The organism is Pseudoneobacillus rhizosphaerae (genome assembly GCF_917563885.1).
GTDB lineage: Bacteria > Bacillota > Bacilli > Bacillales > Cytobacillaceae > Pseudoneobacillus > Pseudoneobacillus rhizosphaerae.
On sequence record NZ_CAKJTG010000006.1, the window covers coordinates 1 to 200,279 of the forward strand.

Below are 200,279 nucleotides of genomic sequence, written 5' to 3' on the forward strand. Positions count from 1 at the left end.
AGTCTGGTGGCGATGGCAAGAAGGTCACACCCGTTCCCATACCGAACACGGAAGTTAAGCTTCTTTGCGCCGATGGTAGTTGGAGGATTCCTCCTGTGAGAGTAGGACGTCGCCAGGCAATTTTAGAGCAACCCAAATGGGTTGTTTTTTTTTGTAAATTGAATTTTTTTATTTTTCAGAGGATTGAAGGAAATATCCTATTTATTAATTTATAGAAAATTCTCTTTATTTTTCGTAGAAGTTTACTTCCTTAACTATTCGGTATAAGATGTAAGTAACAAGGTCCGATTTAATAGGGGTGATGAGATTGACAAAACCTTCTAACGTTATTGTAACTGATTTTTCCAAATGGCTAGAAGAAGGAGGGAAATCCCTCAATACCATCTCAACGTATCAACGGGAACTATTAAAATATCAAGGATGGCTGCATCAGTATTCTATTGATCTAAAAGAAATTTCTCAAAATGATGTTCAAAACTATATTTCATTTTTAGAACATCAAGGGAAAAGTCCAATTACTATTGATAAGATTTTAGGTGCTATCAGGACATTTGCCAAATTTTTAAAAAGACCTGAAATAATCATGGATATCCAAATCATACCCATAGATAAAAAGGATGAAATTGAATTATTATCGATATCCGAATGTGAGCAATTGTTAAACCAAGTTAAAAAGGACGGGAATAAAAGGAATATTGCGATTGTATATACACTACTTCATACAGGTATTAGGGTGTCTGAGTTATGTGCATTAAATAAATCAAATCTTGATTTTACTCATAATCAGCTATTTGTATATCCAGCTGTTGGGGTTCAACGATCAATTCCTTTATCAGATGAAGTAAAAATTCATCTAATTAATTATTTAGAATCGGCCAATATTGTTGATGCTTTGTTCATATCTAAATCCAACGAAAGACTAACGGAGAGATCAATCCAATATATGCTGAAAAAATATGATGTAAACCCACATAAGCTTAGACATACTTTTTGTCAGCGGTTAGTCGATAACTGTGTCAGCCTGGAGGTAGTCTCTCAACTAGCAGGACATAAAGATATCAATGTAACTAAAAGATATGCAAAAACAAGACTGAAACAACTTGAATTAGAAAAGGCAATTCGAAATACTTTTTATGATGATACACTTGGATGAGTTATTTGGAAACAGAGTAATTAGTTTCTTTTCGTGTGGATTCTTCCTATGAGAGTTGGCCGGTGGGCAAATAAAAAACAACCCTGGGGTTGTTTTTTTGTGGTTCAAAATAACTATTCATTATCAGTTAAACTTCAGTGATTTGTGTCGACACTAATATGTTCAAATTTAGAAACTTGGAATAAACCAATATCCGTTAGCTTTAGTTCTGGTATGACAGGTAATGATAAAAAGGATAATGTTAAAAATGGATTAAAATCTTTATTTGCTCCTATCGTTTCAAGTGCAAGATGGATTTCATGAAGACTGGTAGCGACTTCTAAATATGGACGTTCAGACATTAGTCCTGCTATGGTTAATTCAAGTGATGCGATGATCTTTCCTTGATTGACAACAATTAAGCCACCTTGCATTTCCTTGATAGCATTTGCAGCTGTTATCATATCAAAATCATTTGTACCAGCAATAATAAGATTATGAGAATCATGGGCAATGGTCGTTGCTATAGCACCTGATTTTAACCCCAATCCTTTAACAATCCCTAACCCAATATTTTTTGTCAGATGATGGCGTTCAATCACAGCTAATTTTAATTGATCATTATCTACGGAAGGCTGAAACATTCCTTGTTCACAAACATTTACCTTTTCAATAATATGTTTGGTTATCAGACTATTAGGGATAATTTCAATAATATTTGCTTTACTATTTTTAACATGAATGTGTAGATGTTCATCAAACAATTCATGAAATCGGACGGAGTTTTTAAGTCTGTTTGATTCGTTCAAAGGGTTGGTTTTTAACTCTTCAACTAGAACCCCATTTTCGACAAATCGTTTACCTTCCTTATAAACTTCTGTAATATTGATTGTGTTAAGGTCATCTAGCAAGACTAAATCAGCTTTATATCCTGGTGCAATAGCCCCTTTATCCTCGATTCCAAAACATTCCGCCGTATTGATAGTGGCCATTTGAATTGCAGTTATTGGGGATATTCCTGATTGAATGGCGAGTCTAATAGTATGATCGATGCTACCATCACGAATAAGATCATCTAAGTGCTTATCATCCGTAACAAATAAGCAACGCCTAGAGTTACGATCGTTTACTATTGGGATAAGTTGCTTCAAATCCTTAGCAACAGTGCCCTCTCGAATCATCAAGTACATTCCTCTACTGATTCGTTCTTTTGCCTGTGCTGCCGTTGTACTTTCATGATCGGTTCGGATACCAGCAGTCATATACACATTGAGATCATTGGCTGATAACCCAGCTGCATGTCCATCTATTTTTTTACCAAATTTCTTGGCATCCATAATTTTATCTAACATGTCATGTTCAGTGTTTTGAACAGCTGGATAATTCATAACCTCTGCTAGACCTAAGACACTAGCTTCTTGATAGAATGGCCGTAAATCTTCTGCTTTTAAAGTAGCCCCAGAATGTTCGAACTCGGTTGCAGGTACACACGAGGGCAGCATAAAGTAAACGTCAAACGGTAAATTTTTAGAAGAGTCTAGCATATATTGTATCCCATCTACACCTAAAACATTGGCAATTTCATGGGGGTCAGCAACAACAGTAGTTACACCGTGTAAAAGTGAAACTTTTGCAAATTCAGGTGGAGTAACCATTGAAGATTCAATATGAACATGCCCATCAATGAAAGCTGGTGATATAAACCGTCCATTTGCATCTACGACATTTTTTCCTTCGAATTTTCCGATTCCCACAATAAAACCATCAACTATGGCAATGTCGCCATCGGTTATTTCACCATTAAAGACATCAATAATTTTTCCGTTTTTTATGACAGTATCTGCTAGCTCTCTACCTGAGGCTACTGAGATTCTTCTTGTTAGTTGATTTCTAACCATGTACATCCTCCTATTATGTTTCTTCATTATCATTATAATTGTTCGGTATACTTATTACTCATTAAAAAAGAATATACTGGTATTATATATCTATTATATGTAGTTAAATAATAGATACAACAATTGAGAGTAAAAATTGGTTTTTAGAAGGAAGGGATTTCAAATGGATAATCAAAGAAAAGTAGTTTTATACGTTGCAACAAGTTTAGATGGGTACATAGCTACAAAGGAAGAATCATTAGAATGGTTATTTAAAATTGAGAGTGAAGGAGATGCGGGATACTCTCAATTCTACGAAACAGTTGATACTATTTTAATGGGGAGAAGAACGTATGATTGGATTATGGCAATGGAAAAAGGGAAATTTCCCTATGAAAATAAAGAATGTTACGTCTTTTCAAATACCTTAAACGGTAAAACGGAGAACGTTGAATTTGTAAATGAAGAAGTCGTTAGTTTCACAACGAAATTGAAATCTGAAGCTGGTAAAGATATATGGATTGTAGGGGGAGGGGAACTCTTACACCTCTTTCTATTGAATAAATTAGTCGATGAATATGTTATTACCATCGCACCTACGTTAATTGGAAAAGGAATCCCATTGTTTAAAGAAGCAGATTATGAACTTGAATTAGAACTTATAGATGTTAAGCGTTTTAACCAATTTGCTCAAATTCACTTCGTGACGAAGTAAATATATCAATCGAGATAATAATAGTAGTTAAAAGACTAATTTAACGCATTAACGTACTGGGGGACAGTCCCCCAGTGCTTTAATGCGGTAATCTGTTTGAAGTGTCTAATAAAGCTAAAAGATGGAGACAATACTTTCAAATGAATATGTGATTATTTCATTTTTATGAGGGGGAATATGCTTGGATGCGTCTTTAAAGATTGGTTATCAGGCTCCAGACTTTTCATTACCGTCAACAACAAAAGAAAAGCTCTCTTTATCTGATTACCGTGGGATTAAGAATATTGTTGTCGCCTTTTATGGTATGGATTTTACTCCAGGCTGAATTAAAGAAATTACCTCTTGGAAAGAGGATTATAAACGATTTGAAGCGGTTAATGCAGAAGTACTAGGTGTTAGCGCAGATCATATTCACTCACATCGGGTCTTTGCGGCAAGTATGGGGACATTACCGTATCCACTTGTATCGGATTGGCATCGGCAAACAATCAAAGATTATCACGTTTATAACGAAAAAGGTGGAGTGGCGATTCGCTCTGTTTTTATTATTAATAAAGAAGGAATCATTACCTACATAAACACATCATTTAAAGCAGATAAAAAAGAGGATTATGAAGCGGTTTTTGATGAGTTAGGAAAATTAACAAACCAATAATAAACGACAAATCCACAATACTAAAGTTTGTGGATTTCTTTTGTTTTATAGGTAAAAAGTCGTTTTGGCTGCTTTTTCATGTATAATGAACACATTCCGCTTTTGAATATGAAATTTCTTCTTCGAGAAATATATATATAAGTCGAATAATCCAAAAAAAGAGGTTAGTACATGAGCATAAGTAGTTTTGAGAATTTTAATTTAAGCGATGAAATCAGAAGATCACTTTCGGTGTTAAAATATGAGAATCCGACTGAGGTTCAAACAGAAGTAATCCCAGTAGCATTGGATAATCAAGACCTTGTCGTAAAATCACAAACAGGAAGCGGGAAGACGGCTGCTTTTGGTATTCCCATTTGTGAGACGATAGAATGGGAAGAAAAATGGCCACAGGCATTAATTTTAACACCAACAAGAGAACTGGCTGTTCAAGTTCGCGAGGACATAACGAATATTGGCCGGTTCAAACGGATTAAAGCGATGGCGGTTTATGGAAAAGAACCGTTTGCTAAACAAAAAGAAGAATTAAAACAAAAAACACATGTAGTCGTCGGCACACCTGGTCGTGTCATGGACCATATTGAGAGAGAAACATTAGTATTAGAGAAAATAAAGTATTTGATTATTGACGAAGCAGATGAAATGCTGAATATGGGTTTTATTGATGAAGTGGAAGCGATTATTAAGGAACTTCCTTCAAACAGAGTAACGATGGTCTTTTCTGCTACACTACCGAAAGATGTGGAAACACTTTGCCATAAATATATGAAAAATCCCATTCATATCGAGATTGCCTCGACTGGGATAACTACAGATACCATTGAACATCGACTTATGGAAGTGAAGGAAGAACAAAAGCTTTCATTGGTTAAAGACGTAACGGTTGTGGAAAATCCAGAAAGCTGTATTATTTTTTGTAATACGAAAGAACATGTCGATACAGTATATAGTGAATTAGAAGAATCCAATTATTCTTGTGAAAGGCTTCATGGAGGATTAGAACAAGAGGACCGGTTTGCGGTTATGAATGGATTTAAAATGGGTAACTTCCGTTATCTTGTGGCTACTGATGTTGCGGCCAGGGGAATTGATATTGATAATGTCACTCTTGTTATCAATTATGATGTTCCAATGGAAAAAGAGAGCTATGTTCATCGTACCGGAAGAACGGGTCGCGCAGGTAACCTTGGAAAAGCGATTACACTTGCGACACAATACGAAAGCAAATATATTAAAGCAATTGAAAGATATATTGGCTTTGAGATTCCTTCGATGGAAGCTCCGAAGCAGCATGAAGTAGCCAGAGGAAAAGCCGCCTTTGAAGAAAAAATTAATGGTCGTCGAGTCGTTAAGAATAATAAAACAGCCAGAATAAACCAAGATATTATGAAGCTTCATTTTAGCGGGGGCAAAAAGAAAAAACTTCGGGCGGTGGATTTTGTAGGAACACTTTCGAACATCTCTGGAGTAACCGCTGAAGATATAGGAATTATCACGATTCAAGACCAAATGACCTATGTGGATATCCTTAACGGAAAAGGCTCCGTTGTCCTACAAGCGATGGAAAATACAACTGTCAAAGGTAAAAAACTAAAAGTAACAAAAGCAATTAAATAAACAGAATTTTAACGCATTAACGTACCGGGGGACTGTCCCCCAGTACGTTAATGCGTTAAAATGAGATAAAATAAATGCTTAAGGGGGGCTATTATGATAAAAGCGATTTTTTTTGATTTGGATGATACTTTGATTTGGGATCAAATGAGTGTAAAGGAAGCGTTTCTTGCTACTTGTAGGCTTGCAGAAGAACGGTTTGGTATCGATGTGAATCAATTAGAAGAAGCCGTTCGAGAATCAGCACGGAATCTATATTCCTCCTACGAAACATATGAGTTTACGCAAATGATTGGGATTAATCCATTTGAAGGTTTATGGGGCGATTTTTTAGATGATCATGAGGATTTAAAGAAGTTGAAAAATATTGTTCCTAGTTATCGACGAGCAGCCTGGACATTGGGGTTAAAAAAACTTGGAATCAATGATCCCGACTTAGCTGCCGAATTAGGGGAGCGTTTTCCTCAAGAAAGAAGAAGAGCACCGTTTGTTTATGAGGAGACGTTTGAGGTTCTGGATCAATTAAAAAATAATTATCAGCTTATTTTGATAACAAACGGTTCCCCTGATCTACAGCATACGAAATTATCGTTAACACCTAAGCTTATTCCTTATTTTGATCAGATTGTTATATCAGGTGATTTTGGTAAAGGGAAACCAGATCCTTCGATATTTGAACATGCACTAGCACAATTATCACTTCAAAAGGAAGAGGTTATGATGGTCGGAGATAATTTAATGACCGATATTTTAGGGGCAAACCGAGCAGGAATTAAATCGGTTTGGATAAATCGACATCAGAAGGACCGGAATGAGGTTATTCCTACATACGAAATTCAACATTTAGATGAGCTTTTGACTATTTTAAAACGGGAGGGTACAAAAATGAATCTTACAGAAGAATTACAAAAAATCCTATCAAGAGACCGGGTAACTAGTAACTTAACGATATTAGAGCAGCATGGAAAAGATGAATCGTATCATCAGCCTGCACTTCCAGATGTAGTCGTTTTCCCTGAAAATCGAGATGAAGTAGTTAAAATTATGCAATTCGCCCATGAACATGAAATTCCTGTTGTCCCATTTGGGCGAGGATCAAGCTTAGAAGGACATGTAATCCCATATCATGGTGGGATTTCACTAGATACTTCTCTAATGAGTAAAGTGTTAGAAATCCGCCCCAATGATTTTTTAGTCAAGGTTCAACCTGGGGTGACAAGAACACAGCTTAATTTAGAGTTGAAAAAACATGGTTTATTCTTTTCCGTAGATCCTGGCGCAGATGCGACCTTAGGAGGAATGGCGGCAACGAATGCAAGCGGGACATCTTCTGTACGTTATGGAGTGATGCGTGATCAAGTGCGTGACTTAGAAGTCGTACTTGCGTCCGGAGAGGTCATTCATACCGGTAGTTTAGCTGCTAAGTCATCCTCTGGCTATCATCTAAACGGATTGTTTGTTGGCTCAGAGGGGACGCTTGGTATTTTTACGGAATTAACTTTACAGGTGTATGGCATACCTGAGGTCATTATGGCAGCGAGAGCTTCGTTTCCATCGACTGATGCTGCGGTTCAAGCTGTAGTAGGAATTCGTTCTACAGGTATTCCTATTGCCCGTGTGGAGCTTGTGGATGCCCATTCTATTAATCAAGTAAATAAACATAGTGGAACATCATACGAGGAACAGCCGACATTATTTTTAGAATTTCATGGAAATCAAGCTGGATTGAATCAGGATGTGGAATTTGCTAAAGAGATTGTTACGGATTATGGCTGTACGAACTTTGTTTTTGAAACGGACTCTAAGTCTCGGAATCAACTATGGGATGCTCGCCATAATTTGGCATATGCTTTTATCCACGGAGCACCGGGTAAAAAATTTATGACTACGGATGTTTGTGTGCCGATTGAAGAATTAGCGGGAGCCATTGAAAATACAAGATTAACAATCAATCAATTTGGATTTGAAGGTGGAATCGTTGGTCATGTAGGGGATGGTAATTTTCACGTCGTTTTCATGATTGATCTTGATAATGAAAAGGAAGTTCAAACGGCAAAAGAGCTAAATGCCCATATTGTTGACTATGCTTTAACGCGTGGTGGGACCTGTACTGGAGAGCATGGAGTTGGTGTTGGGAAAAGAATATACCAACAAAAAGAGCATGGGAATGCACTTGAAACGATGAGATTGATTAAAAAAGCTTTAGATCCTAAAGGAATATTAAATCCTGGGAAAATCTTTTTCGATTAACACTAATGGGGATAAGGAAAAGCATTCTTTCAAAAATGTTAATCATACCAAATAGTTATAGTATTATAAGAAATAGTCTAAGGATGGTGTTAAATTGAAAAACATAAAAGTAGGTAACAGTAACATAACAGCTTCCAACATCATAATGGGAAATATGCGTTTAAACGAGCTTTCAGTTTCGGAAGCTGAAAAATTAATCCGTACTGCGATGGACATAGGAATTAATTTCTTTGATCATGCAGATATATATGGTGGAGGTCAATGTGAAGAGCTATTTGCTAATGCGATTAACATGAATTCAACCATCCGTGAACAAATGATTTTACAAAGTAAATGTGGGATTCGAAATGGATATTTTGATTTTTCAAAAGAATATATCATTGAATCCGTTAACGGGATCCTCAAACGATTAAAAACAGAGTATCTTGACATATTGTTGCTTCATCGTCCTGATCCATTAATGGAACCTGAAGAAGTTTCGGAGGCATTTGATGAGCTTTATAACAGTGGAAAGATAAGAAACTTTGGTGTGTCAAACTTTAATCCAATGCAGCTTGAACTATTACAGAAAAACATTAACCATAAGTTGATGGTTAACCAAGTGCAATTTGGTATTGCACATACTCCATTAATCGATTCGGGAATTGCCTTTAATATGAAAATAGATCAATCAGTAAACCGTGATAACAGTATTCTAGAATATTGTCGCTTGAATGATATCACCTTACAAGCATGGTCACCATTCCAGCACGGTTTTTTTGAGGGGACATTCCTTGGCGATTTAGACCGTTATCCAAAGTTAAACGAAGTAATTAATCAATTAGCTGAGAAATATGGTGTGACAAATACGGCTATTTCTACAGCTTGGATTACTCGCCATCCTGCCAACATACAAGTTGTACTTGGTACAACAAAAGTCAATCGTATGAAAGAGGCATGCAAAGGTGTTGAGATAATCTTGACTAGAGAAGAGTGGTATCAGATTTACAAGGCAGCTGGAAATATCGTACCCTAATTGAGAAAATCAGCGCTGTTAGGCGCTGATTTTTTCAATTTTCTTTTGAAAAATTTTCGTATTTGTTCCTACATATACTCCTGATAAAACAAAAGCAGCTCCAACACCGTGAGCCCATGTGAAGGTTTCTCCAAGATAAATGGTTGCCATCAATACAGCTGAAACAGGCATAACATTGATAAAAATAGAAGCCTTAGCTGCCCCAACTTCTTTGATTCCGTAGTAGTACATAACAAATGACACAACCGTAACAAATATGCTCATATGGGCAATCGCGACCCAAGTGGTAAGGCTTGCCTGTTGAACATCCTGCCAGCTTGTTTCGACTAAGGCAAACGGTAATAAAAATAAAGTACCAAATGCAACCGCATAGGTGGTAGATTCTACTGCACTATATTTTTTTAAGACTACTTTTCCGACCACACTATACAATGCCCAACTAATGACGGCACCTAGTAAAACCAAATCAATCGGTTCAAAGCCTAATTGGAAAAGTGTTAATAGATGCCCATCCGTAATAATAAAAGTAACCCCTGTAAGAGCAATGATCATGCCAATAATATTATTCCTAGTAATCGTTTCTTTTAGAAATAATCCAGATAAAAGGACGATTAAAACCGGATTCGAAGCGATAAATAAAGAACTTTTAATAACTGGTGCATGTTTTGAGGCCAGAAAAAAGCAAATATTATACAAAGCAATTCCTGTTAACCCTAGAACGGTAAATAAACCAATGTCTTTAAGTGTGAGTTTTTTACGATTCTTCTCCATGATCCACATCAATGGGAACAATAGAATCGCTGCACCAAAAAAGCGTAAAAACGCAACTGTTGCGGGTTGAAAGCTTTGTACTGCAAGCTTACCTGCAATAAAGGCGCTACCCCAAGTGGCTGTTGCCAAGGTTAACATTCCGTATGTAAGCCAAAGCTTCTTATTCATTTAGTCCCCTTCAATCTTTTAAATTTTATAACTAGTATTGTATCATCCTTTTCGAACTCGAAATATTTATTTTTTTGAGAAAAGCAAACAAAAAATAGTAATGGTAAAATTTACATATTTTATAGGTAATTTATACCAAAAATTATTTTCCGCAAACTGGGTATAAAGAACGATTTTTTATTTCTGTTTCAGAAAGGTTTTACACTATTAATCGTTAATCTACCGCATTGTGAAGCGTTTTTTGGGATTAATTCATAAAAGTCACAAAATTTATAATCTTCTAAAAATTCATTGAAAATTGAAGTAAGCTGTTTTATAGTTTGTAATAATCCTAGATTTAGAAGAATAACATAAAACAATTACTAAATATAGTGGAAATGCTATCACATACTTACGAAAGACAACCAACATTCTAGTCTTCTGGTCGAAAGGAGGTAATTGAAAATGAGTAGTCCTTACATCGATGAGTTAGATAAAGGAATTATCAAGTTTTTAGCAAATGACGGAAGAATGTCATTCACAGAAATCGCATCTAACTTGTTCGTAACGGAAAAAACAATAAGAACGAGGTACAAACACTTACTAGAACAAAATATTTTAAACGTTGTAGGTGTCGTGGATCCTGTAGCTATAGGGATTAAAGCAGGAGCGATTATTCAATTAAAGGTTCAATTACCTATCCTCGAACAAGTGATTGAAGACTTAAAAAAACTAAAGGAAGTTAGATTTATTACATCTATATCAGGTAAATATCAAGTAATTATTCAGGTGGCAGTACCAACATACGATGATTTGTCTGCAAGCTTTAAAAAAATTAGATTGATTCCTGGATTAGAAGAAATGAATACTACCGTCCAACTTGAAGTACATAAAAATACCTTTGAATACTTTTGAAAGAGGATAAAACACATTAACTTACGTTTTCTTTTTTAAAAAAATAGATGAGGATGGGAAGGGATATATATGCTAGCAAATTGGAATGAACGTTTAGAAGAGTTATATGATCAAATGGTTGAATGGAGAAGAGATTTTCATCAACACCCAGAATTATCGTTCCAGGAAGAGAGAACTCCTAAAATCATAACGAAGTATCTTGAAAGTCTAGGGATTGAAGTGAAAACAGGTGTTGGTGGTCGTGGTGTGGTTGGGACAATTAGAGGTGGAAAGCCAGGCAAAACGATTGCCATACGAGCAGACTTTGATGCTTTACCGATTCAGGATGAAAAAGATGTACCTTATAAGTCAACCGTTTCAGGTGTTATGCATGCATGTGGGCACGACGGACACACCGCTACACTTTTAGGAGTGGCAAAGGTATTAAGTGAAAATTGCGAACAGTTAAATGGAAATGTTGTGCTATTACACCAACATGCGGAAGAGGTAGCACCTGGTGGAGCGATTGCGATGGTAGAAGATGGTTGCTTAGAAAATGTGGATGTCGTATTTGGCACTCATTTAATGGCTAATGCCCCATATGGGACCTACGCTTATCGTAAAGGTCCGATAATGGCAGCGGCTGATCGATTTGATATCAAGATTAAAGGTAGAGGTGGTCATGGTTCCGCACCACATGAAACGGTTGATGCGATAGCGATAGCGACTCAAGTGGTAACACAACTCCAGCACCTAGTTTCAAGACAAATAAATCCACTTAAGCCAGCAGTGGTTTCAGTTGGTTCCTTCCATGCAGGTGGGGCCTCAAACGTGATAGCCGATTCTGCAGAGCTAACTGGAACGGTTCGCACCTTTGATCCTGAGGTGCGAGATTATATTGAAAAAGAATTGAAAACTATTGTTGAAGGAATTTGTTCAGCATTTCATGCAACAGCTGAAGTTACCTATTTCCGTGGATATCCTGCAGTAGTGAATCATGATAAAGAAACGGATGTATTCGTAGAGGTTATGAAAAAGTGCGTTGGTGAAGATAAATTAATCCATATCGACCCAATCATGGGAAGTGAGGACTTTGGTTATTTTATTAAAGAAAAACCAGGGATGTTTTTCTTTACAGCAGCGGGTAATGAAGAGATTGGGGCAAGTTATCCACATCATCACCCTAAATTTGATTTTGATGAAAGAGCGATGCTAAATGCTGGAAAAGCACTACTTTCTATTACACACAATTATTTATGTGAACAGGAAGTATTAGAAGAAAAGCTAGTGGCCGAAAAAGCATAAGTGGCTGAAAATAACGAAAAAAGGGGGGCGAAAAGTGGAAGAGTACTTATTAAAGGTAGATAAGGTTCAAACTGTGTTTAAAACAGGAAAGGGAGAGATTACATCCGTAGAGGAGGTAAGCTTTCAACTTAAACCAGGACAAACCATAGGCATTGTCGGAGAATCAGGCTGTGGAAAAAGTGTTACCTCTCTTTCGATAATGAGGCTACTTGGTAAACATGGTTATGTTAAGAATGGATCGATTCTTTTTAATGGTAAGGATCTAGCCAAAATTTCTGAAGCTGAAATGAGAGAAATTCGTGGAAATGAAATTTCGATGATCTTTCAGGAGCCCATGACATCTTTGAACCCCGTTTTCACCATTGGGAATCAAATGATGGAGGGAATTCGCCTCCATATGAAGCTAGGAAAAAAAGAAGCAAGAAATTATGCAATTGAAATGCTTAATAGTGTTGGAATTCCAAGGTCAGAAGCTATCATGAATGAATTTCCCCATGCTCTATCAGGTGGTATGAGACAGCGTGTCATGATTGCTATGGCCCTATCCTGTAGACCAAGACTGCTAATTGCGGATGAACCAACTACAGCGTTAGATGTAACCATTCAAGCACAAATACTAGAATTAATGAAAAAGCTCCGCTCACAATCTAATACAGCGATTATTTTAATCACGCATGATTTAGGTGTAGTCGCAGAAATGGTCGATAAAATTATTGTCATGTATGCTGGGCAAGTAGTTGAAGAAGCAGATGTTTTTACACTCTTTGACAATCCAAAGCACCCATATACAAAAGGGTTAATAGGTTCTATTCCTCATATCGAAACGCATCAGGAGGATAGGCTAATATCTATCCCTGGAGCGGTACCGAGCCTGCAAAATATGCCAACTGGCTGCCGCTTTCATACAAGGTGTGAGTTTGCAACAGAACGTTGCCTACAAGAACAACCAAACCTCATTCAATTAGATGAAACCGGTGAGCATAAGGTAAGGTGCTGGTTAGCAGAAGAAGAGGCCTATGTATCCCGTGAGAACAAGGAGGTTTTTGTATGAGTCTACCAACAGAAATCAAGATAGAAAAACCTTCAAAAGAACGAACAGGGACTCCTTTATTAGAAATAAATAATTTAAAACAATATTATCCAATTAAAAAAGGAATCTTTTCAAAAACAGTAGGTCATGTCAAAGCTGTGGATGGACTATCATTACAAATTTACCCAGGTGAAACATTAGGTTTAGTTGGAGAATCGGGATGTGGAAAGTCAACAACAGGCAGGGCCATCGTTCAATTGGAGAAGCCTTCAGAGGGAGAAATTATTTTTGATGGAAAAAATATTTCCAACTTTACGAATCGGGAAATGAGAAGTATACGGACCGAATTACAAATTATCTTTCAGGATCCGTATTCTTCTCTCAATCCTAGGAAGCGTATTGGCGACCTGCTAAGTGAACCATTATTATTCCATAAACTCGCTACACCTTCTGAAGCAAAGAAAAAAGTAGAGGATATGTTAGAGATTGTTGGATTACCAAAGTCCTATCGAAATCGTTATCCTCACGAATTTTCAGGGGGACAGCGTCAACGGATTGGGATTGCAAGAGCTTTAATTTTAAACCCTAAATTAATCGTTTGTGATGAACCCGTATCGGCATTAGATGTATCGATTCAAGCTCAAGTTTTGAATCTATTAAAGGATTTACAGAATGAATTTAACTTGACGTATTTATTTATTGGACACGGACTTGGAGCAGTGAAATACATTAGTGATCGAATTGCAGTCATGTATTTAGGGAACATCGTTGAGATTGCAAAAACGGAGGAAATGTTTAAAAATCCTAAACATCCTTATACTCTAGCCCTTCTTAATGCATATCCAGTACCGAATCCACATTTACGAGGGAGACAGAGAATTGTCTTGGAAGGGGATGTACCAAGTCCAGCAAATCCACCAAAAGGATGTAAATTTCATACCCGCTGTCCGATAGCGCAAAGTAAATGTAGAGAGGAAGTACCAGTGCTAACAGGAGTTCATCATTCTGTTGCCTGTCATTTTCCAATTAATTAGCTAAAAGGGGGTGGCAATGAATGTTTCAATACATTATTCGCCGATTATTAATCGCTATTCCGGTTTTATTAGGAGTAACCATCTTTAACTTTTTCATTATTAATCTAGCACCTGGTAATCCAGTTGACATGTTTGTTAATCCCAATATGTCTGCAGCAGATATCTTAGCAAAAAAAGAAGCACTGGGATTAAATGATCCACTTTGGGAGCAGTATGGCAGATGGATGGGAAGTATGTTACAGGGGGATTTTGGATATTCATTTGCTACATATGAACCGGTGTTGGATAATATCGCAGCCCGAATCGGTCCGACACTACTCTTAATGGGAACAGCCTTAATCATTGCTTATTTAATTGCTATTCCGGTTGGAATTCTTAGTGCAACCAAACAATATTCATTTATTGATTATTTAACGACAACGTTTTCGTTCTTTGGCATCTCAATACCGAACTTTTTCTTAGGGTTAGGAGCCATTTATGTTTTTGGAATTGTGTTCCCTATTTTCCCAACTGGAGGCATGACTACATTAGGATCGTCAGGTGGCTTTGTTGATACCTTCATGCACTTAGTGCTCCCAGCAATGGTACTTGGGACAGCCATTGCGGGAAGTATGGTTCGATATGTTCGTTCTAGTATGCTGGAGGTTCTAGGACAAGACTACTTAAGAACAGCGAGAGCCAAGGGATTACGAGAGTTTTTTGTCAATAACAAACACGCCTTGCGTAATGCTTTAATTCCGATTGTGACCATTATTGGACTTGAAATTCCACTGCTTATTGGTGGAGCGGTTGTTACAGAACAAATCTTCCAATGGCCAGGGTTAGGTCAGTTAACCATTCAGTCAATTGGTTCACGTGATTATCCGATGCTAATGGCATTAAATTTCATCGCTGCATTTACCGTATTATTCTCAAATCTTTTAACTGATCTTATGTACTCAGTTGTTGATCCGAGGATTAAATACAACTAGAGTTTGAGGGGGGAAATAGATGGCGGCGCCAGAATTAGAATTTGAAAATAATACTCCAGTTAGCATAACTCAACCATTAAGCAACAGTCAGGAGGGGTTAGGTAAAGAGGAGAGCTATTTAAAGGTAGTGGCAAATCGATTTTTTAAACATAAGCTTGCTGTGATTGGACTAGTAATCATAACATTATTTGTTTTAATGGCTATTTTTGCTCCGGTTATTGCTCCCCAGGATCCGTTAGAAGTAGGGTACGAATTTGAGGCAAAGCCATCATCTGAACATCTACTTGGAACAGATCAGGTTGGTCGCGATGTATTAAGTCGTTTAATTTATGCTTCCCGTATCTCACTATCCGTTGGTTTAGGAGCGGTTTCGATTTATGTGGTAATTGGTACGATTTTAGGAGCGATAGCAGGCTATATGGGAAAATGGGCTGACATGTTGATTATGCGGATTACAGATGTATTCATGTCCTTTCCCTTCTTAATGGTTATTTTAGTATTAGTAAGTGTAATGGGGCCAAGTTTATTTAACATTATTTTAGTTTTAGGGATATTAGGCTGGCCACCAATAGCCCGATTAGTTAGAGGAAGTGTGTTATCTCTTAAAGAAATGGATTATGTCAAAGCGGGTGTAGCGCTAGGTTATACCGCTCCCAAAATTTTATTACATCACATCTTGCCTAATGCTTTGGCCCCGATTTTAGTCAATGCCACATTTGGAATTGCATCTGCCATTATTATGGAAGCTTCTTTAAGTTTCCTCGGAATGGGAGTACAACCGCCAACGGCGAGCTGGGGAAATATGTTAACAGAAGCTCAATCATTAACCGTTCTAGCTGAACAACCATGGTTATGGATTCCACCAGGATTAATGATCATTCTGGCTGTCATTTCCATTAACTTTATGGGTGACGGATTGCGTGATGCGGTAGATCCGAAAAGCTTTAAATAAAGGCTCTTTTCGTAATCTTTGTTGCTATTTGGACAAATTTTAAAAGTATCCTCTTGTTTAGGCAGAATTTTGTAAGAAGAACTTACGAAAAGATGCCACGAAGTAAGATTACGAACGGGGTCAACATGATTTCGAAAAGCAACAATATTTGCGAAAACAGCCTAAGTAAAAAAAATATTGGGAGGTTTAAAGATGAAACGTAAAGTTCAAAAAGCATTAAGTATGGTTACGATGTCTTCATTACTATTTTTAGCAGCTTGTAATGGTGCAACCGAAACTACAACCAAAGACAAGTCAAAGGAAACTGGCACTAATTCAGATCCAAATTCAATGTTCATTGGATTAGTGAATCCACCAACAGGATTTAACCCAATCAACTCCGGTGACGTAGCGGCGATGTTTATTCAAAAGTACTTCCAAGATACATTATTGGAAATGGACGGTCCATTAAACTTTGTTCCCCGTCTAGCTGAGTCGTTTGAAACGACAGATGGTCAGCATTATACAATTAAAATTCAGCCGAATGCTAATTGGTCGGACGGAACCCCTATAACGGCCGATGATGTTGCTTTTACCATTAATACAATTGCAAATCCAAAATCAGAAACAACCCAAGGTGCTAACATTTCCATGTTAGCTGGTCTAGAAGCAAATGGAAAGCTACCAGAAGGGCAAACGGAATTATCATCTGTAAAAGTCGTGGATGAAAAAACACTAGAGTTAACCACAAATGTTCCAGTAGACCCTAATTATATGAAGGAATTATTTGGATTAAACATTCTCACTTTACCGAAACATATTTTAGGTGACGTGCCTGTTGAAGAATTGGCCAAACACCCATTTATGCAAAAGCCAACCGTTTCCAGTGGTGCCTATACTTTTGCAAAATATGAAAAAGACCAATACGTAGAATTATCAGCGAATAAAGACTACTATCAGGGTGCTCCAAAGCTAGAAAAACTATTTATTAAAATTATGCCAGCACCAAACCTTGTGGCTCAGCTTCAAACAGGTGAATTAGACTTCAACGTATCAAAAGGAATCGGTAAAATTGCTGTACAAGATTATGATACGGTTAAAAAATTGGACAATGTAACAGCGAGTGTTGAACCAACTATCGGATTCCAAACGATATATTTTAATAACAACAAGTTTGATAAAGAGATTCGTAAAGCATTAGCAATGGCTATCGACCGTAGCCTTCTAGTTGATAAATTATTAAAAGGCTATGGTGAAGTAGTCGATGGTCCTTACTCTTCCTTATCACCATTCCATGATAAGAGTGCTGGTGAAATTAAATACAATCCAGAAGAAGCAAAAAAATTACTTGAAGCAGCTGGATATGACTTTAATCAGACTCTAGATTTAGTTGTACCGATAGGAAATAAAGTTCGTGAACAATCCGCTCCAATCATTGCTCAAAGCTTAGAAAAAATTGGCGTAAAAACGAAGATAACAAATTATGACTTCCCAACAATCATGCAAAAAGGGAAAGCTGGAGAATTTGATCTATTATTAATCGGGTTTACGTTAACGCTTGATCCTGACGTTTCGACAGTCTATGCAACAGGTGCAGCATATAACTTTATGAGCTATAGCGATCCAAAAATGGATGAACTATTACTTAAAGGGAAGCAAGAAGCAGACGTTGAGAAGCGTAAGGTCATCTACAAAGAAATCTTAACGAAAATTATCGATGATGTACCTGCGTTAACGTTATATTCTGATCATGACTTCGCTGGCGTAAATAAACGTGTACAAGTTGGTAAACCAAAGACTTTTGGTATGCATGCTGACATTCACCAGTGGTCAGTAAGTGGGGCTAACTAAAAACGTTATATCTTAAAATTAAAAAGCGTCGTTTCCTGCGACGCTTTTCTTTTACAATGTTATTTAGGTTTCCGAAACAAATATAAAAAAGGAGAGTGTCTATGTATACAACAATTAATGATTGCGAGATTTATTATGAAATCCATGGCAAGGAAGATGATAAAGCGATTTTCTTTATTCATGGAGCACCAGGTCTTGGTGATTGTCGATCTGATTTAAATGCCTTTAAATCATTAGGTGATGCATACAAGTTAGTCTTCCTAGATATGAGAGGCTCTGGACGCTCTCAGGATAAACCACCTTTTACACATGATCAATGGACATCAGATATTGATGAATTACGTAAGCAACTAAATATTGAAAAAATGATGATACACGGTGGATCTTATGGTGGATTTATTTCATTAGAATATGTCCTTCGGTATCCAGAGCGTGTTTCCTTGTGTTTATTAAGGGATACAGCAGCGAATCAAGATTATCAGCATCTTTCTACGGAAAAAGCATTAAAAGCAGATTTACCTGGAGTAACAGAGGAAGAATTAGATCGATTATGGAGTGGAAAGGTTCGATCAAATGAGGAGTTGAAAGCAATCTTTTATGCCCTTCAACCACTCTATACGGTTGAATATGATCCGATAAAAGTAGAGGAAAGAATCGACTCGATTTTCTATCATTTTGAAACACACAACTACGCATTTAATACGAATCAACCCAATTATGACATTAAAGAGAAACTAAAACAGATTCAGGTACCAGTTCTAGTCTCTGTTGGAAGACATGATTGGGTAACTCCAGTTACTTATTCTGAAGTCATCGCAGCTGAGATTCCCAATTCTAAACTTGTTATCTATGAAAATAGCGGTCATTCACCACATCTAGAAGAAAATGAGAGCTATCTAAAGACGGTTCGTCAGTTTATCAATGAAACTTCTAAAGAAGAGGTAACACTTTGAGGCTTTTATTGGACAAACAAGTACGGAAGGAAGCGCGAAATGTCCGATAGAAAGGATGTATTGGACAAAACAGCACAGTTAGTGGCGCGGAATGTCCAATAGAAGGGCTCTATTGGACAAACCAACACAGTTGGAGGAGCGAAATGTCCGATAGAAGGGCTCTATTGGACAAACAAGCACAGAAGGAAGCGCGAAATGTCCGATAGAAGGGCTCTATCGGACAAACCAACACAGTTGGAGGCGCGGAATGTCCAATAGAAGAGCTCTATTGGACAAACCAACACAGAAGGAAGCGCGAGATGTCCGATAGAAGGGATCTATCGGACAAACCAACACAGTTGAGAGCGCGAAATGTCCAATAGAAGGGCTCTATTGGACAAATAATTGATAGTCTCTTGAAAAATCAAAAAAAACAAAGAGTAGGTGATCAGTATGAAAACGGTAGATGTTATATCTAAAATTGAAGAAGTCATTGAAGCAAAACGAGATACGTTTATCGATATTAGTGATCGGATCTGGGAGTATGCTGAAACAAGATTTGAAGAATATCAATCTGCGCAACTACTCTGCCAAGCACTAGAACAAGAAGGATTTTCAGTAGAGAGGGAAGTTGGAGGAATAAAGACGGCTTTTATTGGATCCTTTGGAAGCGGTAAGCCTGTAATCGGTATTTTAGGAGAATATGATGCACTTTCGGGATTAAGTCAGCATAAGAATAGCTCGCAAAAGGAGCCTTTGTTAGAACGCGGCAATGGACACGGCTGTGGTCATAATTTATTTGGGACATCTGTTTTAGCAGCTGTAGTGGCAGTTAAAGAATATATGGAAGAGTATAACATACCTGGAACCATTCGCTATTACGGTTGTCCGGGTGAAGAAGGCGGTTCCGGAAAAACCTTTATGGTAAGAGAAGGATTATTTGATGATGTCGATTGTTCCCTAACGTGGCATCCTGGGAGCTTTGCTGGAATGTTTTCGGCTACAACGCTTGCTAACTATCAAATTTTCTTTAAATTTAAAGGAATTGCTTCACATGCTGCTGCTTCACCACATTTAGGAAGAAGTGCTTTAGATGCAGTTGAATTAATGAATGTTGGGGCGAATTATTTACGGGAGCATATCATTCCAGAAGCAAGGATCCATTACTCAATTGTGAACGCTGGAGGATTATCACCTAATGTAGTTCAGCCAGAAGCGGAAGTTCTATACCTCATTCGTGCTCCGCAAATGGAAGATGTGAAAGAAATATATGAAAGAGTATATAACATTGCAAGAGGTGCAGCTCTCATGACCGAGACAGAAGTGGAAATAGAGTTTGATAAAGCCTGCTCTAACTATATTCCCAACAATGCCATAGGTGCTGTCATGCATCAAAATTTACAACGAATTGCATTACCTAAATATGATAGTACAGAAAAGGAATTTGCAGCAGAAATGATGCAACAAATTACTGCAGCTGATTTAAAAAGTACTGTTGCTGAAGTCAAAAGACAATATGGAGTAAGTGTTTCAAAGGAAATAAAAGAATCTTGTTTTCTGAATCAAGTATTACCATTCAAAGAATCAAATGAAATTCTGTTTGGTTCCACTGATGTGGGAGACGTTAGCTGGATCACCCCTACGGCACAATTCTGGGGACCATGTTTTGTGTTTGCAACCCCTGCTCATTCTTGGCAACTCGTATCACAAGGTGCTACTTCTATCGCGCATAAAGGAATGCTCCATTCAGGGAAGGTGTTGGCAGGAACGGCAATTGATTTATTTATGAATCCGAGTGTGATTGAACAGGCTAAAGTGGAATTACAGCAAAAAACAGAGGGCGTTCCATATGAATGTCCAATAGCTAAAGGTGTAAAGCCTTCTCCAATTAAGCAATAAGATTATCTGTAGGATACGATATTCTATTTTTTATAGAGTATTAATATATCAATAAAAAATGAAAAGTGAGGGATTTTGATGAGTGTAACAGTGATTAAAAATGGTACTCTAATTGATGGAAATGGTGGTCAACCGATTTTACGTGCTGCTGTAGCAATGGAAAATGAAAAGATTGTTTTCGTTGGAAAAGAAGTAGATTTACCAGAGTTTCATGGTGAAGTTACGTACCTTGATGCGGATGGTGGTTGTATCCTTCCAGGTTTCATCGATACTCACGTTCATTTAATGCTAGAATTCGAGCCAGTTGAAAAAAGATTGGCTAAGCCGTTCTCTTATAATTTTTATAAAGCAATTGATTATATGAAAAACACTTTAAATGCCGGAATTACTTCAGTAAGAGATTGCGGTGGTACTGATTTAGGGGTAAAACAAGCAGTGGAGAAAGGGCTTGTCCAAGGACCACGTATGCAAGTAAGTATTACAGCTTTAACGACAACAGGTGGACATGGTGATTCATACACAGCATCAGGACAATCCGTAAAATTACTTTTAGATGAATACCCAGGAATGCCAAATGGGATTTGCGATGGAGTTGAAAGTGTTCGAAAAGCAGTAAGGGAAGTTCTTCGTGCAGGAGCAGATGTAGTCAAGGTCCATGCTACTGGTGGTGTATTAAGCGCAACGGATCATCCTGAATTTACACAATTCAGCGTGGAAGAATTAAAGGTAATGGTAGAAGAAGCAAATTTCCGTCGTGGAATTAAAGTAATGGCGCATGCACAAGGTGCAGAAGGTATTAAAAATGCGATTAAAGCGGGAATTCATTCAATTGAACATGGTATCTATTTAGATGATGAATGTATTGAGCTTATGTTAAAGCATGGTACATACTTAGTGCCAACGTTATTAGCGCCAGTAGCTGTTCTAGAGCTAGCTGAAAAAGCAGGAATGCCTGAATATGGAATTATAAAGGCAAAGGAAGCAATCGAAGCTCATAAAGAAAGTTTTGTTAAAGCCTACCGTGCTGGTGTCAAGATTGCGATGGGAACAGACGCAGGGGTTATGGCCCATGGTACGAATTTAAGAGAGCTTACATTAATGAACGAATTGGGAATGACTCCAATGGAAACAATCGTAGCAACAACAAAGGTAGCTGCAGAGTGTATGGGCTGGGATGATCAAGTAGGGACATTAGAAGTTGGGAAATTTGCCGATGTTGTCATCACAAAAACAAACCCATTAGAGAATCTTCGTTCATTAGAGGATAACTCAAACATTCGAGTCGTTGTAAAAGGTGGAATTGTTGTAAAAGAATTGCAACCGAAAGCGGCAGCTGTTTCGATATAGTTTTTAGGAAGCGTGTATGTAAAAAACTGACTAAAAGGATATTAAAATCCAATTTAGTCAGTTTTTTTACAAGAAAATAGAGAGGGGACAAAAAATGACTACATTAATAAACGCCGAAGTAGAAAAAGCATTATTAGACGAAGTGAGTTTAGAAATCCCTAAAGCCGTATTAGAAAGATTCAGTAGTTTAGTTCGTGAATCCGGTAGTGAAGATGAAAGAACAGCTGCTGACTTTTTGGCGAGCTATTTAGAACAATGGGGTGTCCGTTATACAATTCATCAACCCGAGCTTTATTTAAGTGTCCCTAAAAAGGCTTACTTACAAGTAACAAGTCCCATTGAGAAAGAGTTTCGTGTCAAAACGCCTTCTTTCTCAATCGCTACGGGAGATCAAGCATTACAGGGGGAAATTGTCTACATCCCAACTGGTTATGCTAAAGGGATTAACGATATTTTTGGATCGGAAATAGATGCCAACCTTGTAAATCTTGAAGGGAAAATTGTCCTCACTGAAGGATACCCAATGCCAGCAAAAGTACAAGAATTTACAGTGCTCGGTGTCAAAGCGATAATGTTTATAAGTCCTGGAAAGAACATTCATGAAGGAATTTGTACACCGATTTGGGGTGCGCCTGACCTTGATAGCATCAACGATGAGCCGAAGATTCCTGTTTTAGCGATAAATAAGCAAGACGGTGAAGAATTGAAAGCATTAACAGAAAAGGAAAAAGTAGAAATTGAATTCAAAACCTATCTTGAGAAGGATTGGATGACATGTCCGATTATTGATATTTTCATTGAAGGTACAGAGGAACCTGAAAAGTACGTTCTTCTTCATGGACATTTAGATTCCTGGCATAAAGGTATCGGCGATAATGCGACAGGGAATGCTGCCTTAATAGAAATGGCAAGAATTTTTTATAAAAATCGTCATCAATTGAAACGAAGTGTCAGGATAGCGATTTGGACTGGCCACTCGACTGGAAGATACGGCGGGTCAACCTGGTTTGTAGACGAATTTGGTTTAGACTTGGAAAAGAATTGTATCGCACAAGTAAACTGTGATTCACCTGGCTGCGCCGATGCTACATCGTATGAGTATATGATGTGGATGAGTGAAGTAGATGAGTTTTGTAAAGACGTGATTACGGATGCAGTTGGCCAACCTTCAAAAGGGACAAGACCACTTCATGCAGGAGACTATTCGTTTAACAATATTGGAATCACATCGTTCTTTATGTTATCTTCTAGTATCCCTGAAGAGAAATTAATAGAAAAAGGCTATTATCCAGTTGGTGGATGTGGGGCTAATATCGAATGGCATACCGAAGAAGATTTGATGCATGTAGCAGATCTAACGGTCCTTGAAAAAGATATTAAAGTTTACTTAACTGGTGTTTTTCGTGCAGTTAATGCAACCGTTCATCCATTTAATTTTGTCAAAACCGCAGATAAAATGGAAGCTACAATTCAATCCTATCAAAATAAAGCAGGTAGCCATTTTGACTTTTCACAATCGCTTCATGAAGTCAGAGCGTTACGTGATGACTTAGTAGCATTCTATGAACGTATAGAAGGATTTAAAGGCTTGTCGATTCATAATCCACAAGTGAAAAACGCCAATAAAGTCATTGTGAAATTAGCTAGAATCTTAGTAACAATCAATTTCACAAGAAAAGGGAAATTTCGTCATGACCCTGCATTAAATATTCCGCCACTACCAGATATCGCACCCGCGACTAGCTTTAGCCAATTATCAGAAGGCTCACATGAATACAAAGTGTTAAAAACTCATCTAACTCGAGGACAAAATCGGGTTATATGGGCACTACAACAAGCTCGAGAACTCTTAGTTTAATAGAAGTTGTGTAGGAGTGTCATTTATTGCTGACACTCTTATTATTTTGTGATTCAATTAAAATAAGATAGCTAAATTCAAAGTCAAAGACGAAAATAATTATTCGCTAAAATTTTTTTTTGTAAAATAGGAGGAAGAACATGAACAAGAAGCCGATTATTGGAATAACAGGTGCCTATATAAAGCGTAACGAGCATATGGAGGGGGTATATGTACATCATGACTATCATAAAAGTGTAGCAGCAAATGGAGGAATTCCGGTTATTCTACCTTTTATTAATCCTGAAATGACGTTAGAGACACTACCATTATGCGATGGCATTATTCTAAGTGGAGGAGAAGATGTTGATCCTCAATTTTACGGACAAGATCCTCATATCCATTTGGGCCCAACATTACCTGATCGGGATTTAGTGGAGATAGAGATAGTAAAATATGCAATTAAGAACAATATTCCAATCCTAGCTGTATGCAGAGGTGTACAGATATTAAATGTCGCCTTAGGAGGAACTTTAATTCAGGATATACCTAGTCAAATGAAAGAACCTATTCAACATTCCCAAACAGTGGAAAGAAGCCGAGATACTCATTGGGTAAACATATCGACTGATAGTAAATTATATCAAATACTGGATGCTGATCGAGTTAGAGTAAATAGTCTTCATCATCAGGCTTTAGATAAGGTGTCAGAAGATTTACGTGTTGTTGCCATGTCATCAGACGGTATCGTTGAGGCAGTAGAGTATATTCATTCTTCTACTTTTACCGTGGGAGTACAGTGGCACCCAGAATCAATGGCAAGTAGTAACAGTAGTATGAATAATTTGTTTATAGAATTTATTAAAAGTAGTTCAGGAGTTCTAGTTTAAACGTACTTTTTTATTTGTACATAGGTAGGTTTTAACGACAAGGGTTATTTGATTTATCTAAATACATTTAAAAATGACATAATTATGACATATTTATTTCTTACAATGAAGTTAACTTATTAAACTACATGTAAGGAGTTTTGATAAAGTGCAAATGACTTCCATTCACCAAAACTTAGAGAAATTTAATCAATTTAATCATCAATATAATAATGTAAAAACTGAACTTAAGCTGATAAGTGAGAAAAAAAGAGCCAATAAACAAAGGCTTAAACAATTACAGCTTGAATTAAGGATTACTACCTCGCATGCAAAGCAGTATAAGAAGCAAGGAAATAAGGCAGTTTCTGAGTCGTATTTAGCAAAAGCATTCCAATTGTTAGACCAAATTACAGGAGTGAAACGGCAGATACTAATGCAAAGAGAGATAATTGAAGAAGTACTTAAATCATCATGATTAATTCAGGAGAGATGACCTTATGCCATTGTGAATGGGATAAGGTTTTTCTCTTTTTTTTCAAATCCTAACGTAATTAACGACATTGGAATAAAACAACATTTTTATCTCTCATCCGCATACATTTTTTTAAGGGGTATTATTTGTGGATAGAGGTGAAGTGAAATGGACGTTTATGTTAGGCGAGGGGATACATTATGGTTTTACAGTCAATTGTTTGCTATAAATCTTCAGCTTATTAGAGACTCAAACCGTGACATTCAATTGAATACGTTGTCTATTGGGCAGCGGATACGGATTCCAGGGTTTGTGGCTCAGGATTACCAAATAAAATCTGGAGATAATTTATGGAAGATCGCCAAAGCGCGTAATCTTTCACTTGATGCAATCTTGCTTGTTAATCCAAACATTAATCCTAATAGACTTCAAATTGGCCAAAGGATTAGCGTACCATTGAGAATTACTTGGAGGCTTATACAGGGACGGCAAAATTATGATTACGGTTTAATGATGAAGGATATTGGAAGATTACAGACGGTTTATCCATTTTTACTAAGGCCCTCGATTGGGAATAGTGTTTTAGGGAAGGGTATACCAGAAGTTCGTATCGGAAACGGTGGAAAAAGAGTACATTATAATGGATCTTTTCATGCAAATGAATGGATTACTACCCCAATCATTATGACCTTTTTAAATGATTATTTGTTATCATTAACAAACCAGAATTCGATTCGAGGTCTTTCGACATTTCCATTATATCAACAAACTACTCTTTCGATCGTACCAATGGTAAACCCTGATGGTGTGGATCTTGTTTTGCATGGACCTCCATCAAGCGAACCATGGAGAAGTAGAGTCATTCAATATAATAATGGGAGTATGAATTTTTCAGGATGGAAAGCCAATATTAGGGGAGTGGATCTGAATGATCAATTCCCAGCTAGGTGGGAATTGGAAAAAGCAAGAAATCCTACAAAACCTGGACCGAGAGATTACGGTGGTGAAAGACCTCTTTCTGAGCCAGAGGCGATAGCCATGGCGGACCTAACAAGAAGAAGAGATTTTGCACGTGTGTTAGCCTTCCATACACAAGGGGAAGTCATTTATTGGGGATTTGAAAATCTAGAGCCTCCTGAAGCAGAAGTTATTGTCAATGAGTTTAGCCGTGTTAGCGGCTATACACCTGTGAAAACAATTGAAAGTTATGCTGGCTACAAAGACTGGTTTATCCAAGATTGGCGTCGACCTGGTTATACGATTGAGTGTGGCAGTGGAGCCAATCCTCTCCCGTTAAGCCAGTTTGATGAGATTTATCAAGAAACCCTCGGGATCTTTTTAGCAGGAATGTATATGTAAGGGGATCATCAAGAACAGAAAGAAAAAGGGCTTCCTTTGAAGCTCTTTTTTGCGTAAGATTAGAACGTTTATCAGCATAAACAAATACTTTTGACAAAGCATTTAACTATAAAAGGAAGGCACACAAACGATCAGTGCTTATGTGCCTTCCTATGTTAACTTAATTTTATTTGTGTTTTTTCGGTTTAAACGTTTTGCAGCAAGTTTGAGCTGAATCGCTTGCTTCATCGATATGGTTTTTTTCTCCTAATTCAGACGACATTTCTGTATCGTATCTTGCATGGCTATCGATTTCAACCATAATTTTATCAGCAGTACAAACATTTCCTTGGCCATAAAACGAACAGTTCGCAATAGAGCAAGAAACTTCTACTTTTGGCATATGAAGTACCTCCAATAATTTGTCCTTACGAATTATAGTTTTCACAGCTAACCCTGGTTTTAGTCCATGGGAAAACATGTATAGAAAGCCATTTTAGGAGCAACTTTAGGAGGAAATGAAGTGTTTTAGTACTTAAGTCATTGAAAAATTGGAATTCGGTAATTTTAGCTTAATGTTGTAGAATTTTCCCATTCGGCATATTGACCACTACCATTACAACCTGGACAATCTAAAGAATTTGCATGAAAGAAAATTTCACTTGAAGGATAAATTAAGAAACCCCTACCATAACAATCAGGACATTTATTTTCTTCTTTCATTTGCCCTACATGGTTTTCGTATCTTGTTGCTCTCCAGTCATTAAAAGCACTCAGTAATCCCATGTCATTCACCTCGACCAATTTTTGCTTATTATTGGTAAAAGGTGAAAAAATATACATGGAATTGAAGAGGATTACTCACCAATTTTATTATTTGATTGCTGTATAGGTGCATTTTGGGGCTTTTTAGGATAGTTTGCTTTATTTAAATCATCAGGACCTGTAAGAGTATTTCTTTGATCTAAGACTTTACCGTTATATTCAATTGGATTATTTTCTAACATATTGTTCACCTCCCTTTATTAGGATGGTTGAAAAACATTTTCTTATGAAGTATTTTATCTAATTTAAAAATTACCTAAGTATAATCTTTATGTGGTTCTACAAACTAAGAAGAATCATCTTAGACATTCGGTTGAAAGGATTAAATAATGAAGAAATATGTTGCCTTACTGTTATGCTTGATTCTTATCATGCAAATAAATACCAAACCTACACAAGCAGCTTACCAAAGCAATATATATGTGGTGAAATCTGGAGATACGTTACCTCAAATTGCAAAAAAATACAGTACTTCTGTCAAAAACCTAAAACTAACAAATGGATTACAATCGGATCTATTAATGATTGGTCAGAAGTTGGAAGTTCCGATCATTTATATAGTTGAGCCTGGAGATACATTGAGTAAAATTTCGTTAGAATACAATACTTCTATTAATGCTATAAAAGTAACTAATCGGCTTCACAATGATATGGTGAATAATGGTCAAAAACTGAGGATTACACCAAAAAGATTGAATATGCAAGGACAATATATTTTAATGACCCGCGAGGAATTTAGAAAATGGTTGTTGAATAATCAATTTAATCGAAAAATTAGCCTCATTCAACAACATCACACATGGCTACCGTCCTATAAAAACTTTAACGGCTCCAATCATTTTCAATTGTTAAAGGGAATGGAAAATTTTCATATTAATAAAAAAAAATGGAAGAATATAGCCCAAAATATAACCACATTTCCTGATGGGAAAATAGCCATTTCTAGACCGTTAAATATAGCTCCCGAAGGATCGATTGGCGAAAGAGCGAATTCGGTAGGAATAGCCATTGAAAATGTAGGTAATTTTGATTTAGGTCATGATGTTATGACGAAGGAACAAAAGGAAACAATTGTATACATCACTGCTTTACTTAGTATAAAATTCGGATTAACTCCTTCAATAGACAGCATTACTTATCATCACTGGTGGGATATGAAAACGGGACAAAGAGTGTTAAATAAAATTGCAGGTCATACTGTTAAAAGTTGCCCAGGTACAGGTTTTTTTGGAGGAAGTACAACAACAAGTGCCAAAAAATATTTTTATCCATTAGTGACACGTAAAATGCAAGAAATTAGAACGAATATGGATTAAGATAGAAACTTGGGGATGTAATTTGATGTTAATGATTAGGATAAAACAAGTCAAACATAGAAATTTGTTTGGCTTGTTTTTTAGTCTTTGAGAAGGAAACGGAATAAAAATAGCGAATTAAGTAATTAATAGTCAAAATATATCATTACTTTCGAAAGCGAGTTGTTTTTTAGCATGGATGCTCATGTAATTACGAAATTAAAAATATATAAGCCAGCAAATGAAGTGTTCGAAGCGGTAGTAGACCCTGAAAAAATGGCTAATTATTGGTTTTCATCTGGAACTGACAGAGTGGCAAATGGAAAGACCATTACATGGAGATATGAAGAATACGGTGCAGAAGTAGTAATCAAAGTATCTGAGGTCGTTGATAACAAGAAGATAGTATTCTCTTGGGGTGATGAAGGTGAAGAAACGTTTGTTACCATCACTTTTGAGAGGATAGATCAAACAACTACTATTATAGAAGTAAACGAATCAGGCTTTAAAGAAGATGACCCTAACTTGCTCAACAAAATGGTCGGGCAAAAAGGTGGTTGGGTCTATATGTTAACCTGTTTAAAAGGTTATCTGGAGAATGGGGTTAACACTTTAAGAGCCTCATTAGTTCATTAGGAAACTTAGGTGAAAAAATGCAGATAAATAATATTTTAATAGTCAGTCCTATGTTCATGGAACTTCAATTATTGATTGAAAAGGAGCAAATCGAAAAGAATTTTCGTTATTTACCAGAGGCAGAGTTAACGTTTACTGATTTAGAATGGGCAGATGCGTTGGTTTGCTTTAATCTTAGTTCAAACATTGACTACAGTCAGGTGAAGTGGGTTCACTCTCTAGGAGCGGGTGTTGATAAATTTTTATACGGAAAGTCCTGGGATGAAGATGTTTTATTAACCCGGACTGTTTGTTCATTTGGTCAAAGAATTGCCGAGTATTGTTTAAGTTACATACTAAAAGACTTACAATTTCACGATCAATTCAGTGTAGCGAAGTCCAATAAAAGCTGGAATCCTATTACACCTATGTTACTAAGTAATCAAAAAGTGATGATTTACGGAACAGGTGAAATTGGCCAAACAGTGGCAAGAATTTTTTCAGCATTAGGTGTGGAGGTATATGGTGTCTCACTTAGTGGAAAAGATAAAGACTATTTTAATGAAGTAATGACAATAGAGACTCATTTTTCACGATTAAGCGAAATGAATTACCTGATTAATACATTACCTTTAACTGAACAAACTGCTTCGTTGTTAAATGAGAAGATATTTGAGCGTCTTTCAAATGTTGGCTTGATTAATGTCGGTAGAGGGGCATCATTGGATGAAACAGCAATGCTAAATGCATTGAATAACCAACACATCCGATTTGCCGTTTTAGATGTATTTTCAAAAGAACCCCTACCAGTAGAAAATCCTGTTTGGGACCATCCTAATGTACATATTACTCCTCATATTTCTGCAGTTACTACTCCAGATGAGGCGGTTGCTTGTTTTATTGAAACGCTTAATAAAATTGAAGGAAATAAGCAGATACTGAATAAGGTGGACGTTAAGAAAGGTTATTAATGGATGAATAATGAAACATTAATTTGAATATTTATTAATTACGAGACCACTTCTACAACGGGAGTGGTCTTGTTATTGTTGATAAAAATGAAAACGCTTACTAATTTTTTATCATAATTATTCAATCATTTATGCTAAAAAAAGGTTGTCAAAGATTCAATTATTAATTATAATCACTATATTGATGTGAGATTATATAACATGAAATTGAGAGGTAATCTAACGTGACGCAAACACTTATTTCTAAAACACCTGAAACCACAACGACTTTAGAACAAATCATAGATATAATTAAAGATAAAAGTGTTGAATTATTACACTTACAATTTGTAGATATTGAAGGTATTTTAAAGCAAATTACTGTAACAACTGAACAATTAGAGGATGTAGTTGAAGGGAAAATGATGTTTGACGGTTCCTCTATTAAAGGCTTTTCACCTATTAATAAATCGGACCTCTATCTTCAACCAGATCTAGCTACATTTGCTGTTCTTCCTTGGACAGTAGAAAATGGCTATTCAGAAGCAAGATTTTTGTGTTCAGTGAAAAATCCGGATGGCACTCTATTTGCTGGTGATACGAGAAATGTGTTAAAGAAAACAGTAGAACGTGCTGCAGAACATGGCTACACGATTTCAGTTGGGCCGGAATTAGAATTCTTCCTTTTTAAAACGGATGAAAAGGGTTACGCAACTCAAGAACTTGGAGATCGTGCAGGTTATTTTGAGCCATCTCCACATGATACAGGCGAACGGGTACGTTTAGAAATTTATCGTGCTTTAAAAGCAATGGGCTTTACGATTGAGGCTTCCCACACTGAAGTAGCTGAAGGGCAACATGAAATTAACTTTAAATATTCTGATGTATTAACGGCTGCTGATCTAGCAACAACTTATAAATGGGTAGTAAAAACTGTTGCGAAGAAATTTGGCTTACATGCTACCTTTATGCCAAAACCGGTATTTGGAATTGCTGGGTCTGGAATGCATGTGAATATGTCTTTTTTTGAAGGTAGTGAAAATGCCTTTTTTGATCCAAGTGATGAGTTACAATTATCGAAAAAGGCATACCAATTTATTGCTGGATTAATGGAAAATGTGAAAAGTTTTACAGCCATAACAAATCCATTAGTAAACTCTTATAAGCGATTAGTACCTGGCTATGAAGCGCCTTGTTATATTGCATGGTCTGCTTCTAACCGTTCAGCCCTTATTCGTATTCCAGCGAAAAAGGGTCTTGCGACACGAGTGGAATTACGCTGTCCGGATCCATCCGCAAATCCTTACTTAACATTTGCATTGGTTGCTTCTGCAGGCTTAGATGGAATCGAACAGGAATTAGATGTGCTAGCACCAATTAATGAAGATATTTTCCATATGACAGATGAAGAAAGAGCGTTCAAAGGTATTGACAACCTACCTGGTAGCTTAGTAGAAGCATTACAAGAATTAGAGTCAGGAGTAATTGCTTCAAAAACATTAGGTGAACATGTTTATAGCGAGTATGTGTCTCTGAAGAAAGCAGAATGGAACAGCTATCGTTCAGCGGTACACGCATGGGAAATCGAAAACTATCATACTAAATTTTAAGTTGGAGTGAAGGGATGAAGAGCCCTTCACTCTTTTATTTATCTATGTAAATGCTACTTTTTAAATACGTGTTGACCAATGACAACAGTAGTTGATCTTGAGTCTAGCCAACGACTAGTAGCAATGTCTGGATTGTAGAAGAATAATGTTGATTCAGGCACAATATTCCGTTTTTCGGTTAAAGCTTCCTTAACTGCCGCAATGGAATCTTCATCTGCAGGCTCGTGAATTTCACCATTAGAAACAGGTTGGAATTGACCAGGTTCATAAATAACTTCTTTAATAGTATCTGGAAACAGTGAACTCTCAACTCGATTTAAGACTACACACGCTACTGCAATCTTTCCTTCGAAAGGCTCTGTTTGAGCTTCAGCTCTAACTAGTCTTGCTAAAAGGTCTATTTCATGTTTGGAATAATTTTGTATTTCCATAGAAGCAATTTTTGTTTTTATAGGTTTTACTTTTTTAACTAGATTAGCAGCATAAAGGGTTTGGATTTGCTTGTTAATTTGAACTAATTCATCTTCGCTTTGGGCTTCCGATCTAACTAATCTAGCTAGTAGGTTTATTTTGTAATCAGAATAGCTCACGATGTTTGATGGGCTTGTCCGTTTTTGGGGCTCAGTGTTAACGGTATCACCAACATAAATCATATTTAGGTTTTGAATTTGCGGATTCAATTCTGTAATTTCCTGAATAGAAAGGTTATTTTCAGATGCGATTTTAGTGATAGTATCCCCTTGTTTAACGGTATAAGCAAATGACGGAGTGGCTGCAAATAGGAAAGACAATATGAACATTATGGTAGTTACTAGTATTTTCATAGTTAAATTCCTCCTAAAATTGAAAGTCCAGTGATTAACTTACTTAATCTATTAGTATGAACGGAATAACTAGATTAGTATTACAGTTTTGTTACATAAGAGATTGCGGATGTAATATAGTTTGATAGTTGGTGGTAGTGTTTATGGGTTTTTATTGTACAAAACAAGGTGTGAGGTCTGTTTTATAGTCCGATAGGAGGTCTCTATTGGACAAAACAAGATGGAGGGATGGTGTAAGTGTCCGATAGGAGGTCTCTATTGGACAAAACAAGATGGAGGGAAGGTGTAAGTGTCCAATAGGAGGCCTCTATCGGACAAAACAAGGTGAGTGGAAGGTGCAAGTGTCCAATAGGAGGTCTCTATTGGACAAAACAAGGTGAGTGGAAGGTGCAAGTGTCCAATAGGAGGTCTCTATTGGACAAAACAAGCGCTAGAGAAAGAAAAAATGTCCGATAGAATGACTCTATCGGACACAATATTTCCCAAAAAGAACAATCAAAATCTCTAAAACAAGTGCTTGGGCAAATTACTGATTCTAATTAAGGTATATTCTTCACAATCCCTAACAACTAATTATTCATAATAAGTCCACTTGCAAACTCCTACTGCTTTAAAGTTACTACCTAGTATCCTTGTAATTCTCTTCTTAGACTTAATTACTTGGCACCAATCATAAATTTCCTTTGTGGTAATTTTTCGATTAGGGAAAAGTAACTTTACTTCCTGGACATTGCGAATAACAGCGGTTGTAATAAGTTCCTCGTGGCCGCAAGCTCCACAGACAACTTTCCTCCCCTTAGTGATTACTGAAAATGAATGACAGGTTTTACATGTTATTCCTTTTTTTACTTGTTCATATTTATAAGGTGGTAAGTGGTTATCTGGAGTTTGAACTATATTTAATCGCACTAGTTTTTCTGCTAATTTTATATGAGAATTATTTAGCTTAGAGGGTTTCTTATCTAATTTTTTCATAAAACGATTTAACTGTGTTGGTAATATAATGGGCTTGTTTTGAGGGGCATGATAAAGAGTGAAGTCAGGATTATTAAAAACAACGTAAGCTTCAACAGTCAAACCGAATCCAAGATGTTGGAGTAGTTGTAAGAGCAAGGATTTGCTTCGATCTAGTTGGTTAAGAGGATCTTTCACTATCTTTCCGTAGGATGTCTGGAAGTTTTCGCCATCATAAAGATACTCACCATCAAAAAATTTAATATCGATTAAGTAAATCGTATCTTGAAAAATAATCACCGTATCAATTTGGAATTTTGTGCCGTTAATCTCGAACAGTAGATCATTTAATATTAAGCAGTCATTCAGAAGCTTTTCCGTTAATAAATCAAACTGAACCTCACCTTCATAACCTTTTTCAAGTTTTGAATAGTATTGCTTCTCTTCTAAGGTTTGCTCCTTGCGTGTGTTTAATATTCTTAAAATCTTTAATAAATCTGTTTCACTTCTTGCTTTAAAAAGCATGACCCACTTCCTCTCAAATTTTAACAAACTCTAATTTAATCATATATATAAAACTAGTGCTGCAAAAAGAAAAGAATGAATTTTTTGTTAACATTTTAACGAATTTAGCTTCACCTCACCAAACACTAGAATTATGGACAACCAACAATCTTATGGTAGGATAAAAATAAAAATCAGGTGGGGGGCTAACAAATGTATAGCTTTAAAAATGATTATAGTGAGGGAGCACATCCAAGAATTTTAGCGGCACTAATGGAATCTAACTTTGAACAGGTGGATGGGTATGGGGGAGATCGATTTACTCAACAAGCCGTTGAATTAATAAAAGAAAAACTCGACAGAACGGACGTGGATGTTCACTTATTAGCGGGTGGGACGCAAACAAATCTTACTGCTCTATCCGCTTTTTTAAAACCGCATGAAGCTGCTATAGCAGCAAGTACGGGTCATATTCTTACACATGAAACAGGTGCAATTGAAGCTACTGGACATAAGATACTCGGTGTTGTAACTGAAAACGGGAAACTGAACCCTTCACACTTGAAGATTGTTTTGGAACAACATACGGATGAGCATATGGTAAAGCCTAAGTTAGTGTACATATCAAATTCGACAGAAATTGGCTCTATTTATGATAAAAATGAACTTGAACAATTAAGAGATTTCTGTAAAGAGCATAAGCTTATTTTGTTTATGGATGGAGCTAGACTAGGTTCAGCGCTTTGTTCTGAAGAAAATGATGTAGAATTGAGTGATCTTCCAAACCTTGTTGATGCCTTCTATATAGGTGGAACGAAAAATGGTGCGCTTATAGGCGAAGCTTTGGTGATATGTCGTGATTCGCTTAAGGAGGATTTTCGTTTTCACATGAAGCAAAAAGGGGCATTACTTGCAAAAGGCAGACTCCTAGGTATTCAATTTCTAGAACTGTTCCGAGACAATTTATTCTTTGATTTGGCGAAGCATGCAAATAAAATGGCAAATGTACTTAGAACTGAATTGGCAAAAGCTAATTTTAAGTTTCTGACTCATGCCCCTTCAAACCAAATCTTTCCGATTCTACCTAATTCTCTAATTGAAGAGCTTCAAAAGAAGTATTCGTTTTATGTGTGGGAGAAGGTCGCTCCAGATTATTCAGCCATCCGATTAGTAACCTCTTGGGCTACAAAAGAAGAAGAGGTTGTTGCTTTTATTGAGGATATGAAAAAGGTATTACAAAAATAGAGATTCAGGTAACTATGTTTACTGAACAGTCTTTAAACAGATATTAAAAGAAGAAAGGAGGTTGATCATTAATGAGTGACTGGAATGAACAAGCAGCACCAAATAATAACACTCCATCTGAAACCATTCGTACGTCAAAACTCATTGGTAAAGAAGGATTGCAAGCTAGTTCTAATGTGAGTAATAGTGAAGCGGTAAACGAGATGTCTAGTACTGACAATAATAGCGAAGATCTCACAAAACATCTCTTGAGCAGGCAGCCTGGAATGTAGAAACGTTAGTTTAAAATATCAATCGCTGTGACGCATTAAAGCCATGAGGGACAGTCCCTCATGGCTTTAATGCGTCACAGTGATATATGCAGAATATATTCAATTTTCAAAGGATTTATTGACATTCAAATATCTTCAAGTTAAATTTAGTTTAAAATATGGATTATACGAAAAATGTAATCTTCGGATATTAAACCTATATTGTATAGATATAAAATCTAGGGGTGAATGAGTTGGTTAACGAGAATAGCAAGAAGAATCATGCAACAGACTCAGAAAAAAATATTCATACCGATTTTAAAAATAACATGACCTATGGTGAATACTTAAAGTTAGAGAATATCCTTTCCAACCAAATAAGGTTATCTGACCATCACGATGAAATGCTTTTTATTATTATCCATCAAACAAGCGAGCTTTGGATGAAGCTCATTCTTCATGAACTAAACTCAGCAATCGAGTCCATTCAAAATGATGATTTATCTTCTTCTTTTAAAAGATTAGCTAGAGTTTCTAGGATTCAAGCCCAAATCATTCAATCATGGGATGTCCTTTCAACTTTAACACCTTCAGAATATATCGAGTTTAGGGACTCATTAGGTCAAGCATCAGGGTTTCAATCCTATCAATATCGAATGATCGAGTTTGCCCTTGGATATAAAACCGCTCATATTTTAAAAATATATGAAAAAAATCAAGAGCTTCATAGTAAGTTAAAGATGGCATTTGATTCACCAAGTATCTATGATGTTTCTATTCAGGCGCTAGCAAAGGCTGGGTTTCAAATAAATCCTGATATCCTCTCAAGAGATTTCACGACTTCATATAAGGAGGATGAAACTGTCCGTATGGCATGGATTGAGGTTTATAGGAATGTAGAAAAATATTGGGACTTATATGAGTTAGCAGAGAAACTAGTTGATATTGAAGATTCTCTTTCAACATGGCGTTTCCGCCATATGAAAACGGTTGAACGAATTATCGGAAATAAAGTTGGTACAGGTGGTTCATCAGGAGTGAATTATTTAAAAAGGGTAATTGATCAGCGGTTCTTTCCGGAATTATGGGATATTCGGACGGAACTATAATACAAAATCATTGTTAATAGAGGCTGACAAAAAGATGCTTTCTACATCTTTTTTCAGCTTTTTTTTGCATTAAACATAAATTTGTTATTTCTTTTTGTAATGTACTGTCTTCGAAGGTGATATTCCTATAATATTAAAAATAATATAATAAGAGAATTTAATTAGAGGGAATGTGTAGTATGAATGAGGAATTAATAAATAACCCCGACTTGTCTTATCAGTTGGCTGAGCAAAAGGCTGCTCAGTATTTTCAGTCACTATATGTCCAGGTTAAACAAAAGACATTTATCCCAACATTAACAAAAGATATTCATTCGTGGAAGCAAAACCATATTCATCATCCCATATTGTCTTTTTTTATTCGTGGAAAGAGAAAGGCAAATTCCAATGGGTATTACAGTTACATTCAATGGCTTGATTATATGGGCAAACTTGATAGTTATTTAGATAGAAGTATGTCCTATATTTATATGAGAGATCTTGGGAAATCACTGGAATCACCTGACACACAAGCTAGAGTTAGTCGTGTAGTGGCTAATTTGAAAAATCACCTGACGCAAAATGATGCGAACAAAGGTGACACAAAAAATGACTTTAGCATGTATGGACTATATCGAATGGCCCAAAAGGAAGGCATAGAGTCGACTATGATTTGGCTGATCAATAAACTCAAACGGGTTTCCTCCAATATTCCAAAAGGGATGGATGCGGAGCAGGCTCAGCGAAAACTCATCAAAATCATTGCAGGAGTTATTATGCATGTGAATGAAGAAATGGATAATGACGTTTCTTCAGAGAGCCGTAAGCAAAAACTCGATGAGGCAATTAGACTAGGTTATTCCTATGGTCTGACCTATCCATTCATTGATGATCTCCTTGATGCTGAAGTCCTGTCCGATAAAGAAGAGAAGCAATATTCAAATTTAATACGTACTACACTAATTACAGGCACAGTGCCAAAATTAGGTGAGTGGACAGGGACAAATAAAAACCTAATCAAATATATTCATTCGGAACTCCGAGAAGCCTTTGAATACATTAGAGCCCATCAACGACCAGAAACCCTGACCTCATTTTTTGAACAATCCTATGTATTTTTTCAATCACAGGAAGTGGATCGTTTAAAGGATCTTTCAAATCCCAATTATACGAACGAAGAGCTTTATATACCTATCATTTTAAAATCGTCTTCTTCTCGATTAATTATCCGGTCGGTCATTAGTGCTCCAGAGGATGAGGGCTTCGACCATCGAACCTTCTTTTATGGCATTTATAACCAGTTGGCTGATGATTTTGCGGATATGTTTGATGACATGAGGGATGGCGCGGTTACGCCATATACGTATTACCTGAAATATCATGAAAAGCGACCTGATCTTATCAACCCATTTGAATTATACTGGACAGTTATTGCCAACTTGATTCATAACGTGTATCATTCCGATGCTAAGACGTGTGAGGTCATGTTGGATCGAGCGATAAATGGTCTGAAACGATTTAAAGAAAAATGGGGAAGCCAAAAATATAATGAAGTGATGAAACTATTTTCATCTCGAAATCCGAAATTTAATAGTCTTATCCAAACGATGGTAGGAAAAGCTGATGATGTGGATTTCTTTGATAAACTGCTTCGGGACCATATGATAGCCAATTTGAAAAACGAACGCAAGGAGCAGGAGAAATTCGCAGATACGATTAAAATTGTACGAAAACAGATAAACGACATCTTACTTATTCCTCAAAGTGAAGACAATGATTTGATGAAAAATCCAATCATTGATGCGGCAAATTACAGTCTTGAAAGCGACGGGAAACGTTTGAGGCCAATCATCACCTGGGTCATGGGTATAAATGAATATGGGTTAAATAAATCTGCCATTATGCCACTCTTGAAATCATTGGAATATATGCATACGGCATCGCTAATTTTCGATGATCTCCCATCCCAAGACAATGCTTCCATTCGCAGAGGTCGACCGACTTTACATCGAGTTTATAATACGGCCATTGCAGAACTTACAGGTTTATTTTTAACTCAAAAAGCCATAGAAGAACAAGCCTCCCTTGATCAGTTCGACACGAAAACGGTACTTAAATTGATTCAATACACAGCCCAAAAGACAGAGGATATGTGTAAGGGGCAGGTAATGGACTTAGATTCCAAGGGAAAGAAATTGACCCTAGATCAATTGAATCAGATGTGCTTTTATAAAACGGGGTTAGCGTTTGAAGCATCTCTCTTGATGCCTGCCATTCTCGCTCAAGCTAGTGAGAGTGAGATGGAAGCTTTAAAAAAATTTGCCTATCATGCGGGGATTGCGTTTCAGATTAAAGATGATTTACTTGATGTGGAAGGCGATCTCAGCTTACTAGGTAAATCGATTGGAAAAGATGCTGAAAATAACAATTCCACTTTCGTATCTGTCTTAGGAAAGAATGGAGCCCAAAAGGCGATGTGGGATCATTACTGTTTTGCAGTGGAAATGCTGCAGGAAGTGCCACGTAATACTAATTTTTTAAAGCATTTATTAAATTATCTTGTTAATCGGGATCATTAATATAATAGCAGTCACAAAGAATCTTTTGTGACTGCCCATATAAAATCATGTTGTCCATTTTAGTATTTAGTTAAATTCATAAAACCATAGTGAATAATTTTAATTCTTCTGATGCATTATTTTCTTTTATTAGTGAATCGAATGAAAAGCCTAATTTTAACAAGACTTTCTCTGAGTTCAAGTTATCAATAGTTGTAATGGCAACAATTTTATCAATAGAGAGCTGTTCTTTTCCATATTGAATCACTGCTTTTGTCGCTTCGAAAGCGTAGCCTTTTCCTGTGTATTCGGGTAAAAATGCGTAACCGAGATCAATATTTTCTAGAGATGGTCGTTTGATTAGACCGCAAAGCCCTATCGGAACGGCATTCTCTTTTAGTGTAACTAAGAATAAGCCAAAGCCAAAATCTTTGTACATTTGGAGGGGACCTGTCTGGATATAATTCTTTGCGTCTGTTTCTGTCTTAATTCCCTTATCCCCAATGTATTTAATCCAAGAAGGTTCGTTAAGTAGTCTAAATATGAAATGGAAGTCTTGTTCTGTAATTTTACGAATCACAAGCCTGTTTGTATCAATTAAGGTCATTTGTTTCTCCTTATTCCAAGTATTTAATGTAGCTTACTAAAATATATTGTTTATTATATATTTCATTACATCAAAATGAATAGTATATTAGTTATAGATAAAAATAATAAAATAATGAAATTTGCTATTTGTAATTTTTGTATTTGATATTAGTACCGATTTCTTGTTATAATAAAGCGGTTTTAACATTTACTAGGGGGAGCTCTTTTGTCAATTGAAATAGGCAGTAAAGTACAAGGTAAAGTAACAGGTATTACTAAATTTGGTGCATTTGTAGAATTACCTGGAGGCTCAACGGGTCTCGTGCATATTAGTGAAGTAGCGGATAGCTATGTAACTGATGTTAATGAACATCTAAAAATTGGTGACCAAATAGAAGTAAAAGTGATAAGCGAAAAAGAGGGTAAGATTGCATTATCTATCAAGAAGGCTATAGATAAGCCAGAAGGTCAATCTTCATACTCTTCACGCCCACCACGCCAAGGAAGAGATGACAGAAACTCTAAAGATTTCCGTTCAAAAGGTGGTAATTTCAAACCGAAGGAAAACTTTGAAGACAAAATGGCTAAGTTTTTAAAGGCAAGTGAAGATAATCTAACTAGCCTTAAGCGTAACACTGAAACAAAACGCGGCGGTAGAGGCGGCAGACGCGGTTAATCCGCAGAAAATTGAAGCCGAAGGTTCATGATGATGGTGTCTGTTCTACATTGTAGACAGGCGCCATTTTTCTTATGAAGGAGTTGAAGAAGTGAATTCAAAAACAAAATGGGATTTGAAACATAAAGAGCGTTTGGAGGAGTTAAAGGATCCTGCTGTAAATCCAAGATTAATGAATTTGTCAGCTTATCTTAATGGAGACACAGCACTTGATATTGCTTGTGGTCTTGGTGCAAATAGTATGTTTCTGGCTCGCATGAACTATCAAGTCGAGGCAATTGATATATCTGATGTTGCTATTAACTTTGTCCTAGAACAAGCAACAAAAAATGGTCTTAAAATCCATCCACGGGTTTGTGATTTGACGGTGCTCGATCGTGTAGAATGGCAAAACCATTCATTTAACTTAGTTGTTATGACATATTATCTCGATCGTTTGCTTTTTCCCATTGTTAAAAGTCTAGTACAGAAGGATGGTTATTTTTTTATGGAAACCTTCTATCAAACACCCCAAAACCAAAATAACGGTGTTTCAAATCAATATAAGCTACAGTCGAATGAGTTATTGGCTGAATTTAGTGAATGGAAGATACTCTTTTTTGAAGAAAATGAACAAGAGGGACGTCAAACGATATTTTGTCAGAAACCGGTATTATAACAAATGTAGCGAGTTCTAAGACAATTAAATTGGAGACCGTCCATTTAGAGTGTATATGTCCGGTCTCGTTACCAAACAATACTCACACAGTAATAACCACTTTACCTTGTGCGTGTCCTTCCTCGAAATACCTGAAAGCTTCGGGCAATTCGCTCAACTTATAGCTTCGATCAATTACTGGTTTAACTTTGCCAGCTTCAAGAAGTTCTTTCAAAAAAAGTAAATCTTTTTGATTGGCTCGTTGTAAAAAGGTACCCAGTTTCTGCTTTCCAGTCATTGAAACGAAAGGACCTTGAACCATGGCTTGGAACATTTGAGCTCCTGATCCACCAACATGTACAAAAGTTCCATTAGGGCTTAATGCGCGCTTATAATCTGAAATTGGCTGATGGCCGTTCACTCCAAGAATCAGGTCATAGCTCGTTTTGGTTTGAGAAAACTTTTCCTTCGTATAGTCTAGACAGTAATCTGCCCCTAATGACTTTAAAATGTCTAAATTTCTCGTACTACATACACCTGTAACCTCAGCACCAAATGATTTAGCAATCTGTACGGCGAAAGTTCCGACACCACCAGAAGCCCCATTAATCAATACCTTCTGTCCTGATTGAATTTTCCCTTTATCCCGTAAACTTTGTAAGGCAGTTACTCCAGCCATTGGGACTGCAGCAGCTTCTTCAAAAGATAGATTAGTAGGTTTTATAGCTAGAGCACTTTCTGGAACGGCAACATATTCGGCAAATCCACCCCAACCACAACCAGATAAATCTCCAAACACCTCATCTCCAGGTTGAAACTGCGTGACAGCTTTACCAACAGCTTCAACCACACCTGAAACGTCTCCACCAGGGATAGTGTATTTAGGTTTGAAAAGTCCGAAAGCAAAGCGGGCTAAAAAGGGTTCTCCTCTTAATAAAACCAAGTTACCAAAATTTAGGGATGAGGCATGAATTTTTACAAGGACTTGATTGTCTAGAGGAATCGGTTTTTCAACGTCAGTTAATTCAAGAACATCAGGTGGACCGTATTTGGTTGTTACAATGGCTCTCATTTTTTTCCCCCTTCATATCTCCATTTAACTTAGGAATAACTACCTAATCATATCCCTAAAAACACAATAAAAGACCGTAATATTAAAATTTTTCTTGTTTAAGTTTCTTAAAACAAAAATGACTAACTTAACTTATTTATAGATATAACTCTACTTGCTCCAATTTAAATAAAGGATTTCTTCTCTTTTTAACGAAATTCTTATTTATCATATAAATACGAAGGAGGCACCTAGATGCTTGAAGCAATAAATAGAACAGTAATGCACAGTTACCCTGGAATGGTTGCACTTGTAACCGTTTCCTTTAATGGAGAAGACAATATTATGGCTGCTGGATGGCATAGCTATATTTCACATGAACCACCTATTTACGGAGTTGCCATTGGTCGGGAGAGACACACTTATCATTTATTAAAGGAAAGCGGTAAATTTGCTATCAATTTTCTCCCATTTGAAAAGGCTGATTTTATCCAACAAACAGGGGTGTTTTCAGGTTCAAATGTAAATAAGTTTGAGATAGTTAATATGGGATTTGATAGAGGTCTTGCTACGAATGCACCAATTTTACAGGATGCATATGTGGCTTACGAGTGTGAGGTTATTGACCGAAATAGCTACGGAGATCACGATTGGTTTGTGGGTAACATCGTTCAGTTTTATCGTGACAAGGATAAATTTTTAGAAAATGGATTACCGAATTTTGAAAAGCTTTCCATTCCTCTTTATATTGGGCGATCCATGTATACTAGTGTTGAAAAAGAAAGTAAGTTTGTTACACATTCAGTAACAGCTAAATAGAAATAGTTTGGAGATAAATGGATGAAAAATATAACCTTTAAAATATATACAAAGCTGGTCAGCTTATAGATGAAAACGAACTTTACAAACATATTCATAATCCCGAAGTACTACTTCAATATGACAGCAATTTTATTCATTTTAAAAAAATGCCAAATATACAAGAATTCAATAATACACATAGCTATTTAAGAACCTATCATGAAAAACATGGACAAAAGCATGTTAAGTTTTATTTTCCTGAAGGGGAGAAGTTAACGCCTGAACTTGAAGACCACATGAAAGCCGATGCTGATTTTACCATTGGGTATTTGGAGCTTTTTGCGATTGAACCAGCAAATTTCCCTGCAATTAATGAAAATCTAGATATAAAGATTCAAAGGGTTACAAGTGAAACGTTAGATGACTATTTAAGATTCCAATATGAACAAAATTCTATCTATGGGAATGATTTTGCAGAGCAAAAACAATTCCAGCATGTAAGTAATTATAAAAATGAAAAATTCATGCAGATTATTGGATTTTACAAAGGAACACCTGCAGGGTCTGTAGATGTAATTATTTCTGAAGATACCGCCGAAATCGATGCTTTAGTTGTTTATGAAGATTATCAGCGGAAAGGCATTGGGAGTCAGTTACAGAAATTTGTTATGGATCAATTTCCTGATAAAACGGTCATCCTTGTTGCTGATGGTGATGATACAGCAAAGGATATGTATCGAAAACAAAACTATCAATATCTAGGATTTCAGTATGAAAGTTTTAAAGTCTATAAGTAAGATTCAATAAATGAGAAAACGAGTAGTAAGCAGATGGAGGCAAAGAGATGGATAGTATAATCTTTGATTTAGACGGAACTTTATGGGATGCAACAGATAATGTTCTCGTTGTTTGGAATCAGGTACTTAGTAATAAAAAAGAAATTAGAAGACTACTAAATATTGAAGAATTGCAAGGTACTATGGGTCTTCAAATAAAAGAAATTGGTCAGAAGCTCTTCCCTTATTTGGAAGAGAAAGTGCAAGAAGAAATCATGAATGAATGCTGCCAAGTTGAATGTGAATTTCTCGGAAATCAAGGTGGTAATTTATATGATAAATTAGAGGATACTCTAAAAGCCCTATCTGAAAAATACAAGCTATATATTGTGAGTAATTGTCAAGAAGGTTATATAGAGGCTTTTTATCAATATCACCAATTAGGTAAATATTTCCGGGATTATGAAAACCCTGGAAGAACGGGTCTTTCAAAAGGGGAGAATATTAAACTGATTATGGATAGAAATAACCTTAAAAATCCAGTGTATGTTGGAGATACAGAAGGCGATCGTAAGGGTGCACAAGTTGCTGGAATTCCATTTGTTTTTGCCAAATATGGATTTGGGCAGGTTAGTCAATTTGATTATTCGATTGATAAATTTGAGGATTTGTTGAAATTGTTTTAGGAAAGAGGTCACTATTAGTTGCTAATAGAGGCTGTTTTTTTTAGTAAAAATTGTGTCTTTTGTAACATTTATCAAAGGATAACGACTAATCCAATAGTTATCATTCGGAATACTTTCTAAATTATGGTATTCTGATACAGTAATATTGGAAGGAGTGGGAATCATTGTCTTTGTTGCAAGTTATAAAAAAATATTTACCAGTCATTTTGATTCTGGTCGTCGCGTTAAATCTTTTAACTGTCAAGCCAGCATCTGCAAATAATAAGATTTTATCAGAATCTGATTTTCTCAGTTTGCTAATGAGGGAGTTTGCTGCTAGTGATCTTGTAAAGATGCCTTCAGACGGTACCTATAAATCAGCGCAAGTTTATCATCTTGCGAAAAGATTAGGTCTTCCTGTAGTAGGAACTAGCTATACCTCGTTTGGTGACGATGTCATCACACGGAAAAAAGCAGCACAAATTATTGCTCAAGCCTTTACTGGTAAGGTGTATAACGTCGAAGAGTCAGTGGAATGGCTGTACCAAGTAAATGCCTACTTAAATGAAGAAATGTCGTTTGAAGCATTTGCGCCAGAAGGTTCACTCACATTAGATGATGCCACAGCATTTTTGGAGAAAATAAGGCAATGGGGATTTGTGGAACTAAAGGCAAATCCAAATGGAGAAATTAGTCAGTACCGTGTTGATGCTTTTTCAACCCCGATTGCTACTTATGACACATACGAAAAAGCTTATAAACATGCCAAAAAGTATACGTATACAAAAGTAGTGGATACTTCCAATGGGATGGTTCTTTGGTACCCTAGTAAGAATACGAAAATTCTTTATCATTTAAAGGTAAATGATGAAATTGTAGCAGGCTTTGATACAAAGGAAAATGCCATCAATTATGCTAGTAAACTTGAGAATTATCAATCTAGGGTTATTGAAGGCGTTAGAAATAAACTTGTTTGGGACAATTACGATCGTTATGTCGTTAAAAGTCCGGAAGGTTATCAATTCTCGTATAAAACATTAGAGGAGGCCTATAGTCAGGCACTTAAAATAGATGATTTTCGTAGCTATATTCATCCAATAGAGGATGATTTGAATCAATATACCAATTCTTTCCTATCACGAGAGGATGCTGGGATTGGAAACGGTGTAATCATTTTTAATGGGTATGAGATTGATAGGAAGAAGGAAAAAGGTGGGTATTATGAGCCAGGTTATAATGGTCAATACCCAAAGGGCTATTTCAAACCATATATCGCCTACCAGAAGGATGGTAAGTTTGTTGATCGCTTCTTTGACACCTTTATCATTTCAGGGCGACTTTACTCTGAAACAGGTAGATTTGAAGAAACACCTATGAATCATGCAAATTACCAAGAGTGGAATTGGTATAAGGAGCGGACGCTTCAAAAAGGTGGGGCCATTGATCAATTAAATGAAGATACAGCTTCAATCCCTGAAATTGAAAAAGTAAAGGTGTATGTGGCTGTACCTTATCCAAAGAAAGAAGGAAACTTTATCAAGCTAGATGGCATTGAGGTCGAGGCTAATTATGATAATCGCTATGAATTAGTAAAATGGTACATCGATCAAATGTTAGCAGAATTTAATAGTGGGAAATTCAATCATATTCAATTTGAAGGATTTTACTGGTTAAATGAAACGGTAAGAAGTGCAGAGGATGAAAAGCTTGTTAGGGAAGTCGCGAATCTAATCCATTCCTACCAAAAACGATTTATCTTTTCACCTCACTCCTATGCAACTAATTATAAAAACTGGAAAGAATACGGATTTGATGCCGCCTACTTTCAAAGTAATGCAAAAAATGCAACGTCAGATCCAATTGAATACAAACGGAGACTTCATTGGGGCTATATGAATGCCTACCAATATGGAATGGGAGTTAATCTAGAGATGGAAGATCACGCATTTTCAGCCATCGATATTCTTAGAAACAGCTTCGATCCATACATGGAATTTGGTCGTCGATATGGCATGCAAGGAAAAAGTACGATTATGTACCAAGGTACCATCATGATGCACCGTCTCGGTAACCCTGCAACTCCTATGTATAAAGATCAATATCTTGATTTCTATGATAAAATTTATCAATTCTTAAGAGGGAATCAATAGAAAAATTGAAGTTTTTAAATAAAATAGAAGTATAAATGTTAGGAAGCCGGAAATAAACAAGGTTAGTATTTTATAACTTGTTTATCTCCGGCTTCTTCTAACTGAAAAATTTTATTCATTGCTTTCTAGATTTGATTGAATGTAACCGATATAATTTCTATATAAACAAACTGAATATAGTGTGAAGTTAACCATTAGAGAGGTGACTAAATAACCGAATGAGCGCCAAAAAACAAAAATCAGTCCATGAACATACTGATTATCAATCAGAAATTGAACGGTTGGAATTTACAAAGGAATATATAAAAACGGTTTTAGAAATTTCAAAAGGGAATAAAGAGCAGTTTGTTGAAAATTTGAAGAAAGCTTTTGCAGACCTTGATACTTCAGATAGTAGTGCTAGTTACGGTGATTTACTAACGAATGCGGTGTTTAATGAATTGGCCGAAAGTGAATTGCAAAGGTTAGAAAGCGTTATTGGCAAGCCTTACTTTTCCAGAATTAATTTCACTACTCATGGTGAAGAAAAGGAAGAGATTTTGTATATCGGGAAAGCATCGTTATTCGACACTGTGAATCAAATGCCCATTATTGTGGATTGGAGGTCTCCGATAGCAAATGTTTACTATGATGGCCGTTTGGGTGAGGTAACTTATGAAGCATATGGGGAAACACAAAGCGGGTTTTTATCATTAAAAAGACAGTATGAAATTGAGAATGGATTTTTAAAAGAAATTAGAGACATTGATTTAACAACACATGATGAATTACTGCAGAAATCATTATCAGGTAAAGCAGACAATCGTTTAACCGAAATTGTGGCGACTATCCAAAATGAGCAAAATGAAGTGATTCGTGCCTCTCTTAAACACCCAATTATTGTCCAAGGTGCTGCAGGAAGTGGGAAAACCACAATTGCTCTTCATCGAATTTCCTATTTCCTCTATTCGATGGGATATCGATTCCCACCGAGTAAATTAATGATTCTTGCACCAAACCGATTGTTTATCGATTATATTTCAGCCGTTTTGCCGGAACTAGGAGTAAACAAAATTAACCAAACTACCTTTATTGATTTTATGAAAAGTTGTTTAGGTAAGAAAATCAAACTCTTTTCTCCTAATACGAAACTCATTACGCTCATTGAAGGGAAAGAAAAATCAAAAACGATCAAGTGGGTGACGAACTATAAAGGCTCGCTTGAATTTAGGAATTTAATTGCTTCTTATTTAAGAGATATTGAATTAAGTTTGGCGCCTTCAGAGGATTTTATCCTTGAAAAGTCCATCCTTTTAAGAGGGAAAAAACTTAAGAAATTGTTTTTAAGAGAATACATATACTTACCAGTCTATAAAAGACTGGATAAAATCAAAAATTTATTAACGAGTGATTTAAGATTGAAAAAATCAATGATGCTTACAAAAATCGATAGCATTTATGACGGTGCTTTAGATAAAGCTCTATTCACCACGAAGGTAGAAGAAGAAAAACGAAAGAAAAAAGTAGTCTCATTATTGGAACAAAAAGATCAAAGAAAAATAAAGGTATTAGAAGAGGCAAAAGTAGCAGTAAAAAATTATATGAAGCCTTTTGTTAAAAAAGATATTTTTTCTTTATACAAGGAATTAATGACATCAGAAGAGCTATTACAAAAATATTCAACTACGCTTACCGATAAAGAATGTAAGACTTTAAGTAAATATTGTCAGAAAATCTTTGATAAAAAAGCATTCGAGCTTGAGGATTTAGCTCCTTTATTTTATATGAAGGCAAAATTAGAAGGGATTGAAGATGAGTATAAAATGAAAAGCATTTTTATTGATGAGGCACAGGACTATAGCTATTTCCAATTTGCCGCATTAAAAGAAGGCTTTGAAACGGACTTATTTACAATCGTCGGTGACTTAGCACAAGGGATTCATTCCTATCGAGGGTTAAATAGCTGGGAACCACTATTAACTGAAATTTTCCCAAATGCCAATTATCAAGCTCTACAAAAAAGCTACAGAACCACTGTTGAAATCATGCATTTAGCAAATGATATTCTATCTATCATGGGTAAAGACTTGCCGAAAGTGGAACCTGTCATTCGACATGGTGAAAAACCACGGTTCACAAAAATCGACCCTTCGGATTTGGATAAAGTTAGAGAGAAAATGGAACAGGATATTCGTTTAGTTAAAGAAGAAGGTCTTAACTCTATTGCCATTATAGGTAGAACGGAAAAAGAGTGTTTAAACATACATAATATGCTTAAGGACAGTAAGCTTCCAATTCAACTCTTAGAAGAAAAACAAGATATGAAAAAGGGAAGCGTCGTTATTTTACCATCATATCTTTCGAAAGGATTGGAATTTGATGCGGTACTTTTAGTTAGTCTAGAAGAATCGTATTCAGAGGAAGAATTAGATATTAAATTGTTGTATGTTGCCATGACTAGACCGATGCATAAATTGTATTTATATGGGAGTTTTCCTGGTGAGTTTTTATTAAGTAGGGCAGATTCAGTTCATTTTAATCAAGAGAGTTAGAATAGGTACGTGATCTCTAGTGCTATTATAGCCGTGAGGTCACGTACCTATTTTAATACAGAAAAAAAGATGAAACTAGTAAAAAGGGAACATTTTTAAAAAAATGAAAATCGACCCACATAAAATAATGAGGGAAAATAGTTAGAAAGGTTTAGTAATTTTAGCCAAGCAATAAAGTCTACATTATATTGGACTTATTTCCTGATTTTCCCAATGACAACCAAACTACCAATTTCTGAATAGTCAGATTTTTCCGACTTAATTCGACACAATCGCAAGCTATAAAGGTCTATTTTTAAATTAGCACCTAGTATTCACATAGAGTGTGCAATTGAAAGGAGGGTAGTAGAATAATTGAATAGGAAAAATACTTAGGAGGTAAGTGGATGAAAAGAAAAAATCGTCGATGGTTATCTGTTCTTCTCACAACTGCACTAGTCATGCCAATGGTCATTCAGCCTCAAATGAGTGCGACTGCTCAATCAAAAGGAGTTACTATTTCTGCAAAAGACGTGTTACAGACTTCAAGGCAAAAAGTAAACAACAAGCTCTATAACCAATTTGATAATCAAGAAAAGGTTACTTTCTTGATTAAAATGAAGGAGCAAGTTGACACAGCTAAAGTAGCGAAGGAAGCTGAAGAAAAAGCTAGCTTAAAAGATGCTACACCTGCCAAAGTAAAGTCAATGAAGCGTTCATCAATTGTTTCAGAGTTAAAAGCGACAGCACAGGAATCACAGTATGAAGTATTAGAGTACCTTCAAAAACAAGAGAAAGAGGGGTTTGCGAAGGATGTTCATTCTTACCACGTTGTGAATGCCATCGCTGTTACTGCTACAAAAGAGGTAATGGAAAAGGTTGCTTCGTTCCAAGCGGTTGATAAAATTTTACCGAATGAAACTAGACAATTATTTGTTCCTGAGAAATCAGCTGTAGCGGTACAAGAGCCAAATGCAACAACGAATTCGATCGAATGGAATATTGATCGTGTCGGTGCTCCAGCAGTTTGGGAAATGGGGATTGATGGTAGCGGAATTACAGTCGCTTCCATTGATACAGGAGTTCAATGGAATCATCCGGCTTTGCAAGAAAAATACCGTGGTTTTACATCTTCAGGACAAACAACTCACGCGAATAACTGGTTTGATGCAGTAAGAGGGCAATCTGCTCCTTATGATGACGTTGGACACGGAACACATGTAACAGGGACAATGGTAGGTTCTGAGCCAAATGGGTCGAATGCGATTGGTGTTGCACCTGGTGCTAAATGGATTGCCGTTAAGGCCTTTACAGCCTCAGGAGGAACGGACAACGATTTATTAGAAGCAGGTGAATGGATTTTAGCACCGAATGGAAATCCAGACTTAGCACCTGATGTTGTCAATAACTCATGGGGTGGCGGACCTGGACTAGATGAGTGGTATCGTCCGATGGTTCAAGCGTGGAGAGCGGCTGAAATTTTTCCAGAATTCTCTGCAGGAAATACAACTTTAAGTAATCCAGGTGGACCAGGGTCAGTTGCCAATCCTGCGAATTATCCGGAATCAGTAGCAACTGGAGCAACCGATATTAATAACAAATTAGGAAGCTTTTCTTTATTAGGCCCATCTCCTTATCAAGAGATTAAGCCAGAGCTTTCAGCGCCAGGTGTAAACATACGTTCATCCGTACCAAATGGTGGATACGAAGGTGGATGGAATGGAACATCGATGGCGGGGCCACATGTTTCAGCAGCTATTGCCTTACTTTTACAGGCAAATTCTAGCCTAACAGTGGATGACTTGGAAGAAATTTTACAAACAACTGCAATTCCTTTAACAGATAATACGTATCCTGCCTCTCCTAACAATGGGTATGGTTCAGGATTATTAAATGTATATGATGCCGTATCTTCAGTGGTTTCGGGATTAGGGAAGTTGAAAGGTCAAGTGACGAAAGATGGAAACGACAGTGAAGCACCGGTGTTAGAGCATTCCCAACCTGCCACGGTTTTTGCAGGAATGCCAATAACTTTAGAAGCTTCAGCTGCCGACAATATTAGTGTAACAAATGTGGAAGTGGAATATCAATTAGAAGATGGTTCATGGACAACTGTCGCTGCAGTTCGATCAAGCGGTGATTATAAAAGTGGAACGTATGTTGTTAGTATCCCTGGAGAAGCGGTCTCTGGTAGTGAGTTCGTTTATAGATGGAAAGCTAATGATTTTGGTGGAAATGAAGTAGTACAAGAGTATTCTCTGACAGTTTTACCAGGAATTACAGTTGGATATGAGCAGAACTTTGAAAGTAATCCTAATGGCTGGACTTCCTACGGTGCAGCAAATACGTGGGCGTGGGGTGTCCCAACAAATGGACCACGTGCTGCATTCTCAGGTGAAAAAGTGTATGCAACCACACTTGCTGGTACTTACCAAAGTCGTGCCAATATGTCTCTTCAAATGCCTCCAATAGATTTACCGGATGGAAGCAGTTTCTTACAATTCAAGCAATGGTATAACCTTGAAAGAAACTATGATTTTGGCCATGTCTTTGTGTCAACAGATGCCGTAAACTGGGTTCAAAAACTTCGGGTTAATAATCTATCAAATGGATGGATTGACGGTGAAGTAGATTTAAGTGAATATGCGGGACAAAGAATTTACGTTGCCTTTAATGTAACAACCGATGGAAGTGTCGTAAAGGAAGGTTGGTATTTAGATGATGTTCGCCTATCTGATTCACCATTAGCGGCACCATTAAATGCTAATCTAGGAGTGGAGTTAGAAGAATCTTCACCAACTATAGGGCTGAAAGAAAAAGTCGATGCTGATAAATTGACACCATTGATGGCTGCAGCTCCAATAATGGCTAACTCAAATGATGCAGCACCAATGTTATTACCAATGCAGGCTCAAGTGACGGTTGTTGAATCTGGACGATCAGTAAAAACAAATCCTGCAAATGGAAGCTTTGAGCTTACGCATGCAGCTGGAACGTTTACAGTTATCGCAGAAGCGTATGGCTACCGCTCACAATCTCAAACGGTAAATATTGCTCAGGATGGTGTTGCTTCGGCAAACTTTACTTTGCAAGAATTACCTAAGGGAACCTTATCAGGAACAGTTACAAACCAAGCGACTGGGGAGCCTGTTGCAGGTGCAACTGTCTATTTAATCGAAGATGCTGCCATAGCACCTGTTGATACAGATGCGAATGGACGGTACACGCTAACAGCATATGAAGGCGAGTATACACTTAAAGTGATTGCTCCGCATTTTTATAGTCAAGAAGCGACAGTTAGCTTACATGGAAACGTAGAGCAACACTTTGAGATCAAACCTTTCATTGGCTACCCAAGCGAGATTGGCTATGACGATGGTACAGCTGAAAATGCAAGAGCCTTCTATGATGCAGGAAATGGCTGGGCCGTGAAAATGTCATTAGATAAGGGACATAAAAAGGCATTAGTTTCAGGGGGCTTATTCCGATTCTGGGATACGGCGTGGCCGGTTCCTGGTGGTACAGCATTCCAAGTAGCTGTTTATGATGCGACTGGAGCTGATGGTGCACCAGGTAAGAAACTTGCTGGTCCATTTGATGCGACTGCATTACGTAATGGTCAATGGACACATGTTGATTTAAGTAGTCATGGAATTGTAGTAGAAGGGGATTTCTATTTAGTTTATATCCAAAAGGGAATTAACACAGCATCGCCAGGACTTGCAACCGATGAAGATGGTGAAAATGCGTTTAGAAGCTGGCAATTGGTTGGCGGCGGCTGGTCACAATCGCCAGAAGCTGAAGGTAACTATATGATCCGGGCTGTTGTTGATTATGAAGTGACGGCTCCAACTATTTCAAGTCCAGTTGATGGTGGCTTTACGAATGTTGGTACGGTTACAGTGAAGGGGCAGGCTGCACCAACAACTACCATTCACATTTATAATGGTGGAGTAGAATTGGCTACTGTTGGCGCTAATAATGATGGTACGTATGCAGTGGACGTTAATCTTCAAGAAGGTAAAAACGTCTTAACAGCTAAAGCATCAACCGTTCAAGGAATTACAGATGCCTCTGCGCCTGTCACAGTTATTTTTGATGCTAAAGCACCAGAGTTATCCATTACAACACCGACAGATGGAGGAAAGTCGAATAAAGAAAGTGTTACAGTAACTGGAGATGTGACAGATGATCATTTAAAATCTGTCATTGTTAACGGGACAAATGCGAAAGTAGAAAATGGTAAATATTCGGCTAGAATTCTTCTTGATGAAGGGAAAAACGAAATCAAAGTTGTGGCCGAAGATAAAGCTGGTAACTTGGTAGAAAAATCAGTGAATGTAGATGTGAAATACACGGCACCTGTGATTACTGATTTGAAACCAGCTGTAGACCAGACATTGAAGAAAGGCGAGAGTGTGAAAATTGAGTTTACAAGTGAACCAGGTTTAACGACAACTTTCGCGATTCATATGCCTTTAACAGACAAATCAAAAATTTCTAATGCAACCGAGCTTCCGATGACAGAAACTTCACCAGGGTATTATGTTGGTTATTACACAGCTACAAAAGATACAGTAGCGGATGGTGCTGTCATTGAAGTAAAGGCTTTGGATTCGTATGGTAATGAATCTAGAAAATTAGCAGATGGCAAATTGTTTATTAACGTAAAGAAAAAGGGTAAAGATAAATAAGTGAGATACGTTTGAATTTCGAGAAATAAAATTGAGGTTAAAGGGAGCTGTCCACCTTTTAATAAAGGTGTTGGCTCCTTTTTTTATTATAAAAATAAGTAATAGTCTAAATTTTCCTAAAATAAATTTTAGACTTATGTTATACTTTTTCTTAGTCGAAATAGGGGGTAAAAGTCCAATGGTAAAAAAATAAAATGAGGAAATCTTACATTATTTTATTAATTTTAGAATAAACATGTAGATTTTCTCTTTCATAGAATTAATAACTAGAATAGAGGAGAAATAACATGTTAAATAAATTAAGTGATACTATTTATTATTTAGCTAATCAAGAGGACAGAGAACGACCAACATTAGGATTAATATGTGGTGACCAATATAGTCTAATAATAGATTCTGGAAATTCTACTCAGCATGCTAAAGACTTTTTACAAGAAATCAAGAAGCTAAATGTACCACCTGTTAGATATGTGGTTATTACCCATGCGCATTGGGATCATTTCCTAGGAATGAATGAATTTGATGCAACTGTTATAGTTAATAGTCAAACATACAAAATGATAAATGAATGGAAAAGATATTCCTTTGACGATATATCACTTCAACAGTATGTGAAATCTAATCAGATGAGTACTATGTGTATGAAGACTATACAAACGGATATGCCAAACAGGGATAGTTTTAAATTGAACTCTCCTGATGTAATCTTTGAAAATACATTATCTATTGATTTAGGTAATAAAGTTTGCATATTGGAAAAAATCAAAAGTACTCATACAGATGATTCTACAATCATTTATATACCTGATGAAAAGGTGATTTTTTTAGGTGATTGTGCATATGGTACAACCACAAATTCTTTATTTCATTACAAGCAATCAATGTTATTGCCTATGATTAAAGACATTCAAAAATTTGATGCTGAAATGTTCCTACTTGGTCATGAATCAATCTGCGATTCAAATGAAATGAATATATATTGGGAAGAGTTAACATCAGCAAGTCGAGTTGTAAAATCCACCTCACTAGAAAAGGCTATAGAGTTATTTAAAGTAGAAAATAATAGGGACCCTAATGATAATGAATTATTTTTCATAAAAGCATTTGTAAATGACCATATCATTCAATCACAATAATTCTATTAAATACATCAATCCAAAATAAATAGGAGCCATCTCAATTATAATAAAGATTGTGATATACTGATCTTTCCAACAGCAATTTTCCAATATTAGAGGTGAAACTCAATGTTCATATCCGATGAAGCGAGCCAATTCTTACAATATCTGATGGAAAAACGTAAAAAACACGGAGTACGAATTGGTTACAATGAAAATAGCAATTGAGGGTTATCTAAGTTTAAATTAACTCTGGATGAGTTTAAGGACGGCGATAAACAAATAGAGGTCAGTGGTACTCCTATTCTGTATAGGGAAGATGTAGCTGCACATATACATCGGTTACACATAACATATGAAAATGGTCGCTTAGGTCTAAGAGATCAAATCGACCACAACTAGAATAATAAAAACAAATTCACACGAAGAATATCTATTATAATAATTTTGTTTTCAGAATATAGGATTGTTACTGCTTTTGGCAGGCAAAACCTGAGTAAACTTTGTCTTGGAATAGACATGTTTATTTGGGTTTTTTTTGTTATTAACGTTATGTCACTAGGATTACCACATGGGGCAGCAATAGAAATCAGTGCAGAAGGGAAAGATGAACAAGAGGCACTAGCATTTCTTCAAAAGACATTAAGGAAAGAAGGTCTTGCCGAATAATGGAAACTTTAAAAGGAATAGCGGCTTCCAGTGGAATTGCCATTGCAAAAGCCTATCAATTAGTAGAACCTGACCTTTCTTTTGAAAAAAAGAAAGTAAAAGACGTGTCGGAAGAATTAGAACGTCTCAAAAGGGCACTAACCACTTCGCATTCTGAACTAGAGCAAATTCGCGATAAAGCACTTGAGGATTTAGGAAACGATAAATCAGCCATCTTTGAAGCACATTTACTCGTATTGAATGATCCCGAACTGATTTCACAAATAGAGGATAAAATTAAGACAGATCAAGTTAATGCAGAACAAGCATTAAAGGATGTTGCGGATCTGTTTATTATGTTGTTCGAACAAATGGACAATGAGTATATGAAAGAACGTGCGGCTGATATTAGAGATGTAACGAACAGAATTTTGGCAAACCTACTGGGTGTAAAGTTGGTTAACCTTAGTATGATTTCCGAAGAGGTCATTATTATCGCTGATGACCTAACACCATCCGACACTGCGCAGTTAAACCGTAAATATGTAAAGGGCTTCACGACAAATATTGGTGGAAGGACCTCACATTCGGCCATTATGGCACGTTCGATGGAAATCCCAGCTGTTGTTGGGACAAAACTAGCTACCACTTCTATTAAAAATGGAGACGTAATCATTGTCGATGGATTAAATGGGGAAGTATGTATTAACCCAACAACAGAAGTGATTGCACAGTATAAAAATGAACAAATTCGTTTTGAAAAGCAAAAAGCTGAATGGGCGAAGCTTGTGAATGAAAGTACCGTTACAGCTGATGGCCATCAAGTGGAACTTGCTGCAAATATTGGAACTCCAAACGATTTAGAAGGAGTAATGGCTAATGGTGCAGAAGGCGTTGGTCTATATCGAACAGAATTCCTTTATATGGGCCGTAATGAGCTACCTTCTGAGGAAGAGCAGTTTGAGTCATACAAAACTGTCCTTGAAGGGATGAAGGAAAAACCGGTTGTTGTTCGGACTTTAGATATTGGTGGAGATAAGGAGCTTCCCTATCTTGAATTACCGAAGGAAATGAATCCATTCCTAGGTTTCCGAGCGATCAGACTTTGCTTAGTAGAACAGGACTTATTTAGAACCCAACTGCGTGCATTATTAAGAGCAAGTGTGTACGGTAATTTAAAAATCATGTTCCCTATGATTGCGACATTGGATGAATTCCGTGCCGCTAAAGCAATTTTAATGGAAGAAAAAGAAAAGCTTGTAGCTGAAGGAATCGCTGTCTCTGAAGAAATTGAACTTGGTATTATGGTTGAAATTCCGTCTACCGCTATCATTGCGGATCAATTTGCAAAGGAAGTAGATTTCTTTAGCATTGGAACAAACGATTTAATCCAATACACGATGGCGGCTGACCGGATGAATGAAAGAGTTTCATACCTTTACCAACCATACAATCCAGCAATATTACGTCTTGTCAAAATGGTCATCGATGCTGCTCATCGTGAAGGAAAATGGGCTGGAATGTGCGGTGAAATGGCAGGGGACGAACAGGCAATTCCATTATTGTTAGGGCTTGGATTAGATGAGTTTTCAATGAGTGCAACATCTATCTTGAAGGCTCGATCTCAAATTCTCTGTTTAACGAAACAGGAAATGGTGGAGTTAGCAGATCAAGCATTGCAGATGTCAACTGTAAGTGAAGTAATGGAAGCAGTGAAAGTCGCTACTAAAAAATAATAATACATGGCCAGTTAGGCAAAGCTTAGCTGGTCTTTATAAGGTATCTAGTTTTAATAGAAGTGAGAAGGTGTCCGAAATGTGAAAAAGGCGCATAAAGCTGGATTTTCTGCTCATAAATGACGAAAGTTGGCGCAAAACATAGTCAAATTGACGCAATGACAGTGAATTTATTCGCAAGGTAAATCAATCATAATAGTTAGAAAATGCAGGTTTGATTCTTCAGACCTGCATTTTTTATTTTTTCATAAATTACAAGACGTTACTTGAAATCAAAACTATTTTTAAAATGAATATAATGCTAAAATAGGACCAATATCCTAAATTCTATGAATTGTTAAATAATAGGTTTATATCTAGAGTTTACATAGCATGAATTTACTGACGTTTTGCGCCAAGCTAATGGAATTTTTCGGATAGGATTAAATTTGTATATTATCGTGAGGGTTTTAAATGATTATTACAAAAAAAAAGGCTATAACCTATCTTTTATTAACGATGTCTATTGTTTATCTATGGATAGAAATCCTAAACGATTTTGAATTACAAAGTGTACTTAGTGCGAGTTTTTTTCCAATAATGGTTGGTTCACTCAGTTTCATGTGGGTGTATAAAACTTCTAAGAATTTAAAAGGGAAAGAAAGGCGTATTTGGAAAATTATTGGTATTGGGTTAGTTTTTCATGTTACAGGGAATATCATTTGGTTTATTGGTGCCGTTAATAATATTATCTATCAAGCTCCTGATATATCTTATTTATTTTGGCTGCTAGCTTATTTTCTTTTTTTAGTAGCATTAATTTATAAAATGAGACTAATTGGCTCTGGCATTACAACGAATCCCTACTTATTTAACACGGCAATTTTTATTATTGTGGTTTCAGCCATATTTATACAATATTTTGTTAGGCCATATATAGCCTCAGCAGAAAGTCTTTTTCAACAGATTGTCCTTGGCATCCTCTATCCAATTGTGGATATTAGCCTATTGTTTGTAACGACCCTACTCTATTATCTTTCTAGACATACGAAAGATAGAACCGTTATGTTATGTTTTATGACTGCTTTTTATCTCTCGATTATGGGGGATGCGATTACTGCCTTCATGAAATCAATTAAAGAGTACTATCAGTTATTAATTGAGCCATTATGGGTAGGATCATTATTAGTGATTGGCTTTGCAGGTTTATTTGCTCAAAGAAATAAGAGTCGACTATTTGAAACAAACGTGACGACTAAAGATAAAGAATCTAGTTTTCCCTATATCAGTATTTCACTTTTAATCATATTAGTCTTTCAAAGCGCTCATTGGCAGTTTAATCCAATGAATATAGGCTTAGTACTAGTTTTTTTCATGATTGTAGGAAGGAATTTAGTGATTATCGGCAAAAATAAAAAGTTAATGCTTCAATATCGAGTGCTAGCTTTTCAAGATTCTTTAACCGGATTATCAAATAGAAGCAGTTTTAAACTAGACTTAGAATATGCCATTGAGAAAGCATCTAAGGATAATAGTAGTTTTTATATATTATTAATGGATTTAGATCGTTTTAAAATGATTAACGATACTTTAGGACACTTTGTCGGGGATCAATTATTGAAATTTACTACTGAAAAATTAAAAAATGAATTAGATAGTAAATCCCGTATATACAGACTTGGTGGCGATGAATTTGTAGTATTGGTCGAAGATGGGTCAGTAGAAAAATGTGAGGCAACGGCTAGTCAGATAATTGGTGTATTTAAAAAAACATTTACGATTCAACAGCACGAAATTACCATTACCCCAAGTATTGGGATTAGTTCCTATCCGGGTAACGGAAAAGACAGTGACACACTTTTTAAAGCAGCTGATGCGGCAATGTACTTAGCAAAAGGACAGGGCAGAAATAATTATCAATTTTATAATTCTGAATTAAATCAACTACTATCTAGGAAATTAACGATTGAGAATGAATTGCGTAAAGCTATTATTCGAGATGAGCTCGAACTATACTATCAACCTAAATTTAATATTCAAACAAGACAATTAATGGGGATGGAAGCCTTACTTCGCTGGGATAGTAAAAAACTAGGTCGGATTTCTCCAGCCGAATTCATTCCAGTTGCAGAAGATACAGGTTTAATCGTAAATATTGGTGAGTGGGTCTTAAGAAGGGCATGTATACAAACGAAACGATGGCAGGATCAAGGTTATCCATCTCATCCAATTTCTGTTAATGTATCTGTTCAGCAATTTAAACAAAGTAATCTTGTCAATACAGTCCAAAATATTTTAAAAGAGACAGGTCTTCATCCTATGTATGTGGAGCTGGAGATTACGGAAAGTATCATGCAAAACGTTGAGGAATCTAAAAAGGTATTAGCAGGCTTGAGGGAAATTGGGCTGAAAATATCACTAGATGATTTTGGTACGGGATATTCATCCCTGCATGTGTTGAAGAATCTACCCATTAATACACTAAAAATTGATAAAACTTTTATAGATGATATTAAAGTGGAAAATGACCAATCTATGGTAAAAGCTAGAAATTGTTGCAGAAGGCATTGAGTATGAGTATCAGCTTAGTGTATTAGCAGACTATCAATGTGATTTTGGTCAAGGATATTTATTTTCAGAACCAATATCGGCATATGAATTTGAAAGAATCTATCTTAGTAAAACGGAAAAAGTAGTGGAATTAATAACGGTGTAAGGGACAAAGGAACTATCTTTCTTACGCTATCAAACATACATTCGCATTCATGAAAAAATTATGGTATTATTTAGAAGTACAGCTAAAAGCTGGGTGGGCAGTGGCACTTCCTTTATAGGAGGGAGGTGTTGTGCGATGCTTACTGTTTACGAAGGAATCAGTCTGATGATTGGTTTTGCAAGTCTAATCGTTGCAGTAATCGCTGTAGGTATTTCTTCTGATAAAAAGAAATAACCCACCCTGCTCTCGACAAGTAGGTGGATTATTTCTGCCACAGGTCACTGCACTTCATGCAGTTTAGCTGTATAGGAGCTCCAGTTACCGGCTGGAGCTCTTTTTTAGTATATGATTATCTATTTAAATTATAATTAATATCCTAAATAAAGTAAAGAACAATAGAGATAGAGAAGGAATAACACAGACGCAATATAGAAAGGATATCACAATGAAAATTAATCATTTAATAGCTAACAATCTTAACAAATTAGATGCAGAACTACCTGTAAACCAATCGTTAGGTATTGCAGGATTGTCTGGATCTGGGAAAACAACCTTTTGTCAAACCATTGGGGAGGAATCAAAAAAGCGCCTCGTTTCCTTATTACCAAAGGCTGAATATCAATATTTGTTTTCTACTATTATGGAAACTAATTTCAGTGCAATCAAGATGGAAGAAATCCCTTTAGTTCTTTTTTTAGGAAAATCATCGATTTCTTCCAATCCACGCTCGACCATCGGCACACATACTGGCGTTTTTAAGGAGATTCGCGAAACAATTGCCGAAAAATTTAATCTCTCTCCAGAAGTCTTCTCCTTTAATAATCCATTAGGCTGGTGTCCAGATTGTAAAGGTCGCGGGACGACTAAAAATGTTGAATGCTCAACCTGTAAAGGAAAACGCTATAATCAAGAAGTTGAACAATATACAATAGAACTTTTTGGTAAACCACATACGATTTCGGATATGAACAATTTAAGCATGGAATCGATTCTTTCTTTAGCAGACATTTTACATATTAGTGATGCAAAGCAACATATTCTTCAAAATCTCATCAATATGAATATTGGTTACCTCCATTTAAATCGTATCATGGGAACATTATCGGGGGGAGAATTAACACGACTTTACTTAGGTGAGTTCATGGCAACAAGTGAAGATACGGTGATTATCATTGATGAAATCTCCGTTGGTCTTGATCACGAAACCCTATTGAAAATTCTAGAGCAGATTAAACAATTAGGCTTTAAAAATCAGATTTGGTTGATTGATCATTCAGATACGGTGCTAGAAACAACGGATGAACAATTGTTCTTTGGACCGGGTAGTGGTAAATATGGCGGGAAAATCGTGGAGGAATCACCACGTCCGAAACCGATTATTTGGGAACGAAATCAGACAAATCCAACAGACTACTATCAATTTCAGGATCTTCACTGTCGTAATATTCAAATGCAAGAAATTCAAATTCCGAAAAATAGACTAGTAACCTTTACGGGTGAGTCTGGCTGTGGAAAATCAACTCTTGTCAATGAGTGTATTGCCAAGGATTTTATCAAGCGCTATCCAAAAGATAAACTAGTAATAGTTGGTCAAGATCGAAACCAATCGATAACTAGTCGGTCTACCGTGGCTACTTTTTTAGATATTAAAAGGAAACTCACAAAATTAAGTGAAGAGATTGATGATATTTTCGGGCGATCCATTGAAGATATTATTGACGAATTACCAAATGAAGATATCGCTCATAAACGGTTGAGCCTATTGATTAAACTTGGATTGGGCTATTTAACTTTAGAAAGAAAAACTCAATCTTTATCTACAGGTGAATTTCAGTGTGTTCATTTAGTTTCAGAGCTGTTTGCCAACACGAGAAACCCACATACACTGTTTATTTTCGACGAGCCTTCCAAAGGCTTATCACAAAATATATTAAATCAATTTATTGATAGTGTTCGGGTCATTTTAGAGGATGAATCCGTCTCAATTTTTATGATTGAACATAATGCCTATATGTTAGAAAGCTCTGATTTTGTCGTTGATTTTGGTAAAAGAGCGCTAGAACCTGTAACGCATCTTGAAGTGGTGCGTCATGATGATTACTATCGACAACATAAAGGCGAAGAAAAAGTTGCTCCTATACAAATATCATCTACGCTGAAGTCGAAGAGTGGGATTAATTACTTAAAAGAGAACCATATTAGTTATTTTAAAAAGGCAGAAAACATCTATAAGGGCGGAATTTTAAAGAGCTTATCACCAATGGCGCGTCTCATCTACGGTGAATACGAATCAGATAGGATAGCTCCAGTAATAGCCATCGATCTTGAAAGACACCTATATAGCCAACATAGTTTCCTGTATGAATTGGGCGGACTGATTAACCATATCGTTGCTGCACACCCGACTAATAAAGATACAAGAAGCTTTGATTTTTATCGTCAAGAAAATCATTGTCCGTCATGTTCGGGTCGCAGGGTGATTGAAAAGTTTAATTTTGACGTTGTTGTACAGGATAAAACTGTTCCTTTTTGGGATGGCTTGCTACATCCAGATGTTATGGAGGTACTAAAATATTATCAATATCCAAAATTACAATTCCTCTTTGACGAAATCAAGAATGAGCTAGGTCAAGATATAAGTAAAAGCTATAATGAAATGACAAAAGCTGAAATGAATACCTTTTTATATGGCTATTGGGAAAAGTCCTTTTATGATAAAGAGGGCAAGACACAAAGAACATGGGAAGGCTTTAATTTTATCATCGGGCGTTACATGTTCATTTCGAAATCGATTATTAAAGAGAAGATGAAAGAATCCAAAGAGATGATTACCTGTCCAGTTTGTGAAGGAACCGTACTTAATCATCATAAAAAACTAATGTTTGGTACTAGTGATATTCGTAAGATGATCCAGATGCCTATGGATCAAGTTATGGAGGTTGTTGGGCCTTTACCTGAACTGTTGAAACTGAAGGCCATTGTTGGTGGTAACATGTCACTTGTGGAAGATGTGTCCTTACTACCTAGGGAAACTCAAGTAGCGTTGAAAATGTATGAACTAGAACTAGCAAGCTTTGTTAACTATGAAGTCGTTTTACAAAATGCTTTACCATTTTGGGGTAGTATTAAAGGTAATATCGAAGCAATTAGTAGTAAAAATTTGATTACCATTTGTGATTTTGCCAATATCGATGAAACGCGTGAAACTATTATTGATAAGTATTTTACTAATGGTAAATATAAAAAACTTACTTATGTTTATGAAGCGTTCGGCTATAAAAAAATAGTTACTTTAATTAATAAAATCAAAGCTAGTCATCCATGCCCATTCTGTAAAGGGAAGAAAGTGATATCAGAAGATGGTCTTCATGAAGGCGTGCATAAATTATCAATACCTTGTATGAGCTGTTTTGCAAGTGGTATTAATGACGAAGGTCGTCAGGAAATCGTCGAGGGTATGAATGTACAAACTTGGCTAACGGGTAAAGTAAGTGATGTGGTGGATGAAAGCTTATTGAATGAAGAGGTTGCAGATATACCTATATTCAACCGGATTCGTGAGTTGAATAAGCGGGATATGCTTGAGGTTTATCGTTGTCTTGAGCAGAATAATTAAATAGTTTTAGAAAATACAAATCCAATTCGTGTATATGAATTGGATTTGTTTATGTAATTAAGCGGTAATCAATTTACTTGCATTAAGGCCGTTGCATCGGATTAGAAAGCGAGAAGTTTTTTATCATTTTTTGTAGGTTTCTATGTCCTTCTCTTAATTTAATCGTTTCATCAAGGATTTTTTGAAATCCCTCTAAATCACGATCAGAAGCATTTAATAGGGACTTTGGAACACTTTCGACAATCTGCTGTAAAGTTAAATCTGCCAAGCTATTAACCACCTTTCACGTTTTTTGAAGACTATTTTTTACTATAAAAATGTCTTCCTGTAATGGTCATAGAACACAATAAATAATCTTTCATCTCCACCTCGATCAGGGTGAAGGGCTTTAAGTAATTTTTTAAACTCTTTCTTTAGCAAATCGTGGTTATCAACGTCATCTACGCCTAACAAGGAGTGAAGGGTAAGTGGTAGATCTGTGTCATTCAAAGAATATTTAGCTTTTAACATTTTTTTTAAGGAACTATATTTGGCTTGTTCGATCCGAACAGTGGATTCTAATTCTACGACTCTCTCTTTTAATTGTTGATTTTCAGCGAACGTTTTTTCCCACTGTTGGTAATCAACGCCAAATTGTTTACTTTTACTTTCAATCTTTTTTTCTAAAATAAAGGCTGCTAAATCTCCAGGTTTGATTGAAAAGTCGATTTTATAGTGATTTGCTCTTTTAGCTTTTATTTTCCCATCCAGAATCCAACGTATGACAACCTCTTCACTATCTGTTATACCTTCGATCTTAAGTTGCTCCGTAACTTCCTTAACATTTAACATATGATCAACTCGTTCTATATGACTAGTATTTTGTTTCTTCCTCAATGAAACAAGCTAATTTCAATGTATCATAGATATTTCTTTACAGTTTTACAAGTTTATTTAAATTTGATGTCAAAAGTAACCAATATAACTATTACGTTAAATATCTAGTTCTATGGACAAAAAACATTCAAATGGCAAAAAGAAAAAACAACATTCATTCAGGTAACAGCACGTAAAAATATCATTCTAGGGGTTGTCATTACTGTGTTCGAACAATTTTGTCAGAATTTAATTCCCCACTCTTTGAAAATAGGTATTTGAATCAGTAACAATACCCAAGGGATATTCATATTTTGTTGAAGAGTGTGGTGAATTCACCTACCACTTTTTCCCTGCGGTTAAGTGAGTATTCCACCTTGCTAAAAAAATAACGGAGGTATGGATATGTACGATTTTCATAATGAATTACAAAATTTAAATATTGGTGATTTCCAAGCTAACCAGGCAATTCCTTGGGATCAAAACCAGTACTCTATGGATCAATCTCGACAATTCGGTGTTTTGGGTGTTACTAGTTGCTTCGGTTTCAGTTGCTTTTTTTGCTTTAACTGTTTTAGTTGCTCTAATTGTTTTAGATGTTCAAACTGTTTCAGATGTCATAATTGCTTTAATTGCAGTCACAATTGTGGAGGTAATTGTGGTGGACGTTGTGGTGGAGGTGGACGATGCGGCGGAGGTGGTCATCGCTGAGGAGGTAGCTAGCTTTACTTTTCAGTAGTGACACCATGGTTGTATAAGAAAACAAGGAAGTCCCTACCTAAATGGTGGTAGGGGCTTCTTTATAAAGATTAGACATATGAGACAAATTGCTGTACATACCATAAAAGTAAGAGTAAATATTCAACAATTGAGGACAGAAACAGTAAGGAGGAGCGAAATTGACAAATCTGACACCTTCGATGCGCCTTAAAGTGAAAAGGGATACGTTTTTTCTTCCTGATTCACATAACGGTGTGTATTTTCGGAATAACATTAGTTCGTTTCGTATGGAAGGAACTTCGATTGATAAGTGGGTTGAAAAACTGATTCCGATGTTCAATGGGGAGTACTCATTGTCGGATATAACAAAGGGATTGACAGGACCATATCGAGATAGGGTGTATGAGATAGCGGGTGCGCTTTATCAAAATGGATACGCTCGAGATGTTAGTCAAGACCGACCGCATCAATTGGCTGATTATGTTCTTAAAAAAAATGCCTCTCAAATTGAATTTTTGGACAGTTTTGGTGATTCAGGTGCATACCGGTTTCAAAAGTATCGCGAGGCCAATGTTTTGGCTATTGGCTCTGGTCCTATTTTGGTTGCCTTAATTTCAGCGTTGATTGAGTCGGGACTGCCAAAGATAAATGTTCTAATCACAGACCGAGTACCTACCAATAGACAGAGGTTAATAGAATTAGAAGAACATGGAAGGCAAACGGACCCTGAGATAAGCGTAAAAGAAATTACTCTGAAAAATAGGCAGGGGAATTTTTGGCAAGAAATTGTAAAACCATTTGATTCGATTTTGTATGTGTCAGGCGAAGGGAATGTAGAGGAATTGCGTGCCATGCATAGATTATGTCGGGAAGAGAAGAAGATTTTCCTCCCCGCAATAAGTCTAAAGAATGTTGGTTTCGCAGGTCCGTTAGTGCATCCAGATTCTAAAGGATGCTGGGAATCCGCGTGGCACCGCATCCATCAAACTTCTTTAGGTAAAAAAGAGCAATTAGAAGCCAGATCTTCTGTTGCAGAGGCGATGTTGGCAAATGTAATCGTTTTTGAATTGTTTAAACAAGTTTCAAGTGAGACTGAAATAGAACAGAGTAATCAATTTTACTTACTTGATTTCAATACGATGGAGGGGAACTGGCATCCTTACATCCCTCATCCACTTGTTACAGGAGAAATATCGGCCCAATTCGTTAATGACATTAGTAAAAGACTTCAAAATGATGTAAGCAAAGAACGTCAGAGTGATTTGCTTCTATACTTCAATCAACTGACCTCAAAGGAATCAGGGATATTCCATATTTGGGATGAGGAGGATTTAAAGCAGCTTCCGTTGGCACAGTGTTTCGTTCAGGCAGTCGATCCATTGTCTGAGGGTCCGGCAAAGCTCCTACCTAGACAAATTTGTTCAGGTCTTACGCATCAAGAGGCACGTCGAGAATCAGGACTGACAGGAATCGAAGCATATGTCACTCAACTGGTCCCGTTATTCTCTAAGTCTCAATCTTTAAATAAGGAGATTGATAGAAACTTAGAATTACCGTATTTTATTGGTGTAGGAGCGGGGGAAACATTTGCAGAAGGAGTTAGTCGGGGATTACAACGGTGTTTGGAAGAAGAGCTAAAAAATCAACTTCTCAATCATACAATTTCTGCCTTTCCTGTCCAGTTGAGTGTGGTAGAAGACAATCGTTCCCGTTTTTATTTGCAGGCAGTAACGACGATGCAGGGAGCACCGATCATCGCCTTAGGAGAAGAAGTGAACGGCTTTCCTGTAGTATGGCTAGGGATTAACAATCGCTGGTATGGTAGTGTGGGCTTGAATTTAACTTTGGCATTAAGGAAGGCAGCGCAACAAGCGCTTACGAGAGCTCAAAATTCAACCACCTACACTAACACACAAGGATTGGAAGTTTCGTCTATCCAATTAGAAAAAAAATCCCCTCTAAGTATGGAAATCCCAGCTTATGAAGATGTATCGCAATTAGAGAACCTGCAGACTGCCTTGAAGATTTTGAAAAAGAAGGGCAAGCAAATTGTAGTTTATGAGCTAGAAGTGGAACCAATTTTTAAAAAGGAACTTGCAGGGGTGTTTGGTGTGTGTTTATGAGAGGAGGAGTCGATATGAGTGCTCTCGTACTAGTTGTCGGTGAAGGATTATTGGCAGAGTATACGTGTAGACAGCTGTCAAATCAATTCCATATCGTTCATAAACCTGATTTCAAGGAAGGATTATCAGAAGAGATTGATTTAGTCCTCGTATTAGATGATGCCTGGTATCCCTCTATCCATCAGAAAGCTGAAAAAATCATGCAACCAACCGGAATCCCTTGGATACGAGGCTTCGTTTCATTTGGCGAGGGGGTCATTGGGCCATTAGTCCAAGGGAGTTCCCCAGGATGCTCCAATTGTGCAGACATTCGTAAAATTATGGCTGGCCGCGAACGGATAGAGATGTTTGACGTAAGGCAGCAAAAGAAGGAGCGTAAAGATAGCTCCCGTGATGCATGGGCTTCGAATAACGGACTTTTCCAAATGTCCCTTTTGGTGGCAGACGCGGCACAGAAAGTTTTGCAAGGGGATCAATCAAACTTGAAAGAAGGCATTCTATTAATCAATTTAATAACACAAAAGATTTCAAGACATACCTTTTTGCCCGATCCGTTATGTCCAGTTTGCGGTCATTTACCTGACGATTCACCTATTGATGCCCGTATTTCACTAAAACAAAGTCCAAAAATCAGCATGTATAATTACCGATGTCGTTCAATGGATGATCTGATAAAGGTACTTGCTAAAGACTATTTGGATCTGAGCACCGGGTTTATGAATAGTAAAATGAAGGACCTAGTGCCCCCATTTGCAGATGTAGTAGTCAATTTGCCGCTATTAGTCGGAGATGAAGGGGTAGCCGGGAGGACACATTCCTACTCCTTAAGTGAGTCAACCGCTATATTAGAGGGTTTGGAGAGGTACTGTGGTTTGGCTGCTCATGGCAAACGAACAGTAGTCCACGATAGTTTTCGAAATTTGGAGGGTACTGCACTCAATCCTATAAAGGTTGGTATTCACGCTAAGGAACAGTATGCTCAGCCTGGTTTTCCGTTTCATCCATTTAGCCCAGACCGTTCCATTAATTGGGTATGGGGCTATTCATTTTTAGAAGAGCGTCCGATTCTAGTTCCTGAATTGCTTGCTTATTACAGCTTAGGCTGCGGGGAGGGGTTTGTCTATGAAACTTCCAATGGCTGTGCACTAGGTGGAAGTTTGGAGGAGGCTATTTTCCACGGGATTATGGAAGTGGTTGAGAGAGATTCATTCCTTATGACCTGGTACGCACAACTAAATTTACCTCGTTTGGATCCATATTCCGCTAAAGACCAAGAGTTACAGTTAATGATTGAACGCGTGAGGGCGGTAGCTGGATATGACTTGCATTTTTATAACTCAACAATGGAAAATGGTATTCCAAGTATAATGGCGATTGCTAAAAATCGGAAGCAAAAGGGACTAAATCTCATTTGTGCAGCAGGAGCCCATTTAGATCCATTAAAAGCGGTGAAAAGCGCCATTCACGAAGTGGCTGCCATGATGATGACGTTGGATGAAAAATTTGAGGAAAATCAGGAGGAACTTCTCAGCATGCTGAAAGATCCTTCCTTGGTGAGGAAAATGGATGATCATGGCTTGCTTTATGGTATGCCACAAGCAGAAGATCGCTTACAATTTTTACTGGATGAAAATCGTCCGTTACGAACGTTTGACGAAGAGTTTAAGTGGAAGACGAATCACACAGACCTAACCGATGATCTTCAAGACATTCTTACTGTATTTCGAAATTTGGATCTCGATGTAATAGTAGTGGACCAGACAACATCGGAAACGATAAGAAACGGACTGCATTGCGTAAAGGTACTCATACCTGGGATGTTGCCAATGACATTTGGTCATCATCTAACCCGCGTTACAGGGTTGGAGAGAGTGTTAAGAGTACCAAAGGAACTTGGATATACTAGTCAACCTCTAAAATTTGAAGAACTTAATCCACATCCACATCCTTTTCCATAAGCGGCACTGAGGAGGATACAAAAATGAAACTTGATGAGTTTCTACACAATTTACATTTTGACATCGATAAAGTTAGCCCTTCAGACTGGAAAGTGGATTGGGAGGATGCACCGCTTTCATATAAGCTTTACCAAGGATTGCCTGTAGTTCCGTTTTCACTTGATGTACCTCTGACGCTTAAAGAATCGGAAGTACCAATAAAACCTAACCTTCAAAGAATGGGTCATTTTCTTTGGTATATATATGGGCACACTCAATTTAGCCAGTCGGTTTATACTACAGATCCAGCCCCAGACCTAATGGAATCATATAGACGGTTTGTTCCGTCCGGTGGTGCACTGTATCCAAATGAATTATATGTGTACTTAAAGCTGAACGATTTGCCTTTAGGCATCTATCACTATGACGTGGCACATCACCGCTTAGTGTTGTTGAGAGAAGGGAATTTTGATTCTTATTTATCGCGTGCACTTGGTAATCGCTGTGATCTATCCACTTGTTTTGGTACAGTCTTTGTATCAACCATGTTTTGGAAAAATTACTACAAATATAATAACTTTTCGTACCGTTTGCAGGGGCTAGATACTGGTGTACTGATGGGACAGCTATTGGAAGTAGCGAAACGTTTTGGCTTTGAATCAGGGGTGTACTACCAATTTCTTGACCAATCCATCAACCATTTGCTGGGTCTATCGGAGCATGAAGAAAGTGTTTATTCTATTGTCCCGTTATCAGTGGAACCGACAATTTGGTCTACACTATGTAGTGATAAAGAAGGGACTTTCTCTGCCAATGAATTGAGTCAAGAGATAACTGCCATTCATCCTAACCACTATGTCCGTTCACGTCGAGTCAAACCATTTCCCATGTTAACGAAAATGAATGAAAGCTCTATGTTTGAATCAACTGAATCATTCCGGCAAATCAGCCCGCATAAGTATTTCATTGACAATTATGAAATTCTCCCTTTGCCGGACATAAAGAGACAATTATATGATTTAGCATCTGCCTGTCGACAGCGATTTTCACCTGATGTGGATTTCACAATGAGGAACGTCAGCCTCCATCAATTGGCAACACTCCTTAAGGAGGCATCGGAATCCTTCTCCTATCGTAATGATTTGGATTCTACATTTCAAAAATCTGTGTCTAGAGTCTCTCTGTATCTTTGTTTATATAAAGTGGAAGGTATTCCAGACGGTGCATATAAATATGACAGCGAAGCCCATGCTTTAAGTCAAATAAACCCCGGGGATCACAGACTAAAGTTACAAAATTCTATGACTGGAAGTAATGTGAACTTATTCCAAGTACCGCTATGCCTTGATGTCGTTGGGGAGAAAGACCATTTGGTAAGAACAATGGGGTATAGAGGATATCGCATACAACAAATGGAAGCAGGAATGCTTGTACAAAGATTACTCTTAACAGCTTCTGCTCTTGGTATGGGAGGGCACCCTCTACTTGGGTTTAAAACTCAATCAAGTGATGAGATTTATAATATCCATTCACAAGAAAAAACCAGTTTAATCCAACTCCCAATCGGTCACTATCGGGATCGCCCTTGGTTGAGAGGTAACTTGCATAGTTAAATTAGGGTTTTGTTAAAGGATAATGTTTATTTCTTAGGGTCTAACTGAATTGGGCAATATGGAAATGGTTACCATTAACAGTTGAAAAAGGAAAAAGCGGTAACAATTAAGGTCTAATAGTTACCGTCAACAGCGGTGTTTAACAGAGCCTTCATTTAAAAAGAAATCGCCAGACCTTATATATAGGTGCTGGCGATTTCTTTTTAAATGAAAGGTCCTAATTATGTAAGAGTATCACCATTCTAAGGTTTGCCATCACAGTTTTATATCCTGTAAATCTTTTAAACGTGGGGTATTTGTTTTATTTTGAATTTAGTATAATAGAGTAAACCTTTAAAACAACTGCATGGGGGAACATAGAGATGGTTGTTGTGAAATCAGTGAAAATCGATGGTGAGAATATTCACCTATTCAAAAGCGTAATATATATCTTTGAATCAAGCGCAGGATTCACACTACAATTTGATATGATTGTAAGTGAATTAATTGTAAAAAAATATAAAGAGTTTGAAAATCTAATCGTTGAGATAGAGTTAGAAGATGGTAGAGTCTTGAATTCCATTATGCATTTAAAAATATTCCAAGGAAAATTACCTTTGATCAATTTATTTTGCGAGCTGGATGATATCCATGAATATGAAAATATCAAAGTGGTCCATGAAGATGATTCCTGGTTTCCTAATATTGAAGAAGGAATCACCATAGAAGACATAAGAAAAGTAGAAATGCCTATTGAAGAGGTTCGGTTAAAATTAAAACTTCCAATTGATCAGGTAGAATGGCTAAAAGATCAAAAACCGAAAGATTTGAATGGGATTTTCAAAGAAATGATCTATGAACTTTGGAAAAGTCAAGATATCAAAAGGTAAAAGATGGGGAACGGAGATTAGACATGAAAACTCTAGATATGGCTGCTTTATTTGGACTTGCTGCGTTATGGGGTGCTTCCTTTTTATTTATTCGAATTGCTTCACCTGTATTTGGACCCATTCTCACCATTCAAGGGCGAGTTACACTTGCTGCAGCTGCTCTGATTGTCTTTTTACTCATATCGGGGAAATCATTGTATCTAAAACAAAAATGGAGACAATATTTCATAATTGGTGCCTTAAATGCTGCGATTCCATTTACACTTATTGCCACAGCTGCGCTTTATTTACCGGCTTCCATGTCGGCAATTCTTAATTCTTTAACTCCTCTATTCACAGCATTCGTAATCTGGGGTTGGATGAAAGAAAAGCTAAGTGTTCGTAAATGGCTTGGTACTGTTGTTGGCGTGTTAGGAGTTTCCATCTTAGTAGGTTGGAGTACGTTACCATTCACGAAGGAAGTTATGATTGCTGTGATTCTCTCCGTCCTATCTACGATTTCATATGGATTTGCAGGTGTTTACGCTAAGAAAAGTTTTGCTGGAGTTCCCGCACTTTCACTCGCAGCGGGGCAACAGCTGGGTGCGTCGATGCTATTATTGCCTTTTACTTTCATAAACTTTCCTACTTCAACAAGCGCTATTACAACGGTTGCTGTTTTGTCGATTGTGGGTCTTGCTATATTTTGCACAGCCATTGCCTATCTTTTATATTTTCACTTGATTAATAATGTTGGACCAGCAAAAACCCTCAGTGTCACTTTTCTAATACCTGTATTCGGGATGATGTGGGGCAGTTTTTTTCTCCAAGAGGAAATGACATTAGGAATGATAGTCGGACTCATTGTAATTTTAGGAAGTGTCTTCCTAATTTCAGATGTTCATTTAAAAATGAGGTTTGTAAGAAAGAGAATGCAATAGTGAAACATTGGCTCACATACATTTTGTGGTTATGAAACTATTTTAGGCAGTGCCTTATTCCTCACCTACTGTCTTCATACATTGTAAAATCACCTGTACTGATCCATACCAACATCTTAAGCGGAGGAATACTTTGATAAACTTAAAGAAAATCCTAAGCTATATTCCATATTTTGAAGATAAAAACATTGAATTCTGTACGTATGTTACACCAGACCAAGGTACCTTAGGATATTTTCAATATGATAAAAAGCTTACGGAATTTATTAATGAGCTTTATAAAACCGAATAGAAATAAAAAGTAAAGCCCTCTTAAGTCTATCTTAAGAGGGCTCCTAATGATGAGTAGTTACAGTCGACATAATTAGTAAAGTTCAATTCTTCCAATCTTTGCGATTTTAAAATCCATATATCCAGTGGGTTGGACAGAAAAATACATATAATTTACTCCGTTTACGAGAGACCCCCGATAAGTAGAATCAAGCTCTGCATTAAATTTTACGATAAAATCCACCTGAGATTTATTTTTGCCGATTTCTTTCATATCTACAAATTCGACCTTTTTAATTCCTTTCTTAAATTCTTCTACATTAAAAGCAGAAGGGTTTAAGAATAAATCCTGAGTTGCCTTTGTACTAACGAGAAGGTGTCTAAAAAAATTATATGCTGGATTAACGTTCCCCGGAACATCTAGATTCCAGTAAGGCTCCTTACTAATTCGCCAGCCTGCATTTTGCACATATTGATATTCTACTAAATAATCCTCTTTTCCATTTGTATCACCAACAGGAACGGATAATACATACACCTTAGTGTTTTTCTCATCTTTTATAAATTGAGTCGTAGCCTTCTGCCATTGAAGGATAGAACCACCGTCAGCTTCTAGCTGCGCCATTTTACCATTGTGTTCAATAATCCCTTTTGAACGGATGAAATTCTCTGCAGCACTGTGTGTTAATGAGTTCTTTAAATAGTTTAGTAACTCTTTTTTTGTGTCGATTTGGCTTGAGAGGTACCGATACGTTTTACCATTGTAAGTGAATGTTTTGTACTCCCCATTTTGATAAGAACCACCTGCTTGAACATAACTAGCTGCTTGGGCAAAGCTCGCTGCAAGCTCTACAGTTTTTTTATCGGTTAAAACACTTTGGTCGAAAATGGGCTCGTCACTTAATCTCCAGCCTTGCTTCTGAACATATTGATACTGAACCAAATATTGATCCTTTTCACCAGTTTCCCCTAATGGAACGGTTAGACGATAAACTTTTGTGTTTTTTTCAGTTTTGATATACTGAGCCGTTGCTTTTTCCCATTGAAGAAGGGAGCCTCCATCAGCCTCTAGTTGAGCTAATTTTCCTTTATATTCTATGATTCCCCTGGTACTCATAAATTTCTGTGCAGCACTTGTGGTAAGTGATTTTCCTAAATAGTTTAATAGCTCACTTTTTTTATCAATCGTACCTGCTAAGTACCGATACGTTTTCCCTTTATAACTAAAGGTCTTATATTCTCCTGGTTTGTAGTCACCGCCACGTTGTACATAACTGGCTGCAACAGAGAAGTTTGCTGCTAATTGAATAGCTTGTTGTGAGGTTAACTCATTTTTCTGCGAAGATGTTTGTGTTGTCTTTGAGACTTCCTTCGCAAAAGTAACATCCATATTGGTTGAAAATGGTGAATGAAAGAGGGCTACCGCTAATCCAGTAATGATGATTTTTTTGCCTATACTTTTCAATTTAATTACCTCCAAATATCAATTTATCTAATTCACAATGATTTAGACGACGATAAATGGAAAAAGTTACATATCTTTAAAAAGCTTTTTTGTATTGTTTTTTTGTATGAATTTTCAAACGATTCGGACTTGAATAGTCACAGATGGTTCCATCCAGTCCGAAAGAGCTATAGATTCTGCCTGTTCTCATCAGATGCGACCTATGATAAACTCAGGTTATCAGAATTTTTCCAATAGAGCATTAAACTTATAAACATTGAATAAGGGAGGGATGTTTTTGGTGAAAGGATCCATATATAAAAGTAATGGGAAAACGCTTATTACTCAACATTATGATAATTATCTAAAGTCGTTTGATTTTGAAATCGAGCAGATATATGTTGATACAAGTTATGGTAAAACACATATTCTTGTAGCAGGACCACCAGAAGGAAAACCTATTTTTATATTTCAGGGTGGTAATTGTATAAATCCAATGACTTTATCTTGGTTTTTACCACTTGTAGATAAATACAGAGTTTATGCACCAGATACAATTGGTCATCCAGGATACAGTGATGAAAGTAGAATCTCAGCGAAGGACCATAGTTTTGCTCAGTGGATAAAGGAACTAATGGATTATTTTAATATAGAAAGTAGTGCATTTGTTGGTCCGTCCTACGGTGCAGGAATTATTTTGAGATTAGCCACATTTATGCCAGATAAAATTGACTGTTCAGTATTGGTATCACCAGCAGGAATAAGATTAGGTTCTAAAACTAGAATGATTAAAGATATTTTACTTCCTTTAATCTTATTTAATAGTACTTCATCACAAAAACATCTCAATAAAATTACTGATACTATGTCAGATAATAGTATGAAAGAAATTGATAAAAAAGTGATTGGAGATGTCTTTAAATATATTAGACTTGAACAAGAAATGCCCAAATTAACTACTAAGGAAGAATTGTTACATTATCAATCGCCCACTTTAATCATAGCAGGGAAAAAAGATATCTTTTTTCCTGAAAATAGATTAAATAAAGTTGCTAGAGAAATCATTCCAAATCTAATTGCATTTAAGACCTATGATATGGGACATTTCCCATCCGAAGAACATCTGGTGAAAATTAACAATGATATTGTAGACTTTTTAAACACTTACTACTAACTTTTGGGAGCTATAATGCAACAAGGGAACTCCAAACCAATAAGGGGTTCCCTTTTATGTTGAGAAAATCAGAAACTAATTGGCAAAAAAATTCTGAGTAAAGTATGGTTGCGATGCTTCGTTAAAAGCTACGCCGACTCCTAAATACTCATAATCCTTCTGGAGGATATTTTTTCGATGTCCCATTGAATTCATTAAACCTTCATGGGCAAATATACTACTAAACTGTCCATAGGCTAGGTTCTCACCAGCCGTGTGAAAAGAAATTTGATCCTCTTTTAAGCGGTCAAAAGGTGATTTTCCATCTAAGTTGATATGGCTGAAATATTGATTCAGAGCCATATCCGTACTATGTTTACGCGCCGTTTCTCGGACGTGTTCGTCCCATGTAAGGATCGGAAGCTGATGATTTACTCTAGAAGCATTGGTTAAATCAAAAAGCTGATACTCAAAACCTTCTTTTAAGTCAGCACTTACTTTTGGATAAATATCTGCTTTATTTTGTTCAATGTCCTTATGAATTAATTGAATAGAAGTCACGGTATCATTTTTATGTTTGTCATAGAAAATGGTGATGTACACATTATCATGTAGAAATACATCAAAGTCGGATTTCTCTTGTAATTGGTAAAAAGTCATTCCTTTTTGAATTTTAGTCAGTGGATTGCCTAGATTCAGACGGACATCCGCTTTTGAACTACCAAACTTAAGACCAGTAGTAGATGCGATTAGGTTTTGGTTTGTGTATAATCCTGCAGCATTATTGTTTTTATCATACAGTACCATAAAGAAATGGTGATAATTATTATGGTAAGTAGCCCAAAACGTGCCATATTCATTTAGGCTTACTCGTTGTGGTGTTCCTAGTTTTTTTTCGATATCGTCTTTTGGATGACCAAGTTCAATATTATTAATTGATAAAAGCTGATCTGGTATCTCAAGTTTTATCTCATCTAACGGCTTTTCACTCAATGGATGCGGGGAATCCTCAACAAGAAGTCCTAATTGGTCCCAAAATATTTGCAGATTTTCATTTAGAGTGCTTAGATGAGCTCGTACGTCTTGATTATTTTGAATCGTATTCAATGTTCCTTGAAATTCTTCTACAGTTTTAGAGAGAGAGGGGGCGTCTATCTGGTTTTGAACAATTGGCCATGAAAAATATATCAAAAGAATGTACAGTATTAATTTTAGTAAATTGAACATTACTTTTCCTCCCATCTAGTAGAATTCTAGCCAAAATAATTAAAATCTATAAGCTGTAGAGGCTATTAACTCGCTGTTTGGTCGACTTTTTTGTTTAGAGGAAGAATTATGAACAACAGAATTTTAGTAAGTACAGAATTATTTGTCGAAAATAATCAATTTCCTTCTTTTTTCCAGTTTCGAAATGGTAATATGAAGTAGATAAATACAAATTACACGAAAGGAAACTCTAAAAAGCTATTGAACAAACTAAGATACAATCTAATATTTAGGAGCTAAAAATTATGTCTAGTAATAATCAAGGATGTTTAGGGTTTCTATTCCATTTATTTGGAGTTAAACTTAAAGATCCAAATAAGACAGGGATAGATGAATTTCCATACGCATTAAGAGATAATTTTTTATCACCCTCAGAACTGTCATTCTACAAAATTCTAAGTCTAGTAATCACAAAGGAATTTGTTATCTTCACAAAAGTAGCTTTAAAGGATATTTTTTTTGTGACAGAAAAGGATCGAAGTAAACATAGTACATACCATAATAAAATTAGCAAAAAGCATGTTGATTTTTTAGTTTGCAACGCTGCATCTATGAAACCCGTTTGTGGAATTGAATTAGACGATTCTTCACATGGAAGACAAGACCGTGTGATTAGGGATGATTTTGTGAACCAAGTATTCAAAAACGCTGGATTACCCCTTATTAGATATACGAACAAAAGATCTTATGTTTTGTCTGAGGTGGAAGAAAAGCTTCAAACAATTATACAATCTACAAAAGCGGAAGCAGTAAATATTCAAACACCAATTGTTGAAAAAATAGAGGTAAACAAAAATTTTACAAGTTCTCCAATATGTCCAAAATGTCAAACCCCATTCGTCCTACGTGCAGCTAAAAGCGGTAAAAATGTTGGTAAACAGTTCTATGGGTGTTCCAATTATCCGAAGTGTCGGGAAATACTTGAAATTGAATAACACAGATGGAGATACTAATGTGGTAGAAATTTGTGTGTGGGGGGTAACAAGTGAATTTTGATGAAATTATACAAGAGCTTGAAAGACTTTGAGCGTATTTTTTAGTTGAAAGTAGAGGTGGTCAAGCTTGAATTTATTAGTGTCTTTATTATTTTTTATCATTTTAAGCTATTACAGTTTTATGTTGGTTCAAGTCTTGGTAAAAATGAAGCGAAAAGTAGTAATACCTGCAAATGCTGAGGAAATCGTGTTCATCAGAAATTACCCTCAGAAACATGTAGACTTCCCAACATATTCTAGACAAAAGTTTGATTTATGCTTTGATGGTTCTATTTGTGTTCACGATGTTCTTAATTGGATCCGTAATTTATAAATTTGATTGGACATTCTACATATTGTTGTTACTTCTTCTTACCCGTTCATACAATTTTCTAAATTTATTTCTTGTGTTTGAGGACGGAATTCTAAGTGGGAACCGCTTTATTACCTGGAGAAGAATAAAATCATTTCATTTTGTTCCGATTGATGTAAACCATAAATATTATGGATATGAAAAAGAAGTGAACAGTGGATATGAATTAATAATAAAAGGAACGCTCAAATCAGTAAGTGTGATTATTACATCTGATGAAATGAGAGATAAGCTGTCTATGCTTTTGAATGAACATTTAATAAAAAAGGGTTAATGGGTCTGTTTAGAAGAAGCACAGTGAGATTATATACAATATGTAAAGGAAAAAGCCCACTTATGGGCTTTTTGTATAATTTTGGGTTATTCATTCGTCATCACTCGTATTCCCTTTGATTTCATTAACAATTTCGTTAGCAAAGTGACCAAGAGTACCTTCGCTATATCCCCTAATAACCTCAGGTGCAAGGGAAGTAAGAGCCCTTTTTACATAATCGGAAGGAAGTCCTTTTTTCGCAAACTCTCTCTCGATTTCCAATGCGGCTTTTACAGCATAATAGGTTGCTAATTTATTTACATCGGATAAAAGACTTTCCTGATCGATTTTTATGCTTCCAAGATATTGATAGAGGGCTTCAATATGGTTAGGTAACCTAGTTTCGGTTATAAACAAGCCATTTCCATGCTCCAGTAGGTCTCGCGCATGCCCCATATACTTCACTCCGAGAATATTTAAGTCTGGAAACTTTGCCTTAACATCTTTTGTATCAAGTGCTGTTGCCATATTAATGATAGGTGTAGAAAAAGGTAATCTTCTAATGGAATATAGATTTGAGATAAAGGGAATCACGTTCAAAGCAGGGAGGGCTAAAATAAGCACATCTAACTCTAATAAATCGCTTTCGGTCAATGAATAACTATTAGAAAATTGCTGCACAAATGGTTCAAGTTTTGTTTCCGATGGGTGATATACTCCAATTTTAATAGGATGTTTTTCCCAGTGTGTCATCATCGCTTTTCCTAATCTGCCAATCCCGACTAAGCCCACTTTATTTATCTTCATTTTTTACACCTCACTCTTAATCAGCCTATAATTCTAATCCTTTATTATATAGGCAAAGTACGCTGAAAAGAACAGCTTACTTTAATTATCTAGGTTTTGAAAAGAGTAAAGTCCATGTTTTTAAAAGATAATTTAAGTATTTGAAAACCTAGAAAAATTAACAAGAATGGTTTAAATTCCTGTTTTTGTCTCAATAATGAGGAAGGATTACGAGTTCTTTTAGTCGAACATATATACTGAAAAGGAATCAAAAATTTTAATAAAATTAGGAGGCTATTATGGGAAGAGTAGTACATTTTGAAATTCATGTAGATGACATGGAACGAGCTACAAAGTTTTATGGAGAGGTATTTGGCTGGACATTTGAAGATTGGACTAATTATGCTGGAATGCCTTATTTTGGAGCTGTAACTGGTGATGCAAATGAACTTGGTATAAACGGAGCTCTAATGAAGCGTCAAGGTCCTCCGCCGCAACCAAACCAACCAATGAATGGCTTTGCTTGTACAATGGGCGTGGAGGATTATGATGCTACTGAAGCAAAAATTCTTTCTAATGGTGGCAAGGTTGCATTACCAAAGTATGCTCTTCCTGGTATGGCATGGCAAGGATATTATATCGATACTGAGGGAAATGTTATTGGCATTCATCAACCAGATGAGAATGCAAAATAGAAATCTACAAAAAACACTCACAACTGTTGGAAATTCAACAATTGTGAGTGTTTTTTTGGTTAAATGTAAAGAGTTCACATGTAATCTATAGCTGAAACTACCAGAAATTTTTTTTGCTGATATCAATTAAATAAGAAGATAGTTGAATTTCAGGGTGAAATTAATTAGGAACTGGAGAAAGGTATTTGGCATCATTATTGCGAAACATTCATTGAAAAAGACGTGTGAGTACTCACACGTCTTTTTTATCTATAACTAAGTCATTAGCAAAAAATGTTATATTTGGAAATTTATAATTGCTTTTTAGCGTAAAATTGATTACTATAAAAAGTAATTGGTGTTACAAAGTAATAAAAGTTACTCTAAAGAGTATCAAGCGCATGAAGAAAAGGGGAGATACCTATGATGAAAGCAAATGAAATCCATTATTCACGGGTCAATATGGGTCAATTTAGCCAAACTTTCAAACGTTTTTTGGAAAGGTTTGTAACGGCGGAAAGCTTTGAAGAGCTGAATAAATGGTTTTTATCTATTAATCAGCTACGGAATGAGTTTGAATCGATGGAGCAGCTTGCGTACTTGAAACATATGATCGATTTATCAAATGAAGAATATAAAAAAGAAAAAGCATATTTTGATCAAGTAAGCTCTGAGTATCAAGCCATAGTAACAGATTATTATAAAGCAATCTTACAAACCACTTATAGAACGCAGCTAGAGAAACGGTGGGGGTCTCAATTATTTAGAATTGCTGAATTAAAAGTAAAAACCTTCTCAGAAAATATTGTTGAAGAACTTCAACTTGAAAAGGAATTAATCGGTAAATACTTCTCCCTATTAGGGACAGCAGAATTAGAGTTTAATGAAATGAAGTTGAGTCTATTTGAATTAAATAGATACACGGTTTCAAATGATCGAAACGAACGGCGACAAGCATACACAACGATTTATTCGTTCTATGCTGCAAATGAAAAACAATTAGAAACCATACTTGATGACCTTATTAAAATAAGAACGAAAATGGCGAAAAAACTAGGATACGAAACATTTACTCAGCTAGGATATGACCGTTTAAAACGTACGAATTATAAACCAGAGGATGTAGAAGTCTACCGGAATCAGGTCAAACAATTTGGAGTTCCTTTTATTTCTAAACTACGTGAAAAACAAAGGAATAGAATTGGGGTAGAAAAACTGAAGTTTTATGATGAACGAGTATATTTTAAAAGCGGAGCTCCTAAATTGACTGGTAATGCAAATGATATCATTCAACGTGCTTTAACGATGTATTCCGAGCTTTCCTCGGAAACAAGAGAATTTTTTGAGTACATGGTTTCGGAAGGGAATATGGACCTTTTAAGTAAAAAAGGGAAACGAGGTGGTGCATTCGCCACGTATATGGCAACCGAAAAAGCACCATTTATTTTCGCTAATTTTGTCGGGATACCTAATGATGTAAGAGTATTAACTCATGAAGTTGGACACGCTTTTCAATTTTATTTGAGTCGAAATACACCTATACCCGAATATATTGCTCCAACTTATGATGCGGCTGAAATTCATTCCTTTACGATGGAGCGTTTTTCATGGCCTTGGATGGAGCTATTCTTCGGGAATGACGCTGCAAAATATAAATTTAGTCACTTAACTGAAGCCTTTATTCTGATGCCATGGGCCAATGCCATTGATGAATTTCAACATTATCTGTATGAAAATTGGGAAGCAACACCAGAAGAGAGAAAGGCAAAATGGAGGGAAATGGAAAGGGTTTACATGCCTGAAAAAGATTATGATGGATTTGATTTCCTAGAGCAAGGGGCAAGCTTTTATCAAATTGGACATCTATTTGAAACACCTTTTTACTTCATTGATTACGATATCGCTCATAATTGCGCTACCCAATTATGGATAAAATATAACGAATCTCTTGAAGAAGGCTGGAACGATTTTCTAAATATTTGTAGGGTTGGAGGCAGTGAATCGCTAGTAGAAATAATTAATCGAGCACGGCTATTATCTCCATTTGAAGTGGGTAGCTTGAAGTATATCATTGATTATGTAGACAAGTGGGTAGAGCAGTTTGAGGATGAAAGTTTTTAAAATGGATGCATTTGTTCTTTTCCTAAATATCCTTTTTTGGATAAAATAATTTACATCTACAGTCAAATGGCTATATGTGGCCAGGTCCCTTTTTGGATCTGGCCTTTTTGTTTCTTTAGCTTTGTTAAAGTTAAATGTTGATTTTCTTAAAGTTATTACGTAGCGAAGGATGACAAGCCCGATTTCAAAAAGTAATGCTAGACTGGTATCCGAAATGCAGTCCCCATGCATCCATGCATCGGATTTATAAATAACTATAAGAAATTCTTGGATCAGAATCGATTATATATTTCAGATCTGAATCCTGGATAATCCCAATTCTAAAAGAATTGGGATTACCTAATAGAGTAATGTCAGCCACATATTTACATTCAGCTTGCTCCTGAATTTTAACTTTATATTCGATATAGTTGTACTTGCCACTGTTAAAGCGTCGCAGTATTTTTTTGTGTTTTTCTTCAGTAAACAATGCTTCATGAAGGGTATGACTAGTCAATTCCTGGCCAATTAGTAACTTCAATCTCTCGATAATATCAGCATTATTAATCATAAAATTTCACCCTTTTTTGAACTGTTAATTTCCTACCTAATTCCATAGTTTTTTTCTATAACCATTCATCTGGTATAGAGCTATTATCAGCAATTAAGTAGGCAGCATTCGTGATGGCCTGTGCCAAAGTTTCACCTATTGCATAATGGTCATTAAAATAAACGCCTGTATGCCCATCGGCTTTATAGGTATAACCCATCATCTCCAATCGTTTTACAATTAACATCGCATGTTCTAGATTGTGTTCAGGTTGGAACTCTGAATCGTAAATAAATTTATTATTTTCAAAATCATACCATCGATCCCAACGATTTAATTTCCAACCTAGAATTCTTCGAGCTATTATTTCAATTTTATTCATTATCTTAACTCCTTTAAACAAGATAGCCTTAATCAAGAGAAAGAGAAAAAGTCAGGAACTACATCCTGACTTAACTGATATAACCTTTTTCCTTTAAGTATTCGTACGCAGCTGGTTGATTTTCTTCTTTAATCTGAAACTCCAATGTATTTTCCACGATTTTTGCGCAACGACCACCGAAGGGTTTTAGTTCCTCTTTAAGTACTTTAATCTCTGCGACACCTTTAATCGGATATGTTACTTTCATTCCAAACACCTCCCATAATTAAATATAAGGAATAGGAGTTATTTTAGCTGTGATAAAGATTACTTAGAATAAGGATTTTATCTGAACAATCTAGTTGATGATTTCACAAGAACTGTCCAGTTTCTTCAAATTATTATTTAAGAAAAATTCATTACGAACATCAAAGCAACTAGTCTATAATATAAGGATGTCCAAATTGGGCTTCAAAACTATCTATCAAGGAAACTAACAACAAGAATTAAGTAGGTGAAGACAATCGATGTCATTGAAACACGGGTGAGAGGGTTTATAGCTGATATTCAACACCCTAAACAAAAAAAGAAATTAAATATTAACGATTTAGAGCTTCAGTTGCGCAGGCTTTCGGAGGATTATTTTGAGATGGATGGTTATTTGTTGTTTTCCCGTGCAATCGAAATGTTGCAAGCGGAAGGACAGCTTATTCCGATTCGTAATAATCAATTTAATGGAAGAACGCCAGCGCTTGCCTTATATTACTGGGTTAATACTAAAGTACATTCAGTCTCATGGGACCGCCTTGAGATGATGAAGTTAAGTGATCAGTTTGATTTTTCCTACTATGAACGTCATCGAGAATGGCAAACGAAAGAGGAGTGGAATCGAATTCATCAGTTATATACATTTCTTCAATCTAGTCAGGAACGGGAATTGGTGTCCGTTGAAGAGAGAAGTCTGGAGCTGTTTGGCCATGAAAAGTTCTTGCTGGATAGTGTTAGCTTTCCTGAAGGTAAAGGCTTTTTAACTAGAATTGGAATAAAAGAAGAGCAACTGAAAATGGTGAATTACGGGGAGCCCTTTGTCTTTTGGCTGAAGGAAGGGAAGGAAATAAAGGACATTCAGCGTGTGCTAATCGTTGAAAATCTATCTTTCTTTCATACTAGCATTAAGTTATTGGATAGAAATCAACTTGATTACGAGCCTGACATGATTATCTATGGAGAAGGAACGAAAATTGAACGAAGCTTTTCCTTTTTCTTCCGAATGTTTCCGCCTAAACCTTATTTATTCTATTATGCAGGAGATATGGATGCCGCAGGGTATGGAATCCTCGTTCGGTTAACCGAAAAGTACCACGATTGCTGTATTCAACCCGCATTAAAAATTTATCGAAAAATGCTAGATTGCCAAGAACAAAAAAATGAGCAGAAACAAGGGCAAACGCAAAATATTCAATACCTTGAATCTTTCATTCAATGGTTCACGGAGGAGGAACAGCTTCTTTTGCGGCAATTATGGCAAGAAAATAAGCGGATTCCTCAAGAAGTCTTATCAATTGAAACGTGGAGGAGATGGATGTGAACGAATCATGGGAAGGCTTTGCCCAGCGTATGCAACGATTAAATCCATTGTTTGAGCTTGGAAGGGGTATGGAAGTAGGGGAATTGAAGCCTCATATCCAAACGATTCTCATGCAGGTACTCCTCGTCATTTTTTATCGAGAGCTTAATGATGATGATCATCGACGCAAATCGGATATCAAGTATATGATAGAAGATTCTATTAAACAAATGAAGCTATTAGCGGATGAAAAACAAATTGAACGAATGACAAGCGGACTGTTATATCAAGGGAAAGAGGAATATACTAAGCCGTTTGAAGCGTTATATTACGATGAAATCAGACAAACCTGGGAGACGCAAGTGTTCCGATACGTCACGATGGATGAATTATATACGAATTTAGAGCTAGGCGGCTCGATAGTTTATAAGCTGACCGACATCGCTCAGGAAATGATTTTTATGAGCAGGGAAATGGCAGAGGAATTTTCGATTACGATTGAACAGCTTTATAGTATACAGCTGATTAAAAACGGTAATTTTCGAAAAGCGACTCGCAACCTCGATCATCTCATTTCCCGTGTCAATCGTTTAATGGCAAAGGAATTTTCATTTCAAAAGGAAATGGTCAACAATCCAAAAATCCTTTTAATCGAAGAGGAAATGCAAAGGGCCGACAATCGTGTGGAAATTGAAAAGCAATTTGAAGAAGAAAAAAATCACTTTCGTACCATTACGAGCATGATTGAAAAAACAAAACGCAGGAATGAAGAAGACGATTATATTCAAAAGGAATTAATTCTTCTACAAGAGAAAATTGGCCATACAAGGCAATTACATGATCGTTTTGCGAAGTTAGTGATTCAGAATATTTCTTATGAGATGAAATTAAAAGTGGAGAATCCTTCGTTGTTTTGGGAAAATAGCTTGGTTTCCTTTCGCGAGCATTTTTATGAAGATTGGTTGTTGAAAGAAGGCTTTCAAAGCTTCGACACGATTGAAAGAGTTCTTTCTCCCCTATTTTCACCGAAAAATGAATTTATTTTACCTCTTGATTGGATCTGGGGTGAACAGGAATTCGATGAGAAACAACGAATCGATGAGGTCGCAGAAGAGGAGGCAGAAGAAAGCATTACTCGTCTGCGTGTAACGAACTGGGACTCAGTGATCAAGGCATGGAGCTATGTTTTTCAATACTTACAAACGTACCGAGAGTTTTCTCTTGCAGATTTAGCCCAGCTGCCATTAGAAGTGCAGGATTTATGGATAGAAGAATCGGAAACGATCGACCTTTGGATGATGTTTGATAAAAAGCCGTTGAAGGTTCAAGTGCTGCATCGGAAGGAAGAAACGTTAAGTGACGAGAGGGAGATTCTTTTACACAAACTAATGAAGGAATATCCGCAATTTGAAATGTTTGAAGGCTTGAAGATTTTTACAAGGTTTGACTATCGAGCGGAGCCACTCCTCTGGCAGCGAATGAAACTAACACCTTTTAAAATATGTGTACAGGGGGAGTAAGGATGAATGCAGAAAGTATCAAAAAGGCATCAGCTGTTTATTTTACTCTATTAAAAGAAAAAGTCATAGATGAAAATAGTGAACACTTCCAGACCTATTTTGATCCAGAGGTTAGACAGACTGTATTAATGCTAGCTGACGAATCGGGTACGTATATCATTGAATCGCCTAAACGGATTCATTTAGTCGTTCAGCCGACCGGATCTGTGTTTGCGACGAATTTTACTCATATGAAAGAAAAGCATAAGCAAGTCGAAACGAAAAAACATTTTCATTTGATTAGTGTGGTCATTATGTCTTTTTTAGCTACCATCGACCGTAATCAGGCTGCGAAAATCCGTACGAAGCGCGAAGGAATTAGCTATTATGCATTAGAACGACAAGTCAATGATTTAGTGATGAATTGGGATAGTATTCTCAAAAATATACCTACCTTCGGAGTAGAAGAACGCATTGATATGAACGAAGTGGTGACAACCTGGAAATACATGGAGGTTGACAGTGACGATTATGGGCTTAAAAAAGGCAATCGTCGAACGAGAATCGGGCTAATTGCCAGTGCGATGCGGTTATTAGAGACGGAAGGATTGATCGTCATTCTAGATCGCGACGATATTCCTAAGGCGATTCCGAAGAATGAGCTTTTTGAACGGATTGAATATTTGTATCACGATTATGATCGATACGAATTATTCAAGAAATTAATGACGACGGAGGAGAATGAGCATGCCGAAAATCCATCGAATTAGAATTGTTGGCCTGAAGTATGATGGCATGCAAAAGCAATATAAAGATACGACGTTTAATTTCCATAGCGCTGAAACATCTACGAATGGTTTGATTGCGATGATGAATGGTGGCGGAAAAGGGGTGTTCCTTCAAGCGATTTTTCAAATTCTTAAACCTGGAACTTCATGGGGAAAACAAAACAATCGTTTTTATCAGCAGTTCTTCTTTAATAATAAAGAGCAATTTATTCCTTATACCTTTCATATTCTCATTCAATGGGAATTGGATGGTGCAGACCGTCGCCATCTGATAACGGGTGGAATGTTTTCTGCCGAACAGCGGATCTCGATTAGTGAAGAGAGCGGAATGGAAAGTAAAACATTGGAACAGGAAGCAAAAATTCTCCCGAATATTACGTTTTATACTAGAGAATTTGAACGGAGAGAAGAGGCAGCGGTTGAGCATATTCCTCTTTATGAAAATGATGAAGTTGCCGACACCGAAACCTTGAAGGATTATTTGAAATGGAACGGCTATGATGTCTACCGAGACACGAAGAAGCACTATCGTATCCTTGATACATACGGGATTAACCGTAAAGACTGGGATATTATGAAAGACATCAACAAGGATGAAGGTGGCGTAGGTAAATATTTTGAAGGCGCAGAGGATGACCACTCCCTGTTTCAAAAACGAATCATTCCGACGGTTAGTCAAGTTTTACAACGAACCGAACATCAAAAGAACGACCTTGTCGAGATTTTCAAAAGCCAAGCTAGTATCGCAAAGGACTTGCCTGTGCTTTTAAAAAGAGAGCAAGCTCATAAAGAGTTCTTAGAAGATATTGTCCCCTTTGAAGACCATTTAGAAAAGGGAGTCGAGCATAAAGAAATTGTTCAAGACAGTTTGAAGGTAGGAAGACAGCTGCTTGGGGCATTAGGACATTTAAAGCAAGTGGAAGAAGAAACGCTGCTTTCGCTTGAAAAGGATATTGAGAAACTAACCTTGAGGCAAGTAGAGCTACGCTATCAACAGGACAATTTAGAGTATGCCAAGTCTCACCGAGAGGTTATGGACTGGGAGAAGAAATTAACGGAAGAAAGGAAGAAGCATACTTCCTTACAAGAAATCGTTAAAGAGAAACAAGAACGAAAAGAAGAGCTTGTCTTTCAATTATTATTGAAAGAGTGGAATGAAAATGAACAAACCATTCGTTCTCTGTCGCAGCAAATAGCAGTATTAGAGCAGAATAGTGGCTTAGAGCAAGTGAATCATAGAATGGATGAAATCAAAAAAGAAGCGAGACAGCAATGGGAACAATCCTATCAATCTATCCAAGAAGCGATTAAGCAGTATATTGGCTATCAAAAGTTTTTAAAGAAAAAAGAGGCGGAGCTTTCGCAACAAGATAAACAAAAGACAAAAGAAATTGCTCAGCTTCATACTGAAATTGATTTCTTTTATACCCAAATGCATACGTTTGATTCAAAGGTAGAAGCTCTCATCAAAGAGTTTGGTGACCGAATTTCTTATGACTTAATAGGGTTGGTGGATTCTCTCTCGAAACAAATAGCCGACAGAAAGACGAGTTTGATAGAACTGCAGGAAAAAGAGAAGGAATCAAGTGATAAGCAAAATCAGTTGGCCTCAGCTCATGGGACGCTAGTTCAATCGATACAGTTTTCAGAGGAAAAATGCGAACAATTAAACATAGCTTATGAAGAGCAAAAGCAAAAGGAAGAAAAGCTATTTGATAAGCTGCATGGTTTAGTAGATGATGTGTCAGTACCGTTTTCACAATCACTTTTGTCCAAGTATTCGATCCAAATGGAAGAAATGCTTAAGTATAACCGTGAACAAGGTGAACAGGTTAAAAAAGAGCTTTGGGAATCCCAGCTGGATCATTCCTTAAATGATGAGCATTTCTGGATTGCCAACAAAGATGTGAAGGAATTAAAGGAATGGATTGATGAAAAAACAGGAATTGATGTGTTTTATGGCTCGCAATTTCTTCAATCCTTAAGTGCAGAGGAAATGGCAAGAATGATGATTGCTTATCCGCTGCTAGCTTACGGGTTAGTCGTCAGCGGTAATCAATGGCAAAAAATTAATCAACAGGTTCTGACTGGAAGAATGTTTAACAGTCCTGTTCCGATTTTCTTGCGTGAAGAAATGAACCATGAAAATGAGCAAAACTCTTTTGTGATTATAAACGGAAGTGAGAAAGAGCTATTAAGCGATAAGCATCATTTCATCAACTGGAAAATAAAGATTGCTAAACAAATAGAAGAAAAGAAAGATACGCTAACTGAAATCGAAAAAACGGAAATTTCCTTACGCCGTATGTTGAAAGAAATGGATCGATTTTTATCAAAAGAGCTTTCAATTGACATGGAAAGAGCAATCATACAAGAGAAAAATTCCCTGCAAGCTAAGAAAACGAACCTTCAGGAGATTAAAACACAAGAGGATAAAGAGAAAGAATTACAGCTTCAGTTAAAGGATCAGCTGGAAAAGACAAAGTCTAAGATCGACAAGCTATCAAAAGATGTAGAAACCTTGGAGGAATTCATCCAAGAAAAAACGCTTCATGAAGAAAATAAGCGGGTTAAGCTTGAAAAAGAGAAACAAAAGGAAGCTTTCATTCTTATTCAGCAGGAAATAGGGAAAGAGCATCAAACCATCGTTGAAAGGCAACAAAAGTGGAATCAAACCTATTTTGAATGGAAGCTCACAACCGAACAAAATATTAAGGAGATTTCCTTCTTTATTGAGGAAGCGGTATTCCCTAGTGATGAAAAGTCAGAGTTATCTGAAGAGGTTCCACGGCTATCGTCCCATATATTAGAAGAAATTAATGGAAGAATGGACGAGCTAAAACAGCTTCAAAAATCCAAGGAAGAGCAGGCTCGGGAATTACTCGTCTTTCAAGCGAAAAAAGAAACCGAACAAAAGCAGCAAAAGAAATTAGAGAAAAAACTCGATAACCAACAGAAAGATTGGAATCAAGCTACTGAGCCCAATGAACCTATGAGCATATTAGAAAATATGCTTCAAACCGCACAAAAGGAAGCAAAATCAGTTGAAAAAGAAGAAAGAGAACAAGGAACAGCCGTAACGGTAGCCGAAACATCTTTGCAGCATGCGAATGAACAGCGTGAAAAGCAAGGCAAAAAGGTAGCCAAGCATGAGCAACAGCCTCAAAGCTGGGAAGACCTAGACTTACAAATCAAGGCTGTTGAAATCAAAGACCAAACAAAAGTAACAAAAGATGAAATAAAACAGGCGGAGAAACGTCAAAAAGAAACCGAAACAAATATTACGGGATATGAAGGAGACTTGTTAACCTTATCCGTTATCCTAAAGGAGGAAGCGGCAGCCTTTACCGAACAAGAAATAGAAAAAATTAAGACTCAAGGAAAAGCATGCATCTTAAATTGGTGTGAAGAACATCAAAGTATTCAAGAAGAAGGTCAAGAAAAGCATGCAAAAATCGAGCAGTCATTGCGCAATTTAAAGCTGACAATTGAAGGGAAAGATTGGGAAATCCGCTTTAAAAATGAAGTCTTAACGACGTTAGACCATATGGATACAAGACATTATGTTCATATACAAAGTATCGTTAAAAATATGAAGCGTTTTTCTCAAAGTGGATTGGAACAATTGGAACGAGACAAGGAACGAGCAGAAAAAGCTCAAAGCTTCTGGGCTAGCCGTGCTAGCATGAAGGTCATGAGCATTGTCGAATCCATTCGTTCGATGATAGCAAAAATGAAGCTAAAAAATGAACGAGGATCATTCCCGCTTGTACAGCTCAAGGAAGACATTTTACCGAAAAAACCTGAAGATATCGAGCCACTATTGAAACAGCATTTCGTAGCAGCAATCAATAAAATCACTAAGCAATTTGATTTGATTGATGATCATAATCGAGCGTTAGATGAAGCAGTCAAGGAACTCGTTAGTGATGAACAAATCTTATTTGTCTCGCTCAGAAATCGATATCCTGAACTACTCGTTTATAATATGAGAACGGATAATGCCTTTATGTACGGAAAACCACAGCGAGAGCATTATTCAACGTGGCAGACGATTAATCAAGGCTCTCGAACGAAATCAGATGGTAGTGGTGGACAAAAGCTGTCCGCACGGATGGTGATGATGATGATGTTATTATCCGTGAAAAGCGAGACTGACCAAAGTTGGGTGCCTTTAGTCTGTGATAATCCGTTCGGACAAGCAGCATCGGCACACGTCCTTGACCCGATTTTCGCGGTGGCCGAGAAACTGAAGTTCCAGTTTATTGTCGTTACACCGCCCGAACTCGTTAAAACTGAAATCAGCCAAAGATTTGAAGCTTATTATAAACTGGACTTCATTCGTGAGAAAGGAAAAGAAATAGTATCGGAAACAATTGTTCCAGCATTTCGGATATACCAAGGGTGATGATACATGGGAGGGACTGTCGACAATCGTTTTCGTTAGACAAATCAAAATAACCTTCCACATATCTCGAATGAAAACATGTTCCTAACTGGGGACATGTTTTTTTGTTTTTAGCTAACATCAACATACGTAAGAAATTCTTGAATATAAATAAAGCATAAAATATCTTACTTGTTGGTAATATCGAAATCAAATTTTTAAAAAAAGTGTCTATAAAAAACGAGTCGAAGGGTGTTGTTGCAATGAAGCTCAATGACATAAGCACCTCAGTGCCCAAAAAGGACCATAAAGGAAAAGTATCGGGTCAGTTACCCTATATTAGTGATGTGAAAGTGGAAAATATGGTTTATGGTGTTTTGTATCGCTCGCCTATTGCGTATGGGAAAATTAGTACCATTCAATTACCAAACTTACCTGCAGGGTATGAAGTAGTTGGTTCAGAGCAAATCCCTGGACCGAATTACGTCAAAATTATCAAAGAGGATCAGCCCATTTTTGCTTCGGAGTGGGTCAATTATATTGGTGAACCGATTCTCATGCTCGTTGGAAAAGAGCTGAATACCCTTTACAGATTATTAAATGAAGTGAAGATTGAATTTGAAGAGCATCAGGCTATCTATACGTTAGAGGATGCCATCTATCGAAAATCAGAATCCGGGGTCACTATGGCTAGTTATGAATTTGGTGAAAGCTTAGAGATCATTTCAGCGATTGAACATGGCGCTCATCAAATCATCGAGGAAGAATATGATACAGGTTATCAGGAACATGTTTACCTTGAGCCACAAGGAATGCTCGCCCTTTACAAGGATGATGAAATCATCGTCCAAGGATCGATGCAATGTCTTTATTATATAAAAAATGCCTTGCTAAGCGCTTTAGCCTGTGGTGAAGATGAAGTGAGAGTTATTCAAAGTGCTACAGGGGGAGGTTTTGGAGGCAAAGAAGAATATCCATCGATGATGGCCTGTCACGTTGCCGTTGCGGCAAGAGCTGTCAAAAAATCAGTGATGCTCGTGTATGACCGTTCAGAGGATATGGTCGTCACGACAAAAAGGCATCCAGCTAAAATAAACTATCGAACGTCCCTTGATAAGGATGGAAATATTTTGAGCATGTGTGTCGATCTCTTTCTGGATGCAGGAGCCAATGAGGGATTAAGCTCTGTTGTGCTACAGCGGGCATTACTGAATAGTGCCGGTGTTTATAAAATTCCTCATTTTCATGCAAAAGGTTTTGTCTTAAAAACGAATACCGTTCCAAACGGTGCCTTCAGAGGCTTTGGTGCTCCACAAAGCTTTGCCGGGATCGAAAGTCATATCGGACATCTTAGTAAACAAGCAAAAATCGACCCACTTGAATATAAACGAAAATACCTCGTCAAACAAGGAGACCCCACCATCACTAAAGGTAATTTCCGCGACCCTGTATTAATGGAAGAAATGATTGAGGACCTACTCTATTCATCAGACTATAAAAAGAAAAAAGAAGACTTTCAGCGCTTCAATCAACAAAATCAGCGTTATAAAAAAGGGATGGGGACTTCATTGTTCCTCCACGGATGTGGCTTTACAGGTAGTGGTGAAAGAGATCATATTAAAGCAACGGTGAAGCTAGTTAAAACCAAAAACGACCACGTATCGCTAAAAATCTCAAATTCTGATATGGGACAAGGAATTTTGACAACATTATGTAAAATTGTCGCCAAAGAACTAGACATTTCGTACGAGCAGGTTTTCTATCCTGATCCTGATACGAAGGAGGTTCCCGACTCTGGACCGACTGTTGCCTCTAGGACAACGATGATTGTCGGGAAATTGCTTGAACGGGCGGCAAGAAAACTGAAAACACAGTGGCTATCAGGAGTAGAGCAGGAAGTGGAGGAGCATTATATTCACCGTGAAATGATTCCTTGGAATGAGAAAACTTTTACTGGTGATGCCTATCCAGCCTATTCATGGGGTGTTAATTTCGTTGAAGTGGAAGTGGATACATTAACTGGCAATGTAAGGCTAGAAAAAGTATATGCCAATTATGAAGTGGGAAAGGTCATCGATGAACGGATTATGAAAGGTCAAATTGACGGTGGTTTGGCACAAGGGTTAGCGTATGGTTATTTAGAAAAAATGACGTCAAAGCAAGGCAAAATCCAACAAAAAAGCATATCGGATTATGGACCGCCGACATCATTGGACGTTGTTCCGATTGATAGCAAGGTATTTGATAACCCTTATACTGATGGTCCATACGGCGCAAAAGGCGCAGGTGAATTGACTTTAATAGGCGGAGCACCAGCCGTTCAGTCAGCAATCGAGAATGCACTGCAAACTTCTTTTCAACAAATTCCGATTACACCTGAAGTTATTATAAATAGTCTTTGGACGAAAGAAGGTGAAGAGGGTTGATTACATTCACACTAAATGGAAGAGTGGTAGAAACGGACGCCCCTGCTACAGTCCGATTACTAGATTTAATAAGAGATGATTTTGAGTTAATTGGAACAAAGGAAGGCTGCGGTGAAGGCGAATGTGGAGCCTGCAGTGTTTTTGTCAATAACCTTGTCCAAAACAGCTGCCTGATCCCAATTGGCTCGATTGCTGGTGCCAATATTCAAACGATCGAAGGAATTATTGAAACGGAACAATTTAAGATTTTAGATGAAAGCTATTCTGTTGCCGGTGGAGTGCAATGCGGCTATTGCATTCCAGGGATGATTATGGCAAGTGCGGCTTTATTATCGAAAAATCCCCATCCATCAGAAACAGAAATCCGCGAAGGCATTTCGGGAAATCTTTGCAGATGTACTGGTTACAATATGATTGTAGATGCGATTAATTTGGCAGCTCAAAAAGGTGATGGCATATGGCAGAAAAAGTAACCGCTTATCGATTCGACCGTATAGACGAAACCTTAAGCCAATTGAATAGAGAAGACTGTGCAATCATTGCAGGTGGCACAGATGTTATGGTTCTTCACAAAAGTCGTCGTGGGGTACCTCCCAAATTTTCTAAACCGATTGTTTTCATAGACCACCTTTCAGAATTAAAGCAGGTGTATCAAACTGACAAGGATCTCCACATAGGTGCCTGCTGTACCTATACTGAATTACTTGAACATCCATTAATCCCAACGCCAATAAAGAGCGCAATTAAAACCATAGCTGCACCGGCAATTAGAAACCGAGGAACAGTAGGTGGTAATATTTGCAACGCCTCACCAGCAGGTGATATGCTTCCCTTATTATATGTATACAATGCAAAGGTACTGTTGCGGTCTGTAAATGGTGATCGCTTTGTTGCGATTAGCGATTTTATTCAAGGTCCAAGACGAATTCAACGCCTACACAATGAAATCGTAACGGAAATAATTCTGCCGTCCGTATTAGAAGAAGGTACACATGTCATTTTTGAGAAAGTAGGCAATCGTAACGCAGATGCCATTGCCAAAGTATCGTTTGCAGGTTTCATGCGGATAAACAAAGAACGAATCGAGGACATTCGCTTTGCCTTCGGAGCTGTCGGACCTACTATGATACGTTCCCGTGAAATTGAGAAGAAGTTGGTAGGAAAAACCTTGCCATTAGCCGATGCAGAAATCGATACGATTGTTGCAGAATTCGATAAAATCATCAGACCAATCGACGATCAACGCTCTACTGCTGTTTACAGAAAAACCGTTGCGTTAAATCTTTTGCGTTATTTTCTTAGCTTGAAGCAATGAAAAATGGGGTGGGTTCTATTGCTTCTTTTGTTTAAGCTTTTCAAACAAAGGAGCAATAGAGCATCCCGTCTGTATTTTCCTTGATTAACAGGGATTTTTGGTGGAATAATAAGTTAAAGGATGTTAAAGGAGTAATTTTTATTATGAAGATTGTTATCAGTGAATCAGCTTTAGAATGGTTCAAAAACGATATTGGGTTATCCGCAGGAGATCAGCTTAGGTTTTATTCAAAAATTTATGGGTCAAGCCCTGTTCAGCAAGGTTATTCTCTAGCATTTGCTAAAGAAGATCCGATTAATATGGTGGTAAGTACTGTATTGGAAGGAATTTTATTCTTTATTGAGGATAATGATTTATGGTATTTTGATGGACATGATCTGCATGTAGACTACCATAAACAAGAGGATGATCTTGAATATACGTATGTAAAGAATTCATAATGTGACAAAATTAAACAATGGGGACGGATCCAGTGCTTCTTTTTATGGAAAGAAGTAGTAGATCCGTCCCCATGTTTCATTCCTCATTTATCTATCTTCATTTTATCTAATTCAAGTCTCATTTTCTCCGTTTCAATTAAGAAATTTTGATGCTTTAATTTTTCTAGTTCCATTGCATCGATTAACATTTTGTGTTTGAGTTTTGTTTGTTTTTGAAAATGGGTAGTCAAGATCGCAATAATAGGGATAGATAAAGCCAAAATTGCCGAAATCGTTCCTGTCACTTTTTTCACCTCACGGAAATTAATTGATAGTTGATTTACTTTACGAATGAAATGAATGAAAGTTCCGAAATTAGTAAATTTTCTTAATTCAATAATAATCGTAATCCTTTCCAGTGAATCTGTCCTATAATAAGCAATACTACGAAATACAGATAGAAGTTGATTGATTTTGTTTACATCGAGGCTAAATTTGTGTAAAAAACTAGCTCAATCTATATACTATAGAAGTAGAACAAATAGGGAGGGTTAAAAAATGAAAATTGAAATGTGGACAGATTTTGCTTGACCATTTTGCTATATTGGCAAAAGGCATCTGGAGGATGCTATCAAACGAATAAATCAACCAGTCGAAGTAACGTATAGATGTTTTGAATTAGATCCAACAATAGGGCGAGACGTAAAGGGAAATATTTATGATGCATTGGCTAGAAAATATGGCATGAGCGTAGCGCAAGCAAAAGCAAATACCCAAAATGTCGTTCAAATGGCTAAAAGGGTTGGACTGGATTATCAGATGGATACGCTCATTTTAACGAATACCTTTGATGCCCATCGTTTGACGATGTTTGCAAAAACTCAAGGTTTAATGAAAGAAATGACGGAGCGTATTTTACATGCGTATTTCACCGAATCCAAGCATATCGGCGATCATGAAACATTAACACAGCTGGCAGTTGAAGTAGGTTTGGACCGTGAAGCTGTAGAAAAAATGCTTGCTAGCGATGAGATGGCAGACGCTGTTCGTGGGGATCAACAAACAGCAAAACAAATTGGTGTTACCGGTGTACCGTTCTTCCTTATTGATCAGAAATACGCCTTAACTGGTGCCCAGCCAACTGACGTGTTTGTACAGGTAATGGAAAAGGTAATCTCAGAGAATAAAATCGTGGTTTTAAACAATGATGATGGCATGATTTGTGATGAAAACGGTTGTGAAATTCCTAAAAAGTAATTGAATAGGACCAAACATATAGTCAATAATATGTTTGGTTCTTTTATTTACTTCTGTTTTAAAATGTGTATCTATAACTCAGATAATAATTAACGTTTTGTACGACATAAAGATTAGCCTTAAAAAGGGGAAATTTGATGGAGATTATTCACAAAAAACTACTTGAATATAATATGGATCCAGACTTAACTCACTATCTAGCTGTTATCATTATGGTTCTGTTTATAGGAATCGTGTGTATTATTGCGAACTTTATTACGAAGAAGGTAATCTTGAGAGTTATCACTAAAGTTGTAAATAGTACTAAATACACTTGGGATAATATGTTGATGGAAAGGAAGGTTTTTCGCAAGTTATCTCATATTGTTCCAGCTATTATTATTTTTTACTTTGCTCAAACATTCCCAGATTATCAACATTTGATTAAAAAAGGGGCTATTGCCTATCTAATCGTTGTAGGATTAATGGTTATTAATAGCTTTTTAAATGCATGTAATGATATTTATCTAACATTTGAAATTTCTAAGATTAAGCCAATCAAGGGCTATATTCAGGTAGCTAAGATTATTTTCTTCATCTTAGGTGGAATCGTCATTATTTCTAATCTGATGGGGGAAAGTCCTTTTATTCTACTTAGTGGGATTGGTGCCTTATCTGCTGTTCTTTTGTTAGTGTTTAAAGATTCATTATTAGGACTTGTAGCTGGCATACAGTTAGCAGCGAATGATATGGTTCGTGTTGGTGACTGGATTGAAATGCCTAAATATGAAGCAGATGGGGATATCATTGATATCTCATTGAATACGGTTAAAGTTCAAAACTTTGATAAAACGATTACTATGATCCCAAGCTACGCTCTTATATCCGACTCTTTTAAAAACTGGAGAGGAATGCAAAACGCCGGTGGACGTCGAATCAAGCGATCTTTATTTATCGATACGAATAGTATCACATTTTGCACCGACGAAATGCTTGAGAAATTTAAAACAATCGATTATCTTTCCACCTACATAACGAATAAGGAAAGTGAAATTGCTGAATACAATACAAAGTTTGATAATAATAGGCAAAATCGAGTAAATGGTCGGGCTTTAACAAATATCGGTGTATTCAGGGTGTATGTCACTCATTACCTTCAAAATCACCCAGGAATCAGTCAGCAAATGACACTACTCGTAAGACAACTGGCACCAACTGAAAATGGTTTACCACTAGAAATTTATGCGTTTACCAATGATATTCGTTGGAATGTGTATGAATCAATACAATCCGATATTTTTGACCATCTTTTTGCAGTAGCAACGGAGTTTGGCCTTCATATTTTCCAGAATCCTTCTGGGAATGACTTTAAACATATGGTAGAGGAATCACGTGATAATGTTAGGATAAGAGAAACAAATTATTAATGCTCATCACTCTTGTAAAGGCTCTTTTCGAACACTTTGTTGATATTTGGACCTATTTTAAAAGTATCCTCTTGTTTAGGCAGTATTTTGTAAGAAGAACTTACGAAAAGATGCCACGAAGTAAGATTACGAACGGGGTCAACATGATTTCGAAAAGCAACAATATTTGCGAAACTGCCTTTATAAAAAAAAGGGGAAGGTTCTTCTACTTCAAATCGAAGCAATTGAACCTTCCCTGTGTTTTTCTTGTATTTAATTCCTTATTTCCTAATCTTCTTTTGAATTTTCAACGTATTTTTTAAAATTATCTAAAATCGCCTGCCAGCCGGCTTTTTGCATCTCAATAGGGTTGGTGCTTTCAGCATCAAAAGCTTCAATGACCTTTGTTTCGTTACCTTGACTAACAAAAGTGATAGAAACCTGTCTTCCATCACCTAAGGTATAAGAAATAGCCTCATGTAACCTAACATCATGATAAACGCCACCAAAATCAAATCCAAAACTACCATCTTTAGCTTCCATTCTTGTAAGGAATTTTCCGCCAACCTGCAAATCATTTTCAGCTATTGGAGTGTGCCAATCATCTGAAGCATTGTTCCATTTTGTTATATGAGTTGGTTCTGTCCATAATTCCCATACCTTGTTAACTGGTGCTTGGACGGTTGTTTCTACAGTTATTTTAGATGTTTCCATTTATTTTGCGCCTCTCTTAATACTAAATTTTTTTTAGCGAATTCTTCACAATAGATGTCTGACACTATTGTAGGACATTTCAAAGCCTTACCCTATTCTAAATAGTAAAAAAATAGTTTATAAATGCAAGTTTTTATTTACTAACTAGTTTATTTTCGGCTCTTTTTTTGTGTTTAATACTTAAAAAAATAAAATAGCCATCACGGTGACTAATCTTATTGTTATAGTAAGTATTTTTTAGATTGAAGGTTTCTACTTATTTTGTTAGATAAAGAAGTAACTAGTGATGATTCAGGGTTTCCTCTGAATTTTATGCCGAAGAGATGTTGAGGTACATAGCTTTATGAGTTCCATGCTGTCTTTTAATTGGTTAAACCGGTTGTCCAATTGTCGATGGCGGTTAAAATCTGTTCCACCATAATATCACATCCTTTATCCATTCTATTATAGTTTATAATAGTAGAATAATCATCATACATTTTCATTGAATGTTAAAGCTAAAGTATTAGAAAGGTGTGTGTAAATTGTTTAAGGCAGTCTTACTTTTTACAATAGCTGGTGTTGCTGAAATCGGCGGTGGATATCTAATTTGGCAATGGTTACGGGAGGATAAACCTTCATATTTAGGAATCCTCGGAGGGATTGCATTAGTTTTATATGGGATTATTGCTACGATGCAATCATTTCCATCTTTCGGAAGAGTGTATGCTGCTTACGGAGGGGTTTTTATTGTCCTTTCAGTATTATGGGGCTGGGGCATAGATAAGAAAACACCTGATTTCTATGATTGGGTCGGTGCGGGTATATGTATTATTGGTGTTTCGGTGATGTTATTAGCACCTCGTCATTAAAATAAATTAATGCTTCCTATCAAATTTTATGTGAAATTTGAATAAATAGTTTCCGGTTTTGTCAGACTGTAAATAGGAAGGAGGGAATTTTATGAAAAAACCAATTTCATTTATGCTGTTTTCAATTCTATTTTTGGTGGCTGGAATTGCTTTTGCTCAAGGTGTTTACGGGAATAAGGATGCAAAACAAGGTGATATGGATTCCTTTGTTATTGATTTAAAGAATAATAAAGGGGAAAGAATGGGGACGGCTTCTTTTGAGCATAGTGGAAATGTTCTAAGGTTGACTATTAATGCTTCTGGACTTACTCCAGGGAAGCATGGATTTCATATTCATGAAAATCCCATAGTAGGCAATGACTTTAACACTGCTGGAAGTCATTTTAATCCGACTGGTAAAAAGCATGGTCACTTAAACCCTGAGGGACCTCATCTAGGTGATTTACTTAACCTTGAAGTGGATGCTAAAGGAAACGCTAATCAAACCTTTGAGCTTAAAGACTTAACCCTTGAAAAAGGAAAACCTAATAGCATCTTAGGTAAATCACTTATTATTCATGCCATGGAAGATGATTATAAGACAGATCCATCAGGGAATTCGGGTGATCGAGTTGCAGGTGGGAATATTTTAAACTAACATAATAGAACACGTGGCTGGTTCATCTGCTTTTAGACTGAAGCAAAAGAGCTCTCCTCGTGTTTTATTTGATTTAGAAAATATGAAAGAAGGTAATGTAATGCTGGAAAAACTAGCACAGAGGGTGTATTATATGCCTCATTATTCAGAAACGGACCGTCCTACCTTAGGTTTAATTTGTGGTGATAATTTTAGTCTGATTGTTGATTCAGGGAATTCACCTGCACATGCAAGAGATTTTCTTAATCTAGTAGAAAACATGGATGTATCGCCGGTAAAGGTTGTTGTCATTACACATTGGCATTGGGATCATGTCTTTGGTATTAAAACAATGGGCTTATTAACGATAAGTCATGAGGAAACGAAGAAGAAAATAGAGTATATGAAAACCCTACAATGGGATGATGCTTCAATAGATAAGCGAGTGGAGACTGGTGAAGAAATTGAATTTTGTAGTGAAATGATAAAACGAGAAATGCCTACGCGCGAACATTTAGAATTGAAGGCGCCGGATCTAACATTTAATAATAAAATCGAAATTGATTTAGGTGGTATAAGTTGTGTTGTTGAACATGTTGGAGGGGTTCATTCACAGGATTCGTCCATTATTTATATTCCTGATGAAAAAGTAATGTTTCTTGGAGATTGCATCTATCAGGATTTTTATAGTGGTGAATGGAGTTATGACAAGGACGAATTTAAATACCTAGTAGATAAAATAAATAAATATGATGTAAATTACTATGTGACCGGTCATCAAACTCCGAAAACCCACGAAGAAATGTGGTTTATCTTTAATGATATAATAAGTATCGGAGAAATGGTTGGTGAAGAAGATTCTCTAGATAAAGCAATCACTAGATTTAATGATGTAAGAAAGACAACGGCAAATGAAGAACAACTGGAGTTTATCCAAAACTTTGTGAACGGCAATCTAAAGAAAAAAAAGAAGTGATCTGATTAGCTCTAGGTTAAGGTGTTCGGAAAATTTTTAATATGTGGAAAATTAATGTTTCTTACCAGAATCCGTTCAGGAAAGCCCCTACTTTTAAGTATGGGGATGAACGGAACGGGTTTTTATTGCATAAAACTATCCATTTTGGTATTATGATTATAGGAACATATGTTTGATTTTAAGGAGTGAACATTATGGCAAGAGAAACAACTCCGTCATTCATCATTGAAATGGAAATGTTGGTATCGTCATCTACTCGCTCTACGATAGTAAAAGAATTGGAATGTAATCGTGTGATATATAATACTGCACTGGGGCAATACCTTAAAAGAGAAGAACAAATGAAAAGAACGAAAAAATATAAAAGGATTTACAGTCAACTTAAAGCCATAAATCGCAAAATAGAATCTAAAAAAAGGGATGAAACGGCTTTGATAAAGTTAGGAAAAGAGAGAGAAGGGCTCATCAAGAATCTTCAGTCTCTTCAGGGGGAGTTTGGTTTAACGGAATACTCCATGCATAATTATATTAAAGGGGTTCGTTCTCACTTCCAGAATACGGTTCATTCTCTTGTTGCACAAAAAACGGCGACAAGAGCTTGGAATACCTTTAAGAAAAAACTATTCGGACAAGCTAGTAAGGTCAAATTTGTTAAAAAAGGCGAAATGAATACGTTTGAAGGGAAAAATAACACCACAGGATGGATTTATAAAAATAGACATATCCAATACAACCTCAAGATGATCCCACTGATCATAAAAGAAAAAGATACATATGTAAAAGAAGCCCTCCATTATATCGATTCCATTGACCGTAGTATTAAAAGATTAAAACGAAAACTAGACCGTTCAAGACGAACGATGAATCCAGAAAACTTCGATGAAAAAGGCAGAATTAAAAAGGGTAAAAAAGTATGGAAATACTCTCATCGTTATAGAAAGTGCAAAAATCAATTAAAAGAGCTTTATCGAAAGCAAAGTTTATATCGAAAGTTTAGTCACCAATATGAGGCCAATCGAATTCTAACTCTTGGAAACACTTTTTTCATTGAAGAAATGAATTTTAAAGCACTCCAGAAGCGATCAAAAAAAACAGAAATAAGTGAAAAGACTGGAAAGTACAAAAAGAAAAAGCGGTTTGGAAAATCCATTGCCCAGAAAGCTCCTGCCATGTTTGTTCGTCTATTAGAACAAAAGGTTTTACAGGCTGGAGGAACATTTAAGAAGGTTCAAACAACCAAGTTCAAAGCCAGTCAATATGACCACATATCTAATCAATATAACAAGAAAGAGTTAAAGGAAAGATGGCATAGTTTTGATGATGGGACTAACGTTCAAAGGGATTTGTACTCGGCGTTTTTACTTATGTGTTCGAACAATAGTGGAACTAAATCAAAAAGATCATTGTGTATCGATCAATTTGATTTGTTTAAAAAACAGCATGACAAGAAAATAGAAAATCTTGAAAACCAACCAACACTAACATTAAACTCGGGAATAAAAGTAAAAAATAAAAAGGCTACCAAAACGGTAGCTTAATTGAAAATAATTGCGGTTTGATACGACCGGGACCATTAGGTCTAAAAAGAAACAGCCGTTAATGACGACAGAGGTTGTCTTGGCTGTGAATGTTCATATTTTCTATAAGTCAGTTCCTGTTTCCAATACCGTTTTCTAATGGGAAAAGTGTGTGTACGAACATGAGAAGCTTATAGATAGTAGAACCCACCGCATTTATGCGTGTGGAGTATCAGAAATGTAAGGAACTTTTTTATTGTACCTTTTTACCGAAAGGATTATGGGGCATTGGTGACAAAGGGTTTTTCTTGGATAAAGCTAACCCAAATCTAGGAAGAGGTAATTAATATAGAGATATTGTCAGAAAATTCGAATGTATGGACCACTTCTTTAATAAAGTAAATATAGACGGGCGTAAAAGGGCTTTTTCTCGAAAAAACTGCCTGTACGTTTAGGAAAAGGATCTATGTTTATTTATGAAAGGGAGTGGTTATATGCTGCATATTGTAGCTTGTATTAAGCAAGTACCTGACACCAAAATTATAAAAATGAATCCAAAAACAAACACGATGGACCGCAGGACAGCGCCAGCGATTTTGAATCCTTATGACGCTCATGCCGTTGAGGAGGCAGTTCGTCTAAAGCATAAATATGGAGGAATCGTATCTGTTGTCACGATGGGACCGCCACCAGCGGTTTCGGCAATTAAAAAGTGTATTGAAATTGGCGCAGATGAAGGCTATTTAATTACAGACCGCCGGTTTGCGGGTGCAGATACATTGGCAACGAGCTATGCTGTGACAAAAGCGATTGAGAAAATAGCCAAAACAAGGCCAGTTGATTTGATTATTTGTGGAAAAATGTCCATCGATGGGGATACCGGTCAAGTCGGTCCCGGAATTGCGCGGAGGCTCGATATTCCACCACTGACATCTGTGAACAAAGTTGTAGAAATTAATCAAGAAGAAGGGTATGCGATAGTCCATCGCAAGTTAGAGGATGGATATGAAGCTGTTCGTTCCACATTACCGTGTTTATTTTCCGTTGAAAAAACGATCAATGAAGTTCCATATTCTCCGCTTCCAAACATGATAAAAGCGGCCAGATATACTCCACAAATCTGGTCGGTCGACGACCTAGAAGGTGTAGATATTACACAGCTTGGTTTGAAGGGGTCTCCAACCATAGTCTCCAAAGTATGGGCACCGCCTAAACCGGCAGGGGGATCGATACTAGAAGGCAACCCACGGGCACAAGTGGAGCAATTACTCTCTGTCCTGCTTGAAAAGAAAGAATTGTTTGAAGCAAAGGAGGGCGTGTAAATGGATTTCAAAGATTACAAAGGTGTTTGGGTATTCATTGAGCAAAAGGATGATATGGTCGCATCTGTATCGCTAGAATTATTAGGTGCCGGAAGAAAGTTGGCAGACAAACGCGGTGTGGAATTGGCAGGTATTCTAATAGGTGAAAATGTTAAACATTTAACAAAGACCGTTTTTGAAGCTGGTGCAGATACCGTGTATGTTTATGATCAACCAATCTTTAAACATTACCGAACGGAATCCTATATGAAAGCGCTGCTGGATTGCAGTGATAAACATAAACCAGAAATTATCCTCTATGGGGCTACCTCCACTGGGAAAGACCTAGCAAGTGCGGTAGCCACCGATCTACCGACAGGACTGACAGCAGATACAACAGAGCTCGATGTGGAAGAGGAAACAGGGTTACTATTAGCGAGCCGACCTGCATTTGGCGGAAATATTATGGCGACTATTTTATGTAAAAAATATCGTCCACAGATGGCAACAGTTCGCTCCAAAGTCATGAAGGCACTTCCCCCTGAAATAGGGAGAACAGGAAAGATTGTTGAAGAAACTATATCTTTAAAAGAAGAAGATATTCGCACTAAAGTTCTAGAAATTGTGAAGGAAACAGTAAAGAAAGTAAAAATTGACGAAGCAGACATCATTGTCGCAGGCGGAAAAGGATTAGGGAGCTTCGATGGATTTCAGTTAATACACCGGTTGGCTGAAACTCTTGGAGGAGCGGTTGGTGCCAGCAGGGACGTGGTGGAAGCGGGTTGGATCGACCACCCTCATCAAGTAGGGCAAACCGGAGTAACAGTAACGCCAAAAATTTATTTTGCGATTGGAATTTCCGGGGCGATTCAACATATTGTAGGAATGAAAAATTCAGGAATCATTATTGCCATTAATAAGGACAAAGAAGCTCCTATTTTCCAAAACTGTCATTATGGAATTGTAGGCGATGCGTTTGAGATTGTGCCTTTACTAATTGAGATGTTTGAACATGCTTTAGCCAAGGAAAAAGTAACTAAATAAAACGATAGGTACGGTTCTTCGGTCTTTAGAATAGAAGCAAAAAACCCTTAAGACACTTACTATAAATTTTTGCAGGTTTTAATAAATTTACAGATAAAAGAAGCTAAAAACCTAATGTAATCAGGTTCTTAGCTTCTTTTCTTTCGTCAATTCACTCATTGGCTTAACGAAGTTTTTGTGAAGGAAAATCTAGACCAATGTCGAAGTACTTAAAATACAGTGTATTCCATTACTTAACTAGAAAGGTGAGAGGATATGCTTCACAAGAGGATTGAGATTAAGTATGAGCATGAAACAGCTACTCTATTAACCTATATTCTAGATAACACACCGAAAATAGATCCTGATTGAAAAAGACCGATGATTGTGATATGCCCAGGGGGAGGGTATGTTCATACGTCAGATAGAGAGGGAGAACCTATAGCCATTCGTTTGAATGCAATGGGTTATCATGCTTGTGTTTTAAGATATCATTGGAGAAACAAGTGACATCCGAGACCCCTCCAACTTTCCTATGGCACACGAATTCAGATAGTGCTGTTCCTGTTGAAAATAGTTTTTTGTTTGCTGAAGCCCTGTTGAAAAATAAAGTTCCTCTAGAAATGCATATTTACCCACAGGGTGTCCATGGATTGTCTCTTGGTACAGAGGAAACGAAGGCCATAGATAATGAGTTAACATTGCAACCAGAAGTATCAAATTGGATAGAGATGGCTGGCCGTTGGATAAAGGGGCTTTAATTTTTTACGATAAATAGAAACCCTCAAGTGACCAAAAAATGGTGAAAATACATATGAAATATCGTAAATTGTAAACGATAATGAAAAACAAATAAATTATTTCTCAATAAATATTAATTGGAGGTTATTGCTTTGAAAATTATAGGTTTCGGTGGGGTTTTTTGGAGAACAAAAGATGTTGTTTCATTAAAGAATTGGTATAAAGAAACGCTGAAAATTTCGATGGATGATTGGAATGGCACAATCTTCAAGCAGGATGATGGACACGTAACGGTCTTTTCTCTTTTTAAAGAAGATAGTGATTATTTTCCGAAAGAACAATCTGTCATGTTAAATTTTCAAGTCGAAAATATCGAAGCTTGGATGGAGCATTTCAACAAAATGGGAATACCACTTTTAAAGGAACCTGAAAAAAGCGAGTATGGTACATTTCTTTGGATTTCTGATCCAGATGGAAGATGGATTGAAATTTGGGAGAAATAATCTCCTGGATAATCAACAAAGTGATCCAAAGAGAATACAGCGGCATACCTTTTGGAAAATAGGAATGTTTAGTGGAAATTAGGAAGTTCTGAAAAACCATTAGATTATATGGACAAGTATCGTTAAAACACTCACAAATGTTGGAGCTCATCAACGCGTGTGGGTGTTTTTGCTATATTACCCACCATGTGATTGGAACAAATGTCTTTATTAGTACTGTACTCAAGATATAGGGAGTTTTTGGAAATGGAAGATCATTGCCTAATCATCATATATATGATTACATTTTAATTGGATAGTATTTTCATAGGAGGGGTGTAAAATGCAAACGACACGAAGTAAGTGGTCAACGATTGTGGTTGTATTCGCACTTTTTTTAAGTTTATTTAGTTCACAGGCCAAGGCGGAATCAAATTCAATCGAGTTCTCTGATGTACCATCTAATAAGCCATATGCTAGTGCTGTCTATCAACTTGCTGAGCGAAATATTATTGGTGGTCATCAAGACGGCACCTTCAAACCAGATGCAGCCATTACGCGCGGCCAAGCTGCGGCCATAATCGCAAAGCTATTAAAGCTTGATACAAAGAATATAAAAAAGAACCCAGGATTTAAAGATGTACCTTCAACCCTTTGGAATTTTGGAGCTATTGCAGCTGTTGCCGAAAAAGGGATTTTCAGTGGATATGCAGATGGAAGGTTTGGACCCAATGACAAGATTACACGTGCTCAAATGGCATCCATCCTTATTAAAGCTTTCGATTTTCACTATTATTCTTACAGTTCTACAGGAAATCCCTTTAAAGATATTGAAAAATTAGCTAGTCATCAAAACTCGGTGTATACCCTACATAAATTGGGTATCACTTCTGGAACATCACCGACAACCTTTAGTCCGAATCACCCCATTTCCAGAGCTCAAGCAGCCGTTCTAATAATTAAAACAGAAAAAGTCCGTTCAGAAACGGTTACCTTAAAAGCGAGTGACTATGGCTGGTTTCTGTTTAGAGGGTTCGATGATTATCACAATCGTTTTCTAGCACCTGAACAAAATGAAAAAGAAATCATTCAAGTGATTCCGAATAAAAAAACCGCAAAAGTACTTCAAGTCGTTCCAATGAAAGTAGGAACACAAAAATTCTCTCTTAATGGTCAAAAGGAAAATGCGGGAACCGGCATCCAGATTGAAAATAAAAAGTATTATATTCATGTCACAAAAGAAAACGGTCAATTAAAATTGAATTTTGAAGAAACAGCTGATATTATTTCAACCAATGCTCGGTTAACGGTAACGAAAGAACCTATTAAGAAGGTATCGCTAAGCACAATGGACGGAAGCTTTATCGATGAATCGATTAAGTTTCAAGTCTGTCATGAATATGTTTCTGTTAATGCCATTTGCCTTCCTCTAACGGAACGAGGTGAATATATAGCAACGGTAGAATATGCCAAGGGAACTAAGGTCCGCTATGGTGTAAGAGCAACCTATAACCCTTCAGATTTTTACTTGGATACTTTTTCAATTGAAGAAATACCGAAAGTGACGATTGATTTGAGTAAAGATAAAGGTGATTTTAGCGACTATAAAGTACATGATCAGTCAAAATCAATTAAGATCATTCGAGAAAAGAACTCTGATATTTTTCACATTCAGGGATTATTGAGTGGGAACGCATATATTGATTTTCCGAAAAGTGATCGAAACAAAGAAGGCACACTTGGATTAAACATTAGCGTAATAAAAATTGGTTCCATTATTCGTGTCGAAGTAGACCGTTACGATTACTATGATCAATTTAAATAACTAAAAGTGGCTTACGGTATCGTCAAAAGACAGTAAATCACATCAATTGGACAAAGTTATAATAAAGAGGAAGCTGAGGTTTTTGAATGTCAAAACCAACAAGCCAAAATACCATGTTTTTTTATAAACATGGTATTTTGGCTTGTTTAAATTCTTTTCAAATATTCTAATCATTTAATATTTCTATACGGAGTAAAAGTAATTTTTAATTGGAATACTATGGGTACTCTTTTCGTAAAGGTTGTTTTGTGGATGTTCAAGAAGTCTAAGACTAAAAAAAATTCAAAAGAGATGATTAAAAGCTTGCCTAAGCCGGATTTAAAGTCTGAATATTTGTTTTCTGACCTCGAATTAAACGAACAATTGCTAAAAGAATTATTTCAAAATTGTTCTGATATCGTGTTCAGAGCTATCCAAGAAAACAATAAAACGAAGATTTTACTAATATATATTGACGGATTAATTGATACAAAAAGTCTTGAAGCGGATGTAATAAAGCCGATTCTTTATGATGGGCTTCCTAATGGAATTACTAAAGTACATTCTATTGGAGAAGTTATAGAACAAAAACAATTAGCTATATCCCAAGTAAGTCATGTAGAAAAGGTTCAAGATTTGGTGGATGGAATTCTTAAGGCTAATGTAGGAATTTTGGTGGATGGTGAATCTAAGGCTATTCTAGCCTCTCTACAAGGGTATGAGAAACGAGGTGTGGAAGAACCACAAACTGAAGTAACCATTCGTGGCCCAAGAGATGGATTTACCGAATCCCTTCGTACAAATACTGCTCTCTTAAGAAGAAGAGTTCGCAGTTCAAGACTTAAAATGGAAACTTTTTCTGTAGGTGAGCTCTCACAAACCGATTTGGTCATTACTTATATTGACGGAATTGCTCCAACCGGATTACTTGAGGAATTACGCGATAGAATAAGTCGCATTCAAATTGATGGATTGCTTGGTTCGGAATTTTTGGAGGAATTCATTGAGGATGCCCCATACTCTCCCTTTCCTCAGATACAAAACACAGAAAGGCCAGACATTTTAATTGGTAATCTACTAGAGGGAAGAGTTGCTATCATAGTTGATAATTCTCCATTTGCTCTCATTATTCCTATGACCTTTTGGAGTGGATTTCACGCAGTAGAGGATTATTACGAGCGTTTTATGTATACCACATTTATCCGGTTTATTCGTTTTAATTTAATATTGATTTCACTCTATTTACCTTCTATATATGTTGCACTTACAACCTATCATCCTAAGTTAATTCCCACTACATTGCTAATCAGTATTGCTGCAGCGCGAGAAGGAGTTCCTTTTCCGGCATTAATTGAAGCGCTTATTATGGAGTTCATGTTTGAGGGGTTACGAGAAGCCGGTATTCGATTACCAAAAGCTGTTGGATCTGCTGTAAGTATTGTCGGTGCTCTCGTAATTGGACAAGCAGCTGTTCAAGCTGGTATAGTTTCTGCCCCAATGGTAATTGTAGTTGCAACGACTGGAATTGCATCATTTGCCATTCCGAGATACAATTTCGGTCTTGCTTTTCGAATGTTGCGTTTTATCATGCTAATTTTAGCAGGATGTTTTGGTTTATACGGAATTATCATTGGTTTTATTGCCCTTACGATTCATTTAGTCAATCTTAGATCATATGGAGTTCCCTATTTTACTCCAGTTTCACCATTAAATTATCAAGAATTAAAAGATACGATCATAAGGGCTCCGAGATGGTCATTACATATTCGACCAACATTCATCTCGGAGGGAGATAAAACTAGAATTCCAAAAGGGCAAAAACCAAGACCGCCTAAAGGAGAACCTCGTGAATGAGCAAAATAATTTATCAATGTTTAATATTTTTATTATGCTTGCTTGTATTAGTAGGTTGTTGGGACCGAACGGAACTGAATGAACAAGCAATCTGGTTGGCATCCGGGTTTGATGTGGGGAAGGAAGATGGTTTAAAAGTTAGTGGACAAATTGTCATTCCTGCCAATATGCAAAATCAAAATGGGGGAAGTAAAGGAAAGGATCACTTTATCCTTTCAGACGAGGGAGTAAATTTAGGTGATGCTTTTCAAAAAATGGAAGCCAAACTTTCACGGAAAGGTTTTTATGGTCTACGTAAGGTATTCTTTATCGGAGAAGAGTTAGCAAGGAGAGGAATTAGCAAGGAGTTAGACAATGTGACGAGAGGATCGGAGGTAAGTATTCGCACAGATGTTTTTGTAGTAAAAGGCGATACTGCTATAAATGTATTAAATGTATCCAACCCTTTGGAAAAGCCATCTGCCATTGCAGCATTAAAAGAGCATCAACAAATAGGTGGTAGAGGTTCGACTGTATTTTTAGATTTTCTAAACGCGGCTAATAGTGATGGCTTAAGGCCGACTATTCCTTTAATTGAGATTACAGAGACTCAAACTGGAGAGAATTCAGATAAAAAAGAGTCAATAGTTCAGGTAGCTGGTTTGGGTATTTTTAACAAAGAATTAAAAATGGTTGGTATGCTCAATCAAACTGAAAATCAAGATTTACTTTGGATTCTTGGTTATTTGCCAAAACATACATTATCCACTCCATTACGAGATGGGAATGCGACCTTACAATTACACCATTTGAGCAGTAAAATTAAACCTGTTATTGAAAAAAGTAACCACATTACTTTCAAAGTGGAATTGAGTGGTGAAGGTACCTTATTTGAAAATAATACCCTTTTAAATCCCGAAAAGAAATCAGATTTAAAAGAATTTGAAAAAGCGTTCAATGAACTCGCCAAAAAACAAGTTTTAAGTACCATTAAAAAAGTTCAATCTGAGTCTGGTCAGGATATATTTGGTTTTGGAGAAGTCATTCATAGAAAAGATCCTCGAAAATGGAAGGATTTAAAGGACGATTGGGATCAATATTTTACTCAAGCAGATGTAAAGGTAACAACGAAAATAAAAATAAATAATATCGGGATAACAGGACCTTCCGTATTGAATAAAAATGGAGGGAGTTAACTATGAAAATTACTGGAAACCAAATCTTTTGGATGATGTTTTCTTTTATAATTGGAAACACCATGTTAATTTCTGTCTCAAGGGTTCTAAACCATTCAAAACAAGACGCATGGATTTCCTATATTGTTTCTCTCTTGTTAGGTACTTTTTGTATTTTTATAGCCATAAAAGCTGGACAATTGTACCCTGAACTTACCTTAGTTGAACTTTGTAAATTTGTATTCGGTAAATGGATAGGTACACTTATTGTCCTCGTTTATTTGGTACAGTGGTATACAGTCATTGCAAATATAATAAGTGAGTTCACTGTATTTGCCATTGCCATATTACTTCCAAATACACCTCCATGGCTGTTTTATTTTTCCATGCTCTTATTAGTGATTTATGTCGTTTTCAGCTCAGGAATTGAAGGAATTGGACGCAGCAGTGAAGTATTTGGTCCTATCATTTTCTTATCTGCAATATTATTAATTCTTTTATCAATAACTAATATGGAATTTAAAAAAATTCTGCCTGTTTTCTTAGATACAGGTTTTATTCCAATTATAAAGGGTGCAGTACCCTCTACTGCTTTTTTTGCAGAAGTTGTCATAATCCTAATGTTAATTAAATTTTTGGATGATAAAAAAAGGGGGCCATTTAAAACGATTTGGGGTTTACTTCTTGCAGGCACTTTGACGATTTTTGTAGTCATTGGAATAATAATGATTATTGGTCCTGAAGTAGCAGCCAAACAAAGTTATCCTTTTTTTGATATGATCGGTTATATTAATATTATGGAATTTATACAAAACCTTGAAATAATTGCTGTAATAGTTTGGATTCTCAGTGTATTTATCAAATTATCAGTTTATTTTTTCATTGCTAGCTATGGAACTGCTCAATTATTCAAGGTTAAGGATTGGCGAAAGACCATTTGGTTTGTAGCAGTCATTTCTTTTATTTTGTGCTTTCAATTTAAAAACGAAAACCTTCATGGATTCAAATATATAGAAACTTATTGGTTAAAGTTTGTTTTACCAGTGAATATGATGATTATTCCGTTCTTATTATGGGTGGTAGGAAGCATCCGAAAAAGAACAAAAAGAGTATCTATTGGGGATAAATGAATCTTTCACTTGGATAAAAACCATCGTAACAAAAAAAATTAAATCATTGGAACAGTAAATATTAGAACATAATAAGAGGAAAGTCGAAAAAATAGACTTTTTCAGCGGTCTTGTACCGCCATCTGCTTCCTTTCTCATCTATACTAGGATAGACTGTTAATAAGAATACTGAACGAACAGGATTGCCCTTTTATAGGAGAGTGGATTATATTTATGAGAAAAATTATTTTGTCGACAGAAAGTGGTGCGGATTTACCAATTGAATTAGTTGAGAAGCATAATCTCCAAGTTGTCCCGATGCATGTAGTTATGGATGGACACGATTATCTAGATGGACATTTACCTGTAGGGGAAATTTATGACTATTATGAGAGGACCAAAAAAATCCCCTCTACATCGGCTACAAATTCACATGAATATCATGAGTTTTTTACGAGAATCAAAGATAACTTTCCAGACTGCATTATTATTCATATTGGATACACGTCAAAAGCGTCTGCTTCTTTCCAAAGTGCTGTCATTGCATGCGAAGAACTCGATGATATTTTTCTAATCGATGCTTTGAATGTGACAGGTGGGTTGGCTGCTATTGTGATGTATGCTGCCGATTTGTTAGAGAAAGAACCTACGATTGAGCCGGCACACTTAGTTGAAAAAATTAAAGCAATCGTTCCTAAATCGAGACTAGCATTTGTTCCAGGAAGCTTAGAATTTTTAAGAGCAGGTGGACGCGTAAGTAATGTCGCCTATCTAGGGGGGGCTTTGTTAAAAATAAAGCCACTTATCGAGTTAATAGATGGAAAGCTAGTTTCAACAAAAAAGTATCGTGGAAAAATGGAAGCTGTGGCAGAAAAAGTCTTCCAAGATTATTTAAATGAGTACAAGATTGATAGAGAACAACTTTATTTTATCTACTCCATCGGCCTTGATGAAAAAATCATGCAAAGAATGGAAGAAATCGCAAAAGAAAAAGGATTCAAAAATGTAAAATGGATTCAAGCTGGTGCCATGATATCTACTCACTCTGGACCAGGTGGATTCGGAATTGCTGGAATAGAAGAATAATTTTTGAAAAAATCACCCTCTAGTCATGGTCAATTAAACTCAAAAAGGGCACAAGGACGGTTCTTCGTTTTGAAGAACCGTCCCTGTGTTTTTGGAATATGCATGAAGAAAGAGTTATTTTTACTATAGATGGGGGGATTAAATGATACAAATACTGGGGAAACCCTTACAAAAGACGGACTTGTGGGAATCTGAAAGTATTGAAGGTACCATTATCAAACGAATGAATGAAGCAAAGCTAATATATTCCTATCAGAACCTCGATGAGTTAATATTTGAGCTGAATGTAAGAAAAAACATCATAGATAGTGCAAAAGAGATGAAAAAGGGTAAGGCAAAGTTTAATATTTTCAAAAATGCTCGAGGAAACCCTCAATACTGGCAGGTGTCGAATGTTGGTGTATTTCAACTGAGGCTTGGAGCAAAACCATCTGACGCCATTCGTGATATATTCGTAAATAGTTCACTTTATACGTTTGAATGTGCAACTGCTATTGTCATGATCTATTACTACGCCCTTCTAAAAATAATTGGCGATACTTCATTTAATGCCATTTTCCAGAACCTCTTTTTATATAGTTGGCATTTAGCTTCTGATTATAAAATTTATACCTTTTTTGGAAAATTTCTTGTTCCAGGAGATGTTGTTTATATTGATAATCCCGATGTTGACCCCAAAAAATATTGGTGGAGAGGACAAAATGTCATTGATTTGGGAGACGGAACCTTTTTTGGACATGGTTTTGGAATTAGGACCACTGAAGAAATGATTGAACTTTTGAATGAAAAAAGAATGCCTGGAAGTAAGATGTCTGCCTATCTGACAAATCTAATTACAAGACCGTCTTTTAAAGATTTAGTTTTTCTAAGATCATTGGCCTAGTTAGATTCCCTTTGTACATGACACTAACCCAGACGAAAACAAATTTCTATATTTACTACTAGACGGGCTCCCTTTTCATCAATCCGAGTATACTGTAGTGTTAAGACCTAGTTACCTTTTTTTGAAAAGAAGGGAAGTGTTAAAATGTTTAGAATGGAAAACGCACCACCTGTTTTAAGTGCCAATATACCTCCACAACCTATGCCACAGCCCATGCCACAACCTATGCCACTACCAATTCAACCTTCATGCTATCCGGAGCCTGCCTTTTGTTATGCAGCCCCTGTAAATAGATGCAATGATTTTGTATTAATAGTTGTGTTATTTATTCTATTAATCATTGTTGGGGCAACTCTTTGTGTTTGCATAGACTAATTGATATCATAGCATTTCATGAAAACTCCAGAATACGAACTGGAGTTTTTTTCATTTGTCGGTAGATCAACATAAACAAGAGCGGCTTTCTTAATTGGAAATGAATGACACACTCAACTTCTTTGGTGCTCTCAAACCGTCCCAATGCTTCAAAAATTCAGTTTATCTGGGTTCATAGAAATATAGATTTCTTGTATTTGATCTTGTTTTATATAAAAGCTGATGACACTTTGAACTTTGTTATTCATATGATTTACAATAGCAGGCTGCCCATTTATATTTTTAACTTCAAAAAAGAAGTCGTTGGGAGCTTTTTTGACGACACCGTAAAGTAATGATAATACATTTGATAATGACACGATTGGGCGAATAGCTGCATTTACCTTTCCGCCGCCATCAGAGTAAAGGGTCACATTTTCATGGATTATCTCAAATAAAGCAGTTATATTTTGGGTTTGAAATGCATGGATAAAGCGATAAACGATGGACGCATTCGTTTCATAGTTTAGGCTTTCTCCCTCGATTTGGGACATTTTCTGCTTTGCCCGGCTAAAAAGCTTTCGACAGGCTTCTTCCTTCTTTTCTAGGATAATCGCAATCTCTTTATAAGAAAAGCCATACACCTCCTTGAAAAGCAGGACAACACGTTCGTCTGGAGATAGATGCTCCATCATTCTTAAAAAAGCAAAGCTTAATCCTTCTTTTTGGATAATAACTTCTGATGGATCATTTTCTAAAAGTAAAGGCTCCGGATTCCATGGGCCGATATATTGTTCTCGCCGATGCCGTGCCGATTTGAGTAAGTCAAGACAGCGGTTCGTCATCATTTTGCACAGATACGCTTTTTTATTCTCAATCTTCTCATCATTGACTTGATACGCTTTTAAAAACGTGTCTTGGACAAGGTCCTCAGCTTCCGCAACCGAACCTAACATCCTGTAACCCAATGAAAACAATAATGGTTTGTACTGCAGATAATCATCATTGCTTATTTGCACGCTTTTCACTCCATTTCTTTAGAGATAATCGCTTCTGCTGCAGCTTTGCCACTACTGATGGCCGCTTCTGATAAGATGTAGTCAGGTGAAGCCCAATCTCCTGCTATATATAATCCTGGTATAGTAGTTTTAGAACGTGGCACTAGTTTTTGCTCATCTCCAACAAGTGGGAAGCGCTGATTGACAGTAATTTGTGGTATAAACCTTTTAGTAATCACAAATTTTTGCCAGCCTGTCTGGACTTTATCTAAAAATTGTTCCAACTCGAGTTGAACCTTCTTTCCATCAATCGCTTCTTTGTTATGATAATATTTAAAAACATGTAAGACCACACTATTACGATGATTAGAGAGTCGGGCATAATGAGAATGTACGGAGAAATACATCGGCTCACTTATACCCATAGCAAATAATTGCTTCGCATCAGGTAACTCTGTTAATGCAACATCTAAAGTGGCACCTTGAACACTGTTAATATCGGTAAAAAATCCACGCTGAGTCATGGTGACACTTTCACTTAAAATTTGATTCAATTCATGTGGTCCAATCGTACTGATAACATACCTTGCTGTTATATTCTTACTTGTAGAAGTTTCTAGTCTGAAATGACCATCGTCTACTTGCGTTATTTCCTTTACATTTGTACGAGTTTGAACCTTTACATGCTTGATAACGGCTTGGTTATGAAGTTGGTCTATGAGCGATTGCCAACCATAATCAAGATAAAGGACACCACCAAGTGCGATTTTGATATGGGTCATAATTAGTTTAGCACTCAATACTTCAGGTCCGTGGCAATAAGTTGAAAGTCTAGCTAAAATAAATAGTAAGCTTTGAACTTTTAGTGATGGGGTAGCTTGAACAACCCAGTTTTTAAAAGACAAATTTGCTAATTCTGCTAGATTCATTTGCTGTATTTTTAGTAAAATGCCCATCCAATCAAGGCGTTCCTTCCAATTTAAGTAGTTCGTTGACAGTAGTCCTAAAGGCGAAAAAGGGGCAACATATTTCATTTCATGATCAATTAATGTGACACTTTGTTTCGGTGATTTCCCCATCAGTTGAACACCAAATTCTTCAAGAATTGGTTTGGCTTTTCCTTTTTTATAAAGAGCATGTGGACCAAGATTGAAATACTGTTGATGAATTCGATCTGTCCGAGCTCGACCGCCAACCTTTGCACCTTTTTCAAGTATTAATATGGATAAATTGGTTTTAGCTAAATAATTCGCCGCAACATACCCAGCCAATCCGCCACCGATAATCACGACATCCCATTTTTGAGTCATTTGAAAACCTCCAATTGTTATCTTCATTCACATGACGAGGGAGTGAGGGGGTTTGTGACTTGATGGCTTGTCCTAAATTAACTAACCAGCGAAATAAGCGGAGAAATTCCGGTTAAATTCAGAATGGAGCTCCTTTCGGGCTAAATAAGGGGAGATTTTCCGCTTATGCCAAGCAAAATCCCCCATTTTAACGTTTTTCGAATTAATAGTCGGAATCCCTCCGTCTATATAACCTATTTTCAATGCTATTAACTAATTAACAGGAATTTTTCCGTTTATTTATCGGTTCCGATGTGCTTATCCGATTTAGCAACTGATTATAAGGATCCCTCGGTTACTTATGGTTATGGCCCATACCGATTAACCCAAATGAATTTTCAAGTATAACCATAGTTTTGCATGTGTTTTATAGTACAATAAAATAATATCATTTGGGCAATAATGATTAACCTTCACGCCTTTTCTCAATTATGGTGATAAAAATTATTATGAGGATATGAGAAATTGAGTTCATGTACATTTATAGCAACAAATTATGAAATTCCAGAAGTGGATAATACAAAGGCAAAGTATATTACAGTTAAAAGCTATACATTTAGGAATAAAACCACATGAATTGGTGCCTTGGGAGGATATGGACCCGAGTGCTCAAATATTGTTTGTTGAAAAAAAGGACGATTTAAATGAATTGGTCTTAAAAAAGGATACTTACTATGATGTAAGTGGGTATTCAAGCTTTCTGTTCGTATATGAAGTGAATTTTCACTATTCAGAACTGAGGACAAAACAATTACTAGAGTTTTTAAATGAAAATATAAGAGAAGGATAGATTTTAGAACTATGGAAAGTATGGATTAATAATGAGGATGTTGAGATTAATATACCATTCACTAGATGTAGATATGAAGACTTATCTCTAAACCATCTGATACCTCTTTTTAATTCAAATCATGAAAAATATAAGAGACAAAATTGTATCGTAATCGAAAGATGATAAATGTTTTATATCTAATAATCTGTGTGCCAAAACAAGAACACCATACCTCAACCTCCATAAGTGGAAAAAGATCAATTTATCAAATTATTGCTTAATTAATTTGAACTTCTTTACAGGAGAGATAAAGATGAAAATATTAGTTGATGCCGACGCCTGTCCGGTAAAAGATATTATTATTTCTGAAGGAAGGAACGCTGAACTTCCAGTTATTCTGGTTACTAGCTTTTCTCATTTTTCTAATGTAGAACAACCATCAGGGGTGGAAACCATTTATGTGGATTCAGGAGCAGATGCTGCAGATTATCGGATTATGAAGTTAGCAGAAAAAGGTGATATTATTGTTACACAAGATTATGGTCTTGCTTCACTAGGATTGGCAAAAGGAAATATAGTTCTCCACCATAAAGGGTTTAGTTATACAAATGAAAACATAGACCAATTATTACAAACACGTTATTTAAGTGCAATGGCTCGAAAAAGCGGTAAGCGAACAAAGGGACCAAAGCCTTTTACTGCAGAAGATCGGGAGCAATTTAGGGCACTTTTTAACCAAGTTATTTCTCGTTATGTATAGCCAAGGCTTAGAGGATTTTAATAAAACTAAAAATGATTCGAAAATTCCTAAAAGGTAATTAGGGTTCTGGAAGGAGATAAATATAATGAAGTATATGAAATCGCAAATGCAACAGCTCATTAAGGATAACAAAGAATTACATACACGCCTAAAAGAATTAAAGGCAGAACATGGCCTCGAAAAAAACAATGCCCTCAAGGCTTTGTATCATTCAGAAGTTGCTGACGGCGGAAAGTACCAGTTAACCTACCAAGCACTTGATCAGCCTAGAAAGTAGTGAACAGGGACGGCTCCTTTGGTTCGAAAGGAAGCAAGAAATCCGTCTAGGTGTTTTTGTTTTAGACTGTCAAGGAAAAAAATTTTTCAGTCCATGCGTAGGTATTAAAAATACTACTATTTGAACATTTTAAAATGGTAACAAATAGAATGTAATCGTGCCCGAAACCCAAGGCAGGAAGGGAATACGGTAACGAATAGAAGGTAAGCTGGGTGGGCAGTGGCACTTCCAGTTGAGGTGAGCTGAGCTGGTACAACCGCAATACTTATAGATGAAGATGAAATCATCGTTTTTTGTAATAGTGAGTTTCACGCTTCTTGGCTTGAAACACGATATTAAGAAGAAATTTTTTTCGCCGCAAAAGAAGTTGCAGGTAGTACCTACTACATAGAATTTGCTTATGATTAATAGGCTTTTTGAAGTTTTTTCTATCAAAATTGGTGTCTGGCCCTAACCATGGACAAATGTCTACTGACAGGGCAAGACACCTTAATAATTAAGCGGAGTTTTTCCGGTTAAACTTCGTAATAGGGCTGGATTTGGGGTAAATAAGCGGATATTTTCCGGTTAAGCGAAGGGAAATGACCCAAATTGACGCTTTTTGAGTAAATAGTCGGAATTCTTCCGTCTATTTAGGCTATTTTCAGTGCTATTTTGTAATTAAGGGAAATTTTTCCGCTTATTTATCTACCAATGATGATCATGTACCTTTTTGGGGGGAAATCGGTGTCTGGCCCTAACCATGGACAAATGTCTACTGACAGGGCAAGACACCTTAATAATTAAGCGGAGTTTTTCCGGTTAAACTTCGTAATAGGGCTGGATTTGGGGTAAATAAGCGGATATTTTCCGGTTAAGCGAAGCGAAATGACCCAAATTAACGCTTTTTGAGTAAATAATCGGAATTCTTCCGTCTATTTCCGCTATTTTCAGTGCTATTTTGTAATTAAGGGAAATTTTTCCGCTTATTTATCTACCAATGATGATCATGTATCTTTTTGGGGGGAATCGGTGTATGGCCCATCGTGGCAGTAATCGCTGTTGGTATTTCTTCGCATAAAAAGAAATAACCCACCCCAGCTCTGACAAAGTTAGGTGGATTATTTCGCCTCAGGTCACTGCTCTTCTTGCAGTTTAGCTGTATAGGAAGCTTCCAGTTGCTGCTGGTAGCTCTTTTTTAGTATATGAATATTCATCTTAAGTATAATCTTATATAAAATAAAGTAAAGGATCAAGAGGGCTTGGGCAGAGGTCTTCTGCTCCAAAATGAAGTAAAAGAACCCTCCGTCCTCGTGCTTTTTCAAGAGAACACCTCCAAATAGGTGTCCCCTTATTTATTTTTCGCAGAGTCATAGTCCTTTCTTTTGCCATTTTAGAAAGAAATGAAACTTTTCCTTATTTTTCTGTATAATGGACACGGAAAACCTACTTTATATGAGCTCATTTTTGAAAGACTAATTCAAGATTAGTTTTCTGATTTACAGTAAGGATGATATGTCAAAATGAGCTTAATTTATTAAGCGATTGAATTTGCGGCACACAAACATCGCCAACAACAGCGTAAGGGGACCGACATGTGATTCTTTGAAAACAAAAAAATCTATCATTAAGTTCTTTCGCTTGGTATAATTAGGTTACAAGTGAATTTAATTAGGTGAAGGCGCCTTTAATTGTTAGTCCATTTTGATGTGGCTAACCATTAAGGTGCCTTTTTGTCTATTTTTCGTGCCTTGTTATTGTAAACGCTTTCTGAATACAAGGGGAAATATGACTTTATTTATAAGCGGAGGGAGATGGCTATATGTATACTTGTACTGTTAAAAACGAAAGATTTCAATTCCAGTCAATCCGAGAGATATTAGCGAAGGCCAGTGAGGAGAAGTCGGGAGACAAAATGGCTAGGATTGCTGCTCAATCCTATCTGGAGCGTATGGCTGCTAAAGTTGTTTTAAGTGAACTTACACTTAAGGAAATTTTTGAAAACCCTGTTATTCCTTATGAACAAGATGAAGTGACACGTATCATCTATGATGATATCAATCAATATATTTATAAGGAAATTTCTCATTGGTCTGTTGGTGAGTTAAGGGATTATATTTTGTCCCACAAAACCAATACCTCCGATCTGTTCCGCATCAGTAAAGGCTTAACAAGTGAGATGATTTCTGGTGTTTCTAAGTTGATGTCGAGTATCGATTTGGTGATGGCTTCACAGAAAATAAGACCGATTGCGCACTGTAATACCACTATTGGTGAAGCTGGACGCTTGGCGTTCCGTTGTCAACCCAACCATCCAATTGATAATCCTGAGGGTATTTTAGCTTCCTTGAAAGAAGGTTTATCCTATGGATCCGGAGATGCGGTGATTGGGGTAAATCCAAATAATGATTCCGTTGAGTCCGTTTCAAAAATCCTACATATGACTCATGATTTTATGCAAAAATGGGAAATTCCCACACAAAACTGTGTACTTGCTCATATAACAACACAGATGCAAGCCTTACGAAAAGGAGCTCCGATTGCTCTAATGTTCCAGAGTCTTGCTGGAACACAAGCGGCTAATAATGATTTTGGAATTTCTAAAGAAATTCTAGATGAGGCCTTTGAGATGATGGCTAAATATGGCACGTCAACTGGACCAAATCAGCTCTACTTTGAAACCGGACAAGGTTCAGAGGTATCTTTAGATGCGCATCTTGGTGTAGACATGCAAACACTTGAAGCTAGGACCTACGGGTACGCTCGCCATTGGAAGCCTTTCATGGTAAATAATGTCTCCGGTTTTATTGGACCAGAGACGATATATGATGGCAAACAAGTGATTCGTGCGGATCTTGAGGATCTTTTTATGGGGAAATTACACGGACTTCCAATGGGAATTGCGCCAACCTATACGAACCATATGCAAGCTGACCAAAATGACCAAGAAATTGCCGGTATGTTAACAGCATTAGCTGGAGCGAATTTCTACATGGGTGTTCCTGGTGGGGATGATGTTATGTTGAGCTACCAAGATACTAGTTATCACGATGACGCTAGTTTAAGAGAAATGCTTGGTCTACGGCCATTACGAGAATTTGAACTTTGGTTAGAGAAAATGGGGATAATGGAAAATGGACGTTTAACTGAGCGGGCAGGAGATTTATCTATTTTTAAATAAGAAAGGAGGATTCAAAGGATGGATATTGAAGTTATTGTAAAACAAGTCTTGGAAGAACTAACAAAAGTTGAAAAAAGCAAGACTAATAGTATAAATGCTTCTAAAGAAAAAGTAGAAGAGGTTATTCGGAAAGTCGTGTTTAATAAAGAAAAAGCTGTTGGAGTGGACAATCCAGCCGATGAAGAAATGATTGAAAAGGTGCAAAAGATAACCCCTGCAAGAATTGGAATTGGACATACAGGTACTCGAATGAAAACACGTGATTATTTAGATTTCCGTATCGATCATGCAGCAGCACAAGATGCTGTTTTTAAAGGGGTATCTGAAGAGTTTTTAAAAGAATTACAACTCCCGGTTCTTCAATCAAAATCATCTTCGATGGATGAATATTTAATGAATTTAAATAGCGGCCGAAAGCTAGATGAAGCTTCACGAAAATGGGCCGAGGAGCATTTACCTAAAAACAAACAAGTTCAGATTATTGTATCAGACGGACTTAGCTCATCAGGGATTGAGGCTAATATTTCAGATTTACTACCTGCGTTAATTCAAGGATTAAAGGTGAGAAATATATCCATCGGTGATCCAGTTTTTATAAAGAGAAGTCGGGTATGGATTCAAGATGAAATTGCAAAGATTGTTAATTGTGATGTTGTTATCTCTTTAATTGGAGAAAGACCAGGCCTTGCCACTTCTAAAAGTATTAGTGCATACCTCATCTACCGCCCAAATCAAGACACAGTTGAAGCTGACCGAACAGTTATTTCTAACATTCATGAAGGGGGAGTCCCTCCTGTTGAGGCTGGAGCGTTTTTAGCTGATTTACTAGCAGATGTATTAAAAGCGAAAACTAGTGGAGTGAAATTCGCACAAATGAAATAGTTCAATGGTAAATGATAGGGCGATTTCTAAAGATAACTGTGATCGCCCTATTAAACTGAAATCTATTATTTTCAGAAATATTCAAATATTTGACACAGTTAATTAGTTAACACTATAATAACACTAATAATCATTCATTTTTCGAAACACTTTAGGAGAGTTACAACAAATGATAAACAACCGTGTGGAAGAATTATGTGACCTTCATACGAATCTACTGAATGAAGATGTTCAAAAAATCAAAGAGATTGTCGTTAATTTACCGTTAATCGCTGACTTAAATAAGGCGAATGTATTTATTGACTGTCCAACAAGAGAAGGTAAACATGCAATAGTGGTTGCAGAAGCTGCACCCACAACGGCTAATTCCGTCTATAAAAAGCCTGTAGTAGGTAAAATTGCCTACGAGGCCTTCGAACCGTCTGTATTTTTTACCTTACGTACAGGAAAACCGATGTTTCTTAATCGAGCACTTACTCAAGAAGGTAAGACCGTTGATCAAAGCGTGGTTCCCATTAAAGGCAGCCATAACCGTGTAATCGGAACGTTAATCATGGAAAAAGATATTAGTGAGCAACTTATAAGTCAAAATAAAATGGAAGCGTTGTCAGAAGCGACAGAAACGTTAAGTGAAATTTTGATTGGAATGACAGAGAATAAACCGATTATTCCAGAGGTGATTGAGGATGCATTATTCTTTATCGATCCAAGTGGAAAGATTATTTATTCCAACCCTGCTGCTACGAACCTAATCGAGGAAATAGGGGAGAGACAAAGTAACATTTATTACGATCTTATTCACTATTTTCCTAGTATTAAAGATATCCTTGATAATCCGGAAGAACTAATTGTTGAAGAAGTTAAGATTTTCGGAAAAATCTTTCAAGTGAAAAAAATCAAGCTAGGTCAGCAAGAAAAGCCAAATGGTACTTTCATTATTTTGAAGAACATTACGGAATTAAGGGAAAAAGAGAGAGAATTAATTGTAAAATCTGTCGCTATTCGCGAAATTCATCATCGTGTAAAAAACAACCTGCAAACCGTAGCAAGTCTACTCCGCCTTCAAATGCGTAGAGGTCTTCCAGAGGAGAGCAAGGTGCACTTTGTTGAAAGCTTAAATCGGATCTCCAGTATTGCCTCTGTGTATGAAATCATTCTATCTAGTTCAAGTGTCGATGAAGTTGATATTTATAGTCTGATAGAAAAGATTGGAAATATGTTAGTGTATGAGGCAGAACAAGATAATAAGCAGATTCATATGAACTATTCTGGACCGCAACTACTTATTCATTCTAGTAAAGCAGTTTCGGTTGCTCTAGTGATTAATGAGTTAATCCAAAATTGTGTCAAGCATGCCTTTCATCATACTTCAGAAGGAACAATCGAAGTCCATTTTCAACAGAAAGATTTTGAAATGGTAATAGATGTTATAGATAATGGTGTAGGCTATTCGCTAAACGCCAAACCATCCTTGGGGTTAGATATTGTTAGGATGATGATTGAGCACGATTTATCTGGTCAATTTAAAATTGAACGAGCCGAAAAGGGGACAATTGCTTCAGTCAAATTCCCGATAGAAAAGGAGGCTGTTCATGGATGAAAAAGCGAATTATTTTAGTCGAAGACGAATCCATAGTCCGTTTAGATGTCGCGATGATGCTAGAGGATGCCGGATACGAGGTAATTGCTCAAGCAGGTGATGGTGAAAAAGCTGTTGAACTAGCTTTTTCGTTAAAGCCTGACCTCATCATTATGGATATCAAGATGCCTAAGTTGAATGGTTTGAAAGCAAGTGAAATCATTTCTAAAAGTAGTAATATACCAATTTTGCTCTTAACGGCATATAGTCAAAAAGAATATATTGATAAAGCCAAACAAGCTAATATTATGGGCTACTTAGTTAAGCCTATTAGTGAAGCTAATTTAATTCCAGCTGTTGAAATTGCTCTAAGGCAAGCTGAAAATACAAAGGCTTATCGTGAGCAAGTCGAAAATATGAACAAGCAGCTCTTGGATCGAAAAATGATTGAAAAAGCAAAAGGAATTATTATGAAGAAATTGGATCTTTCTGAAGAAGACGCGTTTAAAAAACTGCGGAAACTTAGTATGAATAAGCAGGTTACACTGGAAAATGTAGCAAAACAAATTATTTTAAAATATAATTCGTAAAGCCTTCAAAAAGTGAATAGACCGGGCAAAGGTGCTCTGCGGTTTTAATTCAAGAAACCGTACGGCACCTTTTTGTCTTTTTTGGGAGTTACCATATGATCTTTCGGAAGTATTCCATTTAAGAGGCAATTAGCTAAAATGGTAAGGTTTGGTTCTAGAAGGCGGCTTCATTTTCCGTTTAATATAATTATATAGAATAAGGGGGTTTTTGTATGGAGATTGTAGGTAATATTGTTATCTACATAATCATGACGTGTGCTGTGTTGGGAGCATTTGCAGCGATACGTAATAGTGACAGTGGTCTAGGAGCACAATTTATGGAAGGGCTGCATGCAGTTGGGCATATTTTCGTACCTGCTGCAGGGATTATGGCATCCATTCCATATCTTTCATGGTTTATCGACAAAGTTTGCGGACCGTTTTTTGCCGCTATCGGTGCGGATCCAGCAATTGCAGCAACAGCCATTTTAGCAACTGATATGGGTGGGTATCAATTAGCTGAAGTATTAAAACAAACCCAAGAAGGCTGGATTATGGCCATGATTGTTGGCTTTATGGCCGGAGCAACCATTGTGTTCTCCATACCAATGGGACTTGCCATGTTAGACAAGCGTGATCATAAGTATATGGCACTTGGTATTATGTCAGGGATCCTAACCATTCCATTTGGCGCACTTATTTCTAGTACAATTATTACTCTATCAAGCTCTAAATTTCGTGATTTTATTTCTACAACGGGAGAAGCAAAATATCAATTTGCATTAGGTTATGGACAAGTCATTTTGAACCTTAGTCCGCTTCTACTATTTGTTGTCTTACTTGCGGCTGGATTATATTTCCTACCTGACCTTATGATTAAGTGCTTTATGTGGTTTGGACGTATCATGGACGCTGCAATCAAATTAGTTCTTGTATTCTCAATTGTGGAAATTTTCACTGGATTATTTTCCAATGTATTCGGAAGCTGGGGCTTCCACCCAATTATGGCGGATGCTGACGATCAATTCCGGGCACTTGAAACCGCTGGTTACATCGGGATCATGCTAGCAGGTGCATTCCCAATGGTTTATTTATTACAGAAATATGCAGGTGGACCACTTGAAGCGCTAGGCCGAAAAATCGGTCTTAGTAAAGAAGGAAGCGCTGGACTTGTAGCAACGATTGCTAATATCCTAGCTATGTTCAAACTTGTAAAAACGATGCCACCAAAAGATAAAGTAATTAATATTTCTTTTGCTGTCTGTGCTGCATTCTTATTTGGAGACCATTTATCCTTTACAGCAAACTTCCAACCAACATTAATCTTACCAATTTTGGTCGGGAAAATATCTGCTGGAGTGATTGGTATTGGTCTTGCTTATTGGTTATCGGTACCGAAAGCGCTTGAATTAGAAAAAAAGGACCGCGAAGCAGGCATTATTGGTAAGGATGAGTATTTGCCAAAGAAAGATATGAAAAAAGCAATATAAATAGGGTAGTCACCATAGGAGGTCAGTTGTGATGAGTGAAGAGAAAAAACGATTTATCCAAGAATTCGTACCAGGAAAGCAAGTGACATTAAGTCATCTTATAGCCAATCCAGACCCCGATATGTTCGAGAAATTAGGAATTCAGCAAGCAGGTGCGATGGGGATTTTAACGTTAACACCAAGTGAGACCGTAATAATTGCGGGGGACTTAGCTACAAAGGCAGCCGATGTTCAGATTGGATTTCTTGACCGTTTTACAGGGAGTCTCGTGATTATCGGGAGCGTTTCCTCGGTGCAAATGGCAATGGAAGAAATTAACCGGTTTTTGTCTGAAGTATTAAGATACACCCCAGCAGAAATTACCAAGTCGTAATGGAGGTTACTAATGACGAAGAAAAATAGGGCGATGTTAATTGGCTCCATTGGTGCTGGTAAATCAACATTAACCAATGCTCTTCTAGAACGGAAGGGTAAGGCGGTTAAAACTCAAGCTCTCAACTACTCTGACTGGATTGTTGATACACCGGGCGAATACACAGAAAATCCGTTTTTTTATAAAAATATTATGGCAACGGCACTTGAAGTGACCCATGTATTATATTTGCAGGATTCTACAAAGCAAAAAACAATTTTCCCTCCTGGATTCAGTAAGGGCTTTAATAAATTGCCGATTGGAGTTGTGACTAAAAGTGATTCCGATTGTGCGGATATTGAGGCTGCTATAAGTCAATTAAGGAGGGCGATTCCAAGAGGTCCAATCGTCATTTCCTCCTCAGTGAGTGGAAAAGGTATTCAAGAAATTCGTAATTTAGTAAAATGCAATACGATTGAAGAGATGGAGGAGTATGCGAAATCCATTTCCGCAGAAGTAGTCGTTTTTTAGTTGAAAGCCTTTACAAAAATAAAACTGTATACTATATTTAAAGTATACAAATGAATTCACTAGGCAAAGGCGCCTTATACAGTCTGTCATGAAAATGATAGATTCGTATGAGGTGCCTTTTTCGTTATTTTGAAAATATTTTGTAATATGAGGTGGTCAGCATCAAAAGATATGAACCTCAAAAAGAGGATATTTTAAGTGCAGGTATAGATATCGGTACAAGTACGACAAAAATTGTCATTAGTAAATTTTCTCTTATGAATATGGCTGGTGGGATGCATATGCCACGAATAGAGATTATCAATAAGGAAGTTTTGTATCGAAGCCCAATTTACCGTACACCTTTACTGACAGCAACGAAGATTGATATTAAAGCTGTTGAAAATATCGTTAAACAAGAGTATGCCAAGGCTGGTATTCAGCCTAACGATATTCGGACCGGTGCCGTAATTATTACGGGAGAAACAGCAACAAAAGAAAATGCCCAAGAAATGGTCCACACATTATCCGATAATGCAGGCGAATTTCTTGTTGCCACAGCAGGACCTGATTTAGAGGGAATTATTGCTGCTAAAGGTTCGGGAGCCTATGAATATTCAAAAAAGACTGGGAAAGTAATCGCGAATATTGATATTGGTGGGGGAACCGCCAATGTAGCTGTCTATAAATCAGGAAAACTTTGTGGTACATGTACCTTACATATTGGTGGTAGATTAATAGAATTCAATGGTGAACAAATTAAGAGTGTGTCAATGCCGATTAAGAAATTGTTCCAACAGTGGGGTACCGTCCTAAATATAGGTGATAACAGACATATCGCGGTGATTCAAAAGTTGACCGATTATATGTCAGCTGTGATTGCTAGAATGCTAAAGTGTGAGCTCTTATCATCTGATCAGCCACTGATTTTAGGACATGAACCAAATTGGAAGGAAAAAATTGATGGGATCATGTTTTCTGGCGGAGTCGGTGAGTGTATCTACAGATACGAGAATCGTTCATCTGGAATATCCCAATATGACGACATCGGGGAAATGTTAGCCCGCTCCCTTAAGGAAAGTAAAGAACTTTCGTCTTGGGAATGGATAAACCCTGTGGAAACAGTGAGAGCTACTGTATTAGGCGCAGGTACCCAAACAACAGAAATAAGTGGTGCAACAATCCATGCTGATAGCAGTGATTTACCCATTCGGAACTTACCAGTTTATGAATTCGACTTTGACAACAACCTGTTTGAGGGATTGAAAAGGCTGCCAACCGCCTTCCAAAATGCAGTTGATTTATATGACTCACAGCGCGAAGGACAAAATTTCTCTTTATACTTAACGAATTTGCCTTATTTAGGATTTCGTGATGTACAACAATTGGCAGGCGGCATTCTGGATTCGATTAAAGCAAAACCCAATCCTAAGCAACCACTTGTCATTGTATTAGAGAGTGACCATGCAAAGGTGCTTGGACAAACCCTTCAAGTCCAAAACCCTACTCAAAGCATCATTTGTATTGATCAAATACGTGTCGACCAAGGCGACTATATCGATATTGGTCACTTACTACAAACAAATGTTGTTCCAGTGGTGATCAAAACGCTAACGTTTCATCACCAATAAGAAAGGAGGAATTTTTCCATGAAGCTACAAACGAACTATTTAGGAACGGTGTATCAATTCACCTCCTTAAAAGATTTATTTGCTAAAGCAAATGAAGAAAAATCTGGAGACCGCTTAGCGGGATTAGCAGCTGAAACTGTTCAAGAGCGAATTGCTGCTAAAGAAGTTCTTAGTCAGTTAACTCTTTCAGATATCCGTGAAAATCCAATGCTACCTCCAGACACAGATGAAGTTTCACGCATTATTGAAAGTCAGATTAATCATCCAGTTTACCAATCAATCAAGAACTGGTCAGTGGCAGAATTACGTGAATATATTTTAAGTGACACGACGACCGGTGAAGATTTAAAAAGACTTAGCCGTGGTTTAAATAGTGAAATGATTGCAGCAGTAGCGAAACTAATGTCAAATTTAGACCTCGTTCATGCTGCTAACAAAATTGAAATTTTAACAAAATGTAATATTACTATTGGTTATAAAGGAACATTACCTTCTCGACTTCAACCAAACCATCCGACTGACCATGTGGAAGGAATGATCGCTTCTCTTAAAGAGGGTTTATCTTACGGGATGGGGGATGCCGTCATCGGAATCAATCCTGTAGATGATTCAGTTGAAAGTGTCAAGCGCTTACTTCATGCGACACATGATTTTATTAGCGAATGGGAAATTCCAACACAAAACTGTGTGTTAGCTCATGTTACGGCACAAATGAAGGCCATTGAGCAAGGGGCACCTGCTGATATGATTTTCCAAAGTATTGCGGGTACAGAAGCAGCAAACCGTTCGTTTGGTATCACAGCTTCTATGCTTGAGGAAGCAAACGATATGGCTAAAAGGTTAGGGACAGGCTCAGGACCTCAACGCTTATACTTTGAAACGGGTCAAGGGTCTGAACTATCGGCTGAAGCTCACTTTGGAATCGATCAAATGACACTAGAATCTAGAAATTACGGATTCGCACGTTACTATGATCCATACATCGTTAATACTGTTGTCGGCTTTATCGGTCCTGAATATTTGTATAACAATAAGCAAGTCATTCGTGCTGGGTTAGAGGATCATTTTATGGGTAAAATGCATTGCCTGCCAATGGGAGTTGACATTTGTTATACGAACCATATTAAGGCCGACCAAAATGATATCGAAGACCTAGGGGTGCTGTTAACAGCAGCAGGAGTGAATTTTGTTATTGCCACTCCGATGGGGGATGATTGCATGTTAAATTATCAATCATTAAGCTATCACGATGTAGCTACTTTAAGACAAACAATGAATAAACGCCCATCTCCGATTTTCGCTGAATGGCTTGAAAAAATGGGTATTTTTGAAAACGGTAAGCTAAGTAAGATTGCTGGCGATCCGACCATTTTTTCACGATAGGAGCTGATAAAAAATGAATCCTGAACTAGTTGAAAAAGTCACAAAAATGATAGTAGAAAGAATACAAGCCCAACAAGAAGTGGAAAGTAATCCGGCTGCAACAACAGTGAAATTTTGGAATCATGCTCAGGGTACGGAGCCATCAGTTACCGCTAGAACAGTGGTAACTGATACGAACTCCATACAAGAAAATAATCACGGAAAAGGTCTTGTTCAATTCCGTAGTTACACAGATGATACTTCGGCATCTTCTGTAGGAGAAAAAGTGTCTACGAATCAGAAAGAAAGTTCTACTAAAGCGGCAATCGATCCTAGTCACGGAATTGATAATCCTTTAAATCCTGAGGAGCTAAAGGATCTTGTGAGTAAAACACCAGCACGTATTGGAGTAGGTCGAGCTGGATTAAGACCGAAAACAAATACTTGGCTAAAGTTCCGCTTTGATCATGCAGCTGCAGTAGATGCCGTATACGGTGATGTTCAAGAGAATCTTTTAACACGTCTAGAACTCTTTAAAGTCAATACGTTAGTGAAGGATAAGGAAACGTACATTAGACGACCTGATCTTGGACGAAAGCTTTCAGAAGAAGCAAAGCAAATGATCAAAGAAAAATGCCGTAAATCACCAACTGTACAGATCATCGTATCAGATGGGCTAAGCTCAAGTGCAGTTGACGAGAATGCAGAGGATGTTTTCTTATCTCTTCAACAATCGCTGCAAAGCTTAGGTCTTGATACAGGAACTCCTTTTTATATTGAAAAGGGTCGTGTTGCCGTGATGGATGATGTTGGCGAGTTAATACAGCCCAAAGTCGTCGTATTACTAATCGGCGAACGTCCTGGTCTTGTAAGTGCCGAATCGTTAAGTGCTTATTTATGCTATATGCCAAAAAAAGGAACGATTGAAGCAGATCGAATGGTCATTTCTAATATTCATAAAGGTGGAATACCTCCTGTCGAGGCTGGCGCCTATCTTGGAACGGTTATCCAGAAAGTATTAAAATATGAAGCTAGCGGAGTATCGCTAGTTCAAAAAGAAAGCTAGGGGGTAAGGGATATGACTTTAGAACGGATTCACGCTGAAATACTAGCTGTTCGAGTTATTCCGAATGTTGACCCTAATTTGGCTAAACAATTTAATTTGGAGCCCCATCAACGCAGTTTGGGGATTTTCACCTCAACAGTTGATGATATCGGCTATACGGCTTTAGATGAAGCGACAAAAAGATCAGATGTAGAAGTGGTGTATGCACGCTCCTTTTATGGCGGTTCCGCACACGCTTCAGGTCCTTTATCAGGAGAAATGATTGGCATAATTGCGGGTCCATCTCCGGATGAAGTAAAAAGTGGGCTAGAAGCCGTTTTCCAAACAGCTGAGGGAGATGCCTTTTTTGAGGCTCTCAATCCTGAAAAGACACATGCCATCTATGCACATGTTGTTTCAAGGACGGGTTCCTATCTTTCAAAGGAAGCAGGAATCCCTCAAGGTGAGCCACTAGCCTATCTGATTGCTCCACCACTTGAAGCCGTATATGGATTAGATGCCGCATTAAAGGCGGCAGATGTGGAACTTGTTAAGTTTTTTGGACCTCCGTCTGAAACAAACTTTGGTGGAGGGCTTTTAACAGGCTCACAATCAGCATGTCGAGCGGCAGCGGATGCGTTCCGTCAAGCCATTCTAGATATTGCTAATAATCCAAAATAAATATAGTCATACCAACAAAGGAGTATATTATGATGCAATTCGATCTTGATCTCCAAGCGATGCAGGAAATGCGGGATGCCGTAAATCGTGCAAAGGAAGCACAATTAAAATACATGTCCTATTCACAGGAACAAGTAGATGAAATTGTGAAGAAAGTCGCTGAAGCTGCCTTTGCTAAATCACTAGAATTAGCTCAAATGGCAGTAGAAGAAACAGGCATGGGTGTCGTCGAACACAAAAAGGTGAAAAACGAAGTAGGCTCAATGGCCGTTTATGAATCGATTAAAGATGAAAAGACGGTAGGAATCATTCGGGAGGATCGTTCTAATAAAATAACAGAAGTCGCCTATCCATATGGAGTGGTTGCGGGTATTATTCCAACAACAAACCCAACTTCTACAGCTATTTTTAAAGCATTGATCTCTCTAAAAACTCGAAATGCCATTGTCGTTAGTCCTCACCCACGTGCAGTGAAATGTACAATAGAGGCATTGAATATCTGTGCTGAGGCTGCCGTTCGTGCTGGGGCGCCAGAAGGATTAATTAACTGGCTATCAATCCCGTCGATGGCTGCGACAACCGAACTAATGAAACATCGCGATGTCAATCTCATTTTAGCAACCGGAGGCGGAGCATTAGTACGAGCAGCCTATAGCTCAGGTAAACCTGCCTATGGTGTAGGACCAGGAAATGTTCCATGCTATATCGAAAAAACAGCAAACATCGCCAAATCAGTTTCCATGATTATCGATAGCAAATCGTTTGATAATGGGACCATTTGTGCGACAGAGCAATCCTTAGTTGTTGACAAAAATATTGTACAAATGGTCATCCGTGAACTTAAGAATAATGGAGCCTATATCCTTAACGCTGAAGAAAAAACTTTAGTGGAAAAGACGATTAGCCCAGAAAAAGGTAAATTAAATCCAAATATTGTTGGACAAAGTGCAGTGAAAATTGCTGAGATGGCAGGGATTACCGTTCCTACATGTACGAGAGTGCTAATTGCCGAGGAAACTAGAGTAGGTAAGGATGTTCCTTTTTCCATCGAGAAGCTTTCTCCAATCTTTGCTTTATACACGGCTGATAGTTACGAGCAAGCAAAAGAATATTGCATGAAGCTATTAAATCTAGGTGGCAGAGGACATAGCTTATCCCTTCATACAAATGATGATGAAGTGGCTAAAGACTTTGTTCTGGAAATGCCTGTATCAAGAATGATGGTTAATACACTCTCTTCCATCGGTGCAGTTGGAGCGACAACAGGATTAATGCCTTCTTTAACTCTTGGCTGCGGATCATATGGAGGGAATATCACTTCAGATAACGTGTCAGCACGCCACCTCATTAATGTGAAAAGAATGGCTTATGGTATAAAGGAAGTTTCCATCCCTAAACCAACTGATTCTTGTGGAGTAACGAAGAAAGAAACAACGAAGAATCCGGATATTGAACAAATAGTTGGCCAGGTTCTAAATCAAGTAGGAACCAATAGTCAAGTAGATGCAAAAGCGATTGCTGAAATGGTAAACCAAGTTTTACAAAAATATCAAACTAACTAATTAGGGGGAAATGAAAATGGGTAGAGAAGTAACAGCTTTAGGAATGATTGAAACAAAAGGTTTAGTAGCATCTATAGAGGCAGCAGACGCAATGGTAAAGGCAGCGAATGTACATTTAGTAGGTAAGGTTCACGTTGGTGGCGGAATTGTAACAGTTATGGTACGCGGTGATGTTGGTGCAGTTAAAGCAGCAACAGAAGCTGGAGCAGCAGCAGCTCAACGTCTAGGCGAGCTTATGTCCGTTCATGTAATCCCACGTCCTCATAACGAAATTGAAAGCATTTTACCAAAATTAGAAAGTTTAAGCTAAAAAAATAGTTTATTAAGTTAGGAGAGTAGGAAACATGGACCAACAAGCCATTCAATCGATTGTTGAAGAAGTCGTTTCTCGATTATCGGTAATGAAGCCAACAAAACGATCCATTCCAATGGCTGTTTCTGCTCGACATTGTCATTTAAGCCAAAGCGACCTGGAAGCCTTATTTGGTGAGGGATATGAGCTGACGAAAAAAGCAGACTTATCACAACCAGGTCAATTTGCAGCAAACGAATCTATTACGATTGTCGGACCAAGAGGGAGCCTTGAAAAAGTGCGCATTCTTGGTCCTGCGCGTAATATCACCCAAGTGGAAGTGAGTCAAACCGATTCTGTGAAGCTGGGATTAAAGCCACCTTTACGTGAATCAGGTGATATTAAGGAATCTGCACCAATTACACTTGTTGGACCAAAGGGGAGCCTTTATAAAAAGGAGGGCCTCATCATTGCACAAGCACATATTCATATGACACCAGAAGACGCGTCTCTTTTTGGCGTGGATAATAGTGAATATGTAAAAATTGAAGTGAATGGTGAAAGGCCGATAACACTTGGCAAGGTTTTGATTCGTGTATCTCCACGGTATAAGCTTGAAATGCATGTCGATACAGATGAAGCCAATGCTGGATCTATCAGTCGGGGTTCAGTAGGTAAGCTAATAAAATATGAGGGAACGTTATGATTGACCGTGAATTAATCGAAAAGGTCGTAGCCGAAGTGCTAACAAAACTAACCTCATTTGATAGACAATCTCTTCATAAACCTAATCTTTTAGTAGTAGGTGACTATTCAAGGTTAGATCCTATCTACCAACAGAAAATTAATTCAAAATGGAACATCGTAAACGTTCATTCAGTAGAAGATATGAAAGTTCATTTTCCAAAAAGGGTTCTCTTTTTAGCGGCAAACCAGGACTTATTCGTAAAAGGCGCACTTGGAATAGGTGACACTTCCGAAAGTGAATTGCTAGCTCGTTGTCTACTTGAAAATATTCCAGTCACATTAATACCGCTAGATTACTTACATAGCGTTCTAGTAAATAATGATCAGCAACCAAAATCAGAATATATCTTGCAGTTAAAGAGTTATCAGGATCGGTTAGTGAAGTTTGGGGTATCGGTGGAAACGATCGATTCTTTTTTGAATGAACATATTCCATTTTCAAAAGAGTTACCATCAGGGAAAAGAAATTTACTTACGCAAAGAGATGTACAGGCACATACGGGGAAGAGACTTGATATTGTTCAAGGAACAATCGTTACCCCTTTAGCACGAGATGCGGCTCGAGAGCGTGGGATTACAATCCATATTCTAGACTAAAAAAGGGGCGAAAGAGTACATGCAAATGGGAACGGTAGTCGGAAATGTTTGGGCAACAAGAAAAGAGGATGATTTATCAGGTTTGAAGTTTTTATTTATTCAACCTGAACGACCAGATGGGTCCTCGGTTGAACCACCATTTATCGCTGTGGATCGTATTGGCGCAGGCTTTGGTGATAAAGTCATTGTCACTCGCGGAAGCGCTGCAGCGAATATGACCGGACTAACGAAATTACCCATTGATGCTCTCGTCGTTGGCATAATAGATTCAATCGATGTTGAAAAGAAAGAGGTGAATGGACGTGGCTAGAGCATTAGGTATGATTGAAACAAGAGGTCTCGTCGGATCCATTGTAGCTGCAGATGAAATGCTGAAGTCAGCAGATGTACGTTTAATCAAACAAGAAAAAATTGATGCCGCGCTTGTAACCGTTCTTGTACAAGGAGATGTCAGCGCTGTACAAGCCGCAGTAGAAGCGGGGAAGATTGCTGCAGCAAGAGTTGGAGAATTAGTCTCTGCACATGTCATTCCCCATCCAGATGAGGATGTCAATGAGGTTCTACTAAAGGATGAAAAAAAAGTAAAAATAGAAAAAAAGAAGGCAGAAGCCGTAAATCCAACTGAAACAGTGAAGGAAACTAAAGCGGCTACTAAAAAGAAACAGGAAACAGAAAAAGCGAAATCCGACGATAAATCGGAAGAATAATCGATTTAAGTATTTGGAAAAGAGGAGAAAAAATGGCATTTAAACGCAGAAAAATAGCGGTAATTGGTGCTGGTTTTACAGGTGCAACAGCAGCTCTTATGCTTGCACAAAAAGAACTAGGCGATATCGTTCTAGTAGACATCCCTTCCCAAACGAATCCTACTAAAGGAAAAGCATTGGATATGCTTGAAGCGAGCCCTGTTCAAGGCTTCAATGCCAATATTACAGGTACCTCAAGCTATGAGGACATTCAAGATGCTGATTTAGTATTAATCACAGCAGGTCTTCCAAGAAAACCAGGAATGAGCCGCGATGATTTAGTAGCAACAAACGAAAAAATCATGATCGACGTTTCAGAGAATATCAAAAAATACGCACCAAATAGCTATATTATTGTACTTAGTAACCCAGTCGATGCGATGACATATGTTTGTTTTAAAACAACAGGCTTCCCAAAAAACCGTGTCATTGGACAATCAGGCGTATTAGATACTGCCCGTTTTAACACGTTTGTCGCCCAAGAATTGAATGTATCCATTGAGGATATTTCCGGATTTGTACTTGGTGGACACGGGGATGAAATGGTACCTTTAGTACGCTATTCATATGCAGGGGGAATTCCTCTTGAAAAAATCCTACCGGCCGATCGGATTAAAGCCATCGTAGAAAGAACCCGTAAAGGTGGAGGCGAAATCGTAAATCTTCTTGGCCAAGGAAGCGCTTATTATGCTCCTGCCGCGTCCATGGTGCAAATGGCAGAAGCAATTCTTAAGGATAAAAAACGAATTTTACCTTCGATTGCCTACCTTGAAGGGGAGTACGGTTACAACGATATATATCTGGGCGTCCCAACAATCTTAGGTGGAAATGGAATCGAAAGCATCATTGAAATTCCATTAACCGACGAAGAAAAAGCAGCATTAGACAAGTCTTCGCAAGCAGTTCAGAACGTAATGACAATCCTAACAACAAAATAGAGATGGATACCTAAATAAATCTTGATCCATTTTGATTATATAATCTCTTTCTAGAAGGAAAGTATTCTGTGTTAAACAGAATACTTTCCTTTTTTATTTAAAATAAACTTTAACCCTTTAACGTACGTGGGGACAGTCCCCGAATGCTTTAAAGCGTTAAATCAGGACTTATTTCTTATTTTTTTGCGGTTACAAATTACTACATTTTTCCTCGTTGTTCCTTTGTTACTATTATTATGTAAATTATTTGAAATGAAATCGATAAAGGGGGTAGGGGGAGATAAGGCACGAAAGGATGGTTAAGAGGATCTTTCATTCGTTTCTTGCGGTAATGATTGTGGTTGGGACGTTTGTTCCTTCTGTTTATGCGAATTCTGATTCGCAGCAAAATCTCAATTTTTCTCCGGATTTGATGGACATTTTGGGGAATGAATTAGCAGATGTGAACCAACAAGAACTACAAACGACAACAGAAACAGTTCAGCTCGGACAGGTCGGTGTAAAGCCGATGACGTCACAAGTACAAGAGGTAAAGAATTATAATGAAGTCATAATTCAATTTAAGGACACCGCTACTAATGAGCAAAAAAAGAAAACGATCAAGGAGATTCAAGGGAAGATAATTGCTGAAAGGGATGGTAAAGTTCTTGTTGAGCTCTCAGTTCCAACACGTTGGCAGGATATTATGGCAGACCTAACCTCCAATGAATTGGTTCAATTCGCAGAGCCAAATGTCGTACTAAAGACACAAGGTGCACCACCCAATGACCCTGATTACACCTCACAATGGGGGCTTACAGCCATCGAGGCAGAAGCAGCATGGGATACGATAAATAATCTAACCTATGGAGCATCACCTCCAGTCGAGCCGTCGCCAATTGTGGTTGCTGTCATTGACTCCGGTGTGGATCATGCTCATCCAGAGCTTACAGGCCGTTTATTTCCTGGATTTAATACGATAACAGGAGCGGATGAAAGCGATTACACAGATTCGACTGGCCATGGCACACATGTTGCTGGCGTTATCTCAGCACTATCCAATAATGAACTAGGTGTTTCTGGTGCAGCAGGTATATTCCCTGTAAAAATTTTACCGATAAAAGCTTTCGATGAAAGTAGTCAAGGTTCGACCTTTGACATTACCAATGCCATCAATCGTGCTGCTGAATGGGTGGGGCCAAATGGCGAAAAGGTAAAGGTCATGAACTTAAGCTTTGGTTTCCGAGATTGGCAATATGGTGAAAATTATTCTTTAGTAGATGCGATTATGAATGCGCAAAGTCAGGGCATTTTCATTGTGGCTGCTGCAGGGGATGATGGGATTCCTGTCCAAGGTGGCATGGATGGACCTCCACCTTTTTATCCAGCCCATTTTGGTGGAGTAATTTCAGTTGGTGCGGTAAATGAGAATTTTGAAATAAGCGGTAGTTCCAATCCCGGCGCAACCGTTGTTGTACCAGGGGAAAATATATATAGCACTCTTCCTACTGGAGCCTATGGATCCAAAAGCGGCACATCTGTCGCTACCCCTTATGTAAGCGCTGCGGTTGCCTTACAGCTTATGGTCAATCCGCAATTGACATCCGAACAAGTAAAGCATTCGATTGTATCAGGGTTAATCGAACAAAACTGGAGTATGCATCGATCACTGCTTACCTCGTTGCCTGGAAGTGATTCCAATCCGCCAGTATGGTCGGAAGGAAGCGTTTTATCTGCAAATGTAGAAGTAGACCAGCTTACCTTACAATGGTCGCAAGCAAGTGGTGAGACTGGTGAAATCAACTATCGGGTATACCAGAATGGAATCGCTTTACCTGGCACCCAAGAATCACCATTTCAAATTACTGGCTTAACACCGAATACAGAGTACACCTTTAAGGTAGAAGCCACCGATATTTGGGGAAATGAAACGACAAATGGTCCATCGATTACCGTGCAAACAAATCCGATTGGCGAAGCTTTTGAAAAAATTACCAAAGCCAAAGGTGGAGGTCTAACGAATGGAGACAGTATCTTTGGTTCCACTAGTGAAAACGGTCGATACGTAGTTTATTCCTCAAAAGCGACGAACCTCGTAGAAGGAGATACTAATCGTTTCTCTGATATATTTATTTTTGACAGGCAAAAGAATGAAACAAAAAGAATCAGCCAATCCGTAGATGGTCAACAGGCAAATGGAGATAACTACGCACCCATTATTAGTATGGATGGTGGTTATATCTTATTTACCTCCAAAGCTACTAATCTGACAAATGAAACAGATTTAAACGGCAATAGAGAGGATTTATTTCTATACGATCACAACAGCGGTTCGATTGACAAGGTAGCTGATGATGTATCGGCCATTTCCGTCTATACCTACCTCCGTTCCGACAGACCATATGCAATGAGTGCAAACGGTCGGTATATTACATTTGCCTCTAATGCTACTAATGGTGATAAAACGGATTCGAACGGAACATGGGATGTTTTTATCAAGGATCGTTGGAATCATACAACGAAACGTCTGACCAATCGCCTGAATCAAAATAGGAATAACCTTCCGACTGGAGTAGCCATGACACCAGATGGTCGCTTTGTTGCTTATACAACAGAGGATAGCAAGGATATTCTCAATGCCTATCTGTATGATAGTCAAACTGGCGCGACCGAGGAGCTAAGCGTCGAAATAGGTGTAGAACAAACCTATATGGATAGCTATTCGCCAACCATTAGTGCAGATGGACGATTTGTAGCCTTCACATCCTATTCCAATCAACTAGTACCAAATGATGAAAGCTGGAATTTAGATGTATTTGTTCGTGATCGACTTGAACAAAAGACCGAATTGATTAGTAAAACCATCACCGGGGAACCTAGTGATGACTATAATGAGGCACCATGGATTAGTGCAAATGGCAGGCATGTCGTCTTCCATTCTTATGATGATTTGGATCCTCGAGCAGACCGAACGATACAGGTTTATATTCATGATCGTCAGACGGATAAAACGGAGCTCTTGAGTAAATCTCCATTCGGTTATCCTGGAGGCAGTGATAGCTGGATCCCATTTATCACGCAAAATGGCCGCTATGTCGTTTTTGAATCGTATGCGACAAACTTAACGAATCCAGAGCATGAAGATGGGTATAGCAATATTTATTTTAAACAAATCAATACTAGTAATCTACCAGAACCAAAATGGGGTGAACCTGCAGAGCTAGTTGCCACCCAAATTGGCGCCAATTATGTGCATATAACCTGGCATGACAATAGTCAAACCGAAGAAAATCTCTACTACAAAGTTTCTATTGGTGATCAATTAATGGATATTGTTCAAGGGAAATCTTATTTGGTTAAAAATTTGTCACCGGCCAGTAGCTATACCCTTAACGTTCAGGTAGGGGATGATAGTTTAAATTGGAGTGAGAGCCTAAGTTTAGAGATTAGTACTTTACCAACGAGGGAAACAACAGCACCAGGAGCCATATTGAATCCAGTTATGGAACCGTCCTTTGGAAAACTTTCAGTCAGTTGGAAGGACCCAACGGATATTGACTACATTGGTGCGAAAGTACTTTGGAGGAAGATGGGAACGACTACCTTTAGAGAAACCAAGGTTATTAGTCAGGGAGCGGAAGAGACAGAAATTTTCGGTCTCATGAACTCTACCCTTTATGAAATCGTGTTCGTTTCAATTGATGCAGATGGAAATGAAACAGAGTCTCCTGTCTATTCTGTGCGGACTCCAACAGGTCCACAAACGACCCGTATTTCGATTTCAGATGACTATTTAGACGCAGATGGCAGCAGTGAAGAGCTGGATATAAGTAATGATGGACGTTATATCGTATTCTCATCTGCTGCGAATAATTTAGTTGGAAATGACCTAAATAATGATTATTTAGATATCTTTCTTTATGACCGGATGACAGAAACGATACAATTAATTAGTAGAACTGTTGATGGTCACCCAGCAAACAGCGGTAGCCATCATCCTCAAATTAGCGGTAATGGTCGATTTATTGTGTACCATTCCTTTGCGACTAATTTGACTTCAACCGATGATACCGATCATTATGCAGATGTATTCCTATACGACAGAGATTCGGATGAAGATGGAAAATTTGATGAACCGAATGGAACCACTATTAAAGAAATTACCGTTAAAGGAATGTTTGGTAACAGTTCGATGGCATCCATCAATCATGACGGTAGTGTAATTACCTTTGAATCATCCGCTAGTAATCTAGTTCCTGAAGATACTTGGGAAAGTGATGTATATGTTTACCATACTAGTCTAGATAAAATCTCAAAGCTTGAATTGGCGGATGGGACGGTTCCTAATAAACAGAGCAACGGCCCGAAAATAAGTGGGAATGGAGACTATATTGCGTTTATGTCAGGTGCGGATAATCTGGATGCTAATGACTTAAATGACCGAACAGACATCTATTTGTACCAGATTTCCACTAAGAAAATGAAAAGGTTATCAGCTTTCCCTGATGAGGGAGAGCGTAATACAGAAGCCTTCTGGCCGTCGATAAGTGATGATGGTCGTTATATTGCTTATCATTATCGAAACTATAGCAAAGGTACTGGATATCTTGTCTATCTCCATGATCGTGACAATGAGAATCCAACTGATGCTAATAAGCTCATCAGTGTGACCCTTACAGGAGAGGAAGCAGGAGAAAGTGTCTTTCCAGCTGTAAGTGGCGATGGCCGTTACGTAGCATTTGAATCATCTTCAAATCTTTTAGTTCAAGGCGACGAAAACAATAGCGATGACATTTTTATTTACGATAGGACGAATGGTTCGATTCGATTAGTAAGTCAAACCTTTAATGGAATGGAGGGTGCTGGAGGATCAGAATATCCTGCAATCAATGGAGATGGAACAATTATTGGCTATTCTTCCTATTCCGATCAATTAGTGACAGATGACTTTAACAATTGGAAGGATATTTTTGTTTCTACAATACTTGAGCCAACTGTACCGACCTGGCCAAACGGAAGCAAGCTTTCGGTCATCGATAAAGGAGAAACATACGTGACCCTTTCGTGGACCCCAGCAAACGATCAACAAGGTATTAGTAGCTATAAGATTTATTATGGAGATAACCAAAGTAAAATCGTCTCGGGAATGACTACTTCTGTTAAAATCAATGACCTTGAACCAGGTAAACGTTATACGTTTAGTATTCAAGCAGGAAATAGCTTTGATCTTTGGACAGAGGATGGGCCAACCATCGAAGTGACAACATTAGAAGAAACAAATCTTGCCGATTTAACCCTTGAAGCTCAAGGGAATGCCCGGATTAAGCTCACATGGGAACGGGCTAATCCAGCCCAACAAATTACCAGCTTTGAAATTTATCGTAGAACGGGTGAGGAACCGGCGAAGTTAGTAGCTACCGTAAACGACCCCACTGTAAACACTTATACGGATCAAGTCGATTACTTGACGAGCTACACTTATTATGTGATGTCGATGGATGCGTCTAGTGAGAAGAAAATATACACAGTAGAAAAAAGTATCGTTTCCACTGGAATCACGATGAATTCGATTCGTTATACAACACCTTTGAGTTTTAATCGGTATGCCCTTATGGGAGAAAGCCTATCGATTGTGGCTGTTGGTGATAAAGGATTAACGGTGAATGGTGTGATTCAGTACGAAACGACAGATGGAAAGCAGCAGGAAGCTGGTGTGGATTTAACAGAAACTGTACCTGGAAATTATGTCGGCAATCTACTTATTCCTGAAAAAGCAGTACAAATTAAGTCAATCATCGGGATAGCCAGTAAGAATGGCGTAGAAACTCAAATCACTGGCTCTCAAAATCTATTATTTGTAGGTGGAAATCTTACGTTTGAGGTTACGACTGAAGCGGGCCAATTACCACAGGGGAGCTACCTCAGCATTTCTAGTCCAGGTAAAAAAATCTACACGGGCCAAGAGCTAAATGGCAGCGGTAGCTATACGTTCACTGGGCTCCCTGCAAGTGATGACTATGATTACCAAATCACCAGTCCAAATGGAATAAAGCTTGAAATTCTCGACAAAAAGTTGATTTCAATTAAATATGGTGAAGCGACCAAACAGGAAACACTAGTACGGATTTTGGCCTCTCTTCGTGGGAAAATCACCTTCCATGATGAATCAGTAAAGTCCGATTCACTCGTTATGATTACACAAGAAGGTCGACATGTTTTATCAAGAACAATAACCATCAATAGTAATCAAGAATTTACGGTTCCTGGTCTAAAAACAGGGGATGAGTTAAAAATTGAGGTGCGGCCTGTAGAAGCAAATATGGGGCATTTTTTACAAACAGTGGTACTTCAACCAGGAGAAAACGAATTAAATATTGAGCTACTGCCCAGGAAAACGGCCACTCTAACCGGTCAAGTAACAGATCAAGCAGGAGTACCGGTATCGAAAGTAAGCGTTCAAGCCATGCAGTGGGTTGGAAATAAACAGGTAAGCAAAGAAACGCTTACAGATGAAAATGGTCGTTATTCACTAAACTTGATGGAAGGTGCCGCGACGGTATTTGCATTTTTACCAACAGTAGCTTCCACTAACTATGTTGAAGTTTTATTAGAAAATGGAAAAGCGAATCAGGCAAATGTAGCCTTTACCACTCCTTTACCTGGCTTACTTGAACTAGACATTTTTACAAAACATAAAGGCGGAGAGTGGACGAAATTAGAGTTGGATTGGCGCGTTTTAGTCCATTTTAGATTCCAAATTTCCCATCCTAGAAGAGACAATAACCCTGGTGGTTTGCTTTCTGTCTATACGGAACCAGGTGATGTGGTGAAGGTTTGTATCGATGGAGTGGAATCGAATCTTCCGAAGACTTGTGAAGAAACGACCATGAATCCAAGCAATCGTGGAAAAGTAGAATTACGATTGGAGCAAACCGGTTCTCAAGTAAAAGCGATGCTAGAAGGAAGTCCTAGCTGGCCTTCGTATCGCGGAAAATTGTATCTGATTGATGAACAAGGTAAAAGAAGTACTGTTAGCGAGAGAACCTTTGGACCTGAGCTTTTGCTCGATATCCATCAACCCGGCAAGTACCAGTTGGAATTGACAGCTTATGGGCATACTGCTTATCGTGAATTTGACATGGAAGCAGGCGAGGTAAAGGATCTAGGTACAATTAAATTGCTCGGGCCGGGAATTTATGGTGGTAAACCTGGAAATGTCGTATTGACTACCCTTTCAGAAGCATTACCTGGGGGCTTAGTGCAAATTCGTAATCACTACAGTAACTCAAGTACAAAAGAAACAACCGATACACAGCTTATTCTTGAGATACCGGCAGGAACCACTCTTGTTGAGAATAGTATTTTAGTAGATGGAAAGCCAGTTAACGCTACAACAGTTGAAAGTAATAAGTTTGCTGTAACGGTCGGAACTGTTCCTTCAAAAGGGAGTGGCGTGGTCGCGTACCATCTTCGTCTTGACAAAGCATACGACCAACCGAATCTATCTGTTATGCAAAGCATTCATTTCACCCATAATGGTTTGGCCGTACAGGAAAGGCTTGGTGGAGCTTCTGTAGAAGTAACTAGAATAAAACTAGAAGCACCATTTGTTACGGGACGAAAGGATTTGACTATTAGTGGGATTGCGCCAGCAGGCAGCTTGGTGAATGTATATGACGAAGACCTATTTCTTGGGCAAACCATTGCCAATCCTGCTGGAAGTTGGAAACAAACCATCAGGATAACCAATAGTGATAAGACATCCAAGCACTCGCTTCGGGCGGAAGCCATCAGGGGTGAAGAATCTTGGTTAACAGAAATCGTACCGGTCACTTACGAGAATGATCACCCAGAAATTATCAATGTCCAAATGAGTCAAGGAGGAGAGAGAAGCGTTTCGTTTGATCCAGGTCAGGGGGTAGCTAAATTCCCATATGTGTATGTACCTGGACATTCCTTCAATATCTCATTAAATTTCCAAGATGATTCAAGAGTGAGTGATGTAAAAGTCCATATTGGTAATGGGAAATCGTCAATGGGTAAAGGAGCTGCCGGATCGTATTCTGCTATTGTGAGTCCTTCAAAACCAGGACCGATTTATGTGTCGTACAATGTCCGGAAAAGTGTGAGCATTAGCGAGATACCAACCCAAGAGGAATATGAAAACCAAGTACCTGGCTTTCAACAGTTTGAAGTGACAACGAATAATGTTTCTCAATCTGACACCGATCCTTATCATCTTAACACCGCAACCGAGGGCAAAATGAACATCCATGGACATCAAATTGGGATTGGTGTCAATACATCATTCCGAAGTGTTGAATACACATCAAGCCCTGTTGATGATAATTGGACTTCGAAAACGGGCTTGTCTGTTCATGGCTTTTCCTTAAATTATTCCATTTCAGGCGATACACTAAGCTATTCAATCTCTGCCTATATTCCTGAAAGTGAATTCCAAAATGCGGGGTCAGCAAATGTTATAAAGACGTTGATAAATGGAAAAGTGGACGGCACAAGAACCAATACAGTAGTTGCAGCTAAAGTCGGAAAATATATCAAGGTTGCCTATAACGGATATATGAAATATGTGAATGAGCATTTTAATCTTTGGGATGCTTTTGAGACATATAAAGATATTTCCGATCAAGTTGAAAGTAAAGATACACTTGATGATTTGGAGAAATTAATTGATTTAGCGGCTTTAAATTGTGACCCAGAAACGGCCCGTAAATATATCGATCGAGCTAACAGTATTGCCAATAAATTTATGGCTCAGGAAGTACTCAAATGGGCCATGACGATTGGGGCTGCTGTGGCAGGACCGGCATCCTTTGGCGTTGGTACAATACTATTATTTGGTGCCTCCGAATTAATTGAAGCGGTCATGGATCGTGCCATTGAACTGCAAATCGAGGATTTAAAGAAAGCTATATCAGAAGATGAAAAGTGTGAAAAAGAAGAAGAAGATCGCAAAAAAGTAGCCGACCCAATTTGGATTTATGATCCAAGTGGATTTGTGTATGAAGTCGACGAATCCAATCGAATGGAAGGGGTAACAGCAACGGCAATGTTCTGGGATGAATCAGAGAAATCTTGGAAACAATGGGATGCCGAGTGGTTTGGTCAAATCAACCCTCAAGTTACAGGACGCGATGGTAAATATGCCTGGGATGTGCCAGAAGGAAAATGGAAGGTCGTCTTTAGTAAGGATGGTTTTGGCACAGTTGAAAGTGACGAGCTAACAGTCCTTCCACCGCATACGGATGTGAATATAGGTATGACATCCTTACTGCCACCTGGAATAATGGAAGTCATCGCTGCCCCAGGAGGCCATTTCATCGACCTGTTCTTTGACCGTCATGTGATAGTAGATGCGATTAATGACATGACTATTTCTGTCAAAAAATCTGGCCAGGAAGAGGCAATTGGGCTAGCTGAAATAAGTCCAGTGGATGCCGTTCTATTTAATCAAAAACAGGTTGCCAAACGATTCAGACTTACCTTTACCGAAACCCTTGAGGTTGGCCATGAATATACGGTCAAGGCATCACAAGGAATTCCTAGTTATAATGAGATTCCGCTACGGGTAGATTTAGTTAAGAATGTTGTTATACCAGAACGTGATCAAGCGCCTGCAAAGGTTTCCAATGTTACCACGTTTGCAGGGATCCAAGAGATTTCAGTCAATTGGCAGGACCCTGAAGACTTAGATTTAGACCATCTTATCGTATCGTGGAGAAAAGAAGGTCAACAGGCATATTCGAATTCGCTAAAAGTAAGTAAAGGGGTTAGAAGTGTTCTATTATCCACCCTAACAGCAGACACAGTCTATGATATTCGAATTGAAGCAGTGGATGAGGCTGGAAACATTTCAGAATCCAAGCAGAGAGTTTCAACCTTAGCTGCTGAACAGGAAATTGACTTAGTAGCACCTAATCCTGTAACAAATGCCTTGGTTAAAAATGAAGCTGCAAATCTAAAAGTGACCTGGAATGATCCAGAAGCGGATGATTTCGACCAAGTCGTTATCCGATGGAAGGAATCGGAACAGGAACGGGATTACACATCAGCAATGGTGCCGAAGGGAATAGAAGCCTATGTGATTACTGGTTTAAAATCCAATACGTCTTATGATATTACAGTCGGTAGCTTGGACACAGTTGGAAATGAGTCAGATGGATGGTTCACGTCGGTAAAAACATCCGCCAACAACAATCCTGGTCCGGTTACGCCACCACCTGTAGATCCACCACCAGGAGGAGGCCCTAAACCTGAAGATCCGATAGAGCCACCTGAACCTCAGGAACCAGACGTAAATAAAACAACCGTTGCCGTCACAGAGCAGGGTGGAAGCTTCAAGGTATTCGATCAACAATTTGCTTTCAACATTCAGCCAAAAGCATTTGATAAAGAAATCGAGCTGATGATTGAAAAAAATCATAGTCCACTTACCTTACCTAGTGAAAAATATCGACAACTGTCTCCTGCATATTCGATTTTAGGAGAAGGTAAGCTTGGATTCAAAAAACCACTGACGATTGGGATTCAATATAATTCCTCAGTGTTACAAAGCGCCGATAATCGCAAGCTAGGAATCTATCGTCAAGATGACTTTGATCCGAAGAAGTGGATCTATGTTGGTGGCGTCGTGGATATTTCTAAGCAGCTAGTCTACACGAATATTGACCAATGGGGGAAATATGCTGTTCTTGTATATCAACACAGTTTCGCCGATATGGTAAATAACTGGAGTAGACCTGAGGTCGAAGTATTAGTCAGCCGTCATTTTGTAAGTGGGGTCACTCCTGAAGCATTCAAACCGAATCAGGCCATTACAAGAGCGCAATTTACCAAACTAATCGTGAACTTTGCGATTGCATCAGGAATAGATTATCCAAAACATGAAGCGATAAACTTTACGGATGTACCGAAAAATGCTTGGTATAAAGACCATTTAGATCAAGCGGTCAAGTTAGGTTTAGTAAAGGGTTCTGAAGGAAAGTTTATGCCAAATGCCCCAATTACACGCGAACAAATGGTTACGATGATTTTTAGAGCCTTACAGGTTGACCCTAGTAATCTCGCTGATGAAAAGCTATTAGAACCTTATAAAGACTACACTAAAGTAGGGGACTGGGCTCAATCGGCATTTGCCTACGCAATCAAGCATGACATAATCAAAGGGAATGCTGATTTCCAATTAAAGCCAAAGGATTTCACGACCCGTGCTCAAGCAGCTGTTGTATTCTTAAGGTTGATGGATCATATTGGATTATTGACTGGAAAATCACCGTTTTAGTATTTAATAAAAGGAGCTTAGACTTTTTATTTGAAGTCTGAGCTTCTTTTTTTTAGAGTAAAAAATGTTAGATTAAAAATGGAGCTGTATATAACTCCATTTTTATTATTTAATTGCACTATAAAAGTGTATAAAAGTTTGATTTGTGAATATTTATACGCTTGGGATTTGAGGTCATTATGGAAGTAACGGGCAGGTTAGTTGCATAAAGAAACAAAAAAGTTAGCATTAAATTTTTCCTTTGCGATACTTTTTATTTCACTAGAGGAGTTTCAATCCATTTTATAGAATTGTTTCAGTAATAATAAATAGTAATGGTGGGAGTGTCCTTGATAAAAGAAGAAATATACTTTTCTATTGGCTTTGAAGGTGTAAATTTTGGAGACGATGAGGAAGTAGCAAGACGTAATCAATTTGTAAATGAATTTACAGCGCCTTTTAAAATAAAATGTGGATTTGCAGGAAGTGGTAGTATTAATTTTAATCATCCAAAAATAGATCAATTTTTAGATTCTCTAGAAGATTATGCCCGAAAAAACAATAGTGTGTTTGATCATAATTGTGGATATTATCAAAAGTTTTATGGGGAATCAGACTGGTATAAATACCTTCCAATAAATACGATAGAGACTACAGAATATCAAGGTAGTTTAATGAGTATAAAAGGAGCATACATCCCTCCAAATGTTAATATCGGTATTGGATTTGCAGCAAGACCTTTTGTTTCGGAAAAATTCAAGAGAGTTGTAGAAGAACATAAGCTAACAGGACTTGAATTTTTATGGTGTAAGGATATAGGGAGATATGCACCACCTCAGCAATGGTACATGCCTGTTGTATTGAATTTTATAGGTAGAGGAATTGATTCTCCTTGGGTAGATGGAAAATTGATTGAAGAATATTTAAATCATAGAGAATTAGGTAGAATCGCTGTTAGTAGGTTTAAAGCTGATTGCATAGACAAGAATATAGAATTACCATCTAGACTAAAAAAATACCTTGGTATGTGTATTTCCAGTGAATTTCTAATAGATTTTAATGAGGGTTTTTTGAGAGATTATCTACCTAAAACTGATTTTGCTTTTGGTTATTTTCCAGGATGGCAAGGGTTTTATATAAGTAAAAAAGCAAAAGAGATTCTTGAAGATCACCATTTTATTGGTAAAAATGATTTCCTTGAACCTGTTTTTATACATGATGAGTTATCGTATAATTCAATTCAACTAGATGGAAAAGAACCAAAACCCAATTATTATTATGGACGTAAAATAGAAATTGGAAATATGGCCTTCGAAGAATTGAAATTATTACATCAAAAAGCAAAGGAAGAATATGATGAAAATCCTAAACCATATAAAGAAGTTACATTTAAAGAAGCGTTAAAGATAGTTAATAAAGAGAAAAGGATTAGACCAAATGATTTTAATAAAAGACTTAGTTCTAAAGAGATGAAAGATAGTAGAATAAATCTCCCTTCTAATTGGATTGAATTATTAAAAAAGATAAATGGTGGTTACCTGAACGTTGAGTGTGAAATTTTACCTCTAAAAGAAATTGAAACATTTAGCAATGAAAAACAAATTGTTGGATTGGAATTTAATGAGGATTATCCTCAAAATAGAATCTCAATTGCAAAACGTGCGGATGGAGATTGGTATGATCTAGTTTTGACTAAGGACTCTAGTACGGATTGCCCGGTTGTACAAATTTCTCTAGAGGGTGGAGATATTCTTCGAGAATGGAAAAGTATTGCATCATTTGTTTACGATATGATACTTGATAATAATGATTAATTACAATTTGAAATATTTCAGTTCTTTTTCCTTATTAAAGGATTAAGCAAGTAGAACTAACGGGTAGCTATTGTAGCTTAAGCTACTGATTCAGAAAGCCGAAAATATACGAGTTTTTATTCATTATAACTCATTTTCTCGTTTTTTTTGAACTTGATCCAGTAGAGAGTAGGTTAGCAAGAGGATTTAAATGTAAAGATGGAGAATGTCTATATAATTGGAATATGTATCTAATCCATAATAAAAGATATTGTAGGTGTGGATAAAATGATCCCTAAAAAACACTTTATTATATTAATAGTTCTAAGCCTCTTGGTGATTGTCACTATTTTCTGGACTTTAAGACCACAATTATCTGATAAAGGAGCTGTACTAAGTCAAGAAAAAATAGAAACAGATATTATTTTACTAACAAAAGAAAATCTTAGAAAAGTAATGATTAGAGTGGTTAACAACGGTGATTATCAGGAGTATACAGTAAAAGAAAATGGAGTTATTGATAATAATAGTAAAGTTATTCAAGTAATTGCTAAGAGTGAGAAATCTCCTTATCCTGAAGGTCTGGAGTTTAAAGAGGCTGTTAGAATTTTATACTTTTTGAATGAAAGGAAGCCATCTTATAAGATAGCAGGTATTTTAACTGATATTGTACCCAGTGGTGGCTTTAGTTATAATCGTGTTGCCTTTATTTCAAATAAAGAATTTTTGGAAAAATTAAATGCAAATAAGGATATTACTGATGTGGAACAGTTGATTGAAATTATTAGTATTAACTTTATGAAAAAAGAATAAAATTCTAATTTTTTTAGTGAATCGTGCAGTTCTTATGGAAGTAACGGGAGCTTTTATTCCATAACTAAATATCTGAAGTGGTCCAAAATATGCAGTTCATTCATAACCTTGCATATTTTGGACTCTTTACGCTTGTAATGATAGTAAAGAAGCAGGTTACTTCCAGAAGAAAAATCATAAAAAGAAGGATTTTCAATACTTTTACAGAATATACCATTGACACCATTTTGCGAGTGCAGAATAAAATTAATGATTTTTTTGGAGGTCAACAATATGGCAATGCCAACGCATATAGTAGCAGTAGGCGGTATAGTAGAAAATGAAAATGGGGAAATCCTTTTAGTCAAAACGCGTAATGGTGGATAGGTCTTTCCTGGCGGGCAAGTGGAGGTCGGAGAGAATTTAGAAGATGCATTAACCAGAGAGATAAAAGAGGAAAGCGGAATAGACATTACTGTATCTAGTTTGATCGGTGTTTATTCTAATACAGGAATTCACAAGTGGTATGATGGAGTAACGGATGTACCTACAAAATTAATGTTAGATTTTGTATGCAAACCTCTAGGCGGAGAATTGGCTATTTCGGATGAAACTTCAGAAAGTAAGTGGGTTGAAAAAGAAAAAGTGCTCAATCTAGTTACTGCTCCAGCAATCATTACCCGTTATCAAGCTTATTTAGATTTTGATGGAAATGTTAATTATTCGGAATATGTAACCAAACCTCAATTTGAAGTTAAGCTAAACAGGAATATATAAGAACTCTTATGTAACAAACGTAAGGCTTTTTTTCCATAACAATTGATCATATAGAGTCCAAAACATGCAGGATCTTATTCATATCCAAGGCGTATTTTGGGCTTTTTTGATGTTAACTTTTATAACATATTTCCAATAGAAGGAAAAACCCCTTTAATGTTGAATATACTTTAATGCTGAGTGAACTATCTCGAATTAATTCTTATGTTAGGTAGAATACCAGATCTGCCTTAGCAGGCTGGTTATATTTTGTCATTCTACTTAGGTCATTTTAGATGATGAGCGGTAATAAGAGTTACTTAGATTAAGTAGCTTTAGATTGGCAGAAGGCTCATAAATTTCATTGAAAGAAGGAACCCATATATATAATTCTTTATAGTGTATTAATTTTAATATTACTTTGGTATTTTAATCATTTATTTACTGGATATTCGTTCAATGAAAAGTCAGCCATTCGAAATTCATTTCCAAATCACGCTGGGGAAAAGGTTTTTGAAAAGGAGTTTGATAGAAAGAAAGTGGTAGTTTGGGATACTGGGACTGAGAACTACGTCAAACTGTTAAGCACAGACTTAGGTATCTTCCATCGGGTAACTGCTGCTAGTCCAATCAGTGGTATAACAACTGACAATATGATGAAATTTACATGGGATGCCACTCTAAGGGATGACAAATTTTATGACACTTTATTTGCAGTCGAGGTAGTAGATCCCAAAATAGTTAAAGTAGTTGTTAGTAATAAAAGTAGTAATGATATTAATTTATCATTAAACGAATTGAAAGAGCATTCAACAGTGTATATAGAAATGGATGTAATAAATGGATATGCTGCCCATTATAGTTATTTAAAACTCTCTGATGTCGGAGTATTTGCGTTTCGAGGATTAAATTCAGAGGGGAAAGTTATCTCAGTCTATTAGAATAAATATTAAATTGTTTAAAGTGCTAACGGAGGCTAATCTTCCATAAATAACACAATAATTATTAAGATATATACAAGTTTTTATTTAGAGTTTGTTTTTTCTACCTACTTTTATGAGAGGGGGAAATATATTGTTTAACCTGAAATGTATAGTAGTTTTTTTGTCTGCTATGTTTATATTACCTGGATGTAAAGATGGGTCCAATTATGGTTCTATTGACAGTCACGGCATAATAATTGATGTTGATAAAGCAAACAAAGAAATATTAGTAGATGATAAAGAAAATGGACCGATTTGGGTTGATTTATCTGAAATCAAAAACTGGGATGATTTTCATAGTCCTTTAGAGGTTAATGTTTGGTTAGAGGATGGAATAACTGAAGGTGATCCTCAACAAGGTAAGGCTGCCGTTATTCAAATTGTAAAATAGTCTAAACCATTAATGAAACTAAAGGGAGCGTTTTTTTTATAACAATACATCTCAAGAAGCCCTAAGTATGCAGTATCTTATTCATAACCTTGCGTATCTTGGGCTTTTTTGCTGTTATGTAATTACAGGAAACGGGTTTGTTCAAGAAGAATAACTATTAGTTAGGGGGTTATCTATGGTTAAGGACTTCTTAAAAAAACAATATAAAATAGACTTTGAACAACTTCGAAAGAGGATAAACGATTGGGACCCTTTGGCTTTAATATCTTTAGGTTGTCCAGAAGATGAGTATGATGAATATACCAATAGAGTATTATCCATTTTGTACCGATATAAAGGTAATCCTAATGAGGGACGGGATAAATTGAATGATTACCTAAAATTGTTTGAAGAAGTTATCAAAGAAATGGAGATGAGTTCAAATGGTGAATTTTCTACTATTGAAGTAAAGGAATTTACAGAAAGAATAACGAATTGGTTTAAAAAAAGGTGACATCCCTTATTGAAGTAACGGAAAGCAAGAGTTGAAAACTAATTCAGTTTTTACTGATATAAAGGGGTGATTTTTATGCATGACAGATTACAAGAATTTATGGCGGAACCGTGGTGGGTGATTTTTAGTAACTTCGCAGAAAGTCTTACGATTGAACTAAAAAAGGAATTGTCACCAAGTCACATCCTTTACGGAAAAAATGCTGTCGCAGTAGCAAGAAGACAAGATAATGATGATGTAGTTTATTGGATAAATGAGTTGAATCAATATGCGATTGTCCATTTAACCTATACTAAGGAAAACCGTTCAGAATACCCTAAAACACAGTTTTTTACTTTAATGGAATTGAAAAAACACTGCCAAGAAGTTTCACAATTATATTAAACTAAAGACGTGCTATAATTTAGCAAGTTTCAACCAATGAAACCAATCAAAGGATTGATATTAATGCAATTAAATTACTTTATAGAGTTTGATGCCACTGATGAATGGAAAAAATTTAGATTTCCAAAACAGTTTGGTTTAATAGAATATCTATTAGAAGACATGGAAGGTTTTAGTGAACCGATTTACTTACCATATTTCCAACGCGTAATTGATGGTGTCTCTGAAAGAGAGCGTATAGGTGGCAATATGTGTTGGTTAGAAATTAATAAAGATACTACATTAATAGAAATGGAATTCATCCCAGACGATGTTCCCAATAATCAATACTTTTTAACAAATGATTTAATAAAAATAATCAGACATTGGCAGGTAGAAAATAAAGATAAACTTTTGTAGAGAGAAATTGTGCACCATTTAAGAATGGGTAAAGTTTAAGGAAGTAACGACGAGCTTTCTCCATTACAGATAAATTCAATTAGCTGAGGGTATACAAGTTTTTATCATTACTTGTGTGGGTTATCGGTTTATTTGTACTTGATTTCGTAAGAACAACAAACATGAGTGAGAAAGAATAAGTACCTTGCAGAACGAATTATAAAATAAATAAAAATGCTAGTTTATTTATTGGAGGTACAAAAATGACTAATATCAATGGATACACTTGCAATTGCTGCGGTAAATATCACGAAGAACTCCCTACAAGTTATGGAAACCCCGCCCCCGTCTATTACCATATTGTTTCACCTGAAGAGCAGGAGGATAGATTCGAATTAAATGAAGATTTATGTATTATGGATAACGAACATTTCTTTATTCGTGGATGCATTGAAATTCCTATCAATGGGACCGATGAATACCTAATTTGGGGTGTGTGGGTATCTTTGAGTGAAACTAATTTTAATAAAGTTAAAGAGAACTGGGATACCCAAGAATTATTAGAACCAATGTACGGCTGGTTATCTCCTACTTTACCTTGCTATACAGATACCGTTAACTTAAAGGCATTAGTGCATCCAAGACCAGATGGAATTAGACCTTATATAGAACTAGAGCCCACAGATCATCCACTAGCCGTTGAGTTAAGGGATGGGGTGTCTATTGAACGCGTAAAAGAAATCGCAGTTGAACTATGCGATAATAAATAATGATAAGAAACTAACGGATGCTTATCTTTCTTAAGTATGAATCAAAACTAGCCGAGAGTATGTAACTTTTTATTCATAGTTGTATGCTGAATATTTTATATTCATCGGATCAATGACGCAGCATTAATTGCAGAAGGAACTTTTTTCATGACTTCCCGTATATACATTAAGTGTAAATGAAAAAAGGGAGGAGATACAATTGTTCTATCCAGACATTAGTTCAGTTATTTATACAGTATTAATTTGGTGGGTAATACTGCTGGTTTTTCAAAGATTGACAAAACGATATCCTCAGAAAAATACATGGAAAAAAGACCTCATTATCACTCTGTTTCAAAGTATCATGATAATGATTTTATTTCCTATTATTACTTATTTACTAAAATCATTTGGTCTGAATTAACTTATACGACACTAAAGATATTGAAGTAACGAAGAGGGATTGTTCAATAAGAACAGTCTTTTTTTTGTGCCAGAGACGCAATAGTTCTCAAGAAGGAAAAACATCCCTGTTTATCGAATTGGGATATAAATGGTAATGATCTTGTTTTATGAGGGGCTGTTGGATTTAGTGGATAGAAAATTAGTCGGTTATAATGTAGGTTCTTTTGGTTTTGGAATATTATCCAGCGCAATAATTTATCCTTTGGGTTACTTAGAATCAATAAATGTATTTCGAGCTATGACTATTATCGGAACTGCTTTAATATTTATTGGGTCATTAATACGTTCTAAAGTTAAAAAGAAAGAAAACCATGATAAAAATATCTGATACTAACGTAAGGCTTATCTTACAAAGTAAGAATCAAAATCAGTCGAAAGATACAGCTCAATACATAACTTGTGTACTTTTGGCTTGTTTTGTTAAGTAACAAAAAAGTTTTTTAATTTACAATAAAGTCGTTTAAAAAAATACGAGTCATTCTATTCAACAATCGGGCCATTTAATGGAGGAAGAAACCCAAGAAAAATTGAATATATATGGTAATGCTAGTGTTGTATTTGTGAAAGATTGTACTTTAACTATAGGGGCATTTAGTTGATGGTAAAAATGAAATAAGTAAATGTAAAATATTGGTTGAAAATTGTCCTTATGATTATAGAAATCAGTATAGAAAAGGGGAAATTGTCCTCATGGGGCGTTTATGAGGACAGAAAATAAGGGGATTTGCAAAACCTGTCTGCATTGAGATTTATGCAATTAATTTAACTATAAATCTCTTAATCAATCACACTATTTTTGTCTTATGGAACAACTAGTAAAATTCCCTGCTTTTCTGCAACAGGAACAGGTCTTTTGTGCTATTGCTCATCGTTTCTGTCCGATACTATTATCCTGTTTTTGGATATTTGACAGAATAATACAAAAATTACAACTGCTCAGTGATATTATTGGTTTTGGTGGAAATCGCCAAAATTTCGATAATATGAGGGGGAAAAAATTTGAGGAAAAAGGTTTTGTCAATCAGTTTATGTTCTGTTCTATCTCTTACATACCTTGCAGGGGTAGAATCCTGGACAGTAAAAGCAACAAACGAGCAAAATCTACCCACTACATTAGAAGCGACAGCCAAGGGTGAGATTCTTGAGTTGAAAGGGACCCCACTAAATGGGCTGATCCCGAAAACCGCATCAGACACAACCAGAATTGAACTAGAAAATGGAATGACAAAACCAATCTACTCTACGGACGAGGCAATAATTGAAGACTTATTTGTTGAGACAGAGATAGACAGCGACAGGGATGGGAAACGTGACCGAGTCTCTATTAAAGTGTACCGTCCTAAAACGGAACCAGGTGTTAAAGTACCAGTCATTTATGAGATGAGTCCCTATCGCTCCGGAATTTTAAATGTTCCTGTCTTTAATGTCAATGTAGATTTAATTCCTGTTAAACACCCTGGTAACGGGAATGGACGAGGAGGAAAACCATTCGCGCTTTTGGAAGGTCAAGCTGCCAATCTTGGTTCTTTAGGGAATTACTATGTCCCTCGTGGTTATGGTGTTATACTTGCGGAGAGTATCGGGACAGGCAAATCAGAAGGGTGTCCAACAACGGGCGATGAACGAGAAATTCTTGGTACAAAAGCCGTTATTGATTGGTTAAACGGGCGTGCGAAAGCTTATTCAGGGGATGGGAGTGCGGTATCAGCTGATTGGTCCACTGGAAACGTTGGGATGACAGGTACTTCCTACAATGGGACCTTGCCAAATGCAGTTGCTGCAACAGGTGTGGAAGGACTGAAAACTATTATCCCAGTTGCAGCAATTAGCAGCTGGTATGACTATTATCGTGCAAACGGAGCAGTTATAGCTCCTGGAGGCTACCAAGGTGAAGATGCAGACAATATGGCTGAAGCAGTCCTAACTCGTAAAAATCCACAAGTATGTAAAGATGTCATTGCAGAGTTAAAAGCTGCACAAGACAGAGAAACAGGGGATTACAGTGAATTCTGGGCACACCGTGATTATGTGAAGGATGCCAGGAATTTAAAGGCTAGTGTTCTCGTTGTTCACGGGCTGAATGATTGGAATGTTAAGACAAAACAATTTGCACAGTGGTGGGACGCATTAGGAGAAAATAATGTCCCTCGTAGATTGTGGCTCCATCAGGGTGCCCATTCAAGTCCATCAGGCAATAACTGGCCGCAATTACAAAATAGATGGTTTGACTATTATCTGTATGGGATTGAAAATGGGGTTATGAATGAGCCTGCTGTTGATATTCAGCGTGAGGACAGAACTTGGAGTAAGGAAGCAAGCTGGCCAGCACCTGGCACAGTGTCAACAAGACTTCATTTAACAGGAACGGGCAATGATTTAGGGGCGTTACATCTAAATCCTGTTCCAAACCAGCCGCATAACACGCAAACCATCATTGATGATCCAATGAAAAAGGCAAATACTCTCATTGCCAATCCAGAGTTAAATTCTTCAAACCGATTGGCTTATGTGACTCCGGAATTAACTGATTTGGTCCGGTTGAGCGGGACGCCTACAGTTAGCATCCGTGCAAGCATTGACCGTCCTGTTGCTAATTTAACAGCATTGCTAGTTGATTACAGTAGTTCAAGTCCAGTAATTGTATCGCGTGGCTGGGTGGATCCACAAAATCTCCGTTCCGCAGATCGTTCAGAATCACTAGTTCCTGGCAGAGATTACACTTTTGAATGGGATATGCAGCCTAAAGATTATGTATTTAAGGCAGGGCACCGTATCGGGATTGTTCTTATCGCTAGCGATTACGACTACACGATTCGTCCTAAAGCCGGTACAAAAATTACTGTAATTCCAACTCGCAGTGAAATTACATTGCCAATTGTCGGCGGGCGTAACGCGTTTAATCAATAGGATCAAAAAAGGAGGATTAGGTTTCATGACTAATCCTTCTTTTTTTGAGAGATAAGAAAGTATAGATTTCGACTTTTAAATATGCCCAGCTCCAGCTCCAGCTCCATTTGTTGAGTGGTATTACCTCCTCAATAGAGCATAAATAACTTGATAGAGATACAGTTGGTATTAGCAATTATTTGAGATAATATCTAATAAAAAACAAGAAGGAATCCTCTATTAAGCAGCAAATAATATAAAACCTTATGGAAGTAACGGGTACGTTTATTCCATAGCAATTTATCTAAATGAGCCCAAAATATGCAAAGGTTTATTCATATAACCTATCGTGTTTTGGGCTTTTTAGGTTGTTAGGATAGTAAAGAGCTGGTTTTTTAGCGGAAGAAATATTAATTGTATTCGGCCGATATAATATATGGTAAAATTTACATATTAAAAAATATGTATTTGAATAGGTAAGTAAATTGGAGTGAATTTTATGTTGAACTTTTTAAGGAGTATTGATTCAAAAATAGGAATAATGTTTACTTGCCTTATAGCAACAGCAAATTACTACTTTTTGCTACTATCGGTTGCTGGCATACTTGACGCATCTTTTAACTATGAGGGTGGATTAATACTAACTACAGCTTTTGGGTATGGTCTTCCTCTTTCAGTTGCAGCAACAGCTATAACTGCTGCCTTAATGAGAGAATTTAAGAAAAAAAGGAAAAGACATATTAATGGCATTATTCATATACTACACTTAACAATTTTTATCTTAGTAATAATAGCTTTTGTTTATCTTATTACTTCTCTCATTATGGAATAATCAGAAAGTTCAATTATCATAGATATTGTTATTTGAAAATTACTATATGTAACTAACCATAAGCTTTAGTCTAAGAAAGGGGAAAATATGGAGCGACAAAGAACATTATTTTTTGGATTTATTGTTGGGGTAATATTGATGATATTGCCTCTACCAGAATTCTTTTTTTGGGAAGACGTTTTGGATGTAGTTAAAGCAATATTTGATTACAGTGGCTTTATCTTATTTGTTATCTGTGGAATTCCTTTAATTATTGACGTTATTAAAAGACTTTTTAGCAAATAAATACTTAATTTCTTATTGCACTAGCGAAGGCGTTTATAACTTAACCAATGATCGGATGAAGCCAAGAATTTACAAGTTTTTTTCAAACTTGTGAATTCTTGGTTTGTTTTTTCTTTTTATAACAAGCCCCTGAAAGGTTATTCATTAAGAGAGGTATATATCTTGAAGGAAAACCCTTGGTAATGAAGAAAATAATCAGGATGATACTTTTTCTTTTACCCAAAAAATTTCTTGTAACTTTACCCAATGCTTATTCGATTAATACATGAAAACATATATAAGGGGGGGAGTAATTTGATTGATACAGAAAACCTAGAAGACGGAATTAGTAAGATTTATCATCTGCATTATCTAGATGTATACAGGTTCCTGGTTTGTTTTTCAGGAAGTCAGAACGATGCTGAAGATTTAACTCAGGAAGTGTTTATACGTGTACTGAATAATATGTCTGACCTAACTAGAGTAAGTAATTTAAAGACTTGGATTTTTTCAATTGCAAAGCATGTAGCTATTGATCATTTTCGAAAGAAAAGGTTCAGTTTAATCTTTTCTGAGGGATTTTTTAAACAGTTAGTATCTACGGATAAGAAACCAAACGACATAATTGAACATAATGAAATGAAACAAGCTGTTCATAATGCTATTTCAAGATTAAAACCAAATTTCAGAGCAGTAGTAATATTAAGAGGAATCAATGAATGCTCTATAAAAGAGACTTCTGAAATTCTTCAATGTAGCCAGTCAAAAGTAAAAGTAGATTATCACAGAGCGCTAAAAGATCTTAAAAAGAAGTTAAATATACAAATAGAGGAGGTTATTGGCAATGCTAACTAATAAGAATTTATTTGAACTCATTAAAGATACGTATCCTCTTAATCCAAGTGCAAGCTTTGTTTCGGCGACAGAAAATAAACTAAGACAATCTGCTAGAAAGTTAAATAGGAAAAGGAAGATTAAACAATTTTCATTTACTACAAGCGGATTAGCACTATTCGTTTTAGCTGTGTCATGGTTCTTCTTTTTTAGTGGAAAAGAGGTAATAACCAATCACCTTAGCTCCTTTGGAGAAGGAAGGCAATCATCCACAGTAAATGAACAGGAACCATCTGTTTTGATATATCAAACTCATAATCAGGAATCATTTTTCTCAGAGACTGATACTAAAGAGCCTGGTAAAGCGTGGCACGAAACGAAAAATATTACTTTGGTTGGAAATAGAATGAGCCAAGCATTAAAAGAAAGAAATATAAATGCTATTCATGATAAGAGTGATGTAATGGAGAATATGAAGCAGAGGGGCTTAACCATTGCTCATTCATATGAAGTGTCTAGGGAAGTTGTCAAAAAGGCACTTGAAAATAATTCAAGCATTAAATTGGCATTAGATATACACAGAGATTCAGGTAGAAGAAAATATACAACTATAAATCTAAAGGGTACCGAATATGCAAGGATTGGATTCGTAGTTTCAGATTCTAGTGGTAATTACGAAGAAAATAAAAAGTTGGCAGAACATCTACAGAGTAAAATTGAAAAAAAATACCCAGGTTTATCAAGAGGAGTTATTGTTAAATCAAGCTCAAATGACAATGAACAAAGCACCTACAATCAAGATCTATTAAAAAGTTCATTGATACTAGAAGTAGGTGGGGTTGAAAATACATTAGAAGAAGAATATAGAACAGTGGATGTTTTTGCTAATGTAGTTGCAGATTATCTAAATTCGAAATAAATTCATTAAATTAGAAAGTTATGGATTTAAATAATGTATGAATTCTGTATGGAAGTAACGGTAAGCGTTTTTTCCATTACTATCAATCTTAAGAAGTCCAAAATATGCAGGATCTTAATCAAATCCTTAGCGTATCTTGGATCTTTTTGTTTGTTAAGGAATTAAAGGGACAGGTTACTTACTTAAAACCAAAAATTCAGTATAATTAGTTTGTAATTTCATAAAGGGAGCGCAACTGTAAAATGAAAAAATTATTATCTAAAATGATTATAATCTCAGGCACTTTATTATTGGTATCTTGCGGAACTTTAAAACAACAATCGGTGAATATTTCTGCTAAAGAAAAAAGTGTTGAAGCAACTGCTCAATCAACAGATAGTGGCACCTATACTATTTTAAACAGTGCATATACAAATTCAGATCGTAATAGTCATATTGTTATAAAATACCCAACTTTACAAGGGAAAGGGTTTGAACAATCGAATAAGCTGATTGAAAACCATATTCGAAAATATATATCTGAAATGTATGGATCAGATTATTCCGATTTAGATTTAACTTTGGACTATAATATATCTTTTCAGAACCAATCAATTATCAGCATAGTGTTTAAGGGGCTTGGAAATGTAAAAACGGCAGCTCACCCAAACCATAATTTTTTTACACTAAATATCGATGTGAAAAATGGAAATCAAATCAAACTCTTTGATATATACACAATAAGTGATAACTTTAAAAAAATTTATTTTGAGGCTGCAAAAAAGCAAAATCCAGATATGGTGAGCATAGTGGAAGATCTCAGAACAGTTGATTTGCACTCCACAGAAAGAAAATTTAAGCTTGCAGATTCATTTGACGCAGTTCAAAGTTACCTCAAACCAGATGGCTTAGGTCTTAGTATGCCTGTTGCATTTGCTTTGGGTAACCATTTTGAAACAGTAATACCATACAACAAAATTACACCGTATCTCAAATCGAAAAAATCAATCGATATGCCTCCTGGCAATTAGATAAAGTTATAAAACTAACGAAGGCTAATCTCCCTTAGGGATCAGTATTATTATATGAATTAAGCCACTTTTAAAATTAAAGGCAAGGTATGAGCCAATAGGTCAACCAGAAAAAGTTCCTGGTCCATCTTTAATTGGTAAAGGTCTAAATGTTAGTACCGGCTCTCCCCAAACCCAGCCTGTCTTACCTTAATACTGGATTTGATAGAATCCATTTTGTGATGCGATTATCTTGAAGCGATTTGGATATCCAATTAACAAAGTAACTTGTGATGTTAATGAAGGTGACATGTACATTTTTGCTACATTTGAATCTATCATTCCATCCTTATCGATATCCTTGTTAGCTGGAGTATTTTCGTGTTTTTAATAGTTTCAGTCGATAAATGATAGCGAAAAGCAATATTTGGTTTGAAAAATAGAACGTTTAACCCTGTCCATTGAGGATCTCCGCGAAGTTCACAACTTTTTCCGCATATGTCACAATATCCTCATAGAAACCAGCTTCTGCGAAAAAGAGGCGCATGCTCTTTTATTAATTTTATTTAATGCAGCAACTTAGTAGTTATAAGTATTTATAGTTTTAATGAATTATTTATTGAAATCGTTGAAAAGGTTGCTTGTTACCCCATCCACACCTTGTATTAATACATAACGTCTTGTTGAAAGTGGATCCTCTAGACTTTTACGACTTGCAATTGGGGCAAATACCCAATCATATTAGGCTTTCATGCATATCCTTTATTGAATATTAATAGAGGAGGAATTGCTTTGACCAATTATCAACGCGTTTTCCCTGGATATGTCTTTGGAAGACCTCAGTCCGGATTCGGGGGATTAGGATTAGGTTTCTTAGGAGGTCTTGCTACGGGTGCGTTATTGGCTCCAGGACCTGGATTTGGATATTATTACCCACCTTATCCTTATTATCAGCCTTATCTATACCCATACACCACATACACTTACACATACTCACAATACCCTAATTATGATATTCCATACTCTCCTTACTAATTGGAAAAAATAACAGCAAAAAGGAGCGTCATATCTTTTGATACTCCTTTTGAAATTAATCATTGTGAAACAATCTATGAAACAAGAAAATTCGGGTAGTGACAGTGAATTGCGCCCTCTATAGTAGACACGTCTATATTCGGGACTTTTTGGCCATAAAAGTAAAAAGGAGCGGATAAATGATGTCTACTAAAAGATCATATAAAAAGTACTCACTCGAACTTAAGCTAAGCGCTGTTAAAAGAGTGTTGGCTGGAGAAAGTGTCGTAATCGTTGCAAATCAACTAGAAGTGGTAGATCCAGATTATATTTATGTTTGGGTTGAAAAATATAATACTTATGGTGAAGCAGGCTTAAATAGAAAAATTAGAACCTACCGCGGAATCGATAAAGATCAACAAATTAAAGAGTTGAAAATGGAGAATGAATTGCTAAAAAAGTACTTACAACTCCAAAGAAGGGAGGCAAAAGGGTAAAATTCGAAGCTATATATTCTCTAAGATCAAAATATCCCATCTCAAAAATGTGTGAAAAGTTGGGAGTTACCAGGGCTGGTTATTATAAATATTTGAAAACTAAGGGAAAAAAGAAAAAGGAATCCTCCTTAGATAGGCAGCGAAAAGAATATATTACTATAATTTATCACGAGCATAATAAAAACTTTGGATATAGAAAAATACACGCTGTACTACGAGATAAGAATAATATCGATGTAAGCGAGAAAATAGTAAGAAGATTAATGCGAGAATTAGGCCTTAAAAGCCAAGCGCGTAAAGAAAAAAAGCAATCTATTAGTGGGAAAACAATCCCTTCCGCTGGTCATATTTATGCGAACCTCTTAAAAAGAGACTTCTCAACTACCAAATTGAGTGAAAAATGGGTAACTGACGTAACCGAATTTCCAATAGATAGCAAGAAATTATATTTATCTGCAGTAATGGATCTTCACGATAATTATATAGTAGGATACCAATTATCTCATATAAATGACATTCAGCTGGTAGAAGATTCCCTTTTATACGCATTGGAAATTAGAGCAATTGATGAAAAACTAATCATCCACTCTGACCGTGGAATGCAATATCGTTCTAATAGATGGAAAGAATTAATGGAAACTTATACGATAAATCCTAGTATGTCTAGAAAGGCTAACTGTATCGATAATGCTTGTATTGAAAGCTTCTTCTCATTCGTAAAAGCAGAACGAAAAGAACTAAAAGTTGTAAAAAGTATAGAAGAAGCAAAACAGATCGTTCATGATTATATCCGCTATTATAATCATAGACGAATCCAAGGGGTTTTAAATTATAGGACACCTGCCTACTATGCTAAAGCGAGTTAAGAAACGGGCAAATGCCAGATTTACTCCTTAACATCTTACAGACCAAACCTCAGAATTCTGGTAGTCTGTCAAGTGCTTTCCTTGACAGGCTACCAGGGTTCTGAGACACTGCGGAAAGATGAGAAGAGAAAGGGAACAAGACCTTGCCGGCACTGAATCCATGATTCATTCCGAATTTATATTTGTCTACTTTTAGGATCGCAATGCACAGGCACTTCAAACATTATATAATTATTTAACAAGTGAATTTGACTAGGTAAAGGCGCCTTGATAGTTTAGTATATATCCCTGCTTTGTTTTCAATTTCGTACTGCCATATATTCCTTTTTATAAACCAATTTTCGGATTAGGATATGACCTTATGGAAGTAACGGAGTGCTTTACTTCAATAAGGAGTAGAGCCTTTTTACTACCATGTAAGAACGTCATTTTCTTACATTTTTTGTGGTGAAGTTCTGCTTCATGGAAGGCTAACGGGGCAGGATAGTGGAACAAAATGATTTTTTTGAGGGTGAAGGATAATAATATTGAAGGGAGAAATTAAATTGGAATATGTTTTAGATCACGTTGGAATTGCTGTTAGAAGTATTGATGATGCTCTTCCCTTTTATCTTAATGTATTAAACGGATCATTAGAGGACCGTTATACAAGTGATACACCTGGTGTTGAAGTACACGTTGCTGTTGTCAGAACCAATGATAAAGTAATTGAATTACTGGAACCAACCAACAAGAACTCTCCAATGGCTCGGTTTATAAAGCAAAGAGGAAAAGGGGTGTATCATATTGCATATCGAGTTGACGATTTGGACAAAGCAATACTCGAGGCTAGTAAAAAAGGAGTTCGTTTTCTAGAAGACACACTACGTACTAACACGCGTGGAAGAAGGCTCATTTATGTTAATCCCGCATCAACTGATGGAACTTTAATCGAACTTTGTAGCTATTTGAATAACTAAAGAAAAATAAACTTGAATTTTCTTAATTAGTAGAAGCAATTCAAAGAAACAATATGGGGAATTAACGTGAACTTTAAATAAACTATAACGTTGTTCAACTAACGATGCAGTTTAGTGGAACAAACAGACAAAGCAAAGGAGATGAAAATGGTGGTAATAGAATTAGAAAAGGCTGTTGATTTACGGAAGAGTGGAAATCATAAAGAATCTAATGAATTACTTATAAACCTGGTGCAGGAGTTCCCTAATAATGCATCAATTAACTATCAATGTGCTTGGAGTTTTGATTTATTAGGAGAAGAATCGAAAGCAGTACCCTTTTATGAAAAAGCAATCAAATTAGGGTTGTCTTCAAAGGAATTGGAAGGAGCCTTATTAGGATTAGGGAGTACATATAGGACATTAGGAGAATATGAAAAGTCAAAAAGTATATTTCTAAAGGGGATAGAATCATTTCCAGACAACAGGGCTATTCAGACATTCTATTCGATGACCTTGTATAATTTGAATGAACATAGCAAAGCGATGGAGTTGTTACTAAATTGCTTAATAGATACAACAACCGATGATGAAATATCAAAATATAAAAAAGTAATTGATTTTTATTCGAATAAATTAGATGAGATTTGGAAGTAGTTTGTGAAAAGATGTACTTAAAGTAATGGATGCTAGAGTGAAATAGAGGGATCACAAGGTGTTTCTTTTTTGTTTTGCAATTTAAGGGGCAATTTAACTTCCTTAAAAACTTCTCAAAAAGAAGTGGATTTATGGAATCAAATAGAACTTTACCTTTATGTAGAATTAGGATTTTTGTTAATACAAGAACTAATAGCTAGTAAGAAAGGTGGGGGAAGGTGAGTAAAAGTAAAGGGAAGTGGTTTGTTTGCATAACTTTACTAGCTTGTATTGTTAGTATATTAACATTAATTTGGTTTTATAATCACAAGATTATTGAAGGCAATTATCATAAGCTAACAATTACCAAAATGGGAAAAACAATAGATGTAATAGAAAATAAAGATGAGATTGATAGATTAATATCGCAAATAAATAATAGTCCAAGGACCTTTAATCCTAATACCAGTGGGTTTCGTTACGATTATATGCCTTATGGCATTTTAATCTTTGAAAATGATAAGGAGGAAGTTAAAATAGGTTACATTATTCCTAAAGGGAACGTTTTAACAAAACATTGGGAGATTGAAACAAATTTTGAGTTTGGGAAAGATTTGAACTGACACTTTTTTTGAATGAAAATAAATCCAATGAAAATGGCAAAAACTCATTCGATTTGTTAAGGAAGTAACGAAGGGCTAAACTACCATAAAAATCAATCCAATAATGCCGAGAATATACGGGATCTTATTCAGCTCTGATATAATCTCGGTTTTTGTTTTATTAAGGGAAGTATAGTTTAAGATTAAAAATACAAAAATTCTCTATATTTTCCAAGGCAGTTTTTATATAAAATTAAGAAAACTGCCTATGAGGTGAAAAGATGTTTATCTTGCATTGTATAACTAAAAGTAAGTGGGATAAAGACAAGGAAAACTCATTTTACGGAAGAGAATCTATTGATGCTTGTGGCTTCATACATTGTTCTTCTATTGAAAATTTTTGGAGGGTTGCTCCTAATTTTAAAGAGGTTGAAGAATCTTTGTTACTATTATGTATTGATACAAACAAAGTGAAATCCGTTATAAAGTGGGAAGACCACGATAATTGTGGAAGAGAATACCCACATATTTATGGTGAATTAAATCTCGATTCAGTTGTTGCTGTTTTACCGTTCTTAAAAAATAGAAATGGAGATTTTATTTCAAACAAAGAATTGGAGCAACTAAGTTCTTATTAAACTAAACTGGTGCTAAAGTTAATTAGAGGGATCGCAGCGGCGGTTCCTTTTTTGTAAGGAAATAAAAGGCCAGGATAGTTTTATAACTCAATAATAACAGTGTTGATTTCACTTTATAAACATGAGCAATTAAGTACACTAGCAGGAAGTTAATATACTTAAGTTGAATTAATATATTGCTCGCATAATTCACTAAGTTTTAATTGGAGGATCTGGAGAAGGGATTGAATAATGGTGGTAATAACATGAAGGTTGAAATCATTACATCTATATTGATGTTTACTTTGATTAGTATCGTTCCTAGTATAATTACAAAGGTTCTCTTAAAAGACAAGGATACATTAAGCATAAATGAAGAGGAATTTGAAGGGGAGTTTAGAGTTTTATGGTGGTTATATCCAATGGCTTGTTTAGTTCTTATAGTAGGGATTTCCCTTCTATATGCTGGAATCAATAGTTCTAGATCCATTGGATATTATCTTAGGTGGGAAGAAGTTATTGTTATAGTGTTAGGGGCCAGCGTAATATTATGCTCAATTTTTATGATCATTGGTTTAGTTAGAATGAGAATTAGCATAAATGAAAGAATGTTCATTTATAATAACGGTTTCAAAATTAAATATAAAATTCCAATAAAACAAATAAAATCCGTAATGGTAGAAAATGGAAATTTGGTTATTAATGATGGCGATGAATATCCAAAACTTGTATCAATTTATTTTAAAGATATAAAAACAGTAGTGAAAGTGTTAAATGAGAGGACTAATAGAAGTAAGGCTAAATAAAAAATAAAGTTATTTTATATAAAAGGTTTCTTTTTTATTTTACTTGATATGTCTTTTGAAGAATGGCTTGAAAGGTTATGTGCTACTGATGCTTTATACTAAGCTACTAACGAAGGCGATTGTAGCTTAAATAGCTCATTTAGAAAGCCGAGAATATTCACGAGTTTTTATTCATTAAAACTTGGTTATCCCGTTTAATATTATTTTCATACAAAATAAAAATCCGCAAACACAAACAGTTGCGGATTTTTTTCTATATCTTTCAATTTAAGAAAATACCAGAAATATGTTCATCATTCATGTAATCGTAGCATTCCTTCAATCGTCACATGCGCGCAGCCCCCAACCTTGATGATGACATCGTTTTCACTAGGGATAATGGTGACAAAAAGGGTTCCTGCGCGGTTAATGGCATCACCTTGACCGATAGTCAATTGATGAGTTTCATCTTTACTTAGTATACCTTCCAATACAAGATAACCGGCTAAAGCACCATTCGCCGCTCCTGTCACTGGATCCTCCGGAATGCCGATTGCGGGTGCAAAGTCACGGGTGTATAGGTTAAATCCTGGTTTTGCGTCGAAGGTAAATAGATGAGTGGTGCTAATTGAATGCATTTTATTTAACAACGCCAGCTGATCCCATTTCGGTGTCGCTGAGTCAATAGCCTGATTTGTTTTCACAGGAACAATAAGATGCCAGTTTCCTGTATGGGCAAGCTTTATTGGAAATCGGTCATCCAATTGATCAGGGGAAATGCCTACCAATTCAGCAATTTCTGAGCTATCAAACTCCATTTTTTTCACTTTAGGTGAAATTTGCGTCATGGTCACCATGTTAATCTTGTTTTCGCTTTTCTCCCAATGAACGGGAATCAGACCCACATTCGTTTCGTAGACGATGTGGTCTGCTTTTTCAGCCCATCCATACTCCGTTGCCAGCAGCCAGGCAGATCCGACTGTAGCGTGACCACAGAAATTGATTTCTTCCTGTGGTGTGAAATAACGGATTCGAAAATCTGCCTTCGGATTGGTTGAAGGCTGTAAAAAGGCTGATTCGGGCAAGTTTAACTCATTGGCAATCTTTTGCATTTGAGTTAAAGTTAAACCACTAGCGTCCGGTACTACACCAGCGGGATTTCCTTCAAACGGGTTTTTGGTAAACGCATCAATATGGTAAACTCGTATTTGCTTCATCACATTCATCACTCCATTTCTTTATTAATATAATCATAACGGTGTTTTACTTTAACGTAAAATGAACGTTTACCATATCATAGATGAAAAATAATTCATGGAAACGAGATGAGAAAATGACTTTGTATCAATTACAAGTATTCCTTGCTGTCGTGAAGACAGGCAGCTTTACGAAAGCAGGGGAGCTTTTGCATGCAAGCCAATCGGGGGTTAGCCATACCATTGCTGATTTAGAAAAAGAATTAGGAGTTCTTCTTTTTACACGTAATCGCAACGGCGTGAAATTAACTGAGACCGGTAACCAAATCTTAGTGCATGCTCGTGAGATCGATAACCAAATAGAACAGATTTATCATACAGTTGCATCTACAAAAGGTGTTCAAAGCGGTACATTACGGATCGGTGCATTTCCTAGTTACTCAAATAAAGTCATTCCTGGTATTTTTCAAGCATTTCGTAACCACTATCCTGGAATAGAATTGCTTCTTCTAGAAGGAAGTTATGCAGAGATTGAATCATGGATTAAAGCAGGTGCTGTTGACCTGGGGTTTCTTCCCAACCCTTGCGAAGGATTAGACATGATGGTGATAGTTAGTGATCCATTGGTTGCAGTCCTACCAGCAACACATCCGTTGAGTAAGCAAGAAGTGATCTCAATAGAGCAGTTAGATAATGAGCCGTTTCTTTTGCTTAAATCGGGATGTGAAAGTCTTGTAATAAATGCGTTCCAAGAGAATAAACGGATACTAAACACGCAGTTCGAGGTTTTGGAGAATTCCACCGTTATCTCTATGGTTGAGTCAGGGTTGGGAGTCACCATCGTACCTTCCATGATCCTATCCGTAAACTCGGTGAATATAGTGGTTAAGCAGTTGAATCCTCCAATAATTCGAGAAATTGGATTGGCTGTACGTTCGAAGCAAAATGTTACTCCAATTGTACGTGCCTTTATCAACGAAACAGATAGCTGGCTGGTGAAACATGTTGACGGTTCTACTGCTTCATTTTAAAGCGGTAAAACCGTCCCCGTATTTTTCTATGCTCGCTTTAACAAAAATGGACCTGTGCAAATAACTCCCACCACGTATAAAAGTAACGCTACATAAGCCGGTAACAAGTGAATAAAGGTGGTGTATCCAATGAAATAATGGGTCGCTATCCCTGCTGCAAAAGCAGGAATGGCACCGATTGTGAAGGTCCACCAAACCCAACGTTCTCCCTCACGAATTCCCCATAACGCAAGCATCAATACTAGTAGGCCAACGCTTAACAGGGCACTTCCAAACCCAGCGCGGTCGTGAGCGATAACGGGTATTAAACGTTCATTAAATTCATTCAAAACTTCTGGTGTCATACAAATATAGATTATATCCGTAGCTACAAACACACTTGAAGCTCCAATGAAAGAGATTACTACTCCACCAACGGCTAATGAAGCCCCTAATAGGATAAAGGAAAGCTGCCCATACAAACTCCACTTCCAAGACGGATGATTGAATTGGTTTGTTCCTGATGGTGATTCGGTAGCATTTCGTGATTTTACAAATCCTATAATAAATAAAGGTAATAAAATCAACCAAAATAAGCCATGTAGCCAATCAAAATAACCATAGCCAATAAATAATAAAATTCCTAGGAAACCTGTAATAGCTGCAGTGTTCGTGGCTTTCCTCGCCCAGTGCAGCCCATATCTAATGCCATACCTTGCTAATTGCATATAAATGATTCCACCCGAAATCATCGTTCCGGAAAGCGTCATCCGGTCATGAGCCATAAAGTATAGAATGAGAGGGTTATAGTCTATAATATCTTTTCTAAATAGCCCTAAAAAGGCTTCATCGTATGGGAGTATAATGGTTGTCATACTGAAAATCATCGCAATGAGTCCAGCAATCATAATGGCAAAACCAAACAACCAATACCATTTCCAACCTTCAGTCTGCCTTGATTCCTGAATAGTTCTTTTGCTGTATGCCTCGTTAATCCGTTTAGGAAGACCTGGACCAGCAAAAACATAGTCATAGCCTAACATAACAAGTGAAGCTCCTTTTTCCAATAATCTAATGGCATCTGAAGGCTCCCTGATTCCCCCTGAAGTGATAATGGGTATGTCATCACCAACCATTTCCCTTTTTTTCACGAGATGTTTGTAAAGGGTTTCTGGGCAATCGTCCTCTTCCAAGAGAATTCCATCTGCTTTGAAGTCCTTATCTATTTGATCTACGTCATCATATGAACAAGATAGGATAATGGGTTTTTTTATGTCTTTTCGAAACTGTTCAAATCGAGTTTCCGAAATAAAAGCTTGGCTGTTTAGGATAAATCCATCGCTATAAGCTAAAAGTTCTTCACAAATCTGTTTGATTTCTAGTTCAGTTCCCTCAACTTTAATAAAAAAGGGAATTTTCTTTTTCTTAAGCGAGGCTAATTTCATCTTTGCTGATGTTAGCTGAATCGATGGGGGAGAATCGCTCCAAATCTGTTCCTTTTTTAAATCAACATGAAGGACCTCATTTTCAATGGATCCTTGAATCGATACCGGTCCAATCTCGACAAAACCAAAGCCAAGGTTTTGAAAAGCTTTTAGTCCAGTTAATTGGGGATCCACTTTGCCGCTTAAGCCAACAGGGGTAGAAAACGGAATATGAAATAGTTGTTTTTGTATATTTTTTGAAGGAGATAGATGTCCAAGAAATTCGATGAACTTTTCACCTACTAATGTAGAAGCTATAGTGCTCATTCCACGGTGGATAAACTCACGACTAAATGTTGGTGGCAGCTTCTGTAGCACAGGCTTGAATAAAGTATGGTAAGACCAATCTGGCATTGAATCTCCCCTCCATCCATTTTTATCTAGTTTAGCATATTTCGAGAAAGTTTCATCGTAAAAAGGAGCGTAAAACCGCTCAAACTCGGTGTCCGTCACTATTCGTGGACATTTGACTACGAACAGGGCCAGACACCTTTATAAATAAGAGGAGTTTTTCCGGTTAAACTTCGAAATAGGGATGGATTCGGGTATATAAGGGGATAATTTCCGGTTACACGAAGCGAAATGCCTCATTTTGACGGTTTTAGAGTAAATAGTCGGAATCCTTCCGTCTAATTAGGCTATTTTCAGTTCTATTTCGAAATTAAGGGAAATTTCTCCGCTTATTTTTCAACCCAAGATGATCATGTACCTTTATTGGGAAAACTCGCTTTCAGTTACTGTCCGTATACATCTGTCCATGAGCAGTTACTTACACCTTTTCTAGAAGTGACAGTTATTGTAAGAAAAACCCAATATTGTTGATAAAAATGAATTCAAGTAAATGATTAGTGGCTTAAAAAGGAATTTTCAATTTGTAAAACGAATAAGTATTTACCAAGTATTGGAATTAAGATTAACGATTGGGGGGATACGAATGTTTTTTGGTATTATAGCATTTATTGGTGTTTATCTAATGCCTTTAATTTGTATTCTATTTGTTGTAAAAAGCGTAGATTTAGCTAAGCAAATTAAAAATGGAGATTCAGATACTGCTAAAAATACTGCTTGGGTTGCTATTACCTTTACAATTATTATCTATACCCTTGTTACCTTTGCTTGGGTAAACAACTAGAGACAGGCTAGGTTGACGTTTGTTATTCCTGCATCTTTTAACTATGATTTACTTGAGGATTATGAAAACACCAATCGTAATTTATTGATTTTATTTTTGACACCTATACTCGGTGCTTGGTGTAGTTGGTAGGTTTATAAGGTAATAAGAAAAAAGAAATAATGTAATCGTTTATTCTAAATGTTTAGCTGGTCGGTGAATCTCTTTGTATATGCAGGCACGTTGTGAGGTTCGCAGGGGGGGACGTTATGTAACAAATACTGTTAGTAACGGAGTACATTACTGGAACAACAGTAATGTATTTTTTCTTTTTCAAGTAAAGGGCAGGTTTGTTCAATAAGAAATCACAAAAGAAGGAGCATTTACTATAAAATAAGATTTAACATTACTAATGTCTAATAAATAGTAATGCAAAAAATTGAGATTATGCACATGAGTATTATTACACGACATAAATAAAAATAAATGGGGGTATAGTTATGTGGGCAATATTAGGGGTTATTGCCATAGTAGTAACTGTTATAAATCTTTCTTTGTATGCAGCAGGAAAGGATTATAAGCTGTCTATGGCGATGGCATTATCATTTACAGCATTAACAATTTGTGCAGATTACAGTTATTTAACTCGGTGGGTAAAAGCGGAAGATTGGGCGGCTTTATCGGATGTAATACCTGGTATGGCAAGGGCATTTTGGTTTTTGACAATTGTTTCTATCTTGCTAAATATAGCACCTATATTTTTAGAACGAAAACGTAAGAAATTATGACTTATGCAATTAATAAATTGAAAAGTAGGAAAACCACCCCCTAGTTGAACGGGAGATGGTCATATGCCTTGAGTATATGTCTTGTTTTTACAAGAATCTCCTATTTCAAACAACGTTAAAGTTGTTAAGTGGGGGTAGTTCAATACCACATCTTATAAACAAACTATTCATAAGAAAAAAGATGAAATGTCTAATAAAAGAGTAGTAGGGTATTTAAAAGTAGTCAAGGTAGGTGATCGGAATGGAAAAACAAATTCTGAATTTATTGGTTGAAATGAAGGATAGACTAAAAAGAGTAGAAGAAACCGTAAACAGAATTGAATCTTCTCAAACTGAAGATGTCGTTGGATTGCTAAAAGTGACTAAAAAGAAACAGACTTTGAAGTTGATTATCTAAACAATAGAGTAACGGAAATGGACAAAAGACTTTTTAACGAATATAAAACCATAATATCAAATTGTAACAATTTGAAGCAGCATAGTTAAAAACGATGGTAAGACTTTTGAAAATTTTAAATCCATTTGTTCACAGTAACTCTTGGTAAAATTTGTTGGTCACACTTACTAATTTATAAGACCGGAGCATATTTCCGTATTAGGTATAAGTAGTCCGACGCCATTGAACGACCTGTTGGAGTCATTTAACAAATACGCTTGAATACTGGTGAATGGTATATACAACTACGTATATAGGGGGAGTTTTTAATGAGATTTATGATGATTGTTAAAGCTTCAAAGGATTCAGAAGCAGGTACGATGCCAAAGGAGCAGATGGAGCAGATGTTTGCCGAGATGAAGAAATACAATGATGAACTGAAGGAAACGGGTGTCCTGGTGGCAGTAGGGGGACTCCATCCAAGCTCCAACGGAATTCGTATTTTGTACCCTGTTCCAGGAGAACCTCCAACTATTGAAGAAGGACCTTTCACCGAAATCAAGGAGTTGGTTGCGGGATATTGGTTCATAGATGTGAACTCTCGTGAGGAAGCCATCGAGTGGGCGATGCGTGCACCAGATCCGCATGGCCTTGGAGAAGGACAAATTGAACTTCGCCAAGTATTCGAATAGACAGAATAAGATGTTCGATACTCTTTTCGATAGAAGAAACTTCAAGAAAAGGGAGATCAGTGTATTTCATCTTTAATTAATGAATTAAAATCATTAAATAACTCCTTTAGTTTTGTAGATTCATAGCCATTCATGCATCTATTTTTAGTATTATGTAACATCAAGTGTATTTATATTTATATCCTTAAGCAACGGGAGCGATTGTTCAAATAAGAGCAATCGCCTTTTTGTGTGTAATAATTCCGTTCATACCATAATAGCAATGGTTGAATGACCTATTTGTGGTAAAATATGGTTGAAATATAAATTTAGAATTCTTATAGGATATGGCACAATATATCACTAATTACAGCGGTCATTAAATGTAAAATAGGGTGCTTCGTTTTAATAAACAAAATCAATAATCTAGGTTTATATTGTACTTCTTTCTATTCCTTCAAATGACTTTTTAACAAAAGAGACCACTTTTTACAGTTAAAAGTTATACTTCAACTAAAAATTCAAACAGTCTAAGTTTTTATCTATGAATATGAAAAAAACTGGATAAACTCAACTTAATTCGCAAAAGAAGATATCATAGATAGAAAACTCGAGTTTATTTCTAAAAGATGAGGGGATATTGAATGCGGGGATATAAAAGAAGACAATCGATAAAGGATTGGACTATTCTATTTTCAGTCATTTTTACAATAATTGGAACTGCAGCATATTATGTTGTTTTTTTTACTCCAAAAAATTCACTCGAGTTATATCAAGCAATTACATTTGCAGATGATTTTGAAGAGGTACAAAAATTAATGTTAAAAGAATACGAAGGCAATTTTAAGAAAGAGGATTTTGAGTATATAACTAGTTTGGCTAAAACTGCTAAAAAGGTTCGTCAATTTACTTTATTCGAATATGATGAAAAAACCTTTGTTATTATGACATCACCAGGAACAGAAAGATTAAAAGTGCTTTCAGTTGAAGAACTGCCCAAAGAAATTAGAGATTATTTTCTAGAGTTAGAGCCTTAATAAAATATAGAAGGTCTTAGTTTACCATTCTAAGAGGGGATTCATTTAATTTTAATGCAAGTAAAGGCCGTTTATTGGAGTAAATCAAGTGAATTAATGGTTTTGTTCGGAATAAGAAGATTTGGAGAGAAAAGAGGAGGGAAGGAAACTAAAAATGAAAATAAAGAAACGCTATCTAATTTTTTTCGCTGTACTACTATTACTTGTGTATTTTGATCCTCTTTCTACTGGATACTCGTTAACTGAAGAGTCAGCAATTCGAAATTCATTTCCAAATCAAGGTGGGGAAATTGTATTTGAAAAAAAAATTGATAATAATAAAGTCGTCGTTTGGGATACTGGCCCTGAAAGTTACGTGAAACTGTTAAGGAAAGAACTAGGGATCTTCTATCGGGTACATGCAGCGAATGCGGTTAGTGGAATAACATCTGATAACAAGATGAAATTTACTGTGGATGCGACTCTCAAAGATGACATATATTATGACACAGTATTTGCAGCAGAAATATTAGATAAAAAAATTGTCAAAGTAATAGTTAGTAATAATGGGATAAATAATATAAATGACATAAATTTGACATTAAGAGAAGTGGAAGAGAAATCCACCGTGTATATCGAAATGGATGTAATAAATGGATATGCTGCCCATTATAGTTATTTACACAACTCTGATGTAGGGGGATTTTTATTCCGTGGGTTAAATTCAGAGGGGAAAGTTATCTCAATCCAGTAGAAAAAATATTTCTTTTTTATTGGCTTAAAGTACGATGACTTTTGTACCTATGGGGATGTTCCTTCTATTTTGAAAAATGATTTCTCAAAATCTATATGATTTTCAAATCAAAGACTATTAATTGGATAGGATAAGTCAACCAGTAGAGACCTTCGGAAAAGCAACAAATATTGTCATAGATAGGAAGGGGTTTTAGGTGAATGAAAAATTGGAAAATCATTGGGTTTACAGTATTTGTACCTTTTGCATTACAATATTGTTAACATTAATTGTCCCCGATTATATAAAAGAGAAGACAAAGGATTCGCTAGTTCACAATCCAGAAATCTCCCAATTATTAAATGGGACTGAAATTGAAAATATTACTTATTTAGGAAATGATACATATATGATTATAGCAAATAACAAGAATTATATTGCTATAAAAAAATACTATTCTGTAATGAATTATAGATGGTATCTTTACGAAAAAATAAATGAATGGGGATAATACTGGAGATTATTCTAGGATAGACAATTAAGAAGAGCATTCATCAAGAAGGTGATAGGCTCTTTTTGTTTAAATTGATTGATAGAAAAATAAATGGCCAGGTAGCTATCGTTTCAAGAAGGCAATTTGATATTCAAATATAGTCAGTTCAGAATAATTTTCTCCAACTATTATTATATCTTATGAACACCTTTACGCTTAATACTATTAAATTAAAGGGAGTACCACTTAATGGAAAAAACGAATTACATGGAATTATGTCATTTTTCAATCGAACATGTAGATGTATTAAATTCATTTGAACTACCTGTAGAACAAGAACAATTCACCGCGTTACCAATCAATTATCAAGCAGTGACTGATGGTCAATATCGAATGGTAATTCTTTCAGGTCATGAACCAGTAGGCTTTTTTTTGTTACACTCAACTGATCGAGTAAAAGAATATTCTAATAATCCTAAGGCAATGTTACTAACTTCATTTTCTATTAATCATAAGAATCAAGGAAAAGGTTTTGCGAAACAAGCAATGTTATTACTAAATGAGTTTGTTAAGTCTGAATTTCCTAGCTGCAATGAAATTGTATTAGCTGTTAACCATAAGAATATTACTGCTCAACAACTGTATTTAAAAGTAGGATTTCAAGATACTGGAGAAAGAAAAATGGGACCAATCGGTGAACAGTTTATTATGAACTTAAAGCTGTAAAAAACATAGCTGTGACCGCTTGAAAGAAATGACACAGTTGTTGCTAAATTAATTGGGTCTTTTTTTTCCAATTTGAAACGTACATTTTTACATGGAGAAGCATATATGATTGCGTATTTAGTAAGGTTAGACCTTGTTTTACTGTTTCTAAAAGTATTCAATGTATGAATTGGCACTATATTAGAGAATCATTAGTTATGTATACAAACTAATATTTATGCATATTTTTAAAGTTATCTTTGCTGCACTAACTAGCAGGTTAGTTGAACAAATTGGAGAATATTTATACTGCATGTATATGATTAATTGATAAATTGGAGGATTTAATGGAAGACATTAGGAATATTATAAGACAAAGTAAAACGCTTGTTGGACCTTTCCCAGAATTTAATATTAACGAGGCATCAGAATACCCTCATGAACAATTTTTAGAATGGTTTCAAATGGCAATTGATAACGGAGTACATGAACCCCATTCAATGACTCTTTCAACAACTGACCATAATGGTTTTCCAGATGCACGTGTTCTAATTATAAAAGATGTTGACCAATATGGATGGTATTTTGCATCAAGCTCACAAAGCGAAAAAGGAAAACACATTGAGGATAATCCCAATATCGCCTTAACTTTTTATTGGTCATCAATTGGAAAACAAGTCAGAATACGAGGAATAGCAATAGAGATGGATAAAGAACGGAGTGCTAAAGACTTTTTGAATCGGGGTACTGTTGCTCGAGCAATAGCTTTGCTTGGCAAACAAAGTTCAATTTTAAAAGAACAACGTGAATTCGAGGAGGCTTTAATCAAGCAAATTGATAGTTTGCAACATAATCCAACTTTAGTGTCTCCTTCTTGGACTTTGTATAGAGTAGTTGCAAAAGAGGTGGAGTTCTGGCAAGCAGATGAAGACCGCAAGCATATAAGATTAAGATATAAATTAGAGGGAGATAAGTGGTTAAAAAACCTATTATGGGCTTAGTTTGTTTTTGCTTCCTGTTTGTTTCTGATATTCTATTTCCTTCTTAAACAAACGGGTAGCTTTTTTTCTATAACAATTGATCTTATGTAGCCCAAAATATGCAGGATTTTATTCGAATCCTTAGCGTATTGGACTTTTTAGTTTATTTAAGGGCATTAAAGGAGCAGATAGTTTTACAAAATTAAATAAATGTGACATCCACATAATTGTATATTTCTTATCCACTCTATAGATAATATGAGAGATTAACTAAAGGAGATGATCAAGATGGAGACAAAGGATAATTTTTTAACCGGAGCTAAAGTAACGAAAGATAATCAAATTTATGGAACGCCTAATAGCAAGAGCAAAAATGGTACCGGTGACTCACCAAACGATAATGTCAGTAAGAATAAAAAAGGACTTGGGCAGTAAATAACACGCAATAAATATACCTGGATGCTATTTTTATACCACTAGCTTTTAAAAAAATTTGGCAGGTAAACAACAACTAGTTAACAGGAACTGATTGGCGATGCTTTTAGGATGCATCGCCATTTCATTGTTAAACCAGCTAATAGAAGCTTCATCCTTAAGGAAGTAACGGAGGCATTTATCCTATAACAAACAATCTAAAAGTGCCCAATATATACAAGGTTTTGGTTTTATACATAGCCTTATATATTTTGAACCTTTATACGTGGTAATTAAAGTAATTAGAAATTTAGTGAGAAGAACCATAGTTCATTAACGTACAATTGACCCAAATTGTGCAGTGAAAAAGGAACATAAAATGTTCCTCCGTCACGATAGCTCGGTAAAATATTTCCTTGTAGTTAACCAATGTGCTATTAGAAAAATAGTAAAGTATATTGGAATCGAGTAGTAAAAGTGCCAAATTATAGGTTTATATATTTTCAACCATACAATTATTGGTTCTCCTATATAAGCCGTTAATAATCCGAATAAAATTCCTTTTAAGTAAGGGGAAGAATTGGGTTTGAATTGTATTAAACTCATTACAACAACTGGCATTAGTGCAACATCATAGGGGAGGTAAGCTGGGATAAGTGGTAATACCTCAAATCTGTATGACCAGAATCCTAACTGGACACCAATTGAATCAAAAGAAACTGAAACTACCATAACAAAAAAGCCTGCTGTTAACAGCCTGTATCGACTTTCTTTTTTGTGAGTTTTATACCAGAAAAGCCATGTTAAAATTGTAAGAACAAATCCAAACCACCAACGCCATGTGAACAATACTTCTTTGCTCCATAGGTCAATGATTCGTTGCATTAATTCTGGAACTTCAGAAGATAACTTATCAAGTTTTTCAATAGTACTCAAATTTTTCACCCAATCAATTTAAATCAAAACATTATTAGTATTAAGCAAATATTTAATAAAAATACTTATCAAATTAAAACAACTAATTAACAATTCGAGAAAATTATGAAATAATTTGGACCGTCCTTGTGCGGCTAACGGGGGCGGTTCTTTAAGAAGGGGAAATGCCTTTTATATTAAAGTAATAAAGTAAAGGGGCAGAAGAGTTGAACAATAGGCTAGATATTTATTTTAAATTAGGAGTGTGAGGGGGGAGAAGATTGGAATACAATGCAAGAACTCAAAGAGTAGTTTTAGGATTTTTTTTAGTAATAACAGTAGCATCAGCTCTGAGATATTTCATAGGCGATATAGTATTTGATTTAATTTTTTATCTTCAAATTTCACTTGCTTTATTCATTTTGTTGTCAATCTTTATCCGATTTATATTTGTGATAGATGAGAATTATTTGACATTTCAAACATTATTCTTTTCAATTCCTTTTCAAAAGGTATTATTCCCTAATCAAATAAATCAGATAAAATTTAAACGTATTGGTTGGTCTACCAAATGTGCAATTATACAAATCAAAAAAGGGTTTAATGTTCGAATTGTTAATTTTACTCCCAGCAACCTATTTGTAGATTTAATTGATTTTGCTAATGAAGAGGGTATTTCAATATCTAAAACAAAGGATTATCTGATTTAGAAAAATAACCTTCTTGCACTAACGGGTGCAATCGTTACAAAATGATCTATTTTTATAAGCCGAAAATATACAGGTTTTTATACATAAACCAACAAATTTTCGGCTCAATGGATTAAAAATATTTCCTATATAAATCCTCTCTAAGCCTTCCACTTAATTGTGCATAGATTCGAGTGGTTTCACTTTTCTCATGACCAAGCAGGCTTTGAATGACTTCAAGTGGGGCACCATTATTTAATAAATTGGTTGCATAGCTGTGTCTTAGTTGGTGGGGATGAATTTCTTTGTTTATTCCAGCCCGTTGTGAAATTCGCTTTATGATGTTTCTCATTTGAGCAATACTCATTCGATGAGGAATACGTTCCGTAACAAAAACTGCTTGGTCATTATCCTTACGCTCATCAAGGTAACGCTTCAGCCAAATATCACTCCTATCATTAAAATAGACTTCTCTTTCCTTATCTCCTTTTCCTCTTACAGTCACTGACGGATTGGACCAATTAACACTGTTCTTATCAAGCGAAACAATTTCTCCAATCCGACAGCCAGTAGAAAACATAAATTCAAATAAAGCTTTCTCTAATGGCGTTAAGCAAGCCTCTCGTAAATGTTCTTTTTCTCAACTTGGGAATCCGTTTTCCCACTTTTGGTTCTTTAATTTTAGCTGCAGGATTCTTTTGGATATGTCCTTCCTCATGACACCACCGAAAAAGTGATTTAATAAATCGGATTCGATGAGCTAGACTTGAAGGCTTCAGACGCTCACTTGACTTTGCTAGATATTCTTTTAATTGAACAGTAGTTAAAGTATCAATTTCTACATCTTGAATAAACTTGATCAGTAAATCAGCCTGAAGGGATAAGCCTTTAGAGTTTGATGTGAAAACCCTTCAATTCGTTTATCAGCTTCATAGTTTTCCCAAGCTTTAGATAATTGCAATATAATCCCTCCAAAAATAATTGTCTATCAAAGGAATTATCGCCATAAAAATCGAATTGAAATACAGGAACGATTATTAAGCTAACGATGCATTTAGTTGAATATAATGTCTCGATAAAATAGGGAAATTAGATACGGAGGACGATAACGTTCAGAAGAGGTGGGAAATTGATAAAGATTTTGATAGGAATAACGTCTCTAATATTTATAATTATTGGTATCATCCATGGTTTTTGGGCATTTGGTGGAAAATGGGGAGTAAGTACGGCCCTTCCAACTAAAGATGAAAGTGATTTTCCAGCTTTACGACCAAGAATGCTAGGTACACTTTTTATTGGATTACTTTGTTTTTTTGCATCTGTACTTCTATTAGTTCAAATAGATTTAATCACAGTCATCAAATCCTCCCACCTTTCAAAAGGGCTTTGTATAGTTGGAGGAATTGTTTTCTTGTTACGAGCTATTGGTGAAGGAAAATATGTGGGATTCTTCAAGAAAATCAAACATACAAGATTTGCAAAACAAGATACTGCCTTCTATTCACCACTTTGTGTATGGATTAGTGTAATTTTCTTGATAGCATCATTTATATGAGATTTCGCCAACATATATATTGGCTATTGTGCTAAAGATGCAGAATACTTGAAGATGCATAGTTCAAACTAAGAGTAAAAAAGTGGTGATTATTTAGGCAAATGTACATTCAAATATTGATTGTTGGTATATTAATATTCCTAACTGTATTCTTTAAGGACAAAGCGAACAGGAGGAAACATCTTCTAAGATTTATTTATTTTGTTGTTAGTTTCTCTATTTTCTATTTTTTATTAGATTTATTGTTAGACAGGACTTTGTGATTTTTCACTAACAAGTGCTTTTTTCTCAAACTTTAAAATAATCCAAAATATACAGGAATTCATACATAATTCCCGAATATTTTGGTTTTTTTGTGTATCTAAGGTTCTGCTGAAGAGCAGCTTTACCAGCTTAAATATATCCTTTATTAAAAATTTTTTTTGAAAATAATGTAACATTATCACAAGATAAACGTGTGAATAGTGTGGAGAGGTAAAGAGGGGGTCATATGCGAAATCAACTAAAATTAACAAATTTATATAAACGGTATGCTAAGACTCTTTATTTTTACCTATTAAAGCTAAGTGGGTCTCCGCAGCTTGCGGAGGATTTAACGCAAGAAACGTTCGTTCGTGCAACTATTTCTCTTCTTGAACTACCCACCACTTATCAACCTCACGGTCTGATTGAAGTGGGGGGTTCCTAGAAACTCCATTCTATCGAACAGATATTGATTAGGCGATCCCTGCCGTTCCGACAGTTAAGAGACGAATGGCCTCGTTTCTAAGATTTAATCCTGCGTTAATGTCCCTTTGGTGATGGCTTCCACAAGAAGAGCAAGTCCAATTACGCAAAGCGAGATTCTTAACGTCTTTATTTTTTTGACCACAACAGGAACAGAGCTGACTACTGGCAAAGTTTTTGGCCACGACGACAACCTGCTTGCCGTACCACTCCGCTTTGTATTCGAGCATTGTTCTGAATTGTGACCAAGAAGCTTCACTAATGGCTTTTGAAAGATGACCGTTTTTAAGCATATTACTCACCGACAAGTCTTCCACGCCAATCACGTCGTGGTTTTTGACGAGATAGGTGGAAACTTTGTCTAGGTAATCCTTTCTAGCATTTGTTATCTTCTCATGGATACGAGCAATCTTAACCCGTTGTTTATGCCAATTGGAACTGCCTTTTATTCGCCTAGAAAGAATACGTTGTGCTTTTGCCAATTTCTCTTCCAATGTGCGAAACCATTTGGGATTACGGAATATGGTTCCATCTGAAAGCGTCGCAAAATCTTTAAACCTAGATCAACCCCAACAGCAGAATCCGTTTTGGAGTATTCTTGTACTTCTGTTTCCACAAGAATGGATACAAAGTACTTTCCACTTGGATTCCGTCTAATCGTAGCGTTTAGGATACGTCCGGTTACTTCACGACTTTTCGCAAATCGAACCAGTCCAAGCTTTGGTAATTTAATGTGTTTGTCCAATAAAGCGATATTGCCATTGGTATGTTTGGTTGTATAAGATTGAACTTTATTCTTTTTACTTTTAAATCGTGGTTCTTTATTTTGTTTCTTATAATAGCGTTGGTAAGAGTCAGCTAAGTTTTCAACGGATTTTTGAAGTGAAATGCTATCTACCTCTTTAAGAAAAGGATAGTGTTCTTTAAGCTCACGAACAGCTTTAACCGATTCGTATTTATTGAAGAATTGACCTTTCCAATTGTTTGAAGGTAATTGACCATTTTGTTTCATTTCCTCAACGATGTACCAATACGCATCCTTCTCTTTCTGTTTACCAAGAAAGAAGTTGAAATTGAATCTTGAACAACCGATGGTCTTATTTATTAGCTCGACTTGTTTACCATTTGGAAAGATGCGAAATTTAAAGGCTTTTTTGACCATCATGATTCTCACCTCACATATACGGAACGTTTGTTCCTATTTATATCATGGTGAGGAAGGTTTTGGCTATTGCCAACCGAAATTCATCTCCCTCTTACCGCTGGGCTAAAGCCCCACACGCACCTGAAGAGGGAGTCTTCTTTCGGTAAATGATAAATATGATGGTGAAGAGGCGCGTGCATGGTTGTTTAAGGTAGCTCGAAATGCGTATTTAGATGAATGGCGAAAACAAAAGCTGAGGAAGTCAACTCCTTATTTATCCCTCTTTACTTCAAAAAAAGAAATGGTCAGTCCGTACGGGCTTCCAGAAGAAACCGTGTTAATGAAAGAACAATGTAAACAATTAGAGGATTTATTACACTTTTTACCTGAGCAGTATAGATCAATCCTATATTTACGAGAGTATGATGAATTTAGTTATCAAGAAATAATGGAAGCATTGCAGCTAACAGAGGAACAAGTGAAAGTAACACTTTTTCGAGCCAGAAAGAGATTGGCAAACCTTGCTAAAAAGAAAGGATGGGAGTATGACAGATTGGAATAAAGATTTAGAAAAACGAATTTTAAGAAAGTCACGATTCACCTTGGCGTTCAGGATAATACGAATTTTGCTTGCGGTGCTGTTGGTTTATGGAATATACATGATGATCACTAATATAATTGTAGATAAGTTGGATATAGGAAAGAAAAACATGTATTATTCCAGTCTTGCCCTTGAGTGGACTGTTCCCAATGTACGTGGGGATTTCAATATTAAAGAAGAAAAAGTGACGATATTCGGTACGAAACGATTGTCGTATAACCTACTAAAAAAGGTTGGGCTAAAGGATGTTGTGATTGGTGAAGCGCAAGTAAAAAAGCATCTATCCAATCGCCATTCCAATATTACCTATTCACATCCAGGATTACAAAGATTAAGTGAGTTTTCGTTTTCGCTACCAGAAGATCCCAGGACAGATAGGAAGTTGGAAGGAAATACTTCCCCTCATGTATGGGAGACATTAGAGATGCTACCTGAAGGGACGGTTGGAGAGTTAGCATTTTCTACTACAAGTTTTATGGAGTCAGAAGAGCTAATTGAAAAGTTACATTCTTATGATATTCATATTTTATGGATGCCACTCTACACAGGGGAATTTGTGAACTATGATCCATACGGTTGGAGTGGAAATAATAATTTGATTATAGTTTCAGATATTATTGGTTTAACAGGTGGAATGGATCGTGGCGAAAATTATCGTCAATCTCATCGGATAAGTAGGTTGGATGAAGATTCAATAAAAGAAAGCAAACAGTTAATGTTAGAAAATATGAAAGACCTATTAAATACATCAAATAGTTATTATGAACAGTTCTTGGGTCTAGGACATTTAGATGAAAAGTATCAATATTTACAAAAGGAAGGATTCATAGTATATGGAGCTGTTGTTACAGGTCCCGTCAAAGAATTATTAAAACTTCAAGATGCTCCATTTATTCAAGGGGAGCAGTTAGGCGAAGTAGAACTATGGGATTGGGAACTAAGTGGCCAATAGAATCTTTCGAATTAAGGTATTGAAATAAGGGGGTTGCAGCTCCTATTCTTATGTAAGAAACGGGGGCATTTCTTCATTTCCATTAAGTAGTTTTTCTGAAATTAAAGATGGTAATAACCATAATTATGGGATAATGGTAGAAAAGAATTATAGGGGGGATGTTATGATTTTTGTTATTGCTTATGGAACTCCAATTATTGCAATAGTATTTTTTATGAACTGTATTTCCATTGCTAAGAAATTGATAAAAGGACAGGATGTTCATAATCAAGCTATTCTTAATGGATTAATGTTTGGGTTTATTATTTTTTCTATTATTTGGTCTGCTCTTTTAACCGAATGATATAAATCATAAATTGTTTTTTTGTTAAATCTTACCTTGGAGTCTATGCTGAAGATATACATGTTCTTATTCATTTCATGTATATCTTCAGTTTATTTTTTTCGCATTATTAAAAGAAAGAAATTCTTCTTATTAGGAGAATATTTAAAGAAGGATTTTTAATTTTACTGAAGAATATCATTCTGTAACTAAGCTCTTGGGGGTTAACTTATCATTTTTCTTATTAACAAAAGTGACACACAAAAAAATTAACGTTGAGTATTAAAATAGGGGCGATACATTTGTTTAGAAGAACTTCTCCAAAAATTGAGGCTGTAAACTCAATTTCAGAGTTAAGAAAAGTAATGATTGGTGGATTGGAACAATGGTTGTTAATAAGAGGAGAAAATAAAAATAATCCTTTGTTGCTATTGGTTCATGGTGGACCTGGTGGTGCACAAATTGGTTTTAATAGAGATTATCAACAAGACTTAGAAAAACATTTTATTGTGGTTAATTGGGACCAAAGGGGAGCGGGTTTATCTTATTCGAACAATATCCCAGTGGAAACTATGAATATCAATCAATTTTTACATGATTTGATTGATGTAACAGTTTATTTAAAAAGAGAATTTCAAAAAGAAAAAATAATTTTAGTCGGGCATTCATGGGGCAGTATTCTAGGCATGTTAGCTATACATAAATATCCAGAGCACTATATTCATTACTTTGGTGTTTCTCAGGTAGTAAATTTAGCCAAATCAGAAGCATTATCATATGACCTTTTAGTGGAAAAGGCAATCGAACAAAATCATAAAGAGGCAGTAAAAAAGCTAAAGGAAATAGGGAAACCTCCTTGGGATCAATTAAAATTTGATAGGATACATCAAAAATATACAGAGGAATTGGGCGGTGGGATGTCTCATGATGGCAAATTGGTGAAAGAGATGGCAAAAAAGTTAATCAGAAGTAAAGAATACACGTTTTTCGATGTGGTAAGACATGTAAAAGGTCAATTGTTTAGTATGAAAAACATGATTACTGAACTTAGAAAATTCGACTTAAACAATGAAGTACAAACTGTCCATGTTCCAGTTACAATTATAATGGGCAGGCATGACTTAACGGTTCCTCACCTACCAACACAAGAATTCTTTGACCATCTTCAGGCACCAAGTAAAGAATGGGTGTATTTTGAACAATCTGCTCATTCTCCTAACTATGAGGAGTTGGAGAAATTTACAAAAAAAATTATTGAAACGATTACTTATTATTAATTGTGGAGCAATGAACTTAAGATACGAACGGGGGCTATCCTTCCATAAGAACGGTTTAAATTAAGACAATGACATTTATGTTTAATACAAAAATTTGAATATTATTGGTTATTTTTACATGATCGAGTATAGGTAGCAGGTTGAATTGAGAATTGTATAGGTTATTCCAAATGTGTTCTGTTACTTAATTTTTATCGTTTTTTCTGCTTTTGTTGTTACGAACTGGAAAGGATTAGAAGAAATAAATAGATTATCTATTTGGGTAATAGTAATGCTTGTCCTGTTAGCAGTATCAATTTTCGGTAGTTATAGGATTTGGGCGTGGATAAAAGATGGAAAATTGTAAATTGCCATTAGTAAGTTAACGGAGGCTAAACGGAAAAGGTTATTAAACTAAAGACAGGCTTATCTTCCTTAAGTATTAATCTATTAAGCCGAGAATATACAGGAATCATCCCTTGTATGCTCTCGGTTTATTTATTTTATAGTTAAATGTATAGATACATTGAGTTTTCTATCCAAGATTATCAAAAGATCGTTTTTTCAGGGTCTTCCTATCCTTAATGGATTCTAATTATTCTTTGGATTTAGGGGGAAAATAAATTTAAATTGTTTACGGGGGGGCCAATATGAAAAAATTATTTCTGATAACAGTATCAAGCTTGTTACTCTTTTGGAACGGGATAGGCCCAACTTTATTCGTAAAAGCAGAAATCATAGAAAATAAACTCGATATCATTCATAAATTTGTGAATGCTTTTAGTAAGAAAGATAAACAAGAGCTAAAATCTTTCGTTGACCCATCCGTAAAAATACCGGAAATTAGAGAAAATACACCCATTGTAGGCATTCAAGGCTTACGTTCTCCGGAAAATGATAAGATGGTTCTTCTTGGTCGTTTTGAAGAAGAGAAGGAAACAGGCATTCAACGAATTGCCTTCATATGGGAAGTGACCGTTCTTCATAATCGCATATCCAATATTCGCGTCGTAGCTGATGCTGCAAATCCATTTATGAACGAACAGAAAGTTTTTAAAGAATATAAAGAGAAATTTAAAAAAGAAATCCTTCTGCCATCTCATTTTCCTTATACAGTTACCCATGTAAACGGGAAAATATCGGGGAATAAGTTCAAATTGAACTACATCAACCGTGAATTAATGGGTATTTTACAAATTGAAGCCATGCCTCAACAGAAAGTTCATATGGGAGTATTAGATAGCAGCTACCAACCAATCACAATTGAAAATGGATTAAAGGGCATGTTAGGAAAAACGCCAACGGGGTATGAATTAATCTTTAAATACGATGGAATGGAATACCATCTAAAAATTCATGAAGTAGACGGTGGTAGCTATAGAGCAACCAAAAAAGATTTGATACATGTCGCAAAATCTCTGTTTATCCGGATGAACATCAAATGAAAGGTTTGTCGAGATGAGTAAATACCAAATGATTGGTTTTCTAATGCTATTGATCTTATTTAGTCATAATAACCAGGTAAATGCGGCTTAGAGGGTGGTGACCAACCACATTATAACAAAATTATCCATAACTGTTGAACTAATTAAAGATGTACAGATAGAAAAGGGATTTAGGGAGTGGAGAAATTTGAATAAGTCTAGGATATTAACCTGCATATTGATATTCTTTTTATTCCTTCAAGTAACTTGGGGAATCTTATATTTTCACAACAACTTGTCTAACTTTTCTACACAAATTGTAAGAGTATTTTGGTTTTTCACAGCTATTGGCGGTATTATTATTGGTTTAATCAACAGTAAAAAACAGAATAAATTATTATTAGCCGCAATCACTATAATAATTAGTATTATTATGATCGGACTTTGGTTATTAGGGTATTTAATCACAAGGATGTAATAAATATTTTTTCCACTTTTATTAAATAGGTAATGGAGTACTTTTCTTCCCTCAGCAAGATTCAAAACCTGTCAGAAGTATGCAGTTTTTTATTCTAGCTGTATAATTTTGGTTGGTTTATTTTTCATTGTAAAAAGCAAGCAGGTTACTACAAGAATGCTATGTTACAATGAAACAGGAATGGAGTTTTTTGGAAGGCGTATTTCGAGGGAGTGAAAATAGATGCCGTTGACTTTTGCTCATCCAGCAGCAGTTTTACCTTTTTCAAGGAATAGTAAATATGTAAATTTTTTAGCGATGGTATTAGGAAGTATGTCACCTGATTTTGAGTATTTCTTACGTGGAAAGCCGTATGGCGAGATTGGTCATACCCTTATAGGATTTTTCATTTTTAATCTTCCTATCGTTATAATTGTTTATTTGATTTATAAGACATCTATACATAGAACGTTATTTAGCCATTTGCCATATATTTTGCAAGACACCTATTCTCAAAAAATAAGTTCAACAAAGTTGTTAAAAGTAATAGTATTCTTATATTCGGCTTTGTTTGGAATGCTAACCCATGTATTCTGGGATACTTTCACTCATATAGTAGGTTATATGGTGAGGAACTTATCAATACTTACTTATAATGTTCACATTTTTGATTTTAACATTCCCATCTTTAAATTCCTTCAGCACGGTAGCACAATAGTTGGTATCATTGCAATCATAGGATATATGTACTTTAGAACAGCAAAGAATAGATGTATAGATGACGTGAGTACAAGACCAAAACAAAAATGGTTTTATTGGGGGCAATTGGCATTGTTAACTATACTTTTATTTTGTTTATGGTATTTCATCGATAAAGTTTCGATAGAATCCTATGGTATTATCGTTGTCCGAATAATTGATTCAGCTTTGATTAGTTTGTTAATTGTTTCATTATATTTTAATCATTTAATTAGAACAAAAATAGCAGAGTCTTTATTAAAGTAACGGGTGCGTTCCTTCATTAGTAAGAATCAAAATCAGCCGATATTATGATAGCGTGATTGTGGAAAAAGAATAGGGGAGTTAATTATTAGATTTCAATAAAGGGGGAAGTAATTAATGAAGCTTCCTAATGGAATAACAGGTTTTTTGTCTTCAGCTTTTTTTGCCCATTTTAGAAAAATGGCAGGTAATACAAGCGATAACTTGTATATATCAAGTATAAAATCAAAAAATACTGAGGACATAACTAAAAGAAGGTTGTGAAATCCTTGGTTAAAAAAAGTCTTATGATATTTTTAATTCTATTTATTCTTTTTCCATCTTTATCAGTTATTGGGGAATCAAAAGATAACACAGTATCAGCAATATTAACCGCCAAAGTAATAATAGGTCTTGAAGAATATGGACCACCAATAAGTAAAGCTCGAGTTATTGTAATCAATTCCTTTGGTGAGGTTATTGGATCTAAACTAACCAATTCAGATGGAGAAGCAAAAATACCTATTACAATGAATAAAGATCCAAGGTTTCCTATGAAAAACATGGGGGAAGTAACAGTCATAGCAGTTGCAAATGGATTTAACGAGTATATCGACTTCAGCGTTCCGATCAATGAAAATAACGATAATACAGGAAGAGTTTTTATTCCACTTTGGAAGATAGATCCAATCAGAAGAAATGAACCCCAATATAATAATGGAAGTTATCATCGTTTTACTGTTTTTAAAATGCTTGACTATTACGCTGAGAAATTGGGGTTAAAAAGACAAGAGCTTACCGTGGATATTGGAAAAGAACCACCTTGGAGTCCTGAGTTAAAGAAATAAAATGTTAGGGAACTAACGATGGCGATTATGCCATAATATGTTCATGGTGAGATCCGAGATTATACAAGTTTTTATTCATAAAGACTTGTTTATCTCGGCTTTTTTGTCTTAACAGAATGAAGGTATTTGCAAAAGAGATATGGAATATTTTAGAAGGGGTGCTATAAGCAATTAATGAAATGGTTGGTTAAGTGGAATTTTTCAAGAAATCTACTTTTTTAGTATTAATAAGCTTATTCTTATTTGTTTGTGGTTGTTCCAATAAAATGATTTCTTTAGATGAAAATCAAAGTTACATCTGTTGTTATTACGAAAAACATAAATAAATAAATACGGAAAACTAATTATTTTACCTCTGAAAGAACCTCTTTATAAATTTGTAGTATCAACTTCTGAAAAAATGAAGGAGTTTTACAAAAAGCAAACAGAAGCTATCCTTATATATTCACCAAAGGATGATATAGTTGTTATGAAAAGAAGTTTATGAAACAATTGAAACTTTCAAAGAATTTCTGAAGTGAGCAAAGCGCATCATAAAATCGAGGTGTAAAACTATGAAAAAGAAAGTGATTTTAGCTGGAGGAACGGGCTTCATTGGTCAATATTTTGAGAAACAATTTAAAGAATTAGGCTATGATGTGAAACATATTTCAAGACAGCCACAGCATATATCTTGGAATGATAAAGCAGCTATTATTGATGCATTAGAAAATGGAGAGTTACTGATTAACCTAGCTGGAAAATCAGTGAATTGTCGATATAACGAAGCGAATAAAAAGGAAATCATGAATTCTAGGTTGGAAACAACTAAAATACTTGGTGAATCCGTTTTGTCCTGTAAAAATCCTCCGCAACTTTGGATCAACTCTAGTACAGCAACCATATATCGACATGCGGCGGACCGTCCGATGACAGAAGCAAACGGTGAGATTGGTTCAGGTTTCTCAGTAGATGTTGCAACTAACTGGGAAAAAACCTTTTATTCTTTCAGTCTACCGAAAACGAGGCAAATTGCCTTAAGAATCGCCATTGTATTGGGTAAGGATGGCGGAGTAATGACGCCTTATATGAATTTAGTTAGGTTTGGTCTTGGTGGTATCCAAGGTTCGGGTAACCAGATGTTTAGTTGGATTCATGTTGAAGATCTATTTAGGATCGTCCTTTTCTTGAACAAAAGAGAGGATCTTAGTGGAACATTTAATTGCTCGGCTCCAGAACCTGTTAGTAACCGAGAGTTCATGAAAAAAATGAGAAAAGCAATGAATATGCCGATCGGTTTGCCATCTCCCAAGTGGTTACTCGAAATCGCTTCTGTGATGATTCGAACGGAATCGGAATTGGTTTTGAAAAGTCGATGGGTGTTACCGGAGAGATTGGAAAGAGAAGGATACAGGTTTACATTTAATACGCTTGATAAGACTTTGCAGGATATCCTTTAATACGTGCGAAGGGTTATACGTGGATTATATGGAGAAGTTTCTCATGCTCCCACCTTTTTATAGGTTTGAGAGCATGAGACTGCATCCTTTCGTGCATTAAGGAGCGTGAGAAACGTGAACTCTGCATCTTTTAAGTGTCAGTAAAATATAGAAGAGCTTTCACTTTCTAAAAAAAGTAATATCGAGGAATCGCAAATATAAAAATTGAATAAAAGTAAAACGATAACTCTTCTTTGTGAATGTATCTAGATTTGATGTGGCGGGATTACGGTTCCCTAGTTATCTGGTTTCAAAGCGAAACTGAATTTACAAAATCATAAATTTCACGATAAACCTCATTCAGTTGGTCAAGAACCATTAAATGCTTAGAGCCAGGAATGATTTTCAATCGAGTTTGTGTATATTTACTTGCTTCTTCAATATAAGCTAGCTTAGTATGCAAATGGTCTTCTTTTTCCGCAGGCAGGAAAAGAATAGGACAAGTTATTTGGCGATACAGATCCTTGTAATGTAAGTCGCAAACCATGGCCATAATCTGTGTATTGATTCGAACAGGGATTTGATAAGAAACTTGCCCGTTTTCGATTTCATATATCGAAACAAATTTAAACCACTCTTCAAAATATGTAGTCCAGATTTCTTTTGGAAATATACTTTCGACATACTGAAGGATTTCTTCTTTAGTGGCAAAACTTTTAATCTCTCTATTCCTAAACTCTTCCAAAACTTCAACTTTGCTAATCTGTCTTTCGCCATCAACACCTATATAATCAATCATCCCGGAATCAATATTCGTTAATGAGATAACTCTATCTGGGTACATTGCCGCAAAGGCAGTTGCGATATCTCCACCTAACGAATTCCCGACAAAATGAGCTTTCACAATCTCTGAAGCATCCAACACTGCAAGAATATCAGAGCAATAGGTTTCAATATCATAGCCACTTTCTGGCCGGTCCGAATGACCCTGTCCACGTAAATCCATCAAAATCACTTGATAATCTGAAAAATGGTCATCAACGTTACGCCAAACTTTAGAAGAACTACCTTGGGGATGTAAAAAAACAATAGCCTCTCTTGACTGATTCACACTCTCATAAAACTGAATTTTAACACCGTTAGTGTCTACTATTCTTTCAATCATCTTTTTTTCGCTCCTAAAAACTGAAATTTCCTTACTATAACATGACAAAAACCTAATTAGTCTTGTCAGAGCCTTGCTATAGAACCAATCATTTCATATAACAAAAAGTATATATACAAGGATATTTTGAAACTGATTGTTCAGCACTTCAGAGATTTGCTGTTCAGAAATGTTTGCGGACATTGGTTCCTCTAATTGGTTATATAGCCAACATTATAAGTGTTTGCGGACTAAGAATCCCTCTATTTTATGAAAATGGGGTATATTTTATTGGAAATTTGTAATTAACGGACTATGTGTCCTCAATAGTACAAAAGAAGCCATAATTGTTCAAGTTAGGGATTCTGTGTCCACAAAATCAGTAGCGACATTATTTTTAAAGTAACTTTTTTAGTTTTATCTCTTTCAACTTTTGATACTGCTCATCAGGCCACCATGCACCTCAATCGTCTGATACGACGCATGCTGCACATTTTTCTAAATCATAAACCTTCATTCCAGTAATAGGTGGGGAATATAGATGAAGAGTAACTAAGTCGGTTTCGTTCGAAGCTTTCATTTTATGAATTCCCTTTTTCGGAGCAAAATATATTTTCCCTTTATGATGAAACTCGTGAAACAATTCAGTAGGCAGTCCATTCTGACTAATCTCATAAACCGTATTTAAAGATGTACCTGAAAGTACTTGAATCCAACCATGTGAATCACCATGATCATGAGGTGCACACTCTAATTGTGACCAATTCATCACAAGCATCTCAACTTCCTTATTTTTATAAAGAAGCTTTCGATTATAGGGTTTACCCTCGAATGGTTCGGGCAAACTTGCTAGATCATTCACTGTGATATCTAATTGCAAAAGAGCATTTTTTAACTCTGTTTTAGTTGGGCTTATTAAGGAATCTAGAACATTCTCTAACTTAGTTGTTAAAGTCATCAGACGTCCTCCTATTGTCATTTTGTCTTATTAAGATTAAATAATATGCGCACTAGTTGACCGTTGACAACAATCACTCCAAAAATAATAACAATTCCCCCAACAACATTTATGAAAAAAACCTTTTCATGCAAGATCAAAACCGCTGCTATCAACGTGGTAATAGGCTCTAAATATAGAAACATCGAAACCTTAGAAGCTTCCAATACTTCAAGCGCTTTCCCCCAATACCAATAGGCAATCCCTGATACAAACACTCCTAGAAATATTAAATGAGACCATTCCGTATAGTTTAAAAGAGATAGTGCTTCCCACCCTTTAGTACGAATGATAAAAGGTGTTGTAAGTATTAATCCGATAAGACTCATATAAAACGTTACAACAAGAGGGGGATAAGGTATTTTTAATCTTTTTACTAACACAGAGTAAACAGCCCAATTTAATGTACTTAATAACATAAGTATGAATCCAATATTGATTTGGATCTCAAAGGATTGACCACTTCCTGAAGTGGTGACTAGTACTACTCCAAAAATCGCCAATATCATCCCAGCAGCCTTTTTGATAGTCATCCTTTCATGTAAAAATAGCATGGAAAGTATGACCGTAAAAATTGGGGAAAACGAAATGAGCCATCCGGCAGAAGATGCATTAATGGCCAACAAGGCCGTTGCTTGGAGAACTTGATGAACAAATACTCCAAATACGCCTAATACGATTAAATGCGGAAGGTACCTAAGGGAGACTAATAAGCGATTACGCTGTAATAATATGATTGACAACAAAAATAATGCTCCTATTCCAAACCGAATAACTATTATAGAAAAGGGATCAAGCTTTTCTAAAACAGCCTTCGTCGAAACAAAAGAAACTCCCCAAAAACTAATAGATATCAACGCATATAACGATGAAGTTAACTTTCCACTGAAATTTGCCATCCTGAGCATTCTCCATTTGAAAAATAGATTTTTATTTAATCATATGCTTGTCCTAGATACCTTAGTAATAAGCATCATAGTTTTAATGGGTAAAAATAAATTAAACGTAGTTACAATGAAATAAGTGGCTGTATTTTCAAGGCGAACAAATGTCCTTTGTCGGTACCGGAGACCTAAATTTTGAAGAAGGTAAAAGGTAACAGTATTTCTAAAGTTAACACATCATAGGATAGAGTAATTGAAGCGGGGGTGAAACCGTGAATAAGTGGTTAAAGGCGGTTGTTCTCATTTATCTTTTTATGCTGTTTTTTGGGAGTTTTATTGCGGTCGGAATTTTGTGGACAGGGGCAATAGAAGATACGCTACCATTTATCCCTAAATTAAAAATTTTTCTATATTATTTTTTTGCTGGTGCAATCGGTGCGTCATTACGTCATCTTTATATGTTTTGTTCCCATTATATGAAGGATGAATTAACCGATTATAGAGTTTGGATTATGTACATTTTCTATCCGATTTTCGCTACCGGTACAGCAGTTGTAGCGGTTACTTTAATTCAGAGTGGAGTATTAATGATTGAATTTGTAGATTATAAAGAGACTCCATATGCACAGATTAGCTTTGCCTTTTTCGTTGGCTTTGGTTTCAATCGATTTTTACGAAAATTAAATGAAATATCTCAAAATATGTTTGAAACGAAAAAGGAAAACGGCAGAGGAGTTAAGGGTTGAATTCTGCTACCGATTATAGAATGAAGATTAGGGAGTTGGTGTCTAATTAATATTCTTCAGTACCCGAACTAATAAATAGAGGGAGAAATTTCGCTTAATTAGCAAATAGCATTGAAAAAAGCTTTAATAAACGGAGAGATTCCGCCTATGAACTCAAAAAACGGGAAATTCGGGGATTTTGCTTGGCATAAGCGGAAAACCTACCCTTATTTAACCAAAAACGAGCTCCATTCTGAATTTAACCGGAAAATCTCCGCTTATTTTTTACTTTAGCTGTTTATACATTATTATAAAACACTGGTATATTTGTCCGATTTGCAAAAAAAGCTGGAATACGAACTCCTTCTTCCTCTCCTCTCTCTATCGACAAGGCAAGTGTCGATAAACGAGGGGACCTGTCACCAAAAAAACGAAAAACCCACCCGGCATGTTTTTCGGGCAACATATATAAAAGATACCAATTAATACATAGAGCTGCCTCAGCATTGCTTCACGCAAGTAATGTAAATACTAAAAATTCAATTATGCCCGTTTATTCATTAATGAGACCGGAAAATGGGTTGAAGACTATGTAGAATTTGTAAAACTTTCTCATACTTCCCGAAAGAAGGATTAATAGTAAATCGAGTAATAAGAGATTAATTCTCAACTGACTGGATATCGTAATTTGGTTTAAAGTTCTAGGTAAATTAAATTATGTGTTGATGTCTTTATTAATAATTTGCTCTCATATATTCAAATAAAAGAATATATTGGGGGAATCATTTTGGAGCAATTTACTCAACAATTAAATGCATTGGCTAATCGTTTTGAAAAAATTAGAGAAAATATTCTTACAGAAGAGGCAACGAAGACATCACTTATTTTACCTTTTATTCAGGTGCTTGGTTATGATGTCTTTAATCCACAAGAACTGGTACCAGAATATATCGCTGATGTAGGAATAAAAAAAGGAGAGAAAATTGATTACGCGATTATGCAGGGAAATGATCCAATTATATTAATTGAAGCTAAAAGTATTAATGAAAAATTGGAAAAGCATGATTCGCAATTATATCGTTATTTTGGAACGACTAAGGCAAAATTCGCTATTCTTACTAATGGAATGGAATACAAATTATTTACTGACTTAGATGAGCCAAATAAAATGGATGATAAACCGTTTTTTACCTTTAATTTACTTGATTTAAAAGATAGTCAATACTATGAAATTTCCAAGTTTAGAAAAAGTGATTTCAATATTGAAAATGTGCTAAACAGTGCATCAGAACTAAAGTTTACAAATGCGATAAAAATCCTCTTATCAAGGGAATGGGAGGACCCTAGTGATGAAATAGTTAAACATATTTTGAATGATGTTTATCCCGGAGTAAAGACAAAGAAGGTAATTGATAGTTTTAGAGATATTGTAAAAAAATCAATGAGCCAATTTATTACGGAAAAAGTAAATGAAAAACTACAGAAAGCATTAAAATCGACTGCTTCAGGAGAGCAATTAGTTCAGAGTGAGCATTCAAATGAGGAAAACGGATCAAAAGAAATAGATAATAAAGATCAAGTAATCACAACTGAAGAAGAAATTGAAGGATATGTCCTAATAAAACTCATACTTAAGGAGTTCATTGACCCAACAAGAATTTATTATCGTGATAATAAAAGCTACTTTAATGTTTTATTAGATGATTCTATACGAAAATGGGTGTGTCGCTTAGGTTTTAATTCGACTAATAAGTATATCCAGCTGAATGATGAGAAGAAAACTTTTTTAAAAATCGATTCTGTTAACGATATTATGAACTATAGAGCGGAAATAGTAAGTGTTGCCAGACAGTTTGATAATACCTCTACACTGTCGAGTACTTAACATAAAAAAAATTAATAAAGCAAGTGTTTCAGGGGACGGTTTTCTGCTTCAAATGGAGCATGGGACAGTTCCTATTTTTTATAGTTGGAAAAAGTATTTTTTATGAATTGATACTAGTGCAAGAAAATCTGAATATATTTTCTTGACGTAGTATCACGAATTGTAAATCAGAGTTTGTAGCCGCATAACCTCACATTATCGGAATATTACAACTAATAATTGAAATTGTGGTAATATTGAGGAAACGAAACCCTATTCGACAGGTCAATTTAGTCAGTTAATTAGGAATTGGGGGGATAAATATCAACTCAAGAAAAATGATGAAAAATGTGTTTCTCTTATTATTTATTGTTTCACTTAGTTTTAACTATTATCAACATCGACAAAACAATAATTTTAAACTATCCATCGGGTCAGAATATCTAAACACTGTTAGAAACACTGTTTTTGACTTAGACGGACCATCTACTTTTTGGATAGAAGAATTAAAAAAGGATAAAGGCGATGTCCTGTTAGAGCGGCATATAGGTGAGTTACAAGCGAATGCCATTAATTTTAATAAAATCGGTGGAAAGTACCAAATCATAGGAGTTCAGCTTCAACATATATCGAATTTGTATTGGGATTTGTCAACGGCAGTCAAAAACAAGGATAACGATAAAATTATTGACCTCAACAGCCAGATAGAAGAACATAAAAATTTTATCATCAAAGTATTGAAACAAGTAGATAAAAATTTAGGGGATAATCAAATCTTATGGTATCGCGAACTTTCTAACCCAAACTCCAAAACTTCCAACTTATTTTGGAACGAACTAAAAGCATTTGAAAGTAATAATAAAAATTAGTGTTTTTCTTGATTTTGCTTAAGGCTAAGTGTTCAGAAGGCACATTAGAGATTCATTTACTTTGAGTCAAAAGGACGATTATTCTGCTTTATTCATGCAGAATAATCGTCTTTTTTTTTCAATTTTTATTTAGAAATAACTAGTTGGAATCGGTTACTAGCCTTGTACCTATACTTATCTGGCGAATTCTCTAATGATGTGAGCGATATGGGCTATTCCCTCGACATAGTCACTAATACGAATACTTTCATTCGGTGCGTGCAAGCGGGAGTTGACCCAGCCGACACCGGTGCTAACAATCGGTATTTGCAGTAGGTTTCCAAAGTCAGCCATCGGTCCTGTACCAGCATTATTTGGAGAGAGAATGACCTCTGTTTGGTAAATCTCCTCCGCGGTTCGTACCATTAAACTAACAAACGGGTGGGAAAGGTCTGAGCGATAAGGTCCCACACTATTCAACAGTTTGATTTTTACATCCGAGTAGCCATTTTTAATTAAATGTGACTGGATACATTGAAAAATATGCTCTGGATTTTGACCAGGCACAAGACGACAATCAAGCTTTGCTATAGCTTTTTTCGGTAAAACGGTCTTCGATCCCTCACCATAATAACCACTTTCAAAGCCACAAATCGTCATCGTTGGGTTTAACACCAAAGCTTCATTAGGATTTTCAGCGATGAACGGCTGCCTCAAACCATATAGCTCTTTAATTGCTTCTTGATCAAAAGGAATTTTAGTAATATAGTTTTTTTCAATTTCAGTAGGGGGCTGTATCCCATCGTAAAATCCTTCTACTAGAATTTCATTCTCGTTATTTTTCATAGAAGAAAGAGCATGATTTAGCCGCCAGGCTGCATTTTCAACGATTGCCCCAAGTTTAGAATGTAAGTCCATGTCGGCACTTTCACACGTTAACTCCATGTACGCCATACCTTTTACACCCGCCATTAGCTGGACTCGATCCTTCTCATCACGATCTGCATGCTCCCAAATACAGGCATCAGCTTGAAGTAGGTGTTTATATTTTTCTAAATAATAGGCAAGATTTGGGCTGCCAATCTCTTCTTCACCTTCAATGATGAATTTCACATTACAAGGCAAGCCTCCAGCCAAATTCTGTAACACCTCAATCGCCGTCAAGCGCGCCATCAAATCGCCCTTATTGTCAGCTACGCCTCTAGCAAAAAGCTTGCCATCTCGCTCCGTCAAATCAAACGGAACCGAATCCCATTCTTCCAACGGATCTGGTGGCTGAACATCATAATGGTTATAGAACAGTAATGTCTTATTACTATTCCCATTTGGACCCGCCTCGAATGTTGCCAAAATGACAGGATTACTACCTGGACATTCATCAAGCACCTGTACCTGACCACCCAATCGTTCAA

General features: G+C 36.4%; 178 protein-coding genes, 1 rRNA gene and 6 pseudogenes. 154 read left to right on the forward strand and 31 right to left on the reverse strand.

The genetic code is table 11. The features are described 5' to 3' along the window. Positions 1-2: 2 nt before the first annotated feature. A 5S ribosomal RNA gene (rrf, locus tag LRP83_RS06075) occupies positions 3-118 on the forward strand. A 189-nt stretch (positions 119-307) separates the two neighbouring features. Then, positions 308-1,153, forward strand: a complete 846-nt coding sequence (locus tag LRP83_RS06080; RefSeq protein WP_230495801.1) for a tyrosine-type recombinase/integrase — start codon at positions 308-310, stop codon at positions 1,151-1,153. Between the two features lie 134 nt (positions 1,154-1,287). On the opposite strand, the gene ade is transcribed toward LRP83_RS06080, so the two are convergent. Further along, positions 1,288-3,036: an adenine deaminase gene (ade, locus tag LRP83_RS06085; protein ID WP_230495802.1), complete on the reverse strand. Its 1,749-nt coding sequence runs from the start codon at positions 3,034-3,036 to the stop codon at positions 1,288-1,290. 157 nt (positions 3,037-3,193) lie between these two features. Between ade and LRP83_RS06090 the strand changes: the two genes are divergently transcribed. From LRP83_RS06090 to LRP83_RS06115, 6 genes and pseudogenes are all read left to right on the forward strand, one after another. Continuing rightward, on the forward strand, positions 3,194-3,724 hold the full coding sequence (locus LRP83_RS06090; RefSeq protein WP_230495803.1) for a dihydrofolate reductase family protein: 531 nt from the start codon (positions 3,194-3,196) through the stop codon (positions 3,722-3,724). Between the two features lie 181 nt (positions 3,725-3,905). After that, positions 3,906-4,379, forward strand: coding sequence for a redoxin domain-containing protein (locus LRP83_RS06095; protein WP_230495804.1), 474 nt, complete (start codon positions 3,906-3,908; stop codon positions 4,377-4,379). 171 nt (positions 4,380-4,550) lie between these two features. After that, positions 4,551-5,996 (forward strand): DEAD/DEAH box helicase, encoded by a 1,446-nt coding sequence (locus tag LRP83_RS06100; RefSeq protein ID WP_230495805.1) that lies wholly within the window; start codon positions 4,551-4,553, stop codon positions 5,994-5,996. 93 nt (positions 5,997-6,089) lie between these two features. After that, positions 6,090-6,815, forward strand: a pseudogene (locus tag LRP83_RS06105) (HAD family hydrolase); the annotation flags it as partial. Between the two features lie 63 nt (positions 6,816-6,878). After that, the gene (locus LRP83_RS06110; RefSeq protein WP_230495997.1) at positions 6,879-8,243 is read left to right on the forward strand and encodes an FAD-binding oxidoreductase; all 1,365 of its coding nucleotides are present in this window, start codon (positions 6,879-6,881) and stop codon (positions 8,241-8,243) included. A 94-nt stretch (positions 8,244-8,337) separates the two neighbouring features. After that, positions 8,338-9,258 carry an aldo/keto reductase gene (locus LRP83_RS06115; protein ID WP_230495806.1) on the forward strand — a complete coding sequence of 307 codons (921 nt, stop codon included), beginning with the start codon at positions 8,338-8,340 and terminating at the stop codon, positions 9,256-9,258. An 18-nt stretch (positions 9,259-9,276) separates the two neighbouring features. Here LRP83_RS06115 and LRP83_RS06120 read toward each other — a convergent pair whose 3' ends face one another. Next, entirely contained in the window at positions 9,277-10,197 is a 921-nt protein-coding gene (locus tag LRP83_RS06120) for a DMT family transporter (protein ID WP_230495807.1), read from the reverse strand. 444 nt (positions 10,198-10,641) lie between these two features. On the opposite strand from LRP83_RS06120, the gene LRP83_RS06125 reads away from it, so the two are divergent. The 14 genes from LRP83_RS06125 (at position 10,642) to LRP83_RS06190 (ending at position 26,910) form a co-directional block, all read left to right on the forward strand. Beyond that, entirely contained in the window at positions 10,642-11,091 is a 450-nt protein-coding gene (locus tag LRP83_RS06125) for an Lrp/AsnC family transcriptional regulator (RefSeq protein ID WP_230495808.1), read from the forward strand. 69 nt (positions 11,092-11,160) lie between these two features. Further along, positions 11,161-12,375 (forward strand): M20 family metallopeptidase, encoded by a 1,215-nt coding sequence (locus LRP83_RS06130; RefSeq protein ID WP_230495809.1) that lies wholly within the window; start codon positions 11,161-11,163, stop codon positions 12,373-12,375. Positions 12,376-12,409: 34 nt separating this feature from the next. After that, positions 12,410-13,426, forward strand: coding sequence for an ABC transporter ATP-binding protein (locus LRP83_RS06135; protein ID WP_230495810.1), 1,017 nt, complete (start codon positions 12,410-12,412; stop codon positions 13,424-13,426). Beyond that, positions 13,423-14,439 (forward strand): ABC transporter ATP-binding protein, encoded by a 1,017-nt coding sequence (locus LRP83_RS06140; RefSeq protein WP_230495811.1) that lies wholly within the window; start codon positions 13,423-13,425, stop codon positions 14,437-14,439. Before LRP83_RS06135 ends, LRP83_RS06140 begins: the two co-directional genes overlap by 4 nt. A gap of 20 nt (positions 14,440-14,459) precedes the next feature. Continuing rightward, complete coding sequence (locus LRP83_RS06145; protein WP_230495812.1) at positions 14,460-15,410, forward strand: ABC transporter permease; 951 nt, start codon at positions 14,460-14,462, stop codon at positions 15,408-15,410. 19 nt (positions 15,411-15,429) lie between these two features. Beyond that, a complete protein-coding gene (gene opp4C / locus LRP83_RS06150) occupies positions 15,430-16,362 on the forward strand; it encodes an oligopeptide ABC transporter permease (RefSeq protein WP_230495813.1) in 933 nt (310 codons plus the stop codon). 192 nt (positions 16,363-16,554) lie between these two features. Next, complete coding sequence (locus LRP83_RS06155) at positions 16,555-18,192, forward strand: ABC transporter substrate-binding protein (RefSeq protein WP_230495814.1); 1,638 nt, start codon at positions 16,555-16,557, stop codon at positions 18,190-18,192. A 101-nt stretch (positions 18,193-18,293) separates the two neighbouring features. Then, positions 18,294-19,145 carry an alpha/beta fold hydrolase gene (locus LRP83_RS06160; RefSeq protein WP_230495815.1) on the forward strand — a complete coding sequence of 284 codons (852 nt, stop codon included), beginning with the start codon at positions 18,294-18,296 and terminating at the stop codon, positions 19,143-19,145. Between the two features lie 432 nt (positions 19,146-19,577). After that, positions 19,578-21,023, forward strand: coding sequence for a M20 family metallopeptidase (locus LRP83_RS06165; RefSeq protein WP_230495816.1), 1,446 nt, complete (start codon positions 19,578-19,580; stop codon positions 21,021-21,023). A gap of 78 nt (positions 21,024-21,101) precedes the next feature. After that, a complete protein-coding gene (locus tag LRP83_RS06170) occupies positions 21,102-22,370 on the forward strand; it encodes a metal-dependent hydrolase family protein (protein ID WP_230495817.1) in 1,269 nt (422 codons plus the stop codon). Between the two features lie 94 nt (positions 22,371-22,464). Then, entirely contained in the window at positions 22,465-24,228 is a 1,764-nt protein-coding gene (locus tag LRP83_RS06175; RefSeq protein ID WP_230495818.1) for a M28 family peptidase, read from the forward strand. 140 nt (positions 24,229-24,368) lie between these two features. Then, entirely contained in the window at positions 24,369-25,097 is a 729-nt protein-coding gene (locus LRP83_RS06180; RefSeq protein ID WP_230495819.1) for a gamma-glutamyl-gamma-aminobutyrate hydrolase family protein, read from the forward strand. A gap of 148 nt (positions 25,098-25,245) precedes the next feature. Then, positions 25,246-25,554, forward strand: a complete 309-nt coding sequence (locus LRP83_RS06185; protein ID WP_230495820.1) for a hypothetical protein — start codon at positions 25,246-25,248, stop codon at positions 25,552-25,554. A 165-nt stretch (positions 25,555-25,719) separates the two neighbouring features. Beyond that, on the forward strand, positions 25,720-26,910 hold the full coding sequence (locus tag LRP83_RS06190; protein WP_230495821.1) for a M14 family metallopeptidase: 1,191 nt from the start codon (positions 25,720-25,722) through the stop codon (positions 26,908-26,910). 166 nt (positions 26,911-27,076) lie between these two features. On the opposite strand, the gene LRP83_RS06195 is transcribed toward LRP83_RS06190, so the two are convergent. From LRP83_RS06195 to LRP83_RS06205, 3 genes are all read right to left on the reverse strand, one after another. Further along, positions 27,077-27,292 (reverse strand): DUF1540 domain-containing protein, encoded by a 216-nt coding sequence (locus tag LRP83_RS06195; protein WP_230495822.1) that lies wholly within the window; start codon positions 27,290-27,292, stop codon positions 27,077-27,079. Positions 27,293-27,456: 164 nt separating this feature from the next. After that, positions 27,457-27,675 (reverse strand): methionine aminopeptidase, encoded by a 219-nt coding sequence (locus LRP83_RS06200; protein WP_230495823.1) that lies wholly within the window; start codon positions 27,673-27,675, stop codon positions 27,457-27,459. A gap of 71 nt (positions 27,676-27,746) precedes the next feature. Continuing rightward, positions 27,747-27,896, reverse strand: coding sequence for a hypothetical protein (locus LRP83_RS06205; protein ID WP_230495824.1), 150 nt, complete (start codon positions 27,894-27,896; stop codon positions 27,747-27,749). A 147-nt stretch (positions 27,897-28,043) separates the two neighbouring features. On the opposite strand from LRP83_RS06205, the gene LRP83_RS06210 reads away from it, so the two are divergent. The 4 genes from LRP83_RS06210 to glnA all read left to right on the forward strand — a co-directional run bounded on the left by LRP83_RS06210 (position 28,044) and on the right by glnA (position 32,184). Next, on the forward strand, positions 28,044-29,030 hold the full coding sequence (locus tag LRP83_RS06210) for a peptidoglycan recognition protein family protein (RefSeq protein ID WP_230495825.1): 987 nt from the start codon (positions 28,044-28,046) through the stop codon (positions 29,028-29,030). A gap of 174 nt (positions 29,031-29,204) precedes the next feature. Then, positions 29,205-29,645, forward strand: a complete 441-nt coding sequence (locus LRP83_RS06215) for an SRPBCC family protein (protein ID WP_230495826.1) — start codon at positions 29,205-29,207, stop codon at positions 29,643-29,645. Positions 29,646-29,662: 17 nt separating this feature from the next. Further along, positions 29,663-30,595: a D-2-hydroxyacid dehydrogenase gene (locus tag LRP83_RS06220; RefSeq protein WP_230495827.1), complete on the forward strand. Its 933-nt coding sequence runs from the start codon at positions 29,663-29,665 to the stop codon at positions 30,593-30,595. A 224-nt stretch (positions 30,596-30,819) separates the two neighbouring features. After that, positions 30,820-32,184 carry a type I glutamate--ammonia ligase gene (gene glnA, locus LRP83_RS06225; protein WP_230495828.1) on the forward strand — a complete coding sequence of 455 codons (1,365 nt, stop codon included), beginning with the start codon at positions 30,820-30,822 and terminating at the stop codon, positions 32,182-32,184. 53 nt (positions 32,185-32,237) lie between these two features. Here the strand turns inward: glnA and LRP83_RS06230 are convergent, their stop codons facing one another. Both LRP83_RS06230 and LRP83_RS06235 read right to left on the reverse strand, forming a co-directional pair. Continuing rightward, a complete protein-coding gene (locus LRP83_RS06230; protein WP_230495829.1) occupies positions 32,238-33,008 on the reverse strand; it encodes a cell wall hydrolase in 771 nt (256 codons plus the stop codon). 573 nt (positions 33,009-33,581) lie between these two features. Then, positions 33,582-34,487, reverse strand: coding sequence for a nuclease-related domain-containing protein (locus tag LRP83_RS06235; protein WP_230495830.1), 906 nt, complete (start codon positions 34,485-34,487; stop codon positions 33,582-33,584). A 192-nt stretch (positions 34,488-34,679) separates the two neighbouring features. Between LRP83_RS06235 and LRP83_RS06240 the strand changes: the two genes are divergently transcribed. The 4 genes from LRP83_RS06240 (at position 34,680) to LRP83_RS06255 (ending at position 39,629) form a co-directional block, all read left to right on the forward strand. Next, entirely contained in the window at positions 34,680-35,711 is a 1,032-nt protein-coding gene (locus tag LRP83_RS06240) for a threonine aldolase family protein (RefSeq protein ID WP_230495831.1), read from the forward strand. A 71-nt stretch (positions 35,712-35,782) separates the two neighbouring features. Then, complete coding sequence (locus tag LRP83_RS06245) at positions 35,783-35,983, forward strand: hypothetical protein (protein ID WP_230495832.1); 201 nt, start codon at positions 35,783-35,785, stop codon at positions 35,981-35,983. 233 nt (positions 35,984-36,216) lie between these two features. Next, positions 36,217-37,071: a tryptophan 2,3-dioxygenase gene (gene kynA, locus LRP83_RS06250; RefSeq protein ID WP_290369500.1), complete on the forward strand. Its 855-nt coding sequence runs from the start codon at positions 36,217-36,219 to the stop codon at positions 37,069-37,071. Positions 37,072-37,241: 170 nt separating this feature from the next. Next, a complete protein-coding gene (locus LRP83_RS06255) occupies positions 37,242-39,629 on the forward strand; it encodes a polyprenyl synthetase family protein (protein WP_230495833.1) in 2,388 nt (795 codons plus the stop codon). A gap of 76 nt (positions 39,630-39,705) precedes the next feature. On the opposite strand, the gene LRP83_RS06260 is transcribed toward LRP83_RS06255, so the two are convergent. After that, positions 39,706-40,215: a GNAT family N-acetyltransferase gene (locus LRP83_RS06260; protein ID WP_230495834.1), complete on the reverse strand. Its 510-nt coding sequence runs from the start codon at positions 40,213-40,215 to the stop codon at positions 39,706-39,708. 207 nt (positions 40,216-40,422) lie between these two features. On the opposite strand from LRP83_RS06260, the gene LRP83_RS06265 reads away from it, so the two are divergent. Both LRP83_RS06265 and LRP83_RS06270 read left to right on the forward strand, forming a co-directional pair. Continuing rightward, positions 40,423-40,872 (forward strand): S1 domain-containing RNA-binding protein, encoded by a 450-nt coding sequence (locus tag LRP83_RS06265; protein WP_230495835.1) that lies wholly within the window; start codon positions 40,423-40,425, stop codon positions 40,870-40,872. 91 nt (positions 40,873-40,963) lie between these two features. Next, positions 40,964-41,530: a class I SAM-dependent methyltransferase gene (locus LRP83_RS06270; RefSeq protein WP_230495836.1), complete on the forward strand. Its 567-nt coding sequence runs from the start codon at positions 40,964-40,966 to the stop codon at positions 41,528-41,530. 82 nt (positions 41,531-41,612) lie between these two features. On the opposite strand, the gene LRP83_RS06275 is transcribed toward LRP83_RS06270, so the two are convergent. Continuing rightward, the gene (locus LRP83_RS06275; RefSeq protein WP_230495837.1) at positions 41,613-42,581 is read right to left on the reverse strand and encodes an NAD(P)-dependent alcohol dehydrogenase; all 969 of its coding nucleotides are present in this window, start codon (positions 42,579-42,581) and stop codon (positions 41,613-41,615) included. A gap of 234 nt (positions 42,582-42,815) precedes the next feature. On the opposite strand from LRP83_RS06275, the gene LRP83_RS06280 reads away from it, so the two are divergent. The 12 genes and pseudogenes from LRP83_RS06280 (at position 42,816) to LRP83_RS06335 (ending at position 63,969) form a co-directional block, all read left to right on the forward strand. After that, complete coding sequence (locus LRP83_RS06280) at positions 42,816-43,379, forward strand: flavin reductase family protein (RefSeq protein ID WP_230495838.1); 564 nt, start codon at positions 42,816-42,818, stop codon at positions 43,377-43,379. Positions 43,380-43,444: 65 nt separating this feature from the next. Beyond that, on the forward strand, positions 43,445-44,158 hold the full coding sequence (locus LRP83_RS06285) for a GNAT family N-acetyltransferase (RefSeq protein WP_230495999.1): 714 nt from the start codon (positions 43,445-43,447) through the stop codon (positions 44,156-44,158). A 47-nt stretch (positions 44,159-44,205) separates the two neighbouring features. Continuing rightward, a complete protein-coding gene (locus LRP83_RS06290) occupies positions 44,206-44,823 on the forward strand; it encodes an HAD family hydrolase (RefSeq protein WP_230495839.1) in 618 nt (205 codons plus the stop codon). Positions 44,824-44,987: 164 nt separating this feature from the next. Further along, positions 44,988-46,952 (forward strand): DUF4855 domain-containing protein, encoded by a 1,965-nt coding sequence (locus LRP83_RS06295; protein ID WP_230495840.1) that lies wholly within the window; start codon positions 44,988-44,990, stop codon positions 46,950-46,952. A 218-nt stretch (positions 46,953-47,170) separates the two neighbouring features. Further along, complete coding sequence (helD, locus tag LRP83_RS06300) at positions 47,171-49,483, forward strand: RNA polymerase recycling motor HelD (RefSeq protein ID WP_230495841.1); 2,313 nt, start codon at positions 47,171-47,173, stop codon at positions 49,481-49,483. Positions 49,484-49,869: 386 nt separating this feature from the next. Further along, a complete protein-coding gene (locus tag LRP83_RS06305; protein ID WP_230495842.1) occupies positions 49,870-54,156 on the forward strand; it encodes a S8 family peptidase in 4,287 nt (1,428 codons plus the stop codon). 287 nt (positions 54,157-54,443) lie between these two features. Then, on the forward strand, positions 54,444-55,292 hold the full coding sequence (locus tag LRP83_RS06310) for an MBL fold metallo-hydrolase (protein ID WP_230495843.1): 849 nt from the start codon (positions 54,444-54,446) through the stop codon (positions 55,290-55,292). 501 nt (positions 55,293-55,793) lie between these two features. Beyond that, a complete protein-coding gene (locus tag LRP83_RS06315) occupies positions 55,794-55,943 on the forward strand; it encodes an HPr family phosphocarrier protein (protein ID WP_230495844.1) in 150 nt (49 codons plus the stop codon). After that, complete coding sequence (gene ptsP / locus LRP83_RS06320) at positions 55,943-57,658, forward strand: phosphoenolpyruvate--protein phosphotransferase (RefSeq protein WP_230495845.1); 1,716 nt, start codon at positions 55,943-55,945, stop codon at positions 57,656-57,658. The genes LRP83_RS06315 and ptsP overlap by 1 nt, the downstream gene beginning before the upstream one ends. 1,401 nt (positions 57,659-59,059) lie before the next feature. Further along, positions 59,060-60,353, forward strand: a pseudogene (locus LRP83_RS23310) (putative bifunctional diguanylate cyclase/phosphodiesterase). 135 nt (positions 60,354-60,488) lie between these two features. Next, entirely contained in the window at positions 60,489-60,587 is a 99-nt protein-coding gene (locus LRP83_RS06330; protein WP_230495847.1) for a putative holin-like toxin, read from the forward strand. A 211-nt stretch (positions 60,588-60,798) separates the two neighbouring features. Next, positions 60,799-63,969 carry an ATP-binding cassette domain-containing protein gene (locus LRP83_RS06335; protein ID WP_230495848.1) on the forward strand — a complete coding sequence of 1,057 codons (3,171 nt, stop codon included), beginning with the start codon at positions 60,799-60,801 and terminating at the stop codon, positions 63,967-63,969. Between the two features lie 82 nt (positions 63,970-64,051). On the opposite strand, the gene LRP83_RS06340 is transcribed toward LRP83_RS06335, so the two are convergent. Next, the gene (locus tag LRP83_RS06340; protein ID WP_230495849.1) at positions 64,052-64,237 is read right to left on the reverse strand and encodes a hypothetical protein; all 186 of its coding nucleotides are present in this window, start codon (positions 64,235-64,237) and stop codon (positions 64,052-64,054) included. A 41-nt stretch (positions 64,238-64,278) separates the two neighbouring features. Continuing rightward, positions 64,279-64,800 (reverse strand): helix-turn-helix domain-containing protein, encoded by a 522-nt coding sequence (locus LRP83_RS06345; RefSeq protein ID WP_230495850.1) that lies wholly within the window; start codon positions 64,798-64,800, stop codon positions 64,279-64,281. A 429-nt stretch (positions 64,801-65,229) separates the two neighbouring features. Here LRP83_RS06345 and LRP83_RS06350 point away from each other — a divergent pair, with 429 nt between their 5' ends. The 7 genes from LRP83_RS06350 (at position 65,230) to LRP83_RS06380 (ending at position 73,298) form a co-directional block, all read left to right on the forward strand. Next, positions 65,230-65,535, forward strand: a complete 306-nt coding sequence (locus LRP83_RS06350; RefSeq protein ID WP_230495851.1) for a heterocycloanthracin/sonorensin family bacteriocin — start codon at positions 65,230-65,232, stop codon at positions 65,533-65,535. A 188-nt stretch (positions 65,536-65,723) separates the two neighbouring features. Further along, positions 65,724-67,667 (forward strand): putative thiazole-containing bacteriocin maturation protein, encoded by a 1,944-nt coding sequence (locus LRP83_RS06355; RefSeq protein WP_230495852.1) that lies wholly within the window; start codon positions 65,724-65,726, stop codon positions 67,665-67,667. Between the two features lie 14 nt (positions 67,668-67,681). After that, the gene (locus LRP83_RS06360) at positions 67,682-69,625 is read left to right on the forward strand and encodes a TOMM precursor leader peptide-binding protein (protein ID WP_230495853.1); all 1,944 of its coding nucleotides are present in this window, start codon (positions 67,682-67,684) and stop codon (positions 69,623-69,625) included. Positions 69,626-69,648: 23 nt separating this feature from the next. Continuing rightward, positions 69,649-71,217 carry a SagB family peptide dehydrogenase gene (locus tag LRP83_RS06365; protein ID WP_230495854.1) on the forward strand — a complete coding sequence of 523 codons (1,569 nt, stop codon included), beginning with the start codon at positions 69,649-69,651 and terminating at the stop codon, positions 71,215-71,217. Positions 71,218-71,579: 362 nt separating this feature from the next. After that, on the forward strand, positions 71,580-72,086 hold the full coding sequence (locus LRP83_RS06370; RefSeq protein ID WP_230495855.1) for a hypothetical protein: 507 nt from the start codon (positions 71,580-71,582) through the stop codon (positions 72,084-72,086). After that, positions 72,059-73,006: a DMT family transporter gene (locus LRP83_RS06375; protein ID WP_230495856.1), complete on the forward strand. Its 948-nt coding sequence runs from the start codon at positions 72,059-72,061 to the stop codon at positions 73,004-73,006. Before LRP83_RS06370 ends, LRP83_RS06375 begins: the two co-directional genes overlap by 28 nt. Positions 73,007-73,139: 133 nt before the next feature. Further along, entirely contained in the window at positions 73,140-73,298 is a 159-nt protein-coding gene (locus tag LRP83_RS06380; protein WP_230495857.1) for a hypothetical protein, read from the forward strand. A gap of 72 nt (positions 73,299-73,370) precedes the next feature. Here the strand turns inward: LRP83_RS06380 and LRP83_RS06385 are convergent, their stop codons facing one another. Beyond that, positions 73,371-74,741, reverse strand: coding sequence for an IseA DL-endopeptidase inhibitor family protein (locus LRP83_RS06385; RefSeq protein WP_230495858.1), 1,371 nt, complete (start codon positions 74,739-74,741; stop codon positions 73,371-73,373). A gap of 271 nt (positions 74,742-75,012) precedes the next feature. Here LRP83_RS06385 and LRP83_RS06390 point away from each other — a divergent pair, with 271 nt between their 5' ends. Further along, entirely contained in the window at positions 75,013-75,894 is an 882-nt protein-coding gene (locus LRP83_RS06390; protein WP_354002328.1) for an alpha/beta fold hydrolase, read from the forward strand. Positions 75,895-75,969: 75 nt separating this feature from the next. Here LRP83_RS06390 and LRP83_RS06395 read toward each other — a convergent pair whose 3' ends face one another. Next, positions 75,970-77,100 (reverse strand): CAP domain-containing protein, encoded by a 1,131-nt coding sequence (locus tag LRP83_RS06395; protein ID WP_230495860.1) that lies wholly within the window; start codon positions 77,098-77,100, stop codon positions 75,970-75,972. Positions 77,101-77,384: 284 nt separating this feature from the next. On the opposite strand from LRP83_RS06395, the gene LRP83_RS06400 reads away from it, so the two are divergent. The 3 genes from LRP83_RS06400 to LRP83_RS06410 all read left to right on the forward strand — a co-directional run bounded on the left by LRP83_RS06400 (position 77,385) and on the right by LRP83_RS06410 (position 78,760). Next, positions 77,385-78,074 (forward strand): DUF2726 domain-containing protein, encoded by a 690-nt coding sequence (locus tag LRP83_RS06400; protein WP_230495861.1) that lies wholly within the window; start codon positions 77,385-77,387, stop codon positions 78,072-78,074. Between the two features lie 127 nt (positions 78,075-78,201). Further along, positions 78,202-78,447, forward strand: coding sequence for a hypothetical protein (locus LRP83_RS06405; RefSeq protein WP_230495862.1), 246 nt, complete (start codon positions 78,202-78,204; stop codon positions 78,445-78,447). A 73-nt stretch (positions 78,448-78,520) separates the two neighbouring features. Continuing rightward, the gene (locus LRP83_RS06410; protein ID WP_230495863.1) at positions 78,521-78,760 is read left to right on the forward strand and encodes a hypothetical protein; all 240 of its coding nucleotides are present in this window, start codon (positions 78,521-78,523) and stop codon (positions 78,758-78,760) included. Positions 78,761-78,850: 90 nt separating this feature from the next. On the opposite strand, the gene LRP83_RS06415 is transcribed toward LRP83_RS06410, so the two are convergent. After that, on the reverse strand, positions 78,851-79,546 hold the full coding sequence (locus tag LRP83_RS06415; RefSeq protein WP_230495864.1) for an NAD(P)-binding domain-containing protein: 696 nt from the start codon (positions 79,544-79,546) through the stop codon (positions 78,851-78,853). A gap of 278 nt (positions 79,547-79,824) precedes the next feature. Here LRP83_RS06415 and LRP83_RS06420 point away from each other — a divergent pair, with 278 nt between their 5' ends. Both LRP83_RS06420 and LRP83_RS06425 read left to right on the forward strand, forming a co-directional pair. Next, positions 79,825-80,220, forward strand: coding sequence for a VOC family protein (locus LRP83_RS06420; protein WP_230495865.1), 396 nt, complete (start codon positions 79,825-79,827; stop codon positions 80,218-80,220). 402 nt (positions 80,221-80,622) lie between these two features. After that, a complete protein-coding gene (locus tag LRP83_RS06425; RefSeq protein ID WP_230495866.1) occupies positions 80,623-82,320 on the forward strand; it encodes a M3 family oligoendopeptidase in 1,698 nt (565 codons plus the stop codon). 244 nt (positions 82,321-82,564) lie between these two features. Here the strand turns inward: LRP83_RS06425 and LRP83_RS06430 are convergent, their stop codons facing one another. The 3 genes from LRP83_RS06430 to LRP83_RS06440 all read right to left on the reverse strand — a co-directional run bounded on the left by LRP83_RS06430 (position 82,565) and on the right by LRP83_RS06440 (position 83,478). Beyond that, the gene (locus tag LRP83_RS06430) at positions 82,565-82,870 is read right to left on the reverse strand and encodes a hypothetical protein (RefSeq protein WP_230495867.1); all 306 of its coding nucleotides are present in this window, start codon (positions 82,868-82,870) and stop codon (positions 82,565-82,567) included. A 55-nt stretch (positions 82,871-82,925) separates the two neighbouring features. After that, the gene (locus LRP83_RS06435) at positions 82,926-83,231 is read right to left on the reverse strand and encodes a BC1872 family protein (protein WP_230495868.1); all 306 of its coding nucleotides are present in this window, start codon (positions 83,229-83,231) and stop codon (positions 82,926-82,928) included. Positions 83,232-83,301: 70 nt separating this feature from the next. Continuing rightward, the gene (locus LRP83_RS06440; protein ID WP_230495869.1) at positions 83,302-83,478 is read right to left on the reverse strand and encodes a hypothetical protein; all 177 of its coding nucleotides are present in this window, start codon (positions 83,476-83,478) and stop codon (positions 83,302-83,304) included. 246 nt (positions 83,479-83,724) lie between these two features. On the opposite strand from LRP83_RS06440, the gene LRP83_RS06445 reads away from it, so the two are divergent. The 8 genes from LRP83_RS06445 to LRP83_RS06480 all read left to right on the forward strand — a co-directional run bounded on the left by LRP83_RS06445 (position 83,725) and on the right by LRP83_RS06480 (position 95,632). Beyond that, entirely contained in the window at positions 83,725-84,798 is a 1,074-nt protein-coding gene (locus tag LRP83_RS06445) for a Wadjet anti-phage system protein JetD domain-containing protein (RefSeq protein ID WP_230495870.1), read from the forward strand. Continuing rightward, entirely contained in the window at positions 84,789-86,297 is a 1,509-nt protein-coding gene (locus tag LRP83_RS06450) for a hypothetical protein (protein ID WP_230495871.1), read from the forward strand. Before LRP83_RS06445 ends, LRP83_RS06450 begins: the two co-directional genes overlap by 10 nt. A gap of 2 nt (positions 86,298-86,299) precedes the next feature. Further along, the gene (locus LRP83_RS06455) at positions 86,300-87,046 is read left to right on the forward strand and encodes a DUF6063 family protein (protein ID WP_230495872.1); all 747 of its coding nucleotides are present in this window, start codon (positions 86,300-86,302) and stop codon (positions 87,044-87,046) included. Further along, complete coding sequence (locus tag LRP83_RS06460) at positions 87,024-91,472, forward strand: coiled-coil domain-containing protein (protein WP_230495873.1); 4,449 nt, start codon at positions 87,024-87,026, stop codon at positions 91,470-91,472. Before LRP83_RS06455 ends, LRP83_RS06460 begins: the two co-directional genes overlap by 23 nt. A gap of 242 nt (positions 91,473-91,714) precedes the next feature. Then, the gene (locus LRP83_RS06465; protein WP_230495874.1) at positions 91,715-93,877 is read left to right on the forward strand and encodes a xanthine dehydrogenase family protein molybdopterin-binding subunit; all 2,163 of its coding nucleotides are present in this window, start codon (positions 91,715-91,717) and stop codon (positions 93,875-93,877) included. Continuing rightward, on the forward strand, positions 93,874-94,350 hold the full coding sequence (locus LRP83_RS06470; protein WP_230495875.1) for a (2Fe-2S)-binding protein: 477 nt from the start codon (positions 93,874-93,876) through the stop codon (positions 94,348-94,350). Before LRP83_RS06465 ends, LRP83_RS06470 begins: the two co-directional genes overlap by 4 nt. Then, on the forward strand, positions 94,335-95,192 hold the full coding sequence (locus LRP83_RS06475; RefSeq protein ID WP_230495876.1) for an FAD binding domain-containing protein: 858 nt from the start codon (positions 94,335-94,337) through the stop codon (positions 95,190-95,192). The genes LRP83_RS06470 and LRP83_RS06475 overlap by 16 nt, the downstream gene beginning before the upstream one ends. Before the next feature lie 143 nt (positions 95,193-95,335). Further along, the gene (locus LRP83_RS06480; protein WP_230495877.1) at positions 95,336-95,632 is read left to right on the forward strand and encodes a HesB/YadR/YfhF family protein; all 297 of its coding nucleotides are present in this window, start codon (positions 95,336-95,338) and stop codon (positions 95,630-95,632) included. A gap of 83 nt (positions 95,633-95,715) precedes the next feature. On the opposite strand, the gene LRP83_RS06485 is transcribed toward LRP83_RS06480, so the two are convergent. After that, entirely contained in the window at positions 95,716-95,916 is a 201-nt protein-coding gene (locus tag LRP83_RS06485; RefSeq protein WP_230495878.1) for a hypothetical protein, read from the reverse strand. Positions 95,917-96,214: 298 nt separating this feature from the next. Here LRP83_RS06485 and LRP83_RS06490 point away from each other — a divergent pair, with 298 nt between their 5' ends. Both LRP83_RS06490 and LRP83_RS06495 read left to right on the forward strand, forming a co-directional pair. Next, complete coding sequence (locus LRP83_RS06490) at positions 96,215-96,868, forward strand: DsbA family oxidoreductase (RefSeq protein WP_290369504.1); 654 nt, start codon at positions 96,215-96,217, stop codon at positions 96,866-96,868. Positions 96,869-97,005: 137 nt separating this feature from the next. Next, positions 97,006-98,274, forward strand: coding sequence for a mechanosensitive ion channel family protein (locus LRP83_RS06495; RefSeq protein WP_230495879.1), 1,269 nt, complete (start codon positions 97,006-97,008; stop codon positions 98,272-98,274). 267 nt (positions 98,275-98,541) lie between these two features. On the opposite strand, the gene LRP83_RS06500 is transcribed toward LRP83_RS06495, so the two are convergent. After that, entirely contained in the window at positions 98,542-98,967 is a 426-nt protein-coding gene (locus LRP83_RS06500; protein ID WP_230495880.1) for an SRPBCC family protein, read from the reverse strand. A gap of 524 nt (positions 98,968-99,491) precedes the next feature. Here LRP83_RS06500 and LRP83_RS06505 point away from each other — a divergent pair. From LRP83_RS06505 to LRP83_RS06575, 15 genes are all read left to right on the forward strand, one after another. Further along, positions 99,492-99,818, forward strand: a complete 327-nt coding sequence (locus LRP83_RS06505; protein WP_230495881.1) for a YnfA family protein — start codon at positions 99,492-99,494, stop codon at positions 99,816-99,818. A gap of 91 nt (positions 99,819-99,909) precedes the next feature. Further along, a complete protein-coding gene (locus LRP83_RS06510) occupies positions 99,910-100,455 on the forward strand; it encodes a superoxide dismutase family protein (RefSeq protein WP_230495882.1) in 546 nt (181 codons plus the stop codon). 13 nt (positions 100,456-100,468) lie between these two features. Next, complete coding sequence (locus tag LRP83_RS06515; RefSeq protein ID WP_230495883.1) at positions 100,469-101,410, forward strand: MBL fold metallo-hydrolase; 942 nt, start codon at positions 100,469-100,471, stop codon at positions 101,408-101,410. A 194-nt stretch (positions 101,411-101,604) separates the two neighbouring features. Continuing rightward, a complete protein-coding gene (locus tag LRP83_RS06520; RefSeq protein WP_230495884.1) occupies positions 101,605-102,948 on the forward strand; it encodes a hypothetical protein in 1,344 nt (447 codons plus the stop codon). A gap of 473 nt (positions 102,949-103,421) precedes the next feature. Beyond that, complete coding sequence (locus LRP83_RS06525) at positions 103,422-104,249, forward strand: electron transfer flavoprotein subunit beta/FixA family protein (protein ID WP_230495885.1); 828 nt, start codon at positions 103,422-103,424, stop codon at positions 104,247-104,249. Next, positions 104,250-105,272 carry an electron transfer flavoprotein subunit alpha/FixB family protein gene (locus LRP83_RS06530; RefSeq protein ID WP_230495886.1) on the forward strand — a complete coding sequence of 341 codons (1,023 nt, stop codon included), beginning with the start codon at positions 104,250-104,252 and terminating at the stop codon, positions 105,270-105,272. It abuts the gene before it with no gap. A gap of 485 nt (positions 105,273-105,757) precedes the next feature. Next, positions 105,758-106,012, forward strand: coding sequence for an alpha/beta hydrolase (locus tag LRP83_RS06535; protein ID WP_230495887.1), 255 nt, complete (start codon positions 105,758-105,760; stop codon positions 106,010-106,012). A gap of 132 nt (positions 106,013-106,144) precedes the next feature. Then, positions 106,145-106,495, forward strand: coding sequence for a VOC family protein (locus LRP83_RS06540; protein WP_230495888.1), 351 nt, complete (start codon positions 106,145-106,147; stop codon positions 106,493-106,495). A gap of 322 nt (positions 106,496-106,817) precedes the next feature. Continuing rightward, positions 106,818-108,299 carry an S-layer homology domain-containing protein gene (locus LRP83_RS06545; RefSeq protein ID WP_230495889.1) on the forward strand — a complete coding sequence of 494 codons (1,482 nt, stop codon included), beginning with the start codon at positions 106,818-106,820 and terminating at the stop codon, positions 108,297-108,299. Between the two features lie 252 nt (positions 108,300-108,551). Beyond that, a complete protein-coding gene (locus tag LRP83_RS06550) occupies positions 108,552-110,132 on the forward strand; it encodes a spore germination protein (protein ID WP_230495890.1) in 1,581 nt (526 codons plus the stop codon). Continuing rightward, positions 110,129-111,307: a Ger(x)C family spore germination protein gene (locus LRP83_RS06555; RefSeq protein ID WP_230495891.1), complete on the forward strand. Its 1,179-nt coding sequence runs from the start codon at positions 110,129-110,131 to the stop codon at positions 111,305-111,307. The genes LRP83_RS06550 and LRP83_RS06555 overlap by 4 nt, the downstream gene beginning before the upstream one ends. Positions 111,308-111,309: 2 nt before the next feature. Then, on the forward strand, positions 111,310-112,416 hold the full coding sequence (locus LRP83_RS06560) for a GerAB/ArcD/ProY family transporter (RefSeq protein ID WP_230495892.1): 1,107 nt from the start codon (positions 111,310-111,312) through the stop codon (positions 112,414-112,416). Positions 112,417-112,629: 213 nt separating this feature from the next. Beyond that, a complete protein-coding gene (locus tag LRP83_RS06565) occupies positions 112,630-113,481 on the forward strand; it encodes a DegV family protein (protein ID WP_230495893.1) in 852 nt (283 codons plus the stop codon). A 142-nt stretch (positions 113,482-113,623) separates the two neighbouring features. Continuing rightward, positions 113,624-114,364, forward strand: a complete 741-nt coding sequence (locus tag LRP83_RS06570) for a protein-glutamine gamma-glutamyltransferase (protein WP_230495894.1) — start codon at positions 113,624-113,626, stop codon at positions 114,362-114,364. 225 nt (positions 114,365-114,589) lie between these two features. Next, positions 114,590-114,739 (forward strand): YjcZ family sporulation protein, encoded by a 150-nt coding sequence (locus tag LRP83_RS06575; RefSeq protein WP_230496001.1) that lies wholly within the window; start codon positions 114,590-114,592, stop codon positions 114,737-114,739. Positions 114,740-114,888: 149 nt separating this feature from the next. On the opposite strand, the gene LRP83_RS06580 is transcribed toward LRP83_RS06575, so the two are convergent. Both LRP83_RS06580 and LRP83_RS06585 read right to left on the reverse strand, forming a co-directional pair. After that, the gene (locus LRP83_RS06580; RefSeq protein WP_230495895.1) at positions 114,889-115,737 is read right to left on the reverse strand and encodes an RNA polymerase sigma-70 factor; all 849 of its coding nucleotides are present in this window, start codon (positions 115,735-115,737) and stop codon (positions 114,889-114,891) included. 5 nt (positions 115,738-115,742) lie between these two features. Then, a complete protein-coding gene (locus tag LRP83_RS06585; protein WP_230495896.1) occupies positions 115,743-117,026 on the reverse strand; it encodes a phytoene desaturase family protein in 1,284 nt (427 codons plus the stop codon). A 535-nt stretch (positions 117,027-117,561) separates the two neighbouring features. Here LRP83_RS06585 and LRP83_RS06590 point away from each other — a divergent pair. The 3 genes from LRP83_RS06590 to LRP83_RS06600 all read left to right on the forward strand — a co-directional run bounded on the left by LRP83_RS06590 (position 117,562) and on the right by LRP83_RS06600 (position 118,874). After that, on the forward strand, positions 117,562-117,855 hold the full coding sequence (locus tag LRP83_RS06590; protein WP_230495897.1) for a hypothetical protein: 294 nt from the start codon (positions 117,562-117,564) through the stop codon (positions 117,853-117,855). 295 nt (positions 117,856-118,150) lie between these two features. Further along, positions 118,151-118,597, forward strand: coding sequence for a YaiI/YqxD family protein (locus LRP83_RS06595; RefSeq protein WP_230495898.1), 447 nt, complete (start codon positions 118,151-118,153; stop codon positions 118,595-118,597). 85 nt (positions 118,598-118,682) lie between these two features. Further along, complete coding sequence (locus LRP83_RS06600; protein ID WP_230495899.1) at positions 118,683-118,874, forward strand: hypothetical protein; 192 nt, start codon at positions 118,683-118,685, stop codon at positions 118,872-118,874. 1,115 nt (positions 118,875-119,989) lie between these two features. Here the strand turns inward: LRP83_RS06600 and LRP83_RS06605 are convergent. Beyond that, positions 119,990-120,178 (reverse strand): hypothetical protein, encoded by a 189-nt coding sequence (locus tag LRP83_RS06605; RefSeq protein WP_230495900.1) that lies wholly within the window; start codon positions 120,176-120,178, stop codon positions 119,990-119,992. Positions 120,179-120,675: 497 nt separating this feature from the next. Between LRP83_RS06605 and LRP83_RS06610 the strand changes: the two genes are divergently transcribed. The 43 genes and pseudogenes from LRP83_RS06610 (at position 120,676) to LRP83_RS06820 (ending at position 168,161) form a co-directional block, all read left to right on the forward strand. Further along, on the forward strand, positions 120,676-122,034 hold the full coding sequence (locus tag LRP83_RS06610; RefSeq protein ID WP_230495901.1) for an ethanolamine ammonia-lyase subunit EutB: 1,359 nt from the start codon (positions 120,676-120,678) through the stop codon (positions 122,032-122,034). A gap of 9 nt (positions 122,035-122,043) precedes the next feature. After that, complete coding sequence (gene eutC / locus LRP83_RS06615) at positions 122,044-122,916, forward strand: ethanolamine ammonia-lyase subunit EutC (RefSeq protein ID WP_435531331.1); 873 nt, start codon at positions 122,044-122,046, stop codon at positions 122,914-122,916. A 169-nt stretch (positions 122,917-123,085) separates the two neighbouring features. Then, on the forward strand, positions 123,086-124,516 hold the full coding sequence (locus LRP83_RS06620) for a sensor histidine kinase (protein ID WP_230495903.1): 1,431 nt from the start codon (positions 123,086-123,088) through the stop codon (positions 124,514-124,516). Continuing rightward, on the forward strand, positions 124,513-125,085 hold the full coding sequence (locus tag LRP83_RS06625) for an ANTAR domain-containing response regulator (RefSeq protein WP_230495904.1): 573 nt from the start codon (positions 124,513-124,515) through the stop codon (positions 125,083-125,085). The genes LRP83_RS06620 and LRP83_RS06625 overlap by 4 nt, the downstream gene beginning before the upstream one ends. 212 nt (positions 125,086-125,297) lie before the next feature. Next, entirely contained in the window at positions 125,298-126,554 is a 1,257-nt protein-coding gene (eutH, locus tag LRP83_RS06630; protein WP_230495905.1) for an ethanolamine utilization protein EutH, read from the forward strand. Between the two features lie 31 nt (positions 126,555-126,585). Further along, positions 126,586-126,927, forward strand: a complete 342-nt coding sequence (gene eutS, locus LRP83_RS06635) for an ethanolamine utilization microcompartment protein EutS (RefSeq protein ID WP_230495906.1) — start codon at positions 126,586-126,588, stop codon at positions 126,925-126,927. Between the two features lie 12 nt (positions 126,928-126,939). Beyond that, on the forward strand, positions 126,940-127,437 hold the full coding sequence (locus tag LRP83_RS06640; protein ID WP_230495907.1) for a EutP/PduV family microcompartment system protein: 498 nt from the start codon (positions 126,940-126,942) through the stop codon (positions 127,435-127,437). 161 nt (positions 127,438-127,598) lie between these two features. Next, a complete protein-coding gene (locus LRP83_RS06645) occupies positions 127,599-129,047 on the forward strand; it encodes an ethanolamine ammonia-lyase reactivating factor EutA (RefSeq protein ID WP_230496002.1) in 1,449 nt (482 codons plus the stop codon). An 18-nt stretch (positions 129,048-129,065) separates the two neighbouring features. Continuing rightward, positions 129,066-130,430, forward strand: coding sequence for an ethanolamine ammonia-lyase subunit EutB (locus LRP83_RS06650; RefSeq protein WP_230495908.1), 1,365 nt, complete (start codon positions 129,066-129,068; stop codon positions 130,428-130,430). Between the two features lie 13 nt (positions 130,431-130,443). Beyond that, on the forward strand, positions 130,444-131,475 hold the full coding sequence (eutC, locus tag LRP83_RS06655; protein WP_230495909.1) for an ethanolamine ammonia-lyase subunit EutC: 1,032 nt from the start codon (positions 130,444-130,446) through the stop codon (positions 131,473-131,475). Between the two features lie 12 nt (positions 131,476-131,487). Further along, positions 131,488-132,135 carry an ethanolamine utilization microcompartment protein EutL gene (gene eutL, locus LRP83_RS06660; protein WP_230495910.1) on the forward strand — a complete coding sequence of 216 codons (648 nt, stop codon included), beginning with the start codon at positions 131,488-131,490 and terminating at the stop codon, positions 132,133-132,135. Positions 132,136-132,167: 32 nt separating this feature from the next. Next, entirely contained in the window at positions 132,168-133,697 is a 1,530-nt protein-coding gene (locus LRP83_RS06665; protein ID WP_230496003.1) for an aldehyde dehydrogenase family protein, read from the forward strand. A gap of 16 nt (positions 133,698-133,713) precedes the next feature. Continuing rightward, positions 133,714-134,007, forward strand: coding sequence for an ethanolamine utilization microcompartment protein EutM (gene eutM, locus LRP83_RS06670; RefSeq protein ID WP_230495911.1), 294 nt, complete (start codon positions 133,714-133,716; stop codon positions 134,005-134,007). Between the two features lie 34 nt (positions 134,008-134,041). After that, positions 134,042-134,695 carry a phosphate propanoyltransferase gene (pduL, locus tag LRP83_RS06675; RefSeq protein WP_230495912.1) on the forward strand — a complete coding sequence of 218 codons (654 nt, stop codon included), beginning with the start codon at positions 134,042-134,044 and terminating at the stop codon, positions 134,693-134,695. Next, on the forward strand, positions 134,692-135,333 hold the full coding sequence (locus tag LRP83_RS06680) for a hypothetical protein (protein WP_230495913.1): 642 nt from the start codon (positions 134,692-134,694) through the stop codon (positions 135,331-135,333). The genes pduL and LRP83_RS06680 overlap by 4 nt, the downstream gene beginning before the upstream one ends. A gap of 19 nt (positions 135,334-135,352) precedes the next feature. Further along, the gene (locus LRP83_RS06685) at positions 135,353-135,643 is read left to right on the forward strand and encodes a EutN/CcmL family microcompartment protein (RefSeq protein WP_230495914.1); all 291 of its coding nucleotides are present in this window, start codon (positions 135,353-135,355) and stop codon (positions 135,641-135,643) included. Continuing rightward, positions 135,636-136,040 (forward strand): BMC domain-containing protein, encoded by a 405-nt coding sequence (locus LRP83_RS06690; RefSeq protein ID WP_230495915.1) that lies wholly within the window; start codon positions 135,636-135,638, stop codon positions 136,038-136,040. The genes LRP83_RS06685 and LRP83_RS06690 overlap by 8 nt, the downstream gene beginning before the upstream one ends. Before the next feature lie 32 nt (positions 136,041-136,072). Then, positions 136,073-137,017, forward strand: a complete 945-nt coding sequence (gene mdh, locus LRP83_RS06695) for a malate dehydrogenase (protein WP_230495916.1) — start codon at positions 136,073-136,075, stop codon at positions 137,015-137,017. 295 nt (positions 137,018-137,312) lie between these two features. Further along, positions 137,313-148,298, forward strand: a complete 10,986-nt coding sequence (locus LRP83_RS06700; protein WP_230495917.1) for a S8 family serine peptidase — start codon at positions 137,313-137,315, stop codon at positions 148,296-148,298. A 329-nt stretch (positions 148,299-148,627) separates the two neighbouring features. Next, positions 148,628-150,091, forward strand: a complete 1,464-nt coding sequence (locus LRP83_RS06705) for an SMI1/KNR4 family protein (RefSeq protein WP_230495918.1) — start codon at positions 148,628-148,630, stop codon at positions 150,089-150,091. Positions 150,092-150,358: 267 nt separating this feature from the next. Continuing rightward, positions 150,359-150,883, forward strand: coding sequence for a hypothetical protein (locus LRP83_RS06710; protein WP_230495919.1), 525 nt, complete (start codon positions 150,359-150,361; stop codon positions 150,881-150,883). 381 nt (positions 150,884-151,264) lie between these two features. Beyond that, positions 151,265-151,639: pseudogene (locus tag LRP83_RS06715) on the forward strand (NUDIX hydrolase); the annotation flags it as partial. 518 nt (positions 151,640-152,157) lie between these two features. Beyond that, positions 152,158-152,559 carry a hypothetical protein gene (locus LRP83_RS06720; RefSeq protein ID WP_230495920.1) on the forward strand — a complete coding sequence of 134 codons (402 nt, stop codon included), beginning with the start codon at positions 152,158-152,160 and terminating at the stop codon, positions 152,557-152,559. A gap of 133 nt (positions 152,560-152,692) precedes the next feature. Then, positions 152,693-152,992 (forward strand): hypothetical protein, encoded by a 300-nt coding sequence (locus LRP83_RS06725; protein ID WP_230495921.1) that lies wholly within the window; start codon positions 152,693-152,695, stop codon positions 152,990-152,992. A gap of 175 nt (positions 152,993-153,167) precedes the next feature. Then, on the forward strand, positions 153,168-153,485 hold the full coding sequence (locus LRP83_RS06730; protein ID WP_230495922.1) for a hypothetical protein: 318 nt from the start codon (positions 153,168-153,170) through the stop codon (positions 153,483-153,485). Between the two features lie 75 nt (positions 153,486-153,560). Next, on the forward strand, positions 153,561-153,869 hold the full coding sequence (locus LRP83_RS06735) for a hypothetical protein (RefSeq protein WP_230495923.1): 309 nt from the start codon (positions 153,561-153,563) through the stop codon (positions 153,867-153,869). 36 nt (positions 153,870-153,905) lie between these two features. Next, positions 153,906-154,268, forward strand: coding sequence for a hypothetical protein (locus tag LRP83_RS06740; protein WP_230495924.1), 363 nt, complete (start codon positions 153,906-153,908; stop codon positions 154,266-154,268). A 242-nt stretch (positions 154,269-154,510) separates the two neighbouring features. Beyond that, positions 154,511-155,017, forward strand: a complete 507-nt coding sequence (locus tag LRP83_RS06745) for a DUF2199 domain-containing protein (protein WP_230495925.1) — start codon at positions 154,511-154,513, stop codon at positions 155,015-155,017. Positions 155,018-155,579: 562 nt separating this feature from the next. Then, positions 155,580-155,789 carry a hypothetical protein gene (locus LRP83_RS06750; RefSeq protein ID WP_230495926.1) on the forward strand — a complete coding sequence of 70 codons (210 nt, stop codon included), beginning with the start codon at positions 155,580-155,582 and terminating at the stop codon, positions 155,787-155,789. A gap of 671 nt (positions 155,790-156,460) precedes the next feature. Next, a complete protein-coding gene (locus LRP83_RS06755; protein ID WP_230495927.1) occupies positions 156,461-158,368 on the forward strand; it encodes a Xaa-Pro dipeptidyl-peptidase in 1,908 nt (635 codons plus the stop codon). A 478-nt stretch (positions 158,369-158,846) separates the two neighbouring features. Continuing rightward, entirely contained in the window at positions 158,847-159,179 is a 333-nt protein-coding gene (locus LRP83_RS06760) for a hypothetical protein (RefSeq protein ID WP_230495928.1), read from the forward strand. A gap of 87 nt (positions 159,180-159,266) precedes the next feature. After that, positions 159,267-159,464: a hypothetical protein gene (locus LRP83_RS06765; protein WP_230495929.1), complete on the forward strand. Its 198-nt coding sequence runs from the start codon at positions 159,267-159,269 to the stop codon at positions 159,462-159,464. 294 nt (positions 159,465-159,758) lie between these two features. Continuing rightward, on the forward strand, positions 159,759-160,298 hold the full coding sequence (locus LRP83_RS06770) for an RNA polymerase sigma factor (protein WP_230495930.1): 540 nt from the start codon (positions 159,759-159,761) through the stop codon (positions 160,296-160,298). Then, complete coding sequence (gene spoIIP / locus LRP83_RS06775) at positions 160,288-161,196, forward strand: stage II sporulation protein P (RefSeq protein WP_230495931.1); 909 nt, start codon at positions 160,288-160,290, stop codon at positions 161,194-161,196. The genes LRP83_RS06770 and spoIIP overlap by 11 nt, the downstream gene beginning before the upstream one ends. Before the next feature lie 242 nt (positions 161,197-161,438). Next, positions 161,439-162,206, forward strand: a complete 768-nt coding sequence (locus LRP83_RS06780; protein ID WP_230495932.1) for a hypothetical protein — start codon at positions 161,439-161,441, stop codon at positions 162,204-162,206. A gap of 771 nt (positions 162,207-162,977) precedes the next feature. Beyond that, positions 162,978-163,220 carry a hypothetical protein gene (locus LRP83_RS06785; protein WP_230495933.1) on the forward strand — a complete coding sequence of 81 codons (243 nt, stop codon included), beginning with the start codon at positions 162,978-162,980 and terminating at the stop codon, positions 163,218-163,220. Positions 163,221-163,399: 179 nt separating this feature from the next. After that, positions 163,400-163,696, forward strand: a complete 297-nt coding sequence (locus LRP83_RS06790; RefSeq protein ID WP_230495934.1) for a transposase — start codon at positions 163,400-163,402, stop codon at positions 163,694-163,696. Between the two features lie 38 nt (positions 163,697-163,734). Then, positions 163,735-164,562, forward strand: a complete 828-nt coding sequence (locus LRP83_RS06795; protein WP_230496004.1) for an IS3 family transposase — start codon at positions 163,735-163,737, stop codon at positions 164,560-164,562. A 545-nt stretch (positions 164,563-165,107) separates the two neighbouring features. Next, positions 165,108-165,521 (forward strand): VOC family protein, encoded by a 414-nt coding sequence (locus LRP83_RS06800; protein WP_230495935.1) that lies wholly within the window; start codon positions 165,108-165,110, stop codon positions 165,519-165,521. 150 nt (positions 165,522-165,671) lie between these two features. Next, complete coding sequence (locus tag LRP83_RS06805) at positions 165,672-166,157, forward strand: tetratricopeptide repeat protein (protein ID WP_230496005.1); 486 nt, start codon at positions 165,672-165,674, stop codon at positions 166,155-166,157. Between the two features lie 218 nt (positions 166,158-166,375). Beyond that, complete coding sequence (locus tag LRP83_RS06810) at positions 166,376-166,759, forward strand: hypothetical protein (protein ID WP_230495936.1); 384 nt, start codon at positions 166,376-166,378, stop codon at positions 166,757-166,759. A gap of 260 nt (positions 166,760-167,019) precedes the next feature. Next, a complete protein-coding gene (locus LRP83_RS06815) occupies positions 167,020-167,376 on the forward strand; it encodes a DUF952 domain-containing protein (RefSeq protein ID WP_230495937.1) in 357 nt (118 codons plus the stop codon). Between the two features lie 245 nt (positions 167,377-167,621). Further along, entirely contained in the window at positions 167,622-168,161 is a 540-nt protein-coding gene (locus LRP83_RS06820) for a hypothetical protein (RefSeq protein WP_230495938.1), read from the forward strand. Positions 168,162-168,454: 293 nt separating this feature from the next. Here LRP83_RS06820 and LRP83_RS06825 read toward each other — a convergent pair whose 3' ends face one another. Then, positions 168,455-169,357, reverse strand: coding sequence for a PhzF family phenazine biosynthesis protein (locus LRP83_RS06825; RefSeq protein ID WP_230495939.1), 903 nt, complete (start codon positions 169,355-169,357; stop codon positions 168,455-168,457). Positions 169,358-169,440: 83 nt separating this feature from the next. On the opposite strand from LRP83_RS06825, the gene LRP83_RS06830 reads away from it, so the two are divergent. After that, entirely contained in the window at positions 169,441-170,367 is a 927-nt protein-coding gene (locus LRP83_RS06830; RefSeq protein ID WP_230495940.1) for a LysR family transcriptional regulator, read from the forward strand. Positions 170,368-170,393: 26 nt separating this feature from the next. On the opposite strand, the gene LRP83_RS06835 is transcribed toward LRP83_RS06830, so the two are convergent. Further along, a complete protein-coding gene (locus LRP83_RS06835) occupies positions 170,394-172,184 on the reverse strand; it encodes a beta/alpha barrel domain-containing protein (protein WP_230495941.1) in 1,791 nt (596 codons plus the stop codon). A gap of 487 nt (positions 172,185-172,671) precedes the next feature. Here LRP83_RS06835 and LRP83_RS06840 point away from each other — a divergent pair, with 487 nt between their 5' ends. The 10 genes from LRP83_RS06840 to LRP83_RS06885 all read left to right on the forward strand — a co-directional run bounded on the left by LRP83_RS06840 (position 172,672) and on the right by LRP83_RS06885 (position 179,138). After that, positions 172,672-172,962 carry a hypothetical protein gene (locus tag LRP83_RS06840; protein WP_230495942.1) on the forward strand — a complete coding sequence of 97 codons (291 nt, stop codon included), beginning with the start codon at positions 172,672-172,674 and terminating at the stop codon, positions 172,960-172,962. 479 nt (positions 172,963-173,441) lie between these two features. After that, a complete protein-coding gene (locus LRP83_RS06845; protein WP_230495943.1) occupies positions 173,442-173,729 on the forward strand; it encodes a hypothetical protein in 288 nt (95 codons plus the stop codon). A gap of 241 nt (positions 173,730-173,970) precedes the next feature. Then, complete coding sequence (locus LRP83_RS06850; RefSeq protein ID WP_230495944.1) at positions 173,971-174,126, forward strand: hypothetical protein; 156 nt, start codon at positions 173,971-173,973, stop codon at positions 174,124-174,126. A gap of 308 nt (positions 174,127-174,434) precedes the next feature. Continuing rightward, entirely contained in the window at positions 174,435-174,797 is a 363-nt protein-coding gene (locus LRP83_RS06855) for a YciI family protein (protein ID WP_230495945.1), read from the forward strand. Between the two features lie 623 nt (positions 174,798-175,420). Continuing rightward, positions 175,421-175,813, forward strand: a complete 393-nt coding sequence (locus LRP83_RS06860; RefSeq protein WP_230495946.1) for a hypothetical protein — start codon at positions 175,421-175,423, stop codon at positions 175,811-175,813. Between the two features lie 154 nt (positions 175,814-175,967). Further along, complete coding sequence (locus LRP83_RS06865) at positions 175,968-176,546, forward strand: hypothetical protein (RefSeq protein WP_230495947.1); 579 nt, start codon at positions 175,968-175,970, stop codon at positions 176,544-176,546. 196 nt (positions 176,547-176,742) lie between these two features. Continuing rightward, positions 176,743-177,036, forward strand: a complete 294-nt coding sequence (locus LRP83_RS06870; protein ID WP_230495948.1) for a hypothetical protein — start codon at positions 176,743-176,745, stop codon at positions 177,034-177,036. A 231-nt stretch (positions 177,037-177,267) separates the two neighbouring features. Beyond that, complete coding sequence (locus LRP83_RS06875) at positions 177,268-177,744, forward strand: GNAT family N-acetyltransferase (protein WP_230495949.1); 477 nt, start codon at positions 177,268-177,270, stop codon at positions 177,742-177,744. A 326-nt stretch (positions 177,745-178,070) separates the two neighbouring features. Beyond that, positions 178,071-178,724, forward strand: a complete 654-nt coding sequence (locus LRP83_RS06880) for a pyridoxine/pyridoxamine 5'-phosphate oxidase (protein ID WP_230495950.1) — start codon at positions 178,071-178,073, stop codon at positions 178,722-178,724. A gap of 267 nt (positions 178,725-178,991) precedes the next feature. Continuing rightward, the gene (locus LRP83_RS06885; RefSeq protein ID WP_230495951.1) at positions 178,992-179,138 is read left to right on the forward strand and encodes a hypothetical protein; all 147 of its coding nucleotides are present in this window, start codon (positions 178,992-178,994) and stop codon (positions 179,136-179,138) included. 369 nt (positions 179,139-179,507) lie between these two features. Here the strand turns inward: LRP83_RS06885 and LRP83_RS06890 are convergent, their stop codons facing one another. Further along, entirely contained in the window at positions 179,508-180,062 is a 555-nt protein-coding gene (locus LRP83_RS06890; RefSeq protein WP_230495952.1) for a CBO0543 family protein, read from the reverse strand. Between the two features lie 251 nt (positions 180,063-180,313). Between LRP83_RS06890 and LRP83_RS06895 the strand changes: the two genes are divergently transcribed. Continuing rightward, entirely contained in the window at positions 180,314-180,742 is a 429-nt protein-coding gene (locus LRP83_RS06895; RefSeq protein WP_230495953.1) for a hypothetical protein, read from the forward strand. Positions 180,743-180,854: 112 nt separating this feature from the next. On the opposite strand, the pseudogene LRP83_RS06900 reads toward LRP83_RS06895, so the two are convergent. Beyond that, positions 180,855-181,682, reverse strand: a pseudogene (locus LRP83_RS06900) (tyrosine-type recombinase/integrase). A 168-nt stretch (positions 181,683-181,850) separates the two neighbouring features. Between LRP83_RS06900 and LRP83_RS06905 the strand changes: the two are divergent. Next, positions 181,851-182,276, forward strand: coding sequence for a DUF3995 domain-containing protein (locus tag LRP83_RS06905; protein WP_230495954.1), 426 nt, complete (start codon positions 181,851-181,853; stop codon positions 182,274-182,276). 490 nt (positions 182,277-182,766) lie between these two features. After that, on the forward strand, positions 182,767-182,964 hold the full coding sequence (locus tag LRP83_RS06910) for an RNA polymerase sigma factor (RefSeq protein WP_230495955.1): 198 nt from the start codon (positions 182,767-182,769) through the stop codon (positions 182,962-182,964). 28 nt (positions 182,965-182,992) lie between these two features. On the opposite strand, the pseudogene tnpB reads toward LRP83_RS06910, so the two are convergent. Next, positions 182,993-184,167 (reverse strand): annotated as a pseudogene (tnpB, locus tag LRP83_RS06915) (IS200/IS605 family element RNA-guided endonuclease TnpB). 157 nt (positions 184,168-184,324) lie between these two features. Between tnpB and LRP83_RS06920 the strand changes: the two are divergent. From LRP83_RS06920 to LRP83_RS06955, 8 genes and pseudogenes are all read left to right on the forward strand, one after another. Further along, positions 184,325-184,708, forward strand: a pseudogene (locus LRP83_RS06920) (sigma-70 family RNA polymerase sigma factor); the annotation flags it as partial. Further along, on the forward strand, positions 184,692-185,699 hold the full coding sequence (locus LRP83_RS06925) for an anti-sigma factor (protein ID WP_230495957.1): 1,008 nt from the start codon (positions 184,692-184,694) through the stop codon (positions 185,697-185,699). The pseudogene LRP83_RS06920 and the gene LRP83_RS06925, both read left to right, overlap by 17 nt. Positions 185,700-185,862: 163 nt before the next feature. Next, on the forward strand, positions 185,863-186,042 hold the full coding sequence (locus LRP83_RS06930) for a hypothetical protein (RefSeq protein WP_230495958.1): 180 nt from the start codon (positions 185,863-185,865) through the stop codon (positions 186,040-186,042). A gap of 281 nt (positions 186,043-186,323) precedes the next feature. Continuing rightward, positions 186,324-187,298, forward strand: coding sequence for an alpha/beta fold hydrolase (locus tag LRP83_RS06935; RefSeq protein ID WP_230495959.1), 975 nt, complete (start codon positions 186,324-186,326; stop codon positions 187,296-187,298). Between the two features lie 629 nt (positions 187,299-187,927). Beyond that, on the forward strand, positions 187,928-188,722 hold the full coding sequence (locus LRP83_RS06940) for a hypothetical protein (protein WP_230495960.1): 795 nt from the start codon (positions 187,928-187,930) through the stop codon (positions 188,720-188,722). Positions 188,723-189,401: 679 nt separating this feature from the next. After that, a complete protein-coding gene (locus LRP83_RS06945) occupies positions 189,402-190,163 on the forward strand; it encodes a DUF4184 family protein (protein WP_230495961.1) in 762 nt (253 codons plus the stop codon). Positions 190,164-190,447: 284 nt separating this feature from the next. Continuing rightward, positions 190,448-190,987, forward strand: a complete 540-nt coding sequence (locus LRP83_RS06950) for a hypothetical protein (RefSeq protein ID WP_230495962.1) — start codon at positions 190,448-190,450, stop codon at positions 190,985-190,987. A gap of 554 nt (positions 190,988-191,541) precedes the next feature. Further along, positions 191,542-192,426 carry a TIGR01777 family oxidoreductase gene (locus LRP83_RS06955; protein WP_230495963.1) on the forward strand — a complete coding sequence of 295 codons (885 nt, stop codon included), beginning with the start codon at positions 191,542-191,544 and terminating at the stop codon, positions 192,424-192,426. Between the two features lie 289 nt (positions 192,427-192,715). Here LRP83_RS06955 and LRP83_RS06960 read toward each other — a convergent pair whose 3' ends face one another. The 3 genes from LRP83_RS06960 to LRP83_RS06970 all read right to left on the reverse strand — a co-directional run bounded on the left by LRP83_RS06960 (position 192,716) and on the right by LRP83_RS06970 (position 195,445). Beyond that, entirely contained in the window at positions 192,716-193,570 is an 855-nt protein-coding gene (locus tag LRP83_RS06960) for an alpha/beta fold hydrolase (RefSeq protein WP_230495964.1), read from the reverse strand. Between the two features lie 442 nt (positions 193,571-194,012). Beyond that, a complete protein-coding gene (locus LRP83_RS06965; protein WP_230495965.1) occupies positions 194,013-194,507 on the reverse strand; it encodes a cysteine dioxygenase in 495 nt (164 codons plus the stop codon). Between the two features lie 17 nt (positions 194,508-194,524). Beyond that, on the reverse strand, positions 194,525-195,445 hold the full coding sequence (locus LRP83_RS06970) for a DMT family transporter (RefSeq protein WP_230495966.1): 921 nt from the start codon (positions 195,443-195,445) through the stop codon (positions 194,525-194,527). A 257-nt stretch (positions 195,446-195,702) separates the two neighbouring features. Here LRP83_RS06970 and LRP83_RS06975 point away from each other — a divergent pair, with 257 nt between their 5' ends. From LRP83_RS06975 to LRP83_RS06985, 4 genes are all read left to right on the forward strand, one after another. Next, positions 195,703-196,176: a hypothetical protein gene (locus LRP83_RS06975; protein ID WP_230495967.1), complete on the forward strand. Its 474-nt coding sequence runs from the start codon at positions 195,703-195,705 to the stop codon at positions 196,174-196,176. A gap of 443 nt (positions 196,177-196,619) precedes the next feature. After that, complete coding sequence (locus tag LRP83_RS23365; protein ID WP_435531332.1) at positions 196,620-196,751, forward strand: DUF6946 family protein; 132 nt, start codon at positions 196,620-196,622, stop codon at positions 196,749-196,751. Positions 196,752-196,942: 191 nt separating this feature from the next. Continuing rightward, on the forward strand, positions 196,943-198,040 hold the full coding sequence (locus LRP83_RS06980; protein WP_230495968.1) for a type I restriction endonuclease: 1,098 nt from the start codon (positions 196,943-196,945) through the stop codon (positions 198,038-198,040). Positions 198,041-198,357: 317 nt separating this feature from the next. Beyond that, the gene (locus LRP83_RS06985) at positions 198,358-198,888 is read left to right on the forward strand and encodes a hypothetical protein (RefSeq protein WP_230495969.1); all 531 of its coding nucleotides are present in this window, start codon (positions 198,358-198,360) and stop codon (positions 198,886-198,888) included. Between the two features lie 174 nt (positions 198,889-199,062). On the opposite strand, the gene LRP83_RS06990 is transcribed toward LRP83_RS06985, so the two are convergent. Continuing rightward, a partial coding sequence (locus LRP83_RS06990; protein ID WP_230495970.1) for a M20/M25/M40 family metallo-hydrolase occupies positions 199,063-200,279 on the reverse strand: 1,217 nt, incomplete at its 5' end.

Bases quoted from the DNA above. Each gene is read 5' to 3' on its own strand.
- LRP83_RS06955 (WP_230495963.1), top strand. From the start codon at position 191,542: ATGAAAAAGAAAGTGATTTTAGCTGGAGGAACGGGCTTCATTGGTCAA.
- LRP83_RS06550 (WP_230495890.1), top strand. From the start codon at position 108,552: ATGTTCAAGAAGTCTAAGACTAAAAAAAATTCAAAAGAGATGATTAAA.
- LRP83_RS06865 (WP_230495947.1), top strand. From the start codon at position 175,968: ATGAAAATAAAGAAACGCTATCTAATTTTTTTCGCTGTACTACTATTA.
- LRP83_RS06600 (WP_230495899.1), top strand. From the start codon at position 118,683: ATGAAGTATATGAAATCGCAAATGCAACAGCTCATTAAGGATAACAAA.
- LRP83_RS06945 (WP_230495961.1), top strand. From the start codon at position 189,402: ATGCCGTTGACTTTTGCTCATCCAGCAGCAGTTTTACCTTTTTCAAGG.
- LRP83_RS06370 (WP_230495855.1), top strand. From the start codon at position 71,580: ATGGTTGTTGTGAAATCAGTGAAAATCGATGGTGAGAATATTCACCTA.
- LRP83_RS06985 (WP_230495969.1), top strand. From the start codon at position 198,358: ATGATGAAAAATGTGTTTCTCTTATTATTTATTGTTTCACTTAGTTTT.
- LRP83_RS06745 (WP_230495925.1), top strand. From the start codon at position 154,511: ATGACTAATATCAATGGATACACTTGCAATTGCTGCGGTAAATATCAC.
- LRP83_RS06180 (WP_230495819.1), top strand. From the start codon at position 24,369: ATGAACAAGAAGCCGATTATTGGAATAACAGGTGCCTATATAAAGCGT.
- pduL (WP_230495912.1), top strand. From the start codon at position 134,042: ATGGACCAACAAGCCATTCAATCGATTGTTGAAGAAGTCGTTTCTCGA.
- LRP83_RS06360 (WP_230495853.1), top strand. From the start codon at position 67,682: ATGAGTGCTCTCGTACTAGTTGTCGGTGAAGGATTATTGGCAGAGTAT.
- LRP83_RS06440 (WP_230495869.1), bottom strand. From the start codon at position 83,478: ATGAAAGTAACATATCCGATTAAAGGTGTCGCAGAGATTAAAGTACTT.
- LRP83_RS06700 (WP_230495917.1), top strand. From the start codon at position 137,313: ATGGTTAAGAGGATCTTTCATTCGTTTCTTGCGGTAATGATTGTGGTT.
- LRP83_RS06525 (WP_230495885.1), top strand. From the start codon at position 103,422: ATGCTGCATATTGTAGCTTGTATTAAGCAAGTACCTGACACCAAAATT.
- LRP83_RS06650 (WP_230495908.1), top strand. From the start codon at position 129,066: ATGAAGCTACAAACGAACTATTTAGGAACGGTGTATCAATTCACCTCC.
- LRP83_RS06345 (WP_230495850.1), bottom strand. From the start codon at position 64,800: ATGTTAAATGTTAAGGAAGTTACGGAGCAACTTAAGATCGAAGGTATA.
- LRP83_RS06200 (WP_230495823.1), bottom strand. From the start codon at position 27,675: ATGGGATTACTGAGTGCTTTTAATGACTGGAGAGCAACAAGATACGAA.
- LRP83_RS06625 (WP_230495904.1), top strand. From the start codon at position 124,513: ATGAAAAAGCGAATTATTTTAGTCGAAGACGAATCCATAGTCCGTTTA.
- LRP83_RS06835 (WP_230495941.1), bottom strand. From the start codon at position 172,184: ATGCCAGATTGGTCTTACCATACTTTATTCAAGCCTGTGCTACAGAAG.
- LRP83_RS06210 (WP_230495825.1), top strand. From the start codon at position 28,044: ATGAAGAAATATGTTGCCTTACTGTTATGCTTGATTCTTATCATGCAA.
- LRP83_RS06310 (WP_230495843.1), top strand. From the start codon at position 54,444: ATGTTAAATAAATTAAGTGATACTATTTATTATTTAGCTAATCAAGAG.
- LRP83_RS06330 (WP_230495847.1), top strand. From the start codon at position 60,489: ATGCTTACTGTTTACGAAGGAATCAGTCTGATGATTGGTTTTGCAAGT.
- LRP83_RS06680 (WP_230495913.1), top strand. From the start codon at position 134,692: ATGATTGACCGTGAATTAATCGAAAAGGTCGTAGCCGAAGTGCTAACA.
- LRP83_RS06100 (WP_230495805.1), top strand. From the start codon at position 4,551: ATGAGCATAAGTAGTTTTGAGAATTTTAATTTAAGCGATGAAATCAGA.
- LRP83_RS06460 (WP_230495873.1), top strand. From the start codon at position 87,024: ATGCCGAAAATCCATCGAATTAGAATTGTTGGCCTGAAGTATGATGGC.
- eutH (WP_230495905.1), top strand. From the start codon at position 125,298: ATGGAGATTGTAGGTAATATTGTTATCTACATAATCATGACGTGTGCT.
- LRP83_RS06585 (WP_230495896.1), bottom strand. From the start codon at position 117,026: ATGACTCAAAAATGGGATGTCGTGATTATCGGTGGCGGATTGGCTGGG.
- LRP83_RS06740 (WP_230495924.1), top strand. From the start codon at position 153,906: ATGAAACCAATCAAAGGATTGATATTAATGCAATTAAATTACTTTATA.
- LRP83_RS06510 (WP_230495882.1), top strand. From the start codon at position 99,910: ATGAAAAAACCAATTTCATTTATGCTGTTTTCAATTCTATTTTTGGTG.
- LRP83_RS06240 (WP_230495831.1), top strand. From the start codon at position 34,680: ATGTATAGCTTTAAAAATGATTATAGTGAGGGAGCACATCCAAGAATT.
- LRP83_RS06665 (WP_230496003.1), top strand. From the start codon at position 132,168: ATGCAATTCGATCTTGATCTCCAAGCGATGCAGGAAATGCGGGATGCC.
- LRP83_RS06495 (WP_230495879.1), top strand. From the start codon at position 97,006: ATGGAGATTATTCACAAAAAACTACTTGAATATAATATGGATCCAGAC.
- LRP83_RS06390 (WP_354002328.1), top strand. From the start codon at position 75,013: ATGTTTTTGGTGAAAGGATCCATATATAAAAGTAATGGGAAAACGCTT.
- LRP83_RS06175 (WP_230495818.1), top strand. From the start codon at position 22,465: ATGACTACATTAATAAACGCCGAAGTAGAAAAAGCATTATTAGACGAA.
- LRP83_RS06590 (WP_230495897.1), top strand. From the start codon at position 117,562: ATGAAATTCCAGAAGTGGATAATACAAAGGCAAAGTATATTACAGTTA.
- LRP83_RS06425 (WP_230495866.1), top strand. From the start codon at position 80,623: ATGATGAAAGCAAATGAAATCCATTATTCACGGGTCAATATGGGTCAA.
- LRP83_RS06825 (WP_230495939.1), bottom strand. From the start codon at position 169,357: ATGAAGCAAATACGAGTTTACCATATTGATGCGTTTACCAAAAACCCG.
- LRP83_RS06530 (WP_230495886.1), top strand. From the start codon at position 104,250: ATGGATTTCAAAGATTACAAAGGTGTTTGGGTATTCATTGAGCAAAAG.
- LRP83_RS06555 (WP_230495891.1), top strand. From the start codon at position 110,129: ATGAGCAAAATAATTTATCAATGTTTAATATTTTTATTATGCTTGCTT.
- LRP83_RS06760 (WP_230495928.1), top strand. From the start codon at position 158,847: ATGTTGAACTTTTTAAGGAGTATTGATTCAAAAATAGGAATAATGTTT.
- LRP83_RS06155 (WP_230495814.1), top strand. From the start codon at position 16,555: ATGAAACGTAAAGTTCAAAAAGCATTAAGTATGGTTACGATGTCTTCA.
- eutM (WP_230495911.1), top strand. From the start codon at position 133,714: ATGGGTAGAGAAGTAACAGCTTTAGGAATGATTGAAACAAAAGGTTTA.
- LRP83_RS06560 (WP_230495892.1), top strand. From the start codon at position 111,310: ATGAAAATTACTGGAAACCAAATCTTTTGGATGATGTTTTCTTTTATA.
- LRP83_RS06365 (WP_230495854.1), top strand. From the start codon at position 69,649: ATGAAACTTGATGAGTTTCTACACAATTTACATTTTGACATCGATAAA.
- mdh (WP_230495916.1), top strand. From the start codon at position 136,073: ATGGCATTTAAACGCAGAAAAATAGCGGTAATTGGTGCTGGTTTTACA.
- LRP83_RS06130 (WP_230495809.1), top strand. From the start codon at position 11,161: ATGCTAGCAAATTGGAATGAACGTTTAGAAGAGTTATATGATCAAATG.
- LRP83_RS06125 (WP_230495808.1), top strand. From the start codon at position 10,642: ATGAGTAGTCCTTACATCGATGAGTTAGATAAAGGAATTATCAAGTTT.
- LRP83_RS06455 (WP_230495872.1), top strand. From the start codon at position 86,300: ATGAATGCAGAAAGTATCAAAAAGGCATCAGCTGTTTATTTTACTCTA.
- LRP83_RS06120 (WP_230495807.1), bottom strand. From the start codon at position 10,197: ATGAATAAGAAGCTTTGGCTTACATACGGAATGTTAACCTTGGCAACA.
- LRP83_RS06235 (WP_230495830.1), bottom strand. From the start codon at position 34,487: ATGCTTTTTAAAGCAAGAAGTGAAACAGATTTATTAAAGATTTTAAGA.
- LRP83_RS06205 (WP_230495824.1), bottom strand. From the start codon at position 27,896: ATGTTAGAAAATAATCCAATTGAATATAACGGTAAAGTCTTAGATCAA.
- LRP83_RS06190 (WP_230495821.1), top strand. From the start codon at position 25,720: ATGGACGTTTATGTTAGGCGAGGGGATACATTATGGTTTTACAGTCAA.
- LRP83_RS06830 (WP_230495940.1), top strand. From the start codon at position 169,441: ATGAAAAATAATTCATGGAAACGAGATGAGAAAATGACTTTGTATCAA.
- LRP83_RS06255 (WP_230495833.1), top strand. From the start codon at position 37,242: ATGTGTAGTATGAATGAGGAATTAATAAATAACCCCGACTTGTCTTAT.
- LRP83_RS06140 (WP_230495811.1), top strand. From the start codon at position 13,423: ATGAGTCTACCAACAGAAATCAAGATAGAAAAACCTTCAAAAGAACGA.
- LRP83_RS06730 (WP_230495922.1), top strand. From the start codon at position 153,168: ATGGTTAAGGACTTCTTAAAAAAACAATATAAAATAGACTTTGAACAA.
- LRP83_RS06610 (WP_230495901.1), top strand. From the start codon at position 120,676: ATGTATACTTGTACTGTTAAAAACGAAAGATTTCAATTCCAGTCAATC.
- LRP83_RS06595 (WP_230495898.1), top strand. From the start codon at position 118,151: ATGAAAATATTAGTTGATGCCGACGCCTGTCCGGTAAAAGATATTATT.
- helD (WP_230495841.1), top strand. From the start codon at position 47,171: ATGAGCGCCAAAAAACAAAAATCAGTCCATGAACATACTGATTATCAA.
- LRP83_RS06910 (WP_230495955.1), top strand. From the start codon at position 182,767: ATGCGAAATCAACTAAAATTAACAAATTTATATAAACGGTATGCTAAG.
- LRP83_RS06765 (WP_230495929.1), top strand. From the start codon at position 159,267: ATGGAGCGACAAAGAACATTATTTTTTGGATTTATTGTTGGGGTAATA.
- LRP83_RS06965 (WP_230495965.1), bottom strand. From the start codon at position 194,507: ATGACTTTAACAACTAAGTTAGAGAATGTTCTAGATTCCTTAATAAGC.
- eutS (WP_230495906.1), top strand. From the start codon at position 126,586: ATGAGTGAAGAGAAAAAACGATTTATCCAAGAATTCGTACCAGGAAAG.
- LRP83_RS06500 (WP_230495880.1), bottom strand. From the start codon at position 98,967: ATGGAAACATCTAAAATAACTGTAGAAACAACCGTCCAAGCACCAGTT.
- LRP83_RS06620 (WP_230495903.1), top strand. From the start codon at position 123,086: ATGATAAACAACCGTGTGGAAGAATTATGTGACCTTCATACGAATCTA.
- LRP83_RS06885 (WP_230495951.1), top strand. From the start codon at position 178,992: ATGGAGACAAAGGATAATTTTTTAACCGGAGCTAAAGTAACGAAAGAT.
- LRP83_RS06350 (WP_230495851.1), top strand. From the start codon at position 65,230: ATGTACGATTTTCATAATGAATTACAAAATTTAAATATTGGTGATTTC.
- LRP83_RS06280 (WP_230495838.1), top strand. From the start codon at position 42,816: ATGCTTGAAGCAATAAATAGAACAGTAATGCACAGTTACCCTGGAATG.
- LRP83_RS06260 (WP_230495834.1), bottom strand. From the start codon at position 40,215: ATGACCTTAATTGATACAAACAGGCTTGTGATTCGTAAAATTACAGAA.
- LRP83_RS06970 (WP_230495966.1), bottom strand. From the start codon at position 195,445: ATGGCAAATTTCAGTGGAAAGTTAACTTCATCGTTATATGCGTTGATA.
- LRP83_RS06400 (WP_230495861.1), top strand. From the start codon at position 77,385: ATGTCTAGTAATAATCAAGGATGTTTAGGGTTTCTATTCCATTTATTT.
- LRP83_RS06880 (WP_230495950.1), top strand. From the start codon at position 178,071: ATGGAAGACATTAGGAATATTATAAGACAAAGTAAAACGCTTGTTGGA.
- LRP83_RS06960 (WP_230495964.1), bottom strand. From the start codon at position 193,570: ATGATTGAAAGAATAGTAGACACTAACGGTGTTAAAATTCAGTTTTAT.
- LRP83_RS06640 (WP_230495907.1), top strand. From the start codon at position 126,940: ATGACGAAGAAAAATAGGGCGATGTTAATTGGCTCCATTGGTGCTGGT.
- LRP83_RS06435 (WP_230495868.1), bottom strand. From the start codon at position 83,231: ATGAATAAAATTGAAATAATAGCTCGAAGAATTCTAGGTTGGAAATTA.
- LRP83_RS06850 (WP_230495944.1), top strand. From the start codon at position 173,971: ATGGAAAAACAAATTCTGAATTTATTGGTTGAAATGAAGGATAGACTA.
- LRP83_RS06940 (WP_230495960.1), top strand. From the start codon at position 187,928: ATGAAAAAATTATTTCTGATAACAGTATCAAGCTTGTTACTCTTTTGG.
- LRP83_RS06195 (WP_230495822.1), bottom strand. From the start codon at position 27,292: ATGCCAAAAGTAGAAGTTTCTTGCTCTATTGCGAACTGTTCGTTTTAT.
- LRP83_RS06245 (WP_230495832.1), top strand. From the start codon at position 35,783: ATGAGTGACTGGAATGAACAAGCAGCACCAAATAATAACACTCCATCT.
- LRP83_RS06160 (WP_230495815.1), top strand. From the start codon at position 18,294: ATGTATACAACAATTAATGATTGCGAGATTTATTATGAAATCCATGGC.
- LRP83_RS06335 (WP_230495848.1), top strand. From the start codon at position 60,799: ATGAAAATTAATCATTTAATAGCTAACAATCTTAACAAATTAGATGCA.
- LRP83_RS06855 (WP_230495945.1), top strand. From the start codon at position 174,435: ATGAGATTTATGATGATTGTTAAAGCTTCAAAGGATTCAGAAGCAGGT.
- LRP83_RS06465 (WP_230495874.1), top strand. From the start codon at position 91,715: ATGAAGCTCAATGACATAAGCACCTCAGTGCCCAAAAAGGACCATAAA.
- opp4C (WP_230495813.1), top strand. From the start codon at position 15,430: ATGGCGGCGCCAGAATTAGAATTTGAAAATAATACTCCAGTTAGCATA.
- LRP83_RS06950 (WP_230495962.1), top strand. From the start codon at position 190,448: ATGATATTTTTAATTCTATTTATTCTTTTTCCATCTTTATCAGTTATT.
- ptsP (WP_230495845.1), top strand. From the start codon at position 55,943: ATGGAAACTTTAAAAGGAATAGCGGCTTCCAGTGGAATTGCCATTGCA.
- LRP83_RS06145 (WP_230495812.1), top strand. From the start codon at position 14,460: ATGTTTCAATACATTATTCGCCGATTATTAATCGCTATTCCGGTTTTA.
- LRP83_RS06735 (WP_230495923.1), top strand. From the start codon at position 153,561: ATGCATGACAGATTACAAGAATTTATGGCGGAACCGTGGTGGGTGATT.
- LRP83_RS06215 (WP_230495826.1), top strand. From the start codon at position 29,205: ATGGATGCTCATGTAATTACGAAATTAAAAATATATAAGCCAGCAAAT.
- LRP83_RS06575 (WP_230496001.1), top strand. From the start codon at position 114,590: ATGCCACTACCAATTCAACCTTCATGCTATCCGGAGCCTGCCTTTTGT.
- LRP83_RS06170 (WP_230495817.1), top strand. From the start codon at position 21,102: ATGAGTGTAACAGTGATTAAAAATGGTACTCTAATTGATGGAAATGGT.
- LRP83_RS06475 (WP_230495876.1), top strand. From the start codon at position 94,335: ATGGCAGAAAAAGTAACCGCTTATCGATTCGACCGTATAGACGAAACC.
- LRP83_RS06395 (WP_230495860.1), bottom strand. From the start codon at position 77,100: ATGTTCAATTTACTAAAATTAATACTGTACATTCTTTTGATATATTTT.
- LRP83_RS06840 (WP_230495942.1), top strand. From the start codon at position 172,672: ATGATTAGTGGCTTAAAAAGGAATTTTCAATTTGTAAAACGAATAAGT.
- LRP83_RS06110 (WP_230495997.1), top strand. From the start codon at position 6,879: ATGAATCTTACAGAAGAATTACAAAAAATCCTATCAAGAGACCGGGTA.
- ade (WP_230495802.1), bottom strand. From the start codon at position 3,036: ATGTACATGGTTAGAAATCAACTAACAAGAAGAATCTCAGTAGCCTCA.
- LRP83_RS06685 (WP_230495914.1), top strand. From the start codon at position 135,353: ATGCAAATGGGAACGGTAGTCGGAAATGTTTGGGCAACAAGAAAAGAG.
- LRP83_RS06545 (WP_230495889.1), top strand. From the start codon at position 106,818: ATGCAAACGACACGAAGTAAGTGGTCAACGATTGTGGTTGTATTCGCA.
- LRP83_RS06930 (WP_230495958.1), top strand. From the start codon at position 185,863: ATGATTTTTGTTATTGCTTATGGAACTCCAATTATTGCAATAGTATTT.
- LRP83_RS06565 (WP_230495893.1), top strand. From the start codon at position 112,630: ATGAGAAAAATTATTTTGTCGACAGAAAGTGGTGCGGATTTACCAATT.
- eutL (WP_230495910.1), top strand. From the start codon at position 131,488: ATGACTTTAGAACGGATTCACGCTGAAATACTAGCTGTTCGAGTTATT.
- LRP83_RS06420 (WP_230495865.1), top strand. From the start codon at position 79,825: ATGGGAAGAGTAGTACATTTTGAAATTCATGTAGATGACATGGAACGA.
- LRP83_RS06860 (WP_230495946.1), top strand. From the start codon at position 175,421: ATGCGGGGATATAAAAGAAGACAATCGATAAAGGATTGGACTATTCTA.
- LRP83_RS06845 (WP_230495943.1), top strand. From the start codon at position 173,442: ATGTGGGCAATATTAGGGGTTATTGCCATAGTAGTAACTGTTATAAAT.
- LRP83_RS06790 (WP_230495934.1), top strand. From the start codon at position 163,400: ATGATGTCTACTAAAAGATCATATAAAAAGTACTCACTCGAACTTAAG.
- LRP83_RS06875 (WP_230495949.1), top strand. From the start codon at position 177,268: ATGGAAAAAACGAATTACATGGAATTATGTCATTTTTCAATCGAACAT.
- LRP83_RS06710 (WP_230495919.1), top strand. From the start codon at position 150,359: ATGATCCCTAAAAAACACTTTATTATATTAATAGTTCTAAGCCTCTTG.
- LRP83_RS06315 (WP_230495844.1), top strand. From the start codon at position 55,794: ATGTTTATTTGGGTTTTTTTTGTTATTAACGTTATGTCACTAGGATTA.
- LRP83_RS06220 (WP_230495827.1), top strand. From the start codon at position 29,663: ATGCAGATAAATAATATTTTAATAGTCAGTCCTATGTTCATGGAACTT.
- LRP83_RS06520 (WP_230495884.1), top strand. From the start codon at position 101,605: ATGGCAAGAGAAACAACTCCGTCATTCATCATTGAAATGGAAATGTTG.
- LRP83_RS06415 (WP_230495864.1), bottom strand. From the start codon at position 79,546: ATGAAGATAAATAAAGTGGGCTTAGTCGGGATTGGCAGATTAGGAAAA.
- LRP83_RS06815 (WP_230495937.1), top strand. From the start codon at position 167,020: ATGTTTATCTTGCATTGTATAACTAAAAGTAAGTGGGATAAAGACAAG.
- LRP83_RS06165 (WP_230495816.1), top strand. From the start codon at position 19,578: ATGAAAACGGTAGATGTTATATCTAAAATTGAAGAAGTCATTGAAGCA.
- LRP83_RS06570 (WP_230495894.1), top strand. From the start codon at position 113,624: ATGATACAAATACTGGGGAAACCCTTACAAAAGACGGACTTGTGGGAA.
- LRP83_RS06820 (WP_230495938.1), top strand. From the start codon at position 167,622: ATGAAGGTTGAAATCATTACATCTATATTGATGTTTACTTTGATTAGT.
- LRP83_RS06090 (WP_230495803.1), top strand. From the start codon at position 3,194: ATGGATAATCAAAGAAAAGTAGTTTTATACGTTGCAACAAGTTTAGAT.
- LRP83_RS06275 (WP_230495837.1), bottom strand. From the start codon at position 42,581: ATGAGAGCCATTGTAACAACCAAATACGGTCCACCTGATGTTCTTGAA.
- eutC (WP_230495909.1), top strand. From the start codon at position 130,444: ATGAATCCTGAACTAGTTGAAAAAGTCACAAAAATGATAGTAGAAAGA.
- LRP83_RS06780 (WP_230495932.1), top strand. From the start codon at position 161,439: ATGAAAAAATTATTATCTAAAATGATTATAATCTCAGGCACTTTATTA.
- LRP83_RS06305 (WP_230495842.1), top strand. From the start codon at position 49,870: ATGAAAAGAAAAAATCGTCGATGGTTATCTGTTCTTCTCACAACTGCA.
- LRP83_RS06290 (WP_230495839.1), top strand. From the start codon at position 44,206: ATGGATAGTATAATCTTTGATTTAGACGGAACTTTATGGGATGCAACA.
- LRP83_RS06450 (WP_230495871.1), top strand. From the start codon at position 84,789: ATGGATGTGAACGAATCATGGGAAGGCTTTGCCCAGCGTATGCAACGA.
- spoIIP (WP_230495931.1), top strand. From the start codon at position 160,288: ATGCTAACTAATAAGAATTTATTTGAACTCATTAAAGATACGTATCCT.
- LRP83_RS06925 (WP_230495957.1), top strand. From the start codon at position 184,692: ATGACAGATTGGAATAAAGATTTAGAAAAACGAATTTTAAGAAAGTCA.
- LRP83_RS06230 (WP_230495829.1), bottom strand. From the start codon at position 33,008: ATGAAAATACTAGTAACTACCATAATGTTCATATTGTCTTTCCTATTT.
- LRP83_RS06430 (WP_230495867.1), bottom strand. From the start codon at position 82,870: ATGATTAATAATGCTGATATTATCGAGAGATTGAAGTTACTAATTGGC.
- LRP83_RS06480 (WP_230495877.1), top strand. From the start codon at position 95,336: ATGAAGATTGTTATCAGTGAATCAGCTTTAGAATGGTTCAAAAACGAT.